Consider the following 202,571-nt stretch of genomic DNA (forward strand, 5'->3'; position numbering starts at 1 on the left):
ATCAACGCCAACCCCCGACTGCCATGGTCATTCCTCGCCCATACCGGCCTGACCATCCGCCCACCACACCCACCGAACTTACGAGAAGATCAGTAGCCGTGCAGCCAGACCCGCAGCGGACCTACCGCCTCGAAGCCATGGCGGACGGCGACATCCAGGTCCGCGCCGCGCTCATAGCCAACCACGGGCAGAGTCGGGAACAGCCGGTGCACTGCGTCCAGCACCACCGGCCAGGCCCGGTCAGCGCCGCCCTCCACCGCGAAGACGTTGGAGATTCCGACCACATGGTCGTTGCGGCTCGCCACCGCCCCAGCGGCCACCAGACCGTCCGCGGAGTGTCCGACGAGCACGGACGTGGCCGGGTCAGCGAGCAATTCGGGCCGGAAGAGGCCCGCGTTGCCGTCCGCGTCATCCCAGGCAAGGGCCCAGGACCGCAACGTGTCCCGGTCGCTGACCACGCCCCAGGCGAGATCCGGTGAGGTGGTCGGCGCGCTCGCCGGGCGGTGGATCCACTGCGCGTCGAACAGCACCTCGAAGCCGGCCCCCGCCAGATCGAGGTCGGCGAAGCTGTCCTTGACGCAGGCGCCGGGAGCGGTGGTGTCGATCCGGTCCACCAGCGCGGCGGCATCGGTCCCTGGCAGCAGCGTCACCGCGTCGGGGTAGTGCAGCGGCGGCCGGGCCGGGACGGCCCAAGCCTGCACCCCGAACTCGCCCGCCAAACCGTGCGATCGGCTCATCGACGCGCACCACTCGGCGTTGTTGCGGGCGGCGGCCCGGATCACGTACTGCTTCATCGCCGTCACGAGTGCGCATCATGGCCTGTCCCGGCCCGGTCCGTCGAACAGTTTCCGTCAGCCACAGGCCGGACGCCCCACACCCCGTCCAGCTCCTGGGGAATTACGTGACCGTCCACACCAGTGGCTGCGGCTAGGCCGTGTATCGAAAGTGGATCTTGAGCGGTGAATGATCGTGGTTCATGGCGCGAGGAGATCTCACGGACGAACAGTGGGGAGTGCTGGAGCCGTTGTTGCCGAAGGGGACGAAGGCGGGACGGCCGCCCGTCTGGCCCCGGCGGCAGCTGATCGACGGCATACGGTTCCGGGTTCGGACGGGGGTTCCCTGGCGGGACGTACCCGCCGAGTACGGGCCGTGGGGCCGGATCTACGACCTGTTCCGCCGATGGCAGCGGACCGGCACCTGGCACCGGGTCCTCACCCGGCTCCAATGCCTGGCCGACGCGAAAGGTGCGATCACGTGGGACCTGAGCGTCGACTCCACGGTGTGCCGCGCCCATCAGCATGCGGCCGGGGCCCGGAAACAGGGTGACCTGCAGAAGGAACCGCCGGGCGGTGTCTTCACCGAGCCCCGTGATCACGGGCTGGGACGCTCGCGCGGCGGGTTCACCACCAAGCTGCACCTGGCCGTCGAGCAGGGCCAAAAGCCCATGTCGCTCGTGGTGACGGCCGGGCAGCGCGGGGACTCGCCGCAGTTCGAACCCGTTCTGGCAAAGGTCCGCGTGCCCCGCATCGGGTCGGGCCGACCGCGCGTCCGTCCCGATCGAGTGCGCGCCGACAAGGCGCACGCCTCCCGCAGGAACCGCGCCTCCCTGCGGCGCCGCAGGATCCGCTGCACCATCCCGGACAAGGCCGACCAGGCCCGCAACCGCAAGAAACGCGGCTCCCGCGGCGGCCGGCCGCCGAAGTTCGACCCGCAGGACTACAAGGCCCGGCATGCGGTCGAGTGCGGCATCAACCGCCTCAAGAGGCATCGGGCGGTGGCCACGCGGTACGACAAGCTCGCGGTCCGCTACGAAGCCACCGTGCTGGTCGCGGCCATCGACGAATGACTGTGAACGGCCCTGCTGGGACACGGGCTTGTTCGGAACGAAGCGTTCTGCTGTCAGCCAATACCGCCCCGCCTCCCCTGGCATGGGCGGCAGGATCGTCACATGCAGCCGCTCTTCGTTCTCGTGCACAGTCCGTCCGTGGGTCCCTCAACCTGGCAACCTGTGGCCGAACACCTGACGGCGGCGGGATACCAGGTGCGGGTGCCGTCCCTGCTGCACGTAGGCGCCGGTGCTCCGCCCTTCTGGCCCCGCATTGTGGACGCCGTCCGCGACGACCTGCGACAGGTCCCGGCCGGCAGTCCCGTCACGTTGGTGGTACACAGCAACGCAGGCCTGTTCCTCCCGGTGATTCGCTCGGGCCTCGACCATCCGGTGACCAGCTCGATCTTCGTCGATGCCGCCCTGCCGGCCCGGATCGGACCGACCCCTGTCGCCCCACCCGAGGTGCTGGAGTTCCTTCGCCCGATGGCGGTGAACGGCAGGCTGCCCCGCTGGACCGACTGGTGGGACGAGGCAGACGTCGCACCCATGTTCCCCGATCCGCTGGTGCGGCAGACCGTCATCGAGGAGCAGCCCACCCTGCCGCTGTCCTACTACGAGCAGCACATCCCGGTCCCCGACTCCTGGGACGACCATTCCTGTTCCTACTTGCTGTTCGGCCCTCCGTATGACGGCCTTGCCGCCAAGGCGCGTGAGCGCGGCTGGCGCGTGGCGCACCTGCCCGGCGCGCACCTCCATCAGATCATCGATCCCGCCGGCACAGCCCGGCACCTCGTCGAACTCGCCACTACGGCTTGATCCACTTTCGATGCACGCCCCAGATGCCTTGCGCGGCGGTTGTCGTCCTCGCGGAGAAGTTTGCCAGTTGGCGAGCTCTCCTGGTTTCTGCTCGTGTCTACCCGGACGAGTGTGGATGTTCATGCTGTTCCTCGCCGAGGACGGCAACAGGCTGATCGCGTGCACCGGCGTGCGGCGGACCCTCGTGTGAACCCAGCCGACGACAGTCAGCCACGACGGCGGGTGTGTCGGCCGACCACGCACGCGTGTGCCTCGCCGCACCCCCACCGGGCTCAACCACGCTGCCACTGCCGTCGACCAGGGCAAGGCACGACAACTGGCCCGTGCCCACGGCGCTTGAGCCCTCAGCTTGGGAAGCTCGGGCTCTACGGGGTCGACGGGCTTGCTGACCTGGTGCGGCTGCGACGTCACCAACCGGCTGTGTACTTTGGTCGACAGTCCCCTGAGGTCCGGCGCCGTCCGTCTCTGTTCGCCCTTGGTGGTGTCAGCCGCTGATGTCAGCCGCCCTGCCCCGTCTTGACAAGGCACGCTGGTTGGAATGGAGCTACTCGGGCGTGCTCACAGGCACCGGGGCGCTGAAATCCTTGAGAGTCACGACGTTGTGCGCTGAGTTGCCGGACACCTTCAGCCACTGCTCGAAACGCACGACTCGGCCGGATTCGTTGACCCACACGTCACAGGCGAACTCCTTGATGCTCGCGGCACGCATCCTGTCGTACAGCCGACGGTCCACCATCCGGAGCTGGTCCTGGGTGAGTTTCCCGGAAAGTCGGTACGCCGGGGCTCCGTCCACCTCCTCTGGACCCTTTCGGGCCTTCGGCCCGAAGCCCAAGAGCAGCTGTGCGTAAGCACCGTAGTCAGCTACGCCCGCGCTCGAGGAGTCCAGCCCCATACGCTGCCACTCCCCAACTGCTCCCTCGTCATCAAGTGTTCGCGAGTAGGTGGCGTCCTCCAGCAGGATCGTCTCCATACCGAACGCTTGGTCCTCCGGGACACTGTCGGAGGTCGTCAAGGTCACTTTGCCCGTAGGGGCTGATCCGTTGAAGTTGATCCGACCGGCCATGACGATCGTCAGCGTAGAGCCCGTATAGGTCTCCGTCGCGATCTCAGCCGAGTAAGGCGCTGGATCAGCGTTCTTGAGCGCCGCCTCGACGTCGAACGAACTATTGAGCCCCGGCGTGGCCGATGCTCCGCTCGTCGGCGTCGGGGCAGGTGCTTTCCCGGCATTGTCGGCGCCACAGCCGGTGAGCAGGACGACGGCCGCGATGCCGGCCGCCACGGTGGCCAAGTGGCGCATGGCAGGGGGACCTCCTCAAGGATGACTGACAGGTGAGTCTGTCATGAGCACAGGGATTCAGGAGTCGGTGCGGCGCAGGGATCGAACGCTTCCCGCTGAGGTCGTCGGGCGCCCTGTCGAGCCGAGAGTGCCGGGATTGCGGCGATCTTCTCTGCGGTGAGGGCCGACCAGTCGACTCCTGAGGGGCGGTGGAGGTTCGGGCAGGTGATGGTTTCGTCGGGGGTCACGATCAGGTCGACGCCGACGTCGTGCGCGGTGGTGGGGATCGGGGTGTCGGTCACCTGGAGGGCGTGGACGGTGGTGACGACGAGGGTCTCCGGCGTCACCAGGCCGGCCTCGGTGAGCAGGGCGAACTCGATGTCGGAGTAGCCGGCGCCCTTGCCGATGCGGGCGCCGTCGCGGTGGACGGCGACGCTGCCGAGGATGATCAGGTCCAGCGGTCGGAGGGCGTCGACCTCGACGGTGGGGGCGATGGCGGCGGCGATGCGGCCGGCTGCGGCCTCGATGGGTGGGACGGTGAGGTTGGCCGGGTCGAGGAGGTAGAAGGGCTTGGGGGTGGCCAGCTTCGGTACCGCCATGCAGACGGTTTTGCCCTCCTCCAGGGCCCGTGCACGGACCGGGAGCTGAGCCTTGTCCGGTACGGATTTGACGACGCTCGCGCGCTGCCAGGCCGGGAGTGTCGTGAGTCGGGCCGCGGCTTGTTCGGCGCCCTTGAAATGGGGGATGCGGCCGTAACCCCGGGAAGTGACGAGACGTCAGGGGACCGGCTGTGCTGGTGATCGTCCGCCGGAAGGATGTAAGCCGTATTGATGACCCATGAGGATTGCTCCGGAACGGTTCGCCACCAGGAAGGGAAACCCTTGCGCATCAACCGACTTGCCGGAGTCGTCCTCGGCGCCGCGCTGTTCATGGTCACCGCGGTGCCGACGGCATCGGCCGGCACCGGAACCGCCTCGTCGGCGGCCGAGTCCTTGGACCGCGCCGCTCTGCGTACCACGCTGGATGCTGTCCACGAAGCGGGCATGTACGGCGGCTACTCGTCCGTTCGTGAGGGGACTGAGCGGTGGACCGGCGCGTCCGGGCTCGCCGACGTGGACACCGGGCGTCCGGTCAGGCCCGGCATGCGGCACCGAGTGGGCAGCATCAGCAAGACGTTCACCGCCGTCGCGGTGCTCCAGCAGGTGGAACGCGGCCGGATCCGGCTCGACGCGGCGGTCGGCGAGTACCTCCCGGACCTGGTCGAGGGGGAGCGGGGCCGGGACGTGACCGTACGGATGCTCCTCAACCACACCAGCGGCATCGGCGACTACTTCCTGGGCGCCTTCCCCTCCTTCGCCGACAACTCCGCGGCCAGCCTCGACGAAGAACGCTTCCGTTCCATCCGCCCCGAGGAACTGGTGCGGCTCGGTCTGGCGGCACCCGCCACGGGACGGCCCGGCGAGCAGCCGGGGTCGTACTCCAACACCAACTACGTGATCGCCGGGCTGCTCCTGGAGAAGGTCACCGGCCAGAACGCCGGGACGTACATCACCCGCAATGTCATGGACCGGGCCGGGCTGCACGCGACCTCCTACCCGCGCACCCCGTACATCAAGGGCCCGCACTCCCGGATGTACGAGTCCTTCTACGGCCTGATCGACCCGCCTCGTGACTACAGCGTCTACGACATGTCCTGGGCGTCCACCGCGGGTGCGATCGTCTCGACCACCGACGACCTGAACCGCTTCTACCGCGCCCTGCTGGCGGGCAGGTTGATCGGACCAGCCGCCCTGAGCGAGATGCTGCGCACGGTCCCCGTCACCGTCGGCGGTGGCAGCATCGACTACGGCCTCGGCATCTACGTGCTCGACCTGCTCGGCTGCGGCCGCTTCTGGGGCCACGACGGAGCGGTCTTCGGTGCCGGCACCGTCGCGTTGTCCAGCCGCGACGGCAAGCGCCAACTCGCCATGGGATGGAACCTCATGAAGTACCAGCGGCTCAACGAGGACGGTACAGCGCTGGAGCCGAGCGCGATCGACTTCGCCATCAACAAACACATCGTCCAGGCGCTCTGCGGGACCCCGGGGTCCCGTGAGGCGACCGCGGGCGCTCGGCAGCTGCTTCCCGAGGGACTGCCCGGAGCGGACCTCTCTCCCGGTCAGTGGATTCCCCGCAGCTGAGACCAGGCCCGCCTGGTGCGGACGTACGGGCGGAGCCCTTCCTCGGCACCCCTCCCTGAGGTGTGCCGGCCGTTCACTGGTCCGGACGGCAAAGCACCCGGGTCTTTGACCTGGGGGGTGTCGTGGAGCGGGTGACGAGAACCGAACTCGCGCTCTCGACTCGGGAAGCTGTGAACCGCTCCGCCGTCGTTCGCGAGGTAATCGAGTATCGGTATGGGCCCGACGCCGCCCATACTCGGTTATGTGTTCCTGACGATCAGTACCACCGGCGACCCCGAGCGCCCCGCGACCGACCTGGGCTTCCTGCTGCACAAGCATCCCGGGAAGGCGCAGGCGTTCTCCACCTCCTACGGCACGGCGCACGTCCTCTACCCCGAGGCGGATGCCGAGCGCTGCACGGCGGCGCTGCTGCTGGAGGTGGACGCGGTGGCGCTGGTCCGGCGGGGCAGGGGCAAGGGCCGGGGCGGCGCTCCCGACGCAGCGCTCGCGCAGTACGTCAACGACCGCCCCTACGCGGCGTCCTCGCTGCTCGCCGTCGCGCTGAGCGCGGTCTTCTCCAGCGCGATGCGCGGTGTGTGCAAGGCCCGCCCGGAGCTGCCGGGGCAGCCGCTGCCGTTGCGCATCGAGGTACCCGCACTGCCCGCGCGCGGCGGCCCCGCCCTGGTCGGCCGGCTCTTCGAGCCGCTCGGCTGGACGGTCACGGCCGAGCCGGTGCCGCTGGACACCGAGTTCCCGCAGTGGGGCGACTCGCGGTACGTACGCCTCGTCCTGGAGGCGGACACCCTCACCCTCGCCGGGGCCCTGCGCCACCTCTACGTCCTGCTCCCCGTCCTCGACGACGCCAAGCACTACTGGGTGGCGCCCGACGAGGTGGACAAGCTGCTGCGCGCCGGTGAGGGCTGGCTGCCCGGCCACCCGGAGCAGAAGCTGATCACCAGCCGTTACCTCACCCGCCGCTGGTCGCTGACGAGGGAGGCGATGGAACGGCTCGAGCTGGTCCGGCTGGCCGAGGCGGACGACAGCGAGGTCGAGGAGATCGACAACGCCGTGGGGGAGGAGACGGAGAGCGAGGAGAAGCCGACACCGCTCGCCGTGCGGCGCCGGGACGCGATCGTCGCCGCGCTGCGCGCGTCCGGGGCCACCCGGGTGCTCGACCTCGGGTGCGGCCAGGGCCAGTTGGTGCAGGAGCTGCTGCGGAACCCGGCCTTCACCGAGATCGTGGGCCTCGACGTGTCCATGCGCGCGCTCACCATCGCCTCCCGGCGGCTCAAGCTGGACCGCATGGGGGAGCGGCAGGCGTCCCGGGTGAGGCTCCTCCAGGGCTCGCTGTCGTACACCGACAAGCGGCTCAAGGGGTACGACGCGGCCGTGCTCAGCGAGGTGATCGAGCACCTCGACCTGCCGAGGCTGCCCGCCCTGGAGTACGCCGTGTTCGGCACGGCCCGCCCCCGCACGGTCCTCGTGACCACCCCGAACGTCGAGTACAACGTGCGCTGGGAGACCCTGCCCGCCGGGCACGTCCGGCACGGCGACCACCGCTTCGAGTGGACCCGTGAGGAGTTCCGTGCCTGGGCGGCCGAGGTCGCCGAACGACACGGCTACGACGTCGAGTTCGTACCCGTGGGGCCGGACGACCCCGAGGTCGGCCCGCCCACCCAGATGGCCGTGTTCGTGACCGAAGACGTGAAGGACGAGAAGAAGGAGGCGAAGGCGGCATGAGCAGCGAGAGCACTGCCGAAGCCCGAAGCGCCGGGGGCCGGGTCCTGCCCGTCACCGACCTCTCCCTCGTCGTCCTCGTCGGGGCCTCCGGATCGGGCAAGTCCACCTTCGCCCGCCGCCACTTCAAGCCCACCGAGGTCATCTCCTCCGACTTCTGCCGCGGCCTGGTCGCCGACGACGAGAACGACCAGAGTGCGTCCGGGGACGCCTTCGACGTCCTGCACTACATCGCGGGCAAGCGGCTCGCCGCGGGCCGTCGCACCGTCGTCGACGCCACCAGCGTCCAGCAGGACGCCAGACGCCAACTGATCGACCTGGCCAGGCAGTACGACGTGCTGCCGATAGCCATCGTGCTCGACGTGCCCGAGGAGGTCTGCGCCGAGCGCAACGCGGCCCGCGCCGACCGCGCGGACATGCCCCGCCGGGTCGTCCAGCGGCACATCCGCGAACTCCGCCGCTCCCTGCGGAGCCTGGAGCGCGAGGGCTTCCGCAAGGTGCACGTCCTGCGCGGTGTCGCCGAGGTCGAGAACGCCGCCGTCGTCACCGAGAAGCGGTACAACGACCTCACCCACCTCACCGGCCCCTTCGACGTCATCGGCGACGTCCACGGCTGTGCCACCGAACTGGAGTCGCTGCTCGGCACGTTGGGCTACACCGACGGCGTGCACCCCGAGGGCCGCACCGCGGTCTTCGTGGGTGACCTCGTCGACCGCGGCCCGGACAGCCCGGGTGTGCTGCGCCGGGTGATGTCCATGGTGAAGTCGGGCAACGCGCTGTGCGTGCCCGGCAACCACGAGAACAAGTTCGGCCGGTACCTGAAGGGCCGCAAGGTCCAGCACACCCACGGACTCGCGGAGACCATCGAGCAGATGGACCGCGAGAGCGAGGAGTTCCGCGCCGAGGTACGGGAGTTCGTCGACGGCCTGGTCAGCCACTACGTCCTCGACGGCGGCAGGCTGGTCGTCTGCCACGCCGGGCTGCCGGAGAAGTACCACGGCCGTACCTCCGGCCGGGTCCGCAGCCACGCCCTGTACGGCGACACCACCGGTGAGACCGACGAGTTCGGCCTGCCCGTGCGCTACCCGTGGGCCGAGGACTACCGGGGCCGGGCCGCCGTCGTCTACGGCCACACCCCGGTCCCCGAGGCGACCTGGCTGAACAACACCATCTGCCTGGACACCGGCGCCGTCTTCGGCGGCAAGCTCACCGCGCTGCGCTGGCCGGAGCGGGAACTGGTCGACGTGCCGGCCGAGCGGGTCTGGTACGAGCCCACCCGCCCGCTGCGCACCGAGGCCCCCGGCGGGCAGGACGGCCGTCCGCTGGACCTCGCCGACGTGCACGGCCGCCGGGGCGTGGAGACCCGGCACGCCGGCCGGGTGGCCGTGCGCGAGGAGAACGCCGCCGCCGCGCTGGAGGTCATGAGCCGCTTCGCGATCGACCCGCGCCTGCTGCCCTACCTCCCGCCGACCATGGCCCCCACGGCCACCTCCCACCTGGAGGGTTACCTGGAGCACCCGGTCGAGGCCTTCGCCCAGTACCGGGAGGACGGGGTCGAGCGTGTCGTGTGCGAGGAGAAGCACATGGGTTCGCGGGCGGTCGCCCTGGTCTGCCGGGACGCGGACGCGACCCGAAGGCACTTCGGCGTCGAGGACGGCCCGGCCGGATCGCTCTACACCCGTACCGGCCGCCCGTTCTTCGACGACGCCGCGGTCACCGAGGAGATCCTCGGCCGGCTGCGCACGGCGATCACCGAGGCCGGGCTCTGGAACACGCTCGAGACGGAATGGCTGCTGCTGGACGCCGAGTTGATGCCGTGGTCGCTGAAGGCGTCCGGGCTGCTGCGCTCGCAGTACGCCGCCGTGGGCGCCGCCTCCGGCGCGGTGTTCCCGGGCGCGCTGGCGGCCCTGGAGAAGGCCGCCGCCCGGGGCGTGGAGGTGAAGGAGCTCCTGGACCGCCAGCGTGAACGCGCCGACGACGCCGCCGCGTTCACCGACGCCTACCGCCGCTACTGCTGGCCCACCGACGGACTGGACGGCGTACGCCTCGCCCCGTTCCAGATCCTCGCCGTCCAGGGCCGCAGCCTCGCCGCCCTGCCGCACGACGAGCAGCTCGCCCTGCTCGACCGCATGGTCGAACACGACGCCACCGGCCTGCTGCGGACCACCCGCCGCCTGTACGTCGACCCCGCCGACCCGGAGTCGGTGCGGTCCGGCGTCGACTGGTGGCTGGAGATGACCGGACGCGGCGGCGAGGGCATGGTCGTCAAGCCGGTCGGCGCCCTGGCCCGCGATCCGCGGGGCCGCCTGGTGCAGCCCGGCATCAAGTGCCGGGGCCGCGAGTACCTGCGGATCATCTACGGTCCCGAGTACACGCGACCCGAGAACCTGGCCCGGCTGCGCGGCCGGTTCCTGGGCCACAAGCGGTCCCTGGCCGTCCGCGAGTACGCGCTCGGCCTGGAGGCCCTGGACCGGCTCGCCGAGGGCGAGCCGCTGTGGCGGGTGCACGAGGCGGTCTTCGGTGTCCTGGCACTGGAGTCGGAGCCGGTGGACCCGCGACTGTAGCGGCCCCGGCGCACTCCTCGCCGTCGGCCGTCCGACTGCCGCCCTCGACCGGGGGCCCGCCACCCGGCGGCCCCCCGGTCCGCCCCGGCAGCCCCCGGTTCACCCCGGCCTGCCCAGGTCCGCCCCGGTCCGTTCGGGCCGTCGCGCACCGGCCGGGGAAAGTCGATTTCCGTCCCGTCCGCGGAGGGGTGAATCTCCGCGTGGGTGGTCAGGATGGATACATGACCTACCACGTCGACTCCGAGGCCGGACGGCTGCGCCGCGTCATCCTGCACCGGCCCGATCTCGAGCTCAAAAGGCTCACCCCCAGCAACAAGGACGCCCTGCTCTTCGACGACGTGCTCTGGGTGCGCCGGGCGCGCGCCGAGCACGACGGGTTCGCCGACGTCCTGCGCGACCGGGGGGTCACCGTCCACCTCTTCGGTGATCTGCTCGCCTCGACGCTGGACATCCCGGCGGCCCGCGAGCTCGTCCTGGACCGTGTCTTCGACGAGAAGGAGTACGGCCCGCTGGCCACCGACCACCTCCGTGCGGCGTTCGAGCCGCTGCCCGCGGCCGAGCTCACCGAGGCGCTGGTCGGCGGGATGACCAAGCGGGAGTTCCTGGACGTCCACCCCGAACCGACGTCCGTGCGCTTCCACGCCATGGAGCTCGACGACTTCCTGCTCCGCCCGCTGCCCAACCACCTCTTCACCCGGGACACCTCCGCCTGGATCTACGACGGTGTCTCCATCAACGCCATGCGCTGGCCCGCCCGGCAGCACGAGACCGTGCACTTCGAGGCGATCTACCGGCACCACCCGCTGTTCCGCGGGGAGGACTTCCACGTCTGGTCCGAGGGGCAGGCGGACTACCCGTCCACCATCGAGGGAGGGGACGTCCTGGTCATCGGCAACGGCGCGGTGCTGATCGGCATGAGCGAGCGGACCACCCCGCAGGCCGTGGAGATGCTCGCGCACAAGCTGTTCGCCGCCGGCTCCGCCGACACCATCGTCGCCCTCGACATGCCGAAGAGGCGCGCCGTCATGCACCTGGACACGGTGATGACGATGATCGACGGCGACACCTTCACCCAGTACGCCGGTCTCGGCATGCTCCGTTCGTACACCATCGAACCCGGTGCCGGGGACAAGGAGCTCAAGGTCACCGACCATCCGCCGGAGCACATGCACCGGGCCATCGCCGCCGCGCTCGGGCTCAGCGAGATCCGGGTGCTGACCGCGACCCAGGACGTCCACGCCGCCGAGCGCGAGCAGTGGGACGACGGCTGCAACGTCCTGGCCGTGGAACCGGGCGTCGTCGTCGCCTACGAACGCAACGCCACCACCAACACGCATCTGCGCAAGCAGGGCATCGAGGTGATCGAGATCCCCGGCAGCGAACTCGGCCGGGGGAGGGGCGGACCGCGCTGCATGAGCTGCCCGGTCGAGCGGGACGCGGTGTAGGGGCGCCGACAGACGTTTGCATATAAATTCTGGGATTCGTATAGAGTTCCACGTGTCAACCTGTACCTGCACCTCTGGAGCGCCCCCATGGCGACAGTCCCGACCGCCCTCGCCGGCCGCCACTTCCTCAAGGAGGTGGACTTCACCGCGCAGGAGTTCCTCGGCCTGCTCGACCTGGCCGCAGAGCTGAAGGCCGCCAAGAAGGCCGGGGCCGAGATCCGGCACCTCCAGGGCAGGAACATCGCGCTGATCTTCGAGAAGCCCTCGACGCGCACCCGCTGCGCCTTCGAGGTGGCCGCCGCCGACCAGGGCGCCTTCACGACGTACATCGACCCGAGCGGCTCGCACATCGGGAAGAAGGAGTCCGCGAAGGACACCGCGCGGGTGCTCGGCCGGATGTTCGACGCCATCGAGTTCCGGGGTGACTCCCAGTCCACCGTGGAGACCCTCGCCGAGCACGCGGGCGTGCCCGTCTACAACGGCCTGACCGACGAGTGGCACCCCACCCAGATGCTCGCCGACGTGCTCACCATGACCGAGCACAGCGGCAAGCCGGTCACGGAGATCGCCTTCGCCTACCTCGGCGACGCCCGCTTCAACATGGGCAACTCCTACCTCGTCACCGCGGCCCTGCTGGGCATGGACGTGCGGATCGTCGCCCCGAAGACGTACTGGCCCGCCCAGGAGGTCGTCGACCGGGCGCAGGTGCTCGCGGAGTCCAGCGGGGCCCGCATCACGCTCACCGAGGAGATCACCGAGGGGGTCGCGGGCGCCGACTTCGTCGCCACCGACGTCTGGGTCTCCATGGGGGAGCCCCAGGAGGTCTGGGACGAGCGGATCTCCGCCCTCGCGCCGTACGCGGTGACCATGGACGTCCTGCGCGCCACCGGCAATCCCGACGTCCGCTTCCTGCACTGCCTGCCGGCCTTCCACGACCTGGGCACCCTGGTCGGGCGCGAGGTGTACGAGAAGCACGGTCTGGAGTCGCTGGAGGTGACCGACGAGGTGTTCGAGTCGGACCACTCGATCGTCTTCGACGAGGCGGAGAACCGGATGCACACGATCAAGGCGGTCCTGGTGGCGACCCTGGCCTGAGGGCCTGTGTGCAAACCCCCGGTCGGATCAGCCCGAGGGGCCTGGTGCCTTCGAATCCAAGGCGGAGGAGGGAGTGATGGCGGAGCCATCGCGACTGACGACAACGCGGGAGGCGGAGGTGCCAGGCCCCTCGGGCCCGGGCGCGGGTTTGCACACAGGCCCTGCGGTCCGGGCGGGGCGGCGCCGGCGTTCTCAGGAGGGTCGGCGCTGGTGCGGTATCACCGGCAGCCGGAACCACACCGCCTTGCCGGACTCGGTGAGGCGGTGACCGCACGAGGCGCTCAGGGCGCGGATCAGCAGCAGCCCCCGCCCGTGCTCCTGCCAGGGGTCCGGCGCGCCGGGGGTGGGGCGGGTCAGGTCGCCGGGCGGAGCCGGGTCGCCGTCGTGCACCTCGACCCGGCAGCCGGTCGGCAGCAGCTCCACCACCAGTTCGATCGGTGTGTTCCCCGAGGTGTGCTCCACCGCGTTGGCCACCAGCTCGGCGGTGAGCAGTTCCGCCGTGTCGCTGTCCGCGGCGTGCTGCCGTTCGGCCAGTGCCGTACGGACCAGTGCACGGGCGACGGGCACGGCCGCGGTGGTGTGCGGCAGTGCGACGCGCCAGGAAGGGGAGGTCAGGGATTCGTGCACAGGGATCCGATCGGGGAGAGCAGGCAGGCGGTCCTGCTTTCAATCACTCAATCGTACGGGGCCCCGTACGAGTCCTCTCAGGGGTACCCGGATCCATCTGTCGCGCACTCCTGACGACAGTCATAGATGAATGATAGCTTCGCGGGGTAGAGCTCAGTGAGCAGGGCAGCAGCCGCAGTGCGAGACCGCGCGGCGCGCCCGCCCGAGGAGGCCGCCCTCATGAGTCCCTTCACCGGCTCCGCCGCCCGCACCCCCCGCTGGGAGCATCTGCGCGTCGACCTCGCCGACGGCGTCGCCACCATCACCCTCGCCCGCCCCGACAAGCTCAACGCGCTCACCTTCGGCGCCTACGCCGACCTGCGCGACCTGCTCGCCGAGCTGTCCCGGGAGCGGGCGGTGCGGGCCCTGGTGCTGGCCGGGGAGGGGCGCGGCTTCTGCTCCGGCGGTGACGTCGACGAGATCATCGGCGCGACCCTCGGCATGGACACCGCCCAGCTCCTCGACTTCAACCGGATGACCGGGCAGACCGTACGGGCGATCCGGGAGTGCCCGTTCCCGGTGATCGCCGCGGTGCACGGGGTCGCGGCGGGCGCCGGTGCCGTCCTCGCCCTGGCCGCGGACTTCCGGGTCGCCGATCCCACCGCCCGCTTCGCCTTCCTCTTCACCCGGGTCGGCCTGTCCGGCGGCGACATGGGCGCCGCCTATCTGCTGCCCCGGGTGGTCGGCCTCGGCCACGCGACCCGGCTGCTGATGCTCGGCGAACCGGTCCGGGCGCCCGAGGCCGAGCGGATCGGCCTGATCAGCGTCCTCGCCGACGACGGCGGTGCCGACGAGGCCGCCCAGGCACTCGCCCGCCGCCTGGCCGACGGCCCGGCGCTGGCGTACGCCCAGACCAAGGCACTGCTCACGGCCGAACTGGACATGCCCCTGGCCGCCGCCGTCGAGCTGGACGCCGCCACCCAGGCCCTGCTCATGAACGGTGAGGACTACGCCGAGTTCCACGCGGCCTTCACCGAGAAGCGCCCCCCGAAATGGCGGGGGCGGTAGCCGTGCCGGACACCGGAGCCGGGACGGGCGCCGGCGTCCGGAGGGTCGCGGTGATCGGGGGCGGGCCCGGCGGTCTGTACGCGGCGGCGCTGCTCAAACGTCTCGATCCCGCGCGCGAGGTCACCGTCTGGGAGCGCAACGCCCCCGACGACACCTTCGGCTTCGGCGTCGTCCTGTCCGACGAGACCCTCGGCGGCATCGAGCACGCCGACCCGGTGGTCCACGCGGCGCTCCGGGCGGACTTCGTCCGCTGGGACGACATCGACATCGTCCACCGCGGGGTACGCCACACCTCCGGCGGCCACGGCTTCGCCGCCCTCGGCCGGCGCCGGCTGCTGGAGATCCTGCACGACCGTTGCCGCTCCCTCGGCGTCGACCTGCGCTTTCGCGCCGAGGCGCCGGACCCCGCACACCTGGCTGGGGCGTACGACCTGGTGATGGCCGCCGACGGGGTGCACAGCGGCACCCGCGCCGCCTTCGCGGACGCCTTCCGGCCCCGGATCACCGAGCACCGCTGCCGCTACATCTGGCTGGCCGCGGACTTCGCCTTCGACGCCTTCCGCTTCGAGATCGCCGAGACCCCGCACGGCGTGATGCAACTGCACGGCTACCCCTTCTCCACCGACGCCTCCACGGTGATCGTCGAGATGCGCGAGGAGGTGTGGCGGGCCGCCGGGTTCGGTGAACTCGACGAGGAACAGTCGATCGAGCGCTGCGCCAAGATCTTCGCCGACGCCCTCCGCGGCCGCCCGCTGCGGTCCAACAAGTCGACGTGGACGGCCTTCCGCACGGTCGTCAACGACCGCTGGTCACACGGCAACGTCGTGCTCCTCGGCGACGCCGCCCACACCGCCCACTTCTCCATCGGCTCCGGCACCAAGCTCGCCGTCGAGGACGCCCTGGCCCTGGCCGCCTGCCTGCGGGAACACCCCACGCTGCACGCCGCGTTGAATGCGTACGAGACGGAACGGCGGCCCGTGGTCACCTCCACCCAGCGGGCGGCACGGGCCAGCCTGGAGTGGTTCGAGGACCTGGAGCTGTATCTCGCGGAGCCGCCCCGGCAGTTCGCCTTCAACCTGCTCACCCGCAGCCGCCGCGTCACCCACGACAACCTGCGCCTGCGCGACGCCCGCTTCACCGGGGCCGTGGAGCGCGAGTTCGGCTGCCCGCCCGGCACGCCCCCGATGTTCACCCCGCTGCGGCTGCGCGAACTGACCCTGCGCAACCGGGTCGTCGTCTCACCCATGGACATGTACTCGGCCACCGACGGCGTCCCCGGCGACTTCCACCTCGTCCACCTGGGCGCCCGTGCGCTGGGCGGAGCCGGGCTGGTCATGACGGAGATGGTGTGCGTGAGCGCCGAGGGACGCATCACGCCCGGCTGCGCCGGTCTCTACACCGACGGTCAGGCCGCGGCATGGCGGCGGATCACCGACTTCGCGCACGCGGCGGCACCCGGCACCGCGATCGGCGTACAGCTCGGCCACAGCGGCCGCAAGGGCTCGACCAAGCTGATGTGGGAGGGCATGGACGAACCGCTGGACACCGGCAACTGGCCCCTCGTCGCCGCCTCCCCCCTGCCCTACCGGCCGGACAGCCAGACCCCGCACGAGCTGACCGGCACCCAACTCGACGACATCCGTGATCAGTTCGCCTCGGCGGCCGAGCGGGCCGCGCACGCCGGGTTCGACCTGCTCGAACTGCACTGCGCCCACGGCTATCTGCTCTCCGGCTTCCTCTCCCCGCTGACCAACCGCCGCACCGACGCCTACGGCGGCCCGCTCGAGCACCGGCTCCGCTTCCCGCTGGAGGTCTTCGACGCCGTCCGTGCGGTGTGGCCGGAGCAACGGCCCATGACCGTCCGCCTCTCCGCCACCGACTGGGCCGACGGCGGCACCACGGCCGAGGACGCCGCCGCGATCGCCCGCGCCTTCGCCGCGCACGGCGCCGACGCGATCGACGTGTCCACCGGGCAGGTCGTGTCCGACGAGAAGCCGGAGTTCGGCCGTTCCTACCAGACGCCGTTCGCCGACCGCATCCGCCACCGCGCCGGTGTCCCCGTGATCGCCGTCGGCGCGATCTCCTCCTGGGACGACGTCAACTCGCTGATCCTGGCCGGACGCGCGGACCTGTGCGCGCTGGCCCGCCCCCACCTCTACGACCCGCACTGGACCCTGCACGCGGCGGCCGAGCAGGGCTACGAGGGGGAGGGCGTCGTCTGGCCCGCGCCCTACCTGGCCGGCCGCAGACCCCCGCGGACCGGTCGCACGGACGCCCCCAGACCCCGGCTGACCCTGGGGAACTGACGAGACGACCGGCCCGTGGAGTCACAGTCCGGCGAAGTCGGCCCCCGCGTCCCGCAGGCGTTCGTGCAGGCCGTGGAAGACGCTCGCCGACCGCGTCCCCGGCCAGTCGGCGGGCAGCAGGCCGGCGGGCAGACCCGGGTCGGTGTAGGGGAGGTGGCGCCAGGAGTCGAGGGCGAGGAGATAGTCGCGGTAGGCCTCCTCGGGCGGGGTGTCCGCACGCTCCCGCCAGGCGTCCAGCACCCGCGCGTGGCGCTCCAGGAACGCCTCGTGCTCCTTCGCGATCCCCTCGAGGTCCCACCAGCGGGCGACCGCCTCGGCGGTGGGCGCGTAACCGAGGTGCTCACCGCGGAAGAAGTCGACGTAACCGTCCAGCCGCAGCCGCTGCAGGGTGTGCCGGGTCTCCTCGTAGAGCCGGGCGGGCGCGATCCACACACCGGGCGCGGCGGTGCCGAAACCGAGGCCGGACAGGCGGGAGCGCAGGAGGTGCCGCTTCTGGCGCTCGGACTCCGGTACGGAGAACACCGCGAGCACCCAGCCCTCGTCACCGGGTGCGGCGGTCGCGTAGATGCGGCGGTCACCGTCCTCCAGCAACTGGCGGGCGTCCGGCGACAGTTCGTAGCCGGCCGCGCCCTGCGCGGTACGGGCCGGGAGGAGCAGCCCGCGCCGCTTGAGCCGGGACACCGAGGAACGCACGGAGGGGGCGTCGACGCCGACCGCGGCCAGCAGCCGGATCAGCTCGGCGACGGGTACGGGGCCCGGCACGAAACGGCCGTAGGCGCCGTAGAGCGTGACGATGAGAGACCTCGGAGCGTGCTGCGCGGACTGGTCGGACACGTTGATCATCTTAGGTCGTCTTGATCAACACCGTTGCGTTCGGCTTCTGAGCTGTACGTCGAACCCTGCTGAACAGTGCGACGAGACCACCTGACAGATCAGTGATCGGCGAAGAAACTTGATCAAGATCAGGGGTTCCGTTGCAGGAGAAGTCTGTCATCACGTCCATGATCGAAACAGCCCGGGCCCGGTATCCGGCCGGGCCGGGCCGATTACCGGCGGGGCCTGGCGGATGTCTTCCTCGCCCGCCGGGGGCACGTTCGCTGATCACCAGGTCGGCCTGGCAGCACAGCGGAAATACGGGGTGTGTGCACGGCCGTGTGGGGAGACCTGGCCCGGGTCGGTGGGGGTCGTGCCACCGACCATGGCAAATGGGGGATCCCGACGCCAAAGCCGCAAGGTTGGCAATTGGTTCCATTCATCTCCGCATGAGGAATGAATCTTAGGTACGGCGTGCCACCCACCTGGTTCTCGGTGCGTAATCATGAGGATCATCGGATGTTTCATCGATCTTGCGGGGAAAGCTTCGACACGTACATTTCGATCATTTCACCTTACGGTGTGCACATGAACGGTCGCGAGACGCCGGTGCACCGCCGCAGCGCCCTGCGCTCGGGCGCCGGAGCGCTCCTGGCAGGCGTACTCACCGCAGGCTGTACGGACAACCGTGGCACCGCTCATGCTTTCCCTGCCCGCGCCGACCCGCCTCCCCGTGTGCGGAAGGTCCCGGGCGCCGTACGCCCCGCACCGGGTCCCCGCCGCTTCCCCGGCCGCCCGGTCCAGATCGAGTACGGCCCCCGCAACCGCGCCCGCGTCGCCCTCACCTTCCACGGCCAGGGCGACCCCGCCCTGGCCCGTACCGTCCTCGCCGAAGCCGAACGGACCGGAGCCCGGCTCACCGTCCTGGCCGTCGGCAGCTGGCTCGACGACCACCCCGCCATGGCCCGCCGGATCCTCGACGGCGGCCACGACCTCGGCAACCACACCCAGAGCCACCTCGACATCTCCACGATGGACGAGGCGCAGGCGTACGCCGAGATCACCGGCTGTGCCGAACGCCTGCGCCGCCTCACCGGCTCCATCGGCACCTGGTTCCGCCCGTCGCGCACCCGGTACGCCACCCCGCTCGTCCAGCGCCTCGCCGGCCGGGCCGGCTACCCGCACGTCCTCTCCTACGACGTGGACTCCCTCGACTTCACCTCTCCGGGCGTCGCCGCCGTCACCCACAAGGTCGCCGGCGAACTGCGTAACGGGTCCGTGGTCAGCCTGCATTTCGGCTACCCGGACACGGTTGCCGCACTGCCCCTCCTGCTCACCGAAATCAGCCGGCGCCGACTGCGCGCGGTGACGACCACGGAGTTGCTGACCTGATGCTTCCCTCCCCGCGCACTACCGCTGCCGCCCTGCTCGCGGGCGTGCTCGTCGCCGCACTGACCGCCTGCGCCGGCGACGAAGGCCGGCCCGCTCAGTCCCGCACCGAGGCCGCGGCGCCGACCGAGCCCGGGCGGGCCGACCCCTCGCCGGGACTGCCCGGGATGCCGCCCGTGCTCGACCCGAAGGACATCTACGCGGCCGACCGGGCGGGAAAGCTCGCACCGGCGGTCAAAGACTTCCCGTCCCGGGTGTACGTCCCCAACAACGGCTCCCACACGGTGTCGGTGATCGACCCGTCGACGTACAAGGTCATCGAGACCCTCCCCGTCGGCAACCAGCCGCAGCATGTCGTCCCGTCCTGGGACATGAAGACCCTTTGGGTCAACAACAACCTCGGAGACAGCCTCACGGCCATCGACCCGGCCACCGGGAAGATCGGCCGCACCGTAAAGGTCTCCGACCCGTACAACCTCTACTTCACCCCGAACGGCAAGTACGCCGTCGTCATGGCCTCGATGGACCGTGAACTGGTCTTCCGTGACCCGAAGACCATGGAACGGGCCAAGACCGTCCCGGTGAGCTGCGCGGGCGTCAACCATGCCGACTTCACGGCGGACGGACGGTACTTCATCGTCTCCTGCGAGTTCTCCGGCGAACTCCTCAAGGTCGACACGGAGAAGATGAAGGTCGTAGGGCAGCAGAAGCTGCCGATGAAGGGCGCGATGCCACAGGACGTCAAACTCTCGCCGGACGGCAAGACCTTCTACATCGCCGACATGATGGCGCACGGCGTATGGGTGCTCGACGCCGAGAAGTTCACCACCCCGAAACTGCTGCCCACCGGCAAGGGCTGCCACGGGCTCTACATCAGTCGTGACTCCAGACGGATGTACGTCACCAACCGGAACGAGGGATCGATCTCCGTCTTCGACTTCGCAGCCGACAAGCTGACCGAGAAGTGGCACCTGCCCGACGGCGGCAGCCCCGACATGGGCGGAGTGTCCGCGGACGGCAAGGTGCTGTGGCTGTCCGGGCGTTACGACGCCGAGGTGTACGCGATCGACACCACCAGCGGCAAGCAGCTGGCCAGGATCCCGGTCGGCGACGGACCGCACGGGCTGGCCGTCTACCCGCAGCCCGGCCGCTACTCGCTCGGCCACACCGGTGTCTTCCGCTGACCGCACCCCACCGCACCGTCGGCAGCGACCGTCCCGGTCCACCGGGAAACAGCAGTGCCCCCACCGGGCTGTTCCACGAGGACGGTGCCGCCGTCGGCACCCGGGACGTCCCGCGCGCCGCGGTTGCCAGGACTCGTGCACGTGACTCGGCCATGCCTCCATGACCGATGACCGGCCGCCGCGCGGTCACCGCTCGCTCCGGAAAATCCGACCACATCGGCAACGCTTGACGAGGGGCGGAACAGCGGCGGACCTGGAGTCGGCACGCAAGGCATCCGAGCGGTTCGACCAGAACGGCGACAGCGGGCATGGTCCTGGCGGAAACGGCCGGGCCCGCCGTGGTGGGCGTCGTCTGGCTGGGCGACCGGCCCCGCGACGGTCTCCAGTGGCCGGCGGTCGCGGGATCCGTGGCGGCGGTGGCGGGAGCACTGGCCCTGACGCCATTCGGCGGCGCGGCGGCCGAGGGTTCGAGCCGGCCCTGAGCCGCCGTCGTGAAGCCGCGGGGCGGGGAGGTGGCCGGGTCGTCAGCCGCCCCAGCGCCAGTAGATTTCGGGCCGGGGCCGGGCGCCGCAGCCGGAGAGCTTCAGCTCGGGGCTCTGCCGGTCGCGGTCGTCCCAGCGGGCGGGGAGTTCGCGGTCGTCCTGGTACAGACAGCGGTCCGCACTCCCGGAGATCCGCCAGGCCGTGCGCTTCCAGGTCGCGCTCCGCCACGGCTCACGGTTCCACTGCTGGCTCCGGCGACCGGGCTCGCACCGCGTGAGCCCGACCGCCGGTGCGAGCGCGGTCAGGCAGGAGCCGCGGTCGTCGCGGGGCCTGATCGTGCCGTCGTGCCCCATGTCCCACTTCTGCGCGGCTGATCCGTCGCAGCCGCGGATGCCGACCGCGCCGGCGTTCGGCATGCCGGCGTGGAGGCACTGTGCCGGATTCCTTCCGGCGAAGTACGTGGTCCGCCCGATGTCCCCGAGGATCTCCCCCGCGCGTGGAGCCCGGTGGATCTGCTCGTACTGGCGGTGGATCCACAGGCTCCAGTCCTTCCGGAGCGGGCCCTTGAAGGGGGCGACGTTCGCACACGTTCCGGTGGCGCGGCACTTCCAGTGGGCAAGGTACCAACGCGCCGCCTCGTCCTTCTGAGCCGACTCCCCGGGGGTGAGATTCGCCTTGAGCGGAGACATGGTGTAGCCGAGGTAGGAGGACACGGGAATCTCGAGCGCGTAGCCCACCCTGCGGAAGTACCGGGCGCCGACGCCGTGGTCGCTGTGATCGACGCCGCCGCCGAGGCCGAAGGCGAACGACGCGTTGTCGTGATCCATCGTCAGGATGCGCGCCGCCCCGCTGAGGCGGACCAGTTCGGTCAGCACCGCGAGCAGCCGGTCCTCCGTGTAGCTCTCGGCACCCTGGAACGGCTCGATGCTCTTTTTGCTCCCGTCGAACAGCCTGAGCAGACTGTTCGGCTCCTGGCCGTGCGGGAGGCCGTCGTGGAGGTCCAGGAAGGTCAGCCGCACATCGGTGTGCCGGGCCTTGTCCGTGAGCCGGTAGGACTTGACCCGGAGGCCGTCCGCCCGCACATCCGCCCGTTCCCAGCGGTTGGCCGCCCCCGCCATCTCCGCGTAGGCCGCCCGTACCCCGTACTCCCTGCGGTCCACGTACTCCAGCGCCTCGACCCGGTTCTTCTTGCCGTCGTCGCCGGCGGTCAGGTACACCGTGTCGACCGGGCATCCGGAGCGGATGGTCTGTCCGATCTCCGGGTTCAGGAAGAACAGGTCGTCATCAGGATGTGCCACGCCGACCAGGGTGCGCCGGCACTGCCCCGGGTCCTCCGCGTGCGCGGCCGGACGGGACGCCCCGGTCGTCGTGCCCGCCCCGGGAGCAGAATCCGGCATAGCCGAGCAGGCAGGGCCCAGCAGGGCGCAGACGACCAGTGCCGCCGCGGTCGCCGGCGTACGGGAGGAACAGCCCGGGTGACGCTTTCTCCAGCCCACCGAGGGCTCCTTTCACGGCAGCGGATCTCCTGACGGAGGATCTTCCAACGGGCGGAGCGGAAGCGACCGACACACCGACGAGCAGCCCGGAGACTTGCGCCGGAACTCCGGATGCCTCGTCCCCTCGTCGCCTTCTCGGTGGCCCCGCAAAGGGCACCTGACCTCCGGAATCGGCATGACTTTCTCCCCCTGCCGAACGTATGGCGCCGTCCGTTCGGATTGCACTCGATCGCCGTCCAGTGCTCCGGGAGGTGTCCCCGTCGCCGGTCAGCGCGCAGTCGAAGCAGCCGAAGGCCGGGCCGAAGGCGGCCGGGTAGCTGTGCGGCGCGGCCTCGACGGGGGCTTGGAACAGGTCGTCACAATTGCCGCGGCGTCAGTCCGGGGCGGCGGCCGGGGCGTCGGCTTGTTGGGCGAAAACACGTCGGCCGACCGGGACCCCCTGCGCCCACGCCGACCATGCGTGCGAGGCCGACCGCCCGCGCCGCCGGCCTGCGCGGCCCCGAGCGCGAGGGCATCGACGGGGCCGTGAACCACCTGACCGGCAAGGTCGAGCACCCGCGCCACGACGCCGCCCTGGAACGCGGCCGGCCGATCGCCACCGGCGTCATCGAGGGTGCCTGGTGTGCCACTTGATCAAAGGACAGCCGGGCACGGCGGCTGTCGTGCGGCTCCTGACCAGGTCCGCGCTTTCGTCGGCCGCCAGCCCTATGAGACTTCTCACAATTCGGGTCGAAACGGGTTCGCGGTGACGTGGGTCACTTCGCCTGATGCGTGGTTTGCCTATCTTTGCCGTGCAGTTCCCCTTTGTCCGTCCATTGCCGAGGCCTGCCTGACCATGCCCTACCCGTGTTCTGTACCGCGTTCGAAGACCTCAGTCAGGCGCCGTGGCATCTGCGCCGGTGTGCTCCTGGCCTCGGCGGCGACCCTCTTCTCCCTCGGTGCGCTGCACGCGGCACCCGCGCCCACGCCGTCGGAGCAGACCCATGCCACGGTCGGCGTCCATGCCGCGGTGCAGCCCCAGAGCAAGGCGCGGGTGTCGGCGGCGGTGCTCAGCCTCGACGGCGGGAGCCGGAGGCCGTTGCTGTACGGCGAGGACGCCCTGTACGACACCGCCAGCATCATCAAGGTCGACATTCTCGCGGCGCTGCTGCTGCAGGCCCAGGACGAGGGCCGGCATCTCACCGCCCGTGAACGCGCGCTGGCCGAACCGATGATCCGGAACAGCGACAACGCGGCGACGAGCACCCTGTGGCGCGAGATCGGCCGGGCACCGGGCCTGGAGGCGGCCAACAAGCGCCTGGGACTGACCTCGACCAAGGGAGGTCCCGACACGAAGTGGGGGCTGACGCAGACGACCGCGAGTGACCAGATCAGGCTCCTGCTCTCCGTGTTCGACAGCGCTGCGACGTCGAAAACCGGCTCCCCGCTGAACAAGGAGTCCCGGGCCTACGTCCAAACCCTGATGAGTCGCATCGCGAGCGACCAGGCGTGGGGTGTCTCGGCGGCCTCCGGCGCCGAGTACGCGTTGAAGAACGGCTGGCTGCAGCGCACCGCCTCCGGGCTCTGGGACGTCAACAGCGTCGGCCAGGTCACGGTGGACGGACACCGCTACCTCGTCGCCGTGCTGTCGGACGGCAGCGCGTCGATGAGCGAGGGCATCTCCCTGGTGGAGCGGACGGCCCGGCAGGCCGTGACCGCGTCCGCCCGGACCTGACGAGCCGACACCCCCTCGCCTGCCCGCGGGCGTCACCGCCGGCCTCGCCGGATCCAGTGGGCGCGGCGCTGAGGACTTCCGTGCCTCGGAGCGACGGTGTTGTCGTCTTGATCCACTCCGGTCCCCGGCACCGGTGTCACCCCTGGTCGGCTCCCGTGCCGACGACGGTGCGCAGGCGGAACCGCTGGAGTTTGCCGGTCGCGGTGCGCGGCAGCGCGTCCAGGAAGACGATCTCGCGCGGGCACTTGTACGGGGCGAGTTCCGACTTCACGAAGGCGCGCAGGGCCTCGGCGTCCCGCTCGGCGCCCTCCTTGAGGACCGTGTACGCCACCACGACCTGGCCGCGCCTCTCGTCGGACCGCCCGACCACCGCCGCCTCCAGGACGTCCGCATGGCGCAGCAGGGCGTCCTCGACCTCGGGGCCCGCGATGTTGTACCCGGCCGAGACGATCATGTCGTCGGCGCGGGCGACATAGCGGAAGTAGCCGTCGGGCTCGCGGACATAGGTGTCGCCCGTGACGTTCCAGCCGCCGCGCACGTACTCCCGCTGGCGCGGATCGGCGAGATAGCGGCAGCCGACGGGCCCGCACACCGCGAGCAGCCCCGGCTCGCCGTCGGGCACGGGAGTGCCGTGGGCGTCCTGCACGCGCGCCCGCCACCCGGGGACCGGGACCCCCGTGGTCCCGGGTCTGATGTCCTCGTCGGCGGCGGAGATGAAGATGTGCAGCAGTTCGGTGGCGCCGATGCCGTTGATGACCCGCAGCCCGGTGCGCTCGTGCCAGGCCCGCCAGGTCGCGGCCGGCAGGTTCTCGCCCGCCGAGACGCAGCGCCGCAGCGACGAGATGTCGGGTCCACCGGGTCCACCGGGTGCACTGTGCCCGTTGAGGGTCTCGAGCATCGCCCGGTAGGCCGTGGGCGCGGTGAACAGCACCGACACCCGGTGCTCGGCGATCGCGGTCAACAACTGTGCGGGATGCGCCTGTTCGAGTAGCAGCGCGCTGGCGCCCGCCCGCAGCGGGAAGACCACGAGACCGCCCAGGCCGAAGGTGAAGCCGAGCGGCGGACTGCCGGCGAACACGTCGTCCGCCTCCGGCCGCAGGACGTGCCGGGAGAAGGTGTCCGCGACCGCGAGCACGTCCCGGTGGAAGTGCATGCAGCCCTTGGGGCGGCCGGTGGTGCCCGAGGTGAAGGCGATCAGCGCCACGTCGTCCGCCGCGGTGTCCACGGCCTCGTACGGCGTGCCGGGCGCCGGACGGTTCAGCAGGTCGTCCGGCGCGTCACCGCCGTACGGGGTGATCCGCAGGCCCGGGATCTCCGCCTTGGCGAGGTCGTCGACGGCCCGGACGTCGCACAGCGCGTGCCGTACGTCGGCGATCCCGCAGATGGTGCTCAGCTCGTGCGGACGCTGCTGGGCCAGCACGGTGACGGCGATCGCGCCCGCCTTGAGCACCGCCAGCCAGCAGGCGGCGAGCCAGGGCGTGGTGGGGCCGCGCAGCAGCACCCGGTTGCCGGGGACGACGCCGAGGTCGCCGGTGAGGACGTGGGCGAGCCGGTCCACGCGGGCGCGCAGCTCGCCGTAGGTCCAGGTGCCGCCGTCGGGGGTGCGGAACGCCGGGCGGTCGCCCGGCGGGCCGTGCAGCAGCTCGGCGGCGCAGTTCAGCCGTTCGGGGTAGTCCAGCTCCGGCAGGTCGAAGCGGAGTTCGGGCCACTGACCGGGTGGCGGGAGGTGGTCGCGGGCGAAGGTGTCGAGGTGCCCGGTGGGGTGCGGGTGCCCGGTGGCCCGTGGATTCATGACGGTTCGCCCCCTCGGCGTGGTGGGCTCGCCTCAGGAGCGTATCGCGTTGATGACGGCAGTCAACGGTTCGCGATAGCCTGACGGGGTTCACTCGGACGAGCCTCATGACGGGCCTCATCGGGCGCGGGGAGGGAAGGAACCGGCGATGACCGCATTCTCGCTCGAACCGGAACGACTCGCCTGGTGCGCCCGGTTGCGTGCGCTGGCCGCCGAGCGCCTGCGCCCGCTCGCCGAGGAGGGCGCACCGGGCCGGGTCAACCGGCCCCTCGTCGCTGAACTCGGCACCCTCGGCCTGTTGCCCCGCCTGTTCACCTCCGGCGCGCTCGACCTGTGCCTGATGCGCGAGTCCCTGGCCCACGGCTGCACCGAGGCGGAGACCGCCCTCGCCCTCCAGGGCCTGGGCGCGCACCCCGTGCACGCCCACGGCGCCGAGGAGCTGCGGGCCCGCTGGCTGCCCCGGGTGGCGGACGGCACGGCGATCGCGGCGTTCGCGCTCAGCGAGCCGGGGGCCGGCTCGGACGCGGCGGCGCTCGCTCTGACCGCAGACCCGGACGGCCCCGGCCGCTGGCGGCTCACCGGCGAGAAACGCTGGATCTCCAACGCACCCGAGGCCGACTTCTACACCGTCTTCGCCCGCACCACCGCCGGCGCCGGTGCCCGGGGCGTGACCGCCTTCCTGGTGCCCGCCGACCGTCCGGGCCTCACCGGCACCGCCCTCGACATGCTCTCCCCGCACCCCGTCGGAGCCCTCTCCCTCGACGCCGTGCCGGTGAGAGCCGACGACCTGCTCGGCGAGGTGGACCGCGGCTTCCGGGTCGCCATGGGCACCCTCAACCTGTTCCGGCCCAGCGTCGGCGCGTTCGCGGTCGGCATGGCGCGGGCGGCGCTGGACGCCACCCTCGAGCACACCGCCGGACGCGAGGCGTTCGGCGGCCGGCTGAGCGATCTGCAGGCGGTGTCCCACCAGGTCGCCGAGATGGCCCTGCGCACGGAGTCGGCCCGCCTGATGGTGTACGCGGCCGCCGCGGCGTACGACGCGGGCGCCCCCGATGTCCCGCGCCGTGCCGCCATGGCCAAGCTGCTGGCCACCGAGACCGCGCAGTACGTCGTCGACCGGGCCGTCCAGCTGCACGGCGCGCGGGCGCTGCAACGCGGGCACCTGCTCGAACACCTCTACCGCGAGGTCCGCGCCCCCCGCGTCTACGAGGGGGCCAGCGAGGTGCAACGGGACATCATCGCCAAGGAGTTGTACAAGAGCCTGGAGAGCCGATGACCACCGAGCGCGTCAACCCGCCCGACCTGTCCCCACCGGCCGGCTTCTCGCACGCCGTCGTCGCCACCGGCTCCAGGACGGTGTTCCTGGCCGGCCAGACCGCCCTCGACGGCGACGGGAAGGTCGTCGGCGACACCCTGCCCGAGCAGTTCACCCGGGCCCTCACCAACCTCCTCACCGCCCTGCGCGCCGCCGGCGGCACCCCGGCCGACCTGGCCCGCGTCACCGTCTACGCCACCGACGTCGCCGCGTACCGCCTCCACGCCCGCGAACTCGGCCGCGTCTGGAGGAGGTTGGCCGGCACCGACTACCCCGCGATGGCGGTGGTCGAGGTCGCCCGCCTGTGGGACGAGCAGGCGATGGTGGAACTCGACGGCTTCGCCCTGCTGCCCTGACCCCCTGCGACCCCTGACCCCACGGTGAGGCGGGCGGCCCCCCGATGGCCGGTGCCAAATCGCCACCGAAGGGGTGAGGGTCACCGCTCCCGGCCCGCCCTCCCGGTACTGATGGAGGCCCCCATTCCTCTTTTTCCGGAGGCTTCCCCATGTCCGTACGTCCCTTCCTCGGCGCGGCAGCCGGCGCGGCGCTGCTGCTGCTCGGGTCCGCCGTGGCGGCACCCGCGGCGGCTGCGTCCGCCGCCCCCCGCGCGAGCGTGACGGTGGCTCCAAAGGGCCGGATCGCCGCCGACGGCACCGTCACCCTCTCCGGCACGTACCGCTGCTTCGAGGGCTCCGGGCCGGTCCTCGTCGGCTCCTCCGTGCACCAGGGCCTCTCCACGGTCCGCTACGGCATCGGCGGTACCCGTGCCGTGTGCGACGGTAAGAAGCGCCGGTGGGAGAACACCGGGAGAGCCCCCTCCGCCGCTCTGAGGGCCGGCGCGGCCGACGTCGAGGCCACCCTCCTGGAACTGCGCCCCTTCGGCGGCATCCCGCTGCCCGTCTTCCACGCGGTGCGGCGACAGGACGTCACGCTGGTCCAGGACTGAACGGACGGCGCCCGCCCCGCCGTTCTGCCGCGGTCCGGAAGCCTCTCGGCGCCGGTTCTGCCGTCCCCGGGCATGGACGGGCGTGCGGTCGGCCCGACAGGCTGACCGCATGGTCTCTCTCCGCCACACGGTGGTGCTCGCCCCCGTTCCGCGCGCCTGGCTCGTCGACGCTCTCGCCGCTGTGGTGGAGTCGGCGGAGAGCAGCCGGGCGGAGGCGGGACGGGTACTGCTGCCGGACGGGAGCGTGCTGCCGGACGTGCGGCTGACCGAGGGGCGCCACCTCCGGCCCGGTGCGGTGTACGAGGGGGTGCTCGACGAGAGCGAGAGCGAGAGCGAGGACGGGGAAGAGAACCGGGCCGGGACCGCGGCCGGGGACACGGAGGAGAAGCGGGCGCCGGGGGACCCCGGGGAGTCGCTTCGGATCACCGTGCGGGAGTGGGACCGGCGCCGTGCGCTGCGGCTGGGGATCGCCGCGTCCGAGGCGGACGCCGTCCTGGTGGGGGAGGTGGCCCTGCGCAGCCCGGACCGGCCGCGTGAGGCCGAGATCAAGGGGAGGGCACGGATCGACGGCGTGTGGTCCGTGCTGTCCCGGCCGACGGGCCGGGCCCGGCTGCGGCTCGACGACTGGTGGACCGCCACGGACACCGGGCGGGCCCCGCGCTCCGCGCCGCTTCGGGCCCGGCTGGAGTGCGGCGCGGCGCGGGTGGAACTGCGGGCGGTACCGCGGCCGGACCCCGTCGACGACGGGTGGGAGGTGACGGTCGCCGTGCGGATACGGGGCCGCCGCCTGTTCCGCCCGGTGGCGGCCCTCGCCCTCCGTCTGGGCCGGCGACGACTGCAACGGGCCCTGACCGACGCCCTGGAGGACCTGGCCACGCACTGGAACACCGAGGTGCCCCGCCTCACGGCGATGGACCGCGACGCCATCCGCCGGGAGATCCTGCCCCCTGCCTGAGGCGAGCGGGCCCGGACGCCCGGCAACCGGGATGAGTCGTGAACTCCTCGGAAATCAGAGCTCGTTGGCCGGCCAGGCCAGCAGGCGGGCGCCGATGACCGAGGTCTGGAGCATGTAACGGTGCGCCGGGTCCGACGGATCGGCGCCGGTGAGCTTGTGGATGCGTTCCAGACGGTACGTCAGCGCCCGCACGCTCAGTGAGAGCCGTCGGGCCGCCTCCGCCGCGACACAACCGGAGTCGAAGTACGCGGTGAGCGTGTCGAGGAGGGGCTCCGCGCCGCCCCGGGCCGTGGTGAGCGGACCGAGGGTGTTGTGGACCAGATCGGCCATCGCCTGGCGGTCGCGGGCCAGGACGGGGTAGACGAGCAGATCGGCGGCGTGCAGCAACGGCTCGTCGAACCCCAGCCGTTCGGCTATCTCCAGGGTGCGCAGGGCCTCTTCGTAGGAGTGGACGACACCGCCGGGCCCGGACTGCGGGCGGCCGATGGCGATCTGGCCGCCGTCGGTGGCGGCGTGCGCCTGCTTGGCGAAGTGGGTGAGCACCTCGCCGTGGTGACCCGGCGCGACGCACAGCAGCCGCCCGTCCTTGGTGGTGAGCAGGATGCTGCGGTCACCGAACCGGGCGAGGAGGGCCTGTTCCACCCGTCGCGGCACGGCGTCCCCCTCGTCGTAGGCGACGGGGCCCCGGGCGACGGCGACGGCGTGCTCCTGGGACAACCGCAGTCCGAAGCGGTCGGCGCGTTCGGAGAGCCGGCCCAGGTCGCTGCGCCCGTGGAGCAGATCGTCGATGAACTCCCGCCGGGCCGCCTCCTCCCGACGGACCGCCAGCCGCTGCGCCCGCTCGTAGCCCTCGGCGAAGGCGTCCACGGCCTGCTGGACGGCGGAGAGCGCCGCCTCGGCCGAGTCGGTGTGGCCGCGCGGCCAGGCGTCGCGTGCGGCGGTCAGATGGGTGCGCACCAGGGCGCGCAGTCCGAAGCCCGCCTCCGCGGCGCGTTCCCCCAGTGCTTTCCGGGAGGCCAACTCGTCCCGGGAGAGGCGCCGGCCGGTGGCCGCGACCTCCTCCAGGATCTGGGCATAACCTTCGAGATACTCCTCCGGAATCTCCCGCTCTGCCACATCGCCCCTTCGATTTTGACGCGCCCTTGACGCCGTCTTGATGCGTCGTTGATGCCCTACCCGGCATGAAGACCCTAGTGAACATTGCCGGGTTCCGGCAATGCGCGGACGGCCCGGCAGTGGGCAACATGGTCCGCGGGGAGCACCGCGGATGGTTCCGGTGCCCGGCACCGGCAGGCGTCGGGCACCGAACCCGAGGGGACCGGTGCTGCCGCCGGTACGAGCCGCGAACGGGAAGGGGGGGACGGAAATGCACATGATCGCAGAGGCCGCCACGGGCCTGCCCACCCTCCTGTTCACCACGGCTCTCGTCGTGGCGGCCTGCTTCTGGCTGTTGGTGGCCGTGGGTGTCACCACCCCCCACGCCTTCGACTCGGACGCGGATCTCGACGCCTGGGGGATGGGCGGGGTGCCGGTCGCTCTCGCGCTCTCCCTGCTGGCCCTGTTCGCCTGGCTGCTGGCCACCGGCGCGACCGTGCTGCTGGCCGTCCACGTCCCCGACGGGGCCGCCGCGAGGTCGCTGCGCCTGCCGGTCGTGTTCGCCGCGTTGCTCGCCGCCTGGCGGCTGACCCGCTTCTTCGTGCGCCCGTTGCACCGGCTCCTGCCCGACGAACCCGAGCCGTCCCGGTAGTTCCGCGGGCTCGGAGGGAACCGGGACGGTACGCCGCACGTGTCTCGTGACGGAGCCGGTCGACGGCTCCCGCGCAGGCCGAGCGTGCCACGCGACCACGCCGCACCACCACGCCGTACGAGCCGTCCGGGCTCTCCGGGCTCTCCGGGCTCTCTGAGTTTCCCGAGCCGAGCCGCACCGGGAGGCTCCGCCCGCTCCACTTCTCGACGCCCGGCGTCGACCTGTCACTTCTGTCCGCCACAAAGCCCTGAAGGACGTGTCCCATGGATGCTGCCACCGTGGGTGTCGCCGTGCTCGTCGGCGTCTGCCTGCTCCTCGTGTTCGCCGCCCTGTTGATCATGACCAAGCTGTTCCGCAAGGTGGAGCAGGGCAAGGCGCTCATCGTCTCCAAGATGCGCAAGGTCGACGTGACCTTCACCGGGCAGGTCGTGCTGCCGGTGCTGCACAAGGCCGAGGTGATGGACATCTCGGTGAAGACCATCGAGATCACCCGGGCCGGCAAGGAAGGCCTGATCTGCCAGGACAACATCCGCGCCGACATCCGCATCACGTTCTTCGTCAAGGTCAACAAGACCGTGCAGGACGTCATCAAGGTCGCCCAGGCGGTCGGCACCGCGCGGGCCAGCGACCGCAACACCCTGCAGGAACTGTTCCACGCGAAGTTCTCCGAGGCGCTGAAGACCGTCGGCAAGCAGCTGGACTTCACCGACCTCTACACCAAGCGCGAGGAACTGCGGTACCGGATCATCGAGGTCATCGGGGTCGACCTCAACGGTTACCACCTCGAGGACGCGGCGATCGACTTCCTGGAGCAGACGCCGCTGTCCCAGCTGGACCCGGGCAACGTGCTCGACGCGCAGGGCATCCGCAAGATCACCGAGCTGACGGCCATCGAGCACGTCCGCACCAATGAGGCCCAGCGCGGCGAGGAGAAGGAGATCACCCGGCAGAACGTCGACGCGCGGGAGGCGATCCTGGAGCTGGAGCGCCGCCAGGCCGACGCGGAGATCAAGCAGCGCCGGGAGATCGAGACCGTACGGGCCCGTGAGGAGGCCGAGACGGCGCGGGTGGTGGAGGAGGAGCGGCTGCGCGCGCAGAGCGCCTTCCTGCGCACCGAGGAGCAGCTCGGCGTGCAGCGCGAGAACCAGGCCCGCGAGGTCGCCGTCGCCGCCAAGAACCGCGAGCGGGTCATCGCGGTGGAGAGCGAGCGCATAGAGAAGGACCGGATGCTGGAGGTCATCGCCCGCGAGCGGGAGACCTCGCTGACCCGGATCGCCGCCGACAAGGAGGTCGAGGCGGAGAAGCGGGAGATCGCCGAGGTCGTCCGGGAGCGGGTCGCGGTGGACCGTACGGTCGCCGAGCAGGAGGAGTCGATCAAGAAGCTGCGGGCCGTGGAGGAGGCGGAGCGGCAGCGCCAGGCCGTGATCATCGCCGCCGAGGCCGAGGCGCAGGAGAAGCTGGTCAAGGACATCAAGGCCGCCGAGGCCGCCGAGCAGTCCGCCACGCACCGTGCTGCCGAGGAACTGACCCTGGCCGAGGCCCGGTTGAAGACCGCCGACCTGGACGCGCAGGCGAAGCTGCGGATGGCCGAGGCCGTCCAGGCGGAGGCCGCCGCCGAGGGGCTCGCCGCCGTGCAGGTCCGCGACAAGGAGGCCGAGGTCATCGAGAAGGCCGGCCGTGCCGAGGCCGGGGCGGCCGAGGCCCGGATGCGTGCCGAGGCCGAGGGCGCGCGGGTCAAGGCGCTCGCGGACGCGGAGGCCATCAGCGGGAAGCTCAGGGCGGAGGCGGCCGGCCTCACCGAGAAGGCGGCGGCGATGGCCGCACTGGACGAGGCGTCCCGCGGTCACGAGGAGTACCGGCTGCGGCTGGAGGCGGAGAAGGACGTACGGCTCGCCGGTCTGGAGGTGCAGCGGCAGGTCGCCGAGGCGCAGGCCACGGTCCTCGCGACCGGCCTGGAGGGCGCCGACATCAACATCGTCGGCGGGGAGTCCGTGTTCTTCGACCGGCTGATGTCGTCGATCTCCCTCGGCAAGAGCGTCGACGGGTTCGTCCAGCACTCCGAGACCGCCCAGGCCCTCGCCGGGCCCTGGCTGGACGGCAGGGCGAGCTTCACCGACGACCTGAGCCGGATGCTGGGCTCCGTCTCCAGCGCCGACGTACAGCACCTGACGGTGTCCGCGCTGCTGATGCAGCTGATGAAGGCGGGCGGCGAGAACACCGGACAGCTTCAGCAACTGATTGAAAAGGCTGGGGAGTTGGGACTTGCGGACACTCCGCTGGCCGCGTTGAACGGCCACGTGAGGGCCTGACGCGCCCGACCACCCCCATCGGGAGCCGCCGCACAGGGGACGGCGGCTCCCGACCGCTCCCTCCCGAGAGGCAGCCATGAGCACCGGCACCCACGAGACGCCCGACACCCGCGCCAACGCCCCGGCCGACACCGACACCGGTACCGGCCCCGGCACCGGCTTCCACGGGTCGGTCGACGGCGGCACCTACCAGGTGCTGCGCGACCGGCTGTCCGCGCAGGCCGCCGAACTGGCCCGCCGCACCGAGGCGTTGAACCGGCAGAGGATCGAGGCGTTCGGCTCCGCCGAACTGCGCCTCACCGGCACCGAACGGCTGCGCACCGACCGCACGAGCGTGCCCCGCGACATCGTCGCCGTGGGCGACGTGCTCCTCTTCGGCTACGGCGCCCGGCCCCGCCCGGACACGGACACCGCCGTCGGAGACGTCCTCGCCGCCCACGACCGCGCCTTCAACCGGCTGCCCGACGACGCCGTACCCGGACTCCTCGACGACCCCGCCTTCGTACGGGAGTTCGCCGCCCTGCACCGCTACTACCGCCAGGCACGCCTGCTGCGGCTGCGCCGCGTGGACGGCAAACTGCTCGCCGTCTTCCAGACCGGCGAGAAGGCCGGCGACATCCGCGTCCTGCGCTGGTCGGTGACCGAGGACGGCCGCGCCGCCTTCCTCGACGCGCGCGGCGACCGCGACCACGCGCGCACCCCGGACCCGGACATCGAATGGACCCGCACCACCCGCGAGGACCACGTCCTCGGCCGGCACCCGCACGTCTCCGTCCAGGGCGAGGTCTTCGTCGACACCCTCGGCGGCACACTCACCGTCAGGTCGCAGAGCGACACCGAGACCCCCGAGGGCATCCACAGCGAACCGGTCGACGAACCGCTCCAGTCCCTCGCCGACGCGGAGGTCTCCTACGCCCGCGTCGGCGCCCTGATCCTGCTGCGCGTCCTGCCCTACAAGGAGACCGCGCACCGCCACCTCGTCTTCAACACCCTCACCCGGACCGTCGTCCGCCTCGACGGCGTCGGACAGGGCTGCCGGCGCCTGCCCGAGGACCAGGGCATCGTGTTCCCCGGCGGCTACTGCCTGGCCGCCGGCCCCCACAAGACGTACGAACTCGACACGACCGGCATGGAGTTCGAGCGCGAGGTGCGCTCACCCAACGGCGAGGACGTGCTGTACGCCTTCCACGCACCCGGCCGGGGCCGTGCCCTGCTGCTGTCGTACAACGTGATCCGCGAGGAGGTCGCCACCCCGCTGACCTGCCACGGCTGGGCCCTGTTCGACGACGGCGCGCTCACCCTGCTGCGGCCCGACGGCGACGAACCGGCCCGCGTCCACCCGCTCCAGCAGTGGCACTCGCCCTACGTCTCCGACACCCACGCCGCCGCGCAGCCCGTCGGCGACGGCCCCCTCGACCGGGTCGGCAACGCCGACCTCGTGCGCGGCGTCTCCGACTGCCTGGCCCTGGCCCGCTCCGTCACCGAGACCACCCCGACCACCGAGGTGTACGAGGCCCTGGTCGCCGCCTGCGTCCGCACCGCGGACGCCCACCACTGGCTGGCCGACCCCGAACTCGGCGACCTGCACGCCCCGTTGGAGCAGGTGCGCGGCACCGCCGAACAGGTCCTGGTCGAGTTCGAGACCGTACGCGACCTCTCCCGCCGAGCCGCCGAAGCACTCGACGAGGCGGCCGACCGCATCGCCTCCGTGGTACGCCGACTGCGCGGAGAACAGCCCCGCGAGGCCACCGCCTGGGTCGCCGGACTCACCGAACTCCGCCACGCCCAGGGCCACCTGCTGACCCTGAAGGAGATGCGGTACGCCGACCACGCCCGCATCGACGAACTCGCCGCCGACGCCGGGCACGACCTCGCCTCCTTCGGACAGCGCGCGGTCACCCACCTCGCCCACGAGGACGCCTTCGCCGCCCACCACGCCGACGTCGAACGCCTCGTCGCCGACGCGGAGGCGATCGGCACCGCCGCCGAGGCGGCCCCGGTCGCCACCCGCCTGGACGAACTCGCCGACGGACTGAGGACGGTGACCGAGGTCGTCGCCGGCCTCGACATCGGCGACGCGACCGTCCGCACCGCCGTACTGGAACGCGTCGCCGAAGCCCTCGGCGGCGTCAACCGCGCCCGCGCCACCCTCGACGCCCGCCGACGCGGCCTGCGCGACCGGGAGGCGCGCGCCGGATTCGCCGCCGAGATCGCCCTGCTCGGCCAGACGGTCACCGGCGCCCTCGCGGCCGCCGCCGACCCCGAGTCCTGCGACGAACAACTGACCCGCGTACTGGCCCAGTTGGAGACCCTGGAGTCACGTTTCGCGGAGTTCGACGATGTCCTCGGCGAACTCGCCGACCAGCGCACCGAGATCTACGAGGCGTTCGCCGCCCGCAAACAGAGCCTCACCGACGCCCGCGCCCGCCGCGCCGAACAGCTCGCCTCCGCCGCCGACCGCGTCCTCGCGACGATCGCCCGGCGCTCCACCACCCTCGCCGACACCGACGAGGTGAGCACCTACTTCGCCTCCGACCCACTGGTCGCCAAGGTCCGCCGCACCGCCGGTGAACTGCGCGAACTCGGCGACCGGGTCCGGGCCGAGGAACTCGACGGACGCCTCCGCTCCGCCCGGCAGGAAGCCGCCCGCGCCCTGCGCGACCGCACCGACCTCTACGCCGACGGCGGCCGCGCCATCCGCCTGGGCGGCCACCGCTTCGCCGTCACCACCCAGCCCCTCGACCTCACCGTCGTCCCGCACGGCGACACCCTCGCCTTCGCCCTCACCGGCACCGACTACCGCAGCCCCGTCACCGACCCCGCCCTCACCGACGGCCGCCGCCACTGGGAGCGGCACCTGCCCTCCGAGTCGCCCGAGGTCTACCGCGCCGAACACCTCGCCGCCCGCCTCCTGCACGAGCACGGCCCCGACGCCCTGAACGGCGCCGACGACCTCGAGGCGCTGGTGCGCCGGGCCGCCGAGGAGGCCTACGACGAGGGATACGAGCGCGGCGTCCACGACCACGACGCCACCGCGATCCTCACCGCCGTGCTGCGCCTGCACGACGGGGCCGGAGTCCTGCGCCACGAGCCCGCCGCCCGCGCCCTCGCCCTGCTGCACTGGACCCACGCCACCACCACCGAGGAACGCGCCGACCTCACCCGCCGGGCCCGCTCCCTCGCCCGGGTCCGCGACGCCTTCGGCCCGCCCCCGGCACTCGCCGAACTGCACACCGAACTCGCCCGCACGATCGCCGACCGGCACCCCGACGCGACCGCCCGACCGGAAGCCTGCGCCGCCTACCTCTTCGACGAACTCACCACCGGTCCCGACGGGTTCGTCATCAGCGCGCAGGCCCGCACCCTGCTCGACAAGTTCCGCCGCACCGTCGCGACCGAGGCCTACGACGAGGACCTGCCCGCCCTCACCGACCTCACCGCCCGCCGCCAACTCGTCGAGGCCTGGCTGTCCGCGTACGCCACCGCCACCGGCACCCACCTCACCCCCGGCGACCTCGCCGAGGCCGTCGCCGCCGAACTCTGCCCCGACCAGCCCCGCCACGAGTCCGACGCGCCCCTCACCACCACCGTGGAGGGCCTGCTCGGCACCCACCCCCGCATCACCGACCGGCGTCTGGCCCTCCGCCTGGACGAATTCCTGGCCCGCACACAGGAGTTCAGGGAGCACGACACCCCTGCCTTCCGCGCCTTCCAGCGCCGCCGCACCGCCCTGGTCGACGCCGAACGCACCCGGCTGCGCCTGGACGACCACCGCCCGCGCGTGATGTCGACCTTCGTCCGCAACCGCCTCGTCGACGAGGTCTACCTCCCCCTCATCGGGGACAGCCTCGCCAAACAGCTCGGCACCACCGGCGAGTCCGCACGCACCGGCACCGGCGGACTGCTGCTCCTGGTCTCCCCGCCCGGCTACGGCAAGACCACCCTCATCGAATACGTCGCCGACCGGCTCGGCCTCGTCCTGGTGAAGATCAGCGGCCCCGCGCTCGGCCACACGGTCACCTCCCTCGACCCGGCCGAGGCACCGAACGCCACCGCACGCCAGGAGATCGAGAAGATCAACTTCGCGCTGGCCGCCGGCAACAACACCCTCCTCTACCTCGACGACATCCAGCACACCTCGCCCGAACTCCTCCAGAAGTTCATCCCGCTCTGCGACGCCACCCGCCGCGTGGAGGGCGTGTGGGAGGGCGAGCCGCGCACCTACGACCTGCGGGGCAAGCGGTTCGCCGTCTGCATGGCCGGCAACCCGTACACCGAGTCCGGTGAACTCTTCCGGGTGCCCGACATGCTGGCCAACCGCGCCGACGTGTGGAACCTCGGCGACGTCCTCACCGGCAAGGACGACGCCTTCGCGGCCAGCTTCGTGGAGAACGCCCTCACCGCCAACCCGGTGCTCGCCCCGCTCGCCGGACGCGACCGCGCCGACCTCGACCTGCTGATCCGCCTCGCCGAGGGCGACCCCACGGCCCACGCCGACCGGCTCACCCATCCCTACGCCCCCACCGAACTGGACCGCGTCCTGGCCGTACTGCGCCACCTGCTCACCGCCCGCCGCACGGTCCTCGCGGTCAACGCGGCCTACATCGCCTCCGCCGCCCAGTCCGACGACGCCCGCACCGAACCGCCGTTCCGCCTCCAGGGCTCCTACCGCAACATGAACAAGATCGCCCAGCGGATCCAGCCGGTCATGAACGACGCCGAACTCACCGCCGTCATCGACGACCACTACACGGCCGAGGCCCAGACCCTCACCACCGGGGCGGAGGCGAGCCTGCTCAAACTCGCCGAACTGCGCGGCACCCTCACCCCCGCGCAGGCCGACCGCTGGGACGAGGTGAAGGCCGCCCACCTCCGCACCCGCACCCTCGGCGGCCCCGAAGACGACGCTCTCACCCGCGCGGTCGCCGCCCTCGCCCTCCTCGGCGACCGCATCGCCGCCGTCGAGTCGGCCATCACCCGGGCGGCCGGCCCCCGGGGCGCGGGCCGGGGACCCTCGGGGGATCGGAACGTCATCTGAAGGACTGTGAATTCCCTTAGAGGAAAGGGGTTTATCTACGCGCGAAGATGATCCGGCTGAATGATCATTCAGGCATTACGGGCGGCTTTTCTCCGAGGTGTTACTGACGAGTTCCAGCTCTGCTAAAAGAGTGGTTGTTTCATCAACCAACCGCTCTTTCCCCGCATTTGAAGGGCTGACCACTATGTCAGTGCGTTCTCTCCGGGCCTCAGTGCTGGCCTTCGTCATGGGTGCCGCAGCCGTCCTCGGCATGGCGCAGCCGGCTTCGGCTGCCGGCCACAACTACGTGGCTCTCGGCGACTCCTACTCCTCCGGCGTGGGCGCCGGAAGCTACACGTCCGAGAGCGGCACCTGCAAACGCAGCACCAAGGCCTACCCCCAGCTCTGGGCCGCCGCGAACGCCCCGTCCTCGTTCACCTTCGCCGCCTGCAGCGGCGCGACCACGACCAGCGTCTCCAGCGGCCAGCTGGGCGCGCTGAACACGTCGACCACGCTCGTCAGCGTCACCGCGGGCGGGAACGACATGGGCTTCGCGGACGTCATGCAGGCCTGCGTGCTGCAGAGCGAGGCGACCTGCGTCAGCCGCGTCAACTCGGCCATCTCCCTCATGAACAGCTCCCTCCCGGGCAAGCTCGACACGATGTACAGCAACATCCGCTCGCGTGCCCCGAAGGCCCGCGTGGTGGTCCTGGGGTACCCGCGCTTCTACAAGCTCTCGGGCAACTGCATCGCCGGACTCACCGAGGTCGAGCGCGGCGCGATCAACAACGCCTCGGACGTGATGAACGGGGTGATCGCCAAGCGGGCGGCCAACGCCGGCTTCACCTTCTCCAGCGTGGTGGACGAGTTCACCGGACACGAGCTCTGCTCGGGCGACGCCTGGCTCCACAGCGTGACGGTCCCGGTCGACAACTCCTACCACCCGAAGGCCGTCGGCCAGTCGAGCGGCTACCTGCCCGCCTTCCGCACCTCGGTCTGACCGGAGCCCGACCGTCGGACGGTGCCGGGCGCGCAGCGCCCGGCACCACCCGAACCGAGCCCCCGGGCAGACCCGCTCTCCTCCCACCCGCGCGACGCCACCCCCGGCCCGGCCCGCGGACACCGCACTACGGGTCCACCGCGTCCAGCGCGGCCAGTTCCTCCGGCGTCCGGGGCCCGGCAGCCGTGTCGGCCAGCAGGCCCCGGGCGCGGAGAAGGCGCGCGGCCGCCACCCCCCACGGCAACCGCAACCCCGCCGCCGTGAGGAGGTCCGTGCGGGCCAGCATCGTGGCCGCCGGGCCGGTGCGGGCACCCGACGGCGTGAGCAGCGCCGCGTCGTCGGCCCAGCGCAGCGCGAGGTCCACGTCGTGGGTGGCCATGACGACCGTGGTGCCGTTCGCGCGCAGTCCGTCGAGGGTGGCGAGCAGCCGCTCCTGGCCGTCGGGGTCGAGCCCCGCCGTCGGTTCGTCCAGGACCAGGACCCGGGGCCGCATGGCGACCGCGCCCGCGATCGCCGTCCGCTTGCGCTGCCCGTAGGAGAGCAGGTGCGTGGGACGGTCGGCGAGGCCGGTGATGTCCAGCGCGGCCAGCGCCTCCGTCACCCGCGCCCGCACCTCCGCGTCGGACAGCCCCAGATTGAGCGGCCCGAACGACACGTCCTGGCCCACGGACGCCGCGAACAGCTGGTCGTCGGGGTCCTGCACCACCAGCTGCACGGTCGTCCGCAGCCGGGTCAGCCCCTTGCGGTCGTACCGGACAGGTCGGCCCGCCACGGTCAACTCGCCCTCACCCGGCCGCAGTCCACCGCTCAGCAACCGCATCAGCGTCGTCTTGCCGCTGCCGTTGCGGCCCAGCAGGGCGAGCGCGCGCCCCTCCCGCACCTCGAAGTCGAGGCCGGTGAGCACGGCCGGACCGTCCTCGTACGCGAAGGAAGCGCCCCGCAGGGCGACCAGCGCGGGCCCGCTCATGACAGGGGTCCTTCCAGGACGAGGGTGAGGACGGCCAGCGCGACGAGCAGCACCACGCTCCCGGCCGTGAAACGGACGGAGACCCGGGCCTCCGGCACCAGCACGCGCAGCGTGCCGTCGTAGCCGCGTCCGGCGAGCCCCGTCTGCAGCCGTGCCGCCCGGTCGAAGGACCGGACGAACGCGGTCGCGCCGAGCCCGCCCAGCGAACGCCAGGTCGCCGCCCGGGTGGTGTGCCCGAGCCGAGCCGCCTGCGCCTCCCGGACCCGGCGCACCGAGTCGAGCAGCAGGAAACTCATCCGGTACGTCACCAGCGCCACATCGACGAGGGGAGCGGGCACCCCGGCCCGCACCAGACGCGGCAGCAGGTCGGACATCGGCGTGGTGAAGGCGAACAGCAGCACCCCGAGGGAGGCCGCCGAGGTGCGCAGCAGCAACTCCCCGGCCCGCAAAGGCCCGTCATCGGCCCAGGCCACGAACCCGCCCGGCCCGCCCACCCGCACCAGCAGCGTCAGCGCCCCGGTCACGCAGAAGCCCAGCGGGACCCGGTAGGCACGCCACAACCGTCGCCCCGGCACCCCCGCCGGACCCAGCAGCACCGCGAGCGCGGTCAGCAGCACCAGGACCGAGCCCGGCCAGGGCGGCAGCGAGACCGCCAGCACGGTGAGCCCCAGCCCGAGCACGGCCTTGTCCACGGGATGACGGCGGCGCCAGCGACTGCTGTGCGCCGCCGCGTCGATCGGCAGCACGGGGGATCAGGTCCCGGGTCCCGCGGGGGCCGCTTCGTCGACGTCCGCCTCGGTGCCGGCCCCCCGCTCCTGCTCCGCCCGCGTTCGTTCCGCCCCCTGCCGGCGTCCCCTCCGCAGCCCGAAGTAGTACGCGAGCACGCCCGCGCCGATCGCCGCCTGGAGGGCGAACAGCGCCGACTCGATCTCCCCGGACGGCGGTTCGTACAGCGGCGAGAACCACGGCTCGTAGTCCGGGTCGATCTCGGTGATCGCGGTCTCCGCCTCCGCGTCGGCGCCCGCGAACGGCTCCTCCTTGTGGTCGCCGAGCCCGAGGACCAGCGGCACCACGGCGAGCACGGCGACCAGAAGCAGCAACAGGGAGTTGATCTTCGCGTCACGGCTCATCGGGCCACCGCCTCGCTCGCGCCCGCGCCCGCCGTCTTCTTCCCGAGCCCGGTCACCAACACCCCGAGCCGGGTCAGCTCGCCCTTGCTGGATTGCACCAGCATGCGCATCACCAGCACCGTCAGCAGCCCCTCGCTCACCGCGAGCGGGATCTGCGTGACGGCGAAGATGGAACCGAACTTGCCGAGCGCGCCCAGGAACCCGCTGCCCGGGTCGGGGAAGGCGAGCGCCAGCTGCACACTCGTCACGCAGTACGTCGACAGGTCGGCGACGAACGCGCCGCAGAACACCGCGGCCATCAGCGGCGCCCCGTACCGCCGCGCCAGCCGGTAGACCCCGTACCCCGCCCACGGCCCGACGACCGCCATCGAGAAGACGTTGGCGCCGAGCGTGGTCAGCCCGCCGTGGGCGAGCAACAGGGCCTGGAACAGCAGGGTGATGGTGCCCAGCACCGCCATGACCGGCGGCCGGAACAGGACGGCGCCCAGCCCGGTGCCGGTGGGATGGGAGCAACTCCCGGTCACCGAGGGAAGTTTCAGCGCGGACAGAACGAAGGTGAACGCTCCCGACGCGCCCAGCAGCAGCGTGCTCTCGGGGTGTTCCCTGACCTCACGGATGAGCGACCGGGCTCCGTGGACGACGAACGGCGCCGACGCGACGCCCCAGGCGACCGCGTGCGCCGGTGGTAGAAAACCCTCGGCTATGTGCATGGCTCAGCAGACCCTCTCCAGCACCTCGTGGATGGTTGACGCGCCCTGGCCGGTCTCCTGGCTGACGGGTACCACCGCCCGTGCTCCGCCTTCCCGGGTCCGAGGGGGACCCAGTGGCTGCCGTTCGGTCCTGTCGGGGGACAGGGCCTGGGGCCGGAGCCGGACTTCCCGATCACAGTGGCGAGGGCCGCACCGGCATCACACCGGATTTCCCGTTCACCAAGGCGAGGCGACACTAGACCCCGTCCCGGGCCGCTGACAAGCACTCCCGGGGGGCGCACGGACGGCGCCCCGCAGCTCGCACCCCACGGGCCCACCACGCCGAAGTGCGGGAATGAGGGGAGGGGGTCCTGGGCAGAACCCTGCTGCAACTAATATGCAACAACGAGATCCGGGCAGCAAAGGTGTGAGATCAGATGACGACCCGACGAATAAAGGGTGCCGCCGTCGCGGCGACCATGGCCGCCGCGGTCGCCGCGTGCTCGGCGCCCGGCGGCGGCACGGACGGCGCCGCGGGCGGCGGGTCCGCCGACTCCGTGGTGATCGGGGTCGCCTCCGAACCGGACACCCTGAGCCCCCTGCTCGGCTACGGCAAGGACGGCAACTCCAAGATCTTCGACGGGCTGCTCGCCCGGGACTCCGACCTGGAACTCGAGCCCGCCCTCGCGAAGGCGCTCCCCGAGATCACCGACGACGGCCGCACCTACACCTACACCCTGCGCCCGGGCGTGAAGTTCAGCGACGGCGAACCCCTCACCGCCGAGGACGTCGTCTACACGTACGAAACGGTGCTCGACGACAAGACCAACAACACCGCCAAGAGCGAACTCGACGCCGTCAAGGAGGTCCGGGCGGACGGCGACGACAAGGTCGTCTTCACCCTCAAGTACCCCTACGCGGCCTTCCCGGCCCGCACCGTCCTGCCCATCGTCCCCGAGCACGTCGCCGGCGAGCAGGACCCCAACACCGGCGCCTTCAACACCGAGCCGATCGGCACCGGACCGTACGTCCTCACCGGCTGGAGCAAGGGCGAAAAGCTCACCTTCAAGGCGAACCCGGACTACTGGGGCGGCGCACCGAAGGTGAAGAAGCTCACCATGGCGATCATCGCCGACGACGACGTCCGCGCCACCCGGCTGCGCTCCGGCGACCTCGACGGCGCGACCCTCCCGCCCAACCTTGCCGCCACCTTCAAGAACGACGACGCCCGCAAGACCTACCGGGCCACCACCTACGACTTCCGCGCCGTCACCCTCCCCACCGGGAACAAGATCACCGGCGACACCACGATCCGCCGCGCCCTCGACCTCGCCGTGGACCGCCAGGCCATGGTCGACAAGATCCTCGACGGCGCCGGCCGCCCCGCCTACGGGCCGTTGCCCCTCGACGACCCCTGGTACGCCAAGGACATCGAACGCCCCCAGGACCTCGCCGAGGCCAAGAAGATCCTCGACCGCGACGGCTGGAAGGCCGGCCAGGACGGCATCCGCGCCAAGGACGGCGCCCGCGCCGCGTTCACCCTCTTCTACCCCTCCGGCGACAAGGTCCGCCAGGACCACGCCCTCGCCTACGCCTCCGACGCCAAGAAGGCCGGCATCGACGTCAAGGTCGAGGGCGCCACCTGGGAGGTCATCGAACCCCGCATGGGCAAGGACGCCGTCCTCGCCGGCTTCGGCAGCACCGGCGACCCCGACTTCGGCCTCTACACCCTGCTGCACTCCTCCCTCGCCGGAGACGGCTTCAACAACATGCCCCACTACGACAACCCCGCCGTCGACAAGGCCCTCGAGACCGGCCGCCGCGCCCAGAACCCCGACGACCGCAAGGCCGCCTACGACGACCTCCAGCGCGAACTCGTGAAGGACCCCGGCTACACCTTCCTCACCCACATCGACCACCTGTACGTCCTCGCCGACCGCTGGGGCGACCTCACCACCCAGGTCGAACCGCACGAGCACGGCTTCGCCAGCGGCCCCTGGTGGAACGCCGAGGACTGGCAGCCCGAGAAGTGAAGACCCTGCCCTGGACGGCGATGGGACACCTCGTGGCACGGCGGGCCCTGCTCGCCGTGCCCGTCCTCCTCGTCGTGACCTTCGGCGCGTTCGCCCTCGCCGCCGCCTCCCCGTTCGACCCCGTCAAGGCCTACGCCGGCACCGCCGCCCTCGGCGCCGACCAGGAAACCCTGGACCGGCTCCGGGCCAACCTCGGCGTGGACCAGCCCTTCACCGTCCGCTGGTGGGAGTGGCTGACCTCCGCCCTCACCGGCGACCTCGGCCACTCCAGCGTGATGCGGCAGCCGGTGGCCGAGGCGATCGGCGAACGCCTGGTCTGGTCCACCCTGCTGTGCACCGTCGCGTTCGCCGTCGCCGTCCTCCTCGGCACCCTGCTCGGCGTCCTCGCCGCCCGCCGCCCCGGCTCCCTCCTCGACCGCACGGTCACCTCCCTCGCCTACTGCCTGGAAGCCGCGCCGGTCTTCTGGATCGCCCTGCTCGCCGTCTGGCTGTTCGCCCTCCACCTCGACGTCCTCCCGGCCGGCGGCCTCACCGACACCGGCAGCGAACACGTCACCGCCGCACAGGTCACAAGCCACCTGATCCTGCCCGCCGGCGTCCTCGCCGTCTCCCAACTGCCCTGGTTCACCCTCTACGTCCGCCAGGGCGTCGGCGACGCCCTCGCCGAGGACCCCGTGCGCGGCGCCCGCGCCCGCGGCCTCGCCGAACGCACCGTCCTGCTCGGCCACGCCCTGCGCTCCGGCCTGCTGCCCGTCCTCACCCTCATCGGCTCCCGCGTCCCCGAACTCATCACCGGCGCCCTCCTCGTGGAGACCGTCTTCAGCTGGCCCGGCATCGCCGCCGCCACCGTCGAGGCGGCCACCGCCGTCGACTTCCCCCTCCTGGCCGCCCTGACGACCCTCGCCACCGCCGCCGTCCTCGCCGGAAACCTCCTCGCCGACCTCCTGTACGGACTGATCGACCCGAGGGTCAAGCTGGATGAGATGTGATCCCCATGGCTGACACCACCGTCGAGAAGGCCGACGCGACCGCCCCCACGGCCGCGACCGCCTGGCGCTCGCACGGCACCACCCGCCGCTCCACCCACACCCTGCGCCTGCGCGTCTCCGCCACCCTGGTCGCCCTCACCGCCCTCGCGGTGCTGCTCGTCCCCCCACTGGTCCAGCTCGACCAGCAGGCCGTCGACCTCGCCTCCAAACTCCTCCCACCCAGCCGGTCCCACCCCTTCGGCACCGACGACGTGGGCCGCGACCTCCTGCTCCGCTGCGTCTACGGACTACGGGTCTCCCTGCTCGTCGGCGTCGTGGCCGCGCTCACCGCCACCGTCATCGGCACCGCCGTCGGAGCCACCGCCGGAGCCCTCGGCGGCTGGGTCGACCGCCTCGTCATGCGCTTGGTCGACACCATCTCCTCCGTCCCCCACCTGCTGCTCGGCATCTTCATCGTCGCCATGTTCCGCCCCGGCGTCTGGCCGGTGGTGATCTCCGTCGCCCTCACCCACTGGCTGTCCACCGCCCGCATCGTCCGCGCCGAGGTCCTCTCCCTGCGCTCCCGCCCCTACATCGACGCGGCCGTCTCCGGCGGCGCCTCCCGCCTGCGGGTCGCGGTACGGCACCTGCTGCCCGGCGTACTGCCCCAGGCCGGCCTCGCCGCCGTCCTGATGATCCCGCACGCCATGTGGCACGAATCGGCGCTCTCCTTCCTCGGCCTCGGCCTGCCCACCCACACCGCCAGCCTCGGCACCCTCATCCAGGGCGCCCGCGGCTCACTCCTCGCCGGCCACTGGTGGCCCACCCTCTTCCCCGGCCTGTTCCTGATCATCCCCACCCTCGCCATCGCCGGACTCGCCGGAGTCTGGCGGGAGCGGATCAACCCCCGCCGCCGATCGGAGCTGACGCTGTGACCGAGCGACCTCCCGTACTGTCGGTCCGCGGACTGTCGGTGCGCTTCCTGGTACCCGACGGCGGCCGCATCGCCGCCGTCACCGACGCCCACTTCGACGTGGCGCCCGGCGAATGCCTCGCCCTGATCGGAGAGAGCGGCTGCGGCAAGTCCGTCCTCGCCTCCGCCCTGCTCGGCCTGCTCCCCGCCAACGCGCAGACCGCCGGCCACGCCCGGCTCGGCGACCTCGACCTGCTCACCGCCGACGAACGCACCCTCGCCCGCACCGTACGCGGCCGACGCATCGGCCTCATCCCACAGAGCCCCGCCGCCCACCTCACCCCCGTCCGCACCATCCGCTCCCAGATGGAGGAGACGGTCGCCGAACTCACCGGCGTCCGCGGCCGCGCCGCCCTGCGCGCCGCCGCCGAACAGGCCGCCGCCCGCGCCGCCTTCCCCACCGACCACCTCGACCGCCACCCCCACGAACTCTCCGGCGGCCTCGCCCAACGCGCCGCCACCGCCCTCGCCCTGATCGGCGACGCACCCCTCCTCCTCGCCGACGAACCCACCACCGGCCTCGACCGCGACCTGGTGGACCACACCGTCGACGAACTCCGCCGCCACGTCGACGCCGACGACGAACACGCCCGAGCCCTCCTGATGATCACCCACGACCTGACGGCAGCCGAACGCATCGCCGACCGGGTCGCCGTCATGTACGCGGGCCGCATCGTCGAACTCGCCGACGCCGACACCTTCTTCGGCACCCCCGGCCCCCGCCACCCCTACAGCCGCGGCCTCCTGAACGCCCTCCCCGACCGCGCCTTCACCCCCATCCCCGGCATGCCCCCCGAACTCGGCGCCCTCCCCGGAGGCTGCCCCTTCGCCCCCCGCTGCGACCGAGCCACCACCGCCTGCGCGACCCTCCCGCCCCTCACCGCGTCGGCCGCCTGCCACCACCCGCTCCCGGTCGAGGCCCTGGAGGACGTCCGTGCTTGAACTCCGCGCCATCACCGCCGGCTACGACCGACGCTCGACCCCCGCCGTCCGCAACGCCTCCCTCACCGTCGCCCCCGGCGAGGCCGTCGGCCTGCTCGGCCCCAGCGGCTGCGGCAAGTCCACCCTCGCCAAGGTCGCCGCCCTCCTCCACCGCCCCGACGCCGGCACCCTCATCCTCGACGGCACCCCCGTACGCCACTGGCGCCACCGCGCCCCCCGCGCGCTGCGCACCGCCTTCGGCGTCGTCTTCCAGCAGCCCCGTCTCTCCGCCGACCCCCGCCTGACCCTCACCGACCTGATCGCCGAACCCCTGCGCGCCACGGGCCGCCGGGCCGGAGCCCCCTACCGGGTCGCCGAACTGGCCTCCACCGTCGGCCTCACCCCCGACCTGCTCACCCGCCGCCCCCACGAGGTCAGCGACGGCCAACTCCAACGCGCCTGCCTCGCCCGCGCATTGGTCCTGCGCCCCCGCTGGCTGATCTGCGACGAGATGACCGCCATGCTCGACGCGTCGACAACGGCCGCCCTGGTGGCAGTGGTCGAGGACTACCGCACCGAAACCGGCGCCGGCCTGCTGGCCGTGAGCCACGACCGCACCCTCCTGAACCGCTGGTGCGACCGCACGGTCCACTGGGACACGGTGGCGCCCTGGCCGGTGTCGTCTGCCCGGTCCGCGCAGTGAGCGTATCGACGTCACGCCCCACGTAGCCTCTTCCTGTGCCAGCCTCCCGCCTGCATCGCGTCGCCGTCCTTGTGCTCGAGGGCGCGAAGCCGCTCGATGTCGGAATTCCCGCGCAGGTTTTCACGACCCGCGCGAGCATGCCGTACGAGGTGCGGGTGTGCGGGGCGACACCCGGTCTCGTGACCGGCGGCGACGGCCTCGCGTACCACGTCGCCCACGGCCTCGACGCCCTTGCGTGGGCCGACATCGTCTTCGTCCCCGGCTACCGGTCCCCGGACCGCGAGGACCCACCGCAGGCCGTCGTCGACGCACTGATCGCCGCCCACGCTCGGGGCGCGCGGCTCGCCGCCATCTCGACGGGCGCCTTCGCGCTCGCCGCCACGGGCCTGCTCGACGGCAGGCGCGCCACGACGCACTGGCACTACACGCGGGCACTCGTGGCCAGGCATCCGCTCGTCCGGGTCGACGAGAACGTGCTGTTCGTCGACGAAGGCAGCTTGCTCACCTCGGCCGGCGCCGCCTCCGGCCTCGACCTGTGCCTACACATCCTGCGCGGCGACCTCGGAGTGGCCGCGTCCAACCACGCGGCCCGCCGCCTGGTCGCGGCCCCCTACCGCAGCGGCGGCCAGGCCCAGTACGTGCCGCGCAGCGTCCCCGAGCCGCTCGGCGAGCGCTTCGGCGCCACCCGCGAGTGGGCGCTGCACCGGCTCGGCGAGCCCCTCACCCTCGACGTACTGGCGCGGCAGGCGGGGGTCTCGCCGCGCACGTTCTCCCGGCGCTTCGTCGAGGAGACCGGCTACACGCCGATGCAGTGGGTGATGCGCGCCCGCATCGACCTGGCCCGCGAACTGCTGGAGCGGTCGCAACGCAGCGTCGAACAGATCGCCGCCGACGTCGGCCTCGGCACCGGCGCGAACCTGCGCCTGCACTTCCAGCGCATCCTCGGCACCGCCCCGAGCGAGTACCGACGCACCTTCACCCTGGGCGAGTGACCCGCCCGGCACGCGTGGCGGGATCCTTTTGAACCATGGCGATTCCGCCACTGTCGGCGGCGCCGGCCGCGGGCGAGCCTGGTGGCGAAGGGAAGGAACACCACTCATGACCACTCGCATCGCCATCAACGGATTCGGCCGCATCGGACGCAATGTGCTGCGCGCACTGCTGGAGCGCGACAGCGACCTCGAGATCGTCGCCGTCAACGACCTGACGGAGCCCGCCACGCTCGCCCGGCTGCTCGCCTACGACAGCACGGCCGGTCGGCTCGGACGTCCGGTGACCGTCGACGGGAACGCCCTCGTCGTCGACGGCCGCCGGATCACGGTGCCGGCCGAGCGCGAACCGGCGCAGCTTCCGTGGGCCGAACTCGGCGTCGACCTCGTCCTGGAGGCCACCGGCCGCTTCACCTCGGCCAAGGCAGCCCGCGCCCACCTCGACGCGGGCGCGAAGAAGGTGCTCGTCAGCGCGCCGTCGGACGGCGCCGACGTCACGCTCGCGTTCGGAGTCAACACCGACGCCTACGACCCGGCCGTGCACACGATCGTCTCGAACGCCTCCTGCACCACCAACGCGCTCGCGCCGCTGGCCGCGGTCCTCGACGAACTCGCCGGCATCGAGCACGGGTTCATGACGACGGTGCACGCCTACACGCAGGAGCAGAACCTGCAGGACGGTCCGCACCGCGACGCCCGTCGCGCCCGGGCCGCCGGCGTCAACATCGTGCCGACCACGACCGGCGCCGCCAAGGCGATCGGCCTGGTGCTGCCGAACCTCGACGGCAAGCTGTCGGGCGACTCGATCCGCGTACCGGTGCCGGTGGGCTCGATCGTCGAACTCAACACGACCGTCGCCCGCGACGTGACGCGCGACGACGTGCTGGCGGCGTACCGCGCCGCGGCACAGGGACCGCTCGCCGGCATCCTCGAGTACTCGGACGACCCGCTCGTGTCGTCCGACATCACGGGCAATCCCGCCTCTTCCATCTTCGACTCGGCCCTCACCCGCGTCGACGGCCGCCACGTCAAGGTGGTCGCCTGGTACGACAACGAGTGGGGCTTCTCGAACCGCGTGATCGACACGCTCGAACTCCTCGCCACCCGCTGACCGGACGCCGGGGCGGCACCCCGCCTCCGGCGACCGCGCCGGCCGGCACTTCCCTCGAGCGCTCTGGCTGACCAGTCGGGCAGCCAGAGCGCTCGAGGCACAGAACTCGTGGGTGTGACCGTCTCGCCCATCAGTAGGGAGTCACATACGCGCTCTTCCGAACTGGCGACGGCCGGGCCGGCAAGGTCTCCTGGAAAACCACCACCGCCACGAATCACAAGCCCCCGGGGGCATCTCGCCCACTGCCGAAGGCGATGCTCGAGAAGGGCTTCACGAACACCGGGCAGGAGTTCCACAGCTCCACCCCGGCCGTGAGCAGTTCCAGCACCACGCGTTGCTCGTCGGGAGTCCACACGGCGCACTCGTCCCCGAACGGCTTCTCGAGCGCGCGGGACGGGTGGCCGGGACGCTCAGCCGTGTGAGGTCTCGGCCACGTCGACCGCTTCGAAGCCTTCGCGACGCATCCGCTCACTCCCCCAGGCGCCGAGCGGCCCGAGCGCTTGATTGAGCGTGCGCCCGTGCTCGGTCAGGGAGTACTCCACCCGCGGCGGCACCTCGGCATGGACCTCCCGGTGCACGAGACCGTCCGCCTCCATCTCGCGCAGGTGCTGCGTCAGCATCTTCTCGCTCACTCCCGGCAGGCCGCGCCGGAGTTCAGCGAAGCGGCGCACGCGACGGGCATCGAGTTCCCAGAGGATCAGTCCCTTCCACTTGCCGCTCACCACATCGAGCGCAGCGTCGATGCCGCAGATGTAAGGCCCGTGTCTCGGCGCCTTGGCCATCACTGGTCCCCTTACTGAAAGGTAAGTACCGCAGAAAATAGTGGGTACTTCCGAGAGTAGTGGCGCTCTTCGAGGATGGAGGAGTGAACGAACAACAGAACCGCACCACCAGGCAGAACAGCGCTGTCACCGTGATCGGACTCGGCCCGATGGGCCAGGCGATGACACGCACCCTCCTCACCGCCGGCCACCCGGTCACCGTCTGGAACCGCACCGCCAGTCGGGCCGACGGCGTCGTCACCGACGGAGCGACGCTCGCGGCGACACCCAGCGAGGCGGTCGAAGCGAGTGACCTCGTGATCCTGAGCCTCACCGACTACCAGGCGATGTACGACGTCCTCGACAGCGCCACCGAATCGCTCGCCGGCCGGACGCTGGTCAACCTGAGCTCCGACACCCCCGACACCACACGCAAGGCGGCAACCTGGGCAGCGGGCCACGACGCCACCTTCCTCACCGGAGGTGTCATGGTCCCCGCGCCGATGGTCGGCACGGAGGCCGCCCATGTCTACTACAGCGGCCCCGACGAGACGATGCAGCGCCACCTGGCGACGTTGGCCCTGCTGGGAACACCAAAGCATCTGGGCGAGGACCCGGGCCTCGCCCAGATGATGTACCAAGCCCAACTCACGGTGTTCCTCACCATTTTGTCCGGACTGATGCACGCCACCGCGATGCTGGGCACCGCAGGAATCAGGGCCAGGGAAGCGCTGCCTGAGTTGCTCTCCTTCGCGGACTCGATAGGCGACATCCTGAGGGCCGGTGAAGAGAACCCCGGTGCCGCGCTTGATGCCGGAAAGCATCCCGGCGAGCTCAGCACGGTCACCATGATGGGGGCGACGTCCGACCACATCGTCGAGACCAGCACGTCACTCGGCCTCGACCTCGCGCTCCCCCTGGCCGTGCAGGCCCACTATCGGCGCGCGATCGAGGACGGACACGGCGGTGACAACTGGACCCGCATCATCGACGGCATCCGAGGACCGCGCTGACCGAACGCGGGACCGATGACCACAGGCCCAGCCGCGACGCACGTGGTCGATCCCGGGACGTCGACCCACGCGGTCGGTTTCGGGGGCCGTATCCGGCAAGGGCAGGTGTTCCCACGGCGGTCGCCGGAACCGGGACCATCCCCGCACCCGCGGGGGGGATCCCGCCTACGTCATCTGCCGTGAACGCGGCGAAAAGGCAGGCGTGTTGTCCTCAGGACCACCGAACGGGGTGCATCGGACTGCCCCGGTTCTTCTGCTTCGTGATCGTGTCACCGGTCTGCGACAGCGGTGTCCTGGAACGAAGACGCCGGGATCTCCTCGGCTCGTAGCCCCCTCATAGTGGACGAGCAAGCACCGAGAAGCCGAAACCGCTTCGGCCTCCACCACTGATCACCAGGGGGATTTCATGTTCGGCAACCGTCGCAAGGCCTTACTCGTCTCCGTGGCCCTCGTCGGAGGCGCCATGCTGATGACGGCGTGCCAGGACTCGGACGCGGCCACGGACACCGGCGCTGCGCAGGGTTCTTCGTCCGCAACTCCGGCCGGCGATGCGGTCACCCCGTCCGGCTCGTCGACCGCGGGCGGTGACCAGGGCACCGGCAAGGGCTCCGACGCCCCGGGCAAGGGAACTGCGGACGGGGCCGGCTCCGGCGTCGACACCGGCAACGGCAAGCGGGAGCCGGTCGAGCAGGGCTGTGGCGCCAACGACATCTCCTGGAGCACCAGGTCCGAGACCCAGGCCGGCGGATACATCCTGATCATCGCCAAGGCGAAGCCGGGGATCACCTGCTACCTGCCCGCCGCGCTTCCGACCGTGGCGTTCGGATCCGACGGCACCCAGGCGGGTCCCGCGGAGCAGGCCGTCGGCGAGCAGATCAAGCTGAGCGGGAGCACCACCGCCTACGCCGGGGTGAACCCGAAGACCACCAACGGAAACGGTGGCAAGGAACTGGACAGCATCATCGTCGCCATCGGTGACGACGACCCCAACCCGGTTTCCCTGCCGGTCGGCACCATCACTGTCGATCGCCCGATCGTCACCAACTGGCACACCGCCCCGGAGGACGCCGTTCCCTTCGGCTGAACGGACCCGCAGCGTGCCGACCTGGTGACATCCGCCGTGTCTTGCCTGATCGAAGCCGCAGGTCGACGGAGGCCGATGGTGACAACCGGCGTGCTTCGGCTCAGGCGGGTCGGGCACGGCGGATGGTGCGGTACCCGAGCTCCGTAACCGCTGAGACCGCAGGTCGCGAATGCCGCCGGTGGCTCCCGTGGGAGGATGACGCCGGGCGGGGGAGGGCATGTGAGCGACGGGGTGAAGCGGTCGGCGGGGCTGCGTGTGGAGGAGTCGGGGAGCCCGCACGGCTTGCGGGGGCCGCAGCCGATCTCCGTTTCGATGGTGGCGGTGCTGATGATGGCTCCGACGGCCGTGGAGATCGTGGGCTTCGTGGAGATGGCAGGGGAGTCTCCGATGCGCGGCGATGGCCCCGGCACCGTGTTGCTGATGCTTCCCGCCCTGTTCTGCTTCGGTCTTCCCGTGGCGTTCCTGGGCACGTTGTTCGGGGTGTTGCCGACGCTGTCGGTCGCCGTGTGGGCGGGGCGGCGGTGTGCCGGTCGGCACGTGGGGTGGTGGATTCTGGCGGTGGCCGGTTGTTGGGCGGCCGCCGTGGCGCTGTGGCCGGCGGCGACGGGGGACGGCCTGGAGACCTGGCTGTGGGTGTGGCCGTCCGGCACGACGGCGCTGTCGACGGTGACGCTGTTGACGCGGTGGGCCCTCACCCGTGGACGCCCGTACGGGACGGTCGTCGGGGTCGGCCTGCTGTCGGCGGCCGCCGTGGTCGCCGTGGGGTCCTTGGCCTACGGGACCGGGCTGGTGGACGAGTACGCACCGCCCCGGGTCCACGCCTCGGACCTGGTCGGCACGTGGAACGACGGCCGTGGCGGCACGCTGCGGCTGGACGGAGAAGGGCGTGCGGTGGCCACCGGCACCTGGAGCCAAGGCGGAGTCGACTCGCCGGACGGGCGATGTGAGGGCTCGGGCACGTGGAGGTTCGAACCGGACGACGATCCCTGGCTCCAGAGCGTCACCATCGATGTCGGCGATTGCTGGTCGGGGCAGTGGACACTGAGCGGCACGGCCGGCCGTCCCAAGCTGAACTACCAGCTCGGAGACACGGATTCGCCCGAGTGGTACGTGCTCGCCCGGTGAGAGGGGCAGGCGCACCGGCTGGTGCGCGGTACCCGCATTGAGCTGAGCGGCGTGGTCGACCGGACCGGCCGACCACGCGGTGGTGACCGGGCTTGCCCGACGGCTGCGACCGCTCACGGAGTCGTGCCGGCTGTTCGCGGCGACAAGGGTCGTCACGCAGCCGGGGCCGGAGCCTCCGGCGGGGCGGGAAGCGTCCGTCCCAGGCGGGCGAGTGGGGACAGGGCCATCAGTGCCGGCGACAGCAGCATGCCTGCGGCTGCCACCAGGAGGCTGGTGCGCGTCCCCCACGCTTCCGCGAGGAAGCCGCCGAGCAGCGAACCGAGCGGGGTCATCCCCATGCCGACGAAGTTGATCGTTGCGGCCGCGCGGCCCTGCATCCCGTCCGGGGTGAGGGTCTGCCGGACGGCCATGAGAGTGACGTTCACCAGCTGACCGAAGGCCCCGAACACGAAGCTGATCGCAAGGAGCGCGGGAACCGTCACCGCGGAGGAACCGCGCAGCGCGGGCACAAGCAGGAACACGCCGTCGCCGAGTGCCGCCGCGGACACGAGCACGGCGCCATGTCCGAACCGGCCCGGCAGGCGGGCGGCCAGCAGCGAGCCCAGGAGCGCTCCAGGTCCCGTCGCCGACAGCGCCAGCCCGACGGCGGTGCCCGACAGGTGCAGGTCCCGTGGAAGGAACAGCAGGTAGACGGTCATCACCGCCGCGAAGAAGAACTGGAAGGCGGCTGATGCGAGGCACACGGCCCGCAGCGAGGTGTCGCCGGCGACGAAGCGGAGGCCCTCGTGGATCCGCCGCCAGACCCGAGGGGGACGCTTCGAGCGCTCCGGGACGGATTCGCGGCGCCCGATCCGTCGGATCGACAGGAACGACAGCGTGAAGAACAGCGCGCTGGAGGCGGCGGCGATCGGCGCCGACAGCACGGACACCAACGCACCACCGAGGGCGGGACCGCCGATCTGCGCCGCGGACCGGCTGCCCTCGAGCGCGCTGTTGGCCCGCACCAACTGATCGCGTTTCACCAGCCGTACCAAGGAAGCCTGGTATGCCACGTCGAAGAACACGGACAGGGCCCCGACGGTGAAGGCGACCACGAGCAGCGTCGGCAGGCCGAGCCGGCCGAGGAGGCCGGCCACGGCGGCGGCGCCCAGCACCAGGGCCCGGCCGACGTCCGTCAGCACCATCACCGTGCGGGTCCGCCACCTGTCCACCCACGCGCCGACGAAGAGCGAGAGCAGCAGAATCGGCGCCTGCCCCACCGCGCGCAGGGCGCCCAACTGGCCGGCACCGGCGTTGAGCGTCAGAACGGCGAAGAGCGGCAGAATCACCAGACTTGCGTGTTCGCCCAGTTGGGAGGCGGTCTGGCCCACCCAGAGCCTGCGGAAGTCTCCGTCCCGCCAGAGGCTGGACGGAGCAGGACGAACGGAATCGGATCGAGCGGAGGAAGAGGACGGCACAGGGACTCCTCGGATGACCGAAGACGAGAGCCGCCGACCGGCGCACGTCAGGCGCACCGACGGTTTCCGGCAGCGTGAAGGGAAGGCTCGCTGTGCCGCGCTGTGAGGGCAGCACGCGATGACAGGCCGCTCGCGGCCTCGGACGTCAACGCGTGCTCGGACGACCGACCATGTCTTCGCTCCTTGTGAGTCACTCGCTGCGCGAACACTAGCTCCCGCTCGGCAGGGCAAGAAAGGCAATTAAGGGCCGGACGGGTGGCTCAGCCGGTCATTCGGGAGTGCTGCCGTGTGCCTGAGCCGTGCGCGAAGGCTGAGCGCAACTCGGTGGTGTCCGGAGTGGAAGTCGGGAAGACTTGCGCGCATGGTTTCGGTAGTGCAGAACGTGGCGATCGACTGTGCGGATGCCTACGAGCTGGCCCGGTTCTGGAGCGGGGTGACCGGCCGTCCGCTGCATCCGGAGGACAGACCGGGTGACCCTGAGATTCAGGTGCTGCTGGCGGAGGGCCCGGTGCTGCACTTCAACCAGGTGCCCGAGGCCAAGACGGTCAAGAACCGGATCCATCTGTGTCTGCGCCCTGAGACCTCGCGCGAGCAGGAGGTGGAACGGCTGCTGGGCCTCGGTGCCACCTTCGTCACCGATCACCGGAATCCCGATGGCTCTGGCTGGGCAGTCCTCGCTGACCCCGAAGGCAACGAATTCTGCGTTCTGCGCAGCGATTCCGACCGAGCCGCGATGAATTCCTGAAGCGCACGCGCCACTCCGGCCGGTTTCTCATGACTGCTGGTCGCCGTCACTCGTGGAGGGCCGCGATGCGAACGGTCGCCTCGATTCGATCCGGTTCTGGCTCGGCTCGTGCTCCGCGGCTGGCTGGTCGTCCGAGCCGGTGGCCGACGGCGGTACCTCGAGGACGAAGAACAAGAAGGTGGTTTTGTCGGCGAACGGTTGGCTCGCCCCTCCTCTGACGACGGTCCGCCGGCCGGCTCCGAGAGGGCGGCGACGGTGCTGCGCCTGCTCCTGCGCATGACGGACGGCCGCCACCCGGGGAGCACCCGCACGGAACTGTCGACGCGCCTGGTGGAACGCGCGAGCACGGCACGGCCACGCGGCCGGTGAAGCGGCCGTCCCGCACGAGTTACAGGCCGTCACCCGCCCATAGCACACCGGATCATGACAAGAGGTGCGTCGTGCTGCCTTCAACCATCTTTCCGGAAAATCCTGTTGTGTTACTCCGTGCACCCCTATGCTGCCCTCGTGAACAATGATGTGACCAACGCCACACAGGGGGTGTCGGCGCAGGCGGACGGATCGAACGACTCCGCTCCGCCGCCTTCCGGGTGGCTCAGGCGCGCGGCCGAGCGGGTGCGCGCCGCCCTCGTGGACACGCGGGGGCTCGTCCTGATGCTCGTGGCCGATCTCGTGACCGTCCTCGGGGCGGGTGCCGTCTGGCTGGCACTCGGCGGGGATCCCGCGGTGGTCGCTGTGACGGCCGGGGCCCTGCTGGCTTTCAGCACCGGCATGCTGCCCCTCATCGGGCGCCGGAACACGGACGGGGAGCCGTCGCTGTGGCCGCCGTTCGTCCTCGTGGTGATTCCGCTGGCCGTCCTGGCCGTGGGACTGCCGGCCTGGGGCACGTGGGCGTTCCTGGAGAGCCGTCCCGTGGACGTGACGCACCGCTTCGAACTCGACCCCGACCATCCCCTGGTGCACGGCGAGACCGTCGTCGCCTCCGTGCGCACCGACGACCCCCGGCCGCGGCTGAGCGTCACCTTCGCCCTGGTCCAGCACGACCCAGCCGCTCCGATGTGCGCGCCCGGCAGCGAGTTGACCGTGACCCTCAAGTCGAGTGCCGGAAAGAACCAGGTCCGGACCGGAGCCGCCGGCACGGAGTTCGCCTTCGCCCTGGGACCGGGGGTGACCGCCATCGAACTGTCCGTCCGACTCGGTGCGGAGCAGGGTTGCGAACTGGACCTGTCCGTCGCTTCGGCGCAACTGGATGATTAGGAAAGGCCCGTGACCGTCATGACGCACGCTCCGCGCCGCCCGCGCTCCCGCCGCCCCTCACTCCACCGGTACACACGGATCGCGGCGGCCGCCCTGCTGTCGCTCACCGCCGCGGCCTGCGGGGGTGGCGAGAAGTCCCCCACCGGCACCGTCCACATCGGCGGCAAGAACGACCAGCCGGGCTTCAACCTCCACAGCCAGCACACCGATCGCGGCTTCGAGGTCGACCTGGCCGCCTACCTCGGAGAGCGGCTCGGCTTTGAACCGAAGTTCCACGACGTGGTGTCCGCCGAGCGGGAGCAGGAACTCGACGACGAGTCGTCGGCGTCGGAGCTGGTCATCGCCACCTACTCCATCACCCCGCAGCGGGACGAGCAGGTCGACTTCGTGGGCCCCTACTTCGTCACCAAGCAGGGTTTCCTGGTCCGCGAGGACTACCGGGGCATCAGGAGCGAGAAGGACGTGGCGGGCAAGGTGGTCTGCACGGTCGCGGGTTCGACGTCGGCCGTCGCACAGCTGCCCGTCGGCACGACACCGCACATCGAGATCGACTACTCGACCTGTGTGCGCAAGCTCCAGCAGGGCGACATCGACGCGGTGTTCACCGACGAGGCACTGCTCTACGGATACGTGGAGCAGCAGAAGAGCAGCAAGGTGCCCCTCAAGGTGGTTCGCGACGTCTCGTTCGGAACCATCAACCGGTACGGCGTCGGGCTGCGGGAGGGCCGGCCGGAGTTCTGCGCCGAGCTCCGGGAAGCCCTGCGCACGTACCTCACCGAGGAGTGGGCCAGTGACGTCAAGGTCCAACTGCCCGCGCTGGTCGCCGCCTACCCCGGTGACTGGGAGAACCGCTTCCGTCCCGACCCGCAGGACCTGGACGTCTACTCCTCCTGCAAGGGGTGATCACCGGTGGCGTCGACGTCGAAGCCGCCGAGGGTGCGCAGGGCGGTGACGCCGGCCGGGATGGAGTCGTGCCGGTAGCCGGTAGCCGGTAGCCGGTGGTGCGGGTGCGGGTGCGGGTGCGGACGAGGAGCGCGGGGGCCCACATGCGTCCGATCCCGTGCAGACCGGCCCGCCCTCCCCTCAGCCGCCCGCGTCCACGTCGTTGCGGGGCGCCCCGTCCCCGGCCGGCGGCAGATCGCCGCGCTCGACGGGTTCGGACGGCGCCGCGCCGCCGGCGGGCGCGGACGGCAGCAGCTCGGCGGCCTCCTCACCGGACGGCCGGCGGGCGTCCCGTGCCGCCTCACGCAGGACGTCGCGGGAGACGCCCGCATCGCCCTCGAGCCGTACGACGTGGTCCTCCTTCACCACGGCGTACTCGTGCGTCCCCCGACCGGAGCGGTACCAGACTCCCTCCCCGTCCGACTCGCACGTCTGCTGCCCCTCGGCGCAGTCGGAGGCGGACATCGTGCCCCGGTCGACGTACAGCCGCAGTTGCCCGCCTTCCTGCCGCGAGACGTACGTGGCGGAGAAACCGTCCCCGCCGTACACCCCGACGGACTGCCGGGCGAGTGCGAACCCGGGTGCCCCGATGACGTAGACGAGCTCCGGGGCGATGCCCAACGCCCTCGCACGGGTGACGAGTTCGGCGGCGGGAGCGTCGGTGTCCCGCGGCTGCCCCGACTCACTGCCGCAGGCGGTGAGCAGCAGAGGAGCGAGGAGCAGAGGAGCGAGCAGCAGCGGCAGCAGTGGGCGCACGGTACGGACCATGCGTCCATCCAACCGGACGCCGGACGCCGGCGTCCGTGCCATCGGGATGGTCGTCTCCGGCACGGCCGCCTCCGTCGCCTTCTGCCGTCGGCTCGGGTGCGCGTTCCCCGAGAGCGCCGACACGCCGGGGTGGGCCTGCGGTACCGGCCCGCCCCGGCGCGTGGGCCTCACCCGCCGAGTGCGGTGACCATGTTCATGATGGTCTCGACCTGGGCGCCGCCCTGGATGGGGTAGTTGGTGGCGCCGAGGTAGCCCCACCAGTCCCAGCACCCGTTGGGGTTCACGTAGGACGACGTGGCCTGCGGATACAGGACGATCATCTTGTTGTTGTCGGCGTACTGGTTGAGGTTGGCGCGGTCGACGAAGGTCGTGCCGATCGTGTCGTACCCCTGCTTGCAGCCGTGCAGGGAAACCATCAAGCGGCAGCTCTGCCCCGACTCACAGGACTTGGGGACGTAGGCGAATCCGGAGCTGCCCATGCTCAGGGTGCTCGCCATTCCGTTGACGGCGTGGGTGCTCTGCCCGAACTTGATGAGCTTGCCCGTCAGCGGCCCGGTGTTGGGGGAGGAGACCGAGCCGAAGAGCTTCTGCAGCAGTGCTCTCTGGGGATCGGTGCCGCAGTCGTTCATGTACGGCGCGCTGTTCGCGGTGCAGCTGCTCGGCCCGTACGGGGTGACCCAGGAATGCCCCGCCGCGGAGGTGTTGTCGTAGGTCACGTTCGCGCCGAAGTGCTGGTAGAAGGCCTTCCCGGCATCGCCGACCGAGGGCTTCACCGTGGTGTCGTTCTTGCCGTGGTAGAGGTACACGGGGCTGCCGGACAGGTTGCCGACCGGGTCGATCCACCCGTAGGAGGACCAGAGGGAAGCCCTCGAGGTCAGAGTGCTCGTATAGGTGGGGTAGAGGTTGTCCCCGCAGCCGTACAGGGCCTGGTAGACGTTGTTCTGGGCGCAGTAGTACGGTCCCGCCCCGAAGATCGCCGCGCCCTTGATCTTCTTCGAGTGGGCGACGTGCAGCTGACCGGCCATGTAGCCCCCGGAGGAGATTCCGGAGACGTACACGCCGGATACGTTGTGGCGGGTGAGACTGCCCGACACCGGGGGAACCGTGTGGGGGGTGGCGGCCTGGGCGGTACCTGCCGACGTCAGCAGGGCCACCAGGACGGAGAGGATCAAGGCGGGGGACCACCGGAGGACACGTTGACGGGCTCGCATCATGTGCATCTGCTCCCTGGGGCTTGCGGTCCGGTCAAGGCGCCGGTCCGTGCGGTAGCGGAACAGTAGAGGTGACACGAGAACACTGGCGATGTGTGCGGCGCACATCCATCAGCGGATCGAAGTGGCTCAAAGACACTGGTCCTGACGGCCGGTGCGCCGGGCGCGAGCCGGGCGGGCGGAAGCAGCGCCCAGGGAGACCACTGTCGGCGCCCGGGAAGACCACGAACCCTGCCCGGTGCTCGCGGCTACCGGTGGCGGGGCGGGTGGGGTGGCGGTGGCGGGAGCGTGGTGACGTCGGGGGCGGTTTCGGGCCAGACGAGGAGGACGGGGCAGGGGGCGTGGTCGACGACGAAGCGGCCGGCGGGGCCGAGACTGCGGGGTCCGAGACGGGTGCGGTCGCCGTCGCGGGCGAGGACGAGCAGGTCGGCGCCTTCGGCGGCGGCCACGACTTCCCGCTCGACGCGACCGGTGCGCTCGACACGGTCACAGGGACGTGCCAGGCGCTGCGCGGCTTCGGCGAGGAGCCGCTCGGCGGAGGCGGTGGCCAGGTGCTCGACCGCCGTGCCGGGATCGCGTTCGGGACGGCCACGGCCGAGCAGCCCGGCGAAGGCGCCGTGTGCGGCGCCGGGGGCTTCGGGGCCGGTGACGTGCAGCAGCACGATGTCGGCGGCCTCGGGGGCGTGACTGCGGGCGGCGTCGACGCAGGAGGGCCAGGTGCCCTCGGTGATCCAGGCGATGACTCTCACGGTGATCAGCCTCCGATGACGGTGAGTGAGGCCCACAGTGCCAGCACCGCGAGCAGCAGGGCGGCGGGTACGGTGCACAGACCGAGCCGGGTGAACTCGCCGAGTCCGACGTCACTGTCGTGTTCGTGCACGATGCGCCGCCACAACAGGGTGGCCAGGGAACCGGCGTAGGTGAGGTTGGGTCCGATGTTCACTCCGAGCAGCACCGCGAGGACGGCACCGGGCCCGGACGGTGCGGTCAGTGGCAGCAGCACCAGCACGGCGGGCAGGTTGTTGATGAGGTTCGCCAGCACCGCGGCCAGCGCCGCGACGGCGAGCAGGGCCGCGAAGCCGTTTCCGCCCGGAACGAGATGGCCCAGGCCGGCGGCGAGGCCGTTGTCGACGACCGCGCGGACCACGATGCCCAGGGCCAGGACGAAGACGAGGAACGGGACCGCGACGGCGCGCACGAGGGCGGTGGGCCCGGTACGGCGCTGCGCCAGAGCACGCACGGCCAGCACGACGGCGCCGGCGAAGGCCGCCCAGGCGGGGTTGACTCCGAGGGCTGAGGTCAGGACGAACCCGGCCAGCGTGCAGGCCACGGTGACCAGGGCGAAGACCGGCAGCTCACGGGGTTCGGCGGTGGGGGGAGTCCGGGCTCCGGCGTCCAGGTCGGTGGCGAAGAACCGGCGGAAGACCACGTACTCGGCGGTGATGGCGACCAGCCAGGGCAGGGCCATCAGGGCGGCGAAGCGGGTGAAACTCAGTCCGCTGGCGGCGAACGCGAGCAGGTTCGTGAGGTTGGAGACCGGCAGCAGCAGCGAGGCGGTGTTCGACAGGTGGGTGCAGGCGTAGACGTGCGGCTTGGGCCGGGCGCCGAGCCGGGCGGCGGTGGCGAAGACCACCGGGGTGAGGAGCACGACGGTGGCGTCCAGACTGAGCACCGCGGTGATCACTGACGCGGCTGCGAACACCTGGACCAGCAGGCGGCGCGGACGACCTGCCGCGGTACGGGCCATCCACGCTCCGCACGCGTGGAACAGGCCCTCGTCGTCGCAGAGCTGGGCCAGGACCAGGACGGCGGCGAGGAAGCCGACCACCGGTCCGAGCCGCGCGGCCTCGTCGCGGGCGTGGTCCAGCGAGATCGCTCCGGTGGCGATGACCACGCCCGCGGCCGGGACGGCGACGACCGCCTCCGGCCAGCCGAACGGGCGGACGACGGCGCACGCCAGCACCGCCAGGAGCAGAACGACGGAGACGGCCTCCGCCAGCGGGGAGCTCACGATCAGATCTTCTCCCGGCCGTGCGGTCCGGCGGCCGGGGCATCCGCCGGACGGCGGATCACCGCGGGCTGACCTGCCCGGCACGGCGACAACGAGGAAGGCACGCCCCCTTGAATCCGCCCCCTGAGGGCCTACCGGGCCCACGAGGCCGAGGTCGGTTGCTTCGGCCGATGGGGATCAAGGTGTCGAGGTGCCCGATGGTTCCTTGAAGCGGGCCGCGAGTTCGCTGCGGGAGCGGATGCCGAGCTTCGAGTAGATGTGGGTGAGATGGTACTGGACCGTCTTCACCGATATGTACAGCTCCAGCGCGGCCTGCTTGTTCGTCGCGCCCGTGGCGACCAGGCGGGCGACTGCCTGTTCCTGGGCCGTGAGGCGGGACATGCCCGGGGTGGCCCGGGCGGCGGTGTGGACGCCGCCCGCCTGGAGTTCGCGGTCGCAGCGTTCGACGTAGGTGCGGGCGCCCAGGGTGACGTAAGTGTCGCGGGCGTTGGCCAGGACGGTGCCGGCCTCGCGGCGTTTGCCGGCGCGGCGCAGGGTCTGGCCGTAGGAGAAGTTGACCCTGGCCCGGTCGTAGGGGAGCGGTAGTGGTTCGAGGCGGGTGAGGGCCCGTTCGAACTGGGTGCGGGCGGTGTCGATGTCGCCCCGCGCCCCGGTGAGCCGGCCCCGGGCCAGACCCAGGCGGGCCAGGGTCGAGCGGTGGCCGCGGCGGGCGGCGAGTTCCTCGCAGGGGACCAGGAAGGCCTCGGCCTCGTCCAGTCGGCCGGTCATCACCAGGGCGTTGGCGTACACCCCCTGCCAGGGCCAGAACCCCGGCTCGTCGACCGAGCGGCGGGACGGCAGCTGGGCGAGGGGGGCCAGGGCCTCCACCACGCGGTCGTACTCGCCGCGCGCCTCGGCGACCTGGGCGCGGGCCAGGCAGGCCGGGACGAGCATGACCTCGTACTGGTGTGGAGCGGCGGCCCCCGCGTTCAGGTGCCGCTCGGCCGCTTCCCAGTCGCCGCGCAGGGCGTGGATCTCGGCGGCGGTCCAGTGCACCAGCGGGCGGACGAGTTCGATGCGGACCTCGGCGAGCCGGGCGGCGGCCCGCTCCACCGTCTCCAGGGCCTCCGTCCAGGCCCCCAGTGCGAACTGCGTACGGGCCAGCCAACCCTGGGCCCACAGGGAGATGCGGGTGGACCCCCGCCGGTAGCCGGTGGGTACCGCGGCCTCGAGCCGGCGGCGGGCGGCCTCCGGGACGTCCAGGGCGAGGTCGATCCAACCCCGCCCCAACTGGAAGCGTTGTGGCTGGGCACCGCCGGGCAGCTGGGCCGCGGCCGCCTCGTACGCGGCGACCGCCTCCTCGGGGCGGCCGCTCACCGCGAGTCCGAGGCCGAGGACGGCCTCGGACTCGATGACTGAGGGATCGTCGGGACCGTCGGGGCCGGCCAGTTCCACGGCCCGGCGGGCCCAGGCCACCAGGGCGTCCCCGTCCCAGCGGCCCAGCGCGTGCAGCACCCGGCGCTGGCAGATCCGGGCCGTCAGCTCGGGGTGCAGCCGCCGGTCGCACTGGTCCCAGGCCCGGGTCAGGAACGCCTCGGCCTCCGAGGGGCGCCCGCGCATGATGGCCAGATAGCCCAGCACGACCTCGCGCAGGGTGCCGGCCGGGAAGCTCTCCAACTCCCCGGCGAACACCGCCGCCTGCGGTACGTCGCCGGCGGCGACCATGGCGTCGACCGCCCGCAGCAGCCGGTCCTCGCGGGCGGCGCGGTCGGGGCTGAGACGGCTGGCGCGGACCAGGAGGTCGGCGACGGCCGACCACTGACCGGCGCGGGCGTGTTCGCCCGCGAACCGGTCGAGTTCCCCGGCCAGCGTCTCGTCGGACGTCGTCGTCGCGGCGACCTGGTGCGCCAGTTGCCTACCGCGGTCCTCGGTGCCGGCCGCGGCACCGCGGTGCAGTTCGGCGCGGCGGGTCAGGCCCATCGTGGTCAGGACGGCGGCCCGGACCAGCGGGTGGGTGACGGACAGCAGCATCCGGCCGGGGTCGACGGTGGCGGTCAGCAGTCCGGCCGTGCGGGCCTCGTCCACGGCGGGCAGCGGATCGGTGACACCGGCCAGGACGGCGGCCTCGGACAGCGCGGCATCGTCGCCCAGCACGGCGCACGCCTGGACCAGCAGTCGCGCCGCCTCGCCGCAGCCGGCCAGCCGGTGCCGGACCACCGAGGTGTGCCGGGCGGGGGCGGGCAGCTCGGGACGCCAGTCCTGCCAGGTCTCACGGGGCAGTTCGCGTAGCAGCTGGACGGTGTGGCGGGGGTTGCCCCCGGTGTGCCGGCCCAGGTGGCGGGCGGCGGGCAGTGCCAGGGTGAGGCCGCAGGTGTCGTGGGCCAGCGTCCTGACCCCCTCGGGGGACAGCGGGCCGGGGCGCACGGCGTCGTCACGGCAGCCGTCGAGGAACTCCAGGGTGCGCAGCACCGACGGGGACGGCTCCTCGTGAGGCCCCGTCACCTCGTGCATCTCGTCCCGGGCGACGAGGACCACGAGGACGCGCTCGTCGGCCATCCGGCGTACCGCGGACCGGAGCGCGCGCAGGCTCTCCACGTCGGCCCAGTGGGCGTCGTCCACGACCACCAGCAGCGGGGCGTGTTCCTGGCGGGCCGCCCACCGACGGTGCAGCAGTCGGCCCGTCTCCAGCACCGACCGCGGGGCGTCGTCGTCGGCGCGCAGCAGCTGCCGTGCGACGCCCAGCGGCAGGTCCGTCTCCCAGGAGACGCCCGCGACGCGCAGGACCGCGCAGGCCTCTCGTGACCCCAGCACGTGATCGACCAGAGCCGTCTTGCCGATGCCCGCCGCGCCCTCGACGAGTACGAGGGAGGGCCGGCCGGCGTGGGCGGCGTCGATCGTGCGGGTCAGCGCGGCGCACTCGCCGACCCGCCCGACCAGACGCCGCTGCTGCTCGGGGCGGTCATCCATGGACCGGCACGCTAACACCGTGCTCCGCACCACGTTCAGCCCTCACCCCAGGTCCCCGCCGGCGACGGGCAGGACGGTGCCGGTGATGTAGGACGCCTCGTCGGAGGCCAGGAAGCAGATCGCCGCGGCCTGCTCGTCGAGGGTGCCGTACCGCTTCATCGGGGAGGACGCGACGGTCTGGTCGATGTGCGCCTGGAACCACTGCTCCTCCCGCTCGGTACGACGCGGCGGCGTCCCGCGCGGAATGCGGCGCGCAGGCGCGTCGGTGCCGCCGGGGGCCGTGGCGACCACCCGGACGCCGGCGTCCGCGTACTCCAGGGCGAGGGAGGCGGTGAGGGCGTTGACCCCGCCCTTGGCCGCCGAGTACGGGATGCGGTGGATGCCGCGGGTGGCGGCCGAGGAGACGTTGACGATGGTGCCGCCGCCCTGCGCGACCATGGTGGAGAGGACGGCCCGGCAGCACCACAGTGCCGGGAGCAGGGAGCGGGTCACCTCCGCCTGGACCTCCTCGGCGGTGAACTCGGTGAACGGTTTGAACTGGATCGCCCCGCCCACCGTGTTGACCAGGACGTCCACGCCCCCGAGGGCGGCGCGGGCCCGGCCGAGGGCGTCCTCGGCCCCCGGGTACGTCTCCAGGTCGGCCGTCACCGCCTCGGCCCTCAGCTCGGTGGCGGCCTCCCGTACCAGATCGGAGCGGTCGACCAGGACCAGCGCGGCGGACTCGGCGGCCAGCCGGCGGGCCACGGCCAGTCCGATTCCCTGTGCCGCACCGGTGACCACGGCCCGCTTCCCGGCGAACCGGTCGGTGTGGATGGTGGCCGTGCTCATGCCGCCTCCGCGGTCGCGCGCACGGTGGCCGGGGTGAACTTCTCGTAGTGGAAGCTCGCCGGGGTCACCCCGAGGGCGGTGATGTGGCCGCGTACCGCCTCGACCATGGCGGGCGGCCCGCACAGGTAGACATCGACGTCACCGTCGTGCAGGGTCGAGGAGTCGATCAGGCCGGTGACGAAGCCCTTGTTGCGGGCACTGCTCGCGGCGTCGGCGACGCAGTGGTCGAAGGTGAAGCCGGGGATGACCTCCGCGTAGTCCTCCAGGGTGTCCAGATGGACGAGGTCCTGGTCGGTGGTGACGCCGTAGAGCAGGTGGACGGGGTGCGCCGGAGGTTTCCGCGCCAGCTGCTCCAGCATCGACAGCAGCGGGGCGAGGCCCGTGCCGCCCGCGAGCAGCAGGGCGGGCCGGACCGTCTCACGGAGGTAGAAGCTGCCCATCGGACCGGTGAACTCGACCCGGTCGCCGGCCCGGACCCGCTCCGCGAGGTAGCCGGACATCGCGCCGCCGGGGACGGTGCGGACCAGGAACGACAGCTGTTTCTGCGTCGGTCCGGAGCTGAAGGAGTACGAGCGGGTCTGGTCGGTGCCGGGCACGGCGATGTTGACGTACTGGCCGGGGAGGAAGTCCAGCGCGTCGCGGTCGTCCACGTCGAGCGCGAACTCGACGGTGGTGGCCGAGTGCTGCTTGACGGCGGCGACGGTGGCGGTGTGCGTGGCCGGGCCGGTCTTCGCGGCGGCCGAGGTGGCGGGGATGCGCAGGACGAGGTCGGACCGCGGCGTCATCTGGCAGGGCAGGCAGTGGCCGGCCGCCGCCTCGTCCTCGGTCAGCGCCTCGTCGATGTAGTCGCCGCCGTCGTAACCGCCGGACTCGCACAGCGACTTGCAGGTGCCGCAGGCCCCGTCGCGGCAGTCGAGGGGGATGTTGATGCGGGCCTTGTAGGAGGCTTCGGCGACGGTCTCGTCCGGGCGGCACTCGATGAACCGGGTGATGCCGTCCTCGAAGTTCAGGGCGACCTGGAAGGACATGCTGCTGCTCGTTTCAGGTTGCGGGGCGGGCGGCCGGGGCCGCGTGTACTGGTTGGGGGTCCGGAGCCGTGCTCACGGGCTGTGGGGGCCGGAACCGCGCTCAGAGGTGGTAGATGTCGACCACGTGGTGCACGCGGTCGTTCTTGAGGACGACCTTCTTCCGGGTGATCAGCGGCTCGGACCCGGAGACGTCGAGCGTGTAGAACGACGTGCCGAAGTACGTGTCGGTGTGCTGGTAGCGGTAGTAGAGGGTGAACCAGTTGAACCGCACGTCCACCCGGTCGCCGTCCGTGCCGGTGATCTCCACGTTGGTGATGTTGTGGCCGGTGCGCGGCTCGGGCAGGCTGGTGGCGCTGGAGCGGTCGGTGCGGATGCGGAAGACGCGGTCCTCGAGGCCGGCCCGGCTCGGGTAGTAGATCAGCGAGATCTCGCGCTGCGGGTCGGTGGTGAGCGTGTCGTCGTCGGCCCAGGCCGGCATCCAGAACTCGGAGTCCGGGTGGTAGCACTCCAGCCACTTCTCGAACTCGCGGTCGTCGAGGTGGCGGGCCTCGCGGTAGAGGAACCGGCGAATGCCTTCGAGGGTGATCGACTCGGTCGCCGTGGTCACTTCGCCACCCCCAGGGCCTTGCGCAGGGTCTCGACCCAGTAGCCGTGCTGGATGGGGTAGAGCCCCTCGTCCTCGGTGCGGACACCGCTGGCGAGCGGATGGATGCCGATGCGTTCGGCGTCCTCGTCGGGGCCGTCGACGCGGTGCACGGCGCCGCGGCTGAAGTCGTTCCAGGGGGCGGCGTCGGCCCGGTACGTCTTCTGGCAGGAGCGGAACTCCTCCAGGTCGTCCGGGGTGGCCATGCCGGTGGCGTTGAAGAAGTCCTCGTACTGCCGGATGCGCCGGGCGCGCGCCTCGGGCGCCTCGCCCTTGGGGGCGATGCAGTAGATGGTGACCTCGGTCCGGTCCACGGAGATCGGCCGGAAGTGCCGGATCTGCGAGCTGAACTGGTCCATCAGGTACATGTTCGGGTACAGGCACAGGTTGCGGGAGACGCCGATCATCCAGTCGGCGCGCTCCGGTCCGACCCGCTCGGCCAGCTCGTCGCGCCGGTCGTACAGGGGACGGTTCGCGGGGTCGAGCCAGTGTGTCCAGAGCAGCAGGTGGCCGTGGTCGAAGGAGTAGTAGCCGCCCTTCTGCTTGGCCCAGCCGCCCGCGTCCATGGTCTTCGTGTCGTTCTTCGACTCGCCGGAGGTGCGGCGGGCCTGGGTGGCGGCGTAGTTCCAGTGGGTGGCGGAGACGTGGTAGCCGTCGGCGCCGTTCTCCGCCTGGAGCTTCCAGTTGCCGTCGTAGGTGTACGTGGAGGAGCCGCGCAGCACCTCCAGGCCCTCCGGGGACTGGTCGACGATCATGTCGATGACGACCGCGGCGTCCCCCAGGTGCTCGGTGAGCGGCTTGACGTCCGGGTTCAGGCTGCCGAAGAGGAAACCGCGGTAGTTCTCGAAGCGGGCGACCCTGGTCAGGTCGTGCGAGCCGTCCTTGTCGAACTGCTCGGGATAGCCGGCCTCCCGCGGGTCCTTGACCTTCAGCAGCCGGCCGCTGTTGCTGAACGTCCAGCCGTGGAACGGGCAGGTGAAGGTGGTGCGGTTGTCGGTCTTGCGACGGCACAGCATCGCCCCGCGGTGGCTGCACGCGTTGACCAGGCAGTGCAGCTCGCCCTGCTTGTCACGGGAGACGACCACGGGCTGACGGCCGATGTGGGTGGTGAAGTAGTCCCCGACCTCCGGGATCTGGCTCTCGTGCGCCAGATAGACCCAGTTGCCCTCGAAGATGTGCCGCATCTCCAGTTCGAAGAGCTCCTCGTCGGTGAACACGCTGCGGCGTACCCGGTACACACCGTTGTCGGGGTCCTCCTCGAGAGCGTTCTCGAGGAGGGTCCGCGCCCGGCTGAGGTCCTCCGTCATGGTCCGTCCCTCCGCTGCTTTCCGTGTCCCGCCGACCGGTGACTCCGGTCGGCAACGGCGTGTGACGGCCGCTTTGCAGCACCATGGCAGCGCGGTGAAGAGTCGGCCCCAGGCATTTCCCCAGGGTTGACCCAGGGGGGTATTGATATCTCGGCCGTCTCAATGGCCTGGAACCAGGTATTTGTGTGGTATGGGAATGGCTCCCTACGCTGGGGCTGCCCGAAGCCCCCGGTAATAGAAAGGGGCGACTGGGTGGAACTCAGGCATCTCCGGTATTTCGTGGCCGTCGCCGAGACCCGGCATTTCGGAAAGGCCGCGGAGCGGCTGCACATGGCCCAGCCCCCGCTCTCCCAGGCGATCCGTCGCCTGGAGACGGAACTGGGAGTGGAGCTGTTCACCCGGACCACCCGGCAGGTCGCGCTGACCGGCGCCGGCGAGGTGTTCCGCACCGATGCGGAGCGCGTCCTGGCGGCCGTCGACGAGGCGGTCGCCCGGGTGGCGCGGTTCGCCTCGGGTGCCGAAGGCGTCCTGCGGATAGGCCTGACCGGTTCCGCCTCGTACCGACAACTACCCGCTCTCGCACGGCTGATGAAGCGCGAGATGCCCCAAGTGATGCTGGAGGTGCACACCGAGATGCTCACGCCCGCACAGGAAGCGGGGCTGATCGAACGCCGCCTTGACATCGGCGTCCTGCGGCCCCCGGTCCGCCAGGAAGGCATCGAACACCGCGCCATCGCCACCGAGCCCCTGGTCCTCGCCGTGCCCGAACAGCACTGGCTCGCCGAGGCCGACACCGTCCGCGTCGAGCAGTTGCGGCACGAGGACTTCGTCCTGTACGGGGCCGGCCTCGGCTCCGTCGTCAACGACGCCGTCGTCCGCACCTGTCTGGCTGCCGGCTTCTATCCGCACCGCGCCTACGAGGTCACCGAGACCTCCGCCGCGCTGGCACTGGTCGCCGCGGGCCTGGGCATCGCGGTGCTGCCCGACTCGATCCGCTCCGCGCCCCGCGAGGGCGTGCTGTGCAAGGAGATCGAGGACGCGCTGAGCGTCCGGCTCGACCTCGCGTGGCGCCAGGACGACACCTCGCCGCTGCTGCGGAACCTGCTCGGCGTGCTGGAGCGCAACCACGTGTTCCTCGAAGGGCTCGAAGGGTTCGAAGGAACCGGAAGATCCGAAGGAGTGGCATGAAGATCGCCCGGGTGGAGGCCATTCCCTTCGCCATCCCGTACACGAAGCCCCTGCGCTTCGCCAGCGGTGAGGTGCACACCGCCGACCACGTCCTGGTCCGGGTGCACACCGACGACGGCCTGGTCGGCACCGCCGAGGCGCCGCCGCGCCCGTACACCTACGGCGAGACACAGGAGTCGATCGTCGCGGTGATCCGCCGGATCTTCGAGCCGCAGATCCTCGGACTGACGCCGCTGGAGCGGGAGACGGTCCACGAACGCCTCGACCGCACCGTCGGCAACCCGACCGCCAAGGCCGCCGTCGACATGGCGCTGTGGGACATCCTCGGCCAGCTGGCCGGACTGCCGGTGTCCGGACTGCTCGGCGGCTACACCGACCGCATGCGGGTCAGCCACATGGTGGGCTTCGCACCCGCCGACGAGATGGTCGCCGAGGCCGAACGGATCCGCGACACCCACGGCATCACCACCTTCAAGGTGAAGGTCGGCCGCCGGCCCTACGCCGACGACGTGGCGGCCTGCCGGGCCCTGCGTGAGGCGCTCGGCCCGGACGTCGAGCTCTACATCGACGGCAACCGGGGCTGGACCGCGCAGGAGGCCGCCCGTGTCCTGCACGAGACCGCCGACCTCGGGCTGACCTTCGCCGAGGAGCTGTGCCCCGCCGACGACGTACTCGGCCGGCGCTGGCTGGTCGCCCGGAGCCCGGTGCTGTTCATCGCCGACGAGAGCGCCACCAGCGCCGCGGAGGTGACCCGCGAGGTCCTCGGCGGCTCCGCGACGGCCATCAGCGTCAAGACCGCCCGCACCGGCTTCACCGCCTCCCAACGTGTCCTGCACCAGTGCGAGGGGCTGGGCGTACCAGTGGTGATGGGAAATCAGATCGACGGCCAGATCGGCACGTTGTGCTCGGTTGCCTTCGGCGCCGCACACCGCTCGGCCTGCCGCCACGCCGGCGAGCTGTCCAACTTCCTCGACATGAGCGACGACCTGCTCACCGAGCCACTGACCATCGAGAACGGCACCCTGCGCGTGCGTGAGGGCGCCGGACTCGGCATCGAGATCGATCCCGACAAACTCCACCGCTACCGCCAGGACCACTGAGCCACGATTTCGAGGGACGAAAACCATGACCGAGACCATCGCCGAGCAGCAGGCCACCGCAGCCGGCTCCGGAGCCGCCGCCACCGAGCAGTTCCGCGCCCGGGTGAGCGCCGGCGACGTCCACACCGACACCGCGCGTGTGGACATGCTCGCCACCGAACTGCTCACCGCCGCCCATGACATCGTCCGCCGCCACAAGGTGACGTACGACGAGTACAACGCCCTCAAGGCGTGGATGATCCAGGTCGGCGAGGACGGCGAGTGGCCGCTCTTCCTGGACGTGTGGGTGGAGCACGCCGTCGAGGAGGTGGCAGGCGAGCACCGCGAGGGCAGCAAGGGCAGCATCGAGGGTCCGTACTACGTGGCTGACGCCCCGCGTCTGCCCGCGGAAGCCACCCTGCCCATGCGGGACGACGAGAAGGGCACCCCGCTGCTCTTCCAGGGCCAGGTCAGGTCCGTGGACGGCACCCCGCTCGCCGGCGCGACGGTGGAGATCTGGCACGCCGACGACGAGGGCTTCTACTCACAGTTCGCACCGGGTCTGCCCGAGTGGAACCTGCGCGGCACCGTGGTCGCCGACGACCAGGGCAACTTCAGGATCAACACAGTGGAGCCCGCTCCGTACCAGATCCCCACCGACGGCTCCTGCGGCAAGCTCATCGCCGCCGCCGGCTGGCACGCCTGGCGCCCGGCGCACCTCCACCTGAAGGTGTCGGCACCGGGTCACCAGCTCATCACCACCCAGCTGTACTTCAAGGGCGGCACCCATGTCGCCGACGACATCGCCACCGCCGTCAAGCCCGAGCTGATCCTCGACCCCACCCCGGTGGAGGGCGGCGCCGGCCGCGAGGTCACCTACGACTTCGTTCTCGACAGGGTGTGATCCACCGTGCTCTTCGCCGTACGCATGGACGTCGACATCCCCCGTGACCTGGACCCCGAGGTCCGCGGGGATCTGGTGGCCCGGGAGAAGGCGTACTGCCGGGACCTGCAGAAGTCGGGGGAGTGGGCGCACATCTGGCGGTGCGTCGGCCAGTACTCCAACCTCAGCATCTTCGACGTCGCCGACAACGAGGCACTGCACCGCATCCTGTGGAACCTCCCGCTCTTCCCCTTCATGACGATCGAGGTCACACCACTGGCCCAGCACCCGTCCGACCTCGCCGCCGACGAGGCCGTGGTCTGAGGCAGAGGTGCTCCCTCACGGGCCGCGCCCTCGTCCTGGAGCGTGGGTGACCAGACCCGAGCCCCGGTATCAGGGAAACCCCCTGCGACCGGGGTTCTCGGGCCTCGGCCTGCCGTGACGACCCCGCAGCCGGCCCCCTGGCCGACACCGCCGGGATCGCTTCCGTCCGCGGCAGCGGGGCGCGGCGGCACGGACACGTCGAGAGCCCGGAAACGGCGGTGAACAGGCCGTGCAGAGGTCACAGGGTCGCGTCGGACCACTGGTCGAGGACGTCGTCGCCGGTCAGGGCGGCGCCGGGTTCGCCCGCCATGCCGTCCAGTTGCTGCTCGGCCCAGATCACCTTGCCGGTGGGCGTGTACCGGGTGCCCCAGCGTTCGGCGTAGCGGGCGACGAGGAACAGGCCGCGTCCGCCCTCGTCCGTGGCCGCCGCCTGGCGCAGGTGGGGCGAGGTGCTGCTGCCGTCGGAGACCTCGCAGATCAGGCGGCGGTCCCGCAGCAGGCGGACGTGGATGGGGACGGTGCCGTAGCGGATGGCGTTGGTGACCAGTTCGCTGAGGATGAGTTCGGTGGTGAAGCCCGCCTCCGTCAGGTCCCACGCCGCCAACTGCCGGGTGACGTCGGCGCGGACGCCGGACACGGCGGCGGCTTCGGGGGGCACGTCCCATCCGGCGACCCGCTCGGGGTCGAGCACCCGGGTGCGGGCGACCAGCAGGGCGATGTCGTCGTTCCCGCCGTTCGGCAGGAGGGCGTCGAGCACCGCGTCGCAGGTCTGCTCGGGAGTCCGGTCGGGGTGGGACAGCGCGCCGCGCAGGATCTCCAGACCGACGTCGATGTCCCGGTCGCGGGTCTCGATGAGCCCGTCGGTGTAGAGGACGAGCTGGCTTCCCTCGGGCACCTCGAACTCCGCGCTCTCGAAGGGCAGGTCGCCCAGGCCCAGCAACGGGCCGGCCGGCACGTCGGGGAAGGTCACGGTGCCGTCCGGACGGACGAGGGCGGGTGGCGGGTGGCCGGCCCGGGCCGCGCTGCACGTGCCGGAGGCCGGATCGTAGACGACGTACAGGCAGGTGGCTCCGATGAGTCCCTCATCGTCCCCCTGGTCCGCCCGCTCCCGGTCGATTCGGGTCACCAGGTCGTCCACCCGGGCCAGCAGCTCGTCCGGCGGGAGGTCGAGGGCGGCGAAGTTGTGCACCGCGGTACGCAGCCGCCCCATGGTGGCCGCCGCGTGCAGACCGTGCCCCACCACGTCCCCGACCACCAGTGCCACCCGGGCGCCGGACAGTTCGATGACGTCGAACCAGTCCCCGCCCACCCCGGCCTGGGCCGGCAGATAGCGGTGGGCCGCCTCCAGCGCGCTCAGGTCCGGCAGGTCACGGGGGAGCAGACTGCGTTGCAGGGTGACCGCCATCGCGTGCTCGCGGGTGTAACGGCGGGCGTTGTCGAGCGCCACGGCGGCCCAGGCGGACAGCTCCTCGGCGAACAGCACATCGCTCTCGTCGTACGGCTCCGCCCGCTCCGAGCGCCAGAAGTCCACCGAGCCCAGCACCGTGCCGCGGGCCCGCAGGGGTACCGCGATCAGGGAGTGGAAACCGTGTCCCAGGAACTCCTCCGCGCGGTCGGGGGCCAGCGTCCGCCATCCCTCGGCGGTGCTCAGATCCGCCTCCAGCACCGCGCGGCCGCTCTGCACGCACCGTGCCTGCGGTGTGGCGTCGGGGAAGCGAACCGTTTCGCCCACCGCCATCAGCGGCAGGCCGTCGTGGATGGTGCTCAGCCCGGCCCGTCGCATGACGGTGTGCCGCCTGGTCGGCTCCTCGCCGTGCAGCACCTCCTCGGCCAGGTCGACGGTGACCAGGTCGGCGAAGCGCGGAACCGCCACCCCGGCCAGTTCGTGCGCGGTGCGCTCCACGTTCAGGGAGGAGCCGATCCGTGCCCCCGCGTCGTAGAGCAGGCTCAGGCGCTCCCGGGAGGCCTCGGCGCGACCGGACAGGGCCCGCAACTCCGTGGTGTCCCTGAGCGTCACCACGCTCCCGGCGCTCCCGTTGCCGGGCCCCGCGCTCCGCTTGTTGACCGCCAGCAACCGGTCGGCCGTGGGAAGCACCTCGTCGGTGGCCGTCCGCTCCGAGGTCAGCAGCTCGACGACGCCCGGGCTCAGCGCGAGGTCGGTCACCTGCCGCCCCTCCGCGTCCGGCGGCAGGTCCAGCAGCCGCCGAGCCTCGTCGTTGGCCAGCACCAGCCGCCCGTCACCCCCTACGATCAGCACCCCCTCCCGCACCGCGTGCAGCACCGCGTCGTGGTGGTCGTACATCCGGGTCATCTCCACCGGACCGAGACCGTGGGTCTGCCGCAGCAGCCGCCGGCTCACCAGAGCGGTGCCGCCCGCGCAGATGGCCAGGGCCACGCCCGCGGCTCCCAGGATCACCGGGAACTGCTGGGCCGCCATGCCCGCCACCTTCTGGACCGTGATCCCGACCCCCACCGAGCCGACCGGCGTCCCGTCGGGCTCGGTGACCGGGGCGTACCCGACCACCGAACGCCCCTTGACCGTCTCGACGGTCTGCGTCCGGGGGGAGGTCAGCGGCTTGATCGGGCCGGTGACGGCCTTCCCGATCAGCGAGGGGTCGGGGTGCGTGTAGCGGACCCCGTCCTTCGAGTACACGACGACGAGGTCCACGTCGGTCGCCCGCTCGACCCGCTCGGAGAGCGGCTGCAGGACCTCGCTGGGGTGGGGACCTGTCATCGCCGCCAGCGTCTGCGGGGAGTTCGCGAACGTCGTGGCGATGGCCACGGACCGGGTCTGGGCCTCGTGGGTGCTGTCCCGCCGGGCCTGGAACACGAGGGCGACCAGCGCGGCGGTGATGATCAGGGTCACGACCAGGACCTGAAGCACGAACACCTGGCCGGCCACGCTGCGGACCCGGAGCAGGGACCGCAGCCGTCCGGGGGGCTGCGCCTGCCGGGAACCCCCGCCGCGCCGGTCCCGCCGCCGGGCCGACCCGGCGCGTGCGGCCCGGGGCCCGAACAGGCGGGATGACATGGGGAGAGGGCGACGGGGGTGTGTGGTCACTGCATCGTTCGCCTCCTCGGCAACGGTGCCCCGGCCGTGCATGACCACCCGTCCGCCGGTCGGTCGCCCGTCGGGGAGGACCGGCGGTGCGCGGCCTCCGCGGCGTCGCGTCCGGCGAGCGGACACCGGGACCATCGACCCGGACGTTCTTCGCATTCCTCGCGAACGAGTCAACGGTACCCGCTCATCCCCGGTCCGGTTGCGGAACGGCTGCGCGCGGAGGGCGCCACGCGCCACAATGCGGCTCAGGAGCGACACCACGGCAGGGGGAAAGCCATGGCCGGCCAACGAGAGTTCCAGACAGCGGTCAGAGTCGAGAAGGCGCGGATCTGGTTCGCCTGGGCGTCCGGCGGTTCCGTCATGCTGGCCGCCGCCCTCGCCACCCAGGACACCCGCGTCGTCGGCGTCGCCACCCAGGACACCCGCGTCGTCGGCGTCGGCATCGCGTTCACCGTCACCGCCGTGCGGATGACCGACCGGCTCGACCGCAAGGCCGAAGCGGCCCGCCGGAACGCCCTCGGGGGCCTCTGACGCAGGGCCCCTGACTCGAAGGAGGAAACGGGCCGACCCGTGGCCGGGGCTCAGTCGGCGACCTGCCCCGTGAGGCTCCGCCCGATGCCCCGGGCCGCCACCTGCAGGGCGCTGACCAGCCGTGCCCGGTCGCGTTTGAGGCTGGGGGCGACGATGCCGAGCGCCGCCACCACCGCGCCGTCCGACCGGATCGGCACGGCCACCGTGCACGCGCCCAGGCTCATCTCCTCCACCGTCGTGGCGTAGTCGTCCTCGCGCACCTTCTTGAGCTGGCCGCGCAGCAGTCCCGGGCGGCTCACCGTATAGGGGGTGATCCGGGGGAGGTCGGCGAGCACCTCGTCCTGGACCTCGGCCGGAGCGTGCGCGAGCAGCACCTTGCCGACCCCCGTCGCGTGCAGCGGCAGGCGGGAGCCGATCGCGCTGACCACCGGCACCGAGGCGTGACCGGAGAGCCGGTCGACGTACAGCGCCTGCAGACCGTCGCGCACCGCGAGGTGCACGGTGGCGAGGGTCGCGCCGTAGAGGTCGTGGAGGTACGGGGAAGCGATCTGCTGCAGCCCGGTGTGCACCGGCGCGAGCAGGCCGATGTCCCACAGCCGGCGCCCGACGACGTACTCCCCCGACGCGGTACGGCTCAGCGCACCCCACGCGGCGAGCTCGCCGACCAGCCGGTGCGCGGTCGGGACCGGGAGGTCGGCGCGGGCGGCGAGCTCGGTGAGACTGAGCCGCCGGTGCCGTCCGTCGAAGGCCCCCAGGATCGCCAGCGCACGACTGGTCACGGAACGCCCGGGCCTCGCGGAATTGCCTGCCATGCCCGGCATCCTTCCGCTGAGCGGAAACGAAGACAACCCCGGCGCCGTCTCCACGGCCCCCGGCAGCGGCCCCGGGGCGGCAGGAAAGGTGGGCTGCTCGTCATTGCGGCCATTTGGCTCCCCGCCGAGGATGAACGCCATGACGAGGAGATCGGTGCTGGTGGTCGTCTTCGACGACGTGCAGAGTCTCGACGTGACCGGCCCCCTGGAGGTGTTCACGGGGGCGGGGCGCCACAGCGGGGACCCGTACGAGATCCGTACCGCCTCGCTCGACGGTGCTCCGGTCCGTACCTCTAGCGGTCTCACCGTCGTCCCGGACCGCGCACTGGGTGAGGTCGAGGTGCCGCACACCCTGCTCGTCCCGGGCGGCAACGGCACCCGTCACCCGGCTCCCCGGCTGATCGACTGGCTTCGGGAGCACGCCCGCGACGCCGAGCGCATCGTCTCCGTGTGCAGCGGCGCGCTGCTGCTGGCCGAGGCCGGCCTGCTCGACGGCCGTCGGGCGACGACCCACTGGTCGGTCTGCGACCACATGGCCAGGACCTACCCGGCCGTGGACGTCGACCCCGACCCGATCTTCGTACGTGACGGCCGGATCGCCACCTCGGCCGGAGTCACCGCGGGCATCGACCTCGCGCTCGCCCTGGTCGAGGAGGACCACGGCAGGGACACCGCGCTCGCCGTCGCCCGACATCTCGTCGTCTTCCTCCGGCGTCCGGGTGATCAGGCGCAGTTCAGCGCCCAACTCGCCGTCCAGACCGCGCGGCGCGAACCCCTGCGGAAGGTCCAGCAGTGGATCACCGAGCACCCGGACGGGGACCTCTCCGTCGAGAGCCTGGCGGAGCGCGCCAACCTCTCCCCCCGGCACTTCGCCCGCACCTTCCGCTCGGAGACCGGGACGACACCCGGCCGGTACGTCGAGCGCGTCCGCCTGGAGCACGCCCGGCGTCTCCTCGAGGACACGGCCGACGGCGTCGGGCAGGTCTCCCGCGCCAGCGGCTACGGCACACCCGAGGCGATGCGCCGCGCCTTCGTGAAAGCCCTGGGCACCGCGCCGGCCGAGTACCGCCGGCGCTTCCGCCCGTCCACATCACTTGAATCCGCCTGAATCCGCCCGCTGAAAGGCAGACGATGCAGATCGCGATTGTCCTCTTCGACCGCTTCACCGCGCTGGACGCGGTCGGCCCGTACGAGATGCTCTGCCGCATACCCGGTGCCGAGACGGTCTTCGTCGCGCAGCGCCCGGGCCCCGTGCGCAACGACCGCGACGACCTCGCCCTCGTCGCGGACCACGGCCTCGACGACCTGCCGGCCCCCGACATCGTCGTGGTGTCCGGCGGCCCGGGGCAGACCGCCCAGATGGAGAACGAGACGCTCCTCGACTGGCTGCGCACCGCCGGCGCCACCAGCACCTGGACGACCTCGGTGTGCACGGGCTCGCTCCTGCTCGCGGCGGCAGGGCTGCTCGAAGGCCGCCGTGCCACCACGCACTGGCTGGCGCTCGACAGCCTCGCCGCGTTCGGCGCCGAACCGACCGGCGAGCGCGTCGTCACGGACGGCAAGTTCGTCACCGCGGCCGGAGTCTCCTCCGGGATCGACATGGCCCTCACCCTGGTCGGCAGGGTCGCCGGTGACGCACACGCGCAGGCCGTCCAGCTCGGGACCGAGTACGACCCCCAGCCGCCCTACGACGCGGGTTCACCCCGAAAGGCCCCCGCAGCACTCGTCGACAAGCTCCGCGCCGGGAGCCGCTTCATCCTCCGTTAGGGCCTGTCCGGCGGATCCTGCCGCAGACGCGGGGTCCGGCACGCCCTCCCTCGAGCTCTTCGAGCAGGGGGGACCCCCAGCGGCGTTGCCGTCACTCTTCCCCACGCTCGGCTGCTCCTCCACCCTCGACTTCACCCGAGCGGGAGGGCCCCATGAGCAGGAGGATCCCCCCATCGCCCTCACTCACCCGCGCTGACAAGGCACCGCCGGTTTCCTGCGACCTGATCCGCCGGACAGGCCCCAGGCCGCGTCCGGCGGGCGGTCCCGGACGCGCCTCTCAGCCGCGGACGCAGTCCTCGATCACCGAGGCGACCTGCTCGGTCGCGGCCGAGACGCGGTGCGTGCGCCGGGCCAGCACCAGCTCGACGGACTCGGAGCCGGTGAGCGGTACGTAGGTCACGCCCTCGAGGCTCAGGCTCTGCACCGACTGCGGCACGAGGGCCACGCCGTGTCCCGCCGCGACGAGGACGACCAGGGTGGCCGTCTCGCCGATCTCGATGAGCGGATCGGGCCGGAAACCGGCCCGCCGGCAGGCGGACAGGACCCGGTCGTACATCGAGGACCGGGACTGCGAGGGGTGGATGACGAACGGCTCGTCGGCCAGGGCCTTCAGCGGGATGCTCGGCCGGCCGGCCAGCCGGTGGTGGGCCGGCAGCACGGCCACCAGCGGCTCGGACCGCAACGGCGTGGTGCGGATGTTCTCCTCCGACACCGCGCCCCGCAGGACGGCGAGGTCGAACGTGCCGGAGAGCAGGCCCTCGACGAGTCGCGGGGTGAGGACCTCACCCCGCAGGTCCAGGGTGATGCCCGGCAGCTTCGCCCGTACGGTGCGGGCGACCTTCGGCAGGACGTCGTAGGTGGCCGTGCCGATGAAGCCGACCGAGACCCGGCCCGCGTGGCCGGTGGCGAGCTCCCGCAGGTGGATCCGCGCGCGCTCCTCCTCCGCGACGAGGGTGCGCGCGTAGTCGGTGAGGTGACGTCCGGCCTCGGTCAGTTCGACGCGCCGGGTGGACCGGTTGAACAGCGAGACGCCCAGCTCCCGCTCCAACTGCTTGACCTGCTGGGACAGGGCCGGCTGCGCCACGTGCAGGCGGGCGGCCGCGCGCCCGAAGTGGCACTCCTCGGCCAGGGCGAGGAAGGAGCGGAGCTGACGGAGTTCCATACCCCCATTCTATAAGTGCTGCTTATGAATCAATGCAGACTAGGTCTTGGACATGATGAAAGGGGCCCTCGTACTGTGGGGGCGTGAGCGACAGTTACCTTTACGCAGCAGCAAGAACGCCTTTCGGTAAATTCTCAGGCGCCCTCGCCGAGGTCCGGCCCGACGACCTTGCCGCGGTGGCTGTCACCGGGGCCCTGGCCAAGACCCCCGCACTCGACCCGGCCGAGATCGGCGACGTCGTCTGGGGCAACGCCAACGGCGCCGGCGAGGACAACCGCAACGTCGGCAGGATGGCCGTCCTGCTCGCGGGACTGCCCACCTCGGTCCCCGCCACGACCGTCAACCGGCTGTGCGGCTCCTCCCTGGACGCCGCCGTCATCGCCTCCCGCGCCATCGAGACCGGCGACGTGGACATCGTGCTCACCGGCGGGGTCGAGTCGATGACCAGGGCCCCCTGGGTCCTGCCCAAGCCCTCGCGCGCGTTCCCCGCAGGGGACGTGACCGCCGTCTCCACCACGCTCGGCTGGCGGCTGGTCAACCAGCGCATGCCCAAGGAGTGGACCGTCTCCCTGGGCGAGGCGAACGAGCAGTTGGGCGACCGCTTCACCATCGCCCGGGAGCGGCAGGACGAGTTCGCCGCCCGCTCGCACAACCTCGCCGACGACGCCTGGAACGCCGGCTTCTACGACGATCTGGTGGTGCCCGTCGTCACGGACCGCAAGGGCACGACCGTCACCCGGGACGAGGGGATCCGCCCCGGCTCGACCGCCGAGAAGCTGGCCGGGCTCAAGCCCGTCTTCCGCCCCGACGGCGTCATCACCGCGGGCAACGCCTCCCCGCTGAGCGACGGCGCCTCCGCGGTCCTGCTCGGCTCGGGCGAGGCCGCCGCCCGCATCGGCACCGACCCCCTCGCCCGCATCGCCGGCCGGGGCGTGTCCGCGCTGGACCCGCAGCTGTTCGGGTACGCCCCCGTGGAGGCGGCGAACCGGGCGCTGAAGGGCGCCGGGATCACCTGGTCCGACGTCGCCGCCGTCGAACTCAACGAGGCCTTCGCCGTCCAGTCGCTGGCCTGCGTGGACGCCTGGGGCGTCGACCCGGAGATCGTCAACGCCAAGGGCGGCGCGATCGCGCTCGGCCACCCCCTGGGCGCCTCCGGCGGCAGGCTCCTGGGCACCCTGGCCCACCGGTTGAAGGAGTCGGGGCAGCGCTGGGGCGTCGCCGCCATCTGCATCGGAGTCGGCCAGGCGCTCGCCGTGGTCCTGGAGAACGTCTCGGGAGGCAACCGATGAACACACAGCTGTGCGACCACGCGGACGAGGCGGTGGCCGGGATCGAGGACGGCTCGACCGTGCTCGTCGGAGGGTTCGGCATGGCCGGCATGCCGGTCGACCTGATCGACGCCCTCATACGCCAGGGCGCCAAGGACCTCACCGTCGTGTCCAACAACGCCGGCAACGGCGACACCGGACTGGCCGCGCTGCTGGCCAAGGGGCGGGTCCGCAAGGTGATCTGCTCCTTCCCGCGCCAGGCGGACTCCTGGGTGTTCGACGAGCTCTACCGGGCGGGCCGGATCGAGCTGGAGGTCGTCCCCCAGGGCAACCTCGCGGAACGGATGAGGGCGGCCGGAGCCGGCATCGGCGCCTTCTTCTGCCCCACCGGGGTCGGCACGCTCCTCACGGAGGGCAAGGAGACCCGCGAGATCGACGGCCGCACCTACGTGCTGGAGTACCCGATCAGGGGCGACGTCGCGCTGATCGGCGCCCACCGCGCCGACCGCATGGGCAACCTCGTCTACCGCAAGACCGCCCGCAACTTCGGTCCGGTCATGGCCACCGCCGCGACCACGGTGATCGCGCAGGTCCGCGAGATCGTCGAGACCGGCGAGATCGATCCCGAAACCGTCGTGACCCCCGGCATCTACGTCGACCGTGTGGTCAAGGAGGCAGCCACCGCATGAACGCGACCAGCCGAGCGAAGAACGACCAGGGCCCGCTGAACGGCCGGGGTCCGCTGAGTAAGAACGAGATGGCCGCCCTCGTGGCGCGCGACATCCCCCAGGGCGCCTTCGTCAACCTGGGCATCGGGCAGCCGACCCTCGTCGCCGACCACCTGCCCGCCGACTCCGGTGTGGTCCTCCACACCGAGAACGGCATGCTCAACATGGGGCCCGCGGCGAAGGAGGGCGAGGTCGATCCCGACCTGACGAACGCGGGCAAGATCCCGGTGACCGAACTGCCGGGAGCCGCCTACTTCCACCACGCCGACTCGTTCGCGATGATGCGCGGCGGCCACCTGGACATCTGCGTCATGGGCGCGTTCCAGGTCTCGGCCACCGGTGACCTGGCCAACTGGCACACGGGGGCGCCCGACGCCATCCCCGCCGTCGGCGGGGCCATGGACCTGGCGATCGGCGCCAAGAAGGTCTACGTGATGATGACGCTCTTCACGAAGGACGGCGCTCCCAAGCTGGTGCCCGAATGCACCTACCCGCTCACCGGACTGCGCTGCGTCGACCGTGTCTACACGGACCTCGCGGTCTTCGACGTCACCCCCCAGGGGCTCAGGGTCACCCAGACCTTCGGCACCACCCTGGACGAACTCGCCGACCGCCTCGACGTACCCCTGCTCCCCGCCGAGGCGTGAGCCCCGGACCGACGGCCCGCCCGCACCCCGACGGCCTGCCCGCACACCGCGGGCAGGCCGTCGCGCGCTCTGACGCACGGAGGGTACGCGAGTCACTGCGGGATCTTGTGCGTGGGTGAATGGCTGGTGGGAGGGCGGTGCACCTCGGCCCAGACCGTTTTTCCCGGGGCGTTGTGGCGCGGCATGAAGCTCCAGGCGTCGGCAAGGCTCGCTACCAGCAGCAGCCCTCGGCCGGACTCGGCATCGACGGAGGGTTCGTGGGGTGAGGTCGAGGGGAGCCGTTCGGTACAGGTGTCGGACACCTCGACGCGTAGGGTCCCGGCGTCGGCGGTCAGCCGGACCTCGAAGTCCCGGCCCGATACTCGACCGTGGGTGACGGCGTTGGCGGCGAGCTCGGCGGTGATGAGCGTCAACGTCTCGTTCGCCGTGGACGTGTAGGGATGCCCCCACACATCGAGCCGGTCCGCGACCAGGTGGCGGGCGAGGCGGGCACCTCGCGGAGTCGAGCTGAAGCGCATGGTGAACTCGTCCGTCGTGGTGCCCACTTCTGCCGTGCCACGCTGTGCGGTCACCGCCGTGGAGGTGGGTGAGTGCTCGCTGTTCATGGCGTCAACGCTGCCGGGCGCACCCTGATGTGCCCAGGTCCGACGCGCACACAGCGAGGCGCCGTGGGCGGCGTCGCGGTGCGTGTGTGCGGCAGTGCGTTCGTGGATCTACTCTCCGTACTCCCTCAGCAGTTTGTTGAGATTGCGGATCTTTTCCACGTCTCCCCTCGGTAGGGGGATCGCTGCTGGTGACGTCTGCTTCAGAGATGGCGCCCGATGTGGGCGATGCGGATGGCCTTCTCCTCGTGGACGAGCCGGAAGTAGATCCGGCCGGCTCCACGGTTGAGGTTCCCGTGGAGCTCGAAGCAACGGCTCACGCCGTCCTGGTCGTCCCAGAACCGGTTCCTGCGGGCGTTCTCGTGTTCCGGCCTGATGTTCGGGGCTTCCCAGTGCGGTCCGGCGGGGGAGGTGACCGGGTCCCATCCGGCCGCGCTCGCCTGAAGCTGGCGGAGCAACTGGCGCGCGCCTTTGAACCACCTCGGGTCGAGGTTCTCCAGATCCTCCTGTACCCGGTCGAGGAACTGGAGGTTGGGGAAGAAGTCCGCGTGCCCTGCCCAGAGTTCAGCTCCATTGGAGACACGGTCCAGCCCTTCCAGACGCCCCCATTCCTCGTGTTCGCCGAGGTGTTCCTTCTGGGAAGCGTGCCGAATCATCTCCAGGTACTCGTCGGCGACGGTCTCCCCGGTCTCGGGGTCCTCCGACAGTTCCTCGATGTGGAGTTCCAGCCAGGCCGTGTCCCAGTCCGGGGCGAGCGGCAGGCTCACGGCGAGGCCGTCGACCATCTGTGCAGCACCGAGCCCATGGACGTCGACCCCGTTGTGCCGGTGCCAGATGTCGTCCCGGTCCGGTGCCGCAGCGTCATGAAGGGCGGCCGTGAAGGTCGTGCAGCGGTCGCGCATCCGCTGGATGAAACGGTGTTCGTCCCTGTTGCGGGCGTCGTTGCGCCACTGCGCGTAGTAGTAACCGTCGGCGAGTTCCGCCTGGTCCAACGGGCTCTGTGTGGCGAGGCTGATGTCACGCCAGCGCCGTAACTCCCGGAGCACGTCCACGAAGGTGCGCATGCCCGCGGCGACCTTGTCGCGCCCGCACTTCGTCGCACAGGACTGTTCGTTGAGAAACACAAGCAGCGGCACGCCCCACCCCATTCTTGTTCCGCGCCGATGGCCCCGCCCCCGGGGCGCTTCGATGACTCCGTGCGCCTGCTCAGTCGAGCAGCTGCTCGAGGGAGTTCTCCCACTCGTCGAAGAAGCCCTCGGGCCATTCGGAGAGCCGTCCGTCCGCCCCGATGACCGGGCTGACGACCTCCGAGGTCTGATCCTTGCGACGGAAGTAGTGCACGGCGGTCGCGTCGGCGCTCAGCAGCCCCTGCTTGACGCGGAGCCGCAGCCCGTTGAGCACATGGTCGCTGTGCGTCTCCATCACGATCTGCGCCCCGCTCGCCGCCGCCGCGCTCGCCAGGTACGCCATCCAGGTCTGGCCCTGCGGATGCAGGTGCGCCTCCGGGTTCTCCAGCAGGATCAGCGTCCCCGGCTTGGCCGACAGGCAGGCCACGACGATCGGCAGGACGTAGGTGAGTCCGAAACCGACGTTGGTGGGACGGAAACTGTTGGAGGCCAACGCGCCGGAGCCGAAGCTGTAACTGAGGCGGACTGCGTCCGTGCGGGCGATGTCCTCCGCCTTGAGGGTCACCCCCGGGCAGAGCTTCTGCATCCACGCCTGAGTCTGCCCGAGGAGGCTGCCCGAGGAGGTGTCCGAGAGGACGAGCGGGCCCGCCGCGACGGGTTCGTCCTGGTGAATGCGCAGGTAGTTGACGGTGTGCTCGCCGTGTGCGCCGAGGAATCCGCGCGTGGTGACGGCGTGGTGCGAACGGGGGTAACTGACCTGCGGCGAGACCCGGTCCGCCTTCAGGTACTGGAAGCCCGGCCCGAACAACGTCGGCAGCAGCACGGACGGTTCGACGGACGTCGTGACGATCTCCGAGTCCTCCTCCTGAAACAGTTCCAGGTGGTCGGCCTCACGCTCGTAGAGCGCCGTCCATTGTGCCGTCGCTCCGTCGCCCCGTACGGCGAACGCGATGTGCGGCCCCGTATCGTCGTACGACTCGTGCCGGACATCCCGTCCGGTACCGAGTTGGACCAGCTCTTCGTTGAGGAGCAGCCCGGCGTCACGGTCGCCGACGGGGGCGAGGTCACCCGACTCGTACGACTGCCGGAGCAGGGCGAGGGACTGGAGCACGGAACTCTTGCCCGAGGAGTTCAGTCCGGTCAGCAGGGTGAAGGGGGCCAGACGCAGCTCCTGGTACGCGAAGGCCTTGAAGTTGGTGAGAGTGAGCGACTCAAGCATCCGTGGACTCCAACACCTCTCGGAACAGGTCCTTCATGGACTGGAAGCGGTAGTTGATTTTGTTGGCGTCGCCGGTGCCGGAGGAGATGGCGTCGTAGAAGGCCGGGTCGTCCATCAGTTTCCGGAACCTCTCCTGGAGGATCGGTGCCCGCGCGCACAGGACGTCGATCTCCTGAGAGGTGCACCTCTCCACGATCACCGCTTGGGTCTCGAACAGGGCCTTGTTGATGGGGTACCGGCGGCTGACTCCGCTGAACTGTTTGCGGAACGCCTGATCTCCGAAGATCCGCCCGCAGTTCACCATCGCGAGGTAGAAGCGTCGCTCCAGCTCTGTCAGCGCTTCGTCCGACAGGGCGTTGATGCGGTGCATGGCTTTGCGGAGGAAGCCGTCGAAGTCCTGCGTGACATACCGCTCGGGAGGAGTCATCGCGAACGCGAGGAAGCGCAGGCACAGTTCGCGCTCTGCCATACGGGCGGGGGAGACGCTGCGAGCCGTCGCCGTCAGGAAGAACTCGCTCTCCGCCAGCGTGGCCAGCAGTTTGCGCGCGGAACCGGGGATCAGGGCGTGTCGCAGTTCCTGCCGGGTGAGCGGCTGGCCGCCGGTGTTGATGCGCGCGAAGATGTTGAACTTGGCTTCTTCGGGGGTGCCCCGCCGGATCACCAGCACGGACAGTTCGGTCTCCATGATGCGGGTCTGCATCCGTCCGGGCAGGTCCTCGAAGCGGCTGCCGTTGAACTGGGTGAGGTACTCGAGTTCCCCGAGTCGAAGCGGTTTCAGACCGGCTGCCTCGGGCTTGACGAAGCTGACGATGGTGGTGAGCCGTTGCACCCCGTCGACCACGGACCAGGACTCGTCGTCCTCCTCGGCCACGTAGAGCGTCGGCAGCGCGATGCGCAGCAGGAGCGACTCGATCAGTCGGCTCTGCGCCCTCTCGTCCCAGATCCCGGACTTCCGCTGGAAGTCGGGCTGCAGGTCGATGAGATCCCGCTTCAGCCGTTGGATGACGAGGTCGACCGTCGGGTTACGGGGATGGACCTCGATCAGTTCCGGGTCGAACGGAGTCCGCCCGGCTTCACCGATGTCCTCGGCTTCGATACCGGTGCTGCGTCCGGTGTCGGTGAACTCGACCGGTGGTTCATCCACCCGGGGTGCTGTGTGCTCGGTGGAGGGAACGTCCGGCGACTGTTCCGGCTCCGGCACGGGGGCGCTGCCGACCAAGATGTTCCCCTCCGCATACGTACCTGCCGCCCATGACTCGAACGTGTCCGTACGGTAGCTGATCGACTACGGTCGGCGCCCTGCGTTCCGTCCGGGAGGCGCCGACTCTTCGGAGTGGGCCCCGGCCGGACTCAGCGTGCGATACCGCCATGGTGGGAGCAGGTGCCACAGCCGCTGGACCCGGAGACCCAGCCGTCTCGGCACGGGGTTCCGGGGAACACCGGCGTGGGCGTGGGCGCCGCGAGGCCGGGCTGCGCCGGCAGGGTGGGGACGCAGATTGCGTCATGGGCGGTTACCCTTCCCCCTTACCGCGCATGGCCCAGATCCCGCTCATTCCCGCCCAGTGGAGCGCGTCATGGCTGTCGTCGACACCCGACTCGTTCAGACTGCCGTCATCGGCACGAAGGACTCGGACCAGCCCGTCATCCTCCCCGCCTTCACCCGGATGATCAGGGCGAGGTCCTCGTCGCTGTCGACCGTGACACTCCGGCCGACGAACCCCTGTTGTCGAGCCTCATCGTCGTGGGAGACGGTGAGATCCATCCTTTGTACCGGCACGTGGCTTTCTCTCTCGACCGGGGCGTCTCCCCGTCAGATGAGGCTCTCCGGAGGGAGTGGACCGTAGACGTGCTGCGCCCACGAGCGCTGTGGAAGCACCGGTGAGACACCAGAGCGACGGGTCGGGGAGCTGAGACATGGGCGCCTTCCACTCCTCCGCGCTGGACGGAGTCGCCGCCAACCCGGCCCTCCCCACACCGCTGCTGCTGCGGCTGATCGCCTTCGACGGCGGGGGCCACGGCCCGCCCGTCCAAGCCCTCCACCGACCGGGGCTGCCCGAGCCGGCCGTGGCAGCCGTCCTCACCCACCCGGTCCTGAACGTGCGAGTCCGGTTCGCGATGAGCGGCCAGGCGGAGCCCGAGCAGCGGGCCCGGCTCGCGGACGACCCCTCGCCCCAGGTGCGGGCCGCCGTCGCGAACGGACCCGAGTGGACCCACGATCCCCGGAGGAAGGTCCGCCCGCTGCCGGACGCCGTGTGCGGGCGTCTCCTCGAAGACCCCGAACCGTCCGTCCGCAGCGAGCTGTTGCACTCGCCCCACTTGCCGCCGTCCTTCCTCGCCTCCCTGGCCGGGCATCCCGATCCGGCCGCACGACGTGCCGCCCTGCGCGTCTGGGACGAACTGACGGCGGACGGGCGCGCCACACTGCTCGACGACCCCGACCCCGAGGTACGGCGGTCGGCCGCGCTGTGCGCGTGTCCGCACGACGCACGGCTCACGGCGGCGCTGCTCCGCGACCCCGCCGCCCGGCCCGAGGCGCTGCGCCGGGGGCTTCTCGACCGCGCGGACGCCGAGCGGTTCCTCGCCGAGGGCGTCCACCTGGCCGAGCTCGCCGGTAATCCGTCCCTGCCGGCCGACCTCGTGGACCGGCTCGCCGTCGACCCCGACGAGGGGGTGCGGCTCGCCGTCTCCCTCCGGTCCGAGCTGACCGAGGCCCGACGCGCCGCGATCGACTTCACCGTGGCCCCGCACGCCCGGGGTGACGTGGACTGGGTGGCGGCCGGCATCGCCGATCAGGACGTGCTGCACCGGGCCGCGGCCTCCGCCCATCCTCTGCTGCGCCGCGCCGCGGCCCGCAGTCCCCATCTGCCCCCGGATCTCCTGCGGCTTCTGGCCGAGGACGCGGACGTCCTCGTGCGCACCCACCTGGCCGTGTACCACCCCGACACCCCGGAGGAGGTCCTGATGAGCGTGTACGCACGGCTCGGCGGGACGTTCTCCGCCTGGATGGCGACCGGCCACCCCCGCTTCCCCCGCGAGGGGCTGGCCGCCCGCTACGCGGACCATCCGGACGGGATCCACCGGCAGTTGGCCGTCCGCGACCCCGCCGCCGGCCCCGATCTGATCGAGCGGCTCAGCCACGACCCGGACGTCCGGACGCGCCAGGCGGCGGCCGGCGACCCGCGCCTGCCGCTTCCCCGCCTCCTCGAGGCCCTCACTCTGCCCGAGCTGGCCTCCAGCGCGGGTGCCAACCCGGCCCTTCCCCCGGGTGAGATGGCCGTGGTCATGGACGAGGCCGGGGTGCCCGGCTGACGGCGGGCACCCCGGCCTCACCGTGTGCTTGAACGGGCGTCCGCCACCCGCGAAGGGCCGACACCGCACCCCTTCCGGGGCGGTCGCGCGGGGCTGAGTGTCTGCGTCAGCACCAGCGGGTGCGCGGGCAGTTCCAGCCGCCCCCGCCGCATCCGCCGGACGAGCCCCCGGAGCTGTCCGGCAGACCGTTCGGGTAGATGCTGTCGCGGTTCCGGTCGCCGGGGAACGGGTCGCGGTAGTGGGGGTCGCCGTCGTCGTCCCGGTCCGGCAGGCGGGGACTGTCGTCGTCCTCCCGGTCGAGTTCCGGGCAGCCGTTGTCCGGGTGGGTCAGCTCCAGGGTCACCCAGGTGCCGGTGGTGACGTCCGCGTCCTCGGCGGGGTCGGTGACGCACACACGCCAGTCGTCGTACTCGCCCTCGTCGGGCAGCGTGTCGTTCAGGTACGCCGTGTCCGCACCTCCGACGATCCAGCGTCACCTTGACGAGACGAAGTCAGTAGCGGAACCAACGAACCGTCGCCCCGAAGAGCCGGCCTCAGTCTCCGCAGTACGGAGACTTCTTGGGCTCCATGTTCCACGGCTCGCTACTCACCACGCGCAAGCCTTTGGGTGGTTGATCCCAGTCTCCTACTTGAGCGACCAGCCCGCCGCTGTCCCGGCGCCAGACTCTGCCGTTCGGGTCTCGAAGCTCTAGCTGCAGCCTGCTCAAATCTCGGTCTGTGAGATCCTTCTCCACCCCTGGCTCTTCGGCCAACATTGCACTCTTGAGCAGTCCGGTGGGAATATCGAACTGCCCGCATGGCGGCAGGGCTTGAAGGTCCCACCACACGTCGGGCTTCTTCAGGACGAGGCGCATATTCATGATCCTGGAACTACCGTTGATGATCGTCAGGGTTGACATGTGTTGATAGAAATCCACACGCCGCGCGTACGCCGACTCGTCACGCGCGTTTTCTTCCTTTTCCTCGTTGACGGCTCGTATTTCTTCATTGGTAGCTCGCTGCTCAGCCCTGATACCGAGGATCAGACCCCCGAGAGCTGCGAGGACGGTGATAACTGTTGCCACGATCGTTCCGAATCGGGCCATATCCATCGTGGGTGGTTCAGAGGAGGCATCCGACTCTCCCGGGTCTCCTCCGTCGCGTACGGGAGCACAGCCCGCCGCGTCCCGTTCACCGTCTGAGCTCCCTCTTTGCTCGTCGGCATTGGCCGCTGGTTCTGATGACGGCTCCCTGACATCCGAATTGTCAGCGCGACGCCGCCCTTCGCCATCGCCGGCTGGCTCTGTCGTGTTCTCGCCATCACCAGGCCTACCGCCCTCTGCCTCACTGAGTTCAGCCACAGCTCATGGTTTCCCTGAATCTCCATCCCCCATTCACCGACGCGGGGGCGAAACCCTCAGGGCAGTCTGGGGGCGGTGCTGCGCTGTTTGGTGGGCAACCGTGTGACGTCCAGCGCCTCGCGCAGCTCGTTGTTGATGCCGCGCTTCACGTACTGGGGAGATTCAGATATCGCCATCATCGGTGGGGAGGACACCCGCTAGGCCACATAACCGCAGTTCACGCGCGGAACACCCAGCCTCGGCGGGGAGGACTTCAAGACGTCGTTTCCCTTGGTGCGATCGCTCATTGAGCCGTACATGGCGCATCTGGTGGAACGGTTGGTACCGGACGAGTTGTGGACGCTGTTTCGGCGGGTAGTTCCGCCGACGCAGGTCATACGCCCGCAGGGCGGGGGCCGACGGCGGGTCGGTGACCGGGAATTCCTGGCCGCGATCGACTCCGTCGGTGTCCGGGCGGCAAAAGGAGCCCCTGACCGGAACGGACTGCCCCTCTCGCTGGGCATCTCGGGCGCCGACATGCACGACAGCCTCGGTCTTGAGCCGCTGGTGCGCGGGATCCCGCCCATCCGTTCCCGCCGCAGCCCTCATCGGCTACCGACGGCTGAGTTGAACCCCCCAGCCCACCTATGCGCCAGAGGTCGTTCGGCCATGCTAGAGCGGGCGATAGGTCTGGTACTTGCCTTCCAGCGACAAGGCCGCCGCATCGGCCACGTCCGCCCGCGGACCTGCCGCACACCTCTCCAAAAATACGCGGACCCGCTCACCCGGCCATCCGGCTGCTGCCGCTGCGGCCCAGAAGCGCAGTCCGTCATGAGACTGCAGCGGTGCGAGAAAGTCGAGGATGTAGTCGACGGTCTCCGGCTCCGGCACCGAGCGCAGCATGGCGACAGCACGGAGGGCTCCGTCGGCAAGCATGGGCGTTCCGCTGTCCAGGCACCATCGCACAGGGACCGAGGTTCCCTCTTCGGCGCCGCGCAGGCGCACGATCGAGTCGCCGAGGGCGACATCCACCATCGTGGCATCCAGGGGCCGTTGAGCCAGATCGCTCAGGAACGGGACCGCCGGCCGGTGATCGCACGCTCCGAGAGCCATGACCATCTGGTACTGGGTTTCCCACGTCCGCAGGTCGCGAACCTCGCGCTGGAGGGCCCGCAGCAGTGACGGGCCGGCGGTCTCGGCAGCGAGTCTGCGCAGTCGTTTCGCGGCTGTACGGCGTTTCGCCGAGGACCTGTCGTCAAGCTGAACAACCGCCTCGTCCAACGTCAACACCGCGTATGCCTCCTGATGAGATCTGCTCGAACTGCAACGCTAGGCGCTTCCACTGACACTGAACGGCGGGCAATGACTTCGGGCATCAAACAGCCGTAAGGCAACAACGTCTAAAAGCCCACAAGGGTGGATCAGCGTATGCCAGTCGCCCATCCAGGGTTGCCACACCCGATGGGGGGAACTTCCTGACTTCGTCTGTCCGTCGACGTTTTGGGTTTTAGCGTTGACGCCGGGTGAGGAGCCGACCGGGGACGCTGTACGCGTCCCTGCGGTGCTTGTAGGCGGGGCGGGCCGTGTCCCTCGGCAGGGCGGGGGAGTTGAGCGGACCTGCCGGTGGGCGACGGAGGTGAACGGGCTGTGAGCGAACTGGTGCGGGAGCCGGGAGAGACGGCCGAGCAAGGAGAGCCGGAGCGGGACGCGGTACCGGGGCCGTCCCCGGAGCCGGGGACGGGCATCCTGCGGGTGTTCGGGCGGCAGTTGAAGCTGTGCCGGGTGCGGGCGGGCTTGGAGCGGCCGGAGGTCGGCGCACGGACCGGTTACTCGCCGTCCACCATCGCAGCGTACGAGCAGGGGCGGCGGGTGCCTCCGCCGAGGTTCATCGACGTGGTGGATGAACTACTAGATGCAGGCGGGCTGTTGAAGGAGATGAAGGAGGAGGTTGCTCGGGCACAGTACCCGGTGTTCTTCCGGGATGCGGCGCGGTTGGAGGCGGAGGCGGTCGAGCTGCATGTGTATGACACCCATGTGGTGAACGGGCTGTTGCAGACGGAGGAATACGCCCGTGCGGTCTTCACTATGCGGCGACCTCTCCTTGATGAGGTGACCATTGAGCAGCGGGTGGCTGCTCGGATGCTCAGGCATGAGATCTTTTCGCGCTGGCCCGCGCCCCTCACGAGCTTCGTGATCGAGGAGGCGGTGCTTAGGCGACCAGTTGGTGGGGCAGGGGTCCAACGAGGGCAATTGGAACAGATCTTGCTCATCGGACAGAACCGAAACGTAGAGATCCAGGTCATGCCCTTGCAGCGGGAGGATCACGCGGGGCTTGCGGGGCCATTCACCTTGATTGAGACCAGAGCCGGGGAGCGCATCGCCTACGCGGAGGTTCAGAAGAGCAGCCAGTTGTACACCGAGCGGACGTCCGTTCGGGAGCTTGAAGCGCAGTATGGGATTATCCGAGCCCAGGCTCTCACTCCGCGAGAGTCGATGACCTTCATCGAGAGGTTGCTGGGAGAGTCATGAAGAACGCGGCTGAACTGGCATGGTTCAAGAGCACTTACAGTAGCGGCGAAGGCGGTCAGTGCGTGGAGGTGGCCACCTGCTCGCACACCGTGCACGTGCGGGACTCGAAGGATACGAACCGTCAAGGTTTGGCCGTCGGTTCTGAGGCGTGGACCGCGTTCGTCGGGCTCGCTGCCGACCGGATCGGCTGAGTCGCTGCCTTGCTGCTGTGCCCTGTGGCTCCGAGGAGAGTCACAGGGCGCAGGTATGTCCGGGCTTGTCCATGGTCAGGCGTCCACGGTCACCGGCTCGGGCGGTGTCCAGCGGCCTGCGGCGATCTCGGCGTCCAGCCGCTCCTGGAAGTGGGCGTGCGCGGCTCGCATCTCGGCCTCACGGTCCGCCTTGTAGAAGGGGGCCTGGTAGCCGGTGGGGGGCGGGGTGTGGCCCGGGTCTTCCAAGTGGGCGAGGAGATCGAGGTAGTCCTGTTTGGTCTGACCGTGGCCGTAGGTATTGAAGTCGGCTGCGATCTTTCGACCGTTGGCGTCGAAGTAGGTGGCTGCCTCGTAGTCGTACAGCTGCGGGTAGCGCGACTTGAAGATGGCGACTAGCTGGTCGGCGGTGATGCCCAGCCAGACGGAGACAAGGGCATCGATCTCGACGAGCGCGGCCCGCCTCTCGTGCTCGGTACGCAGAGGCGTGCTGTAGTCCCAGGTCGACGTGAGACCGGCGGCGAGAGGCTTGAGCCCCGGCCACTGCGAGTTGGCCCAGTCCTCGTATCCCTCCCAGCGCATGTCGAACAGCTCGGTCCAGAGGGGGGTGTAGTGGGAGGTAAGGGCATTCAGGCGGAGGGTACGGAGGAGGAGGGCTGGGGCGAGGGGATGGTCCGGAGTGGGGGCGGGCATCTTGCGAGCTTCTCCGACTTGGAGATGTGAGCGTCCAGTGATGCGCAGCAAGTAGTCGAGTGGCAGTGCCGCCCAGAAGCCTGCATTGAGGACTGTGAGGCGATTTTCTCCCAGGGTCGCTGAATTCACGTTGTGAATGTGGGCGGGGCCTGGTGGGATAAGTGCTGCATGCAGACAGCGGCTGCTGTCGAAGGGGATCATCACTCGCCAGGCCAACCGAAAATACATCGTGTATGGCTGTTCAAGCCAGGAATCCTGAGCGTCCAGGTACGTCATCTCGTCGGTAGATCGCACGAGATTAGTCACGGGCACGAATGATTCGGGAAGCACCTGGGGTGCGAGAAGATTCCAGTCCCTGTTGCTCCGGCACGGAATCTTAGGTTCTTTCGAGAAGGGAAGCCCCGCTGCGAAGTGCGGGCCCTGGAGCACAACATCTGAAAGACCAGAGACGGCCTGGTTTCCCCAGCGGATCAGTCCTTCTTTTTTGGCGCCAGCTTCGTCGTAGCCCCTTGTGATCATCGGTTGGTATTCGGAAAGGCTCCTGCCGTAGTTGGCCAGTGCTTCGATAGCCTCCTGCTCACTGCGTAGGAGAGGGTATAGCAATGGGGCCTGTGCTGCCCCACCCGCTGAGCCCGTCAGGGTCTGCCAACTGGCCAGCAGATCCATGTGCACATGCACCACGCGCTCACGGTGCGGCCGGATGTCCCACGAGCCATTGTGCTTGATCCCGGGCGCCGCGCCTTGTCCGTCGTGGGCGAGCGACGCGGGCAGGGCGTCCACGTCACGGAGTTCGCTGAGATGCAGGAAATCGGGTTCCTGAGAGGTGCCATAGATATGCATCCCGAATTCTGCCGAACGGTTCAGATCATCGAATGCCCAGTTCGCCGAATTCACAAAATGCGCATGCACCCGAAGATGTCGGTAGGCGGTAGCCCGGATGGCGCCCTCCCGGGCGCCCCCGAAATGCGTGTCCGGGTGGATCATGCCCGCGCCGCCGTGCGGTGCGGTGTGCCGCCAGATCTTCGTCATGAAGGCCCGGTAGAGATCCCCCTGGGTGCCGACGAGGAGCGGGTATGTGGCGGGGCTGCCCAGCGTGGCCACGGACCCTGCATGGGTAGCCAATTCGGTGAGGAGGAATCCCGAGCCGTCCCCGTGGGCGGCCAGAACGTCTTCCTTGCGCAGCCGCCACTCCTCCGTGCTCGGCCGGTCCGCCAGCATGAACCACGGTTCCAGCTCCGCCAGAACCAAGTCCTCCTGCCACCGAGGCCGAACCCAAGGCGGATTCCCCACCTGCAAGTCGTACCCACCCTTGGTGAACACCTGGGCGAAGTCCAACTCCCAGTGGAAGAACCCCTGCGCCTTTGCCACATCCCCCGCAACCCCCGCCCAAGGGAACCGCAGCTCCAGCTGCTGAAAATGCTCCATCCCCATCAGGTCCGGCAGCGCGTCCTCATAAGGCTCCAGCTCCGCCAGCGACCCGAACTCCGCCACCAGCGAGTCCGCCGGCACATCCTCCGTGCCGATGAGCGCCTCCGCGAACTCCAGCCAGTCGTCCAGCCCCGCCAGCGGTACCACCGCCCGCTTCCGGGCGCCCCCGATGGCCTCCTTGCGGCGCCCCGTCCGTCGGCGCTCCACCGAGGCCGCCGTCAGCTCGCCGCCGCCCGTGATCTCGCCGAACAGGTCCTCCGTCTCCCAGGACATCAGCACGCCGGAGTCGTCGGCTGCCCGCAACCCCTCCGCCACCGCGCTGGACGGGACTTGGTCCACCCCCCGTTCGTACACCGAAGCCGTACCGTCCAGCAGCCCCGCCTCCTGCACCGGCCAGAACCACAGCGCGCACCAGGCATCCATCAGCGTCTTCAGGCGCCAGTAAGGGGTATCCGGTGCCGTCAGGTCGGCGACGACCTTCTCCCGCTGGACCGCGACCTCCGGTGACCGCAGCCAGCCGTCCTCCGCGCCCCACACGTCGATCCGGCGCGAGATGTCCCGCTCGGAGATCTCCAGGCGTCGTACGACCAGCTCCCACAGGAACTCGACCCGCCGGGCCAGGGCCTGAAGCCGTTCCGCCTGCTTGGCGGTGGGCGTTCGCGTGATCATCTTGCGCCAGTTGGCCAGCGTCCGCGCCGCCTCCGGGGCCAGCGCCTTCGCCTCCTTCTCGGCCGCGACCGCGCCCCACTCCTTCGCGGGGAGGAGGAAGTGGTGGACGGCGTTCTCGGTGATCCGTTGCACCGACCCGCTCCGGGTCGTGCGCTCGGTCACCGTCACCGGGAGGCCGTTCGCCGCCTCCGTCAGCGGGAAACGCTCGGGCGTGGTCCCCAGCCAGGCCGCCTTCTTCAGCTTCTCCGCCGGGTACACCTCACGCCGGCCGCCGATCAGGGAGTTGCCGCGCCGCAGGTGCAGGCCGAACCACGGCGCCTCCATGCCGGGGTGCATGGTGTTCAGCCACAGCGACACCTCCGCCAGCTCCACCGCCGTCTCGTTGAGATCGACGCCGTAGGAGTTGTGCAGGGCGACGTAGGCCTTGGCCTTCTGGAGTTCGACCGCGTACTTCTCCGTGTCGATGGCGACGCCCAGCTCGTCCTGGCGGCGCCGCAGGTACTCCGCCGCGACCTGGTTGATGGCCTCGTTGAGGAACGCGCCCGAGCCGAGCGCCGGCTCGCAGATCTTCCACTCCAGCAGCTCGCGCGCCTCGGTCGTCGTACCGTCCTGGTCCAGGCGGTGCTGGAGGGCCAGTTGGACCGTGACCTTGGTCAAAGACTCGGGGGTGTAGTACGAGGCGGAGGTCTGGCGGTCGCGGCCGGAGAGGCGGTAGACGAACGAGCCGGGGGCGTAGCGGACGCGGACGTCCTCGCCGGTCTGCTCGTCGCGGTGGTGCACGAACACGTTGTCCGGATAGTCGCCGACCTTCGACGCCGGGATCAGCCAGGAGCCGTCCTTCGGGTCGCCGCCCTTCGCGACCTCGTACAGCTCCTCGTCGCCCGCGATGAAACCGCTGTACGACATCAGGCCCTCGTACACGGCCCCGAGCTGGTTGATGCCGAGCTGGGCGTACGAGATGAAGCCGCCGCGCTCGCCCTTCCTGCCGCGCGTGATCATCAGCAGGCGCAGCACCTTGTAGAGGGTGGCGTTCCGCAGTCGGGTGTCCAGGAGGTGGCCGCCGCCGTCGCCCACCGCGCCCTCGAGGCCGGTGTGGTCGTCCTCGTCGGTGTCGTCGTGGGGGTGCGGGATCGTGCCCAGGCCGATCAGCCGGATCGACTCCGGCTCGAACAGCTTGGAGTGCAGCGGCTCGAAACGTAGGCCCACGTCCTCGCTGGCCTTGACGTCCACCTCCACGCCGTCCGTCTCGGGGGCCGACGGGCCGTGTGTGCGGCGGGAACGGTAGCCCTCCTGCACCTTGCGGAAGAGCAGGTCCAGGGACTCGTACAGGTACGTTCCCTGCCGGGACTTCTCGTCGACCAGGTCGCGTTCGGCGATCAGTTCGCCGAGGCGGCCGAGGCCGTAGCCCTGCTGGTACTCGGGATAGTCGGCGGGCAGGATGCCCAGCTCGGGGCGGGCCTCCGCGTAGAGCAGGAACAGGACGCGGTAGAGGTAGCGCAGCGACTCGCGGGTCAACTGCTTGCCGAGATCGGGCAGTTCGCCGATGTCCTCGGGGCGCACGCCCTGCTCGCGCAGCCGGGCCAGCACCTCGCCCGCGATCAGCTCGACGCTCAGCCGCAACCCGTCGCGCAGCTCGCTGGAGACGCCCACCGCGTGCCTGGTCGACTTGCCGACGAGGTCCGCGAGGGGGTTCTCGCCACCCTCCTCCGGCGTGCGCAGCGAGTCCGCACCGAACAGGGCGGCGATCGTGTCGAGTTCGCCGCCCGCCCTGGTGTCGTTGCGCTGGAGCGCCGCGTCCAGGGAGACCGCGAGGTAGCGTCCCTCGCCCCACACTGTCCGGTCCGCGAGGACGACGACCCCGCCGACCAGCAGCAGCACGTAACGGGGCGCCTCCTCGCAGGCGAAGAGGAACGAGGCGAGCTTCGAACCCGTCGGCAGGGTGTTCCGTCCCTCCAGCGCCACCGGTTCCAGGAGCCGGCCGGGGCCCTCCGGGTCGAGAGCGGCGTCCGGTTCGGCGGCCCAGCCGCAGTCGACGGCGACCAGGTCCTTCTCGGCGTGCGCCACCCGCACCTCGTACGGCTGGTCGGCGCGCGTGACCGTCATCGTGCACGGCTTGGCGTCGTAGCCGAGCGCGCGCAGCACCTCCCCATTCAGGGCGCGGACCCGCTCGCACCAGGCGGGGGAGCCGTACGTCACCGAGTCGTCCTCGGTGTCCTGGGCGGCCGCCGTGCCGTCCTCGTCGTCCTCGGGGAGCGCGAGGGAGGAACGGGCCCGGAAGTAGCGGCGGCGCAGCTCACGCAGACCTGCGCGAGGGGTGACGGGCAGGGCGTCGGTATCCTGCTCCCCCTGCGCCGCTTCGGACTCCCCGCCGGCCGCCGCCGCCCGCTCGGCCTCCGCCCTGGCTTCCTCCTCGCGCTGCTTCCAGGTGGCCAGCAGGCCCGACTTGAGGTCCTTGGGGAGCACCTCGGCGAGGTAGTGCGCCGAGAAGTAGTCTCCTCGGTTGACCAGGGAGTCGTACGTCATGTCCGGTCTCTTCTCAGGAAATCTCAGGTCGGGAGGTCTGGCGGGCGGCGGGCGTCCGGGCCGTGGGCGGGCGTCGGCTCAGGTCGTGGACGGCGACGCCGCGGACGCTTCCGGGTCGGGGACCAGGACGGTGAGGGCCGGCCGGCGCTCGGACTGCGGCAGCGCGGTCTTGCGCAGGACCGCATCCAGGAAGAGGCGGGAGCGGCGGAAGTTCGACGACTCGTCCCGGACCAGTCTCGTACGGCGCGGGTCGATCAGCTCGATCCTGTCCAGGCCCGTGAAGAACACTGCCTCCTGATCCCGTACGAAGTCGGACACGCCCACGACGTCGACCTTCGCACCGTCGTGCTCGGTGCGCGCCGAGTTCCGTACGAGCCACACCTCGTCGCGCACGAAGACCTGCGTGCCTGCCGGAAACTGGTCCTCCCCGTCGCCGCGAGGGCCCACCGGTGCGGTGCTGCTCTGCTGGGCGGTCACCCGCTGCCTCCCCTGTCCGTCGTGCTGTGCTGTTGTCACGGTCGCCGCCCGGCGCGGACCGACGTACCGCTCACGCTGTTGTACCGCTCCACTGTGCCGTATGGGCGGCAAAGCGCGTGAACCACCCTCACCGGGACAGACCCGCAGGTCAATGGCGTGCGGTGCGAAGAAGTCGCGAGTCTGTCTGGTCCGGTCGAGTGAAGGCCGTACCGGCTGGTGTGAGCACTTCCTGGTGTGCGTGCCCGGCCCCGCACCACCCGGTTTGAGGTCACCGTGGACATGGCCCAGACGTGGACCCGCCCATCGAGGCCGCCGTCGAGGCCACGGCCCGAGAAGCCCCCGAACCACCCGGATGTCCGCCTACTGAGACATGTATCTCAAACAGGTACGTTTGCAGGACACCCCGGCGTTCTGCCGGGGGCCGTAAGGATGCGAGAAAAGGAAACACGCATGTCTCACCCCCTGCTGGTGGACCCGGCCTGGCTGCACGAGCGCCTCGGGGACCCCGCGATCCGGATCATCGACGCGACCACCTTCCTCACCCAGCCCGAAGGCGACGGCTACTACGACGTCGAGTCGGGCCGCCAGGCGTACGAGAAGGCCCACATACCCGGTGCCGTCTTCGCCGACCTGCTGAACGACCTCGCCGACCCCGATGCGGCCACCACGTTCACCGCGCTCGACAGCGAGACGTTCGCCGCCCGGCTCGGCGCTCTCGGCGTCGGCCCCGGCACTCACGTGGTCGTCTACGACCAGGGCCCGAACATCTGGGCCACCCGGCTGTGGTGGAACCTGCGCTACGAGGGCTTCGACGACGTCTCGGTGCTGAACGGCGGTCTCCCCGCCTGGACCCGGGCGGGCCACGAGGTCAAGAGCGGCGTGGAGTCCAACGAACCCGCCGTGTTCACCGCGAACCGCCGCCCCGAGCTGTACGCCGACAAGGACGCCGTCCTCGCCGCGATCGAGGACCCCGGCACCCGGCTGGTGAACTCCCTCGACCGGCCGACCTTCGCGGGCACCCGCCAGACCTACGCACGCCCGGGCCGTATCCCCTCCAGCACGAACGTGCCCTTCCCCGACCTCGCCGGCTCCGACGGTCTCTTCCGCGGCCCGGACGAGGTCCGCGGGCTCTTCGAGGACGCCGGCGCCCTGGACGAGTCCAAGAAGGTCATCACGTACTGCGGCAGCGGCATCGCCGCCACCGGCCTGGCCTTCCAGCTGGCCCTCCTCGGCCGCTCCGACGTCGCCGTCTACGACGGTTCCCTCACCGAGTGGGCCGCCGACCCGGCCCTGCCCCTCGAAGTCGACTGACGGCCCCGGCTCACCCGGACACCCCCGGACCCGCGCTGTCCGGGGGGTCCTGCCGGGCGGCGGGGCACGGGTGGGGCTGGAGATCCCGCTCGCCCCGCGCAGCCGCCGCCCCGGCCGCAGCGCCCGCCGACCACACCTCGATCAAGGCGGGTTCGAGCGTGCTGATCACTCGGGAAGGGATGCCCCTCGCGCGTTCTCCCGGGAGAGCCGATCCGCAGGTCCCGGGCATTGCTCGCCCCGCAGGCTGGGTCCTCCTTGTCCGGTGCCGGTGTCAAGGAGCAGCTCGCGGATCGGGCTGGAGCGGGCCTGTCCGGGTAGGACCTCGACCTTGATGTTCCGTTCCGTCCGTGACCTCCTTCACCCGGTAGTAGCGAGCGACACAGGAGGCGGGCCACGGCCGCTCGCCACCGCTGCTGAACGGTTCCAGCATCCCGCTGACGACGAGCCGCCTGTAGGGCAGCACCGTGGCCCCCGCCGCGGCCCGGTCCCGGAGCAGGCGGTCCTGGCTGTCCCAGGCCCCGGCCCGCACCCGCATGTCCGACTCCAGGTCGCGCAGGGACACGGCCAGTACGGCGGTGACGCACACGCACAGGAGCGCGGCGCCCGCGGCCACCGGCGCCGTCCCACGACGGTACCGCCGCACCGCCAGGTTCCCGAGGAGACCGCCCGCGCCGACGAGCAGGAGGAGCAGCGGGAAGAGGTAGTCGTTCCACAGCCTGTTGGCGGTCGCGACGGAGGGGCCGAACGCCGGATAGGCGATGACCGTGCACACGTATCCGGAGAACAGCAGAGTCGCCGCCCCGGACCACAGAAGCAGGGGCGCCCTGCGGTCGGGCCGGGGAACGCCTCCGTCCGCGCGGCGGGCGAGTGCGCCGATCAGCATGCCCACGGCGATCGCGCCGACGTACTGCCAGGTCGTGACCAGGGTGTGGAGGACCTGTGTGTACCCCCGCAGCGAAGCGAAGAGCGATTCGGGCGCGAGCATGGAGTCCGTGGAGTGACGTGAGCGCCGGTGCATCGAGCCGGGGGAGGTGAGGAGCACGGCGGTGCCGATGAGGACGCCCGCGCCGGCCGCGGCGCACCAGGCCCGGACGAAGGCGAGCCGTCCGGTCGGGAAGACCCGGCGGCCCAGCAGCAGGGCCGGGGCGAGGACGGTCAGGGCGACCACGGAGGTCTCCTCCGACAGCGTGCCCAGAACGCCCCCGACGACGAACGCGACCGCGGCGGCGGTGGCCTTCCCGCGCCGCGAGGTCGCCAGCAGGGCCGGGATCGTGGCGGCGGCCGCCAGGACGGGCGGGAAGGTGTGGGAAACCGACGAGGCCGGCCAGAAGAAGGTCTTGTACGTGTTCGTGGAGGCGAAGCAGAAGAGGCCCAGGACCAGGGCCGCGGAGAACAGCGGCACGCCCCGGGGCAGCCGCCACCCGGCGCACCGCAACAGTGCCGCCGCCCACGCCCACAGCAGGACCAGCATCAGGGCCGCACTGATCCCGGCATACCACTGCTGGCCTGCCACGCCGAACGTGGCGTAGGAGGCGACGAGCAGGCCGTTGGCGATCCGTCCGTTGTCCATGGAATAGAACTGGTCCACCAGGGCCATGAAGCCTTCGTCACGCACGAGGGGCAGGAAGCACCACTCGTCGGCACTCGGGCGCACCCAGCGCGCGCACCATGCGGCTCCGCCCAAGAGAGCCAGCGGAACAAGGGGCAGCAGGGCGGCACCCGCCGTGATGAGGGGCGGGGGAGCGCCGGCTGGGCTCGGCGCGTTCCGGCGCACGCCCGTTTCCCCGTCGGCCTCCTCCACGGGTCGCGCGGACGCCAGGCCCTGCCCGCCGTCCGTGCTAGCCGGGGGTGGGGTCGTCCTGCTTCCTCCGGGCCGGGCCGCTCGAAACCATGCCCCCGGCGCCTGACGGCCGACGGCCGGAGTTGATGGCCCACCGGGCGAGGAGGAAAGAGACCGGAGTGACGAGGACTCCGGCGACGAGTGCGGCGACATTCTTGTCCATTTCGAGTCGGCTGACGGCCACGTAGAGCAGTGCGCCGGAGGCCACGAGGTTGAAGCCGCTGGACAGCGGATACCGGAAGAACGCGTGCCAGGTCGGACGGGTCCGGACGGTGAGGCATGAGTTGAGCAGGAAGGAGCCGACGACACTGACCGCGTAGCCCAGGACGTGCGCCGCGAGATACGGGATCCAGGGGTTCAGGCCGGCGTAGACGGCCAGGTATACGGCGGTGTTGACGAAGCCGATCGCCACGAAGGTGGCGAACTGTCGCGCCGTGGCGAGACGGCCTTTCGCATGAGCGAGCGATGCGTGCTGCGCAGGACCGGGGATCGGGGCGGGGCACTCGTCGGTCTCCCGGACCACGAAGGGAGGGCGGCGTTTGACCTCGTGGTAGATGCGGCCGACGTATTCACCGATGATCCCCAGAGTGATCAGCTGGATTCCGCCCAGCCCCACCACCGCCATCAGAAGTGTCGCGTAGCCGGGGACGGTGGCCCCGTGCAGCGCCACGTCGAAGCCGACCCACACCGCGTAGCCCAGTGCGGCCAGAAGACACCAGAAGCCCGCGTAGATGGCCAGCCGCAGGGGCCGGTCGTTGAAGGACAGCAGCCCGTCGATGCCGTAGTTGAGCAGACGGCGGCTGCCCCACTTCGAGCTGCCGGCGAGCCGCCGGGCGTTCCGGTAGGTGAAGGTGACCGTCGTGAAACCGATCCAGGAGAAGATGCCCTTGGAGAACCGGTTGGCCTCCGGCAGCGACAGCACCGCGTCCACCGCCCGGCGTGAGAGCAGTCGGAAGTCCCCGGCGCCGTCGAGCACCTCCACCTCCATGAGGCGGCGCACCAGGGCGTAGTAGCAGCGGCTCAGCACGGTGCGCGCCGTGCCCTCCCCGTCGCGGGTCCGCCGGGGAACGACCTGGTCGTAGCCCCGCTCGTGGAGTTCGAGCATCCGCGGAAGGAGCTCCGGGGGGTGCTGCAGGTCCGCGTCCATGAGGACCACCGCCCGCCCCCGGGACATGCGCAGGCCGGCCAGCATCGCCGCCTCCTTGCCGAAGTTCCTGCTGAGCACCGTGTACCGGACGCGCCGGTCCGCGGCACCGAATCCGCCGATGATGTCCCGGGTGCGGTCGCTGCTGCCGTCGTCCACGTAGCAGATCTCGTAGTCGATCCCCAACGGGCCGAGAACCTCCCCGACGGCCGAGTGGAACCTCTCGATGACGGCGGCCTCGTTGAAGCACGGTACGACCACGGAAAGCTGAGGAGTCGCCAAACCAGTCTCCTGACCGAGGACGTGAGAGCGGTGCCGTCCACCGCACGAAGGCGGGACGGCTGTCCCCGTCGCTGCCGGGGACAGCCATCCCAGGGGCATTCGATCCGTACTCACCCGCCGAAGGGCGGAATCACGCATCCACACGCCTGCGGATGACCCGTTCGGCCCCGCCGGGCGACCTGACGGACATGAGGTCCACCGGATCGTCACGGGTACGGGGAAGACCGTGAGACCGACCACCGCACCCGACGGGCCGGTGTCGACGCCCCGGACGTCGGCTGCCGCCGGTCCGGGCCCCCGTCCGGGCCGCACGCGACCGCCGCCGTACGCTGCCCGAACCGCATCACTTCAGCCGCCGACCGGGAGTTCCCGCGTGACCGAGTCAACCGCCCCGTCCGCCCCGTCCGTTCCGACTGCCCCGGACAAGAAGCCCTTCCTGTACGTCGTCGTCTGCGCGAGCGGGATCGCCGGCGATGTCGGCACGCTGATCACCGCCGCGCAGCAACGTGGTTGGGACGTCGGGGTCGTGGCCACCCCGCAGGCACTGGACTTCCTCGACGTGGAAGCGGTCGAGGCGCAGACCGGCTACCCGATCCGGTCCGCCTGGCGCAAGCCCGGCGAGGCCCGCCCCCTTCCTCCCGCGGACGCGATCGCCGTGGCCCCGGCCACGTTCAACACGGTCAACAAGTGGGCCGCCGGCATCTCCGACACCTTGGCCCTGGGCATCCTGTGCGAGGCGTACGGCATGGGCGTCCCCATCGCCGTCCTGCCGTACCTCAACGCGGCCCAGGCCGCCCACCCGGCCTACCGGCAGAGCCTGGAACGGCTGACCGGGATGGGCGTCCTGGTCGGCTCGCACGAACCGCACCGACCGAAGGCCGGGGGAGGCGCCGACGGCTTCCGCTGGACGGAGGCGCTGGACCTCCTGGAACCCCGCAAACCCGCCCTGACCAGCTAGTCAGCCACTCCCGCACAGCGGGGGAAGCTCACCTACGGCCACCACCCCCTGATGGGGGTTCGTCGACCACGGGCCGGGCGGGGCCGGTGAACCCGTCGGCGCTCTGCTCCGCCCCGGGAACGCGGGCTCGAACACCGCCGCCGACCACACCGAGGCCGCCCGTCTCGCCCTGGCGCAACTGCCCCAGAAGTACCGGCGCGGGCGGCATACCCTCATCCGCTGCGGCTCTGCGGGCGGCACCCACGAGCAGGAGTCCACACAACCCCCGGTGATCACGCGGTGGCCGTACCGGTTCTCGGCCGGGTCCACCACGAGATCGCGAAGTCGGAACGGAAGGCGCCCGTACAGACGCTCAGGTGTGCGAGACCGGTCCAGCGCCGTCAGCCGAGGGCGTCGAGCAACTCGCGCTCGCGCTGCGCGCTGAGGCCTGCGCGCCTTTCCCGGTCCAGCCCCTGCTCGCGTTCCCAGCGCAGCGTGTCGGCCAGCATCTCCGCCGGGGGCCGGTGACGCAGCCCCGCGGCGCGCGCCGCGGACCCGTCGCGGGCCGACCACCCTTCCCAGCCCGGCTCGACCAGCCACATCGCCAGCGATTCGGGCCCCATGTACTGGGCCACGCCGTTGGCGAGCAGCCACGCCGATTCGGCGGTGACCACCGGACCGGTGTGCCCGCCGGCGGCGCGGGACAGCTCGATCCACTCTTCGAACGGAACGACCGGGCCGACGGCGTCGTATGTGCCGGTGGTTCCCGTCTCCGCGGCGTCGAGCAGCCAGGAGGTGAGGTCCCGCACGTCGACCACCTGGGTGGGCATGGCCGGTGTGTCGGGGACCAGCATCGGCCCCCGCGGATCACGTGCGGCGCGGGCGACCCAGTAGCCGGAGCGCCCGCTGTGATCGCCCGGGCCGCCGATGAGCCCGGCCCGTGCGATGAGGAGGCGGTCGCCCACGGAGGCCGTCGACGCCTGCTCGCAGGCGACCTTCGCCTCGCCGTACAACTCGCGGTCGACCTCGCTCCGGTCGGTCGGGGCGAGCAGGGCCGCGGACTCGTCCGCCCCCGGCGTGGCGTGGGAGGCGTAGGCGTTGCCGGACGAGACATACACCCAGTGCCCGGCCTTGCCGCCCAGTACGTCGAGCGCTCCACGAACGAAGCCCGGCTGCCACGACACCTCGACGACCGCGTCCCATACGCGGTCGAGCAGGGGCTCGTACGCCGACGGATCGCGCCGGTCGGCGGCGACCAGTGTCGCTCCGTCCGCGACTTCTCCGCTCTCACCACGCGCGAGGCAGGTCACCCGATGGCCGCGTTCGATCGCCTGCCGCGACAGTTCCCGACCCACCCATGCCGTTCCGCCCAGAACCAGGATCTCCATACCGACACACAAGCACCGGGATCACCGCGCGGCCAGGCGGATTCGCTGACAGCAGATGGTTCAGCCGCCAGATCGATCTCAACCCTCCGGCAATGGAGGCCACTTGGTGGGCGCATATCCTTGAAAGGCGCGGACGTGCCCCCGCCACAAGCAGCGACAGCAGACCCGCGCCGGGTCGACCGATGGCCGGCCCTCTCGATGCGTGGTCGGCCATCGCCCCGTTTCGACCGTCCGGGACGGACCCGGGCGTCCGACGGAGGCTCAGCCGCCCGCCCTGGGTGAGTGACCCGCATCACATCCGGCTCCTGTCAGCAATCGGGGCGCCGTCTCGTTCAAGGGGCACGCGAACGAGACAGGAGCATCGCCATGAAGCACCGCATCGTCGTCCTCGGCGCCGGATACGCCGGGGCCTTCGCCGCCGGAAACCTGGCCCGCCGGCTCTCCCGCGCCGACACCGAGATCACCGTCGTCAACGCCGAGCCCGACTTCGTCGAGCGGATGCGGCTCCACCAGCTCGCGACCGACCAGGACTTCGCGGTCCGCAAGCTCGCCGACGTGTTCGCGGGCACCGGGGTGCGGCTGCGCCTGGCGCGCGTCACCGGCGTCGACCCCGAGCGCGGGACCGTCGCCGTGACCGACGAGGACGGCGACGGCGAGCTCGCGTACGACACGCTTCTCTACACGCTCGGCAGCTCCGTCGCCCACCACGGCGTCCCCGGCGTGGCCGAGTACGCCTTCGACGTGACCGGCCGGTCCTCGGCGCTGCGTCTGCGCGAGCGTCTGGCCGGCCTGGGCGGGGGCGGCACCGTGCTGGTCGTCGGTGAGGGGCTGACCGGCATCGAGACCGCCACCGAGTTCGCCGAGTCCCGGCCCGACCTCTCGGTCGCGCTCGCCGCCCGCGGCGAACTGGGCGCCTGGCTCTCCCCGAAGGCCCGCCGCCACCTGCGCCAGGCCTTCGACCGGCTCGGCATCACCGTCCACGAGCACACCGGCATCGAAGCCGTCGAGCCGGCACACGCGGTCGCCGCCGACGGTACGTCCATCCCGGCCGACGTGACCGTGTGGTCGGCCGGGTTCGCCGTGCACCCCATCGCCGCCGCCGGCGGCCTGGAGGTCGCCGAGACCGGCCAGATCGTCGTCGACCGCACCATGCGCTCGGTCTCGCACCCGGACGTCTACGCCGCCGGTGACTGCGCCTACGCGATCGGCGGGAACGGCCGGCCGCTGCCGATGTCCTGCGCCTCGGCCGGCTTCACCACCATGCAGGCGACCGCCGCGATCATCGCGCGCCTGACCGGCAGCGAGGTCCCGACCACCGGGCTGAAGTACTACGGCAACCACATCAGCCTCGGGCGCCGGGACGCGATCGTCCAGATGGTGGACGGGGACGCCCGGTCGAAGTCCTGGTACCTGGGCGGGCGGACCGCCGCGTGGTTCAAGGCGGGCGTGCTCAGGGGGGCCGGGTGGAGCACCGCCCACCCGACCTTCGGCATGCCGAAGCGCAAGCGCCGCCTGGCCACCGCACCGGACCGGTCCGGTGCGAGGGCCGCCGCATAACCTGTTCCGCATGGACAGCGCAGCCATCGAACGGTTCGAGGCCGGCCGGGACCGGCTGGCCTCGCTCGCGTACCGTCTGCTCGGCTCGGCGGCCGACGCCGAGGACGCCGTGCAGGACGCGTTCCTGCGCTGGCAGGCCGCGGACCGCGAACGCATCGAGGTGCCGGAGGCGTGGCTGACCAAGGTCGTCACCCATCTCTGCCTCGACCGGCTCCGCTCGGCGCGGGCGCGCCACGAGCGAGCGGCCGGTGCCTGGTTGCCCGAGCCGCTCCTCGAGGGCGACCCGATGCTCGGCCCGGCCGACACCTTCGAGCAGCGCGAATCGGTGTCCTTGGCCGTACTGATCCTCATGGAGCGCCTCTCGCCGGTCGAGCGGGCCGTCTACGTCCTGCGTGAGGCCTTCTCGTACCCCCACGCCGAGATCGCCCAGATCCTCGACATCACCGAGTCCGCGAGCCAGCAGCACGTCCACCGGGCCCGACGTCGGGTCACCGCCGAGCGCCGCCGCGGCGACGGCGAGGTGGACTCGGCGTCCGCGCGCCGGGTCGTCGAGGAGTTCCTCGCCGCCGCCGTGTCGGGGCGCACCGAACGGTTGGTGGAGCTGCTCACCGACGACGTGACGGCGGTCTCGGACGGTGCCGGACTGGGCCGGCGGCTGCTGCGGTACACGACGCGCGAGCGGGTCGCCTCCTTCGTGCGGGCCGGCTTCAAGCCCACGCCGGCGAAGCGGCGGCTGGCCGGCGGCTCGCCCGCGATCCACATCGCGCTGGTCAACGGCTCCCCGGCCGTCCTCGCCGTGGTCGCCGGCCGGGTCGTGGGCGCCGTGGCGTTCGAAGTCGGCGACGGCAAGGTGGCGTCCCTGCGCGGCATCGCCGCCGCGGACCGGCTCGGGCGCCTCAACGAGGCCTGGCGGCAGCACGAGCCCGACGCGCCGGTCATCGGCGCGTGGTGACCGGAGCCACCGGAATCCGGTGACGCGTCCGGACCGTCGCGGGCACGGCTGCGGGCGCGATGCCGCGCCGGGCGCGTGCGCGGCTCTCGCCCTGTCGGGGTGCGAACGCGGTCGCCGTCGTGACACCGTCCACCGACGAGGCCCCAGTGGCGCTCCACCGATCGGCCGGGTCCCACGCCCCCTTGACGTCGTGGCGCGTTCCGTACGCCCGATCCGGGAGGGATGCTGTGGGCAGGTGGCCGCGTTCACCGGCCTCCTCGTGCGACGGGGCACGACAGGAAATGCGGCGGAGGGGCATCGGAGGTTGCTGGTGGCCGTGGGTACGACTCGGGCCTGGTGGTCCCGGCTGGCCGCCTATCCCGCCCGTGGCGTCGTCCTGGCCTTCGCGGTCGTCGTCGTGCTGGGTGCGGCCCTGCTGATGCTCCCGGCCGCCACCGAGCCCGGCAAGGACACCAGCGTCCTGACTGCCCTGTTCACTTCCGCCGGGGCGGTCAGCGGCGGGCTGCCCCTCGTGGGGACCGGCAGCCACTGGAGCGCGTTCGGCGAGGGTGTGGTCCTGGCTCTGATCCAGATCGGCGGGTTCGGCATCATGACGCTCGCGTCGCTGCTGGCCCTGCTCGTCTCCGGTCGGCTGCGACTGCGGACACAGCTCGCCACGCAGGCGGAGAGGGGCCTCAGCGTCGGTGACATCCGTCGGGTGGTCCTGGGAGTCGCGGGCATCACGCTGGCCATCGAACTGGCCACGGCCGCCGTGCTCACGGTCCGTTTCCACATCGGCTACGGCCTGACGGCCGGAAACGCCGTCTACCACGGGATCTTCTACGGGATCTCCGCCTTCAGCAACGCCGGGTTCGGGCTGCGCGACGACAACCTCGTCGGCTATGCGCACGATCCCTGGGTCGTCCTGCCGATCGCCGCCGCCTGTGTGCTCGGTGCCCTCGGCTTCCCCGTACTGTTCGAACTGCTGCGCAGCCGCCCGGGCGCCCGCGGCGGCACCCGGCACCGCTGGTCCCTGCACACCCGGCTCACCCTCCTCACCTCCGCGGTCCTGCTCGCCGTCGGCACCGTCATGACCTGCGCGCTGGAGTGGAGCAACCCGAGGACCCTCGGACCCCTGGAATGGGGGGACAAGCTGCTGGACGGGTTCTTCACCGCTGCCAGCGCGCGTACCGCCGGCTTCAACACCGTCGACACCGGTGCCATGGAACCGGCCACCCTCCTGAGCCTCTGCGTGCTGATGTTCATCGGCGGCGGCAGCGCGGGCACCGCGGGCGGCATCAAGGTCACCACGTTCGCGGTTCTGGGAGCGGCGATCCTGGCCGAGGTCCGCGGGCGCACCGACGCGGACATCATGGGCCGCCGGCTCTCCGCGACCACGCTGCGCCAGGCCCTCACCGTGGCGCTGCTGGGTGTGGGCCTCGTCATGGCGGGCACGTTGGTGCTGCTCGCCGTCACCAAGGAAAGAGCTGACGCGGTCCTGGCGATCCTGTTCGAGGCCGTCTCCGCTTTCGGCACGGTCGGCCTGAGCACCGGCATCACCAGGGACCTTCCCGCAGTGGGCCAACTCACCGTCATCGTCATGATGTTCGTCGGGCGCGTCGGCCCGATCACCCTCGCCAGCGCGCTCGCACTGCGTCAGCGCGACCGCCGGTACACCCTGCCCGAGGAGCGACCCGTCATTGGCTGACCACTTCAAGTCACTGCGCCCACACCGACATCGGCGTTCCGCCGACCGTCGCCCGGCCCGCGATTCCAGAGTGGCGGTGATCGGCCTCGGCCGTTTCGGGCAGTCCGTGGCGGCGGAGCTGATGCGGCGCGGCTGGGACGTGCTCGGCGTCGACGCCGACGTCGGCGTCGTCCAGAAGGTCGGCGAAGAGCTGACCCAGGTCGCCGCCGCGGACTGCACCGACCCCGCTGCGCTGGCGCAGCTCGGCGTCGGCGAGTTCTCCCGCGTGGTGGTCGGTATCGGCACCGACCTGGAGGCCAGCATCCTGACCACCTCCAACCTCGTCGACGCCGGCGTGGCCGCCATCTGGGTCCGGGCCACCACCCGGCAGCACGGCCAGATCCTGGAACGCATCGGTGCCCACCACATCGTCCTGCCCGAGCACGACATGGGCGAGCGCGTGGCCCACCTGGTCACCGGCCGGATGCTGGACTTCATCGCCTTCGACAGCGATTACGCGCTGATCAAGACGCTCGCCCCGAAGGTCGTCGGCGGGATCCCGCTGGGCGAGAGCCGGGTGCGCAGTACGTACGGCGTCACCGTCGTCGGCATCAAACGCCCCGGTGCCGACTTCACCCACGCCACCGCCGAGACGGTCGTCCACCCCGGCGACGTCATCATCGTCACGGGCAGGACCCGGGAGGTGGAGATGTTCGCGGAGCTGGACCGGTGAGCCGTGAGTCGCACTGACGACGATGGCGATGCCGCCGTCGCGCCACCCGCAGTAGGCGCCGCCCCGTCGCTCACCGCGTACTGCACACCGTCTTCGGGGCCGCTCTGCTGTCGGCGCCTCGGGCGGGCTGGGCGTCCTGCATCCTCTGCACATCGTGGAGGACACCCTCGATGTCGGGGTCCTGGCCGGCGGCGACCCTTGCGATGGTCAGCAGGACGGCCTCGTAGAAGGCGTCCCGCACGGCGGGTGCCATGACGTCCGAGGCGTCCAGGCAGCGGGGGCCTTCACGGAGCTGTCGTGCGATCTTGCGTTCGACCGCGTCGTCCTGTGGCCTCTCTCGCTTCACCCGTCGATTCGCCGAGAAGACGTCCGCCAGATCGGCCCACCTCTGCTGACCCTCCCTGGAGGCCAGTCGGCGGATCAGTTCACGGGCCTGGGGGCGGTCGCTGAACAGCGCCGCGAAGTCGCCGGTCACCTCGTGGGCCCGGACCCGGCTGCCGCCTCCGGGCAGGAGCGGAGCGGAGTCCGTCAGGTCTGCGTGCTCCGCGTCGTCCTTGTAGAAGGAGAGCGCGAAGGAGCCCTGGTGCTCCAGGGCGCACCCGCCCCGGCCGGCGAACAGCAGCCCGTTGTCGTCCGGGGCGCCGCGGTGGTCGGTGAGCAGAGCGTCCTCGGCCGCGTCCTCGTCCTGCTGGAGCAGCTCGGCCCACGCCTTCCAGGCCGTGCGCACCGGATCACTCCGCCACCACTGCACCCCGCCCGTGCCCAGCGCCCACTTCTCGTAGACGTCCGGGCCCTCCCGTTGCAGCACGAGGTCCTCGATCCAGTCGGTGCCGGGCCAGCCGGAGGCGCCGTCGTCCCCCATGCCGATGCACCAACTCCTCAGCGGAGCAGGCTCATGGGCGGGCTCGTGACCCTGGCGGTACCAGACGATGCTCTTCAGGTCCGCCTTGACCGGGACCCAGTAGACGTGTTCGGAGGGCGAGCCGGTCGGCTTCCAGGGGGCACCGTACTCCTGCGGCTCGTAGAGCCGGTTCAGTGGTTTGAGGAGCTCCTGATCGGCGTATTCGGCGAGTTCGCCGAGGCCCGGCATGATCACGATGTCCGGGGGCTCCCCCGACTGCACCTTGGAGAGCAGCACATCCCGCTGGGCCGCGGTGCCCTGGTAGCGGAAGGGGATGCCGAAGCCGTGCAGCAGGGCTTCGAAGTGCTCCGCCTGCTTGGCCGTCCACGTTCCGAGGATGGTCACCGGCTCCTCGTCGTCGTGCTGCGCCCAGACCACCACCATGCCGCCGGCGGTGATCAGCAGCATGACCATGATGAGGATCAGCATCTTGAACCGCCGGGTCACCGTCGCCTCCAGTAGTCGTTGTCGAGCCGGAGACCGAGCCCCAGCGCGGGCAGGACGACGGCCAGCAGGCTGCCGACGAAAGTGCCCTGGTACACCGGGGCGGTCCAGGCGTCGTCGGCCGTCTTCTGCCGGACCTCCTCCGACGTCTTCGTGACGTCCCGCTGCGCGTCGGCCGGCTCCGTGTCGCTTTCTTGGGACACATGGGTGATCTGCCGCAGATCCTTGATCGCCCCGTCGAGGTCGTCCTGGGTGGAGGACATCGCCGTCAGCGGGATCACCGCGAGCAGCACGGTGAGCACGAAGGCGGCGAGCAGGTACGGATTCCAGTCGCGGCCGCAGCGGTCACGCAGCACGAACAACGCCGAGAGCAGAGTCAACCCCACCAGGGCCAGGGCGAGTTCGGCAAGCCACCACCCGCCGCGCTGCCACTGCCCCATGGTGGCTGTGGCTTCGGCGTGCCTCAGCTGGACTTGCTGCAGTGCGTCCAGACGGGGTACGAGCCCCACCGAATCGCGGTTGAGCAGCGAGTCCGCTTCTTTGAGTTTCTGCTCCCGCATGAGGGACGGGTCAAGGGAAGGGGACGTGCCGAGGCCGAGCAAGTCGCTGTAGGTGGCGAGCAGGCCCTTGACCGTGCCGAGGTCCTGGTCCGTGCGGTCGGCGATCCGGGACAGGCCCTGGTCGGCGGCCGAGAGCTGGGACCGGTAGGCCTCACCCGAGCCCGTGACGTCGACGAGGTCCATGTCCACCAGGGCGCGGGCCTCCTGGTCGGCCCGCAGGGCCGCGAGCCGGGTGGCGGCGAGCCCCTGCACGGCCGGCGCCTCGCGGGACGCGAGCGCTTCGGCGCTGTGCTGGACCTGACGGCAGGAGAGGAACAGGGCGGTCGACGCCACGGCCGTGAGCAGGAACAGAACCAGCAGGTGCACCTCCAGCAGCCGGCGGGTCCGCCAGGGGCTCAGCCGCCGGCGCCAGAAAGCGGCGGGGGAGAACCGGTGCCAGGAGGCGGTGCGTCCGGCCGTCACAGCAGCTTCTCCCCGCACGCGATGCAGTAACGGGCCTCGCTCCCGGCCGGGGTGCCGCAGCCGCCGCAGCGCGGGCCCGGCCGCGCACCGACGGCGTCGGTCAGGGGCCCGCCGGGACGGGACCCGGCGCGCAGGATCAGCGGGCCGAGGGCGCCGGCGTCGACGGCGCGCGGCCGGACCAGCCCCGCGGCCGGGTCCTCGATGTCGGCGACCGTGCGGATCTCCTCCAGCACCCAGTCCGTGCCGAATCGCGCCGCCAGCCGGGCGGCCTGTCCCAGGTGCTCCTCGGCGGTGTCCGGCCGGTGTTCCTGAAGAGCGGTGAGGCCCTGGCGCAGAGCCCTCCGCATCCTGGCGGTGGCGTTGAGGTCACGCACGCTGTCGGTGCCCGTCGGGGCGTGGGGCGGGGACTGCTCGGGGAGGTGCCAGCGGGCGATGACGGGCGCGTGGACATCACCGATGGAGACCATGGCGAACTGCAGCTCGGTCTCCAGCGGGTCGGCGTCGGAGTCGGCGACCAGAGTGAGCAGGTAGTCGCGTCTGCCCTGCTGCCACTGGTAGGTCGGGAATTTCCAGCGGTGCGGCCGGCCGGGCTGGGGCAGCCTGCCGAGGCGGTGCGGCCGGGGCGCCTTCTCGCTGAGCGAGACCTGGCGCACGGAGGGCCGCACGGTCACTTCGATCGGCAGTCGGGGAGTGTGCACCCGGCGCAGCCGGTGGATGGCGGCAGTGACCGCATGGCCGAGTCCGTCGTCCACGAACTCGGCCGTGCCGTGCAGCCGTTCGGCGAGGGTCAGCAGGGGGTCGGGAGCCCAGTCCGCGCCCACGGCGAACACATCACAGGTGAACTGCCCTGCGCACGCTTCCAGTTCCTCTTCCAGACGGGTCTCCCCGACGGAGCTGCTGCCATCGGTGATCAGCACCAGATGGCGTACGGACACCGGCCGGCCGGCGAGCAGGGCACGCGACCGGGCCACCCACGGGGCGTACCCGGCAGGGCGCGGCCCCTCCCGGTGCAGCGGGAGCGATCCCGCGACGAAGGCGGCCCGGCGCCTTTCCTCCCGGTCGGCGACGGCCCACTCGTCGTCCCCCCGCGGATAGCAGCGGACCGGCTCGGGACCGCTGCCGAGCACGGCGAAGGAGATGCGGTCGGGCAGGGCGCGCAGCGCCGACGGCAGGGCGTGCCGGACGGCTGCCCGGTTGCGTTCGGCGACGTCCACCGCGATGATCACGGCGAGTTGGACCGCGGGCAGGTCGGTGGGCGCACCGTCGGCGGCCACGTCGACCCGCAGACGGGCCTCGATCTTCGCGCTCCGGTGCGGGCGCAGGTCGCCGCCGAGGTCGACGTGCAGTCGGATGCCCGGCTGCGGCGGCCGGGTGTGGCTGCTCATGTCGTGCGTCACCGCTCCTTCGCCTTCGTCGCCGCGGCACACCGGGTGCCGGTTCGGTCTGTCGTGCCGTGCGGTCAGAACACGGTCTGGGGCCGTACCGCGTGCATGAGATCCACGAGGTGTTCATGGGCGGCCGGCTCATGGTGGCGGGCCGCCAGTCGCCGGTAGTGCACCTCCAGCTGCTTGCGCGACTCGCGCTCCGGCGTGCTCAGACGTCTCAGACTGCGGGCGTCGAGCCGTCCGGCATCCCTTCCCGGCGAACCGGGCCGGTCGCTGAGGCTGTGCACCGCGTCCAGTTTCCATTCGTGGAGTTCGGTGCCCAGGCGCAGCGCCTCGTCCTCCGACAGGCGCGGCTCCCCGGCGCCCGGACTCGCGCCCTCGAGACCGCGCAGTTCGGCCAGCGCCGCGTCGACCTCGGCGGGCGCGGGCAGCGGATCACCGTCTCCGGGCAGCCGGGCCGCGCGGATGCGCAGGGAGGCGATCCGGGCGACGGTGTGGTCCAGAGTGCCCTGCCGGACCCGGCCGAGCACATCGATGGCCGCCCGGCGGTCGCGCGCGCGGAGTGCGAGCCTGGCCAGGCCGAGGGCGGCGCCGCCGTGCGCGGGGTTGCGGGCGAACACCACCTCGTACAGTTCCTTGGCCGTGGGCTCGGCCGTGTCGTCGCCGAGCCGCTCCGCGCAGTAGGCGAGGGCCAGTTTGGGCGCGTACTCGCCGGGCAGTTCGAGGTGGACCTGCGTGAAGTGCCTCCTGGCCTCGACGACCTGCCGCGGGTCGTCGTCGAGGTCGGCGCTGCGCAGCGCGAGCAGGGCGCGATGCCACTCCAGCCGCCACCGGCGCACGGCGGGCGGCCCGGGAATGGAGTCGGCCGTGTCGAGCTCCTCCTGGGCCCGCTCCAGGTCCTGCCCGGTGTTCCGGTCCAGCAGGACGCGCACGTTGTGCAGGCAGATCTCCACCGAGCGCGGCTTCTCGTCCTCCTGCTCGAGGAGCTGGCCCGGGGCGTAGCCGCTGCTCACCTCGAACCGCGCGGTCTGCGGATCGCCCGGATACGGCCTCGGCACCGGCAGACAGGCGGCGATCTCGGTGGGTGTGGGGGCGCCGAGGTCGAGGGCCGGCGCCACGGGCGGCTCGTACCGGTCGCGGCGGGGGCGGTCCAGCCAGTGTTCGATGCCCGGCACCGTGCCGAGCCGGGCGCCGAGCAACCGGGTGGACGGCCGGAAGTAGTCGGAGGGCTCGGGCGGGTCGCTCTTGCCGCGGAGCGCGCGGATCTCCCGCAGGGCGCCGCGCAGTTGGCCGACCATCTCACGGGCGTCGGTGAAGCGCCGGTACGGGGAGGGCCGGACGGCACGATCGACGACCCGCTGGAAGGAGGCGGTGCCGAGACCGGGCACCTCGGTGACGGCCCAGCGGGCGAGTTCCCGCAAGGTGACGCCGACGGTGTGCAGGTCGTGGGCGACGGTGGGCACGGCCGACGTTTCGGTCTCAGGTGCCGCGTAGGTGGCCGTGACATGGGCGGGCGGCTGGCTCTGGCCCTGTTCGCGCATGCCGCCGAGATCGATGACCTTGATGCCGTCCCTGTGGTGCACGACGTTGGAGGGCTTCATGTCCCCGTACACGAAGACCCGTTCGCCGTCGGCGTGCAGGTGGACGAAGGCTTCGAGGATCTGGCAGCCGTACGCCGCGACGTGCTCGATGTCGAGGACGGATTCACCGCGCCGGACGTCCTCGACGACTTTCGCGAGGGTGCCGTCACCGACGTCGTCCATGACGATGTAGCCGCCGGTGACCTGGCCGGTGTCGTCGCTCCGGGCGACGAAGTCGCGGATCTGCACGATGCGGGGGTGGCGGATGGCGACGAGGTTGCGGCGTTCGACGTCGGCGAGCCGGGCGCCGTCGTGCTCGTACCGGTTGAGCAGTCCCTTGACGGCGACGACGTCACCGAGATGGGTGTCCTCGGCGAGGTAGACCCAGCCCTGCCCGCCGTGCGCGATGGGTCCCATGATCCTGTACTGGTCGCGCAGCATGTCGCCCTCGGCGAGTTCGGGCTGGTACGAGTAGCGCTCGCCGCAGACCGGGCAGAATCCCTTGATCGGCACCGGGCCCTCGGTGTAGGGCGGGGCGAAGGTGATGCCGCAGCCGGTGGACGAGCAGTCCATGCGGATGCGCGGTGGCGCCTCGGGACGGACGAGGCGTTCCTCGGCGGGGCGCGGCTCTCGCTCGGGGAGTGAGAGGAGCTCGCGGGGGCCGCGTTCCCGGGGGTCCTCGGGAAGGGCGGGCAGCCCGGGGCCGTTCTCCGCGCGGCCGCACGCGGCGCAGTGGCCGGTGGGCAGCACGGTGCCGCCGCAGGGGGCTCCGGTGAAGCGCCGGTGCGGGCAGCTCGTCATCTTCGCGTGGTCCTCCTCCCTTGCCCGGGGCGGGCGGAGCACCGCATCACCGGTCTCCGTGGCGGCTCAGGTCGGCGCGCAGGGTCCTGATCAGCGCGCGCAGCCGGGTGAGTTGCTGCTGCGGGTCCCGCACCTCGTCGATCAGGCGGCGGGTGGCCCGGTGCCGGTCGGCCGTCTCGGTCACGGAGCCGAGGGAGGCGCTGTCGACGATGTCGCGGCGGATCGCCCGGCTGAACTCCACGCGCTGCAGACGGTCGAGGAGTGTGTCCGCGTGGCGGAGGAGCGCGGGCCGCAGGAGCCGGTCGCGGGACGCGGTCCAGCCGGGGCCGCCCTCGTGGCGGAAGACGAGCAGCAGCCGGAAGTCGAACACCCGCAGCCGGGCCAGAAGTTCGATCAGGGGACCGGGCTGGGGCTCCTCGTCGAGACCGTCGACGAGGACCGTGACCGGCCGGACGGGAGCACGGTCGGCCGCCTGCGCGGGTGGGGGTTTGGCGCCGCGCAGCCAGTCCCAGTACGTCAGGTACTCGCCGGCCGGGAAGGTGACCTGGTCCAAGGCGTGGTCGACGAGGTCCGGCCTGCTGGCGCCGCCGCGATGGACGACGTGGGCGCGGTGCAGCAGGTGGCGCAGCGAGCGGTCCTTTCCGCTGCCCGGAGGCACCACGGTGATCTTCACCGGGTCCTCGTCCGGATCGTCGAACCACCGGGTCAACCGCTCCTCGAAGCCGTGGTCCCAGGCATGGGGGCTGCTCAATTCCATGATGACCGGCGAGAGTTCGGCGATGCGGTCAATGGGGATCAGGTACGAGAAGGAGATCCGGTTGTCTTCGGGCAGCAGTTCGCCCAGGTCACCGCGCCAGCTGACGACGAGGCCGACCACCCGGGCGGGACGACCTTCCTGAGGCCGGGTGCACACGGCTGCGCCGCTGAAGCCGGCGCGCACCACCTCCGTCTTGGTGACGGCGTCGAGCTGCACCCGCTCACCGCTGGCGCCGCCGATGCGCCCCCACAGGCTCATGCCGTCGTCGAAGCCCTCCGCGTAACCGGTCGCGTACACCTCCATTCCGCCCCACAGCCTGGGTTCCAGCAGGGCGCGACGCGCCTGCGGGCGAGGGCTGTCCAGGCGCAGCACGGCGACGTCCTCGCCGCTCTCGCCCTCCGGCAGCCAGCCGCCGGGCAGGACGCGTGCGGAGACCGGCTCGAGCCCGCTGTTCTCGGCGAACTCCAGCCACATGACGGCGTCCGGATGGCGCACGACGTGTGCGCAGGTCAGCGCCGTGTACTGGTCGACGAGCACGCCGGCGCCACAGATGGGGCCGTGCGCGTCCTCGCGCCGCAGCCTGAGCCTCCAGTCCGCACGCAGTTCCCCCATACCGCCTCACACTACGTGCAAAGCACGGTGCGTCCCTAGACTTGTGAGCAGAGTGGATCGTCAACCAACGGAAGACGGGGGTGTGTTGACATGAGGGATGTGGAACCGATCGGTCTTGCGGAGGCCATCGGCTCGGTTCGTGCGGAGCTGGCGCGGGCCCAGGCCGAAGGCGCGGAGAGCGACTGGCGGTTCACCGTGGAGCAGGTCAGCCTGGAGTTCTCGGTGCAGTTCCACCGGGCCGGTGAGGGCGGGGCGGGTCTGCGCCTGGGCGTGGTCGAGGCACGTCTGGGCGGCTCGGTGAGCCATGACGCCACGCACCGCATCGAGGTCGCCCTCAAGCCCCTTCCCCGCCCCGACGGCCGTCACCACGAGGTGAGCCGCGAGGACGCCGCCGCCCACCACCGGCCAGGACCGCACGACGGCTCCCTCGTGCGGGGCTAGGGTGACGCGCCGGAGAACCGGAGCTCGAGTTTCTTGCCGGTCGGGGAGGCACCGACCGCTTCCGCCGGGCGGACACGCCGGCCAGGAGCCGGAGAGACGCACAGGGCGGACACCCCGCCCTGGTGACCGGCGCGGCCCGTCGCGACGGCGTTCCCGGCCTCGGGGGCGTGACTGGTCATGGGGCCCGGGGCGGGCCGGTGGCCTGTTGCAGTCGGTGCCGGGTCGGACGAGCTCGAAGACGAAGCGGGCGGCGTCGAGGACGCGCTGCCGCGACTCCACGCCGTTCGCGCGCTTCTTGCGCGTCGTCCGGGGCCTGGTCATGGGGTCTTCCCTCCCGCCGCACCGGCCCCTGACCGTATCCGGTGCCATGCTTGCCGTAGCGCTCATTCCCACGGGAGTGAACGCTCCGTCCATGCGTGAGTCGCGACCCGGTGACAGCGAGGTGGGCCTGGTGGAAGGGATCCGAGCCGGGGACGACACGTACGACGTGGCGGTCATCGGCTGCGGGCCCACGGGGGTGACAGCGGCGAACCTGCTGGGCGCGATGGGCTTGAGGACCGTCGTCGTGGACCGCGACGCCGAGATCTTCTCGCGCGCCAGGGCCATCTCCACCGACGAGGAGGTCATGCGGATCTGGCAGCGTGCGGGCCTGGCCGAACGACTCAAGCAGGACATGCTGCCCGAGCGCCCCGTCGCCTTCGTCGACGCGCACGGCCGTCCCTTCCTCAGCGCGCACCCCGCGCCGCGCGGCCACGGCCATCCACCGCAGATGTTCATCCACCAGCCGGCACTGGAGCAGGTCCTGCGTGACGGTGTCGACCGCTATCCGAACGTGAAGATCCTCCTGCGTCACGAGTGCCTGCGCCTGCGCCAGGACGCCGACGGGGTGGACCTGACGGTGGTCGGCACGGCCGACGGCTCCGTCCACCGGCTGCGCGCTTCCTATGCGATCGCGGCCGACGGCGGCTCCAGCCTCACCCGCACCCAGCTGAACATCGGCTACGAGGGCAAGACGTACGAGGACCGCTGGGTGGTCATCGACACGAAGATGCTCAAGCCCTGGCCGGGCCACGACAAGCTGCGCTTCCACTGCGACCCGGCCCGTCCGGTCGTGGACTGCCCGGCCCCGCTCGGCCACCACCGGTGGGAGTTCCCGATCCTGCCCGGCGACGACGAGGAACAGCTGGCCACCGAGGAGGCCGTGTACCGGCTGGTGGCCCGGTACGGCATCTCCCGCGACAGCGTCGAGGTCCTGCGCGCCACCGTCTACAGCCACCACGTGCGCTTCGCCACCCGCTTCCGCACGGACCGGGTCTTCCTCGCCGGCGACGCCGCCCACGCCATGCCGCCGTGGATCGGGCAGGGCATGGCCGCCGGCGTGCGCGATGTGGCCAACCTCTGCTGGAAACTCGACGCCGTCCTGCGCGGCGAACTGCCCGAGACGGTGCTCGACAGCTACGAGGCCGAGCGCAAACCGCACGTCAAGGAGGTCACGAAACGGGCGGTGTTCGTCGGCCGGATCATCACCGAACGCCGCCTGCCGGTCGCGCGCGTCCGCAACGGCGCTCTGCGCGCCCTGGACCGCATACCGGGCTTCGGTGACTGGATGCAGGACTCGAACTGGATCCCCGTCGCCCGCTACCACGCCGGCCTGCAGGCCCCTTCCCGCACCAGGGCGACCGGCCGCCAGGTCCCCCAGCCGTGGGTCACCGGCCCCGACGGCACCCGCGTCCGCCTCGACGACGCGCTCGGCGGCCGTTGGCTCCTCCTGCACGCGCGCACGGCCACGCCCCAGCCCGCCTGGAACCTTCCGGGCGTCCCCTCCCTGGCCGTCACGCCCGTCGGCTCCCGGCCGACCGAGGGCACCCTCGTCGACAGCGACGGCGTCCTGCTGCTCTGGATGGCCGAACACGGCGCGTCCACGCTCGCCCTGCGCCCCGACGCCTACGTCTACGCGGCGGCTCCCGAGGGCGCTCCGCTCCCGCCGCCGCCCCGCGGCTTCACGCCGTCCACGACCTCCCGCCCGACCGCGTCCACCGGCCGGTGCTGACGACTGACGGACCGTATGCCGCCGTACGAACCGTACGCATCCCTCCCTCCCGGAGGTCCTCCGCATGTCTCTTCCGCACCACCGCACCACCGCGCCGAGTGGGCCCGCGTGAGCGCCCCCGAGTCCTCCGGCACCGTGACCGGGGCGGCGGTCGTTCCGGAGGAAGCCGCCCGTACCGGTGTGCCGTGTCCGCCGGTGGGTGGGCTCCTGCCCGAGCGCGACCTCGAGGCCGCCTGCGCGGCGCAACGCTCGTACGTGAAGGGCCGGGCAATCCGCCGCCAGGCCCCCGGCGGCCGGTGGCCCCTCGGTCCCCGCCCGAAGTCCCAGGGGAATCCCCGAAGAGCCGGCTCCACGCGGGGTCGAAGGCCGGGGCGGTGGCGGTGGCGGTGGCGGTGAGGACATCGTGCAGGAGCGGTCCGGTGAAGTGGTGGTGCCGGACGCCGCTGGTGGCGCATGCGAAGGCGACCTGCGGGGCGTGCTGGGGCCGGGCGAGCAGGTCGGCCACCGTCAGACGGGCCGGACGGCCCAGGTCACCGGTGATGACGATCTCTGCCAGGGGGCCGGCTGCCGTACCGGCGGCTGCGCGGGACTGACTCACGGGCTGCCACCTCCCGGAGGACCGTACCCGACAAGCCATCCCGTACAAACGCATATGCCATGCGATTCATGTGCGGGAACGGCTCATACCATGAAACGAGAGTGTTTCGCCTGGCATCTGCGGCAGTATCATCTGCGCATGCGCACCTACCGGATCGGGGACGCCGCCGCGTTGCCCGGCGTCAGCGCCGACACCGTGAGGCGCCTGGTGGACAGGGGGAAACTCGCCGCCGAACGCGACGAGACGGGCCACCGGATCATCCCCGGGCCGGTCCTCGCGGCCTACGCCCGGGACTCGTACCGGGTTGAGCGGGAGTCCACCGGCTCCTCCGCCCGCAACCGGTTCAAAGGCATCGTCACCGGAGTGACCGTCGGAGACGTGTCGGCCCAGATGGAGGTCCAGGCCGGACCGTTCCGGGTGGTGGCGCTGGTCGGCCGGGAGTCGGCTGAGGAACTGGGCTGGAGCCCGGCGTTCCGGCGGTTGCCGTGATCAAGTCGACCGACGTGGTCGTCGAAAGACCGTAGACGTGTCCGTTCAGGACCATGAGGGAGTGGACCCGTGATGACCCGATCCGTGCGCCGGACCCGCCGGATGCTCCAGGTGACCGGCGCAGGCGCCGCCGCGCTGCTGGCGCTGAGTGCCTGCTCGTCGTCCGACCCGGACTCCGGCACCGAGTCCGACGCCTCCTCGTCGGCCGGCGGTTCCGGCAAGCCGTCCGGGACCGTGAACGTCTTCGCCGCGGCCTCGCTGACGGAGAGCTTCACCAGGCTGGGCGGGGAGTTCGAGAAGCAGCACCCCGGCACGAAGGTCGTCTTCAACTTCGGCGGCAGCGACTCACTCGCCGCGGGCATCACCAGCGGCGCCCCGGCCGACGTGTTCGCTTCCGCCAGCCCCAGGACGATGAAGGTCGTCACGGACGCCGGGGACGCCGCGGGGACCCCGGCCACCTTCGTCCGCAACCGGCTGGAGATCGCCACCCTGCCCGGCAACCCGGACGAGATCGCCTCCCTGAAGGACCTCACCGGGGACGACCTGAAGGTCGTGCTGTGCGACAGGACGGCGCCGTGCGGCGCGGCGGCCGAGAAGGCGCTGAGCGCCGCCGATCTCAAGCTCACGCCCGTCTCCTACGAGGAGGACGTCAAGTCCGCCCTGAACAAGGTGGCCCTGAAGGAGGCCGACGCCGCCGTCGTCTACAGGACCGATGTGCTCGCGGCGGGTGACAAGGTGGAGGGCGTGGACTTCCCCGAGGCCGCGCTGGCCGTCAACGACTACCCGATCGCCCTGCTCAAGGACGCACCGAACGCCGGGGCGGGCAAGGCGTTCATCGCGCTGGTGCAGTCCGCCGAGGGTCAGAAGGCGCTGACCGAGGCCGGGTTCACCGCGCCGTGACCACACCGCACAGGACCGGTGCCCCGGCCGCCGCCCGCAAGGGCACCGGTCCGCGGCGCCGGCGCACACCGGCGGGCGGCGGCCGGGGCGTACCGCTGCCGCTGCTGCTGCCCGCACTGCTCGGCCTGGCGTTCCTGCTGGTGCCCCTGCTCGGCCTGCTGGTCCGGGCCCCCTGGTCGAGCCTGCCCGCGCAGTTGACCAGCCCCGAGGTGTGGCAGGCGCTGCGGCTGTCCCTGATCTGCGCCACCGCGGCGACGGCGGTGAGCCTGGTGATCGGCGTGCCGCTGGCCTGGCTGCTGGCCCGGGTCGAGTTCCCGGGCCGCGGCCTGGTCCGGGCCCTGGTGACGCTGCCGCTGGTGCTGCCGCCGGTGGTGGGCGGGGTGGCCCTGCTGATGGCGCTGGGCCGCAACGGCATCGTCGGGCGGTGGCTGGATTCCTGGTTCGGCATCACCCTGCCCTTCACCACCGCCGGTGTCGTGCTCGCGGAGGCGTTCGTGGCGATGCCGTTCCTGGTCATCAGCGTCGAGGGCACGCTGCGCGCCGCCGGCCGCCGCTACGAGGAGGCCGCGGCCACCCTGGGCGCCTCCCGCTTCACCGCGTTCCGCCGGGTCACCCTGCCGCTGATCGCGCCGGGCATCGCGGCGGGCGCCGTGCTGGCCTGGGCGCGGGCGCTGGGCGAGTTCGGGGCGACGATCACCTTCGCCGGCAACTTCCCCGGCCGCACCCAGACCATGCCGCTGGCGGTCTACCTCGCCCTGCAGAGCGACCCCCAGGCGGCCATCGCCCTCAGCCTGGTCCTGCTCGCCGTCTCGATCGCGGTGCTGGCCGGCCTGCGCGACCGCTGGATGACCGCCTCATGACCGACACCGACAAGTCCCGGCACGACCTCACCGGCGACGGCCCCGGCACCCCCGGACCCGAGGGCCTCGACGCCCGGCTCGTCGTCGAGCGCGGCGCCTTCCGCCTCGACATCGCGCTCACCGCCGCCCCGGGCGAGGTCGTCGCCCTGCTCGGCCCCAACGGCGCCGGCAAGACCACCGCCCTGCGCGCCCTCGCCGGCCTCGCCCCGCTCACCGCCGGCCACCTACGACTCGACGGCACGGAGCTGGACCGTACGCCGCCCGAAGCCCGCCCCGTCGGGGTGGTCTTCCAGGACTACCTGCTCTTCCCCCACCTGACCGCGCTGGACAACGTGGCCTTCGGACCCCGCTGCCACGGCGCCGGCAAGGCACAGGCCCGCGCGCAGGCCGCCGCGTGGCTGGACCGCATGGGCCTGGCCGAGCACGCCACCGCCAAGCCCCGCCACCTCTCCGGCGGCCAGGCCCAGCGCGTCGCCCTCGCCCGCGCCCTGGCCACCGGTCCCCGCCTGCTCCTCCTCGACGAACCCCTCGCCGCCCTCGACGCCCGCACCCGCCTCGACGTCCGCGCCCAGCTCCGGCGCCACCTGGCCGACTTCGAGGCCGTCGCCGTCCTGGTCACGCACGACCCGCTGGACGCCATGGTCCTCGCCGACCGCCTGGTCGTCGTCGAGCACGGCCAGGTCGTCCAGGAGGGCACGCCCCAGGACATCGCCCGCCGCCCGCGCACCGACTACATCGCCCACCTGGTCGGCCTCAACCTCTACCGGGGGCGGGCGGAAGGCCACACCGTGCGGTTGGAGTCCGGTCCGACGCTCACCACCGCCGAGGACCTCACCGGCCCGGTGTTCGTCGCCTTCCCGCCCGGCGCGGTCACCCTGCACCGCGACCGCCCCACCGGCACCAGCGCCCGCAACCTCTGGCGCTGCGAAGTGGCCGGCCTGGAGACCCACGGCGACCAGATCCGCGCCGCCCTCACCGGCGAACTCCCCCTCGCCGCCGACCTGACCACGATCGCCGCCGCCGAACTCGGCCTCCACCCCGGCGCCACCGTCTACGCCACGGTCAAGGCCACCCAGACCCACGCCTACCCGGTCTGACGAGAGGACAGGCGGACTCCGTAGCTCCCCGAGGACGGGTAAACCGCCCATTCGCTGCGTGAGATGCCTCCCCACGAGTCTGAGCACCCCCAACAGGGTCCCGGCACCGTCATGTCCGTGCCTTCGGACGAAGCCACGGCGTCGGTCAAAAGCGAGCAGTGTGGCCCCGCGCCGGGTGAGCCGGTTGTGGCAGCGTGTTCTGCCCCCGAGCAGGAGGCGTGGGCTGTCGGTCATGACGCTCGTCTGACGCTCTGGGCGGCCCGCACGCGGGGCAGCGAGCCGGGAAAAGGTCCTCACCTGGCCCTTTTCCCGGACTCACTCCGGTCCGCAAGATGACGCCTTCGGTCCCGGCCGAAAGTCCCAGAAAAGTCCCAGAGGCGCCGCCACGCCCCCTCCTTTCCTTCCTCGCGTTCACACAGGTCAGAAGGGGCGTGGCGACACCTTTCCGAGGGCCGTCAGATGTCCCGGAAGAGACCAGCCGGCCCTGTGACCTGCCGCGATGGGCGGTGGAGAGCCGCTCACCTGCACGAATGGCCTTTCGGCTGTTTCACGCTCGTACCCGTTGACGCAGCCGGAAGTCCCAGAAGAGTCCCAGGAACTCCCACTGCTCGCATCCACTCTTTCGGCTCTGTGCAGGGGGCATGAGAGTGCAGTGTGGGCTGGTGTTCGTGCATCGGTGGTCCGCTCTGAACGAACGGCAACGCGCGCATCTCGAACGGCTCGCGGCCGGTTAAGGTCCCGCGGTCTGGAGCCGGGTGACTGGGAATCAGCCTATGCCGTGCGCGACCGTGGGCTTCTGGCATCAGGCGGGGTGGCGGGAAGGCGCGTGCGGAGGCACCGAGCCAGGCCGCTTGTACCTTCGGCATGGTCGTCATCCCGACGACCCGGCGTCTGCAGACAGTGGCGACCAGGCGGTGTCCGCCGGCACTGCGCCTTCGACGGCAGGCGCCGGGGCACGGCCTTTGTGGCGGGGAGGCGGAGCCCTCTCGCCACAAAGGCCGTGTGACGGGTGACGGTCAGACGCGGACGGGCAGCTGGGCGGCCCCGCGCAGGCTCAGCAGGCCGTTCCAGCGGACCTCACCCGCCTGTTCCAGGTCGGGGAAGCGGCGGACCAGTTCCCCGATGGCGATCCGTCCCTGGATACGGGCGAGTGCCCCGCCGATGCAGTAGTGGGCGCCGCCGCCGAAGGAGACGTGGCGGCGCGCGTTCTCGCGGTTCAGCCGCAGGCGGTCGGCGTCCGGACCCCAGAACTCCTCGTCGCGGTTGGCCCCGGCCAGGCTCGCCAGGACGACCGAGCCGGCCGGAATCTCGTGCTTCCCCACCCGGTGGGGGCGCAGGGTGATGCGTCGGGCGAGGTGCACCGGTGGTTCGTAGCGGAGCAGCTCCTCGATCGCGTTCCGGTCGAGGTCGGGTGTGGCGCGCAGGAGGCCGAGCTGGTCGGAATTGCGCAGCAGCGCGAGGATCCCGCCCGAGATCAGGTTGACGGTCGTCTCGTAGCCGGCGACGTAGACCATGGCGACCTGGGCGACCAGTTCGTCGTGGCTGAGCCGGTCGCCGTCGTCCTCGGCGTCGATGAGGGCGGTGAGCAGATCATCGCCGCGGTCCCGGCGCTTGCGGGAGATCGCGTCGGAGACGAGTTCCACCATCTCGGTGTCGGCGGCTTCGATGTCCGCCTCGGCCGCGGATCCGGCGCCGGGCTCTCCCAACCGGATCAGCAGACTCGTCAGCTCGCGCAGGCGCACCGTGTCGACCTCGGGCATCCCCAGGATCCGGGTGATCACGGCGAACGGCAGCGGGAAGGCCAGGGTTTCGACCAGGTCCCCGCCCCCGGCACGGTCCAGTTCGTCCAGCGCTCGGTCGACCAGTTCACGCACGATCGGCTCGATGCCGCTCATCGCCCGGGGAGTGAACGCCTGGGAGACGAGTTTGCGCAGCCTGGTGTGGTCCGGGGGGTCCTGGTCGATCAGCGCGAGTCCCTTCAGTCGCGGTGGGCGGGCGGGGTCGGCGGCGCCCAGCGCCTTGCGCTTGTCGACGGAAAGGTCCGCGCGCAGCAGCGCCTCCACGTCCTCGTACCGGGACACCATCCAGAATCCGCCCGGATGCTCGTGCACCGGTGCGTGCCGGCGCACCTCGGCGTAGTGGGGGTGCGGGTCCCCCATGAACCCGTCGGAGAGCGGGTTGAACATGACCGGTATCTGGCGCGTCGAGCTGCTCATGAGGTGTGTCCTCTCATCGTGCGAAGCAGTGGCGACAGGGGCGACGGCCGACGCCGCCCACGCCCGTACGCCGCCGCGGCGAGCGCGCCGACTGCCAAGGCCGCGCCGACGGCGGTGCCCTTGCGTAGGCTTGTGCCGTCGGCCCGGGACACCGGCGCAGGGACCGCAGTCCGGGTGATCACCCGGGGGTAGGGCCGCACGGCCTCCGCGTAGCGACGCCGGCAGACCTCCGCCGTGCGCACACGCCGCTCGGGCGGCAGCGCCGATAGACGGTCGAGGAACATCGACTCGTACCGGTCGACCTCACGACGCAGCTCCGCGGCGGCCGCGTCGCCGTAGAGCTCCACGAAGACGGCGTAGACGTTCAAGGTGCCCGAGGCGACGTCCCGCTCGTAGTGGCGGAGGTCGTTCGCGATGTCCGCGAGAACCTCCACCGGCCAGAGCAGGTCCCGGGTCGCGGGATCCATCGACTGCCCGCGCAGGGCGAAGGTCATGGCGCGCAGCAGGCGTACGTCGGTGGGCCGCAGTTCGGCCATGGCGAGGGCGTCCTGAGGGGTGGCGGTCCCACGCGAGGTGGTGGCGTTCTCCAGGCGGATGAACCGCTCCGCCTCGTCGACGAGGAAGGCCACGTCCTCGTTCCACGCTCCCAGTACCCGAAGCACTTTCTCGAAGGCCCTCTTGTAGGTGTGGAACGCCTCGTAGTCGCTGCCCCGTACGGCGTCGAGGTCCACCGCCGCGTTGCGTTCGGCCAGGGAGTCGACGCGATAGACGAGGTACTCGACGCCGAGCAGCACGGGCGTCAGACGCAGGCGCTGTCCGCGCGGCACCTCGTCCACCACGTAGTACATCCGCAGCACGTAGTCCCGTACGATGCCCGCCGCCTTCGCCAGTGGCGTCGACGTCAGGCCGGCTGAGCTGTTCATCTTGCTTCCTTTCCGGAGCTGTCCGGGGGGCGGGCGTCCAGGCGCCAGGCGAGCGCGAAGCCGACCACGAGCCCCAGCAGGACGCCGCCCGCGACGTCGGCGGCGTGATGGGCGTCCGCCAGCACGCGGGAGACGCCGACAGCCGCCACGAGGACCGAGCCCAGGCCCAGGCACAGCCACCACACCGGTGTCCCCGTGCGCAGCACGACCAGCAGCACCGCGAGGACGAGCGTCGCGGAGGCCGTGTGTCCGGACGGGAAGCTGTACCCGGGGTCGGGGGCGGTGCCGTCGGCCGGGAGCGGCATCGGCCGTCCCACCAGCGGTCCGAGCGCCGTCTCCGCCGCGAACTGAACGGTCAGACCGGCGAGCACCCACAGGGCGGCGGCGAACCGGCGACGGTGCAGAGTTACGCCGAGGACTGTCAGCAGGCCGGCCCCCAGCAGGGTCGAGCCGACCGTGTCGGCCCGTCCGACGGCTGCGAACCACGAGCCGTCCGACGAGCCGAAGACGCGGTCGGCGAGCGCCCTGGCGTCGGCGTCGAACGCGCTGACGGCGTCGCTCCCAGAAGCCACCAGCGCGGTCAGCAGGACGAGCGCCACCGCCGAGACCGCCGATCCGAGGAGGTGTCGGGAGGCGGCCGCGGCCCCGGCGCCCGTCACGACGCGGACTGGGCGGGGGTGCGTCCGGTCGGGTCGGCGTCGCCGGGCTTCCTGGCCGTGACAACCTTGTAGCGCCAGACCCCGGCGTCGAACATCCGGATCTGTGCGGCGGACGCGCTCAGGTTCGCGGCGGGCACCGGGGCCAGCACCCCGAGCCGCCGGAAGGCCGGCGCGGTGGGGCCCAGCAGCCGCACCAGCCATCCCAGCCGTTTCAGGGACGGGGCGACGTGGTGGGAGATGTCCGTGATCCGTACGTCCTCGAAGCCCTGCTTGCGCAGCAGCCGCTCGTACTCGCCGCCGGTGAGCAGGCCGGGCATCGCCCATCCCTGACACCAGGTCCGCAGCTCCTCCTCTTCGGACGGGGTCGGCACCGGATCCTCGCGGACCAGGTACTCGGCGATCATCAGTCGGCCGCCCGGGGCCAGCACCCGGTGAGCCTCGCGGACGAAGGCCTCCTTGTCGTCGACATGGACGACGCTCTCCAGCGCCCACACGACGGTGTGCGACTCGTCGGGCAGACCGGTGTCGGTGAAGTCGGCCTCCACGAACTCCACGATGTCGTCGACAGCCGCCCGGCGGGCTGCCTCCCGGGCGGCCGTGACCTGGAAAGGCGTGATGTTGACGGCCGTGGCTCGGCACCCGAACCGTTCGGCTATGCGGATCACACAGCCGCCGATCCCGCAGCCGGCGTCCATGATCCGGTCTTGTGGAGTGATCCCGACGACCGACGCCAGATAGCCGGTCATCCGGCGCAGTGCCGTCACATGGTTGCGGATCCCCTGGTCGTAGAAACCGAAGTGCAGGGCGCCGGCCTTCTCACTGCGCCACAGATGGCGGTAGTCCCAGCGTGTCCCCTCGAAGTAGTCGACGACCTGTTGGCGGTTCGCACTCATGACCATTCCCTTCCTGCCGTCCGGTCGCGGACGGCAGCCCCGTAGCGAAGCGGAGATTCTCAGAACCGGCGCCAGGGCGACATGCCGGCGGCCTTGATACGGCGGTGGAGCAGGACGCAGTAGGCGGCGTCGAGCAGGAACGTCCACCCGTACATGACGTTGATCAGCGGCGTCAGCGGATACGAACGGTTGCCCAGCGATCTGCGCGTGAAATCGGACCAGTTCGTGGGCCAGGTCCGCTGTGGTGAGGTGGTGACGGTGAGGGCCGTGGCGATCCAGGCGCACAGCGTGCCCAGCCACTTGCCCACGGCGATGTACATCGACTGGCCCGCGGGCGATCCGCGGTCCTCCAGCATCTTGATGTACAGGATGGACATCATGAGGTTGATACCGAATCCGGTGTACTCCCCGTCGGGGTCCGCCAGGTCGATGAAGGCGTGGTAGTTGACCGACAGGGCGACGGCCAGGCACAGCCCGAAGATCGGCCGGAAGTAGCGGCCGAGCGCGCTGTCCGGGAACTGCGTCGCGCCGTACTTCCACACCTGCCAGGCGATCACCGCGTCGACCAGGAAGCCGAAGATGCTCGCGGTGTGGAAGTAGTCGCCCAGCGGGTCCAGGAGGAAACCGTAGGCGAACTCCCAGGTGAGATTGGCGAAGAGAGCGGCGAGTGGCACCCCGTACGTCTGGTCGGCGAAGCCCCGGTAGATGATCGCCACGTAGGCCACCAGCCATCCGACGACGCACAGCATGCCGAACAGGACGACGGCGCTCGACACCCCTTCGGCCGAGCTCTTCTCCTCGTGCCGGTCCGCCTCCGGATCCGGGAAGCGGTCCCGCAGGGGGGCGCAGTGGAGCGTGAGCGCACGTTTGAGTCGCTCGCGGTCCTCGGCGCCGATGGATCGTAACTGTGCTTCGAACTGCACTTCCAGGTCGGCGACTTCATGTCGGAGCCGTTCCTCAGCCGCGTCGCCGTAGGTGTCCACGAAGGCGGCGTAGATGTTGGTGCGCTTGATCGCGCCGGTGCCACGGGCGTACTGCTCCAGGTCCCACGCGACGTAGGCGAGGCTCTCGGCGGGCCGCAGCGTCTCGCGGAGCGCCTCGTCGCCGTCGCGGGCCCACGGCCGGCCGAGGTCGCGGACGACGCGCAGTTCGCTGGGGGCCAACTCCATCAGTCGCCGGAGTTGTTCCGGTTTCGCGGCGCCCTGGCGGACCGCGAATTCCGCTTCGGCGAGTTCCGCGATGTCCCGATGGGAGCGCGCTCCATCGGGAATGCGGGCGCAAAGGCGGGCCAGGGCCCTTTCAAAGTAGGCGTCCCGGAAACTTGCCATATGTCCGAATAGCTTCCCTCCGACGGGTTCTGGGGCGAGTGCGGCAAGACGAGCGCGTTTCACCGCGAATGCGAGGTAGCGCACCGTCAACCGGACCGGTGTGGCGCGAAGTTGCTGTTTGAAAGTAGACCTGAGGACGGGGCGGTGGATGCCTTCGCTGACAGCGACCTCGGTGCCGCGCCGAATCGGTGGGGCCACCTGCGTGACGACCGAGGTCAATAGCCGTTTGACTCGCTGAGACGCTGTCAGTCTCAGGCCTCTCATCCTGCTCAAACCAGCCTCCTGGAATCGAACGCCGCATGGCTTGTTTCGAGCCATGGACAAGCAACCGGCGTAGCGGAACTGACTATTCAGAGTTGCAGTCCCTCGAACGAATGGTGAACATGGTGTACCATGATGATCCGCACAGTCCAGGCTTACTCGCAAGGCCTGACGCGCAGGCTCGGCTGCATTCGCCGCTAACGCCGCCTGTTCCGTTCGTCGCAGATTCGGTCGCCGTCCAACCAGCCACGGGGGATCGTAATGGACGTCGTTTTAGTGCGCTCACTTTCGGCCGAAGAGGCCGATGGGTTGTGTAAAGCAGCCAAGGCCGTGCTGGCCGCCCAGGGCTCTCCGACGAAGCCCTCTTTCCATGAGGGCCTGGAAGACCATATCCATCGAATACCGGAGTCAATTCGCGCGGTACTGAAGGAATTACGGGAATCGCCCACGCTGTGCGCCCTGCACCTGTCCGGGGTGCGCGTCGACCCCGACCGGTGCGGTCCCACACCGCTCTCCTGGCAGGAAGCCCTCGACGACAGCCGCCAGGAACTGGAGGAGGCGCAACTGGCCCTGCCGGCCTCCTGTCTGGGTGGGGTCTTCGCCTGGCCGACCATCCAGCGGGGCCGGATGGTGCAGAATCTCGTCCCGGTCGAGAGCGACCGTTACGAGCAGAGCGGCCATGGCCCGGTCGTCCTGGAGCGGCACACCGAGGACGGCTTCCACCAGGACAGATGCCGCTATCTGGCGCTCCTCGGCGTCAGGAACCCCGACCGGGTGCCGACCACGCTCGGCACCGTCCACGACGTACGACTGACCGACGAGCACCGGTCCGTGCTCAGCGAGCGCCGCTTTCTGATCCGCCCCGACCTGGAACACCTGCGTCAGTCGGCCGAGTCCGCCCCTGACAGTGAGACGCTCCGGCGGGCGCGCGAGATGTACGAGAACCCAGAGCCGGTCGCCCTCCTCTTCAGCAGTCCCGAGGCCCCCTGCCTGCGGATCGACGCGCCCTACACGGCGGCGCTGCCCGGCGACGACGAGGTCGCCGAGGCGCTGGCCGCGATCGTCGACGAGCTCGACCGCGCCCAGCGCGACGTGGTGATCTGCGAGAGGGACGTGCTGATCGTGGACAACTACCGTGCCGTACAAGGATGTCGGGCCTACCGACCGAGGTTCGACGGTACGGACCGCTGGTTGAAGCGGATGAGCGTGGTCGGCGATCCGCTGTCCGAAGCGGCGGCAGGCGCGGGCGCGCGGGCGCTCTGAGCGGACCAGCCGTCGCACTGCGATCCATCCGTCGTTTTCTCTGCACAAAGGGTCCCGCAGGGCCGAACGCAGCACATCCGCAGGCCGGATCTGTGCGATCGGTGACCGGAATCCCATGCCATCCCTGATTCCTTCAAACGAATCGGCGTCATCGGCCTCCCCATTAGCCCGATGGCCCGTTCGGCGCACTGACGGGGAGAGTGAGACTTCGTGTCCTTCGCGATGGACAGCACCCAAGTGGAACCAGAACTTCCGGCCCCGATGGAGAATTTCCGTCGCCAGGTCGACGAGAAGCTGCGCTCCTCCGTCGACTCGGTGGAGCCGCCTCGGCTGCGTGAGGCCATGGCCTATTCGCTGCTGTCCGACGGAAAGCGCATCCGGCCGACTCTGTGCCTGTTGACCTACCAGATATTCGACACCGACGTCTCGATTGCGCTCCCCACCGCCTGCGGCCTGGAAATGCTGCACACGGCTTCGCTCATCCATGACGACCTGCCGGCCATGGACGACGACGATTTCCGTCGCGGCAGCCCTTCCAATCACCGGGTGTTCGGCGAGGGCATGGCGCTGCTCGCGGGCGACGCGCTGCTCGCCTATGCGCTGGAGTTCATCCTCCACAACTCCGAGTCGCTGCAACCGGAGAGACTGCTGGGCGTCATGGCCAAACTGATCGAGGTGGTCGGCCCGTCCGGACTCTCCGGCGGTCAGGCGCTCGACCTCTACTGCCAGGGACGCGACGACGTCGACCCGTGGACCGTGGAGGAGATGCACATCAAGAAGACCGGCGCCCTCATCGAGGCTTCCGTGGTGACCGGGGCGATTCTGGGAGGCGCCTCGCAGGACGACATAACTCGCCTCACGACGTATGCGCGGAATCTCGGGCTCGCCTATCAGATCGTCGACGACATTCTCGACGAGACGTCCAGTTTCGAGGAGTTCGGCAAGGACGTCGGCCAGGACCGGGCCGCGGGCAAATGGACGTACCCCCGGCTGGTGGGGGTGGCGAAGGCACGTGAGCGGGTGTGCGGACTGATCACGCGGGCGGTGGCGGAGCTCGACGGGTTCGGCGAGCGCGCGTCGATGCTGCGCTGGGCCGCTGAGGTGGTCGGCAGCCGGGGGGCGGCGTGATCGGCGCGGACGGCTCCCCGGAGGAGCTTCGGACCGTCCCCGCCGCGGCCGTTCCGCCCAATCCCGCCGGGGCGAACATCGCCGCCTCCTGGTATGCCGCGGTCAGGAGTTCCCGCATGGGCAAGGGGCCATACCGGATGCGGTTGTTCGGGCGTGAGGTGGTGCTGTGGCGTGACCGGCTGGGGGTAGTGCGCTGCGTCGCCGCACACTGCCCGCACCAGGGCGCCAACCTGGGCCTCGGGGACGTGGTCGACGGCGAACTGCGCTGCCCGTTCCATCACTGGCGGTTCGACGGGAACGGGGTCTGCTCCGCGATCCCCGGGCTGTCGCGCATCCCGACGACGGCCCGGACGCGGTCCTACCCCACGCGCGAGGCGTACGGCTTCGTCTGGGTCTGGTACGGCACCGCCGAACCCCTCTTCGACCTGCCGGAGTTCCCGGCTCTGACCGACCGACCCCGTCGCTACCTCGGCTTCTACTACGACGACGCGACTACCGGGACGATCCGCCAACTGCTGGAGAACGCGGTCGACCACCAGCACTTCAGCGCCTTGCACGGACTGGATCTGGACGGGGTGGAGTTCCGCGTGCTGGCCGAGCAGTCTGAGGCGGCGGACAACGGCCCGCCGCTGACGCGGGACGACGCCTGGTTCGGCGTCTGGTTTTCCGGCCGGCCGTGGCGGCCGCCGCTGCGCCGCTCGCCCCTGGGCTGGATCACCGGTGTCGTCTCCACCTTCGCGATGGGCCGCCGTATGCAACTGCTGGTCGACGGGTGGCCGGGCGGCCAGCGCTTCACGGCGTACGTCGACGGCGTCGAGGTCTACAAAGTGATCATGGGGATCGTCCCCGAGGGCGACCGGGCCACCCGGCAGGTCGGCTGGGCGGGGGTGCGTCGCACCGGACGCTGGTACCGGACCCTCTTCAACTACGCCTTGTTCTGGGTGCAGAACAGGGCGGGGACCTTCCAGGACGTACCTGTCTACGACTCGACCCGCAACGCCCAGCCCACGCTCTACGTGCGCTACGACAACGGGCTGCTCCGGTTCCGCCGCTACTACCAGTCGTGGGTCGACCGGGCCGCGGACGACGGAAAGGCCGGCCGATGAGTTTCGCGCCGGTACGGGGGCAGGCACCCCGGAATCTCGAACCGCCCCGCGACCTGGCACGTGGGTGGTACGTGGCTGAGCGTTCCACCCGGGTGGGACGACGGCCCCGGGCCGCCGTGGTGGCCGGACGGGAGGTGGTGGTCTGGCGCGCGGGCGACGGCGCGGCCGTGGTGATGGACCGCTTCTGTCCACATCAGGGAGCCGCTCTGGAGCTGGGGCGGGTAGTGGACGGCGCGCTGCGGTGCGTCTTCCACCACTGGCGGTTCGACGGTGAGGGGACCTGCGTGGCCGCCCCCGCCACCCGGCGAGTGCCGCATGGCGCCTCGGCGCGGGTCCACCCCTCCTGGGAGGGGCTCGGCTACGTCTGGACCTGGGTGGGCTCGGCGGCTCCCGAGTACCCGCCGCCCGACTTTCCCCATCTGGACCGGCGGTCACCGGCCCACCGGCGCTACCGGTTCGCCTTCGACACCAACGCGACGGCGCGCCGGGTGCTGGAGAACGGCTTCGACGTACCCCACTTCCCGGTGGTCCACGGGATCGCCGGCGATCTGCGGCTCACCTGGGACGCCGAGGTGGACAAGCACACGATCGGGACGCGCATCACCACGGACTCGATCACCCTGCCGGCCCCGCTGGACCGGCGGCCGGGCGGTCTGGGCCGACTCTGTCTGCACCTGCGCTCGACGCCCTCGTACCAGGTGCTGACCTTCGAGCTGAACGACCGCCCGGTGGCGCACGAGTTGCTCGCCGTGACGCCGGTGGCGCAGGGGCGGACCACCATGCACGGCTGGACCGTCATGCCGCGGTCCGGCGGGCTGCTCGGCTCCGCTCCGGTCTTCTGGGGCTACCGGCTCCAGCACTGGTGGGGGACGCGAGCGGATCTGCGTATCTACCGGGATGCCACGGAGACCGACGGCTCGATCAACACGTCCGACGACGAGGGCGTGCTGCGGTTCCGCCAGTTCCATCGCCGTTGGACGGGCGGGGGCCGAGGGACGGGGCAGCCGGTGCGGCGCGGCGAGGGCGGCACAGTCTCGAGGAGGGGATGGGATGAGGCACAGGACGTCTGAGCGGATGGCCAGGTCGGCACGGCCGATCACGAACCTCGCCTCCGGCTGGTATGTCGCTCTTCCCTCCGCGGAGTTGCGGCGCCGGCCACGCCGGGTCACCCTCTTCGGCAACTCCTACGTGGGCTGGCGCGGTGGCGACGGCCGGGCCCGGGTGCACAGCGCGGTCTGCCCGCACGCGGGGGCCGCCCTGCACGGCGGCAAGGTGGTCGACGGCACGCTGGAATGCCCCTTCCACCGCTGGCGGTTCGACGAGTCCGGGGCGTGTGTCTTCGTGCCGGGGCGGCGCCCGCCGACGCGGGCCACCGTCACCGCGCTGCCCACCCGGGAATGCTCGGGCTATGTGTGGGTGTGGTACGGCAGCGGGCCGCCCCGCTACGAACCACCCGACCGGCCGGACCTGGCGGTGCGGCGGTTTCCGGGCGTCCGGGGCTTCCGACTGGCCGACCCGACCCGGGCCACCACCCGGCGCATCCTGGAGAACACCTACGATCCGGACCATCTGGTGGCCCTGCACGGGCTGACGGTGGCCGGGGACGCCCGGATCGAGTTCGCGGACGCGCGCGAGCGGTCAGCAGACGGCGGCACGCCGGACGACGAGCCGGAGGAGCGCTGCGACGCGACCCTTACCTGGCCCGCGTACCGAGGTGCGCTCGGCACGGTGTCGAACGTCTTCGGGCTCAACGCGAAGGAGTTCACCCTGCGCATGCGCGGCTGGGCGAGCTGCCAGGAGATCGAATACTACGCGGACGGCCGGCGTCTCTACCGGATGGTCCTGGCCGTCACCCCGATCGGGGAGCACCACAGTGTCCAGCACATCAACGCCGCCGTCGACCCCGACGGTGCGGGGGCCCTGGGGTGGGTGCGCGCGCTCGTCCACCGCGCGGAGGTGCAGGTGGCTGCCCGTCAGGACCTCCCGATCTTCGACACCCTGCTGCCGGGCGACCGGCACGGCATCTATGTGCCCGGTGACGCGGCGGTGCGCAGGTTCCGGCGTTTCTACCAGCGGTGGGTGGAGGTGGCAGAGCGTGGCTGAGGGCATCGTGAGCCTGATCGAGGCCGCGGACCTGCCCGTCGAACGCGTCGGGGGCAAGGCCAGGGGGCTGGGCCGGCTGGCGGCGGCGGGATTCCGCGTACCGCCCGGGTTCTGTATCCCGGTGGATGTCTTCACCGCTGCGGCGGGCCGGGAGGAGGACCAGGAGAGCGCCGGCGGGTCGGGGCTGCGCGACGACGTGGTCGCTCAGGTGCGGGAACGCTGGGAGGCCCTGCCCGCCCCGCACGGCGTCGCCGTGCGTTCGTCGGCCACCAGCGAGGACGGTGCGGCGAGCAGCGCGGCCGGCCAGTACGAGAGCGTGCTCGGCGTGCGCACCTTCGAGGAGTTGCTCGCCGCCGTCGGCCGGTGCCAGCGGTCCCGGCACTCCTCCGCGGCCGGGGTCTACCGGGGCCGAATCGGTCTCGCCGAGGAGGCCCCGGCGATGGCCGTCGTGGTGCAGGCGATGGTCGCCCCCGAATGGGCCGGGGTGGTGTTCACGGCGGAGGCGCCGGTCGCGGACGATGACCAGCTGGTCCTCGTGGAGGCGGTCGAGGGGCTCGGCACGCAGCTCGTGGACGGAGTGGTGGAGCCGAACCGGGCGGTGTTCTCCCGCAAGGAGCCGCACCCGCCCGCGTTCAGCACCGCGTTCGGTGAGCGGATGGGCGAGACGGACGGTCGCGGGAGCCGTCTGCGCTCGCTCGTGCGTACGGCGCTGGCGGTGGAGCGGGCGCTGGGCGGACCGCAGGACATCGAGTGGGCGCTGGACGACACCGGGCTGCATCTGCTGCAGGCCCGCCCGATCACCGCCGCCGTCCCGCAGCCGACGCAGTTCGGTGACTGGGTGAGCGAGGTCCCCGGGGCACGGTGGGCTCGGATGAGCATCTGCGACTCGTGGCTGTCCGATCCGCTCTCCCCGCTGTTCGCCACCACGCTGTTCCCGACGCTCGTCGACCGGTGGGCGACCAACTGGGGCGGTCCACGCGAACTGCGCGCACGCAGCCCGCTGATCCCGGAGCCGATGCACGGGACCGTCAACGGCTTCGCCTATCTGCGCTTCGACTTCCCCCTCTCCCGGCATCCCTTGCGCACCCTGCGGCTCACCGCGCGCTGGCTGGACTTCCATCTCTCGCCGGTGGAGCGGCGCTGGCGGCGCGAGGTGCTGCCCGCGCTCCGGGAGGGCCTCGACCGGGTGCGGGACACACCGCTCGTCGACCTGTCGTCGGCCGAGGTGCTGCGGCGGATCCGGACTGTCGAGGAGCTGAGCGCCCGCTACTGGGCGGTGATCGGTGGCCTCGCCTGGCACTGGAACACCACCGAGTGGCTGCTGGGGGCGGTTCTGGCACGCGGTGGCCGGCGCACCGCCGGGCTCACGGCCGGATCCCTGCTCGTGGGCGAGAACCGGTTCGCCCACCAGGCCGAACGTGCCCTGGACCGGGTCGCGGCGGCCGCTCCGGAGGACGAGGAGCAGCTGCTGCAGGAGTACCTGCGGCGCTTCGGCCACCTGGTGTACAGCCTCGACCTGGCCGAGCCCACCGCGATCGACGATCCTTCGATGCTCCGCTCGGTGATCGCCGGCCGCCGCCGTGACGGCGGCGGTGAACCGGGCGCCATGGCAGCAGTGCCGGGCCCTGGCGGTGATCCGGCACACCGGCTCGGGCGCGGTCCGGTCGGCCGGTTGCGGCGCGGGGTCCACCGGTGGGCGAACCACTGGAGCGGAGTACGGGACGAGGCCCTGCACTATTTCACGCTCGGCTGGCCGTTCATGCGTGCCGGGTATCTCGAACTCGGCCGCCGGTTGGTCCTCGTCGGCCTGCTCGACGCCGCCGCCGACGTGTTCTACCTGACCGGGGAGGAACTGGAGGGCTGGGTGAGCGCCGGAACGAGCGACGCGGGATGGCGCGACCTGGTGCGCGAGCGCCGCCTGCGGCGCCAGTGGCAGCGGAGGCTCAACCCGCCCGATGTGATCCCCGCCGACGCGCGCATCATGCTCTTCGGGGCCGACATGACCTCCCTGGCCCTGTTCGGGGTCGAGCGGGGCGTGGACGGGGAGGACCGGCTGAGCGGATCGGCGGTGAGCCCGGGGAGCTGCACGGGCCGTGCCCGGGTGATCCACGAGATCGCGGACGCGGACGCGCTGGAGAGGGGGGAGGTCCTCGTCGTACGCCAGGTGACGCCTGCGTGGGCGCCACTGCTCGCCCGGGCGGGCGCGGTGGTGGCCGATGTCGGGGGCGCGCTGTCCCACGGCTCGGTGGTGGCGCGCGAGTACGGCATCCCGGCGGTGATGGGCGTGAGGACCGCGACCGCGCGGATCGGCACCGGGGACGTGCTGACCGTCGACGGCGACGCGGGCACAGTGCAGCTGAGGAGCGATCCTTGATCCCGACCGAGTCCCCGCCGAAGAGCCGCAGCACGCGCGACCGGGTGATCCGGGCGCTGCTGTTCGCGGCGGTGGGCGTCAGCCTGGTCATCACCCTGCGTGATATGGATCCGGATCATCTGTGGACGGTGCTGCGGGCCGCCGATTGGCGTTGGGCGGCCGTGGCCGTCCTGGCCAATGTCTCCTCGCAGGTGACCCGGGCCGTCGGCTGGAACACGTTGTTGACCGACTCCCGCCTCCGGTTCCCTCTCCTGGTGCGGATCGAGTTCGCCGTCCAAGCAGCGGCGGCCGTCAGCCCGGAGGGGGTGGGCGAGTTCGTCCGGGTCGGCTACCTGCTGCGCGAGGGGGTGGCCCGGACAGCGACCGTCACGCTCATGCTGGTCCGCAAGTACTTCTCCAGCCTGGGCCTGGTGCCCTTCCTGGTGCTTGTCTGGTGGCAGGGGAGCGGGGTGCCTGGCTGGGCGGTGGCCGTGGCCTGGGCGTATCTCGCGGTGCTGACGGTGGAGACCGTGCTGATCGTGAGGGTCGCGCGCACTCCGTCCGCCCCCGCCCGGGAGAGCCGGCTGCGCAGAATCGTGTTCGATGCGCGCACCTCGCTCGGGCCGGTCCGCCGTCCGCGTGTATTCGCGGAGTTGGGGGCGGCGGCGCTCGCCACCCGGGCACTGGATCTGTTGGCGGTGGTGGCGGTGGCGAAGGCTCTGGACCTGCGGCTGGCGGCGGCCGTCCTGGTGCTCGTGCTCCTGTCGGTCGAGGTGTCCAACATCCTGCCGACCCTGCCGGGCCAACTGGGCACCTTCGAAGCGGCCGTGCTGGGCGCGACGGCGGGCTTCCTCGGGCAGGCCGAGGCTTTGGCCTTTGCGCTAGTCTTCCATGCCCAACAGGTGCTTCCCCAGATCCCCTTGGGGATGATTGCCATGGCCAGCAAATCAATTGCAAGAGACCGATCGGAACGGAATTCATCATGACCGAACCGTGGAACGCCGATACTCCTAAAGTGATTACGCTCCCCTCGGGGCGGAGGGTTCGCGGACGTGGGCTCAGGTACGACCTTCCGGAGGGACAGACTCCCACGTTAGCCGTGCATCTGACGGAGCATCAGCCTCCCGAGGTGCCGTGGGAGTCCTTGTGGATTCCCTGGCGGGATTTCTGGCTTCCCGCCGACTCCATGGACGCTATGCGCAAACTCCGCGTGGCGTACGACCGCGCCACGGACGAACGCTTGGAGATCTGTTGCGGGGGCGGCGTCGGGCGGACCGGCACGGCTCTCTCCGCGTTGTGCGTCTTCGAGGGCATGAACCCCAAAGAGGCGGTCAAATGGGTGCGGCAGAACTACCACTCCCGTGCGGTCGAGGTGCCGTGGCAACGACGTTTCATCCGCCAGGTGTTCACCACCGGCGCGGCCGGCCAGGAGCAGTCGTAGGGGTCGGCTCCTGCGATGTGCGGCGGATTTCACGGCCGCCGCTACACGGTGTTCCACCACCTATGGACGGGAGATCAGCAGAGCGTCCGGCCGGGTCCCCCGGCCGGACGCTCTGCTGTGCTGGACCTGGGTCGGCGTGCTTTGACCAGTTCAGGGTGTGAAGCTTTAGTACTCCAGCCGGACTTTTAGATTTTCCCTGGTCAACGGGCAGGTGGTGGGGAGTGTAGCGGGTGTGCTGTGGTCGCGGGACGGTCTTGCCGGGGCCGTCCCGCGAAGGTGTGCCCGCGCCGCATGTAGTGACAGCGTCGGGCGCGTGCTTGGTGGCGGTGTCTCCAGCGGGACCAGTTCACCGCGTGGTCGCGGCCTGCGGGATGGCGGCGGGGTTCAGTTGCTGGCAGACGGCGGATTTCAGCCGGTGTGAGGTCCACGAGGTCGGGAGTGTCGGCTGCGTCACCCCTACGCACGGCAGCACCGCCACCGACGCGGTCTTCGCGTAGCCCGGGCGGCCGGGAGAGTCCGATCCCGGCCCAAAGTCCCAGAGAAGTCCCACAAGTGCCGCCGCACCCCTTCCAGAGCTGCATTCGCGCAGGTCAGGCAGGGCGCGGCGGCATCTGCGCGGCAGAGATTCAGATGTCCCGGAAGATCTCGATCTGGGCCCCGACCGAGTTCAGTCGCTCCGCCAGGTCCTCGTAACCCCGGTTGATGACGTAGACGTTGCGGAGCACCGAGGTGCCTTCGGCGGCCATCATCGCCAGGAGGACGACCACGGCGGGGCGCAGGGCCGGGGGGCACATCATTTCGGCGGCGCGCCAGCGGGTGGGACCCTCGACCAGGACGCGGTGGGGGTCCAGGAGTTGGAGGCGGCCGCCGAGGCGGTTGAGGTCGGTCAGGTAGATGGCGCGGTTGTCGTAGACCCAGTCGTGGATGAGGGTCTGGCCCTGCGCGACCGCCGCGATCGCCGCGAAGAACGGGACGTTGTCGATGTTCAGGCCCGGGAACGGCATCGGATGGATCTTGTCGATCGGCGCTTCCAGCTTGGAGGGCCGGACCGTGAGGTCGACCAGCCGGGTGCGGCCGTTGTCGGCGACGTACTCGGGGGTGCGGTCGTGGTCGAGGCCCATCTCCTCCAGGACCGCGAGCTCGATCTCCAGGAACTCGATCGGCACTCGGCGCACCGTCAGTTCGGACTCGGTGACGACGGCCGCGGCGAGCAGGCTCATCGCCTCGACCGGGTCCTCGGACGGGGAGTAGTCGACGTCGACGTCGATGGTGTGCATGCCGTGCACGGTGAGCGTGGTGGTGCCGATGCCCTCGACCCTGACGCCCAGCGCCTCCAGGAAGAAACACAGGTCCTGGACCATGTAGTTGGAGGAGGCGTTGCGGATGACGGTGACGCCGTCGTGCCGGGCGGCGGCCAGCAGCGCGTTCTCGGTGACCGTGTCCCCGCGTTCGGTCAGCACGATCGGCCGGTCCGGGCGCACGGCGCGGTCCACCACCGCGTGGTACTGCCCCTCGGTCGCGGCGATCTCCAGGCCGAACCGGCGCAGCGCGATCATGTGCGGCTCGACGGTGCGGGTACCGAGGTCGCAGCCGCCCGCGTACGGCAGCATGAAGCGGTCCTGGCGGTGCAGCAGCGGGCCGAGGAACATGATGATCGAGCGAGTGCGGCGGGCCGCGTCCGCGTCGATGGAGGCCAGGTCCAGCGTGGCGGGCGGCACGATCTCCAGGTCGACGCCGTCGTTTATCCACCGGGTGCGGACGCCGATGGAACCCAGCACCTCCAGGAGGCGGTACACCTCCTCGATGCGGGCGACGCGGCGCAGCACCGTGCGGCCCTGGTTGAGCAGGGAGGCGCACAGCAGTGCCACGCACGCGTTCTTGCTCGTCTTCACATCGATGGCGCCCGAGAGGCGGCGGCCGCCGACGACCCGCAGATGCATGGGGCCGGCGTAGCCCAGAGAGACGATCTCGCTGTCGAGTGCTTCGCCGATGCGGGCGATCATCTCAAGGCTGATGTTCTGGTTGCCGCGTTCGATGCGGTTGACGGCGCTCTGGCTGGTACCGAGAGCCTCCGCCAGCTGTGCCTGTGTCCAGCCACGGTGTTGCCGGGCGTCGCGGATGAGCTTGCCGATGCGTACGAGGTAGTCGTCTGACATGAGGCTGAGGCTATCTCAGATATGAGATGGCGCCTCCTGGGGGCCTCCCGAGTGGGGCCATTCGGGTGATATGACGTCAATATTACCTGGTGCGGCGGGTGCTGCGCGTGCGCCGCCATCCGAAAGGTCCGGGCAAATCCATCGATGTCGTACGGCGTCCCGTGCTGCTCGTGGTGTGGCGCGGGCCGCGCCTCCCGCCGGTGGTGACGGACCAGGAGCGCTTGTTGATGTTCAGCCGCACCCCCGGAAAGATCCTGAAGCTCTTGCGGAACGTGAGCGGCATCCCTGCCTCCCTCCCTGGGTTCGCGGTGCCGGGTTCGCGGCGCCGTCCCGGTGCGCATACCCCGTCCGGGGCCGGTGATGACGGGGTCGAGGGGAGAAGGGTCGGGAATGGGGAGAGGGCCGGGAGCGGGGTACCCGGGAGGGTGGTATCCGGGTGTCGTGAGCGGGCCCACGCATGACCATTCGGCCGCGGTGTACTAGAGTTATCTCGACATCGAGATATCTGCCGAGGTGCACCGCAGCCACCACCCTGGTAAGGGGTACCTAACTTAGCCTTACCTTAGCGGATCGGTCGAGACGTGGGTGGCGGCACCACGCGGCGGTAGCCGCACACGGTTTGCGGTGTGGTGGTACGCGTACATCAATGAAGGAGACTGTCGTGTCGGCGAACAGCTTCGACGCCCGCAGCACGCTGCAGGTGGGCGACGAGTCGTACGAGATCTTCCGGCTGGACAAGGTCGAGGGCTCCGCGCGCCTTCCCTACAGCCTGAAGGTGCTGCTGGAGAACCTGCTCCGTACCGAGGACGGCGCGAACATCACCGCCGACCACATCCGAGCGCTCGGCTCCTGGGACTCCCAGGCCCAGCCGTCGCAGGAGATCCAGTACACCCCGGCCCGTGTGATCATGCAGGACTTCACCGGTGTCCCCTGTGTCGTGGACCTCGCCACCATGCGCGAGGCCGTCAAGGAGCTCGGCGGCGACCCGGCGAAGATCAACCCGCTGGCCCCCGCCGAGCTGGTCATCGACCACTCCGTCATCGCCGACAAGTTCGGCACCAACGACGCCTTCAAGGTGAACGTCGACCTGGAGTACGGCCGCAACAAGGAGCGCTACCAGTTCCTGCGCTGGGGCCAGACCGCCTTCGACGAGTTCAAGGTCGTCCCGCCCGGCACCGGCATCGTCCACCAGGTGAACATCGAGCACCTGGCCCGTGTCGTCATGACCCGTGACGGCAAGGCCTACCCCGACACCCTGGTCGGCACCGACTCGCACACCACCATGGTCAACGGCCTCGGCGTCCTCGGCTGGGGCGTCGGCGGCATCGAGGCCGAGGCCGCCATGCTCGGCCAGCCGGTCTCCATGCTGATCCCGCGCGTCGTCGGCTTCAAGCTGACCGGTGAGCTCAAGCCCGGCACCACCGCCACCGACCTCGTGCTGACCATCACCGAGATGCTGCGCAAGCACGGCGTCGTCGGCAAGTTCGTCGAGTTCTACGGCGAGGGCGTCGCCGCGACGAGCCTGGCCAACCGCGCCACCATCGGCAACATGTCGCCGGAGTTCGGCTCCACCGCCGCCATCTTCCCGATCGACGACGAGACGCTGAACTACCTGCGCCTGACCGGCCGCAGCGACCAGCAGGTCGCGCTCGTCGAGGCGTACGCCAAGGAGCAGGGCCTCTGGCTGGACCCGAAGGCCGAGCCGGACTTCTCCGAGAAGCTCGAGCTGGACCTGGCCACGGTCGTGCCCTCCATCGCCGGTCCGAAGCGTCCGCAGGACCGCATCGTCCTCGCCGACGCGAAGGCCCAGTTCGCCCAGGACGTGCGCAACTACGTCAAGGACGGCGGCGACGTCGACGAGGCCAGCAAGGAGTCCTTCCCGGCCTCCGACGCGCCGGCCATCTCCAACGGCGCCCCCAGCCACAAGGTGAAGGTCACCGCCGCCGACGGCACGGAGTACGAGCTCGACCACGGCCACGTCACCGTCGCCGCGATCACCTCCTGCACCAACACCTCCAACCCGTACGTCATGGTCGCCGCCGCCCTGGTGGCCAAGAAGGCGGTCGAGAAGGGCCTGACCCGCAAGCCGTGGGTCAAGACCACCCTCGCCCCGGGCTCCAAGGTCGTCACCGACTACTTCGACAAGGCGGGCCTGACCCCGTACCTCGACAAGGTCGGCTTCAACCTCGTCGGCTACGGCTGCACCACCTGCATCGGCAACTCCGGCCCGCTGCCGGAGGAGGTCTCCAAGGCGGTCAACGAGCACGACCTCGCCGTCACCTCGGTGCTCTCCGGCAACCGCAACTTCGAGGGCCGGATCAACCCCGACGTCAAGATGAACTACCTGGCGTCCCCGCCGCTGGTCGTGGCCTACGCCATCGCCGGTTCGATGAAGGTGGACATCACCCGCGAGTCCCTGGGCCTGGACCAGGACGGCAACCCGGTCTTCCTCAAGGACATCTGGCCGACCGAGGCCGAGGTCAACGACGTCGTCGCCAACACCATCGGCGAGGACATGTTCTCCAAGTCCTACTCCGACGTCTTCGCCGGCGACGCCCAGTGGCAGGCGCTGCCGATCCCGACCGGCAACACCTTCGAGTGGGACGCCGAGTCCACCTACGTCCGCAAGCCCCCGTACTTCGAGGGCATGGGCATGGAGCCGGCCCCGGTCGAGGACATCGCCGGTGCCCGCGTCCTGGCCAAGCTGGGCGACTCGGTCACCACCGACCACATCTCCCCGGCCGGCGCCATCAAGGCCGACACCCCGGCCGGCAAGTACCTCACGGAGCACGGCGTCGAGCGCCGCGACTTCAACAGCTACGGCTCCCGCCGCGGCAACCACGAGGTCATGATCCGCGGTACGTTCGCCAACATCCGCCTGCGCAACCAGATCGCGCCGGGCACCGAGGGCGGTTACACCCGCGACTTCACGCAGGACGGCGGGCCGGTGTCGTTCATCTACGACGCCTCGCGCAACTACATCGACCAGGGCGTCCCGCTGGTCGTCCTGGCCGGCAAGGAGTACGGCTCCGGCTCGTCCCGCGACTGGGCCGCCAAGGGCACCGCGCTGCTCGGCGTCAAGGCCGTCATCGCCGAGTCGTACGAGCGCATCCACCGCTCGAACCTCATCGGCATGGGCGTGCTGCCGCTCCAGTTCCCCGAGGGCCACACCGCCGAGACGCTCGGCCTGACCGGCGAGGAGACCTTCTCCATCACCGGCGTCACCGAGCTCAACGACGGCGCCATCCCCCGCACGGTGAAGGTCACCACCGACACCGGCGTCGAGTTCGACGGTGTCGTCCGCATCGACACCCCCGGCGAGGCGGACTACTACCGCAACGGCGGCATCCTGCAGTACGTGCTGCGCAGCCTGATCAGCAAGTGATCTGATCAGCGAGTAAGCGGTACCGCAAGGCAGTTGGGGGCCGCATCCCCGTCCGTCGGGGATGCGGCCCTCGCTGCGTCAGCCGTTTACAACCGGAGCGTACGGCGCTACCTTCCCTGACGAGTGGGGTGGGAGCGCTCCCACCTTTTCGGCGGACCGGAACCCGTCGCGGGCGCGCCCCCGTCCCGCTCGACCCCACGAGCCCCGCACTTCCGCCTCGCTGCATCGCTCTGCGGTGCGTCACATAGGCGAGCGGGCCCGGAGGAGAGACGATCCTCGCGAGCACCCTGCCCAGGGGGGAGGTGGGGTCTCTGGAAGAGCGCGGGACGTTCGAGGCAACGGAGTGCGACGGGGAGAGCGCCGAGGGTGTGCAGCGCCTCGGGCTGGACCTCAAAACTCGCCATCCGGTCCTGGAAGAGATGGAACGGAGCCTCGTGGTCCGCTTCCGCTGCACACCACAGGGGTACTTGTCGGCACAGGGAAAAGGCGGGCCCGGACTAAGCCCGAACCCGCCTCGAGGGGGAGGTCAGCTCAGGAGTTCCACCTCCGTCAGCACCGACTCACCGGTGAGGACCAGCCGGTAGTGGCCGTAGGCCTTCGGCCTGTCGACCGAGAAGGCCCGGGTCTGCCGGTCCCAGCGGAAGGACTCGTCCGCCCGCTCGTCCAGGTCCTTCCACGTCCGGCCGTCCGAAGACCCCTGCAGCACCCAGCCGGTGGGCGCCTCGGCGGCGTCCGAGGACGTCAGCGTGTACTGCACCGCCTTCGTCCTCCCGGTCACGGGCAGGTCGACCGTGGACACCGTGGCGCCGGTCGCCGACGTGTCGTCGAACAGGGCGCCCGCGCCCTTCAGCGCGTCCTTGCGGGGCGCGGGCACCTTGCCGTCCTGGGTGATCGACACCGGTGCCGCGTCCTTGCCCGTGCCCCATGTCGACGGCCGCGGGCCCATGTCGAACTCCAGGACGCCGCCCTTCGCGATCAGCGCGTGGGGGAGCGAGGTGGAGTTCCAGCGCTTGCCGTTGACCTTCAGACCCTGCACGTAGACGTTCTTCGCGCTGTTCTTCGGCGCCTTGACGACCAGTTCGCGGCCGTTCTCCAGGTGCACGGTCGCCTTCGTGAACAGCGGGGAGCCGATGGCGTACTCACCGCTGCCCATCACCAGCGGGTAGAAGCCGAGGGAGGAGAACAGATACCAGGCCGACTGCTCGCCGTTGTCCTCGTCGCCGTGGTACCCCTGCCCGATCTCGCTGCCGGTGTAGAGCCGGGACAGCACCTCCCGGACGTTCTTCTGGGTCTTCCAGGGCTGTCCGGCCGCGTCGTACATGTACAGGGCGTGGTGGGCCACCTGGTTGGAGTGCCCGTACATGCCCATCCGGACGTCCCGCGCCTCGGTCATCTCGTGGATGACGCCGCCGTAGGAGCCGACGAACTCGGGGGAGGCCGTCTCCGGGGTGGCCAGGTACTCGTCGAGCTTGTCCGCGAGGCCGCCCCGGCCGCCGTACAGGTTGGCCAGGCCGCGGCTGTCCTGCGGGGCGGTGAAGGCGTAGCCCCAGCCGTTCGTCTCGGTGTAGTCGTACCCCCAGACCCGCGGGTCGTACTTCGAGGACTCGACGCGCCAGTCGCCCTGCGTGTTCTTCCCCTGGAAGAAACCGGCCTCGGAGTCGAACAGGTTGACGTACTCCTGGGCGCGGTCGAGGAAGTAGGCGGACTCCTCCTGGTAGCGCTTGTCGCCGGTCTTCTCGTACAGGGCCTCGCCCATCTTCGCGATGCCGTAGTCGTTGAGGTAGCCCTCCAGCGCCCACGACAGGCCCTCGTGCGTCTCGGTGCCGGTGTAGCCGAGGAAGGGCGAGGTCGCCATGCCCTTGCGGCCCACACCGGACGACGGGGGCACCACGGTGGCGTTCTTCACCGCCGCGTCGTACGCCGCTTCCGCGTCGAAGTCGACGCCCTTGACGTAGGCGTCCGCGAACGCGACGTCGGAGGAGGTGCCGGTCATCAGGTCGGCGTAGCCGGGGGAGGACCAACGGGAGGTCCAGCCGCCGTCCTTGTAGTGCTGTACGAACCCGTCGACCAGCTCACCCGCCTTGGAGGGGGTCAGGAAGGAGTAGGCGGGCCAGGTGGTCCGGTAGGTGTCCCAGAAGCCGTTGTTGACGTACACCTTGCCCTCGACGATCTTCGCGCCGGTGTGCGTCGGGGTGTCGGGCCCGGGCATCTTGGAGAACGGCGAGGCGTACTTGTAGGTGCCGTCGACCTTCTCGAAGCCGGAGTTCGGGTACAGGTACAGCCGGTACAGGCTGGAGTAGAGCGTGGTCAGCTGGTCCGGGGTGGCGCCCTCGACCTCGACCCTGCCGAGCAGCCCGTCCCACTGCCGCTGGGCGCTCTTCCTGACGGCCTCGAAGGACCGGCCCGCGGGGATCTCCTGGCGCAGGTTGTCCTTCGCCTGGTCGACGCTGATCAGGGAGGTGGCCAGGCGCAGGGTGACCGTACGGTCCTTGCCCGCGTCGAACCGCAGATGGCCCTTGACGCCGCTCGTGCTGCCGCCGGTGACCTTCTTGTCGAACTCGCCGTACACGAACAACCGGGTGGCGCCCGTGGACAGTCCGGACTTGACGTCCGAGTAGCCGGTGAAGGTGCCGTTCTCCTTGTCGAGGGTCAGGCCGGCCTGCTCGGTGACGTTGTCGAACAGGACGCTCGCGTCGTCGCCGGGGTAGGTGAAGCGCATGACCGCCGCGTGGTCGGCCGGCGCGATCTCGGCCTTCTGGCCGTTCTCGAACCGCACCCCGTAGTAGTACGGCCGCGCGGTCTCGTTCTCGTGCCGGAAGGCCAGTTCGCGTTCCTCCCGGCCGAGGGCCGGGGTGCCGGACGCGGCGGAGGGCAGCACCTGGAAGGTCTGCCGGTCGCCCATCCAGGGGCTCGGCTCGTGGCTCGCGCTGAACGCCTGGATCGTCGGCAGGTTGTCCGCGTTGTTGCCGCGCGCGTAGTCGTACAGCCAGCTCAGCGAGCCGGCGTTGGTGACCGGGGTCCAGAAGTTGAAGCCGTGCGGCACGGCCGTCGCCGGGAAGTTGTTGCCGCGGGAGAAGCCGCCGCTGGAGTTGGTGCCCCGGGTCGTCACCGCGTAGTCGGACAGATGGGCCTTGGGCGGTTCGGGCTTCACCGTCGTCAGCGAGATGTCGTCCAGCCAGCCGCGGAACTTGGCGGGACCCTTGGGGGAGTCGTACGCCACCAGGATCCGGTCGACGGTCTTGCCGGCCGCGACCGAGCCGATCCGGGAGGTCACGTTGTTCCACTGGTTGACGTACAGGACCTTCGAGGAGCCCTGCCCGCGCGGGGTCAGCGGGAAGCCGTGCTGGTCGGTGGCGCGCAGGTCGCTCAGGCGGGTGCCGTCGGTGAAGGCCAGGTCCACGGAGACGTGGGTGGCGTCGTAGTCGAGATCGCCGTCCGCCATGGACGGGAAGACGCGGTAGGCCAATCGAGTGTCCCGGCCGACCGCCACATCGACGTCGAAGACCTTGTTGTACGAGTACGCCCGCCCGTCGGCGGTGTGCCGTCCGGCGTAGCGCAGTGCACGCTTTCCGGTGAACCCGGCGCCCGACTTCGCCGTCGGGGAACCGCTCGGGCCGCGGTCGACCAGCGAGAGCATGTCCTGCGGGACGGGCGCCTCGCTGTCGCCGGTGGAGAACTGGACGTCGGCCAGCTGGAGGATGCCGCCGCTCTGGTTCTTGGTGAACTCGATGCGGAAGTGCCGGTACTCGGCGACGGCGGAGGCTTCGAGGGCGTAGATCTTCGTCTGGAACCGCTCCGGGAAGGACTCGCCCGAACGGGTGTCGAGAGTCTTCCAGTCCTCGCCGTCGGCCGAACCCTTCAGGGTCCAGTCCCGCGGGTCGCGTTCGGCGTGGTCGTTGGCCGAGGTGAGGGCGTAACGGACGGCCCGCACCGGCTTGTCCAGGTCGAACTCCGCCCAGCCGGTGGACTCGAAGGCCAGCCATTTGGTGCTCGGCTCACCGTCGACCAGGTTCTCCTTCACCTCCCCGCCGCCGGTGTTCTCCGCGCTGGCGCGCACCTCCGTGACGTGGTCGGTGACATTGCCCGGAATGCCGCTGCTGTAGCCGCCGTCGACGCCCGAGGCGCGTTTCTCGCCGCCCGGTGCGGTGTCGACCGTGTTCAGCCAGTCGGGGGTGGGCTCCCCCGGCTCGAACGACGAAGCGAACTCCCGGTCGGCCTCGGCCGGGGCCCCGGGCAGGGCGACCGCGACGCCCGGTGAGGCCGCGGCCAGGGCGAAGGCGGTCGTCGCGACGACCACCGGACCCCATCTGAGCCGAACTCTGTGCCGAACTCCGTGCTGCATGCGCGAGCACCCTCCCTGCGCTGGACAACGTTGTCAGAATCGCTGCGCAAGCACCAGTAGTGGGCCAAGTGGCAAGTGGTGTCAAGGGTGTTGGCTGCGGCGTTCGCGTCCGGGGGCAGGGATTCTTCCGCTGCGGAACGTGACGGCCGCTCGTTTTTCCGCCAGGTCTCAACTCGGAAAAGACCGGTGGTGAACCTTGCGTTCGATCTTGCTCCGTCGGAGGGAAGTGGACTATACCTGTCGGCACTCCGGGGCATCCTCACAGCACCTCGAACAGCAGACGTCCCGTACCACTGGTGCCACCGGCACCGGCCGCACTTCCTGCACGACCCAGCTTGACCCGAACGCGGTGCCGGGAAGGATCCGGTTCACCGCCTGAGTCCTGGAGAAGGCGAGGACTTGAGCATGGGATCCACTTCCGCCGAGAACGACGGCACCCGTGACCACGGCACGCGTACCCACGGCACTTTCGGCCACCACAGCACCGGAGTCGGCCGCCGCGACCTGATCAAGCGGTCCGCGGCGCTCGGCCTGGTCTCCGTACCCGCGATGGGTTTCCTGTCCGCGTGCGCCAGCGGCGGCGGGGAGGACCAGGACAAGGCCAAGGCGGGCAAGAAGACCGAGCAGAACCCGCTCGGCGTCAACGACACCGCGCAGATGGAGTTCGTCCTGTTCGACGGCGGTTTCGGCAAGGAGTACGCCGAGGACGCGGTCAAGGTCTACGAGAAGGCGTTCCCCGGGGCGACGGTCAAGTTCTCCGCGACCCAGAAGATCCAGTCCACCCTGCAGCCGCGGTTCAACCAGGGCAACCCGCCCGACCTCATCGACAACTCCGGTGCCGAACAGATGGACATGGGCGTCCTGGTCGGCAAGAAGCAGCTCGCCGACCTCACCCCGCTGTTGGACGCCCCCTCCTACGACGACCCGGCCAAGAAGGTCCGCGACACGCTGCGCCCCGGCATCGTGGAGATGGGCCAGTTCGACGGGGAGCAGGTCTGGATCCTGTACTACGCCTACACGGTCTACGGCGTCTGGTACTCGCAGAAGGCCCTGGACTCGCTCGACGAGCAGTACCCCGAGACCTGGGACCAGATGCTCGCGGTCTGCGCCAAGGCCAAGAAGAAGGGCATGGCGGGCTGGACGTACGCGGGCAAGTACCCGTACTACGTCCCCTTCTCGCTCTACCCGATGATCGGCAAGGTCGGCGGGCGCGAGGTGCTCGACGCCATCGACAACCTGGAGCCGAACGCCTGGAAGCACCCCGCCGTCAAGGCGTGCTTCGAGGCCTACTACGAGCTCCAGCAGAAGGGCTACGTCCTCGAGGGCACCCCGGGCCTGGACCACGTCCAGTCGCAGACCGCCTGGGCCCAGGGCAAGGCGCTGTTCATCCCGAACGGCTCCTGGGTGGAGAACGAGTCGGCGAAGGTCATCCCCGCCGACTTCGACCTGGCCGTCTCCGCACCCACCGGACTCGACTCCTCCGACAAACTGCCCTTCGGCACCATCTGGGCCTCCGGCGGCGAGCCCTTCGTGGTGCCGGCCAAGGCGAAGAACGGCGCCGGCGGCATGGAGCAGATGCGCATCATGCTCAGCGAGGCGTCCTCGAAGAACTTCACCAGCAAGGTGAAGTCGCTGACCGCGTACAACGGCGGCACCGACGGCATCGAGCTCACCCCGGGCCTGAAGGCCGGTGTCGCCGCGCTCGACAAGGCCGGCGAGAACGTGGTGAACCCGCGCATCCAGGACTGGTACGTGCAGCTCCAGAAGGAGAAGATCGGCGTCTCCGGGCTCGGCGAGATGATGGCCGGCCGCGCGACCCCGGCCGAGACCATCAAGAAGATCCAGGGCTTCGCCGACGCGGCGGCCAAGGACTCGTCGATCAAGCACTACAAGCACCAGTGAGGATCCGTCACCAGGGCCTGTCCGGCACCCCCGTGCCGGGCGGGCCCCGGCGGCGCCCGCGCGCAGAACGGGGTCACCAGCAATGCAGCACGGCAAGTACCGGTTCATCGTGGGGTTCCTCGCGGTTCCCCTGGGGCTGTACGCGCTCTTCGTCGTCTGGCCGTTCATCCAGTCGATCTACTACTCGTTCACGGACTGGACCGGTCTGAGCCCCGATTTCACGATGGTGGGGTTCGACAACTACGCACGCATGCTGGACGACGACATCTTCTGGAAGTCGTTGCAGCACAGTCTGCTGTTCGCCCTGCTGGTACCGGTGGTGACGATCGGTCTGGCGCTGTTCCTCTCCTTCATGATCAACGTGGGCGGCCGGCGGCGCCGCGGCGGACCGGTGATCTCCGGGGTCCGAGGCTCCGCGTTCTACAAGATCGTCTACTTCTTCCCGCAGGTCCTGTCGATCGCGATCGTCGCCCTGCTGTTCGCTTTCGCGTACAACCCGGACAGCGGTGCGATCAACTCCTTCCTGCGGGCGGTCGGGCTCGACGACGTCCAGCCGCTCTGGCTGGGCGATCCGGACCTCGCCCTGTGGGCCGTCATGGCGGTGATCGTCTGGTCCACGGTCGGCTTCTTCGTGGTCCTCTTCTCCGCCGGTATGGCGTCCATCCCGATGGACCTCTACGAGGCGGCGCTGCTCGACGGCGCCAACCGGATCACCACCTTCTTCCGCATCACCCTGCCGCTGCTGTGGGACACCGTGCAGTCCGGCTGGGTCTACATGGGCATCCTCGCCCTGGGCGCCGAATCGTTCGCGGTCGTGCACATCATGACGACCGGGCCCGGCGGCCCCGACTACTCGACCACCGTCATGGTCCTGTACGTGTACCAGAAGGCGTTCCGTGACGGTCAGGCCGCCTACGCCACCACCATCGGCGTCGCCCTGCTCGTCGTCACGCTGGCCTTCGCCGCCGTCGTGATGAAGCTGGGGCGGCGCGAGCGGCTGGAGTACTGATCCATGAAGACGACCGAGACCCCCGCCCCGGTACCGGCCGAGCCCGGTGTCACCGTCACCAAGGCCGACAGCCCCGGCGCGCCCTCCGGGGAGGAGAAGACCGGCGGCGTCCTCAACGCCTTCTCCCACGGCATCCTCGTGATCTGGGCGATCATGGTGACCCTGCCGCTGGTGTGGGCGGTGATGACGTCCTTCAAGGACGACGCCTCCATCTTCGGCTCGCCCTGGTCGCTGCCGGACAAGCTCCACTTCGAGAACTGGTCGCGGGCCTGGACCCAGGCCCACATGAGCGAGTACTTCCTCAACACCGTCCTGGTGGTGGGCGGTTCACTCATCGGCACGCTGGTGCTCGGCTCGATGGCCGCCTATGTGCTGGCCCGCTTCGAGTTCCCGGGCAACCGGTTCATCTACTACCTGTTCATCGGCGGCATGAGCTTCCCGATCATGCTCGCCCTGGTCCCGCTGTTCTACGTCGTCAACAACATGGGCCTGCTGAACACGATCCACGGGCTGATCCTGGTCTACATCGCGTACTCGCTGCCGTTCACGGTGTTCTTCCTGACCGCGTTCTTCCGGACCCTGCCCAGCACCGTGGCGGAGGCGGCGTTCGTGGACGGGGCCTCGCACACCAGGACGTTCTTCCAGATCATGCTCCCGATGGCCAAGCCGGGCCTGATCAGCGTGGGCATCTTCAACTTCCTGGGCCAGTGGAACCAGTACATGCTGCCCACGGTGCTCAACACCGACGAGGACAAGCACGTCCTCACCCAGGGCCTGGTGCAACTGGCCGTCAGCCAGGGCTACAAGGGGGACTGGTCCGGCCTCTTCGCCGGCCTCGTGATGGCGATGCTCCCGGTGCTCGCCGCGTACATCGTCTTCCAGCGCCAGGTCGTGCAGGGCCTCACCGCGGGCGCCCTGAAATGACGTTCCGGGTCCTTCCGGGGCAGCCCTGCGGCCGCCTCGGGGAGCGCCCCCGGGGATCCTCTGAAGTCACCCTCTGAACGTGCTCGCGCACCCGCCGTACCCACCCCTGGGAGCGGCGGGTGCCGACGTGTGCAAGTACCCGGAAACGGTTCAACCTCTTGACGGGAGGCAACCAGAACAGCTCATCTTAGAGTTCACTAGTTGGACACGGAATGGGGCCTCGTCGAAGCGGCCCCGCGCGCAGGAGGTCGTCGTGGAGACTCCGGGGTCGCAGTCGTCGCTGCACCGAGCCAATCTGGAACGGGTCGTTCGAGCGGTACGGCTGGCCGGCTCCCTCACCCAGGCCGAGATCGCGAGGACGACGGGCCTGTCCGCGGCGACGGTGTCCAATATCGTCCGGGAACTGAGGGAAGGCGGGACGGTCGAGGTCACGCCCACTTCGGCGGGCGGCCGCCGGGCCCGCAGCGTCTCGCTCAGCGGGGACGCCGGGATCGTCATAGGGGTGGACTTCGGGCACGCCCATCTGCGGGTGGCCATCGGGAACCTCGCCCACCAGGTGCTGGCCGAGGAGTCCGAGCCGCTGGACGTGGACGCCTCCTCGACGCAGGGCTTCGACCGGGCGGAGCAGCTGGTCAGCCGGCTGATCGAGGCGACCGGGGTGGACCGTGCCAAGGTCGCCGGGATCGGCCTCGGCGTGCCCGGTCCGATCGACGTGGAGTCCGGCACCCTGGGCTCGACCGCGATCCTGCCCGGCTGGACCGGCACCAAGCCCGCCGAGGAGCTGCGGGGGCGGCTCGGCGTGCCCGTGCACGTGGACAACGACGCGAACCTCGGCGCCCTCGGCGAGATGGTCTGGGGCAGCGGCCGGGGCGTGCGCGACCTCGCGTACATCAAGGTCGCCAGCGGTGTCGGCGCCGGACTGGTGATCAACGGGAGGATCTACCGCGGACCCGGCGGCACGGCGGGAGAGATCGGACACATCACGCTCGACGAGTCGGGCCCGGTCTGCCGTTGCGGCAACCGCGGCTGCCTGGAGACGTTCGCGGCGGCCCGCTATGTGCTTCCGCTGCTCCAGCCCAGCCACGGCACGGACTTGACGATGGAAGGCGTCGTACGGCTGGCGCGCGAGGGTGATCCCGGCTGCCGTAGGGTGATCGCCGACGTCGGTCGGCACATCGGCAGTGGAGTCGCCAATCTCTGCAACCTGTTGAACCCGAGCAGGGTCGTGCTGGGCGGCGACCTCGCCGAGGCCGGTGAGTTGGTGCTCGCGCCGATAAGGGAGTCCGTCGGCCGCTACGCGATTCCCAGCGCGGCGCGTCAACTCTCCGTTCTCCCCGGGGCACTCGGGGGCCGGGCGGAGGTGCTGGGCGCGCTCGCCCTCGCGTTGGGTGAAATGGGCGATTCCACCCTGTTGGACGGCACGGCCACCGGGACCCTCACCGCGGCCTCTCCTGCCTTCACTTAGAGAACGGATGGCACCGTTGCCATCTCGTTAAGGATTTACTTCTTGACGTCGCACGTGTGGCCGAGTTGACTTCCAGCCACCTCGGCCGCACCGTCGCGGCCTCGTCAGGGAGGTTTCTGAAGTGAACACGCGTATGCGTCGTACCGCCGTCGCCATCGCCGCCGGTGCGATGGCCGTCTCTCTCGCCGCTTGCGGCAGCGCCGCCGAGTCCGGCAACAAGAGCGAAGCGAGCGACTCCGCGGCCAAGAAGGGCGACGCCATCAAGGTCGGTCTGCTCCTGCCGGAGAACCAGACCGCGCGGTACGAGAAGTTCGACAAGCCCTTGATCGAGAAGAAGGTCAAGGAGCTCACGAACAACAAGGCCGAGGTCGTCTACGCCAACGCCAAGCAGGACGCCAGCCTGCAGAACCAGCAGGTCGACACGATGGTGACCAACAAGGTCGACGTGCTGATCCTGGACGCGGTGGACGCCAAGGCCATCGCCGGCTCGGTGAAGAAGGCCAAGGAGGCCGGCATCCCGGTCGTGGCCTACGACCGCCTGGCCGAGGGTCCGATCGACGCCTACACCTCGTTCGACAACGTGACCGTCGGCAAGACGCAGGGCGAGGCCCTGCTCGAGGCGCTGGGCGACAAGGCCAAGAAGGGCCAGATCGTCATGATGAACGGCTCCTCCACCGACCCGAACGCCGCCCAGTTCAAGGAGGGCGCGCACGCCGCCCTCGACGGCAAGGTCAAGGTCGGCCGCGAGTACGACACCAAGGAGTGGAAGCCGGAGAACGCCAACGCCAACATGGAGGGCGCCATCTCCGCCCTCGGCAAGGACAAGATCGTCGGCGTCTACTCCGCCAACGACGGCATGGCGGGCGGCATCATCACCGCCCTGAAGGCCGCCGGCATCAAGGTCCCGGTCACCGGCCAGGACGCCGAACTCGCGGGCGTGCAGCGCATCGTGACGGGCGAGCAGTTCATGAGCGTCTACAAGCCGTACGCCCCGGAGGCCGAGGCCGCCGCGGAGATGGCCGTCGCGCTCGCCCAGGGCAAGTCGCTCGACTCCGTCGCCAAGGACACGGTCGACAGCCCCACCACCAAGGGCGTGCCCTCCGTGCTCGTCCCGGTCGTGTCGCTGACCCAGGAGAACATCAACGACACCGTGATCAAGGACGGCGTCTACACCGTCGACGAGATCTGCACGGGCAAGTACAAGGCCGCCTGCGACAAGCTCGGTCTGAAGTAAGCAGTCCCGAAGTCCCATGAGACGTACGGGAGTCCGCACCGGGCTCCCGTACGGGACGGACTGCCGCGAACTCCGACCGGCGCCCCGCACACACCAGCCCCGCAAGCTACGCGGGGCGCCGGTCGGAACACCCCGCGGGTGTCCCCCACCCCCCACCCAGTCGTTCTGCACAACCTCCCGCCGGGTCAGGCGGCGAAGGAGATGGTTCACGTGTCCGCTACGCCCGTGCTGGCGTTGCGCGGGGTCTCCAAGCGTTTCGGTGCCGTCCAGGCGCTCACCGACGTAGAGCTTGAGGTCCGCGCCGGTGAGGTGGTCGCCCTGGTCGGCGACAACGGCGCCGGTAAGTCCACGCTGGTCAAGACGATCGCCGGCGTGCACCCCATCGATGAGGGAGTCATCGAGTGGGACGGCAAGGCCGTCCAGATCAACAAGCCGCACGACGCCCAGAACCTGGGCATCGCGACGGTTTACCAGGACCTCGCGCTGTGCGACAACATCGACGTCGTCGGCAACCTCTACCTGGGCCGGGAGATCCGCAAGCGCGGTGTCCTGGACGAGGTGGAGATGGAGCGCCGCTCCCGCGAGCTCCTCGACACCCTGTCGATCCGCATCCCCAGCGTCCGGATCCCGATCGCCTCGCTCTCCGGCGGTCAGCGCCAGGTCGTGGCCATCGCCCGGTCCATGCTCGGTGAGCCCAAGCTGGTGATCCTCGACGAACCGACCGCCGCCCTCGGCGTCGAGCAGACCGCGCAGGTCCTCGACCTGGTCGAGCGGCTGCGCGAGCGGGGCCACGCGGTCATCCTCATCAGCCACAACATGGCCGACGTCAAGGCCGTCGCGGACAAGGTCGCCGTACTGCGCCTCGGGCGCAACAACGGCACCTTCGAGGTCAAGTCGACCTCTCAGGAAGAGATCATCTCCGCCATCACCGGCGCCACGGAGAACGCCGTGACCCGCCGTGCGGCGCGCACCAATGGGGAGGTCAGCAAGTGAGCACCGAAAAGACCTCGACGCCCGCCGCCGACACGGTCGAGAACACCGAGGCGGCCGCCGCGGCGGTCACCGCCGTCGACCCCCGGCTGCTGGTCCGCGAACAGGGCTTCGCCGGCTACATCGGCGAGTTCAAGCGGAAGATGAAGGCCGGCGACCTCGGGTCCGTCCCCGTCATCATCGGCCTGTTGATCATCTGGGCCATCTTCACCGGCCTGAACTCCAACTTCCTCACCGCCGGCAACTTCTCCGACATGTCCGTCGCCATGGTCGGCACGGGCATGATCGCCGTCGGTATCGTCTTCGTCCTGCTGCTCGGCGAGATCGACCTGTCGGTCGGCTCGGTCAGCGGTGTCGCGGGTGCCGCCTTCGCGGTGCTGAGCGTCACCCACGGGATGAACGAGTGGCTGGCCCTGGTGCTGGCCATCCTCACCGGCACGGCGGCCGGCGCCATCCACGGCTTCGTCTTCGCCCGCATCGGCGTCCCCGCCTTCGCCGTGACGCTGGCCGGTCTGCTGTTCTGGCAGGGCTTCATGCTGCAGATACTCGGCAGCAACGGCACCATCAACCTGGACAGCGAAGGCATCGTCGGCAAGTTCACCAGCTACTACTTCACCGACGTCGCGGCCGCCTACGGCCTCGCCCTCGTGGCCGTCGTCGGGTACTTCCTCACCGCGTTCCTGGGCAACCGCCGCCGCGAGGCCGCCGGTATCCCCTCGCGCCCGCTGAACGACATCATCGTGCGCACGGTGCTGCTGGCCGTCGTCTCCTTCGCCGTGGCGATCGTCTACAACCAGCACAAGGGCCTGCCGCTCGCCGTGGTGATCTTCCTCGCGGTGCTGGTGTTCACCGACTTCCTGCTCCGCCGCACCGCCTACGGCCGCAAGGTCTTCGCGCTCGGCGGCAGCGTCGAGGCGTCCCGCCGTGCCGGTATCAACGTGGAGATGGTCCGGATCTCGGTCTTCGCGATCGCCGGCACCTTCGCCGCGATCGGCGGCCTCTTCGTCGCCTCGAAGATCGCCTCCGCCAACCAGGGCGCGGGCACCGGTGAGTTCCTGATGAACGTCATCGCCGCGGCCGTGATCGGCGGTACGTCCCTCTTCGGTGGCCGGGGCCGCACCTGGAACGCGCTCCTCGGTGTCCTGGTGATCGTCTCCATCCAGTACGGCCTCGCCCTCGAGGGCATCGCCTCGCCGGTGCAGTACATGATCACCGGTGGCGTGCTGCTGGCGACCGTCGTCATCGACGCGATCACCCGCAAGACGCAGAAGACCGCGGGCCGCGCCTAGCGATCAGGCGTACCGTTTCCGCGGTGTTGTGCCCGGTGCCCCTGCGGTACCGGGCACAGCCGTGTCCACGGCCTGGCACAGGGCCTGGCCCAGGGCGCTCCGGGCCTGGACGGAGCCGGACCGCGTGAGGCATGACGCACGGCCCGGACGCCGACCGCCGGAGCGGAACATTAGACTCGTCGAGCCCGGCAACAGCTCGATCAGCTCTACTGCAAGGAGGCACGGGTGCCGCTGCTGACCCGTATCAGGGGACCGCGCGATCTGGACCGGCTCACCGCGGAGGAGCTGAGCCAGCTGGCCGAGGAGATCCGGACCTTCCTGGTCGACGCGGTCTCCAAGACCGGCGGCCATCTCGGCCCCAACCTGGGTGTGGTGGAGCTCACCATCGCCCTGCACCGCGTCTTCGAATCCCCCAGGGACAAGGTGCTCTGGGACACCGGCCACCAGTCCTACGTGCACAAACTGCTGACCGGCCGACAGGACTTCTCCCGGCTGAAGATGAAGGGCGGCCTCTCCGGCTACCCCTCGCAGGCCGAGTCCGAGCACGACGTCATCGAGAACAGCCACGCCTCCACCGTCCTCGGCTGGGCCGACGGCCTGGCCAAGGCCAACCAGCTCAGGCGGACCGGCGACCACGTCGTCGCCGTCATCGGGGACGGCGCGCTCACCGGCGGCATGGCCTGGGAGGCGCTGAACAACATCGCCGACGCCCGGGACCGGCCGCTGGTCATCGTCGTCAACGACAACGAGCGCTCCTACGCGCCCACCATCGGCGGCCTCGCCAACCACCTGGCGACCCTGCGCACCACCGACGGCTACGAGCGCTTCCTGGCCCGCACCAAGGAGGTCCTGGAGCGCACCCCGGTCGTCGGCCAGGCCCTCTACGACACCCTGCACGGCGCCAAGAAGGGCCTGAAGGACTTCATCGCCCCCCAGGGCATGTTCGAGGACCTCGGGCTGAAGTACGTCGGCCCCATCGACGGCCACGACATCGAGGCCCTGGAGTCCGCCCTCACCCGCGCCAAGCGCTTCGGCGGCCCGGTGATCGTGCACTGCCTCACCGAGAAGGGCCGCGGCTACCAGCCCGCCCTGGCGGACGAGGCCGACCGCTTCCACGCCGTCGGCAAGATCCACCCCGACACGGGCCTGCCCATCGCCAGCTCCGGTGCCGACTGGACGTCCGTCTTCGGCGAGGAGATGGTCAAGCTCGGCGAGGAGCGCGAGGACGTCGTCGCCATCACCGCGGCCATGCTCCAGCCGGTCGGCCTCGACCGGTTCGCCAAGCGGTTCCCGGACCGGGTCTACGACGTCGGCATCGCCGAGCAGCACGGCGCGGTCTCCGCGGCGGGCCTGGCCCACGGCGGGGTGCACCCCGTCTTCGCCGTGTACGCCACCTTCCTCAACCGCGCCTTCGACCAGGTGCTGATGGACGTGGCCCTGCACAAGTGCGGCGTCACCTTCGTCCTGGACCGGGCCGGTGTCACCGGCACCGACGGCGCCTCCCACAACGGCATGTGGGACATGTCGATCCTCCAGGTGGTCCCCGGGCTGCGGCTGGCCGCCCCGCGCGACGCCGACCAGGTCCGCGCCCAGCTGCGCGAGGCCGTCGAGGTCACCGACGCGCCGACGGTGGTCCGCTTCTCCAAGGGCGCGGTCGGGCCCGCCGTACCGGCCGTGGGGCGCGTCGGCGGCATGGACGTCCTGCGCGAGCCCGGCACCGACACCCCGGACGTGCTGCTGGTCTCCGTGGGCGCCCTCGCCCCGATGTGCCTGGAGATCGCCGGCCTGCTCGACCGGCAGGGCATCTCCACCACCGTCGTCGACCCGCGCTGGGTCAAGCCCGTCGACGAGGCCATGGCCCCGCTCGCCGAGAAGCACCGGGTCGTCGTCACCGTCGAGGACAACTCCCGCGTCGGCGGAGTCGGCTCGACGATCGCGCAGGCCCTGCGCGACGCCGACGTCGACGTACCGCTGCGCGACTTCGGCATCCCGCCGCGCTTCCTCGACCACGCCTCCCGCGCCGAGGTCCTGGCGGAGATCGGGCTCACCGCTCCCGACATCGCCCGTCAGGTCACCGGTCTGGTGGCGAAGCTGGACGGCGGCCTCCCGCCCTCCCGGATCCGCTCGAACGGCGCGCACGGCGCGAACCCGGGCGTACGCGCCGCACACACCGCCGCCGAGCCGGTGGAACCGGCCCGCGACTGATCCCCTTCGCCGATGCGCCCGAACGGGCCGCCCGTGCCACTGTGAAGAGTGGCGAGGGCGGCCCGTTCGCGTGACGGCGCCCGTGTCGGGGCATACGAGGTACGCCCCCTCTCGATCATGTCGAGGACGACGCAGCGTGGGAGGTACCTGTGAGCAACACCCTCTTCCGGACGAAGAAGGTCGAGCAGTCCATCCGCGACACCGAGGAACCGGAGCACGCGCTCAAGAAGTCCCTCTCCGCACTGGACCTGACCGTCTTCGGCGTCGGCGTCATCATCGGCACCGGCATCTTCGTGCTCACCGGCACGGTCGCCAAGAACAACGCCGGGCCCGCCGTGGCCCTGGCCTTCGTGGTGGCCGGCGTCGTCTGCGCGCTCGCCGCGCTCTGCTACGCCGAATTCGCCTCCACCGTCCCGGTGGCGGGTTCCGCCTACACCTTCTCGTACGCCTCCCTCGGCGAGCTGCCCGCGTGGATCATCGGCTGGGACCTGGTCCTGGAGTTCGCGCTCGGCACGGCGGTGGTGGCCGTCGGCTGGTCCGGCTACATCCACTCGCTGCTGGACAACGTGGGCTGGCATCTGCCCGCGGCGCTCGGCACACGGGACGGCGCCGCGGGCTTCGGCTTCGACATCCTCGCCGCCGTACTGGTGCTGGTCCTCACCGGCGTCCTCGTCCTCGGCATGAAGCTGTCCGCCCGGGTCACCTCGGTCGTCGTCGCCGTCAAGGTGACCGTCGTCCTCGTCGTCATCGTCGCCGGTGCCTTCTTCGTGACCGCCGGCAACTACCACCCGTTCATCCCGAAGCCGCAGGCCGTCCCAGCCGGTGAAGGTCTCCGTGCGCCGCTCATCCAGCTGATGATCGGCTGGGTACCGTCCAACTTCGGCGTGATGGGCATCTTCACGGCGGCCTCGGTGGTCTTCTTCGCCTTCATCGGCTTCGACGTCGTCGCCACGGCCGCCGAGGAGACCAGGAACCCGCAGCGGGACATGCCGCGCGGCATCCTCGGCTCCCTGCTCATCTGCACCGCGCTGTACGTCGCCGTGTCGATCGTCGTCACCGGAATGCAGCGCTACACCGACCTGTCCGTGGACGCCCCGCTCGCGGACGCGTTCAAGGCCACCGGCCATCCCTGGTTCGCGGGCTTCATCAGCTTCGGTGCCGCCATCGGCCTGACCACGGTCTGCCTGATCCTGCTGCTCGGTCAGACCCGGGTGTTCTTCGCGATGAGCCGGGACGGGCTGCTGCCCCGCTTCTTCTCCCGCGTCCACCCCCGCTTCAGGACCCCGTACCGGTCGACCATCCTGCTCGGCGTGATCATCGCGGTCGTCGCGGGCTTCACCCCGTTGTCGGAGCTCGCCGAGCTGGTGAACATCGGCACGCTGTTCGCCTTCGTGGTCGTCGCGCTCGGCGTGATCATCCTGCGCCGTACCCGCCCCGACCTGCCCCGGGCCTTCCGCACCCCGTGGGTGCCGTTCCTGCCGATCCTGTCGGTCGCCGCCTCGCTGTGGCTGATGCTGAACCTGCCCGCCGAGACCTGGCTCCGGTTCGGCCTCTGGATGGTGCTCGGCTTCGTCTTCTACTTCCTCTACAGCCGGAGCCACAGCCGTCTGGGCCGGGAAGAAGAGGTCGGCAGCCGGCCCGGCAAGCCGCCGGGCCCGGCCTTCCGGTAACCCGCACGGCCCTGGCTCCCGCCCTCTCCCGGCGGTGACGGTCAGGGGCGGACGGTCCGGGGGCCGGTCACGGTGGCGCCCAGGGCGGTCACCCGGCGGCGCAGTTCACGGTCGGCGGTGACGACCAGGACCGGGCGCTCACCCGCCTCGGCCACCAAGTCGACCACGCGGTCGTCGCCACTGCCCGGTGCCGCCTCCACCCGTACCCCGGGCACCGGCTCCACGCCCCGTGCCGCGCCCTCCACCACCAGGACGATCTCCACCGGCCCCGGGCGGTCGGGCAGCCCCCGTGAGGCCAGCCGGTCCCGCAGCCGCTCCGCGGCGCCCCGGCGGTCCCGCCACCACCCGTCGGGCACCGACCCGACGACGTTCGCGGAGTCGACGATCACGAGCAGGGCGGCGCTGTGGTCCATGCGGCCAGAATCCCACGGAACGGCCCCACCCCCGAGGCGCCCGCGAACCGGCTTGCCCAGGGGGAGACGGTGAACGGCGACCGGCTCCTCCGCGGCCGCGACGGCCGCCTCACCGTCTCCCGCTCCACCGGCTCCCTCCGGCTCGCCCGCCGCGAGGACGAGCCGGGCCCGGCCCTGACGGTGTGGCGCGAGGTGTGCCCCGGGCGCCCACCCGGTCGGACCGTGCGGCGATCCGCTCGCCGCGCCCGTGACGAAAACCCGTGATGAAAACCCATGCGAAAAGGGGCGGGCCGCACGGACGGTCACCGTGCGGCCCACCCCCTGTCAGGGCCGGCCGGTCACGCCGGGACGCTCGCCACGCCCGGGGCCAGGAACCTCTTGCCGTTGACGCGCTCGGAGACACCCTCGCGGTCCAGGTACGGCGTGATGCCGCCCAGGTGGAAGGGCCAGCCGGCACCGGTGATCAGGCACAGGTCGATGTCCTGCGCCTCGGCGACGACACCCTCGTCGAGCATCAGCCCGATCTCCTGCGCCACCGCGTCGAGCACCCGCGCCCGCACCTGCTCCTCGGTGAGGACGGTGTCGCCCTGCTCGAGCAGCGCGGCGACCTCCGGGTCGAGCTCCGGCTTCCCGCTGTCGTAGACGTAGAAGCCGCGCTTGCCCGCCTCGACGACCGCCTTGAGGTTCGGGGAGACCGTGAAGCGCTCGGGGAAGGACCGGTTGAGCGTCTCGGACACGTGCAGCCCGATCGCCGGGCCGACCAGCTCCAGCAGCACCAGCGGGGACATCGGCAGACCGAGCGGCTCGACCGCCTTCTCGGCGACCTCGACCGGGGTGCCCTCGTCGATGACGTTCTGGATCTCACCCATGAAGCGGGTCAGGATGCGGTTCACGACGAACGCCGGGGCGTCCTTGACCAGCACCGCGGTCTTCTTCAGCTTCTTGGCGACACCGAACGCCGTCGCCAGCGAGGCGTCGTCGGTCTGCTCGCCGCGGACGATCTCGAGGAGCGGCAGGATCGCGACCGGGTTGAAGAAGTGGAAGCCGACGACCCGCTCGGGGTGCTTCAGCTTCGACGCCATCTCCGTCACCGACAGCGAGGAGGTGTTGGTGGCGAGGACCGCGTGCGCCGGGGCGACCGCCTCGACCTCCGCGAACACCTGCTGCTTGACGCCCATCTCCTCGAACACGGCCTCGATGACGAAGTCCGCGTCCGCGAAGCCCTCGGCCTTGTCCAGCACACCGGTGACCAGCGCCTTGAGGCGGTTGGCCTTGTCCTGGTTGATCCGGCCCTTGCCGAGCAGCTTGTCGATCTCGGCGTGGACGTAGCCCACACCCTTGTCGATGCGCTCCTGGTCGATGTCGGTCAGCACGACCGGCACCTCCAGACGGCGCAGGAACAGCAGCGCGAGCTGCGAGGCCATCAGACCGGCGCCGACGACACCGACCTTGGTGACCGGGCGCGCCAGGTTCTTGTCCGGGGCGCCGGCCGGGCGCTTGCCGCGCTTCTGCACCAGGTTGAACGCGTAGAGGCCGGACCGCAGTTCACCGCCCATGATCAGGTCGGCGAGCGCCTGGTCCTCGGCGTCGTAGCCCTGCTGGAGGTCGCCGTTCTTGGCGGCGGCGATGATGTCCAGGGCGCGGTAGGCGGCCGGGGCCGCGCCGTGCACCTTGGAGTCGGCGATGAAGCGGCCCTTGGCGACGGCCTGGTCCCAGGCCTCGTCGCGGTCGATCACCGGACGGTCGACGACGATCTCGCCCTTGAGGACGGCCGCCGTCCAGATCAGCGACTGCTCCAGGAAGTCGGCGCCCTCGAAGATCGCGTCCGCGATGCCGAGTTCGAAGACCTGCCGGCCCTTGAGCTGCTTGTTCTGGTTGAGGCTGTTCTCGATGATGACCGAGACGGCCTTCTCCGCGCCGATCAGGTTCGGCAGCAGCGCGCAGCCGCCCCAGCCGGGGACCAGGCCGAGGAAGACCTCGGGCAGGGAGAAGGCGGGGATGGCCGCGGACACCGTGCGGTAGGAGCAGTGCAGGCCGACCTCGACGCCGCCGCCCATGGCCGCGCCGTTGTAGTACGCGAAGGTGGGGACGGCGAGCTTCGACAGCCGCTTGAAGACGTCGTGGCCGCCCTTGCCGATGGCGAGCGCGTCCTCGTGCCGCTTGAGCAGCTCGACGCCCTTGAGGTCGGCGCCGACGGCGAAGATGAACGGCTTGCCGGTGATGCCGACGCCGACGATCTCGCCGTCCGCGGCCTCCTTCTCGACCTGGTCGAGGGCGGCGTCCAGGTTGGCCAGCGACTGGGGGCCGAAGGTGGTCGGCTTGGTGTGGTCCAGCCCGTTGTCGAGGGTGATGAGCGCGAAACGGCCCGCGCCCAGGGGCAGTTCGAAGTGGCGTACGTGGGAGGTCGTGACGACCTCGTCCGGGAACAGCGCGGCGGCGCCCTTCAACAGTTCTGCGGTGGTGCTCACTTGTCCCCCTCGAAGTGCGGGTTCTCCCAGATGACCGTCGCGCCCATGCCGAAGCCGACGCACATGGTGGTCAGGCCGTAGCGGACGTGCGGCTGCTCCTCGAACTGGCGGGCCAGCTGCGTCATCAGCCGGACGCCGGAGGAGGCCAGCGGGTGGCCGAAGGCGATGGCGCCGCCGTACTGGTTGACGCGCGCGTCGTCGTCGGCGATGCCGTAGTGCTCCAGGAAGGCCAGCACCTGGACGGCGAAGGCCTCGTTGATCTCGAACAGGCCGATGTCGGAGATGGACAGGCCCGCCTGGGCGAGCGCCTTCTCCGTGGCCGGGATCGGACCGTAGCCCATGACCTCCGGCTCGACGCCCGCGAAGGCGTACGAGACCAGGCGCATCTTCACCGGGAGGTCGTTCTCGCGGGCGAAGTCCTCGGAGGCGATGAGCGAGGCGGTGGCGCCGTCGTTGAGACCGGCCGCGTTGCCGGCGGTGACCCGGCCGTGGACGCGGAACGGCGTCTTCAGCCCGGCCAGGTTCTCCAGGGTGGTGCCCGGACGCATCGGCTCGTCGGCGGTGACCAGGCCCCAGCCCGTCTCGCCCGCCTCGGCGTTGGTGCGGCGCACCGAGACCGGTACCAGGTCGGCCTGGATCTTGCCGTCGGCGTACGCCTTGGCGGCCTTCTCCTGCGAGCGGACCGCGTACTCGTCGGCGCGCCGCTTGGTGATCGTCGGGTAGCGGTCGTGCAGGTTCTCCGCGGTCATGCCCATGAACAGGGCGGACTCGTCGACCAGCTTCTCGGAGACGAACCGGGGGTTGGGGTCGACGCCCTCGCCCATCGGGTGGCGGCCCATGTGCTCGACACCGCCCGCGATGGCGACGTCGTACGCGCCGAAGGCGACGGAGCCGGCCACCGTGGTCACGGCGGTCAGGGCGCCCGCGCACATGCGGTCGATGGAGTAGCCCGGAACCGAGGTGGGCAGGCCCGCGAGGATGCCGGCGGTACGGCCGATGGTCAGGCCCTGGTCGCCGATCTGCGTGGTCGCGGCGACCGCGACCTCGTCGATCTTCTTCGGGTCGAGTCCGGGGTTGCGGCGCAGCAGCTCCCGGATCGCCTTCACGACGAGGTCGTCGGCACGGGTCTCGTGGTAGATGCCCTTGGGGCCCGCCTTGCCGAACGGGGTGCGGACGCCGTCGACGAAGACGACGTCCCTGACGGTACGAGGCACGATGGCTCTCCTCCAGGGTGCGGGATGGCACTGCTGCGTTGCGCTGAGCGCGCGCTCAGAGCCTATGCTACTTGTGGGTAATGTAGCTGCCCAGCCCCGCGGAACCGAGCGGCGAAGCTCACACTCCTGGCGGAGCCGTCGCGCCGCGCGGTGTCAGGACCGGGGTCGGCACGGACGTGGACCCGCTCTGAGGATCTTGGCGTGATCTCGACGTCGCCGTTCTGTTTCAAGGGCCCCTGGAAACCGCCGGCGCACGGGAAACCGCCCCGGCGGGCGCGCTCCCGGTCGTCCTCTCCCCGCACCCGCCCCGCGACAGGCGTCGCCGACGGCCCTCAGACCCCTCCCGAGCCGCCGGAGACCAGTGCGGCGACCAGCACCGGGGTCACCTGCTCCACCTGCCACGGCCGCGCCCCGTACCCGGCCAGCGCCGCCGCGACGGACTCCCGGTCGGCGGGCTGCGGGGGCTCCCAGCACAGCCTGCGCACCGTGTCCGGGGTGATCAGGTTCTCCTGCGGCATGTTCAGCCGTTCGGCGAGCGCGCTCACCCCCGCGCGGGCCGCGGAGAGCCGGGCGGCGGCCACCGGGTCCTTGTCCGCCCAGGCGCGCGGCGGCGGCGGGCCGGTCACCGGCTGTCCGGGCTGCGGCAACTGCGACTCGGGCAGCGCCCTCGCCCGGTCCACGGCCGCCTGCCACTGCTCCAGCTGGCGCCGCCCCACCCGCTGCCCGAACCCGTTCAGTGCGGCCAGGGCGTGGGTGTTGGTCGGCACGGCGAGCGCGGCCTCGACGATGGCGGCGTCGGAGAGCACCTTGCCGGGGGAGACGTCCCGGCGCTGCGCGATCCGGTCCCGGGCCTGCCACAGCTCCTTGACGACGGCCATCTGCCGGCGCCTGCGCACCTTGTGCATGCCGGAGGTGCGCCGCCAGGGGTCCTTACGGGGCTCCGGCGGCGGCGCCGAGGCGATCGCCTCGAACTCCTGCAGTGCCCACTCCAGCTTGCCCTGCCGGTCCAGTTCCTTCTCCAGGGCGTGCCGCAGGTCGACCAGGAGCTCGACGTCGAGGGTGGCGTAGCGCAGCCAGGGCTCGGGCAGCGGGCGGGTGGACCAGTCGACGGCGGAGTGGCCCTTCTCCAGGACGAAGCCGAGCACGTTCTCGACCATCGCGCCGAGGCCGACCCGGGGGAAGCCGGCCAGGCGTCCGGCCAGTTCGGTGTCGAAGAGGCGGCCGGGCAGCATCCCTATCTCGCGCAGGCAGGGCAGGTCCTGGGTGGCGGCGTGCAGCACCCACTCGGCGTCGGACAGCGCCTCGCCCAGGCCGGACAGGTCCGGGCAGGCGACGGGGTCGATCAGTGCGGACCCGGCGCCCGCACGGCGCAGCTGGACGAGGTAGGCGCGCTGGCCGTAGCGGTAGCCGGAGGCGCGCTCGGCGTCGACGGCGACCGGACCGGTGCCTGCGGCGAAGGCGGCGGTGACCTCGGCGAGGGCGGCCTCGTCCGTGATCACGGGCGGGATGCCCTCGCGCGGTTCGAGCAAGGGGATCGGCGCCTCCGTAGCAGATGATCCGTTGTCGTCCGGAGGGGCGCCTCCGGTGGTGCGCAGGGAGCTGTCTGCTGCGGTGTCGTGGGCGTCGGTCACCTGTCAAGAGTAGCCATGCCGTGAAGGCGCCTGCCGACGGAACGTTCCGCCGGCAGGCATCGGGGGGTCGCAAACCAGTCAGGTCGGTGAACGTGCGGCAGAGGGGGAGCGGAGCGGAGGGGAACGGCGGAGGGCTGCCGGGGAACGCGGCGGGGGCGGCGGGGTCAGTGGATGATGCCCGTGCGCAGGGCCACCGCCACCATCCCCGCGCGGTCGCCCGTACCGAGCTTGCGGGCGATGCGGGCGAGGTGGCTCTTGACGGTCAGCGCGGACAGGCCCATCGAGACGCCGATGGCCTTGTTGGACTGGCCCTCCGCCACCAGCCGCAGCACCTCGACCTCACGGCCGGACAGTTCGCGGTAGCCGCCCGGGTGGCTCGGGGCACCCGGGGGGCGGCGGTGCAGACGGGCGCCGGCACCGAGGGGAGCGGCTCCGGGGCGGGTGGGGAGCCCGAGGTTGGTGCGGGTGCCGGTGACGACGTAGCCCTTCACTCCGCCCGCGAGGGCGTTGCGCACGGCGCCGATGTCGTCGGCGGCGGACAGGGCGAGGCCGTTGGGCCAGCCCGCCGCTCGGGTCTCGGAGAGGAGGGTGAGGCCGGAACCGTCCGGCAGATGGACGTCGGCGACACAGATGTCGCGGGGGTTGCCGATGCGGGGACGAGCCTCCGCGATGGACGAGGCCTCGATCACGTCGCGCACACCGAGCGCCCACAGGTGGCGGGTGACGGTGGAACGGACGCGGGGGTCGGCCACGACCACCATGGCGGTCGGCTTGTTCGGGCGGTAGGCGACCAGGCTTGCGGGCTGCTCGAGGAGAACGGACACCAGGCCTCCTGGGGTGGCGGGACGGGGCCGGCTCGGGGGAGTGAAGCCGGGCTCAACCGTGCTTTCAAGGTCACAGTCGTCTTCGGCACCAAACCCGGTCTCCTTTAGAGAATGATCACGATCTGGTGAGTAACAATCTGTGCAATTCGGACACGCGGTCGATCATTCGAAGACCGAACGGTTTCGGTCGGCGTCGCAACGCTTCCGAAAGTGGCCGTATCGACAAAGAGATCGACAGGTGTGATTGGCGAGGGCTCCGGAGGGGAAGCTCAGCGCGACTGCGGGCCCCTCCGCTGGGGGAGCGTCACCACCGACGCGTCCCCCGGAGCCGCCGGGGGCAGTCCGGCGACCTGGGCCAGCAGGTCGCACCAGGCGACCAGGTGGGTGGCGGTGTCCGGCACCCCGCCCGGACCCTCCCGCGGCGTCCACGAGGCGCGGATCTCGATCTGCGAGGCGGCGGGGCGCTCGGACAGCCCGCCGAAGTAGTGCGAACTCGCCCGTGTGACCGTGCCGCTCGGCTCGCTGTACGTCAGACCGCGCGCCGAGAACGCGCCGGTCAGCCAGGACCAGCACACCTCCGGCAGCAGCGGATCCGCCGCCATCTCCGGCTCCAGTTCGGCACGGACCAGCGTCACCAGCCGGAAGGCACCCCGCCAGGCGTCGTGCCCGGCCGGGTCGTGCAGCAGCACCAGCCGGCCGTCCGCCAGTTCCTGCTCGCCCTCCACGACCGCCGCCTCCAGCGCGTGCGCGTAGGGGGCGAGCCGGGTGGGCGCGGGCGTGGTCTCCACCTCGATCTGCGGTCGCAGCCGTGCGTCCCGCATCGCGTCGACGGCCGTCCGAAAGGGCAACGGGGGTGCCGCGCCCCCCTGCCCGAGGTCCTCCCCGGTGTTCTTCGCCTCGTCCATACCGCCCTTGCCGTCCGACAATCGTCCTTGAGCCGCAGCCATGCGGGGAAGATTAAGGGGAACGCGGCCCCGGCGCGGGGAAGGACACCCACGGCGCAGCACGCTGTCCGGATCGTGTCGTCCCGGGCGCGGCGCACGGGCGCCGTGCGCCGGACGGCCTGCGGTGCGGGGTCGCCGGCGGGCCATGCGAGACTGGCCGGTGTGAGTGCCAATGTCAGCCCCCGGGGCAAGCAGCCGACCCAGACGTACGACAGTGCCTTCCTCAAGGCGTGCCGGCGTGAGCCGGTGCCGCACACTCCGGTGTGGTTCATGCGGCAGGCGGGCCGCTCACTGCCGGAGTACCGCAAGGTGCGCGAGGGCATCGCGATGCTCGACTCCTGCATGCGCCCCGACCTCGTCGCCGAGATCACGCTCCAGCCGGTCCGCCGGCACAACGTCGACGCGGCGATCTACTTCAGTGACATCGTGGTCCCCCTCAAGGCCATCGGTATCGACCTCGACATCAAGCCCGGCATCGGCCCCGTGGTCGAGGAGCCCTTCCGCAGCCGCGCCGACCTGGCCCGGCTGCGCGACCTCACCCCGGAGGACGTCTCCTACGTCACCGAGGCGTACGGCCTGCTGACCGCCGAGCTGGGCTCCACCCCGCTGATCGGCTTCGCGGGCGCCCCGTTCACCCTCGCCAGCTACCTCGTCGAGGGCGGCCCGTCCCGCACCTACGAGAACGCCAAGGCGATGATGTACGGCGACCCGGAACTCTGGGCCGACCTCCTCGACCGCCTCGCGGACATCACGGCCGCCTTCCTCACCGTGCAGATCGAGGCCGGCGCCTCCGCGGTCCAGCTCTTCGACTCCTGGGCCGGCGCGCTCGCCCCCGCCGACTACCGGCGCTCGGTGATGTCCGCCTCGGCCAAGGTCCTCGACGCGGTGTCCGGTTACGGCGTCCCCCGCATCCACTTCGGTGTCGGCACCGGCGAGCTCCTCGGCCTGATGGGCGAGGCCGGCGCGGACGTCGTGGGCGTCGACTGGCGCGTCCCGATGGACGAGGCCGCCCGCCGCGTCGGCCCCGGCAAGGCGCTCCAGGGCAACCTCGACCCGACCGTGCTGTTCGCCGGCACCGAGGCCGTCGAGGCGAAGACCCGCGAGGTCCTGGCCCAGGCGGAGGGCCTCGAGGGCCACATCTTCAACCTCGGCCACGGCGTCATGCCGAACACCGACCCGGACGCCCTGACCCGCCTGGTGGATCACGTCCACACCCTCACCACCCGCTGACCGGCCCCGCCCGGAGTCCGTCCCCCCCCACAGGGGCACCGAGCGCCTGCTCCTCCGCTTCCCGGAACTCCCGAGGAGGTCGGCGGAGCAGGCCCGGCGGAGGCGTTCGCGGTCGGCGGTGCCCCCTCCCCCTCCAGGCGGCGGATCACGCCCCGCTGGTGTGCCCGACACGGGATCGAGCATCCTCTTCCTCGTCGCAGTCCGACGACGGCGGCCCCGCCGCCGTCGGACTGCTCGCGTCGCTCCACCCCGTCGGCACGGTGCTGCCGGCCCGCTTCGTGCTCAAGGAACGCATCCGCGGCATCCAACACGTCGGGGTGGTCCCGGCGGTGGGCAGCGTGCTGCTGTTCGCCCGGGCTGACCCCGTGGACGGCTCCCGTCCCCTCAGTTCCCCGAGGTCCGGAAGCCCCGCAGTGCGGCTGAGGAGGTACATCGCGACGGAAGCCGACGACACCAGGCTGCCCGGGCCCAGGCGAAGCGGTCGCGGCGGCGCGGCCCGCCCGCGCGAGCGGCCCGACCCTGCGCGACACCGACTACGGCGAGCACTGAACCAGCGGCGAGCAGCGCCAGGTACGCGGTGAAGTAGCCCGGCACCTCACGGTGGGTGAACAGCGTCCACACCCGGACGGCGGCGAAGCCGAGCAGCAGTCCCAGCGGCGACAGTGTGGTGAGAACCGGCAGGTCGAAGGCGAGGTACCGGTAGAAGGACACCGCCTTTCCCACTCCGGTCCACCGCGGCACCGCGGCCGTCACCGTCCACCACCGACGCCCGGGCGGCGGCTCTCCCGGCATCCGGCCGGTGGCGATCCGTGAGTGACCAGCATGAGACCCGACGTAGGCGTAACCCCGGCTGACGGCACCCCGGCCGTTCCTGGTCGGTGCGCAGGAGCGAGTCCTGGACCCGTTCCGGCTCACCGCGGAGGTCTCCCCGCCCTACGCACACGTCTGCCGGGGGCGGCCGAACGAGTGAGTGCCGTCCGGTTTGCCGGCTTTCGGGGAAGGCACTCCAAAAGTGTCCTTCACCCCTTCCCAGGAGAGCCCCATGACTCAAGTCGCCGACTACGTCCTCCAGCGCTTGTCCGAATGGGGCGTGAAGCGGGTGTACGGCTATCCGGGCGACGGCATCAACGGTCTGCTCGGCGCGTTCGACCGGGCCGACGGCGATCCGGAGTTCATCCAGACCCGGCACGAGGAGATGGCCGCGTTCATGGCCTGCGCGCACGCGAAGTTCACCGGTGAGGTGGGCTGCTGCACGGCGACCTCCGGTCCGGGTGCGGTGCACCTGCTCAACGGCCTGTACGACGCCAAGCTCGACCACCAGCCGGTGGTGGCGGTGGTCGGCCAGCAGAAGCGGCTCTCGCTGGGCACGCACTACCAGCAGGAGATCGCGCTCGACCGGCTGTTCGCGGACGTGTCGGAGTTCTGCCAGATGGTCGTGCACCCGGGCCAGGCCCGGCACGTCGTCGACCGCGCCTTCAAGACGGCGCTGACCACCCGGGGCGTCGCCACGATCATCATCCCCAACGACGTGCAGGAGGAGGACGCCATGCCCTCCCCGCCGAAGACGCACGGTGCGGTCTTCTCCAGCGTCGGCTGGAGCCGGCCCCGGATCCTCCCCGACCTGGGGGAGCTGCGCAAGGCCGCCGACATCCTCAACGCCGGCAAGAGGGTCGCCATGCTGGTCGGCCAGGGCGCCGCGGAGGCGGAGAGCGAGGTCGTGGAAGTCGCGGAGCTGCTGGGTGCCGGCGTGGCCAAGGCCCTGCTGGGGCGTGAGGTGCTGCCGGACGACCTGCCGTTCGTGACCGGCCCCATCGGGCTGCTGGGCAGCAAGGCCAGCGACAACATGATCCAGGGCTGCGACACCCTGTTCATGATCGGCAGCAGCTTCCCGTACGCGGAGTGGCTGCCGGACGAGGGCCAGGCCCGAGGTGTGGAGATCGACATCGACGGCCGGATGATCGGCATCCGCTATCCCATGGACGCCCACCTGGTGGGCGACTCCAAGGAGACCCTGCGCGCCCTGATCCCCATGCTCCAGCGCAAGGAGGACCGCTCCTGGCGGAAGGAGATCGAGAGGGACGTCGTCGAATGGAACGATCTGTGCGAGCGGTGGGCCGACCAGCACTTCGGAGACACCATCAACCCCCAGGCCGTCGCCGCCGAACTCTCGCCGCGGCTGCCGGACGGCGCCATCCTGACCGCCGACTCCGGCTCGGGCACCAACTGGTGGGCACGCCACCTCAAGCTCCGCGACGGCATGCGGGCCTCGCTGTCCGGCACCCTGGCGACGATGGGGCCGGGGACGCCGTATGCGATCGCGGCCAGGTTCGCGTACCCGGACCGGCCGGTGATCGCCTTCATCGGGGACGGCGCGTTCCAGATGAACGGCATGAACGAGATGATCACCGTCAAGCGGTACCTGGACCGCCTGTCCGGACCGGCCCCGCTGATCTTCTGCGTGTTCAACAACCAGGACCTCAACCAGGTCACCTGGGAGCAGCGCGCCATGGCCGGCGACCCGAAGTACCCGGGCTCCCAGACCATCCCCGACGTCCCCTACGCCGCCTACGCCGAGCTCCTCGGCCTCAAGGGCATCGTCTGCACCCGCCCCAAGAAGGTCGGTGCCGCCTGGGACGAGGCGCTCGCCGCCGACCGGCCCGTGGTCCTGGAGTTCAAGGTCGACGCGGAGATCGCTCCGATCCCGCCGCACATCATGAAGACACAGGCCAAGAAGGCCGCCAAGGCGGCGCTGCACGACCCGGAACTCACCGGCATCGCCACCAAGGGCGTACGGCAGAAGCTCACCGAGTACGCCGAGCACCTCCCCGGCCGGGGGAAGAAGTGAGCACCGTGCGGCGCTCCCCGCGCGGCGGGCCCCGCCGCTGGACGGGCGGGGACGTCGTGGTCGTCACCGGGGCGAGCGGCGGGGTCGGCCGGGCCACCGCCCGGGCCTTCGGCGCGCGCAAAAGCTCCGTGGCCCTGCTCGCGCGGGGCGAGCACGCCCTCCAGCGGGCGGCCGCCGAGGTGCGGCAGGCGGGTGGACGCGCGCTGCCCCTGGTCGTGGACGTCGCCGACCCCCAGGCCGTGGACGCCGCCGCGACCCGGGTGGAGGAGGAACTCGGGCCGATCGACATCTGGGTGAACGCCGCCTTCACGACGGTCTTCGCCCCCGTCCAGGAGGTCCGGCCGGAGGAACTGAAGCGGGCCACGGAGGTGACCTACTTCGGCTTCGTGCACGGCACCCAGGCCGCTCTGCGGCGCATGACGCCGCGCGATCGCGGCACCATCGTCCAGGTCGGTTCGGCCCTGGCCCAGCGCAGCGTCCCGCTCCAGGCGGTGTACTGCGGAGCCAAGCACGCCATCCAGGGGTTCACCGCCTCGCTGCGCTGCGAGTTGCTGCACGACCGCAGCGGGGTGCGGGTGACCATGGTCCAGATGCCCGGGCTCAACACGCCCCAGTTCAGCTGGGTCCTCACCCGGCTGCCCCGGCACCCGCGCCCCGTGGCCCCCGTCTACCAGCCCGAGGTCGCCGCCGAGGCGGTCCTGTACGCCGCGGACCATCCGGAGCGGCGCGAGTACTGGGTCGGCGGGTCCACCGTCGCCACCCTGCTCGGGCAGAAGCTCGCCCCCGGGCTGCTGGACCGCTACCTGGCCAGGACCGGTTACGACGCGCAGCAGACGGACCGGCCCGTCGACCCGTCGCGGCCGGTCAACCTCTGGAAGCCGCCGGACGACACCGCTCCGGCCGACTACGGCGCGCACGGCGTCTTCGACGACGAGGCCCACCCGCGCAGCCTCCAGTTCTGGCTCTCCCGCCACCGTCGGCCGCTCGCGCTGGCCGCCGCCGCGGCCGGTGCCGCCGCGGTGGCCGGCGGTGTGGGCGGGCGCGCTCAGGCGGGCGCGCTCAGAACGGCAGCGTCGAGACGTCGTTGAGGCGGACCGCGCACTCCAGCAGGAGCGCGTGGACGAAGGCCTGGGGCAGGTTGCCGCGCAGCTGACGCTGCCGTACGTCGTACTCCTCCGCGAACAGCCCGGACGGACCGCAGGCCGCCCGGGCGCGTTCGAACCAGCGGAACGCACCCGTGCGGTCGCCCAGCTGGTGTGTGGCCAGAGCCATGGTGAACCCGCACAGCAGGAAGGCACCTTCCTCCCTGCCCAGAGGGCCGCCGGGGTGGTCGAAGCGGTACACGTATCCGTCCTCGGCCAGTCGGTCCTCGATGTAGGCGCGGGTGACGGCGTTGCTGGGGTCGTCGGCGGAGGGGCAGCCGCGGGCCAGCGGCACCAGCAGGGCGGCCTCGGCTCCGTCGTCGTCGGCGGCCCGGCGCCAGCGGCCGTCGGCGCGCAGACAACGACGGCGTGCCTCGGCCATGATCACGTCGGCGGTCTCGGTGCAACGCCGCGCCGTCGCGCCGGGCAGCACGTCCGCGATGTGCCGCAGCCCGGAGACGACGCTCAGCCGGGAGTGGGTCCACCACCGGTCCTCCAGCTCCCACAGGCCTGCGTCGGGCCTCCGCCAGTTGCGTTCCACCGCGTCCACCGTCACGCTCACCGCGCGTTCCGCATCCGCGGTGAGCCGGTCGTGCCGGGCGGCCGCGGCGAAGAGCTGCAGCGCCTCACCGAACGTGTCGAGCTGGAACTGGGTGGCCGCCCGGTTGCCGATCCGGTCGCCACCGCCCGGATAGCCCGGCAGTCGCAGCGCGTGCTCCTCGGGCACCGGCCCACCGGTGACGGTGTAGGCGGGCCGGACCCGTTCGCCGTCCTCGAGCACGCGTTCGGAGATGAAGCGCACGGCGCCGTCCATCAGCTCGTGCGGCCCGTGCGCGGCGACCGCGACGCCCGCGTAACACTGGTCGCGCAGCCAGGAGAAGCGGTAGTCGTAGCTGCGTCCGGTGTTGGCCCGTTCCGGCAGCGACGTGGTGGCGGCGGCGACCATGCCGCCCGCCGAGCTGGTCAACCCCCGCAACACCGCGTACGCGTGCCGGGCGTCGCGCGGTGCGGCGAGCGTCGAGCAGTCCGGCACCGCACGCCGCCACTCCCGCTCCGTCGCCCGCCACAGTTCCCCCGGCTCGAGGCGGCCGCCGTCGGGGCCGGAGGCGAGCTCCAGCACCAGGTCGTGCTCCTCGCCCCGCCGCAGCCGGAACTCGCCGCGCAGCCCGGACTCCCCGTCCCACTCCGCCTCGGGGGCCCCCAGCAGCCGCAGCCGCAGCCCGTCGCCCCGAGCCGTCCACACGCCGCCCTCCAGCCGGGCGTTCGTCATACGGTGGGCGCCGAAACCGGGGCGCGGGTCGAGGCTCAGCCGCAGCCGCGCCCCACCCCGCTCCATCCGCATCCGGCGCAGCAGCACCAGCCGGTCCGGCGTGGCGGGCAGGGCCAGCGCGTCACGGCACTCGATCACGGAGTCCGCGGTCACCCAGCGGCTCACCCGGATGAGGGTCCCCTCCTCGTAGTAACCGCCCCACACGTGCCACCGGTCGGCGGGTTCCACCGCGAAGTGCCCGGCGCCTGCGATCAGGGCGCAGAACACCGCGTCGCTGTCCCACCGCGGCGCGCACAGCCAGACCACCCGGCCCTCGGGATCGACCAGCGCCCCGCGCTCACCGTCGGCCAGCACGGCGTAGTCCCGGAGGACCCAGGGCGGGACAGCGGGATGTCCTGTCGTGGCGGGCACCGGGGGTCGGAAGCTCATGACACTGGCCCTAACCGGACCGAACCGGCTGGAAACATGACACCGCCGACCGGCGGCTCTTCGGCCCGGACCGACCACTCACCGTGCGGTCTGCACGAGTGGCAGAACCGGGAGCACCGTTTACGCGGCCCGCCCAGGGGTCACCCACTGATGACGGCAGAGGTGCGTCCGGAGGAGAACGTGATGACGCTGGTGGCCGACTTCGTCCCGCGGCGCCCACAGGAGCGGGGTGCGAAGCGGGTGTACGGCTGTCCGGGTGAGGACGTCAACGGCCTGCCCTGCCACCGCGACGCGCCGAAGGGGACCGGTGCGGCCCGGGGCGGGGCGCCGGCCTTCGACCGGCCCGTGGTGCCGGAGTCCGAGGCGGGTCCGGAACGCCTCGACAGCGCCGCCGAGGGCGTACGCCAGGAGCTCACCGAGTACGCCGGGCACCTCCCGGGGCGCCACTGATGCGGGACGACACGACGTCGTTGGAGGGGTGCACGGTCGACGCGGTCGACGTCCACGCCTTCGAGGTCCCCACCGACGGTCCCGAGGGCAGGGAGCAGGACGGCACCCTGGAGTGGGACTCCACGACCCTGGTCCTGGTCCGGGTGCACGCCGGTGGCAGGACCGGACTGGGTTACACCTACGGGGACGCCTCGGTCGCCTCGTTCGTGCACTCGGGACTGACTCCGGTGATCAAGGGCGAGCCCGTCTCCTCGCCTGCGGCGCTGTGGCAGCGGATGGGCGCGCGGATCCGCAACGCCGGGCGTCCCGGCGTCGGGAGCATGGCGGTCTCCGCCGTGGACGTGGCGCTGTGGGACCTCAAGGCCAGACTGCTGGACCTTCCGCTGGTGCACCTCCTCCCGGCCTGCCACGACCGGGTGCCGGTCTACGGCAGCGGCGGCTTCACCAACTACCCCCTGGACCGCCTCACCGACCAGCTCACCGGCTGGGTGGGCCAGGGCATCCCGCGGGTGAAGCTGAAGACCTCCCGGCAACCGGAACGCGACGCCGACCGCCTGACCGCCGTGCGCAAGGCGATCGGTGACGAACCGGAACTGTTCACCGACGCCAACGGCGCACTCGCCCGCAAGGAGGCCCTGTACTGGGCGCGGCGGTTCCACGACGAGTGGGACGTGCGCTGGTTCGAGGAACCCGTCACCTCAGCCGATCTCGAAGGGCTGCGGATGCTGCGCGACCGGGGGCCGGAACGGCTGGAGATCGCGGCGGGAGAGTACGCCTTCACCGCCCAGGACTTCGTCAACCTCACCGACGGGCCCGCCGTCGACTGCCTGCAGGCGGACATCACCCGGTGCGGGGGCATCACCGGTGTGCTGGAGGTCGCCGGTCTGTCGGCCGCCCGGCACCTCGACCTGTCCGCGCACTGTGCCCCCGCGCTGTCCGCGCACGCCTTCTGCGCCGTGCGTCGACTGCGGCACCTGGAGTACTTCCATGATCACGTGCGCGTCGAACACCTGCTGTTCGACGGCACCCTGTCGCCCGTCGGCGGCGCACTGCGGCCCGACACCGACCGTCCCGGACTCGGCCTGGACGTCAAGTGGGCCGACGCGGAGCCCTACCGCGTTCACGGGACGCAACCGTCCTGACCAGGACGGCAGAGGAGAGTGGACACCCATGGCCAGAGCGACACACGGCACGGAGCGGGACGTACCCGCCAAGACCGACCCGGGGATCGCGGGACCGCCACGCGCCCGGCAGACCATCGACGTCGGGAAGCTGGAGCGGGCGCTGCACAAGGCGGTCGAGGGCGAGGTCCGCTTCGACACCGGCACGCTCGGCCTGTACGCCCAGGACGCGTCCAACTTCCGTCAGGTGCCGGTGGGGGTCGTCGTACCGCGCACCCTGGACGACGTCGTGGCGGTGCACAGGATCTGCCACCGCTTCGGCGCCCCCGTCCTCAACCGCGGCGGCGGCACCAGCCTGTCCGGCGAGACGGTCAACGAGGCCGTCGTCATCGACCACTCGAAATACCTCACCGCCATCGGCGAGATCGACCTCGAGCGTCGCCTGGTCACCTGCGAGCCGGGCGTCATCAACGAGGAGCTCAACCGCCACACCGGCGAACACGGCCTGATCTTCGGACCCGACCCCTCCACCCACTCCCGGTGCGTCATCGGCGGCAACATCGGCAACAACTCCTGCGGCATCCACTCGGTGCAGTCGCAGCTGTACGGCCCCGGCCCGCGCACCAGCGACAACGTCGAGGCCCTGGAGATCGTCACCTACGACGGCGCACGGTTCTGGGTCGGCGTCGACGAGGAGGAGCGGGTCGACGAGATCATCGCCGCGGGCGGCCGCAAGGGCGAGATCTACACCGCACTGCGCGACCTGCGGGACAAGTACGCCGACGCCATCCGGGCCGGGTTCCCCTCGGAGAAGCAGGTGCCGCGCCGGGTCTCCGGCTACAACCTCGACGAGCTCCTGCCGGAACGCGGCTTCAACGTCGCCCGCGCCCTGGTCGGCACCGAGAGCACCTGCGCCACGGTGCTGCGGGCCGTCCTCAAGCTCACCCCCGCCCTGCTGCAGCGCACCACCGTGGTGGTGGAGTACGACGACCTCGCCGACGCGGCCGAGCACTGCGAGGAGATCGTCGAGCAGTGGCGGCCGATCGGCCTGGAGGCACTGGACGACGAGCTCATCCGGGACCAGCAGGAACAGAACATGAACCTGGAGGACATCAAGGAGCTCCCGCGCCGGGGAGGCGGGGCCTGGCTCGTCGTCCAGTTCGGCGCGGACACCACCGAGGAGTCCGTCGACCGGGCCCACCGGTTCATCACATGGCTCACGGACGACAAGGGCTACGCCCGCGACCGCATCCGCGTCGCCAGGAGCACACAGGAGGGCGGCACCAGCGAGCACCTGTGGGCGATCCGGGAGGGCGGACTCGGCTCGACCGCGTTCCCGCCCGACGGCAAGGACCACTGGCCCGGCTGGGAGGACTCCGCCGTCCCGCCCGACCGGCTCGGCGAGTACGTGCGCAAGCTGCGCGAGGTCATGGACCGACACGGCATCAAGGGCGCCATGTACGGGCACTTCGGCCAGGGCTGCATCCACTGCCGGCTCAGCTTCGACCTCCGTACCGCCGACGGCCTGGCCACGTACCGGACGTTCATCGAGGACGCCGCCGACCTGGTCGTCGCCCTCGGCGGGTCGGTGTCCGGCGAGCACGGGGACGGCCAGCAGCGCGGTGAACTGCTGGAGAAGCAGTACGGTCCCGAACTGGTCCAGGCCATGCGGGAGTTCAAGGCCGTCTGGGACCCGCAGGCCAAGATGAACCCCGGCAAGGTCGTCGACCCCTACCGGATGGACGAGAACCTCAAACTCGGCACCGACTACAACCCCCCGCGCATCCCGCTCAAGTTCGCCTATCCGGAGGACGGCGGCGACTTCGCCCACGCCACCCTGCGCTGTGTCGGCATCGGCAAGTGCCGCGTCCCGCGGGCCGAGACGACGATGTGCCCCAGCTACCAGGTGACCCGCGAGGAGAAGCACACCACCCGCGGCCGGGCCTGGCTGCTGTACGAGATGCTCAAGGGCGACGTGATCACCGACGGCTGGCAGTCGAAGGAGGTCAAGGACGCACTCGACCTCTGCCTGGCCTGCAAGGGCTGCACCAACGACTGCCCCGTCAACGTCGACATGCCCACCTACAAGGCGGAGTTCCTCCACCACCACTTCAAGTCGGCCCGGCGGTGGCGCCCCCGGTACGCCTACGCCTTCGGCTTCATCGACCAGGCCGCCCGGATCGCCTCACGCGTTCCCGAGCTGGCCAACATCGCCACCCGGACTCCGGGGCTGTCCCGGCTGACCAAGCTGGTCGCGGGCATCGACCGCAGGCGTCCGTTGCCCCGGTTCGCGCCGATGACGCTCCAGGACTGGTTCGCCCGACGCGGCGGCACCGCCAACCCGACCGGACGGCCCGTCGTCCTCTTCCCCGACACGTTCAACAACCACTTCCACACCCAGGTCGGTGTGGCGTGCGTGGAGGCGATCGAGGCGGCGGGCTGGCGGGTCATCATGCCCGAGCAGCACATCTGCTGCGGCCGGCCGCTGTACGACTACGGCTTCCTGGACGCCGCCGAACGCTACCTGCACCGGGTGCTGGACGTCCTGCGGCCCGAACTGCGGGCCGGAACGCCCGTCGTCGGCATGGAACCCAGCTGCCTGGCCGTCTTCAAGGACGAGCTGCCCAAACTGCTGCCGCACGACGACGACGCCAAGCGGCTCACCCGCAACGCCTACCACTTCGCGGAGTTCTTCCAGACCTTCGGCATCCGGCCGCCCGCCCTCGACGGCAAGGCGCTCCTGTGGGGACACTGCCACCAGCGGGCCACCGGCGGAATGAGTCCCGACCGCCAACTGCTGGAGGACATGGGCCTGGAGGTGAACGACCTCCAGGGCGGCTGCTGCGGCCTGGCCGGATCCTGGGGCTTCGAGTCCGGCAAGTACGAGATCTCCCTGGACTGCGGCGAGCAGGCCCTCCTGCCCGCCGTACGGGACGCCGAGGACGACTGCCTGGTGGTGGCCGACGGCTTCTCCTGCAAGACGCAGATCGAGGACGCCGGCACCGGACGACGGGCACTGCACGTCGCCGAGGTGATGAAGCTGGCCCGAGACCCCCGAGGACGAAGCCCGCACGCCGTGCCCGGTCGGCCCGAGCGGAACGGCCCCTCGCGGCCCACCCCGCCGTGGCGGGAGCGTGCCCTGCGCGTCTCGGCCGCCGCCCTCCTGGGAGCCGCCGTCACCGCTCTCGGCGTCCGCGCGGCACGCCACTGAACCGGGGCCCTCATCCACTCCTTCGCCAGGACCGCACCCCTTGCACCGGGGTGATGTGCACCAACTCCCGTGAAAGCGCCCGCACTGCGGGCTTTCGCCGACCGCGTTCCAGGACTTCCCGGATCAGCGCGGTACCCCTCGCCTGAATTCCTGACGGGACGTCAGCGGACGGTCTCGATAGCTTCAAGATCTCCGAGAGAGCCGGGCCAGGTGGTTCGCTTCGCAAGCGCGGTCGTCAGACACTGGCTGCAGCACCTGAAGGCGTCAATACCGCGAATCCGGCAGGCCGCAGTTCAGCGGGGCGGGGCGTTCACCGCTTCCGGGCTTCGAGATGCGGTCACCAGCGCCTGCTAATACGCTCGCTGAGTGACCGGGTGATGATGGCCCGAGGCCGGGCGCAGCAGCCGCCCCCTACCCCGCCCAACGGAAACGAAGACTTCCGCAGTCCAAACCTCTGCAGTGTTCACGCCTCCACGGGAAGAAGGTTGCGATGAGGTTCACCCGCATGCGTACAGCGAAAGCCGCCGCGGCAGCTGTGGTCGCCATCCCGCTCGCGCTCGGAGGTCTGGCGGCGCAGAGCCACGCACAGGATGCGTCTCCCAGCCCGTCGGGGACGTTCGGCCCCGGCTGTTCGGCGCTCTCCCAGAAGGCCGACACCTCCAAGGACAAGCTCATAGAGGCTGCGGCCGCATACCCGCAACTCAGCCAGCTGGTCGCAGCCGCGGCCAGGGCGAACCTGATCGGCACCCTCGACGGGAAAACCGACATCACCGTCTTCGCCCCCAACAACCAGGCTTTCCAGAAGGTGACTGTGTCGCAGCTCAACTCGCTGCTCGGCAATCAGGAGCAGTTGAAGAAGGTGCTGACCTACCACGTGGTGGACCAGCAGATCACCCCGAACGAACTCCCCAAGGGCTCCTTCACGACGGTGGAAGGCGGCAAGCTGACCACGTCGGGCTCGGGCACCGACTTCAAGGTCAACGGCAAGGCGAACATCGTCTGCGGCAACATCAAGACCGCGAACGCCACCGTCTACGTCATCGACACGGTCCTCCAGCCCCCGTCCTGACGCATGGCTCTCGTTCCCGGCACGGGGGACACCCGACCCGAGCGCGCTCGGGTCGGGTGTCCCCCGTGCCGTTCGAAAAGTCGTCGTCGCCGGCCGAGCGGTGCGGCCGTACTCGCCGATCACGCCGCCGAGGAGCCCGGGCCCGCAGCACCCGACGGGCGTCGAGGGCGTGCACTGCGACGTCGGACCGTTCCTCTCGGCATCGGGCGGTAGTCGCCGGCGGGCCCGGCGAGGTCGGTGGGCGTGGTGGTGCCGCCGGCAGGCGGCCAGGATCTGGTGGGTGCGGGTCTCGTTCCCAATCAGGACGTGGTCGAGCGTCTCGCATCGGATGCTGCCGCTGATTCTCTCGCCGAGGGCGTTCGTCCGGGGAACCCGCGGGGCGCCCAAGAGCACCTCCCGGCTCCCCGGCCCCGAAGACCGCGTCGCACGCCGCACCGTACGTGCCGTCGCGGTCCCGCGGCAGGAACCGCGGGGACTTCATGCGCATGCCCGGGCCGGCGGTGAGGGTCCGCGCGCGGTGCCCGGCCCACTTCCGGGCGGTGACTCCGGTGCCCGCAGCCTCGTGCCGAGCGCGGCGCCGGGGCGACACTCGCGGCGTGGAGGATCTCCCGGACCGTGGAGGCGGCGGTGGGGCGGCCGGACCGGGTCGGCTCGGCTCGGCCTGGATCTTCGGAGCCGAAGGCCGGTCAGGAGGTCATCCTCTCCCCGGGGCTGCCGAAGACGTCGGCCGCATACTGGATGCTGATGCAGGTGTCAATGGTGCTCGGTTTTTCACCGCGCGGCCCGTGAACGCCTGGCTGCTCCGGGCGGGCTTGAAGGAACGGATGTGAGATCTCCCCGACGCCGGTCCTCCGACGTGCGTGGACGGCCGGTGCAGGTGTGCCGGCAGCCGAACCGCCGGCCCGTCCGTCCTCACCCCTGAGCGACCGGGACGCCGGACCGGGCTGCACGAACCTGAGACCGGACGCGCCATCGCCTGGCACAACGAACGCCCCGGGCCTCGGGAAAGGCGCGAACGATGACACTCCACGAGCGTCTGGACCGCTACCAGCGAGGTCACCGCTGGGTGGGACTGCCACTCGCCGTGCTGTACAAGTTCTACGACGACCAAGCCCTGTACCTCGCCGCCCTCCTCACCTACTACGGCTTCCTCTCCCTCTTCCCGCTCCTCCTCATCCTCGTCACCGTCCTGAGCACCTTCCTCAGCAACGATCCCGCCCTGCGCCAGCGGGTCCTCGACTCGGCCCTGAGCAAGTTCCCCGTCATCGGCGACCAGATCGCCGGCAACATCCACTCCTTCCACGGCAGCGGTACCGCACTCGCCGTGGGCATCGCGGGCAGCATCTACGGCTCTCTGGGCGTGGCCCAGGCAGCGCAGTACGCCCTCAACAAGATCTGGGCAGTGCCCCGGCACGCCCGGCCGGACCCCTTCCGCTCACGGCTCAAAGGACTGCTGTTCCTGCTGATCCTGGCACTCGGACTGTGCGCGTTCACCCTGCTGTCCGTGGTGGCCTCGCAGACGTACCTGTTCGGCGCGCGGCTGTGGGGCGGGGCCTGGATCGCCGCCACGGTGGCGTCCGTGGGCCTCACCACCTCGCTGCTCCTCGTGAGCTACCGCTTGCTGACGCAGCGGGAGCTGCCGCTGCGCGGACTCGTCATGATCGCGCTCGGCGCTGCCTGCGCGTGGCAGGGGCTGCAATGGGTGGGCACCTATTACGTCAGCCATGTCCTGCACGGGAGCACAGCCACCTACGGCCTGTTCGGCATCGTCCTGGGGCTGCTCGCCTGGCTCTACGTGGGGGCACTCATCTTCATCACGGCTGCCGAGGTCGGAGCCGTCCGGCTGCTGCGGCTGTGGCCGCGGAGCCTGCTGACGCCGTTCACGGACCGAGTGCACCTCAGCGCGGGTGACCGCCGCGCCTACCAGTCCTACGCAGTCACCGAGACGTTCAAGGGCTTCCAGAAGGTCCGGGTGCACTTCGAGCCGCCGCCGAAGCCTCGGCGCGAACAACCCCCTGACGACCTCTGAGGGGGCCGGGGGTTGGCAACGGGCTCCGGCTGCCCGACCCCACCGGTGCCACACCCGATCCCCTCTTCGGTCACGCGCAGCGGCGCCGGTCCCACTGACGGCGTCGGCGCTCGTGGTCCGTGCGCTGTGGTCTGCGGCGGCGCGCGGGCTCAGCCGGGTGCTGCCGGTCATGGGGCCGGTCACTCTCGCCCTGGTCGTGGCCGTCGGCGCGGCCGTCCAGGTGTACCGGATCGGTGACTCGGGTGCGAAGGCGGCCTGGCAGGGCCGTTTCTCGACGAGCCGGTCCGGCGCCGGGCGGTGACGCGCCGGAGGCGGTCCGGCCGGCCCCGGTGAGGCATCGGCCGGACCGCCTCGCGCCCTGCGTGCGGCCCTCCGGGCGGGGCCCGGGCGGTCAGCCCAGCTGGTCGAGCGCCTTCTGGAAGGCGGCGGCGTGCCGGGCCTGGTCCGCGGCGGTGTCGCGGAAGAAGCGGGCGGCGGTGCTGTCGCCGACGGCGGTGGCCCGCTCGGCGAACCCCGGGTACACCATGGTCGCCCCGTGACGCTCCCCGGTGACGGCCTCGCGCAGGTTCTCCCTGGTCTCGCGCACCAGACCGGCCAGCACCGCCTCCCCGGCGAAGTGCTCGTGCAGTTCGACTTCGGCCGTGCCCTCCCACAGGCGGGCCAGCGCGGCGTTGCCGGTCTGTTGGGCGTGGGCGGCGAAGAGCATGTACTTGGCGTGGGCGAGCCCCTCGCCGTGCAGGGCGGTGTCCAGGTTGGCCTTGGTGCGGGCGGCCTTGACCTTCGGCAGCCCGGCGGGCACCGGCACCACGTCCGCCTTCGGCGGCGCCGGGATGGTGCCGCGGCCGGTGTTCACGACCTCGAGGGCGGTGCGGAAGGCGTTGCGGTGGCGGCCCTCGTCCGCGGCGATCTCGTCGAAGAGCTTCGCGGCCTCGAGGTCCCCGTCCGCGCGGGCCTGCTCGGCGAAGCGGCGGTACATGACCTCGTGCTCGTAGGTCTCGCCCTCGATGGCCTGGCGCAGGTTGGCCGCGTTCGATCCGACGGTTCCGGCCAGGGTGGCGGCCTCGCGCAGGTGTTTGTCCAGCTGGGTCTGCGCCGTGCTGCGGAAGAGCCGGGCGACGGCCGGGAGGCCCTGGCGGTCGGCCTCGGCGGCGAAGAGACCGTAGGCGGCGTAGGCGTACCCCGAGTCCCGCATGGCGGTGGTCAGGTCGGCGATGGTCTGCGTGTGCAGGGCCCGGGCGGCGGTGTGCGGCGCCGGGGGCGGCGCCCCTCCGGCCGGGGCGGCCAGGGCCGGCGCCGCCGGCGCGGCGGCGGCGGTCAGTGCGGACAGACCCACTGCGAACGTACGTGTCGAATGGCGGAACACGATGTCCTCCTTTCGGGGCGCACCCTTCTGGGTGCGGACGCTCCTCATGCCACCCGCACCCGCACACCACCGCCTCTTCACGTCACCCGTCCGAGTGGATACACAGAGTCATCGTGTGCCTTTTCGTCGCCGTGCTCCGCTCGTCCCGGCAGGCCGTTTCCCTGCCCTTTCCCGTGGTCAACCGCCTCCGGCTGAACGAGACGAGGCGTACGGACGAAGCGGCGATGTCCTCGGGTGCACATCTGGTGCCCGACGACAGCCAGCAGGGCCACACCCGGCTCGCCGACGTGGAGAGGGACCTGACCGCGGAGAGGTCGGTGGCGGCAGCGACCAGAACACATCGGTCGTGGACACGGCCGGATCCTGTATCCCGTGCCGTTCGGGCGGCAACCGAACTACCATGCGAAACGGGTGGTTCCCAGCCAGGTCCCGCAGGGCCCCGATCTGGCCGAACTTCATGTCGTGCACCTGGGTGCGCCGGGCATCTATAGAAGATCGGCACGACGCATCCTTCGTCTGCGAGGTCTTCCATGACAGACCTGACCGAACTGTCCGAGCCCGTCTCCTTCCCCCAGGACCGGACCTGCCCCTATCACCCGCCCACCGGGTACGACCCGCTGCGCAACGCCAGGCCACTGGCCCGCATCCAGCTCTACGACGGCCGCCCGGCCTGGCTCGTGACCGGCCACGCCGTCGCCCGCGACCTGCTGGCGGACCCCCGGCTGTCCACGGACCGCACCCGCTCGGGCTTCCCCGCCACCGCCCCCCGCTTCGCCGCGCTCCGCGATCGCAAGCCGGCACTCCTGGGCGTCGACGACCCCGAGCACCGCACCCAGCGGCGGATGATGATCCCGAGCTTCACCCTCAAGCGCGCCACCGAGCTGAGGCCGCGCATCCAGGAGATCGTCGATGAACTGCTGGACGCGGTGATCGAGCAGGGGCCGCCCGTCGACCTGGTGCGCGCCTTCGCGCTGCCGGTTCCGTCCATGGTGATCTGCGCCCTGCTCGGCGTGCCCTACGCCGACCACGAGTTCTTCGAGGAGCAGTCGAGGCGGCTGCTGCGGGGATCGACGGCCGAGGAGACGCAGGACGCCCGGGACCGGCTGGCGGCGTACCTGGAGGAACTGATCGACCACAAGCAGCGGCAGCCCGGCGAGGGCCTGCTGGACGAACTCGTCCAGCAGCGGCTGCGCGAGGGCGAGCTGGACCGCGAGGAGCTGACCGCGCTGGCGATGATCCTCCTGGTCGCGGGCCACGAGACCACGGCCAACATGATCTCCCTCGGCACCTACACGCTCTTGCTGCACCCCGACCGGCTGGCCGAACTGCGCGCCGACCCCTCGCTGCTGCCGGGCGCGATCGAGGAACTCATGCGGATGCTGTCCATCGCGGACGGGCTGCTGCGGCTGGCCACCGAGGACATCGAGATCGCCGGGACCACGATCAGGGCCGGGGACGGCGTGGTCTTCTCCACCTCCGTCATCAACCGCGACGAGGACGTCTATCCGGCGCCCGACACGCTCGACTTCCACCGCTCGACCCGTCACCACGTCGCCTTCGGCTTCGGCATCCACCAGTGCCTCGGCCAGAACCTCGCCCGCACCGAGCTGGAGATCGCCCTGCGCGCGCTCCTCGAACGGCTGCCCGGGCTCCGGCTCGCCGCCCCGCCGGAGGAGATCCCCTTCAAACCCGGCAACACCATCCAGGGGATGCTGGAACTCCCCGTCAGTTGGTAAGAGGCCGCCGTCATGCACATCGAGATCGACAAGGACCGCTGCATCGGCGCCGGACAGTGCGCCCTGACCGCGCCGGGAGTGTTCACCCAGGACGACGACGGCTTCAGCGCCCTGCTGCCCGGCCGGGAGGACGGAGCCGGCGACCCGCTGGTCCGGGAGGCCGCCCGCGCCTGCCCCGTGGGCGCCATCACGCTGTCCGAGGACGAGTAGCGGGTCACGCCGACCGACGGTCCGCCGCCGCACGCGGCGGCCCGCGGCCCAGGCGGCGCAGGGCACTGGACTCCAGCAACTCGACTCCACGTAAGCCGGGGCACATCAGGGTCCCCATGCGAGCCGGGGCGGTTCACCGCCGGCCCCGACCGACCGACTGATCGGCCCAGCTCACCCCCCGCACCGACCAGAAAGAACGAACGAATCGCGACACCACAGAGGCCGGCCATGGAGGACAACGGGCACGCTGACGCATTATGTCCGTATTGCGTCGCAAGGGGTCTGATGCCGTCGGGTCTGGTCAACCAGTGGAGGGCGCGTTCCCCATGGGCCGAGGAGTCGAGCCTTGCTGAGTCCCCTGCTGGCGGTGTTGGCTGCCCTGGCCAACGCCCTGGCGTCCGCATTGCAGCGCAAGGCCGCCCGGGAGGAGTCCGTTGAGCAGAACCTCAGCCTGCGCCTGGTGTGGCACCTGCTGCACCGGCCGGTCTGGCTCGGCGGCGTGCTGTCGCTGATCGCGGGTTTCCTGCTGCAGGCGGTCGCCCTGGGATCGGGGCCGATCTCGGAGGTGCAGCCGCTGCTCGCGCTGGATCTGCCGGCGGCGCTGATCCTGTCCGGCTTCTTCTTCGGGAGCAGGATGGGCCGCCGCGAGTGGGTGGCCTCGGGGGTCATGGCGGCCGGTGTGGCTGGGCTGCTGCTGGCACTCGGGCCCGGTCACGGCAGGCCCTCGTCGGTCTCGTGGATCGGATGGCTGGTCGGCGGAGGGGTCAACGCGCTGCTGATCGCGGTCGGTGTCCTGTGGGCGAGAGGCACATCGGGCACTCGCAGGGCAGCCCTCCTCGGGGCGACGACCGGATGCGCCTTCGGGCTGACCGCCGCGCTGATCAAGGCGGTGACGAACACCTCTTCCCGTGGTCTGGTCGCCGTGTTCACGGGCTGGGAGCTGTGGGCCATGATCGCGGTCGGCGGCTGCGCGATGTTCCTGCTGCAGTCGGCGATGAACGCGGGCGGCCTGCTGGCCACCCAGCCCGGCCTGACCATGGTCGATCCGGTGATCGGCATCCTCTGGGGCGTGCTGATCTTCCATGAGCAGGTCCGAGGCGGCCTGTTCATCCTGCTGGCGGTCGGGTGCGCCGCGGCGGCCGGGACGGCGGTGATGGCGCTGTCCCGCTCCCCGCTGCTGAGCGACACGTCGGGCGGGCGGGAACAGGCCGGTCAGGCCGGGGAGGGCTCGAGTGGCGCCGCGCGGCCGCAGGGCACCGGATGAAACCGCGCCGCATCGTCGACGCGGTCATGACACGGGCGTCCCGTCTCCTGGGCGGCCCTGCCCAATCGAGGGTGGTTCTCACCCTCGCCGGCGCCCTGGCCGTGGACGGCGCCGACAAGGGCACCGTGTCGGCGATGGCCCCGCAGCTCAAGAGCGCGTTCGGTATCGGCAACACCCAGATCGGGCTGCTGGTGACCGTGGTCGCCCTGGCCGGCGCCGCGTTCACCGTTCCGGTCGGCCTGCTCACCGACCGCACCCGGCGCACCCGGCTGCTCGCCCTCAGCGTCGCGCTGTGGGCCGTGGCGATGTTCCTGGCCGGCGCCAGTGGTTCCTACGCGTGGCTGCTGGCCTCCCGCGCGGCTCTCGGGGCCGTCAGCGCGACCGCCGGCCCCACCATCGCCTCCCTGGTGGGCGACTTCTTCCCGGTCAAGGACCGGGCCCGGCTCTACGGACTCATCCTCGCCGGCGAACTGGTGGGGACCGGCCTCGGCTTCGCCCTGTCGGGTTCGATCGGCTCGGCCCTGTCCTGGCGCTTCGCCTTCTGGTGGCTCATCATCCCGGCCGGCGTCGTCGTCTGGTTCGTCAGCCGCCTTCCCGAGCCCGCGCGCGGCGGGCAGTCCCGCCTGGAGACGGGCCAGGAGAACATCACGGACGAACGGGACGCGCCACGACCGCACGACGGTCCTGCGCAGAACGTCACGGCCGGGGCCGGGGCCGAGGACGGCACGGGAAGCGGGCACGAGGACGGTCCAGCCGCGCGTGACGGGGAACGGGCCCGGGAGGCCGGTGCCGGGCGCGGCCGGGACGGGGATCCCGCCGGGCGGGCGGTGCGGCGCGCACAGGTCGAGCCGCACGAGAACCTCGTCCTGCACTCCGACCCGCGCCGGAAGCCCACCTGGTGGGCCATCCGCTACGTCCTGCGGGTACGCACCAACCTCATCCTCATCCTGGCCTCCGCGCTCGGCTACTTCTACTTCGCCGGACTGCGCTCGTTCGCCACCATCTACACCACCGACCGTTACGGCGTGACCACGTCCGTGGCCACCTCCCTGGTGCTGGTCGTCGGCATCGGGATACTGGCCGGGGTCCTGTCCGGGGGACGGATCGCCGACCGGTTGCTGCGCCGCGGGCGGGTCAACGCCCGGGCTCTGGTGCCCACCGTCTGCATGCTGACGGTGCCGCTCCTGTTCGCCCCCGCCATCCACGCGACCTCCCTCGCTCTCGCCCTGCCGCTGCTGGTCGTCGGCACGCTGTTCCTCGGCGCGGCGAACCCCCCGCTGGACGCCGCCCGGCTCGACATCCTCCCGCCCTACCTGTGGGGCACCGGCGAGGGCGTACGGACGATGCTGCGCACCCTGGGCGAGGCCGCCGCCCCCACCCTGTTCGGCTACTTCTCGGCGCACGTCTTCGGTAACCAGGGCGGCGACGGCGGCACCGGACTCGAATACACGCTGCTCTTCTTCCTCCTCGCCCTGATCGCCGCCGGTCTGCTCGGCGTGGTGGCCACCCGCACCTACCCCCGCGACCTGGCCACCGCCCAGGCGTCCACCGAACGGATCGCGGCGCGCTCTTGCGACCCACCGGACGCGGACCCGTGACTGCGCGCAGGAGCATGCCCGGGCAGAGGCCCTTCGCGGCTCCAGAGAGGAGATCGAGGACTGGATGCACTGGAGCCACGACCTGTTCGTCGGCGAGACCGCCGAGATCGCGGCGCAGGCGTTCGTGAGCATCAACAAGGCAGCCGAGGAACTGGTCCTGCGGCGGATGGCCGACCCGATTCCGGACGACCTGGTCAGCGCCGTCTGCACGGTCAAGGAGATCGGCGGCCGCGAGCCGACCCTGGCCGAGCGCACCGCGGTGGTCGTGCCGCTGGCGATCGCCGGCACCGAGTCGGTGGGGACCATCCTCAGCGGCATCGTCCACCACCTGGCCACCCACCCCGACGACCTCGTCGAGCTGGTCGCCGACCCCGGCCTCGTCCCCGCCGCCGTGGAGGAGGGGCTGAGGATGTTCGCCAACGTGACGGCGCTTCAGCGGACGGTGACACGTGACACCGAGCTCGGCGGGACCCCGCTCGAGGTCGGCGCGAAGGTCTGGACGAGCTACAACGGCGCCAACCGCGACCCGGAGCAGTTCCCCGACCCGCACACCTGGAACCTGCACCGCGCCGAGGTGCTGGCCCTGGCCACCTCGGATTGAACGAGTCCTCCAGGTAGAGCACTCCTGATGCTGTCGCCAAGTGGCCGTAGTCGCCGGTGGTGTGACCTGGTAGCACCGTCGATCAGGGAGGAGGGCCCACAGGACGTCGACGCGTCGGCGGGCAAGCGCGAGCTTCCCCCGGCGGCCGCCCCGTCCAACTGGTTCCGGCCGTAAGGACCGCGTCCCTGGGCCTGTCCCGCGTCCTCCGCGCAGGCACCCGACCCCGGCGGGGAGAGGGCCTCCTTCCCGTCAGCCGCCGCCTTCACCCGGCAACGTGGTGTTCGCCGTCCTGTGCTGGTGATCACATCGCCGGCACCTCTCATAATTTACTAGGACGTCCTAGCATCTCTTTCGATCCGCCTCCCGCCACCTGTTGTGAGGGCACCCCATGAGCGATCTGCACCGTCCCCTGCACCCCGTCCGCCTGGTCACCGCTTCGGCCCTGTTCGACGGGCATGACGCGTCCATCAACATCATGCGGCGGATCTTCCAGTCCCAGGGCGCCGAGGTGATCCACCTCGGGCACAACCGGTCGGTGCGGGAGGTCGTGGACGCGGCGCTGGAGGAGGACGCACACGGTGTGGCGGTCTCGTCCTACCAGGGCGGGCACGTGGAGTACTTCGAGTACCTGGTCGCTTCGCTGCGCGAGCGGGGAGCGGAGCACATCCGCGTGGTGGGCGGCGGCGGGGGCGTGATCGTGCCCGAGGAGATCACCCGGCTGCGCACCAGCGGGGTGACCATCTTCTCTCCGGAGGACGGCCAGCGGATGGGCCTCGCCGGGATGGTCAACTCGGTGTTGAAGGAATGCGACTTCGACCTCTGGGAGGGCAAGCCGGCCGACGCGGCCGCCGTTCTGGCCGGCGACTGGTCCGCTGTCGCGCGCGCCATCACCGGCGCCGAACTCGGCAAACTGCCCGCGGACTTCCTGGCCCAGCTGCGTGCCGCGGCGGCGGCCCGGGCCACGCCGGTTTTCGGCATCACCGGTACCGGCGGCTCCGGGAAGTCGTCGCTGACGGACGAACTGGTGCGCCGGTTCCGTGTCGACCAGCAGGACAGGCTGCGCATCGCGGTGATCGCGGTCGACCCGACCCGCCGCCGCGGCGGCGGTGCGCTGCTCGGTGACCGGATCCGCATGAACGCCCTCGACGGGGACCGGGTCTTCTTCCGGAGTCTCGCCACCCGCGGCAGCCACGAGCTGCCCGAGCATCTTTCCGATGTGATCGACGTGGTCAAGGCCGCCGGGTTCGACCTGGTGATCGTGGAGACGCCGGGCATAGGCCAGGGCGACGCGGCGATCGTGCCGTTCGTCGACACCTCGATGTACGTGATGACGCCGGAGTTCGGTGCCGCCTCGCAGCTGGAGAAGATCGACATGCTCGACTTCGCCGACGTGGTGGCGATCAACAAGTTCGAGCGGCGCGGTGCCAAGGACGCCCTGCGCGACGTGGCCCGCCAACTGGTCCGCAACCGTGAGGCGTTCGACAAGAGGCCCGAGGACATGCCGGTGTTCGGCACCTCGGCGGCGACCTTCAACGACGACGGGGTCACCGCGCTCTACCAGCACCTGAGGACCGCCCTGGCCGAGAAGGGGCTGGAGCTGTCCGAGGGCACGCTGGCACCGGTCGACGTACGCCACTCCTCCGGCACCCGCCAGGTGGTGCCCGCGGGCCAGGTGCGCTACCTGGCCGAGATCACCGAGACGATCCGCAGGTACCACGCCGAGACCGAACGCCTCGCCGAGGCGGCCCGGCGGGTGCAGCGCTTGGACGTCGTCCAGGGCGAACTCGCCCGGGCCGGCTCCGACGCCGGCAACGTGGCCTCGCTACTCGTGGACGCCCGCAAGCAGCTCCCGCACGAGGTCACGGAGCAGATCGCGAACTGGCCCGCCGTCGTGGCGTCCTACTCCGGCGACGAGCAGGTCGTGAAGGTCCGGGACAAGGAGATCCGCACCAAGCTGACCCGCGAGTCCCTGTCGGGCAACGTGGTCCCCCGCGTGGCGCTGCCGAGGTTCACCGACCACGGGGAGCTGGTGCGGTTCTGGCGCCGGGAGAACCTGCCCGGCTACTTCCCGTTCACCGCCGGGGTGTTCCCGTTCAAGCGCGACGGTGAGGACCCGGCACGGATGTTCGCCGGAGAGGGCGATCCCTTCCGCACCAACCGGCGGTTCAAGCTGCTGTCCGAGGACCAGCCGGCCACCCGGCTGTCCACCGCGTTCGACTCGGTGACGCTCTATGGCCGTGACCCCGGCGAGCGTCCCGACATCTACGGCAAGGTCGGCACCTCCGGCGTGTCGGTGGCCACGCTCGACGACATGAAAGCCCTCTACGACGGCTTCGACCTGGTCGCGCCGACGACCTCGGTGTCGATGACGATCAACGGTCCGGCACCCACCGTGCTGGCGTTCTTCCTCAACACCGCCATCGACCAGCAGATCGAGAAGTTCCGCGCCGCCGAGGGCCGCGACCCCTCCGACGAAGAGGCGGCCGGGCTGCGCGCGCACGCGCTGGCAACCGTGCGCGGCACGGTGCAGGCCGACATCCTGAAGGAGGACCAGGGCCAGAACACCTGCCTGTTCTCCACCGAGTTCTCCCTGCGGATGATGGCCGACATCCAGGAGTGGTTCATCGACCACCAGGTGCGCAACTTCTACTCGGTGTCCATCTCCGGCTACCACATCGCCGAGGCCGGCGCGAACCCGATCAGCCAGCTCGCGTTCACCCTGGCCAACGGCTTCACCTATGTCGAGGCCTACCTGGCCCGCGGCATGCACATCGACGACTTCGCCCCCAACCTGTCGTTCTTCTTCTCCAACGGCATGGACCCCGAGTACTCCGTGCTGGGCCGGGTCGCCCGCCGGATCTGGGCCGTCGCGATGAAGGAGAAGTACGGCGCGAACGAGCGTTCCCAGAAGCTGAAGTACCACGTCCAGACCTCCGGACGCTCCCTGCACGCCCAGGAGATGGACTTCAACGACATCCGCACCACCCTGCAGGCGCTGATCGCCATCTACGACAACGCCAACTCGCTGCACACCAACGCCTACGACGAGGCCGTCACCACCCCGTCGGAGGAGTCGGTGCGCCGGGCGCTGGCGATCCAGCTCATCATCAACCGGGAGTGGGGCCTGGCGATGAACGAGAACCCGCTGCAGGGCTCGTTCATCATCGACCAGCTCACCGACCTGGTCGAGGAAGCGGTGCTCGCCGAGTTCGACCGCATCAACGAACGCGGCGGCGTGCTCGGCGCCATGGAGACCGGCTACCAGCGCGGCCGCATCCAGGACGAGTCGATGCTCTACGAGCAGCGCAAACACGACGGCAGCCTGCCGATCATCGGCGTGAACACCTTCCGCAACCCCCACGCGGACACCACCGAGCCCGGCGTCCTCGAGCTGGCGCGCGCCACCGCGGAGGAGAAGAAGTCCCAGCTGCAGCGCGTTCTCGACTTCCAGGAGCGCCACCGCGCCCCGGCCCAGGCCGCCCTCGCCGACCTCAAGGACGCCGCGGTCAGCGGCCGCAACGTCTTCGAAGTCCTCATGGACGCCGCCCGGGTCTGTTCGCTGCAGCAGATCACCGAGGCCTTCTTCGAGGTCGGCGGACAGTACCGCCGCAATGTCTGACTCCGATCCCAGCAACGACCCTGCCACTCCTCACCAGTTGGGAATTCACATGGACCCCGTTACCCGTCTCGGCGTCGTCGGCTGCGGTCTGATGGGCTCCGGCATCGCCGAAGTCGCCGCCCGCAACGGCCTCGACGTCCTCGTCGCCGAGGCCACACACGACGCCGCCGAAGCGGGCCGCCGTCGTCTCACCGCCTCCCTCGACCAAGGCGTACGGCGCGGAAAGCTCAGTGAGGAGCAGCGCGATCAGGCCCTCGCCAGGCTGTCCTTCACCCACGACCTCGGCGACATGGCCGACCGCCAGTTCGTCATCGAGGCCGTCGCCGAGAACCGCGACATCAAGACCGACGTCATCCAAGCCCTGGACAAGGCAGTCGAAGACCCCGCAGCGATCCTGGCCACCAACACCTCCTCGATCCCCATCATCGACCTCGCCGTCGCCACCGAGCGCCCCGCGCAGATCATCGGCATGCACTTCTTCAACCCCGTGCCCGTGCAGCAACTGGTCGAGCTCATCCCCGCGCTCACCACCGCGGAAGAGACCGTGGCGCGCACCCGGCACCTCACCCAGCAGCTGGGCAAGCAGGCCATCCAGGCGTCCGACCGCTCCGGCTTCGTGGTCAACGCCCTGCTGGTCCCCTACCTGCTCAGCGCGGTACGGATGGTGGAGGCGGGCTCCGCGGTCCCGGACGACATCGACCGGGGCATGGAACTCGGCTGCGCCCACCCCATGGGGCCGCTGCGCCTGCTCGACCTCATCGGTCTCGACACCGCTCAGGCGGTGGCCGAGTCCATGTACGAGGAGTTCAAGGAGCCGCTGTACGCGCCGCCCGCCCTGCTGCGCCGCATGGTCGCCGCCGGCCACCTCGGACGCAAGAGCGGCCGCGGCTTCTACACCTACGCCGCTTGAGCGAGGGAGATTCCCCAGCAGAGACCTGAGCTGCCCGGCACCGTCGTCGGCGACCGGATGTCCTTGCAACTCATGCGGACCGGACCAGCACGACCGGTGAACCCGGCCCGATGCGACTGCCCGTGTTCGAGCGAGCCTGCATGGCCACGGCCCGCGGGCACAGGCGGAACGTGCGGCTCAGGTGGCCCCGCCCTTCCGGCACGCGCCCTTCCGGCACGCCGACCGCGCCCTGAAGTCTCCGGCCGGCCCGCGAAGAAGCCCGGCGCCCGTTCCGTTCGGCATCGGCCTGCCCACCTGCTGCATGGGCTCGATCTCCAAAGCGATGTCACCAGGAGACGACTGTGCCTTCTGACCTGCGCGATCAGTTCGCGGGCCGGGGTGACGAGTTGGGCGTAGCGCTGCCGGGCGACATGCCCGAACCGGTCGGCCATGGTGACCACCACCCTGCCCCGTGGCCCGGCCCGGCCACCCGCAGTGACCGGTCACGCGGCAGTCGGTCCCGGTCACCGTCCACGGTGGCCGGGGCGCGACACGCGGAGGCAGAGCGGGGAACCGGGGGTGCTCGAAGCACCCTCGCTGATCCCTGACTCCCGTGCTGAGGAGGACGGTTGGTGAGGCGTGCGAGGCGTTGCGCCACGGCGTTCCAGCAACGCTGCTCCGTGACGCCTGCCGCCGGCGGCAGGCCCGGACCCGGCAGCGGTTCGAGCATTGCACCGCCGACACCGCCCGTTCTCCCCACCGTCCATGACCGGCCGCACACCGGACACTCCGTCTGCTCGCCCTGCCGCACCGCGATGACCCGCCGCCGGGTCCGCCGACGCCACCGCCACGACCTGCGCCGACCCGGGACGTTCGCCGCCTTTCGGGTGGAGTGCCGGCGGTCACCGGCTGTCGAAGCCACACCAGGGTGAGCACGGGGTGATGCGGTGGGTGGCCGGGGCGTGTGGCGGTGCGCGGGACACCGGGTCAGGCGCGCCAGGTCTGGTCGCCGGGCCGGGTGACGACGATCTCGGGGACCACCGCGTGTGCGGACAAGTGGGTGACGGCCAGGGCGAGGCGGACGACGTCGTCCACGCGGATCATGTCGGTGGGGTCGATGCGGTCGTGCATCCACGCGCTCATGTCGGTGTCGACGTAGCCGGGGCAGATCGCCGTGGCGGACACTCCGTCCGCCGACACTTCGGCGTTGACCGATCGGCACAGTGAGATCAGTGCGGCCTTGCTTGCGCCGTATGCGGAGAGGGCGGGTTCGGGGGCGAGGCCGGTGATGGAGGACAGGGCGATCACCTTCGCCCCGTGCGCCGGGTTGCGGGCAGCCGTCTCGCGCAGGAGCGGAAGGGTCTCTTGGAGGAGCACCAGGGGGCCGCGTACGTTGACCGCGAACTGCTTGTCGAATCGGCGCATCGGCGCGTTGCCGATGGCTCCCGCGCTGCCGACTCCGGCTCCGATCACGAGGACGTCGAGGCGGCGGTGCGCCGCTGTGTGTGCGTGTGCGATGCGGCGGATGTCGTCCTCGTCGGCCATGTCCCCGGCCACCGGGTGCACGCGTACGCCCCACGACCGCAGGTCATCGGCGGCCCTCTCCAGGAGTTCGGCGTCCCGGGCCGTGATCGTGAGGTCGTATCCCGCCCGGGCGAGGCCCTGGGCGATGCCGAGGCCGATGCCGCGGGAGGCTCCGGTGACGAGCGCGGCCGAGCGTTCCTCTCCCGGGGAGTCCGCTGCGACTGCCCGGGTGTTCACGAGGTCCCTCCTTCCGCGAGTGCGCGCAGTCCCGCTGCCGCGAGCAGGGGCACCGCGTCGCCGACCGTTTCGAATCCGTGGCCGACGGTCATTCCGGCCTGGTGGCGGGCGTGGATTCCTTCGGCGATCACGGCGATCTTGAAGTAGCCGAGGCCGAGGTAGAAGGCGAGCCGTCCCAGATCCCGGCCGGAGACGCGGGCGTACTGCTCGGCGAGGTCGCGGGGGGAGGGCAGCCGGTTGCTGGTGGAGGCGGCGGAGCCGCCCAGTACCGGGTCGAACGCGGGGTCCCGGTAGACCAGGGTCATGCCCAGGTCGGCGAGCGGGTCGCCGATGGTGGCCATCTCCCAGTCGACGAGTGCGCGGATCGTCCCCGGGTCGGCCGGATCCAGGATGGCGTTGTCGATGCGGTAGTCGCCGTGGACGATGGCTGCGCCGCTCTCGGCGGGCACCTCGGCGGCCAGGCGCTGGTGGAGGGTGTCGATGTCGGGCAGGTCGCGGGTGGCGACGCGTGACCACTGGTCGCGCCAGCGCCGGACCTGCCGGGTCAGGTAGCCCTCGGGCCGGCCGAAGCCGGTGAGCCCGGCCTTCTCGTACGGCACGGCGTGCAGCCGCGCGAGCACCTCGACGAGGGCGCCGGCGCAGTTGTCGATGTCCGTCTGGGGCAGGGCGTGGAGGTCGTCGTGGGTGCGCAGCACCGTGCCCGCCACGTGGGAGACGACGCAGAACGGCGCGCCGAGCACGTCGGGGTCCTCGCACAGCGCCACCGTCCGGGCAACCGGTATGCCGGTGCCCTGCAGCGCGGCGACGATCCGGTACTCGCGCCCCACGTCGTGCGCGGACGGCGTCAGGACGCCGAGCGGGGGGCGGCGCACGACCCACCGGGAGCGGCCGTCGGTGACCAGGTAGGTCAGGTTGGAGCGGCCGCCGTGCAGCAGTTCGGCCCGCAGCGGCCCTGCGGTGTCCGGTACGCGGGTCTCGAAGTACTGCTGGAGGGCCGCCAGGTCCAGGCCCTGAGGGCTCGTCGCCCCGGCGGTCACGGCTGCGCTCCCGCGGTCCGGCCGTCCAGGTGGCGTCGGACGACCCGGCGGGCGATCGCCCAGCGGTGGGTCTCGGAGGGGCCGTCGTAGATGCGGAACGGGCGCACCTCGCGCAGGAAGCGGGAGAGCAGGATGTCCCCGGAGATGCCCAGCGCGCCGCAGATCTGCAGCGACCGGTCGACGACGCGCCACACCGCCTCGGCGGTGAACGTCTTGGCGATCGCGGTGGACTGCGCCCCGGAGCGGCCCTGGTCCAGCTCCCGGCAGGCCTGCAGGATCAGTCCGCGCGAGGCGGCGACGTCGATCTCGTTGTCGGCGATCATCTGCTGGACCATGCCGAGTTCCGCGAGCCGGGAGCCGAACAGTTGCCGGTCGGCGGCGCGGGCCACCGCGATGTCCTGGGCGCGGCGGGCGATGCCCAGCCAGCGCATGCAGTGCGTCATCCGGGCGGGGCCGAGCCGGACCTGCGCGTACTCGAAGCCCTTGTCGACCTCGCCGAGCACCGCCTCGTCCGGCACGACACAGCCGTCGAAGAGCACCTCGCAGTGTCCGCCGAAGAAGGCCTCGTCCAGGGTGTCGATGTGCCGCACGATCTTCATCCCGGGGTTGTCGGCGTCGACGAGGAACATCGTCGCTCCGCCCCGAGTCCCCGGTTCACCGGAGGTACGGGCCATGCAGATCGCGTACGCCGCGCCGTCCGCGCCGGTGATGAACCACTTGCGGCCCTCGATCCGCCAGCCCCCGGGCACCTTCTCGGCGCGGGTCGTCAACGCCGACGGGTCCGAGCCGGCACCCGGCGCCGGCTCGGTCATCGCGAAGCACGACCGCACCCGGCCCTCGGCGAGTGGGCGCAGGTAGCGCTCCTTCTGTTCCGGGGTGGCGATCGCCTCCAGCATGTGCATGTTGCCCTCGTCGGGGGCCGCGATGTTCAGGGCGAGCGGACCGAACAGCGAGTAGCCGGCCTCTTCGAACACCAGCGCGCGGCCGCGCATGTCCAGACCGTGGCCGCCGTATTCCGAGGAGACGTGCGGGGCGAAGACCCCGGCCCCGCGGGCAGCCTCCTGAAGGCGCGTCCGCAGCGCCTCCCCTCCGGTGGCGGAGACCCCGCCGTACTCCTCCTCGGCCGGGATCACCACCTCGCGGACGAACTCCGCCGTACGGCGGGCGAGATCCACGACCTCGGGGCTGTGGTCCGAGTTCACGGGCAACGGTGCCTCCTGACGCCAGGCAGGTTCGCGCACTGCGCGACCCGGCAGCTTGGCTAATAGACGTTAGCCACATGACAACGGGCAGGTGTGTGGCTTGTCAAGGCCCGCAGCGATTCGCCGCCGTGGCTGCCCGTGATCCAGCTAGCATGTGCTAGCTGAATCTCGCAACCCACGCCGAGGAGCCTTCCGTGCCACAGCCCCGTACGCATCGAGACACTGCTGCGAGCCGGCCCGGCGGCACCCCGGCAGCCGGCAGCCCCCCGCGTGCCCACGCGATCCGCGCCGCCGCCCTGGAGCTGTTCACCCAGCGCGGTTACCAGGCCACCACCATGGCCGACATCGGTGCGGCCGTCGGCGTCCGCGGGCCGAGCCTGTACAAACACGTCAGTTCCAAACAGGCGCTGCTCGCGCAGATCATGATCGGCACGATGGACGCGCTGCTCGCCGCCCACCGGACCGCTGTCGCCGGGACCGAGGACCCCGCCGAACGGCTCAGGCGCGCCACCGAGGCCCACGTCCGCTATCACGCGCGGCACCGACTCGAGGCATTCGTCGGCAACCGGGAGATCCGCAGCCTCGAAGAACCGCACAGCACCGCGGTCCTGGACCGGCGCGCCGCGTACGAGAAGGCGTTCCGCGAGCTGGTCGAGGCCGGGGTCGCCGCGGGACGCTTCCACGTCGCATCGGCCCGCCTGGCCTCGTACGCGATTCTGGACCTCGGGATGGGCGTGGCTGTCTGGTACCGCGAGGACGGGGAGTTGACGGAAGACCAGATCGTGTACCAGTACGGCGACTTCGCCCTCCTCCTGGTGGGCTCCGGGTGACCCGTTCGCGTGGCTTCCGGGCGCGGGCCGGGAACGGGACGGGCACGCCCGCCAGGAGGGCGGAACTGTCGGTCATGTCCCTGTAGCGGTGTGACCATGCCGGGTCGGTCTTCAGCTGGATAGATCCTGTCCATGCTGCCTTCGGGGAGGCAGCGGTGAGGAAGGCGATCCATTCGTCGTGCATCCCGATGAGCACAGCGGTGGTGAGGCGCTCGAGGGCGCCGGGGTCGGGGAAGATCTGGACGACGCCGACGCGGCGCTCGATCTCCCGATTGACCCGCTCCAAGTGGTTGGTCGACTGGATCTTCTTCCAACGCCGCGCGGAGAAGTCCGCGAAGGCGGTGAGGTCGACCTTGGCCTACGGGAACACCGTCCTCCCCTTGGGGAACCGCCGTCAGAGTATGTCGGCGACGGTGTCGAGCCGGGCGCGGACAGCCTCGACGGTGGGCCGGGTGAAGATCGTGCGGCTGGTCGCGGCCACCGTCTCCGCGGCGTCCTTGGGGATCACCGCGAAGACGTTGCGCGGGAAATGAACGCGACAGCGCCGGTGGGCGGCGCCGAGCTCGTGGGCGGGCACGCCTTTGAACACGCCGCCGGAGCTCCCGATCGGCGTCCGGGTGCCGTCAACAATGACGATCTTCTCTTCGCTCGTACACGGATACTAGGGCGTCCAGCTAATCTGTCGTAGCCTGTTCCGCATGACGCTCGGCCGAGACCCGATCCGCGAGGCGCACAGTCAGTGGCTCCGCCACGGGTGGGCGGATGCCGCCGACGGGATGGCCATGGTCACGTCGGTGGTGCGGGTGCAGCAGTTGCTCATGGAACGGATCGAGGCGGTGCTGCGTCCTCTGGGCCTCACCTTCGCCCGCTATGAGGTGCTGCGGCTGCTCTCCTTCGCGCGCTCCGGTGCGATGCCGATGGCGCGTCTGGGTTCGCTGCTCCAGGTGCATCCGACGAGCGTGACGAGCGCGGTCGAGCGCCTGGTCCGTCAGGGGTACGTCGAGAGGTTGCGGCGCGACAACGACCGGAGGGTCGTCCTGGCGTCGCTGACCGATGCCGGGCGCGATGTCGTGGAGGAGGCGACCGGGCGGCTCAACGTGGAGGTCTTCGAGCGGCCGGGCCTGCCCGCCGAGGGCGTCGTTCGGCTGACGGAGCTGCTCGGCGTCCTCCGGGCGAACGCCGGTGACGAGGTCGTCGATCCGGTGGTGACGTCGCAGTAGTACTTGGACGTCCTGGAATCTTGAGCCCTCGGGCATCCAGCGTGCTCCCCGAGGGGCCTCCACGAGCGTGCTCCGCCAACCGACGTCTCACTGATCACTGGATGCGTCCGGGGGGAGTTCACCGTGGTGACCGAGACGGAGCCCGAGGAGTCGACGTTCGACGTCGTAGTCCATGGCCAGGTCATCAGGGTGTGGGTGGATCCGGGCAGTGGCGCCGAGGTCTTCAGCAGGCTCGGCGATCCGGCGCCGGGCGGGCGTCAGCGGTCAGCCGACGCCTGATTCTGGTCGGCCGGATCGTCAGGTGAATGGCTTGGCGGGCCTGTCGGTTTCCCGTACGCCACCCAGGCCCGCTCGTCGAGGGGTGCACCACCGGCCGCGGCGGCGGGAAGATCCACGCGGCTGCCGGGCTCGGCGTCACGGCCACCCCTGTCGAGGCCGCCGACGCGACCACTCTCGCCTGCTGCTTGCGCGGTCAACGGGCCATCGAGGTCCAGCGCTTCGTACGCGACGTGACCTTCGGCGAGGGCGCCTGCCGGGCCGCACCGGAAACGTGCCCCGCACGCTCACCACCTTCCGCGGCCTGGCGTTCAGCCTCGTCCACCTCGCCGACCTCGCGTATGGCGCGATCGTTCGTGTTCATCGAGTGCCTCCCCGGGTTCCGGGCAGGTTGCGGGCCATGACGATGCGCTGGACCTGGTTGGTGCCCTCGTAGATCTGCGTGATCTTCGCGTCGCGCATCATCCGCTCCACCGGGTA

General features: G+C 70.9%; 164 protein-coding genes, 8 pseudogenes and 1 riboswitch. Of the genes and pseudogenes, 101 read left to right on the top strand and 71 right to left on the bottom strand.

What is annotated here, in order from left to right:
* Nucleotides 1-89: 89 nt before the first annotated feature.
* On the bottom strand, nucleotides 90-803 hold the full coding sequence (locus AB0I73_RS02475; RefSeq protein ID WP_363032969.1) for a hypothetical protein: 714 nt from the start codon (nucleotides 801-803) through the stop codon (nucleotides 90-92).
* Between the two features lie 173 nt (nucleotides 804-976).
* Here AB0I73_RS02475 and AB0I73_RS02480 point away from each other — a divergent pair, with 173 nt between their 5' ends.
* Complete coding sequence (locus tag AB0I73_RS02480) at nucleotides 977-1,846, top strand: IS5 family transposase (RefSeq protein ID WP_363032971.1); 870 nt, start codon at nucleotides 977-979, stop codon at nucleotides 1,844-1,846.
* 162 nt (nucleotides 1,847-2,008) lie between these two features.
* On the top strand, nucleotides 2,009-2,644 hold the full coding sequence (locus AB0I73_RS02485; RefSeq protein WP_363032973.1) for an alpha/beta hydrolase: 636 nt from the start codon (nucleotides 2,009-2,011) through the stop codon (nucleotides 2,642-2,644).
* A 544-nt stretch (nucleotides 2,645-3,188) separates the two neighbouring features.
* On the opposite strand, the gene AB0I73_RS02490 is transcribed toward AB0I73_RS02485, so the two are convergent.
* Both AB0I73_RS02490 and AB0I73_RS02495 read right to left on the bottom strand, forming a co-directional pair.
* Nucleotides 3,189-3,941, bottom strand: a complete 753-nt coding sequence (locus AB0I73_RS02490; protein WP_363032975.1) for a hypothetical protein — start codon at nucleotides 3,939-3,941, stop codon at nucleotides 3,189-3,191.
* Nucleotides 3,942-3,982: 41 nt separating this feature from the next.
* Complete coding sequence (locus tag AB0I73_RS02495) at nucleotides 3,983-4,666, bottom strand: 5-formyltetrahydrofolate cyclo-ligase (RefSeq protein WP_363033268.1); 684 nt, start codon at nucleotides 4,664-4,666, stop codon at nucleotides 3,983-3,985.
* A 135-nt stretch (nucleotides 4,667-4,801) separates the two neighbouring features.
* Here AB0I73_RS02495 and AB0I73_RS02500 point away from each other — a divergent pair, with 135 nt between their 5' ends.
* The 5 genes from AB0I73_RS02500 to argF all read left to right on the top strand — a co-directional run bounded on the left by AB0I73_RS02500 (nucleotide 4,802) and on the right by argF (nucleotide 12,920).
* The gene (locus AB0I73_RS02500) at nucleotides 4,802-6,100 is read left to right on the top strand and encodes a serine hydrolase domain-containing protein (RefSeq protein WP_363032977.1); all 1,299 of its coding nucleotides are present in this window, start codon (nucleotides 4,802-4,804) and stop codon (nucleotides 6,098-6,100) included.
* A gap of 243 nt (nucleotides 6,101-6,343) precedes the next feature.
* Nucleotides 6,344-7,819, top strand: a complete 1,476-nt coding sequence (locus tag AB0I73_RS02505) for a 3' terminal RNA ribose 2'-O-methyltransferase Hen1 (RefSeq protein WP_363032980.1) — start codon at nucleotides 6,344-6,346, stop codon at nucleotides 7,817-7,819.
* Nucleotides 7,816-10,380 carry a polynucleotide kinase-phosphatase gene (locus AB0I73_RS02510; RefSeq protein ID WP_363032982.1) on the top strand — a complete coding sequence of 855 codons (2,565 nt, stop codon included), beginning with the start codon at nucleotides 7,816-7,818 and terminating at the stop codon, nucleotides 10,378-10,380. The genes AB0I73_RS02505 and AB0I73_RS02510 overlap by 4 nt, the downstream gene beginning before the upstream one ends.
* 221 nt (nucleotides 10,381-10,601) lie before the next feature.
* Nucleotides 10,602-11,825, top strand: a complete 1,224-nt coding sequence (locus AB0I73_RS02515; RefSeq protein WP_363032984.1) for an arginine deiminase — start codon at nucleotides 10,602-10,604, stop codon at nucleotides 11,823-11,825.
* An 87-nt stretch (nucleotides 11,826-11,912) separates the two neighbouring features.
* Nucleotides 11,913-12,920: an ornithine carbamoyltransferase gene (gene argF, locus AB0I73_RS02520; protein WP_363032986.1), complete on the top strand. Its 1,008-nt coding sequence runs from the start codon at nucleotides 11,913-11,915 to the stop codon at nucleotides 12,918-12,920.
* Between the two features lie 192 nt (nucleotides 12,921-13,112).
* On the opposite strand, the gene AB0I73_RS02525 is transcribed toward argF, so the two are convergent.
* Nucleotides 13,113-13,547: an ATP-binding protein gene (locus tag AB0I73_RS02525; RefSeq protein WP_363032988.1), complete on the bottom strand. Its 435-nt coding sequence runs from the start codon at nucleotides 13,545-13,547 to the stop codon at nucleotides 13,113-13,115.
* Nucleotides 13,548-13,766: 219 nt separating this feature from the next.
* Here AB0I73_RS02525 and AB0I73_RS02530 point away from each other — a divergent pair, with 219 nt between their 5' ends.
* Both AB0I73_RS02530 and AB0I73_RS02535 read left to right on the top strand, forming a co-directional pair.
* Nucleotides 13,767-14,594, top strand: a complete 828-nt coding sequence (locus tag AB0I73_RS02530) for an enoyl-CoA hydratase family protein (RefSeq protein WP_363032990.1) — start codon at nucleotides 13,767-13,769, stop codon at nucleotides 14,592-14,594.
* Nucleotides 14,579-16,900: a bifunctional salicylyl-CoA 5-hydroxylase/oxidoreductase gene (locus AB0I73_RS02535; protein WP_363032992.1), complete on the top strand. Its 2,322-nt coding sequence runs from the start codon at nucleotides 14,579-14,581 to the stop codon at nucleotides 16,898-16,900. The genes AB0I73_RS02530 and AB0I73_RS02535 overlap by 16 nt, the downstream gene beginning before the upstream one ends.
* A 21-nt stretch (nucleotides 16,901-16,921) precedes the next feature.
* On the opposite strand, the gene AB0I73_RS02540 is transcribed toward AB0I73_RS02535, so the two are convergent.
* Nucleotides 16,922-17,743, bottom strand: a complete 822-nt coding sequence (locus AB0I73_RS02540) for a PaaX family transcriptional regulator C-terminal domain-containing protein (protein ID WP_109381584.1) — start codon at nucleotides 17,741-17,743, stop codon at nucleotides 16,922-16,924.
* 558 nt (nucleotides 17,744-18,301) lie between these two features.
* Here AB0I73_RS02540 and AB0I73_RS02545 point away from each other — a divergent pair.
* From AB0I73_RS02545 to AB0I73_RS02555, 3 genes and pseudogenes are all read left to right on the top strand, one after another.
* A complete protein-coding gene (locus AB0I73_RS02545; RefSeq protein WP_363032994.1) occupies nucleotides 18,302-19,105 on the top strand; it encodes a polysaccharide deacetylase family protein in 804 nt (267 codons plus the stop codon).
* A complete protein-coding gene (locus AB0I73_RS02550; RefSeq protein WP_363032996.1) occupies nucleotides 19,105-20,286 on the top strand; it encodes a YncE family protein in 1,182 nt (393 codons plus the stop codon). The genes AB0I73_RS02545 and AB0I73_RS02550 overlap by 1 nt, the downstream gene beginning before the upstream one ends.
* 281 nt (nucleotides 20,287-20,567) lie before the next feature.
* Nucleotides 20,568-20,768 (top strand): annotated as a pseudogene (locus AB0I73_RS02555) (hypothetical protein); the annotation flags it as partial.
* Nucleotides 20,769-20,810: 42 nt separating this feature from the next.
* On the opposite strand, the gene AB0I73_RS02560 reads toward AB0I73_RS02555, so the two are convergent.
* Nucleotides 20,811-22,265 (bottom strand): ricin-type beta-trefoil lectin domain protein, encoded by a 1,455-nt coding sequence (locus AB0I73_RS02560; protein ID WP_363032998.1) that lies wholly within the window; start codon nucleotides 22,263-22,265, stop codon nucleotides 20,811-20,813.
* A 456-nt stretch (nucleotides 22,266-22,721) separates the two neighbouring features.
* Here AB0I73_RS02560 and AB0I73_RS02565 point away from each other — a divergent pair, with 456 nt between their 5' ends.
* Complete coding sequence (locus AB0I73_RS02565) at nucleotides 22,722-22,898, top strand: hypothetical protein (RefSeq protein ID WP_363033000.1); 177 nt, start codon at nucleotides 22,722-22,724, stop codon at nucleotides 22,896-22,898.
* Between the two features lie 202 nt (nucleotides 22,899-23,100).
* Nucleotides 23,101-23,979, top strand: a complete 879-nt coding sequence (locus tag AB0I73_RS02570; protein ID WP_363033002.1) for a serine hydrolase — start codon at nucleotides 23,101-23,103, stop codon at nucleotides 23,977-23,979.
* 136 nt (nucleotides 23,980-24,115) lie between these two features.
* Here the strand turns inward: AB0I73_RS02570 and AB0I73_RS02575 are convergent, their stop codons facing one another.
* Nucleotides 24,116-25,771, bottom strand: coding sequence for an AMP-binding protein (locus AB0I73_RS02575; RefSeq protein ID WP_363033004.1), 1,656 nt, complete (start codon nucleotides 25,769-25,771; stop codon nucleotides 24,116-24,118).
* 148 nt (nucleotides 25,772-25,919) lie between these two features.
* Here AB0I73_RS02575 and AB0I73_RS02580 point away from each other — a divergent pair, with 148 nt between their 5' ends.
* The 4 genes from AB0I73_RS02580 to AB0I73_RS02595 all read left to right on the top strand — a co-directional run bounded on the left by AB0I73_RS02580 (nucleotide 25,920) and on the right by AB0I73_RS02595 (nucleotide 28,987).
* The gene (locus AB0I73_RS02580) at nucleotides 25,920-27,047 is read left to right on the top strand and encodes an acyl-CoA dehydrogenase family protein (RefSeq protein ID WP_363033006.1); all 1,128 of its coding nucleotides are present in this window, start codon (nucleotides 25,920-25,922) and stop codon (nucleotides 27,045-27,047) included.
* Entirely contained in the window at nucleotides 27,044-27,442 is a 399-nt protein-coding gene (locus AB0I73_RS02585; protein ID WP_363033008.1) for a RidA family protein, read from the top strand. Before AB0I73_RS02580 ends, AB0I73_RS02585 begins: the two co-directional genes overlap by 4 nt.
* Before the next feature lie 149 nt (nucleotides 27,443-27,591).
* Entirely contained in the window at nucleotides 27,592-28,032 is a 441-nt protein-coding gene (locus tag AB0I73_RS02590) for a DUF6299 family protein (protein WP_363033010.1), read from the top strand.
* 109 nt (nucleotides 28,033-28,141) lie between these two features.
* A complete protein-coding gene (locus AB0I73_RS02595; protein WP_363033012.1) occupies nucleotides 28,142-28,987 on the top strand; it encodes a hypothetical protein in 846 nt (281 codons plus the stop codon).
* A 54-nt stretch (nucleotides 28,988-29,041) separates the two neighbouring features.
* On the opposite strand, the gene AB0I73_RS02600 is transcribed toward AB0I73_RS02595, so the two are convergent.
* Nucleotides 29,042-30,103, bottom strand: coding sequence for a helix-turn-helix domain-containing protein (locus tag AB0I73_RS02600; protein ID WP_363033014.1), 1,062 nt, complete (start codon nucleotides 30,101-30,103; stop codon nucleotides 29,042-29,044).
* Nucleotides 30,104-30,359: 256 nt separating this feature from the next.
* Between AB0I73_RS02600 and AB0I73_RS02605 the strand changes: the two genes are divergently transcribed.
* The 4 genes from AB0I73_RS02605 to AB0I73_RS02620 all read left to right on the top strand — a co-directional run bounded on the left by AB0I73_RS02605 (nucleotide 30,360) and on the right by AB0I73_RS02620 (nucleotide 39,060).
* On the top strand, nucleotides 30,360-30,734 hold the full coding sequence (locus AB0I73_RS02605) for a hypothetical protein (protein WP_258308598.1): 375 nt from the start codon (nucleotides 30,360-30,362) through the stop codon (nucleotides 30,732-30,734).
* Nucleotides 30,735-30,997: 263 nt separating this feature from the next.
* Nucleotides 30,998-33,043 carry a flotillin family protein gene (locus AB0I73_RS02610; RefSeq protein ID WP_363033016.1) on the top strand — a complete coding sequence of 682 codons (2,046 nt, stop codon included), beginning with the start codon at nucleotides 30,998-31,000 and terminating at the stop codon, nucleotides 33,041-33,043.
* A 76-nt stretch (nucleotides 33,044-33,119) separates the two neighbouring features.
* Nucleotides 33,120-38,081: a DNA repair ATPase gene (locus AB0I73_RS02615; protein WP_363033018.1), complete on the top strand. Its 4,962-nt coding sequence runs from the start codon at nucleotides 33,120-33,122 to the stop codon at nucleotides 38,079-38,081.
* Between the two features lie 184 nt (nucleotides 38,082-38,265).
* Complete coding sequence (locus AB0I73_RS02620) at nucleotides 38,266-39,060, top strand: SGNH/GDSL hydrolase family protein (protein WP_363033020.1); 795 nt, start codon at nucleotides 38,266-38,268, stop codon at nucleotides 39,058-39,060.
* Between the two features lie 127 nt (nucleotides 39,061-39,187).
* On the opposite strand, the gene AB0I73_RS02625 is transcribed toward AB0I73_RS02620, so the two are convergent.
* The 4 genes from AB0I73_RS02625 to AB0I73_RS02640 are packed head-to-tail and all read right to left on the bottom strand — an operon-like array spanning nucleotide 39,188 to nucleotide 41,867.
* Nucleotides 39,188-40,027: an ATP-binding cassette domain-containing protein gene (locus tag AB0I73_RS02625; protein WP_363033022.1), complete on the bottom strand. Its 840-nt coding sequence runs from the start codon at nucleotides 40,025-40,027 to the stop codon at nucleotides 39,188-39,190.
* Entirely contained in the window at nucleotides 40,024-40,773 is a 750-nt protein-coding gene (cbiQ, locus tag AB0I73_RS02630; protein ID WP_363033024.1) for a cobalt ECF transporter T component CbiQ, read from the bottom strand. Before cbiQ ends, AB0I73_RS02625 begins: the two co-directional genes overlap by 4 nt.
* A 6-nt stretch (nucleotides 40,774-40,779) precedes the next feature.
* On the bottom strand, nucleotides 40,780-41,157 hold the full coding sequence (locus AB0I73_RS02635) for an energy-coupling factor ABC transporter substrate-binding protein (RefSeq protein ID WP_363033026.1): 378 nt from the start codon (nucleotides 41,155-41,157) through the stop codon (nucleotides 40,780-40,782).
* A complete protein-coding gene (locus AB0I73_RS02640) occupies nucleotides 41,154-41,867 on the bottom strand; it encodes an energy-coupling factor ABC transporter permease (protein WP_363033028.1) in 714 nt (237 codons plus the stop codon). The genes AB0I73_RS02635 and AB0I73_RS02640 overlap by 4 nt, the downstream gene beginning before the upstream one ends.
* A 29-nt stretch (nucleotides 41,868-41,896) precedes the next feature.
* Nucleotides 41,897-42,106: riboswitch (cobalamin riboswitch) on the bottom strand.
* Between the two features lie 177 nt (nucleotides 42,107-42,283).
* Here AB0I73_RS02640 and AB0I73_RS02645 point away from each other — a divergent pair.
* From AB0I73_RS02645 to gap, 7 genes are all read left to right on the top strand, one after another.
* Complete coding sequence (locus tag AB0I73_RS02645; protein WP_363033030.1) at nucleotides 42,284-43,879, top strand: ABC transporter substrate-binding protein; 1,596 nt, start codon at nucleotides 42,284-42,286, stop codon at nucleotides 43,877-43,879.
* Nucleotides 43,880-43,899: 20 nt separating this feature from the next.
* Complete coding sequence (locus AB0I73_RS02650) at nucleotides 43,900-44,868, top strand: ABC transporter permease (protein ID WP_363033270.1); 969 nt, start codon at nucleotides 43,900-43,902, stop codon at nucleotides 44,866-44,868.
* A gap of 5 nt (nucleotides 44,869-44,873) precedes the next feature.
* On the top strand, nucleotides 44,874-45,782 hold the full coding sequence (locus AB0I73_RS02655; RefSeq protein WP_363033032.1) for an ABC transporter permease: 909 nt from the start codon (nucleotides 44,874-44,876) through the stop codon (nucleotides 45,780-45,782).
* The gene (locus AB0I73_RS02660) at nucleotides 45,779-46,762 is read left to right on the top strand and encodes an ABC transporter ATP-binding protein (protein ID WP_363033034.1); all 984 of its coding nucleotides are present in this window, start codon (nucleotides 45,779-45,781) and stop codon (nucleotides 46,760-46,762) included. The genes AB0I73_RS02655 and AB0I73_RS02660 overlap by 4 nt, the downstream gene beginning before the upstream one ends.
* Nucleotides 46,755-47,444 (top strand): ATP-binding cassette domain-containing protein, encoded by a 690-nt coding sequence (locus tag AB0I73_RS02665; RefSeq protein WP_363033036.1) that lies wholly within the window; start codon nucleotides 46,755-46,757, stop codon nucleotides 47,442-47,444. The genes AB0I73_RS02660 and AB0I73_RS02665 overlap by 8 nt, the downstream gene beginning before the upstream one ends.
* 35 nt (nucleotides 47,445-47,479) lie before the next feature.
* On the top strand, nucleotides 47,480-48,436 hold the full coding sequence (locus tag AB0I73_RS02670; RefSeq protein WP_363033038.1) for a helix-turn-helix domain-containing protein: 957 nt from the start codon (nucleotides 47,480-47,482) through the stop codon (nucleotides 48,434-48,436).
* A 106-nt stretch (nucleotides 48,437-48,542) separates the two neighbouring features.
* Entirely contained in the window at nucleotides 48,543-49,544 is a 1,002-nt protein-coding gene (gene gap, locus AB0I73_RS02675) for a type I glyceraldehyde-3-phosphate dehydrogenase (protein WP_363033040.1), read from the top strand.
* A 214-nt stretch (nucleotides 49,545-49,758) separates the two neighbouring features.
* Here the strand turns inward: gap and AB0I73_RS02680 are convergent, their stop codons facing one another.
* Both AB0I73_RS02680 and AB0I73_RS02685 read right to left on the bottom strand, forming a co-directional pair.
* Nucleotides 49,759-49,899, bottom strand: coding sequence for a hypothetical protein (locus AB0I73_RS02680; RefSeq protein WP_363033042.1), 141 nt, complete (start codon nucleotides 49,897-49,899; stop codon nucleotides 49,759-49,761).
* 55 nt (nucleotides 49,900-49,954) lie between these two features.
* Nucleotides 49,955-50,326 carry a helix-turn-helix domain-containing protein gene (locus tag AB0I73_RS02685; protein ID WP_363033043.1) on the bottom strand — a complete coding sequence of 124 codons (372 nt, stop codon included), beginning with the start codon at nucleotides 50,324-50,326 and terminating at the stop codon, nucleotides 49,955-49,957.
* A gap of 83 nt (nucleotides 50,327-50,409) precedes the next feature.
* Here AB0I73_RS02685 and AB0I73_RS02690 point away from each other — a divergent pair, with 83 nt between their 5' ends.
* The 3 genes from AB0I73_RS02690 to AB0I73_RS02700 all read left to right on the top strand — a co-directional run bounded on the left by AB0I73_RS02690 (nucleotide 50,410) and on the right by AB0I73_RS02700 (nucleotide 53,527).
* Nucleotides 50,410-51,318 carry an NAD(P)-binding domain-containing protein gene (locus tag AB0I73_RS02690; RefSeq protein WP_363033045.1) on the top strand — a complete coding sequence of 303 codons (909 nt, stop codon included), beginning with the start codon at nucleotides 50,410-50,412 and terminating at the stop codon, nucleotides 51,316-51,318.
* 406 nt (nucleotides 51,319-51,724) lie between these two features.
* Nucleotides 51,725-52,402: a hypothetical protein gene (locus tag AB0I73_RS02695; protein ID WP_363033047.1), complete on the top strand. Its 678-nt coding sequence runs from the start codon at nucleotides 51,725-51,727 to the stop codon at nucleotides 52,400-52,402.
* 219 nt (nucleotides 52,403-52,621) lie between these two features.
* Complete coding sequence (locus AB0I73_RS02700; RefSeq protein ID WP_363033049.1) at nucleotides 52,622-53,527, top strand: hypothetical protein; 906 nt, start codon at nucleotides 52,622-52,624, stop codon at nucleotides 53,525-53,527.
* Nucleotides 53,528-53,679: 152 nt separating this feature from the next.
* On the opposite strand, the gene AB0I73_RS02705 is transcribed toward AB0I73_RS02700, so the two are convergent.
* Nucleotides 53,680-54,984 carry an MFS transporter gene (locus AB0I73_RS02705; RefSeq protein ID WP_363033051.1) on the bottom strand — a complete coding sequence of 435 codons (1,305 nt, stop codon included), beginning with the start codon at nucleotides 54,982-54,984 and terminating at the stop codon, nucleotides 53,680-53,682.
* 361 nt (nucleotides 54,985-55,345) lie between these two features.
* On the opposite strand from AB0I73_RS02705, the gene AB0I73_RS02710 reads away from it, so the two are divergent.
* The 4 genes and pseudogenes from AB0I73_RS02710 (at nucleotide 55,346) to AB0I73_RS02725 (ending at nucleotide 57,889) form a co-directional block, all read left to right on the top strand.
* A complete protein-coding gene (locus tag AB0I73_RS02710; RefSeq protein ID WP_109381613.1) occupies nucleotides 55,346-55,729 on the top strand; it encodes a VOC family protein in 384 nt (127 codons plus the stop codon).
* A 199-nt stretch (nucleotides 55,730-55,928) separates the two neighbouring features.
* Nucleotides 55,929-56,098: pseudogene (locus AB0I73_RS02715) on the top strand (substrate-binding domain-containing protein); the annotation flags it as partial.
* A 138-nt stretch (nucleotides 56,099-56,236) separates the two neighbouring features.
* A complete protein-coding gene (locus AB0I73_RS02720) occupies nucleotides 56,237-56,986 on the top strand; it encodes a hypothetical protein (protein ID WP_363033052.1) in 750 nt (249 codons plus the stop codon).
* An 18-nt stretch (nucleotides 56,987-57,004) separates the two neighbouring features.
* Nucleotides 57,005-57,889, top strand: a complete 885-nt coding sequence (locus AB0I73_RS02725; RefSeq protein ID WP_363033272.1) for a transporter substrate-binding domain-containing protein — start codon at nucleotides 57,005-57,007, stop codon at nucleotides 57,887-57,889.
* Here AB0I73_RS02725 and AB0I73_RS02730 read toward each other — a convergent pair.
* Nucleotides 57,868-58,032 carry a hypothetical protein gene (locus AB0I73_RS02730; RefSeq protein WP_363033282.1) on the bottom strand — a complete coding sequence of 55 codons (165 nt, stop codon included), beginning with the start codon at nucleotides 58,030-58,032 and terminating at the stop codon, nucleotides 57,868-57,870. The genes AB0I73_RS02725 and AB0I73_RS02730 overlap by 22 nt on opposite strands.
* A gap of 37 nt (nucleotides 58,033-58,069) precedes the next feature.
* Nucleotides 58,070-58,696 (bottom strand): hypothetical protein, encoded by a 627-nt coding sequence (locus AB0I73_RS02735; RefSeq protein ID WP_363033053.1) that lies wholly within the window; start codon nucleotides 58,694-58,696, stop codon nucleotides 58,070-58,072.
* Here AB0I73_RS02735 and AB0I73_RS02740 point away from each other — a divergent pair.
* A pseudogene (locus tag AB0I73_RS02740) lies at nucleotides 58,695-58,817 on the top strand (glyoxalase); the annotation flags it as partial. The gene AB0I73_RS02735 and the pseudogene AB0I73_RS02740 overlap by 2 nt on opposite strands.
* Nucleotides 58,818-58,863: 46 nt before the next feature.
* Here AB0I73_RS02740 and AB0I73_RS02745 read toward each other — a convergent pair.
* From AB0I73_RS02745 to benA, 8 genes are all read right to left on the bottom strand, one after another.
* The gene (locus tag AB0I73_RS02745; RefSeq protein ID WP_363033055.1) at nucleotides 58,864-59,868 is read right to left on the bottom strand and encodes a PHB depolymerase family esterase; all 1,005 of its coding nucleotides are present in this window, start codon (nucleotides 59,866-59,868) and stop codon (nucleotides 58,864-58,866) included.
* 287 nt (nucleotides 59,869-60,155) lie between these two features.
* Nucleotides 60,156-60,656, bottom strand: a complete 501-nt coding sequence (locus tag AB0I73_RS02750; protein WP_363033057.1) for a universal stress protein — start codon at nucleotides 60,654-60,656, stop codon at nucleotides 60,156-60,158.
* A gap of 5 nt (nucleotides 60,657-60,661) precedes the next feature.
* Entirely contained in the window at nucleotides 60,662-61,918 is a 1,257-nt protein-coding gene (locus AB0I73_RS02755; protein ID WP_363033059.1) for an SLC13 family permease, read from the bottom strand.
* 177 nt (nucleotides 61,919-62,095) lie between these two features.
* Entirely contained in the window at nucleotides 62,096-64,864 is a 2,769-nt protein-coding gene (locus AB0I73_RS02760; RefSeq protein WP_363033061.1) for an AAA family ATPase, read from the bottom strand.
* Between the two features lie 42 nt (nucleotides 64,865-64,906).
* The gene (gene benD / locus AB0I73_RS02765) at nucleotides 64,907-65,692 is read right to left on the bottom strand and encodes a benzoate diol dehydrogenase BenD (RefSeq protein ID WP_363033063.1); all 786 of its coding nucleotides are present in this window, start codon (nucleotides 65,690-65,692) and stop codon (nucleotides 64,907-64,909) included.
* Nucleotides 65,689-66,720: a benzoate 1,2-dioxygenase electron transfer component BenC gene (gene benC, locus AB0I73_RS02770; RefSeq protein WP_363033065.1), complete on the bottom strand. Its 1,032-nt coding sequence runs from the start codon at nucleotides 66,718-66,720 to the stop codon at nucleotides 65,689-65,691. The genes benD and benC overlap by 4 nt, the downstream gene beginning before the upstream one ends.
* Nucleotides 66,721-66,820: 100 nt before the next feature.
* Entirely contained in the window at nucleotides 66,821-67,327 is a 507-nt protein-coding gene (gene benB / locus AB0I73_RS02775) for a benzoate 1,2-dioxygenase small subunit (RefSeq protein ID WP_363033067.1), read from the bottom strand.
* Nucleotides 67,324-68,670 (bottom strand): benzoate 1,2-dioxygenase large subunit, encoded by a 1,347-nt coding sequence (gene benA, locus AB0I73_RS02780; RefSeq protein WP_363033069.1) that lies wholly within the window; start codon nucleotides 68,668-68,670, stop codon nucleotides 67,324-67,326. The genes benB and benA overlap by 4 nt, the downstream gene beginning before the upstream one ends.
* Before the next feature lie 252 nt (nucleotides 68,671-68,922).
* Between benA and AB0I73_RS02785 the strand changes: the two genes are divergently transcribed.
* From AB0I73_RS02785 to catC, 4 genes are read left to right on the top strand one after another with little or no spacing between them, the layout of a single operon-like run.
* Nucleotides 68,923-69,858 carry a LysR substrate-binding domain-containing protein gene (locus AB0I73_RS02785; RefSeq protein ID WP_363033071.1) on the top strand — a complete coding sequence of 312 codons (936 nt, stop codon included), beginning with the start codon at nucleotides 68,923-68,925 and terminating at the stop codon, nucleotides 69,856-69,858.
* Nucleotides 69,855-70,958, top strand: a complete 1,104-nt coding sequence (locus AB0I73_RS02790) for an enolase C-terminal domain-like protein (RefSeq protein ID WP_363033073.1) — start codon at nucleotides 69,855-69,857, stop codon at nucleotides 70,956-70,958. The genes AB0I73_RS02785 and AB0I73_RS02790 overlap by 4 nt, the downstream gene beginning before the upstream one ends.
* A gap of 25 nt (nucleotides 70,959-70,983) precedes the next feature.
* Nucleotides 70,984-71,841, top strand: a complete 858-nt coding sequence (catA, locus tag AB0I73_RS02795; protein ID WP_363033075.1) for a catechol 1,2-dioxygenase — start codon at nucleotides 70,984-70,986, stop codon at nucleotides 71,839-71,841.
* Between the two features lie 6 nt (nucleotides 71,842-71,847).
* A complete protein-coding gene (gene catC, locus AB0I73_RS02800) occupies nucleotides 71,848-72,144 on the top strand; it encodes a muconolactone Delta-isomerase (protein ID WP_363033077.1) in 297 nt (98 codons plus the stop codon).
* Nucleotides 72,145-72,382: 238 nt separating this feature from the next.
* Here the strand turns inward: catC and AB0I73_RS02805 are convergent, their stop codons facing one another.
* Nucleotides 72,383-75,175 carry a SpoIIE family protein phosphatase gene (locus AB0I73_RS02805; RefSeq protein ID WP_363033079.1) on the bottom strand — a complete coding sequence of 931 codons (2,793 nt, stop codon included), beginning with the start codon at nucleotides 75,173-75,175 and terminating at the stop codon, nucleotides 72,383-72,385.
* A gap of 306 nt (nucleotides 75,176-75,481) precedes the next feature.
* Between AB0I73_RS02805 and AB0I73_RS02810 the strand changes: the two genes are divergently transcribed.
* The gene (locus AB0I73_RS02810; RefSeq protein ID WP_363033081.1) at nucleotides 75,482-75,736 is read left to right on the top strand and encodes a hypothetical protein; all 255 of its coding nucleotides are present in this window, start codon (nucleotides 75,482-75,484) and stop codon (nucleotides 75,734-75,736) included.
* Between the two features lie 50 nt (nucleotides 75,737-75,786).
* Here AB0I73_RS02810 and AB0I73_RS02815 read toward each other — a convergent pair whose 3' ends face one another.
* Nucleotides 75,787-76,548, bottom strand: coding sequence for an IclR family transcriptional regulator (locus tag AB0I73_RS02815; RefSeq protein ID WP_363033083.1), 762 nt, complete (start codon nucleotides 76,546-76,548; stop codon nucleotides 75,787-75,789).
* A 139-nt stretch (nucleotides 76,549-76,687) separates the two neighbouring features.
* On the opposite strand from AB0I73_RS02815, the gene AB0I73_RS02820 reads away from it, so the two are divergent.
* Both AB0I73_RS02820 and AB0I73_RS02825 read left to right on the top strand, forming a co-directional pair.
* Complete coding sequence (locus AB0I73_RS02820; protein ID WP_363033085.1) at nucleotides 76,688-77,656, top strand: GlxA family transcriptional regulator; 969 nt, start codon at nucleotides 76,688-76,690, stop codon at nucleotides 77,654-77,656.
* Nucleotides 77,657-77,679: 23 nt separating this feature from the next.
* Nucleotides 77,680-78,315 carry a DJ-1/PfpI family protein gene (locus tag AB0I73_RS02825; protein WP_363033086.1) on the top strand — a complete coding sequence of 212 codons (636 nt, stop codon included), beginning with the start codon at nucleotides 77,680-77,682 and terminating at the stop codon, nucleotides 78,313-78,315.
* Between the two features lie 277 nt (nucleotides 78,316-78,592).
* On the opposite strand, the gene AB0I73_RS02830 is transcribed toward AB0I73_RS02825, so the two are convergent.
* Nucleotides 78,593-79,477, bottom strand: a complete 885-nt coding sequence (locus AB0I73_RS02830) for a LysR family transcriptional regulator (protein ID WP_363033088.1) — start codon at nucleotides 79,475-79,477, stop codon at nucleotides 78,593-78,595.
* An 83-nt stretch (nucleotides 79,478-79,560) separates the two neighbouring features.
* On the opposite strand from AB0I73_RS02830, the gene AB0I73_RS02835 reads away from it, so the two are divergent.
* The 3 genes from AB0I73_RS02835 to AB0I73_RS02845 are packed head-to-tail and all read left to right on the top strand — an operon-like array spanning nucleotide 79,561 to nucleotide 82,120.
* Entirely contained in the window at nucleotides 79,561-80,766 is a 1,206-nt protein-coding gene (locus AB0I73_RS02835; protein ID WP_363033090.1) for a thiolase family protein, read from the top strand.
* On the top strand, nucleotides 80,763-81,434 hold the full coding sequence (locus tag AB0I73_RS02840) for a 3-oxoacid CoA-transferase subunit A (RefSeq protein ID WP_109381631.1): 672 nt from the start codon (nucleotides 80,763-80,765) through the stop codon (nucleotides 81,432-81,434). The genes AB0I73_RS02835 and AB0I73_RS02840 overlap by 4 nt, the downstream gene beginning before the upstream one ends.
* Nucleotides 81,431-82,120: a 3-oxoacid CoA-transferase subunit B gene (locus AB0I73_RS02845; protein ID WP_363033092.1), complete on the top strand. Its 690-nt coding sequence runs from the start codon at nucleotides 81,431-81,433 to the stop codon at nucleotides 82,118-82,120. The genes AB0I73_RS02840 and AB0I73_RS02845 overlap by 4 nt, the downstream gene beginning before the upstream one ends.
* 92 nt (nucleotides 82,121-82,212) lie before the next feature.
* Here AB0I73_RS02845 and AB0I73_RS02850 read toward each other — a convergent pair whose 3' ends face one another.
* The 5 genes from AB0I73_RS02850 to AB0I73_RS02870 form a co-directional block, all read right to left on the bottom strand.
* Nucleotides 82,213-82,725, bottom strand: coding sequence for an ATP-binding protein (locus tag AB0I73_RS02850; RefSeq protein WP_363033094.1), 513 nt, complete (start codon nucleotides 82,723-82,725; stop codon nucleotides 82,213-82,215).
* A gap of 200 nt (nucleotides 82,726-82,925) precedes the next feature.
* Nucleotides 82,926-83,858, bottom strand: a complete 933-nt coding sequence (locus tag AB0I73_RS02855) for a hypothetical protein (RefSeq protein WP_363033096.1) — start codon at nucleotides 83,856-83,858, stop codon at nucleotides 82,926-82,928.
* A gap of 70 nt (nucleotides 83,859-83,928) precedes the next feature.
* Nucleotides 83,929-85,068, bottom strand: a complete 1,140-nt coding sequence (locus tag AB0I73_RS02860; RefSeq protein WP_363033098.1) for a DUF3696 domain-containing protein — start codon at nucleotides 85,066-85,068, stop codon at nucleotides 83,929-83,931.
* Nucleotides 85,061-86,212: a DUF262 domain-containing protein gene (locus AB0I73_RS02865; RefSeq protein WP_363033100.1), complete on the bottom strand. Its 1,152-nt coding sequence runs from the start codon at nucleotides 86,210-86,212 to the stop codon at nucleotides 85,061-85,063. The genes AB0I73_RS02860 and AB0I73_RS02865 overlap by 8 nt, the downstream gene beginning before the upstream one ends.
* Before the next feature lie 456 nt (nucleotides 86,213-86,668).
* Complete coding sequence (locus tag AB0I73_RS02870) at nucleotides 86,669-86,830, bottom strand: hypothetical protein (protein WP_363033102.1); 162 nt, start codon at nucleotides 86,828-86,830, stop codon at nucleotides 86,669-86,671.
* A gap of 152 nt (nucleotides 86,831-86,982) precedes the next feature.
* Between AB0I73_RS02870 and AB0I73_RS02875 the strand changes: the two genes are divergently transcribed.
* The gene (locus AB0I73_RS02875) at nucleotides 86,983-88,377 is read left to right on the top strand and encodes a Mucin-2 (protein WP_363033104.1); all 1,395 of its coding nucleotides are present in this window, start codon (nucleotides 86,983-86,985) and stop codon (nucleotides 88,375-88,377) included.
* A 106-nt stretch (nucleotides 88,378-88,483) separates the two neighbouring features.
* On the opposite strand, the gene AB0I73_RS02880 is transcribed toward AB0I73_RS02875, so the two are convergent.
* The 3 genes from AB0I73_RS02880 to AB0I73_RS02890 form a co-directional block, all read right to left on the bottom strand.
* Nucleotides 88,484-88,771, bottom strand: coding sequence for a hypothetical protein (locus AB0I73_RS02880; protein WP_363033106.1), 288 nt, complete (start codon nucleotides 88,769-88,771; stop codon nucleotides 88,484-88,486).
* Nucleotides 88,772-88,910: 139 nt separating this feature from the next.
* Nucleotides 88,911-89,717, bottom strand: a complete 807-nt coding sequence (locus AB0I73_RS02885; RefSeq protein ID WP_363033108.1) for a hypothetical protein — start codon at nucleotides 89,715-89,717, stop codon at nucleotides 88,911-88,913.
* A 56-nt stretch (nucleotides 89,718-89,773) separates the two neighbouring features.
* Nucleotides 89,774-89,896: a hypothetical protein gene (locus AB0I73_RS02890; protein ID WP_363033110.1), complete on the bottom strand. Its 123-nt coding sequence runs from the start codon at nucleotides 89,894-89,896 to the stop codon at nucleotides 89,774-89,776.
* Nucleotides 89,897-90,014: 118 nt separating this feature from the next.
* On the opposite strand from AB0I73_RS02890, the pseudogene AB0I73_RS02895 reads away from it, so the two are divergent.
* Nucleotides 90,015-90,308, top strand: a pseudogene (locus tag AB0I73_RS02895) (hypothetical protein); the annotation flags it as partial.
* Nucleotides 90,309-90,368: 60 nt separating this feature from the next.
* Here the strand turns inward: AB0I73_RS02895 and AB0I73_RS02900 are convergent.
* Nucleotides 90,369-90,983, bottom strand: a complete 615-nt coding sequence (locus AB0I73_RS02900; RefSeq protein WP_363033112.1) for a HEAT repeat domain-containing protein — start codon at nucleotides 90,981-90,983, stop codon at nucleotides 90,369-90,371.
* Nucleotides 90,984-91,439: 456 nt separating this feature from the next.
* On the opposite strand from AB0I73_RS02900, the gene AB0I73_RS02905 reads away from it, so the two are divergent.
* Complete coding sequence (locus AB0I73_RS02905; protein WP_363033274.1) at nucleotides 91,440-92,225, top strand: helix-turn-helix transcriptional regulator; 786 nt, start codon at nucleotides 91,440-91,442, stop codon at nucleotides 92,223-92,225.
* Entirely contained in the window at nucleotides 92,222-92,416 is a 195-nt protein-coding gene (locus tag AB0I73_RS02910; protein ID WP_363033114.1) for a DUF397 domain-containing protein, read from the top strand. Before AB0I73_RS02905 ends, AB0I73_RS02910 begins: the two co-directional genes overlap by 4 nt.
* 75 nt (nucleotides 92,417-92,491) lie before the next feature.
* Here AB0I73_RS02910 and AB0I73_RS02915 read toward each other — a convergent pair whose 3' ends face one another.
* Both AB0I73_RS02915 and AB0I73_RS02920 read right to left on the bottom strand, forming a co-directional pair.
* Nucleotides 92,492-97,726: a class I SAM-dependent DNA methyltransferase gene (locus tag AB0I73_RS02915; RefSeq protein WP_363033116.1), complete on the bottom strand. Its 5,235-nt coding sequence runs from the start codon at nucleotides 97,724-97,726 to the stop codon at nucleotides 92,492-92,494.
* 78 nt (nucleotides 97,727-97,804) lie between these two features.
* Complete coding sequence (locus AB0I73_RS02920) at nucleotides 97,805-98,203, bottom strand: hypothetical protein (protein ID WP_363033118.1); 399 nt, start codon at nucleotides 98,201-98,203, stop codon at nucleotides 97,805-97,807.
* Nucleotides 98,204-98,653: 450 nt separating this feature from the next.
* Between AB0I73_RS02920 and AB0I73_RS02925 the strand changes: the two genes are divergently transcribed.
* Nucleotides 98,654-99,514 carry a sulfurtransferase gene (locus AB0I73_RS02925; RefSeq protein ID WP_363033120.1) on the top strand — a complete coding sequence of 287 codons (861 nt, stop codon included), beginning with the start codon at nucleotides 98,654-98,656 and terminating at the stop codon, nucleotides 99,512-99,514.
* Nucleotides 99,515-99,785: 271 nt separating this feature from the next.
* On the opposite strand, the gene AB0I73_RS02930 is transcribed toward AB0I73_RS02925, so the two are convergent.
* Together AB0I73_RS02930 and AB0I73_RS02935 are read right to left on the bottom strand one after the other, a co-directional pair.
* A complete protein-coding gene (locus AB0I73_RS02930) occupies nucleotides 99,786-101,168 on the bottom strand; it encodes a DUF6056 family protein (protein ID WP_363033122.1) in 1,383 nt (460 codons plus the stop codon).
* A 184-nt stretch (nucleotides 101,169-101,352) separates the two neighbouring features.
* Nucleotides 101,353-102,780, bottom strand: coding sequence for a glycosyltransferase (locus tag AB0I73_RS02935; protein WP_363033124.1), 1,428 nt, complete (start codon nucleotides 102,778-102,780; stop codon nucleotides 101,353-101,355).
* Nucleotides 102,781-103,153: 373 nt separating this feature from the next.
* Between AB0I73_RS02935 and AB0I73_RS02940 the strand changes: the two genes are divergently transcribed.
* The gene (locus AB0I73_RS02940) at nucleotides 103,154-103,738 is read left to right on the top strand and encodes a flavoprotein (RefSeq protein ID WP_363033126.1); all 585 of its coding nucleotides are present in this window, start codon (nucleotides 103,154-103,156) and stop codon (nucleotides 103,736-103,738) included.
* 33 nt (nucleotides 103,739-103,771) lie between these two features.
* Nucleotides 103,772-103,985, top strand: a pseudogene (locus AB0I73_RS02945) (IS1380 family transposase); the annotation flags it as partial.
* A 133-nt stretch (nucleotides 103,986-104,118) separates the two neighbouring features.
* On the opposite strand, the gene AB0I73_RS02950 reads toward AB0I73_RS02945, so the two are convergent.
* A complete protein-coding gene (locus AB0I73_RS02950) occupies nucleotides 104,119-105,105 on the bottom strand; it encodes an NAD-dependent epimerase/dehydratase family protein (protein ID WP_363033128.1) in 987 nt (328 codons plus the stop codon).
* A 366-nt stretch (nucleotides 105,106-105,471) separates the two neighbouring features.
* On the opposite strand from AB0I73_RS02950, the gene AB0I73_RS02955 reads away from it, so the two are divergent.
* The 4 genes from AB0I73_RS02955 (at nucleotide 105,472) to AB0I73_RS02970 (ending at nucleotide 110,013) form a co-directional block, all read left to right on the top strand.
* On the top strand, nucleotides 105,472-106,662 hold the full coding sequence (locus AB0I73_RS02955) for an FAD-dependent oxidoreductase (RefSeq protein WP_363033130.1): 1,191 nt from the start codon (nucleotides 105,472-105,474) through the stop codon (nucleotides 106,660-106,662).
* A gap of 10 nt (nucleotides 106,663-106,672) precedes the next feature.
* The gene (locus AB0I73_RS02960; protein WP_363033132.1) at nucleotides 106,673-107,614 is read left to right on the top strand and encodes a sigma-70 family RNA polymerase sigma factor; all 942 of its coding nucleotides are present in this window, start codon (nucleotides 106,673-106,675) and stop codon (nucleotides 107,612-107,614) included.
* 316 nt (nucleotides 107,615-107,930) lie between these two features.
* Nucleotides 107,931-109,301: a potassium transporter TrkG gene (locus AB0I73_RS02965; protein WP_363033134.1), complete on the top strand. Its 1,371-nt coding sequence runs from the start codon at nucleotides 107,931-107,933 to the stop codon at nucleotides 109,299-109,301.
* 70 nt (nucleotides 109,302-109,371) lie between these two features.
* The gene (locus AB0I73_RS02970; protein WP_363033136.1) at nucleotides 109,372-110,013 is read left to right on the top strand and encodes a TrkA family potassium uptake protein; all 642 of its coding nucleotides are present in this window, start codon (nucleotides 109,372-109,374) and stop codon (nucleotides 110,011-110,013) included.
* A 70-nt stretch (nucleotides 110,014-110,083) separates the two neighbouring features.
* Here the strand turns inward: AB0I73_RS02970 and AB0I73_RS02975 are convergent, their stop codons facing one another.
* From AB0I73_RS02975 to AB0I73_RS02995, 5 genes are all read right to left on the bottom strand, one after another.
* Entirely contained in the window at nucleotides 110,084-111,361 is a 1,278-nt protein-coding gene (locus AB0I73_RS02975) for an ABC transporter substrate-binding protein (RefSeq protein WP_363033138.1), read from the bottom strand.
* Nucleotides 111,358-112,380: a hypothetical protein gene (locus AB0I73_RS02980; protein WP_363033140.1), complete on the bottom strand. Its 1,023-nt coding sequence runs from the start codon at nucleotides 112,378-112,380 to the stop codon at nucleotides 111,358-111,360. The genes AB0I73_RS02975 and AB0I73_RS02980 overlap by 4 nt, the downstream gene beginning before the upstream one ends.
* Nucleotides 112,377-113,765 carry a VWA domain-containing protein gene (locus AB0I73_RS02985; RefSeq protein ID WP_363033142.1) on the bottom strand — a complete coding sequence of 463 codons (1,389 nt, stop codon included), beginning with the start codon at nucleotides 113,763-113,765 and terminating at the stop codon, nucleotides 112,377-112,379. Before AB0I73_RS02985 ends, AB0I73_RS02980 begins: the two co-directional genes overlap by 4 nt.
* A gap of 74 nt (nucleotides 113,766-113,839) precedes the next feature.
* Nucleotides 113,840-116,146: a tetratricopeptide repeat protein gene (locus tag AB0I73_RS02990; protein WP_363033144.1), complete on the bottom strand. Its 2,307-nt coding sequence runs from the start codon at nucleotides 116,144-116,146 to the stop codon at nucleotides 113,840-113,842.
* Between the two features lie 46 nt (nucleotides 116,147-116,192).
* The gene (locus AB0I73_RS02995) at nucleotides 116,193-117,515 is read right to left on the bottom strand and encodes a serine protease (RefSeq protein ID WP_363033146.1); all 1,323 of its coding nucleotides are present in this window, start codon (nucleotides 117,513-117,515) and stop codon (nucleotides 116,193-116,195) included.
* A gap of 90 nt (nucleotides 117,516-117,605) precedes the next feature.
* On the opposite strand from AB0I73_RS02995, the gene AB0I73_RS03000 reads away from it, so the two are divergent.
* On the top strand, nucleotides 117,606-117,956 hold the full coding sequence (locus tag AB0I73_RS03000) for a trypco2 family protein (protein WP_363033148.1): 351 nt from the start codon (nucleotides 117,606-117,608) through the stop codon (nucleotides 117,954-117,956).
* Nucleotides 117,957-118,368: 412 nt separating this feature from the next.
* Nucleotides 118,369-120,006: a bifunctional 3-(3-hydroxy-phenyl)propionate/3-hydroxycinnamic acid hydroxylase gene (locus AB0I73_RS03005; RefSeq protein ID WP_363033150.1), complete on the top strand. Its 1,638-nt coding sequence runs from the start codon at nucleotides 118,369-118,371 to the stop codon at nucleotides 120,004-120,006.
* 394 nt (nucleotides 120,007-120,400) lie between these two features.
* On the opposite strand, the pseudogene AB0I73_RS03010 reads toward AB0I73_RS03005, so the two are convergent.
* Nucleotides 120,401-120,604: pseudogene (locus AB0I73_RS03010) on the bottom strand (hypothetical protein); the annotation flags it as partial.
* Nucleotides 120,605-120,742: 138 nt separating this feature from the next.
* On the opposite strand from AB0I73_RS03010, the pseudogene AB0I73_RS03015 reads away from it, so the two are divergent.
* The 4 genes and pseudogenes from AB0I73_RS03015 (at nucleotide 120,743) to AB0I73_RS03030 (ending at nucleotide 123,950) form a co-directional block, all read left to right on the top strand.
* Nucleotides 120,743-121,128, top strand: a pseudogene (locus AB0I73_RS03015) (TOBE domain-containing protein).
* Between the two features lie 37 nt (nucleotides 121,129-121,165).
* On the top strand, nucleotides 121,166-121,993 hold the full coding sequence (modA, locus tag AB0I73_RS03020) for a molybdate ABC transporter substrate-binding protein (protein WP_363033152.1): 828 nt from the start codon (nucleotides 121,166-121,168) through the stop codon (nucleotides 121,991-121,993).
* Complete coding sequence (gene modB, locus AB0I73_RS03025; protein WP_363033154.1) at nucleotides 121,990-122,853, top strand: molybdate ABC transporter permease subunit; 864 nt, start codon at nucleotides 121,990-121,992, stop codon at nucleotides 122,851-122,853. The genes modA and modB overlap by 4 nt, the downstream gene beginning before the upstream one ends.
* Nucleotides 122,850-123,950 carry an ABC transporter ATP-binding protein gene (locus AB0I73_RS03030; protein WP_363033156.1) on the top strand — a complete coding sequence of 367 codons (1,101 nt, stop codon included), beginning with the start codon at nucleotides 122,850-122,852 and terminating at the stop codon, nucleotides 123,948-123,950. The genes modB and AB0I73_RS03030 overlap by 4 nt, the downstream gene beginning before the upstream one ends.
* 1,016 nt (nucleotides 123,951-124,966) lie before the next feature.
* Here AB0I73_RS03030 and AB0I73_RS03035 read toward each other — a convergent pair.
* The 5 genes from AB0I73_RS03035 to AB0I73_RS03055 are packed head-to-tail and all read right to left on the bottom strand — an operon-like array spanning nucleotide 124,967 to nucleotide 129,969.
* Nucleotides 124,967-126,166, bottom strand: coding sequence for a cytochrome P450 (locus tag AB0I73_RS03035; protein WP_363033158.1), 1,200 nt, complete (start codon nucleotides 126,164-126,166; stop codon nucleotides 124,967-124,969).
* Nucleotides 126,163-127,089 carry a hypothetical protein gene (locus tag AB0I73_RS03040; protein WP_363033160.1) on the bottom strand — a complete coding sequence of 309 codons (927 nt, stop codon included), beginning with the start codon at nucleotides 127,087-127,089 and terminating at the stop codon, nucleotides 126,163-126,165. The genes AB0I73_RS03035 and AB0I73_RS03040 overlap by 4 nt, the downstream gene beginning before the upstream one ends.
* Complete coding sequence (locus AB0I73_RS03045; protein ID WP_363033163.1) at nucleotides 127,086-127,748, bottom strand: phosphatase PAP2 family protein; 663 nt, start codon at nucleotides 127,746-127,748, stop codon at nucleotides 127,086-127,088. Before AB0I73_RS03045 ends, AB0I73_RS03040 begins: the two co-directional genes overlap by 4 nt.
* Nucleotides 127,745-128,641 carry a methyltransferase domain-containing protein gene (locus AB0I73_RS03050; protein WP_363033165.1) on the bottom strand — a complete coding sequence of 299 codons (897 nt, stop codon included), beginning with the start codon at nucleotides 128,639-128,641 and terminating at the stop codon, nucleotides 127,745-127,747. The genes AB0I73_RS03045 and AB0I73_RS03050 overlap by 4 nt, the downstream gene beginning before the upstream one ends.
* A 59-nt stretch (nucleotides 128,642-128,700) precedes the next feature.
* On the bottom strand, nucleotides 128,701-129,969 hold the full coding sequence (locus AB0I73_RS03055) for a hypothetical protein (protein WP_363033167.1): 1,269 nt from the start codon (nucleotides 129,967-129,969) through the stop codon (nucleotides 128,701-128,703).
* A 570-nt stretch (nucleotides 129,970-130,539) separates the two neighbouring features.
* On the opposite strand from AB0I73_RS03055, the gene AB0I73_RS03060 reads away from it, so the two are divergent.
* The 8 genes from AB0I73_RS03060 (at nucleotide 130,540) to AB0I73_RS03095 (ending at nucleotide 139,624) form a co-directional block, all read left to right on the top strand.
* Entirely contained in the window at nucleotides 130,540-131,493 is a 954-nt protein-coding gene (locus AB0I73_RS03060) for a taurine catabolism dioxygenase TauD (protein WP_363033169.1), read from the top strand.
* A 261-nt stretch (nucleotides 131,494-131,754) separates the two neighbouring features.
* Nucleotides 131,755-132,621: a polyprenyl synthetase family protein gene (locus AB0I73_RS03065; RefSeq protein WP_363033171.1), complete on the top strand. Its 867-nt coding sequence runs from the start codon at nucleotides 131,755-131,757 to the stop codon at nucleotides 132,619-132,621.
* Entirely contained in the window at nucleotides 132,618-133,727 is a 1,110-nt protein-coding gene (locus tag AB0I73_RS03070) for a Rieske 2Fe-2S domain-containing protein (RefSeq protein WP_363033173.1), read from the top strand. The genes AB0I73_RS03065 and AB0I73_RS03070 overlap by 4 nt, the downstream gene beginning before the upstream one ends.
* A 71-nt stretch (nucleotides 133,728-133,798) precedes the next feature.
* Nucleotides 133,799-134,797, top strand: coding sequence for a Rieske 2Fe-2S domain-containing protein (locus tag AB0I73_RS03075; protein WP_363033175.1), 999 nt, complete (start codon nucleotides 133,799-133,801; stop codon nucleotides 134,795-134,797).
* Between the two features lie 4 nt (nucleotides 134,798-134,801).
* Entirely contained in the window at nucleotides 134,802-135,830 is a 1,029-nt protein-coding gene (locus AB0I73_RS03080; protein WP_363033177.1) for a Rieske 2Fe-2S domain-containing protein, read from the top strand.
* The gene (locus AB0I73_RS03085) at nucleotides 135,823-138,204 is read left to right on the top strand and encodes a PEP/pyruvate-binding domain-containing protein (protein ID WP_363033179.1); all 2,382 of its coding nucleotides are present in this window, start codon (nucleotides 135,823-135,825) and stop codon (nucleotides 138,202-138,204) included. The genes AB0I73_RS03080 and AB0I73_RS03085 overlap by 8 nt, the downstream gene beginning before the upstream one ends.
* Nucleotides 138,201-139,169: a lysylphosphatidylglycerol synthase transmembrane domain-containing protein gene (locus AB0I73_RS03090; RefSeq protein ID WP_363033181.1), complete on the top strand. Its 969-nt coding sequence runs from the start codon at nucleotides 138,201-138,203 to the stop codon at nucleotides 139,167-139,169. Before AB0I73_RS03085 ends, AB0I73_RS03090 begins: the two co-directional genes overlap by 4 nt.
* Nucleotides 139,166-139,624 (top strand): protein phosphatase, encoded by a 459-nt coding sequence (locus AB0I73_RS03095; protein ID WP_363033183.1) that lies wholly within the window; start codon nucleotides 139,166-139,168, stop codon nucleotides 139,622-139,624. The genes AB0I73_RS03090 and AB0I73_RS03095 overlap by 4 nt, the downstream gene beginning before the upstream one ends.
* 626 nt (nucleotides 139,625-140,250) lie before the next feature.
* Here AB0I73_RS03095 and AB0I73_RS03100 read toward each other — a convergent pair.
* On the bottom strand, nucleotides 140,251-141,780 hold the full coding sequence (locus tag AB0I73_RS03100; RefSeq protein ID WP_363033185.1) for a UDP-N-acetylglucosamine 1-carboxyvinyltransferase: 1,530 nt from the start codon (nucleotides 141,778-141,780) through the stop codon (nucleotides 140,251-140,253).
* 82 nt (nucleotides 141,781-141,862) lie between these two features.
* Entirely contained in the window at nucleotides 141,863-142,063 is a 201-nt protein-coding gene (locus tag AB0I73_RS03105; RefSeq protein ID WP_363033187.1) for a DUF4236 domain-containing protein, read from the bottom strand.
* 378 nt (nucleotides 142,064-142,441) lie between these two features.
* On the opposite strand from AB0I73_RS03105, the gene acnA reads away from it, so the two are divergent.
* A complete protein-coding gene (gene acnA / locus AB0I73_RS03110; RefSeq protein ID WP_363033189.1) occupies nucleotides 142,442-145,165 on the top strand; it encodes an aconitate hydratase AcnA in 2,724 nt (907 codons plus the stop codon).
* A 526-nt stretch (nucleotides 145,166-145,691) separates the two neighbouring features.
* On the opposite strand, the gene AB0I73_RS03115 is transcribed toward acnA, so the two are convergent.
* Nucleotides 145,692-149,507 carry a GH92 family glycosyl hydrolase gene (locus AB0I73_RS03115; RefSeq protein ID WP_363033191.1) on the bottom strand — a complete coding sequence of 1,272 codons (3,816 nt, stop codon included), beginning with the start codon at nucleotides 149,505-149,507 and terminating at the stop codon, nucleotides 145,692-145,694.
* A 405-nt stretch (nucleotides 149,508-149,912) separates the two neighbouring features.
* On the opposite strand from AB0I73_RS03115, the gene ngcE reads away from it, so the two are divergent.
* From ngcE to AB0I73_RS03160, 9 genes are all read left to right on the top strand, one after another.
* Nucleotides 149,913-151,409 carry an N-acetylglucosamine/diacetylchitobiose ABC transporter substrate-binding protein gene (ngcE, locus tag AB0I73_RS03120; protein ID WP_363033193.1) on the top strand — a complete coding sequence of 499 codons (1,497 nt, stop codon included), beginning with the start codon at nucleotides 149,913-149,915 and terminating at the stop codon, nucleotides 151,407-151,409.
* 82 nt (nucleotides 151,410-151,491) lie between these two features.
* Nucleotides 151,492-152,418, top strand: coding sequence for a sugar ABC transporter permease (locus tag AB0I73_RS03125; protein ID WP_363033195.1), 927 nt, complete (start codon nucleotides 151,492-151,494; stop codon nucleotides 152,416-152,418).
* A gap of 3 nt (nucleotides 152,419-152,421) precedes the next feature.
* Nucleotides 152,422-153,342, top strand: a complete 921-nt coding sequence (locus AB0I73_RS03130; RefSeq protein WP_363033197.1) for a carbohydrate ABC transporter permease — start codon at nucleotides 152,422-152,424, stop codon at nucleotides 153,340-153,342.
* 253 nt (nucleotides 153,343-153,595) lie between these two features.
* Nucleotides 153,596-154,807 (top strand): ROK family transcriptional regulator, encoded by a 1,212-nt coding sequence (locus tag AB0I73_RS03135; RefSeq protein WP_363033199.1) that lies wholly within the window; start codon nucleotides 153,596-153,598, stop codon nucleotides 154,805-154,807.
* Between the two features lie 133 nt (nucleotides 154,808-154,940).
* On the top strand, nucleotides 154,941-156,041 hold the full coding sequence (locus AB0I73_RS03140) for a substrate-binding domain-containing protein (RefSeq protein ID WP_363033276.1): 1,101 nt from the start codon (nucleotides 154,941-154,943) through the stop codon (nucleotides 156,039-156,041).
* Nucleotides 156,042-156,242: 201 nt separating this feature from the next.
* A complete protein-coding gene (locus AB0I73_RS03145; protein WP_181383847.1) occupies nucleotides 156,243-157,034 on the top strand; it encodes an ATP-binding cassette domain-containing protein in 792 nt (263 codons plus the stop codon).
* The gene (locus AB0I73_RS03150) at nucleotides 157,031-158,320 is read left to right on the top strand and encodes a sugar ABC transporter permease (protein WP_363033202.1); all 1,290 of its coding nucleotides are present in this window, start codon (nucleotides 157,031-157,033) and stop codon (nucleotides 158,318-158,320) included. The genes AB0I73_RS03145 and AB0I73_RS03150 overlap by 4 nt, the downstream gene beginning before the upstream one ends.
* A 225-nt stretch (nucleotides 158,321-158,545) precedes the next feature.
* Nucleotides 158,546-160,525, top strand: a complete 1,980-nt coding sequence (gene dxs, locus AB0I73_RS03155) for a 1-deoxy-D-xylulose-5-phosphate synthase (protein ID WP_363033204.1) — start codon at nucleotides 158,546-158,548, stop codon at nucleotides 160,523-160,525.
* Between the two features lie 149 nt (nucleotides 160,526-160,674).
* Nucleotides 160,675-162,195 carry an amino acid permease gene (locus AB0I73_RS03160; RefSeq protein WP_363033206.1) on the top strand — a complete coding sequence of 507 codons (1,521 nt, stop codon included), beginning with the start codon at nucleotides 160,675-160,677 and terminating at the stop codon, nucleotides 162,193-162,195.
* A gap of 41 nt (nucleotides 162,196-162,236) precedes the next feature.
* Here AB0I73_RS03160 and AB0I73_RS03165 read toward each other — a convergent pair whose 3' ends face one another.
* From AB0I73_RS03165 to AB0I73_RS03190, 6 genes are all read right to left on the bottom strand, one after another.
* Entirely contained in the window at nucleotides 162,237-162,608 is a 372-nt protein-coding gene (locus AB0I73_RS03165) for an NTP pyrophosphohydrolase (protein WP_363033208.1), read from the bottom strand.
* A gap of 338 nt (nucleotides 162,609-162,946) precedes the next feature.
* Nucleotides 162,947-165,076 (bottom strand): 3-hydroxyacyl-CoA dehydrogenase NAD-binding domain-containing protein, encoded by a 2,130-nt coding sequence (locus AB0I73_RS03170; RefSeq protein ID WP_363033210.1) that lies wholly within the window; start codon nucleotides 165,074-165,076, stop codon nucleotides 162,947-162,949.
* Nucleotides 165,073-166,290 (bottom strand): acetyl-CoA C-acyltransferase, encoded by a 1,218-nt coding sequence (locus AB0I73_RS03175; RefSeq protein ID WP_363033212.1) that lies wholly within the window; start codon nucleotides 166,288-166,290, stop codon nucleotides 165,073-165,075. Before AB0I73_RS03175 ends, AB0I73_RS03170 begins: the two co-directional genes overlap by 4 nt.
* 332 nt (nucleotides 166,291-166,622) lie before the next feature.
* Nucleotides 166,623-167,921: a ribonuclease D gene (locus tag AB0I73_RS03180; RefSeq protein ID WP_363033214.1), complete on the bottom strand. Its 1,299-nt coding sequence runs from the start codon at nucleotides 167,919-167,921 to the stop codon at nucleotides 166,623-166,625.
* Between the two features lie 164 nt (nucleotides 167,922-168,085).
* Entirely contained in the window at nucleotides 168,086-168,745 is a 660-nt protein-coding gene (locus AB0I73_RS03185; RefSeq protein WP_363033216.1) for a response regulator transcription factor, read from the bottom strand.
* A gap of 269 nt (nucleotides 168,746-169,014) precedes the next feature.
* A complete protein-coding gene (locus AB0I73_RS03190) occupies nucleotides 169,015-169,692 on the bottom strand; it encodes a DUF3000 domain-containing protein (RefSeq protein ID WP_363033218.1) in 678 nt (225 codons plus the stop codon).
* 159 nt (nucleotides 169,693-169,851) lie between these two features.
* Between AB0I73_RS03190 and hemE the strand changes: the two genes are divergently transcribed.
* Nucleotides 169,852-170,919 carry a uroporphyrinogen decarboxylase gene (gene hemE, locus AB0I73_RS03195; protein ID WP_363033220.1) on the top strand — a complete coding sequence of 356 codons (1,068 nt, stop codon included), beginning with the start codon at nucleotides 169,852-169,854 and terminating at the stop codon, nucleotides 170,917-170,919.
* A gap of 384 nt (nucleotides 170,920-171,303) precedes the next feature.
* Here hemE and AB0I73_RS03200 read toward each other — a convergent pair whose 3' ends face one another.
* On the bottom strand, nucleotides 171,304-171,642 hold the full coding sequence (locus AB0I73_RS03200; RefSeq protein WP_363033222.1) for a hypothetical protein: 339 nt from the start codon (nucleotides 171,640-171,642) through the stop codon (nucleotides 171,304-171,306).
* 319 nt (nucleotides 171,643-171,961) lie between these two features.
* Here AB0I73_RS03200 and AB0I73_RS03205 point away from each other — a divergent pair, with 319 nt between their 5' ends.
* Nucleotides 171,962-173,764: a thiamine pyrophosphate-requiring protein gene (locus AB0I73_RS03205; protein ID WP_363033224.1), complete on the top strand. Its 1,803-nt coding sequence runs from the start codon at nucleotides 171,962-171,964 to the stop codon at nucleotides 173,762-173,764.
* A 5-nt stretch (nucleotides 173,765-173,769) separates the two neighbouring features.
* Nucleotides 173,770-174,852: an SDR family oxidoreductase gene (locus tag AB0I73_RS03210; RefSeq protein WP_363033278.1), complete on the top strand. Its 1,083-nt coding sequence runs from the start codon at nucleotides 173,770-173,772 to the stop codon at nucleotides 174,850-174,852.
* Here the strand turns inward: AB0I73_RS03210 and AB0I73_RS03215 are convergent.
* Complete coding sequence (locus AB0I73_RS03215) at nucleotides 174,824-176,605, bottom strand: glycoside hydrolase family 15 protein (RefSeq protein ID WP_363033226.1); 1,782 nt, start codon at nucleotides 176,603-176,605, stop codon at nucleotides 174,824-174,826. The two genes, AB0I73_RS03210 and AB0I73_RS03215, sit on opposite strands and share 29 nt — an antisense overlap.
* A gap of 150 nt (nucleotides 176,606-176,755) precedes the next feature.
* On the opposite strand from AB0I73_RS03215, the gene AB0I73_RS03220 reads away from it, so the two are divergent.
* The 6 genes from AB0I73_RS03220 (at nucleotide 176,756) to AB0I73_RS03245 (ending at nucleotide 184,786) form a co-directional block, all read left to right on the top strand.
* Nucleotides 176,756-177,055 carry a hypothetical protein gene (locus AB0I73_RS03220; RefSeq protein WP_363033228.1) on the top strand — a complete coding sequence of 100 codons (300 nt, stop codon included), beginning with the start codon at nucleotides 176,756-176,758 and terminating at the stop codon, nucleotides 177,053-177,055.
* Entirely contained in the window at nucleotides 177,055-178,197 is a 1,143-nt protein-coding gene (locus AB0I73_RS03225; RefSeq protein WP_363033230.1) for an enolase C-terminal domain-like protein, read from the top strand. The genes AB0I73_RS03220 and AB0I73_RS03225 overlap by 1 nt, the downstream gene beginning before the upstream one ends.
* Nucleotides 178,198-178,225: 28 nt before the next feature.
* Nucleotides 178,226-181,387: an FAD-linked oxidase C-terminal domain-containing protein gene (locus AB0I73_RS03230; RefSeq protein ID WP_363033232.1), complete on the top strand. Its 3,162-nt coding sequence runs from the start codon at nucleotides 178,226-178,228 to the stop codon at nucleotides 181,385-181,387.
* A gap of 505 nt (nucleotides 181,388-181,892) precedes the next feature.
* The gene (locus AB0I73_RS03235) at nucleotides 181,893-182,456 is read left to right on the top strand and encodes a fasciclin domain-containing protein (protein ID WP_363033234.1); all 564 of its coding nucleotides are present in this window, start codon (nucleotides 181,893-181,895) and stop codon (nucleotides 182,454-182,456) included.
* Between the two features lie 1,018 nt (nucleotides 182,457-183,474).
* Complete coding sequence (locus AB0I73_RS03240; protein ID WP_363033236.1) at nucleotides 183,475-184,485, top strand: YhjD/YihY/BrkB family envelope integrity protein; 1,011 nt, start codon at nucleotides 183,475-183,477, stop codon at nucleotides 184,483-184,485.
* Between the two features lie 112 nt (nucleotides 184,486-184,597).
* Nucleotides 184,598-184,786 (top strand): hypothetical protein, encoded by a 189-nt coding sequence (locus tag AB0I73_RS03245; protein ID WP_363033238.1) that lies wholly within the window; start codon nucleotides 184,598-184,600, stop codon nucleotides 184,784-184,786.
* Nucleotides 184,787-184,876: 90 nt separating this feature from the next.
* Here the strand turns inward: AB0I73_RS03245 and AB0I73_RS03250 are convergent, their stop codons facing one another.
* The gene (locus tag AB0I73_RS03250) at nucleotides 184,877-185,848 is read right to left on the bottom strand and encodes a ferritin family protein (RefSeq protein ID WP_363033240.1); all 972 of its coding nucleotides are present in this window, start codon (nucleotides 185,846-185,848) and stop codon (nucleotides 184,877-184,879) included.
* A 530-nt stretch (nucleotides 185,849-186,378) separates the two neighbouring features.
* Here AB0I73_RS03250 and AB0I73_RS03255 point away from each other — a divergent pair.
* The 7 genes from AB0I73_RS03255 (at nucleotide 186,379) to AB0I73_RS03285 (ending at nucleotide 195,786) form a co-directional block, all read left to right on the top strand.
* Nucleotides 186,379-187,584 carry a cytochrome P450 gene (locus AB0I73_RS03255; protein ID WP_363033242.1) on the top strand — a complete coding sequence of 402 codons (1,206 nt, stop codon included), beginning with the start codon at nucleotides 186,379-186,381 and terminating at the stop codon, nucleotides 187,582-187,584.
* A 12-nt stretch (nucleotides 187,585-187,596) separates the two neighbouring features.
* Nucleotides 187,597-187,794 (top strand): ferredoxin, encoded by a 198-nt coding sequence (locus AB0I73_RS03260; RefSeq protein ID WP_055571498.1) that lies wholly within the window; start codon nucleotides 187,597-187,599, stop codon nucleotides 187,792-187,794.
* Nucleotides 187,795-188,140: 346 nt separating this feature from the next.
* Nucleotides 188,141-189,058, top strand: coding sequence for a DMT family transporter (locus tag AB0I73_RS03265; RefSeq protein ID WP_363033244.1), 918 nt, complete (start codon nucleotides 188,141-188,143; stop codon nucleotides 189,056-189,058).
* Nucleotides 189,055-190,656 (top strand): MFS transporter, encoded by a 1,602-nt coding sequence (locus AB0I73_RS03270; RefSeq protein WP_363033246.1) that lies wholly within the window; start codon nucleotides 189,055-189,057, stop codon nucleotides 190,654-190,656. The genes AB0I73_RS03265 and AB0I73_RS03270 overlap by 4 nt, the downstream gene beginning before the upstream one ends.
* Before the next feature lie 64 nt (nucleotides 190,657-190,720).
* A complete protein-coding gene (locus AB0I73_RS03275; protein ID WP_363033248.1) occupies nucleotides 190,721-191,257 on the top strand; it encodes a cytochrome P450 in 537 nt (178 codons plus the stop codon).
* A gap of 388 nt (nucleotides 191,258-191,645) precedes the next feature.
* On the top strand, nucleotides 191,646-194,876 hold the full coding sequence (icmF, locus tag AB0I73_RS03280) for a fused isobutyryl-CoA mutase/GTPase IcmF (RefSeq protein ID WP_363033250.1): 3,231 nt from the start codon (nucleotides 191,646-191,648) through the stop codon (nucleotides 194,874-194,876).
* A 49-nt stretch (nucleotides 194,877-194,925) separates the two neighbouring features.
* Nucleotides 194,926-195,786: a 3-hydroxybutyryl-CoA dehydrogenase gene (locus AB0I73_RS03285; RefSeq protein ID WP_363033252.1), complete on the top strand. Its 861-nt coding sequence runs from the start codon at nucleotides 194,926-194,928 to the stop codon at nucleotides 195,784-195,786.
* Between the two features lie 966 nt (nucleotides 195,787-196,752).
* Here AB0I73_RS03285 and AB0I73_RS03290 read toward each other — a convergent pair.
* The 3 genes from AB0I73_RS03290 to AB0I73_RS03300 are packed head-to-tail and all read right to left on the bottom strand — an operon-like array spanning nucleotide 196,753 to nucleotide 199,771.
* Nucleotides 196,753-197,526 (bottom strand): SDR family oxidoreductase, encoded by a 774-nt coding sequence (locus AB0I73_RS03290; RefSeq protein WP_363033254.1) that lies wholly within the window; start codon nucleotides 197,524-197,526, stop codon nucleotides 196,753-196,755.
* Complete coding sequence (locus AB0I73_RS03295; RefSeq protein WP_363033256.1) at nucleotides 197,523-198,563, bottom strand: phosphotransferase family protein; 1,041 nt, start codon at nucleotides 198,561-198,563, stop codon at nucleotides 197,523-197,525. Before AB0I73_RS03295 ends, AB0I73_RS03290 begins: the two co-directional genes overlap by 4 nt.
* Nucleotides 198,560-199,771, bottom strand: coding sequence for an acyl-CoA dehydrogenase family protein (locus AB0I73_RS03300; RefSeq protein WP_363033258.1), 1,212 nt, complete (start codon nucleotides 199,769-199,771; stop codon nucleotides 198,560-198,562). Before AB0I73_RS03300 ends, AB0I73_RS03295 begins: the two co-directional genes overlap by 4 nt.
* A 188-nt stretch (nucleotides 199,772-199,959) precedes the next feature.
* Between AB0I73_RS03300 and AB0I73_RS03305 the strand changes: the two genes are divergently transcribed.
* Nucleotides 199,960-200,595 (top strand): TetR/AcrR family transcriptional regulator, encoded by a 636-nt coding sequence (locus AB0I73_RS03305; RefSeq protein WP_363033260.1) that lies wholly within the window; start codon nucleotides 199,960-199,962, stop codon nucleotides 200,593-200,595.
* Between the two features lie 223 nt (nucleotides 200,596-200,818).
* Here AB0I73_RS03305 and AB0I73_RS03310 read toward each other — a convergent pair.
* A pseudogene (locus AB0I73_RS03310) lies at nucleotides 200,819-201,184 on the bottom strand (transposase); the annotation flags it as partial.
* Between the two features lie 109 nt (nucleotides 201,185-201,293).
* Here AB0I73_RS03310 and AB0I73_RS03315 point away from each other — a divergent pair.
* Nucleotides 201,294-201,815, top strand: a complete 522-nt coding sequence (locus AB0I73_RS03315) for a MarR family transcriptional regulator (protein ID WP_363033262.1) — start codon at nucleotides 201,294-201,296, stop codon at nucleotides 201,813-201,815.
* A gap of 123 nt (nucleotides 201,816-201,938) precedes the next feature.
* The gene (locus AB0I73_RS03320) at nucleotides 201,939-202,094 is read left to right on the top strand and encodes a hypothetical protein (RefSeq protein ID WP_363033264.1); all 156 of its coding nucleotides are present in this window, start codon (nucleotides 201,939-201,941) and stop codon (nucleotides 202,092-202,094) included.
* Nucleotides 202,095-202,287: 193 nt separating this feature from the next.
* Here the strand turns inward: AB0I73_RS03320 and AB0I73_RS03325 are convergent, their stop codons facing one another.
* Complete coding sequence (locus AB0I73_RS03325) at nucleotides 202,288-202,455, bottom strand: hypothetical protein (protein WP_363033266.1); 168 nt, start codon at nucleotides 202,453-202,455, stop codon at nucleotides 202,288-202,290.
* Nucleotides 202,452-202,571: acyl-CoA dehydrogenase family protein (locus AB0I73_RS03330; protein ID WP_363033280.1), on the bottom strand; the 120-nt coding region annotated here is incomplete at its 5' end. The genes AB0I73_RS03325 and AB0I73_RS03330, both read right to left, overlap by 4 nt.

The sequence above is a fragment of the Streptomyces sp. NPDC050388 genome, from assembly GCF_040655635.1.
In the GTDB taxonomy this organism is placed as follows: Bacteria; Actinomycetota; Actinomycetes; order Streptomycetales; family Streptomycetaceae; genus Streptomyces.

Excerpts from the sequence above, each read along its gene's own strand:
- AB0I73_RS02480 (WP_363032971.1), top strand. The coding sequence starts at position 977 with ATGGCGCGAGGAGATCTCACGGACGAACAGTGGGGAGTGCTGGAGCCG.
- AB0I73_RS02490 (WP_363032975.1), bottom strand. The coding sequence starts at position 3,941 with ATGCGCCACTTGGCCACCGTGGCGGCCGGCATCGCGGCCGTCGTCCTG.
- AB0I73_RS02510 (WP_363032982.1), top strand. The coding sequence starts at position 7,816 with ATGAGCAGCGAGAGCACTGCCGAAGCCCGAAGCGCCGGGGGCCGGGTC.
- AB0I73_RS02515 (WP_363032984.1), top strand. The coding sequence starts at position 10,602 with ATGACCTACCACGTCGACTCCGAGGCCGGACGGCTGCGCCGCGTCATC.
- argF (WP_363032986.1), top strand. The coding sequence starts at position 11,913 with ATGGCGACAGTCCCGACCGCCCTCGCCGGCCGCCACTTCCTCAAGGAG.
- AB0I73_RS02530 (WP_363032990.1), top strand. The coding sequence starts at position 13,767 with ATGAGTCCCTTCACCGGCTCCGCCGCCCGCACCCCCCGCTGGGAGCAT.
- AB0I73_RS02535 (WP_363032992.1), top strand. The coding sequence starts at position 14,579 with ATGGCGGGGGCGGTAGCCGTGCCGGACACCGGAGCCGGGACGGGCGCC.
- AB0I73_RS02540 (WP_109381584.1), bottom strand. The coding sequence starts at position 17,743 with ATGATCAACGTGTCCGACCAGTCCGCGCAGCACGCTCCGAGGTCTCTC.
- AB0I73_RS02545 (WP_363032994.1), top strand. The coding sequence starts at position 18,302 with ATGAACGGTCGCGAGACGCCGGTGCACCGCCGCAGCGCCCTGCGCTCG.
- AB0I73_RS02550 (WP_363032996.1), top strand. The coding sequence starts at position 19,105 with ATGCTTCCCTCCCCGCGCACTACCGCTGCCGCCCTGCTCGCGGGCGTG.
- AB0I73_RS02565 (WP_363033000.1), top strand. The coding sequence starts at position 22,722 with ATGCGTGCGAGGCCGACCGCCCGCGCCGCCGGCCTGCGCGGCCCCGAG.
- AB0I73_RS02570 (WP_363033002.1), top strand. The coding sequence starts at position 23,101 with ATGCCCTACCCGTGTTCTGTACCGCGTTCGAAGACCTCAGTCAGGCGC.
- AB0I73_RS02575 (WP_363033004.1), bottom strand. The coding sequence starts at position 25,771 with ATGAATCCACGGGCCACCGGGCACCCGCACCCCACCGGGCACCTCGAC.
- AB0I73_RS02580 (WP_363033006.1), top strand. The coding sequence starts at position 25,920 with ATGACCGCATTCTCGCTCGAACCGGAACGACTCGCCTGGTGCGCCCGG.
- AB0I73_RS02585 (WP_363033008.1), top strand. The coding sequence starts at position 27,044 with ATGACCACCGAGCGCGTCAACCCGCCCGACCTGTCCCCACCGGCCGGC.
- AB0I73_RS02590 (WP_363033010.1), top strand. The coding sequence starts at position 27,592 with ATGTCCGTACGTCCCTTCCTCGGCGCGGCAGCCGGCGCGGCGCTGCTG.
- AB0I73_RS02595 (WP_363033012.1), top strand. The coding sequence starts at position 28,142 with ATGGTCTCTCTCCGCCACACGGTGGTGCTCGCCCCCGTTCCGCGCGCC.
- AB0I73_RS02605 (WP_258308598.1), top strand. The coding sequence starts at position 30,360 with ATGATCGCAGAGGCCGCCACGGGCCTGCCCACCCTCCTGTTCACCACG.
- AB0I73_RS02610 (WP_363033016.1), top strand. The coding sequence starts at position 30,998 with ATGGATGCTGCCACCGTGGGTGTCGCCGTGCTCGTCGGCGTCTGCCTG.
- AB0I73_RS02615 (WP_363033018.1), top strand. The coding sequence starts at position 33,120 with ATGAGCACCGGCACCCACGAGACGCCCGACACCCGCGCCAACGCCCCG.
- AB0I73_RS02620 (WP_363033020.1), top strand. The coding sequence starts at position 38,266 with ATGTCAGTGCGTTCTCTCCGGGCCTCAGTGCTGGCCTTCGTCATGGGT.
- AB0I73_RS02625 (WP_363033022.1), bottom strand. The coding sequence starts at position 40,027 with ATGAGCGGGCCCGCGCTGGTCGCCCTGCGGGGCGCTTCCTTCGCGTAC.
- AB0I73_RS02635 (WP_363033026.1), bottom strand. The coding sequence starts at position 41,157 with ATGAGCCGTGACGCGAAGATCAACTCCCTGTTGCTGCTTCTGGTCGCC.
- AB0I73_RS02640 (WP_363033028.1), bottom strand. The coding sequence starts at position 41,867 with ATGCACATAGCCGAGGGTTTTCTACCACCGGCGCACGCGGTCGCCTGG.
- AB0I73_RS02645 (WP_363033030.1), top strand. The coding sequence starts at position 42,284 with ATGACGACCCGACGAATAAAGGGTGCCGCCGTCGCGGCGACCATGGCC.
- AB0I73_RS02650 (WP_363033270.1), top strand. The coding sequence starts at position 43,900 with ATGGGACACCTCGTGGCACGGCGGGCCCTGCTCGCCGTGCCCGTCCTC.
- AB0I73_RS02655 (WP_363033032.1), top strand. The coding sequence starts at position 44,874 with ATGGCTGACACCACCGTCGAGAAGGCCGACGCGACCGCCCCCACGGCC.
- gap (WP_363033040.1), top strand. The coding sequence starts at position 48,543 with ATGACCACTCGCATCGCCATCAACGGATTCGGCCGCATCGGACGCAAT.
- AB0I73_RS02685 (WP_363033043.1), bottom strand. The coding sequence starts at position 50,326 with ATGGCCAAGGCGCCGAGACACGGGCCTTACATCTGCGGCATCGACGCT.
- AB0I73_RS02695 (WP_363033047.1), top strand. The coding sequence starts at position 51,725 with ATGTTCGGCAACCGTCGCAAGGCCTTACTCGTCTCCGTGGCCCTCGTC.
- AB0I73_RS02710 (WP_109381613.1), top strand. The coding sequence starts at position 55,346 with ATGGTTTCGGTAGTGCAGAACGTGGCGATCGACTGTGCGGATGCCTAC.
- AB0I73_RS02725 (WP_363033272.1), top strand. The coding sequence starts at position 57,005 with ATGACGCACGCTCCGCGCCGCCCGCGCTCCCGCCGCCCCTCACTCCAC.
- AB0I73_RS02735 (WP_363033053.1), bottom strand. The coding sequence starts at position 58,696 with ATGGTCCGTACCGTGCGCCCACTGCTGCCGCTGCTGCTCGCTCCTCTG.
- AB0I73_RS02760 (WP_363033061.1), bottom strand. The coding sequence starts at position 64,864 with ATGGATGACCGCCCCGAGCAGCAGCGGCGTCTGGTCGGGCGGGTCGGC.
- benD (WP_363033063.1), bottom strand. The coding sequence starts at position 65,692 with ATGAGCACGGCCACCATCCACACCGACCGGTTCGCCGGGAAGCGGGCC.
- benC (WP_363033065.1), bottom strand. The coding sequence starts at position 66,720 with ATGTCCTTCCAGGTCGCCCTGAACTTCGAGGACGGCATCACCCGGTTC.
- benA (WP_363033069.1), bottom strand. The coding sequence starts at position 68,670 with ATGACGGAGGACCTCAGCCGGGCGCGGACCCTCCTCGAGAACGCTCTC.
- AB0I73_RS02790 (WP_363033073.1), top strand. The coding sequence starts at position 69,855 with ATGAAGATCGCCCGGGTGGAGGCCATTCCCTTCGCCATCCCGTACACG.
- catA (WP_363033075.1), top strand. The coding sequence starts at position 70,984 with ATGACCGAGACCATCGCCGAGCAGCAGGCCACCGCAGCCGGCTCCGGA.
- AB0I73_RS02805 (WP_363033079.1), bottom strand. The coding sequence starts at position 75,175 with ATGTCATCCCGCCTGTTCGGGCCCCGGGCCGCACGCGCCGGGTCGGCC.
- AB0I73_RS02810 (WP_363033081.1), top strand. The coding sequence starts at position 75,482 with ATGGCCGGCCAACGAGAGTTCCAGACAGCGGTCAGAGTCGAGAAGGCG.
- AB0I73_RS02815 (WP_363033083.1), bottom strand. The coding sequence starts at position 76,548 with ATGGCAGGCAATTCCGCGAGGCCCGGGCGTTCCGTGACCAGTCGTGCG.
- AB0I73_RS02820 (WP_363033085.1), top strand. The coding sequence starts at position 76,688 with ATGACGAGGAGATCGGTGCTGGTGGTCGTCTTCGACGACGTGCAGAGT.
- AB0I73_RS02825 (WP_363033086.1), top strand. The coding sequence starts at position 77,680 with ATGCAGATCGCGATTGTCCTCTTCGACCGCTTCACCGCGCTGGACGCG.
- AB0I73_RS02830 (WP_363033088.1), bottom strand. The coding sequence starts at position 79,477 with ATGGAACTCCGTCAGCTCCGCTCCTTCCTCGCCCTGGCCGAGGAGTGC.
- AB0I73_RS02840 (WP_109381631.1), top strand. The coding sequence starts at position 80,763 with ATGAACACACAGCTGTGCGACCACGCGGACGAGGCGGTGGCCGGGATC.
- AB0I73_RS02845 (WP_363033092.1), top strand. The coding sequence starts at position 81,431 with ATGAACGCGACCAGCCGAGCGAAGAACGACCAGGGCCCGCTGAACGGC.
- AB0I73_RS02850 (WP_363033094.1), bottom strand. The coding sequence starts at position 82,725 with ATGAACAGCGAGCACTCACCCACCTCCACGGCGGTGACCGCACAGCGT.
- AB0I73_RS02860 (WP_363033098.1), bottom strand. The coding sequence starts at position 85,068 with ATGCTTGAGTCGCTCACTCTCACCAACTTCAAGGCCTTCGCGTACCAG.
- AB0I73_RS02870 (WP_363033102.1), bottom strand. The coding sequence starts at position 86,830 with ATGGATCTCACCGTCTCCCACGACGATGAGGCTCGACAACAGGGGTTC.
- AB0I73_RS02875 (WP_363033104.1), top strand. The coding sequence starts at position 86,983 with ATGGGCGCCTTCCACTCCTCCGCGCTGGACGGAGTCGCCGCCAACCCG.
- AB0I73_RS02890 (WP_363033110.1), bottom strand. The coding sequence starts at position 89,896 with ATGATGGCGATATCTGAATCTCCCCAGTACGTGAAGCGCGGCATCAAC.
- AB0I73_RS02910 (WP_363033114.1), top strand. The coding sequence starts at position 92,222 with ATGAAGAACGCGGCTGAACTGGCATGGTTCAAGAGCACTTACAGTAGC.
- AB0I73_RS02915 (WP_363033116.1), bottom strand. The coding sequence starts at position 97,726 with ATGACGTACGACTCCCTGGTCAACCGAGGAGACTACTTCTCGGCGCAC.
- AB0I73_RS02925 (WP_363033120.1), top strand. The coding sequence starts at position 98,654 with ATGTCTCACCCCCTGCTGGTGGACCCGGCCTGGCTGCACGAGCGCCTC.
- AB0I73_RS02950 (WP_363033128.1), bottom strand. The coding sequence starts at position 105,105 with ATGGAGATCCTGGTTCTGGGCGGAACGGCATGGGTGGGTCGGGAACTG.
- AB0I73_RS02955 (WP_363033130.1), top strand. The coding sequence starts at position 105,472 with ATGAAGCACCGCATCGTCGTCCTCGGCGCCGGATACGCCGGGGCCTTC.
- AB0I73_RS02960 (WP_363033132.1), top strand. The coding sequence starts at position 106,673 with ATGGACAGCGCAGCCATCGAACGGTTCGAGGCCGGCCGGGACCGGCTG.
- AB0I73_RS02985 (WP_363033142.1), bottom strand. The coding sequence starts at position 113,765 with ATGAGCAGCCACACCCGGCCGCCGCAGCCGGGCATCCGACTGCACGTC.
- AB0I73_RS02990 (WP_363033144.1), bottom strand. The coding sequence starts at position 116,146 with ATGACGAGCTGCCCGCACCGGCGCTTCACCGGAGCCCCCTGCGGCGGC.
- AB0I73_RS02995 (WP_363033146.1), bottom strand. The coding sequence starts at position 117,515 with ATGGGGGAACTGCGTGCGGACTGGAGGCTCAGGCTGCGGCGCGAGGAC.
- AB0I73_RS03000 (WP_363033148.1), top strand. The coding sequence starts at position 117,606 with ATGAGGGATGTGGAACCGATCGGTCTTGCGGAGGCCATCGGCTCGGTT.
- AB0I73_RS03005 (WP_363033150.1), top strand. The coding sequence starts at position 118,369 with ATGCGTGAGTCGCGACCCGGTGACAGCGAGGTGGGCCTGGTGGAAGGG.
- modA (WP_363033152.1), top strand. The coding sequence starts at position 121,166 with ATGACCCGATCCGTGCGCCGGACCCGCCGGATGCTCCAGGTGACCGGC.
- AB0I73_RS03030 (WP_363033156.1), top strand. The coding sequence starts at position 122,850 with ATGACCGACACCGACAAGTCCCGGCACGACCTCACCGGCGACGGCCCC.
- AB0I73_RS03035 (WP_363033158.1), bottom strand. The coding sequence starts at position 126,166 with ATGAGCAGCTCGACGCGCCAGATACCGGTCATGTTCAACCCGCTCTCC.
- AB0I73_RS03040 (WP_363033160.1), bottom strand. The coding sequence starts at position 127,089 with ATGAACAGCTCAGCCGGCCTGACGTCGACGCCACTGGCGAAGGCGGCG.
- AB0I73_RS03050 (WP_363033165.1), bottom strand. The coding sequence starts at position 128,641 with ATGAGTGCGAACCGCCAACAGGTCGTCGACTACTTCGAGGGGACACGC.
- AB0I73_RS03055 (WP_363033167.1), bottom strand. The coding sequence starts at position 129,969 with ATGGCAAGTTTCCGGGACGCCTACTTTGAAAGGGCCCTGGCCCGCCTT.
- AB0I73_RS03065 (WP_363033171.1), top strand. The coding sequence starts at position 131,755 with ATGGAGAATTTCCGTCGCCAGGTCGACGAGAAGCTGCGCTCCTCCGTC.
- AB0I73_RS03080 (WP_363033177.1), top strand. The coding sequence starts at position 134,802 with ATGGCCAGGTCGGCACGGCCGATCACGAACCTCGCCTCCGGCTGGTAT.
- AB0I73_RS03095 (WP_363033183.1), top strand. The coding sequence starts at position 139,166 with ATGACCGAACCGTGGAACGCCGATACTCCTAAAGTGATTACGCTCCCC.
- AB0I73_RS03100 (WP_363033185.1), bottom strand. The coding sequence starts at position 141,780 with ATGTCAGACGACTACCTCGTACGCATCGGCAAGCTCATCCGCGACGCC.
- AB0I73_RS03105 (WP_363033187.1), bottom strand. The coding sequence starts at position 142,063 with ATGCCGCTCACGTTCCGCAAGAGCTTCAGGATCTTTCCGGGGGTGCGG.
- AB0I73_RS03115 (WP_363033191.1), bottom strand. The coding sequence starts at position 149,507 with ATGCAGCACGGAGTTCGGCACAGAGTTCGGCTCAGATGGGGTCCGGTG.
- ngcE (WP_363033193.1), top strand. The coding sequence starts at position 149,913 with ATGGGATCCACTTCCGCCGAGAACGACGGCACCCGTGACCACGGCACG.
- AB0I73_RS03125 (WP_363033195.1), top strand. The coding sequence starts at position 151,492 with ATGCAGCACGGCAAGTACCGGTTCATCGTGGGGTTCCTCGCGGTTCCC.
- AB0I73_RS03130 (WP_363033197.1), top strand. The coding sequence starts at position 152,422 with ATGAAGACGACCGAGACCCCCGCCCCGGTACCGGCCGAGCCCGGTGTC.
- AB0I73_RS03140 (WP_363033276.1), top strand. The coding sequence starts at position 154,941 with ATGCGTCGTACCGCCGTCGCCATCGCCGCCGGTGCGATGGCCGTCTCT.
- AB0I73_RS03145 (WP_181383847.1), top strand. The coding sequence starts at position 156,243 with ATGGTTCACGTGTCCGCTACGCCCGTGCTGGCGTTGCGCGGGGTCTCC.
- AB0I73_RS03165 (WP_363033208.1), bottom strand. The coding sequence starts at position 162,608 with ATGGACCACAGCGCCGCCCTGCTCGTGATCGTCGACTCCGCGAACGTC.
- AB0I73_RS03190 (WP_363033218.1), bottom strand. The coding sequence starts at position 169,692 with ATGGCTGCGGCTCAAGGACGATTGTCGGACGGCAAGGGCGGTATGGAC.
- AB0I73_RS03205 (WP_363033224.1), top strand. The coding sequence starts at position 171,962 with ATGACTCAAGTCGCCGACTACGTCCTCCAGCGCTTGTCCGAATGGGGC.
- AB0I73_RS03215 (WP_363033226.1), bottom strand. The coding sequence starts at position 176,605 with ATGAGCTTCCGACCCCCGGTGCCCGCCACGACAGGACATCCCGCTGTC.
- AB0I73_RS03220 (WP_363033228.1), top strand. The coding sequence starts at position 176,756 with ATGACGGCAGAGGTGCGTCCGGAGGAGAACGTGATGACGCTGGTGGCC.
- AB0I73_RS03225 (WP_363033230.1), top strand. The coding sequence starts at position 177,055 with ATGCGGGACGACACGACGTCGTTGGAGGGGTGCACGGTCGACGCGGTC.
- AB0I73_RS03230 (WP_363033232.1), top strand. The coding sequence starts at position 178,226 with ATGGCCAGAGCGACACACGGCACGGAGCGGGACGTACCCGCCAAGACC.
- AB0I73_RS03235 (WP_363033234.1), top strand. The coding sequence starts at position 181,893 with ATGCGTACAGCGAAAGCCGCCGCGGCAGCTGTGGTCGCCATCCCGCTC.
- AB0I73_RS03240 (WP_363033236.1), top strand. The coding sequence starts at position 183,475 with ATGACACTCCACGAGCGTCTGGACCGCTACCAGCGAGGTCACCGCTGG.
- AB0I73_RS03255 (WP_363033242.1), top strand. The coding sequence starts at position 186,379 with ATGACAGACCTGACCGAACTGTCCGAGCCCGTCTCCTTCCCCCAGGAC.
- AB0I73_RS03260 (WP_055571498.1), top strand. The coding sequence starts at position 187,597 with ATGCACATCGAGATCGACAAGGACCGCTGCATCGGCGCCGGACAGTGC.
- AB0I73_RS03270 (WP_363033246.1), top strand. The coding sequence starts at position 189,055 with ATGAAACCGCGCCGCATCGTCGACGCGGTCATGACACGGGCGTCCCGT.
- AB0I73_RS03275 (WP_363033248.1), top strand. The coding sequence starts at position 190,721 with ATGCACTGGAGCCACGACCTGTTCGTCGGCGAGACCGCCGAGATCGCG.
- icmF (WP_363033250.1), top strand. The coding sequence starts at position 191,646 with ATGAGCGATCTGCACCGTCCCCTGCACCCCGTCCGCCTGGTCACCGCT.
- AB0I73_RS03285 (WP_363033252.1), top strand. The coding sequence starts at position 194,926 with ATGGACCCCGTTACCCGTCTCGGCGTCGTCGGCTGCGGTCTGATGGGC.
- AB0I73_RS03315 (WP_363033262.1), top strand. The coding sequence starts at position 201,294 with ATGACGCTCGGCCGAGACCCGATCCGCGAGGCGCACAGTCAGTGGCTC.
- AB0I73_RS03325 (WP_363033266.1), bottom strand. The coding sequence starts at position 202,455 with ATGAACACGAACGATCGCGCCATACGCGAGGTCGGCGAGGTGGACGAG.